This window comes from Clostridium sp. TJA085 (genome assembly GCF_058310235.1).
Genome location: NZ_JBZEEZ010000001.1, coordinates 634,387 through 865,072, shown reverse-complemented (window position 1 = coordinate 865,072; position 230,686 = coordinate 634,387). Strand labels below are relative to the sequence as shown.

The 230,686-nt window shown below is 26.1% G+C and carries 224 protein-coding genes, 1 tRNA gene, 1 pseudogene, 3 riboswitches and 1 other annotated feature (2 of these 230 running past the window's edge); of the genes and pseudogenes, 203 read left to right on the top strand and 23 right to left on the bottom strand.

Annotated elements, in window-relative coordinates; genetic code table 11:
- From AC4FQW_RS04530 to AC4FQW_RS04415, 24 genes are all read left to right on the top strand, one after another.
- Positions 1-948, top strand: the 3' portion of a protein-coding gene (locus AC4FQW_RS04530; protein ID WP_303128156.1) for an ABC transporter ATP-binding protein. 162 nt of this gene lie to the left of the window's left edge; the window shows 948 of its 1,110 coding nt (coding positions 163-1,110); its start codon lies beyond the left edge, outside the window; its stop codon occupies positions 946-948.
- 181 nt (positions 949-1,129) lie between these two features.
- On the top strand, positions 1,130-1,516 hold the full coding sequence (locus tag AC4FQW_RS04525; RefSeq protein ID WP_303128154.1) for a hypothetical protein: 387 nt from the start codon (positions 1,130-1,132) through the stop codon (positions 1,514-1,516).
- Positions 1,517-1,637: 121 nt separating this feature from the next.
- On the top strand, positions 1,638-2,246 hold the full coding sequence (locus AC4FQW_RS04520; RefSeq protein WP_491147484.1) for an HAD family hydrolase: 609 nt from the start codon (positions 1,638-1,640) through the stop codon (positions 2,244-2,246).
- Positions 2,247-2,372: 126 nt separating this feature from the next.
- The gene (locus AC4FQW_RS04515; RefSeq protein WP_303128150.1) at positions 2,373-2,519 is read left to right on the top strand and encodes a hypothetical protein; all 147 of its coding nucleotides are present in this window, start codon (positions 2,373-2,375) and stop codon (positions 2,517-2,519) included.
- Between the two features lie 101 nt (positions 2,520-2,620).
- A complete protein-coding gene (locus AC4FQW_RS04510; RefSeq protein ID WP_491147481.1) occupies positions 2,621-3,490 on the top strand; it encodes a methionyl aminopeptidase in 870 nt (289 codons plus the stop codon).
- Between the two features lie 174 nt (positions 3,491-3,664).
- Positions 3,665-5,338 carry a GspE/PulE family protein gene (locus tag AC4FQW_RS04505; protein WP_491147479.1) on the top strand — a complete coding sequence of 558 codons (1,674 nt, stop codon included), beginning with the start codon at positions 3,665-3,667 and terminating at the stop codon, positions 5,336-5,338.
- Between the two features lie 15 nt (positions 5,339-5,353).
- Positions 5,354-6,565, top strand: a complete 1,212-nt coding sequence (locus AC4FQW_RS04500) for a type II secretion system F family protein (RefSeq protein ID WP_491147478.1) — start codon at positions 5,354-5,356, stop codon at positions 6,563-6,565.
- A 62-nt stretch (positions 6,566-6,627) separates the two neighbouring features.
- Positions 6,628-7,098, top strand: coding sequence for a type IV pilin protein (locus AC4FQW_RS04495; RefSeq protein WP_491147476.1), 471 nt, complete (start codon positions 6,628-6,630; stop codon positions 7,096-7,098).
- Between the two features lie 84 nt (positions 7,099-7,182).
- Positions 7,183-7,662 (top strand): type II secretion system protein, encoded by a 480-nt coding sequence (locus AC4FQW_RS04490; protein WP_491147474.1) that lies wholly within the window; start codon positions 7,183-7,185, stop codon positions 7,660-7,662.
- A gap of 136 nt (positions 7,663-7,798) precedes the next feature.
- On the top strand, positions 7,799-8,551 hold the full coding sequence (locus AC4FQW_RS04485; RefSeq protein WP_303128133.1) for a prepilin peptidase: 753 nt from the start codon (positions 7,799-7,801) through the stop codon (positions 8,549-8,551).
- Positions 8,552-8,561: 10 nt separating this feature from the next.
- Positions 8,562-9,611: a pilus assembly protein PilM gene (pilM, locus tag AC4FQW_RS04480; RefSeq protein WP_491147472.1), complete on the top strand. Its 1,050-nt coding sequence runs from the start codon at positions 8,562-8,564 to the stop codon at positions 9,609-9,611.
- A 1-nt stretch (position 9,612) separates the two neighbouring features.
- Complete coding sequence (locus AC4FQW_RS04475) at positions 9,613-10,269, top strand: PilN domain-containing protein (RefSeq protein WP_491147470.1); 657 nt, start codon at positions 9,613-9,615, stop codon at positions 10,267-10,269.
- On the top strand, positions 10,256-11,002 hold the full coding sequence (locus AC4FQW_RS04470; RefSeq protein WP_491147469.1) for a hypothetical protein: 747 nt from the start codon (positions 10,256-10,258) through the stop codon (positions 11,000-11,002). Before AC4FQW_RS04475 ends, AC4FQW_RS04470 begins: the two co-directional genes overlap by 14 nt.
- Complete coding sequence (locus tag AC4FQW_RS04465; RefSeq protein WP_491147467.1) at positions 10,956-11,561, top strand: type IV pilus modification PilV family protein; 606 nt, start codon at positions 10,956-10,958, stop codon at positions 11,559-11,561. Before AC4FQW_RS04470 ends, AC4FQW_RS04465 begins: the two co-directional genes overlap by 47 nt.
- Before the next feature lie 23 nt (positions 11,562-11,584).
- Positions 11,585-12,232 (top strand): type II secretion system protein, encoded by a 648-nt coding sequence (locus AC4FQW_RS04460; protein WP_491147466.1) that lies wholly within the window; start codon positions 11,585-11,587, stop codon positions 12,230-12,232.
- A gap of 47 nt (positions 12,233-12,279) precedes the next feature.
- Positions 12,280-13,461, top strand: coding sequence for a hypothetical protein (locus AC4FQW_RS04455; protein WP_303128118.1), 1,182 nt, complete (start codon positions 12,280-12,282; stop codon positions 13,459-13,461).
- Between the two features lie 124 nt (positions 13,462-13,585).
- A complete protein-coding gene (locus AC4FQW_RS04450; RefSeq protein WP_303128115.1) occupies positions 13,586-14,440 on the top strand; it encodes a DegV family protein in 855 nt (284 codons plus the stop codon).
- A gap of 215 nt (positions 14,441-14,655) precedes the next feature.
- Positions 14,656-15,453, top strand: coding sequence for a putative ABC transporter permease (locus AC4FQW_RS04445; RefSeq protein ID WP_303128110.1), 798 nt, complete (start codon positions 14,656-14,658; stop codon positions 15,451-15,453).
- Positions 15,454-15,523: 70 nt separating this feature from the next.
- Positions 15,524-16,303 (top strand): putative ABC transporter permease, encoded by a 780-nt coding sequence (locus tag AC4FQW_RS04440; RefSeq protein WP_303128104.1) that lies wholly within the window; start codon positions 15,524-15,526, stop codon positions 16,301-16,303.
- Between the two features lie 116 nt (positions 16,304-16,419).
- Complete coding sequence (trmB, locus tag AC4FQW_RS04435; protein ID WP_491147463.1) at positions 16,420-17,076, top strand: tRNA (guanosine(46)-N7)-methyltransferase TrmB; 657 nt, start codon at positions 16,420-16,422, stop codon at positions 17,074-17,076.
- 112 nt (positions 17,077-17,188) lie between these two features.
- A riboswitch (Lysine riboswitch) is annotated at positions 17,189-17,363 on the top strand.
- 109 nt (positions 17,364-17,472) lie between these two features.
- Positions 17,473-18,951, top strand: a complete 1,479-nt coding sequence (locus AC4FQW_RS04430; protein WP_303128098.1) for an amino acid permease — start codon at positions 17,473-17,475, stop codon at positions 18,949-18,951.
- A gap of 114 nt (positions 18,952-19,065) precedes the next feature.
- Positions 19,066-19,782 carry a purine-nucleoside phosphorylase gene (gene deoD / locus AC4FQW_RS04425; protein WP_303128096.1) on the top strand — a complete coding sequence of 239 codons (717 nt, stop codon included), beginning with the start codon at positions 19,066-19,068 and terminating at the stop codon, positions 19,780-19,782.
- A gap of 114 nt (positions 19,783-19,896) precedes the next feature.
- Positions 19,897-20,379 (top strand): RNA-binding protein, encoded by a 483-nt coding sequence (locus tag AC4FQW_RS04420; RefSeq protein WP_303128094.1) that lies wholly within the window; start codon positions 19,897-19,899, stop codon positions 20,377-20,379.
- A gap of 297 nt (positions 20,380-20,676) precedes the next feature.
- Positions 20,677-21,120, top strand: coding sequence for a hypothetical protein (locus AC4FQW_RS04415; protein WP_303128092.1), 444 nt, complete (start codon positions 20,677-20,679; stop codon positions 21,118-21,120).
- Positions 21,121-21,204: 84 nt separating this feature from the next.
- Here AC4FQW_RS04415 and AC4FQW_RS04410 read toward each other — a convergent pair whose 3' ends face one another.
- Complete coding sequence (locus tag AC4FQW_RS04410; RefSeq protein WP_303128090.1) at positions 21,205-22,917, bottom strand: FUSC family protein; 1,713 nt, start codon at positions 22,915-22,917, stop codon at positions 21,205-21,207.
- Between the two features lie 125 nt (positions 22,918-23,042).
- Between AC4FQW_RS04410 and AC4FQW_RS04405 the strand changes: the two genes are divergently transcribed.
- The 10 genes and pseudogenes from AC4FQW_RS04405 (at position 23,043) to AC4FQW_RS04360 (ending at position 35,648) form a co-directional block, all read left to right on the top strand.
- A complete protein-coding gene (locus tag AC4FQW_RS04405) occupies positions 23,043-24,086 on the top strand; it encodes a hypothetical protein (protein WP_491147459.1) in 1,044 nt (347 codons plus the stop codon).
- A 210-nt stretch (positions 24,087-24,296) separates the two neighbouring features.
- Positions 24,297-25,415, top strand: a complete 1,119-nt coding sequence (locus AC4FQW_RS04400; protein ID WP_491147457.1) for a BMP family lipoprotein — start codon at positions 24,297-24,299, stop codon at positions 25,413-25,415.
- A gap of 72 nt (positions 25,416-25,487) precedes the next feature.
- Complete coding sequence (locus AC4FQW_RS04395; RefSeq protein ID WP_303128084.1) at positions 25,488-27,017, top strand: ABC transporter ATP-binding protein; 1,530 nt, start codon at positions 25,488-25,490, stop codon at positions 27,015-27,017.
- Positions 27,007-27,588 carry an ABC transporter permease gene (locus AC4FQW_RS04390; protein WP_491147455.1) on the top strand — a complete coding sequence of 194 codons (582 nt, stop codon included), beginning with the start codon at positions 27,007-27,009 and terminating at the stop codon, positions 27,586-27,588. The genes AC4FQW_RS04395 and AC4FQW_RS04390 overlap by 11 nt, the downstream gene beginning before the upstream one ends.
- A pseudogene (locus AC4FQW_RS04385) lies at positions 27,494-28,276 on the top strand (ABC transporter permease); the annotation flags it as partial. The gene AC4FQW_RS04390 and the pseudogene AC4FQW_RS04385, both read left to right, overlap by 95 nt.
- 1 nt (position 28,277) lies before the next feature.
- Positions 28,278-29,225: an ABC transporter permease gene (locus AC4FQW_RS04380; RefSeq protein WP_303128081.1), complete on the top strand. Its 948-nt coding sequence runs from the start codon at positions 28,278-28,280 to the stop codon at positions 29,223-29,225.
- Positions 29,226-29,345: 120 nt separating this feature from the next.
- Positions 29,346-31,295 carry a GTP-binding protein gene (locus AC4FQW_RS04375; protein WP_491147453.1) on the top strand — a complete coding sequence of 650 codons (1,950 nt, stop codon included), beginning with the start codon at positions 29,346-29,348 and terminating at the stop codon, positions 31,293-31,295.
- A gap of 84 nt (positions 31,296-31,379) precedes the next feature.
- Positions 31,380-32,606, top strand: coding sequence for a peptidase T (pepT, locus tag AC4FQW_RS04370; protein ID WP_491147451.1), 1,227 nt, complete (start codon positions 31,380-31,382; stop codon positions 32,604-32,606).
- Between the two features lie 171 nt (positions 32,607-32,777).
- A complete protein-coding gene (locus tag AC4FQW_RS04365; RefSeq protein ID WP_303128073.1) occupies positions 32,778-33,599 on the top strand; it encodes a RelA/SpoT domain-containing protein in 822 nt (273 codons plus the stop codon).
- A gap of 36 nt (positions 33,600-33,635) precedes the next feature.
- Entirely contained in the window at positions 33,636-35,648 is a 2,013-nt protein-coding gene (locus AC4FQW_RS04360; RefSeq protein WP_491147449.1) for a penicillin-binding transpeptidase domain-containing protein, read from the top strand.
- A 44-nt stretch (positions 35,649-35,692) separates the two neighbouring features.
- On the opposite strand, the gene AC4FQW_RS04355 is transcribed toward AC4FQW_RS04360, so the two are convergent.
- A complete protein-coding gene (locus AC4FQW_RS04355; protein WP_303128069.1) occupies positions 35,693-36,118 on the bottom strand; it encodes an RbsD/FucU family protein in 426 nt (141 codons plus the stop codon).
- Positions 36,119-36,302: 184 nt separating this feature from the next.
- Between AC4FQW_RS04355 and AC4FQW_RS04350 the strand changes: the two genes are divergently transcribed.
- The 3 genes from AC4FQW_RS04350 to AC4FQW_RS04340 all read left to right on the top strand — a co-directional run bounded on the left by AC4FQW_RS04350 (position 36,303) and on the right by AC4FQW_RS04340 (position 39,882).
- Positions 36,303-37,793 (top strand): sugar ABC transporter ATP-binding protein, encoded by a 1,491-nt coding sequence (locus AC4FQW_RS04350; RefSeq protein ID WP_303128066.1) that lies wholly within the window; start codon positions 36,303-36,305, stop codon positions 37,791-37,793.
- Positions 37,794-37,817: 24 nt separating this feature from the next.
- Complete coding sequence (locus AC4FQW_RS04345) at positions 37,818-38,798, top strand: ABC transporter permease (RefSeq protein ID WP_303128064.1); 981 nt, start codon at positions 37,818-37,820, stop codon at positions 38,796-38,798.
- Positions 38,799-38,874: 76 nt separating this feature from the next.
- Entirely contained in the window at positions 38,875-39,882 is a 1,008-nt protein-coding gene (locus tag AC4FQW_RS04340; protein WP_303128062.1) for an ABC transporter substrate-binding protein, read from the top strand.
- A gap of 177 nt (positions 39,883-40,059) precedes the next feature.
- On the opposite strand, the gene AC4FQW_RS04335 is transcribed toward AC4FQW_RS04340, so the two are convergent.
- Entirely contained in the window at positions 40,060-41,841 is a 1,782-nt protein-coding gene (locus AC4FQW_RS04335; protein ID WP_491147446.1) for an L-fucose isomerase, read from the bottom strand.
- 181 nt (positions 41,842-42,022) lie between these two features.
- Here AC4FQW_RS04335 and AC4FQW_RS04330 point away from each other — a divergent pair, with 181 nt between their 5' ends.
- The 16 genes from AC4FQW_RS04330 to AC4FQW_RS04255 all read left to right on the top strand — a co-directional run bounded on the left by AC4FQW_RS04330 (position 42,023) and on the right by AC4FQW_RS04255 (position 53,927).
- Positions 42,023-43,438, top strand: coding sequence for a rhamnulokinase (locus AC4FQW_RS04330; RefSeq protein ID WP_303128058.1), 1,416 nt, complete (start codon positions 42,023-42,025; stop codon positions 43,436-43,438).
- A 24-nt stretch (positions 43,439-43,462) separates the two neighbouring features.
- On the top strand, positions 43,463-44,227 hold the full coding sequence (locus AC4FQW_RS04325) for a DeoR/GlpR family DNA-binding transcription regulator (protein ID WP_491147445.1): 765 nt from the start codon (positions 43,463-43,465) through the stop codon (positions 44,225-44,227).
- Positions 44,228-44,381: 154 nt separating this feature from the next.
- The gene (locus AC4FQW_RS04320) at positions 44,382-45,179 is read left to right on the top strand and encodes a class II aldolase/adducin family protein (protein ID WP_303128054.1); all 798 of its coding nucleotides are present in this window, start codon (positions 44,382-44,384) and stop codon (positions 45,177-45,179) included.
- Positions 45,180-45,420: 241 nt separating this feature from the next.
- Positions 45,421-45,849, top strand: a complete 429-nt coding sequence (locus AC4FQW_RS04315) for a GlcG/HbpS family heme-binding protein (RefSeq protein WP_303128046.1) — start codon at positions 45,421-45,423, stop codon at positions 45,847-45,849.
- An 8-nt stretch (positions 45,850-45,857) separates the two neighbouring features.
- Positions 45,858-47,315: an aldehyde dehydrogenase family protein gene (locus tag AC4FQW_RS04310; RefSeq protein WP_491148155.1), complete on the top strand. Its 1,458-nt coding sequence runs from the start codon at positions 45,858-45,860 to the stop codon at positions 47,313-47,315.
- Between the two features lie 16 nt (positions 47,316-47,331).
- Positions 47,332-48,534 (top strand): zinc-dependent alcohol dehydrogenase, encoded by a 1,203-nt coding sequence (locus AC4FQW_RS04305; protein ID WP_491147442.1) that lies wholly within the window; start codon positions 47,332-47,334, stop codon positions 48,532-48,534.
- A gap of 12 nt (positions 48,535-48,546) precedes the next feature.
- A complete protein-coding gene (locus AC4FQW_RS04300) occupies positions 48,547-48,852 on the top strand; it encodes a BMC domain-containing protein (protein WP_491147440.1) in 306 nt (101 codons plus the stop codon).
- Positions 48,853-48,872: 20 nt separating this feature from the next.
- A complete protein-coding gene (locus AC4FQW_RS04295; RefSeq protein ID WP_303128036.1) occupies positions 48,873-49,151 on the top strand; it encodes a BMC domain-containing protein in 279 nt (92 codons plus the stop codon).
- Positions 49,152-49,164: 13 nt separating this feature from the next.
- The gene (locus tag AC4FQW_RS04290) at positions 49,165-49,458 is read left to right on the top strand and encodes a BMC domain-containing protein (protein WP_303128033.1); all 294 of its coding nucleotides are present in this window, start codon (positions 49,165-49,167) and stop codon (positions 49,456-49,458) included.
- A gap of 141 nt (positions 49,459-49,599) precedes the next feature.
- On the top strand, positions 49,600-49,878 hold the full coding sequence (locus AC4FQW_RS04285) for a BMC domain-containing protein (RefSeq protein ID WP_303128174.1): 279 nt from the start codon (positions 49,600-49,602) through the stop codon (positions 49,876-49,878).
- Positions 49,879-49,895: 17 nt separating this feature from the next.
- Positions 49,896-50,543 carry a phosphate propanoyltransferase gene (pduL, locus tag AC4FQW_RS04280; protein ID WP_303128030.1) on the top strand — a complete coding sequence of 216 codons (648 nt, stop codon included), beginning with the start codon at positions 49,896-49,898 and terminating at the stop codon, positions 50,541-50,543.
- A gap of 72 nt (positions 50,544-50,615) precedes the next feature.
- Positions 50,616-50,864 (top strand): EutN/CcmL family microcompartment protein, encoded by a 249-nt coding sequence (locus AC4FQW_RS04275; RefSeq protein ID WP_491148154.1) that lies wholly within the window; start codon positions 50,616-50,618, stop codon positions 50,862-50,864.
- 20 nt (positions 50,865-50,884) lie between these two features.
- Positions 50,885-52,213 carry a 4Fe-4S dicluster domain-containing protein gene (locus tag AC4FQW_RS04270; protein WP_491147438.1) on the top strand — a complete coding sequence of 443 codons (1,329 nt, stop codon included), beginning with the start codon at positions 50,885-50,887 and terminating at the stop codon, positions 52,211-52,213.
- 5 nt (positions 52,214-52,218) lie between these two features.
- Entirely contained in the window at positions 52,219-52,767 is a 549-nt protein-coding gene (locus AC4FQW_RS04265; protein ID WP_303128024.1) for a BMC domain-containing protein, read from the top strand.
- Between the two features lie 11 nt (positions 52,768-52,778).
- Positions 52,779-53,138, top strand: a complete 360-nt coding sequence (gene eutS, locus AC4FQW_RS04260) for an ethanolamine utilization microcompartment protein EutS (RefSeq protein WP_303128021.1) — start codon at positions 52,779-52,781, stop codon at positions 53,136-53,138.
- A gap of 234 nt (positions 53,139-53,372) precedes the next feature.
- Positions 53,373-53,927, top strand: coding sequence for an ECF transporter S component (locus AC4FQW_RS04255; RefSeq protein WP_491147435.1), 555 nt, complete (start codon positions 53,373-53,375; stop codon positions 53,925-53,927).
- A 48-nt stretch (positions 53,928-53,975) separates the two neighbouring features.
- On the opposite strand, the gene nagZ is transcribed toward AC4FQW_RS04255, so the two are convergent.
- Complete coding sequence (nagZ, locus tag AC4FQW_RS04250) at positions 53,976-55,193, bottom strand: beta-N-acetylhexosaminidase (RefSeq protein ID WP_491147433.1); 1,218 nt, start codon at positions 55,191-55,193, stop codon at positions 53,976-53,978.
- A 503-nt stretch (positions 55,194-55,696) separates the two neighbouring features.
- On the opposite strand from nagZ, the gene AC4FQW_RS04245 reads away from it, so the two are divergent.
- On the top strand, positions 55,697-56,023 hold the full coding sequence (locus AC4FQW_RS04245; RefSeq protein ID WP_491147431.1) for a hypothetical protein: 327 nt from the start codon (positions 55,697-55,699) through the stop codon (positions 56,021-56,023).
- Between the two features lie 33 nt (positions 56,024-56,056).
- Here the strand turns inward: AC4FQW_RS04245 and AC4FQW_RS04240 are convergent, their stop codons facing one another.
- Positions 56,057-56,266, bottom strand: coding sequence for a cold-shock protein (locus tag AC4FQW_RS04240; RefSeq protein ID WP_303128004.1), 210 nt, complete (start codon positions 56,264-56,266; stop codon positions 56,057-56,059).
- Between the two features lie 152 nt (positions 56,267-56,418).
- Between AC4FQW_RS04240 and AC4FQW_RS04235 the strand changes: the two genes are divergently transcribed.
- Positions 56,419-58,290, top strand: a complete 1,872-nt coding sequence (locus tag AC4FQW_RS04235; protein ID WP_491147429.1) for a sensor histidine kinase — start codon at positions 56,419-56,421, stop codon at positions 58,288-58,290.
- 80 nt (positions 58,291-58,370) lie between these two features.
- Positions 58,371-58,823 (top strand): peptide-methionine (R)-S-oxide reductase MsrB, encoded by a 453-nt coding sequence (msrB, locus tag AC4FQW_RS04230; RefSeq protein ID WP_303128171.1) that lies wholly within the window; start codon positions 58,371-58,373, stop codon positions 58,821-58,823.
- 20 nt (positions 58,824-58,843) lie between these two features.
- Here the strand turns inward: msrB and AC4FQW_RS04225 are convergent, their stop codons facing one another.
- A complete protein-coding gene (locus AC4FQW_RS04225) occupies positions 58,844-59,686 on the bottom strand; it encodes a patatin-like phospholipase family protein (protein WP_303127999.1) in 843 nt (280 codons plus the stop codon).
- A gap of 143 nt (positions 59,687-59,829) precedes the next feature.
- Between AC4FQW_RS04225 and AC4FQW_RS04220 the strand changes: the two genes are divergently transcribed.
- A complete protein-coding gene (locus tag AC4FQW_RS04220) occupies positions 59,830-61,407 on the top strand; it encodes an ABC transporter permease/substrate-binding protein (protein ID WP_491147427.1) in 1,578 nt (525 codons plus the stop codon).
- Between the two features lie 9 nt (positions 61,408-61,416).
- Entirely contained in the window at positions 61,417-62,148 is a 732-nt protein-coding gene (locus tag AC4FQW_RS04215; protein WP_303127995.1) for an ATP-binding cassette domain-containing protein, read from the top strand.
- A gap of 76 nt (positions 62,149-62,224) precedes the next feature.
- Here AC4FQW_RS04215 and AC4FQW_RS04210 read toward each other — a convergent pair whose 3' ends face one another.
- Positions 62,225-63,232: a PLP-dependent cysteine synthase family protein gene (locus AC4FQW_RS04210; RefSeq protein ID WP_303127994.1), complete on the bottom strand. Its 1,008-nt coding sequence runs from the start codon at positions 63,230-63,232 to the stop codon at positions 62,225-62,227.
- A 344-nt stretch (positions 63,233-63,576) separates the two neighbouring features.
- On the opposite strand from AC4FQW_RS04210, the gene AC4FQW_RS04205 reads away from it, so the two are divergent.
- From AC4FQW_RS04205 to AC4FQW_RS04180, 6 genes are all read left to right on the top strand, one after another.
- Complete coding sequence (locus tag AC4FQW_RS04205; protein ID WP_491147424.1) at positions 63,577-64,131, top strand: DUF5317 family protein; 555 nt, start codon at positions 63,577-63,579, stop codon at positions 64,129-64,131.
- A 13-nt stretch (positions 64,132-64,144) separates the two neighbouring features.
- Positions 64,145-64,609, top strand: a complete 465-nt coding sequence (locus tag AC4FQW_RS04200; RefSeq protein WP_491147422.1) for a hypothetical protein — start codon at positions 64,145-64,147, stop codon at positions 64,607-64,609.
- The gene (locus AC4FQW_RS04195; protein ID WP_491147420.1) at positions 64,602-65,246 is read left to right on the top strand and encodes an accessory gene regulator ArgB-like protein; all 645 of its coding nucleotides are present in this window, start codon (positions 64,602-64,604) and stop codon (positions 65,244-65,246) included. The genes AC4FQW_RS04200 and AC4FQW_RS04195 overlap by 8 nt, the downstream gene beginning before the upstream one ends.
- A gap of 18 nt (positions 65,247-65,264) precedes the next feature.
- Positions 65,265-65,399, top strand: a complete 135-nt coding sequence (locus AC4FQW_RS04190) for a cyclic lactone autoinducer peptide (protein ID WP_491147418.1) — start codon at positions 65,265-65,267, stop codon at positions 65,397-65,399.
- 52 nt (positions 65,400-65,451) lie between these two features.
- On the top strand, positions 65,452-67,155 hold the full coding sequence (locus AC4FQW_RS04185) for a bifunctional diguanylate cyclase/phosphohydrolase (RefSeq protein ID WP_491147417.1): 1,704 nt from the start codon (positions 65,452-65,454) through the stop codon (positions 67,153-67,155).
- A gap of 109 nt (positions 67,156-67,264) precedes the next feature.
- A complete protein-coding gene (locus AC4FQW_RS04180; RefSeq protein ID WP_491147415.1) occupies positions 67,265-69,049 on the top strand; it encodes an AAA family ATPase in 1,785 nt (594 codons plus the stop codon).
- A gap of 298 nt (positions 69,050-69,347) precedes the next feature.
- On the opposite strand, the gene AC4FQW_RS04175 is transcribed toward AC4FQW_RS04180, so the two are convergent.
- The gene (locus AC4FQW_RS04175) at positions 69,348-70,037 is read right to left on the bottom strand and encodes a YczE/YyaS/YitT family protein (RefSeq protein WP_303130464.1); all 690 of its coding nucleotides are present in this window, start codon (positions 70,035-70,037) and stop codon (positions 69,348-69,350) included.
- 382 nt (positions 70,038-70,419) lie between these two features.
- On the opposite strand from AC4FQW_RS04175, the gene AC4FQW_RS04170 reads away from it, so the two are divergent.
- The 11 genes from AC4FQW_RS04170 to AC4FQW_RS04120 all read left to right on the top strand — a co-directional run bounded on the left by AC4FQW_RS04170 (position 70,420) and on the right by AC4FQW_RS04120 (position 84,115).
- A complete protein-coding gene (locus tag AC4FQW_RS04170) occupies positions 70,420-71,076 on the top strand; it encodes a TIGR01906 family membrane protein (protein ID WP_491147414.1) in 657 nt (218 codons plus the stop codon).
- A 181-nt stretch (positions 71,077-71,257) separates the two neighbouring features.
- Positions 71,258-72,550 carry a 2-hydroxyacyl-CoA dehydratase subunit D gene (locus AC4FQW_RS04165; RefSeq protein ID WP_491147412.1) on the top strand — a complete coding sequence of 431 codons (1,293 nt, stop codon included), beginning with the start codon at positions 71,258-71,260 and terminating at the stop codon, positions 72,548-72,550.
- Entirely contained in the window at positions 72,531-74,195 is a 1,665-nt protein-coding gene (locus AC4FQW_RS04160; protein ID WP_303130456.1) for an acyl-CoA dehydratase activase, read from the top strand. The genes AC4FQW_RS04165 and AC4FQW_RS04160 overlap by 20 nt, the downstream gene beginning before the upstream one ends.
- Positions 74,196-74,273: 78 nt before the next feature.
- Positions 74,274-74,699, top strand: a complete 426-nt coding sequence (locus AC4FQW_RS04155; RefSeq protein WP_303130453.1) for a MarR family winged helix-turn-helix transcriptional regulator — start codon at positions 74,274-74,276, stop codon at positions 74,697-74,699.
- 105 nt (positions 74,700-74,804) lie between these two features.
- Complete coding sequence (locus AC4FQW_RS04150) at positions 74,805-75,158, top strand: carboxymuconolactone decarboxylase family protein (RefSeq protein WP_303130451.1); 354 nt, start codon at positions 74,805-74,807, stop codon at positions 75,156-75,158.
- A gap of 129 nt (positions 75,159-75,287) precedes the next feature.
- Complete coding sequence (gene lpdA, locus AC4FQW_RS04145) at positions 75,288-76,991, top strand: dihydrolipoyl dehydrogenase (RefSeq protein WP_303130448.1); 1,704 nt, start codon at positions 75,288-75,290, stop codon at positions 76,989-76,991.
- Positions 76,984-77,904, top strand: a complete 921-nt coding sequence (lplA, locus tag AC4FQW_RS04140; protein WP_491147409.1) for a lipoate--protein ligase — start codon at positions 76,984-76,986, stop codon at positions 77,902-77,904. Before lpdA ends, lplA begins: the two co-directional genes overlap by 8 nt.
- A 195-nt stretch (positions 77,905-78,099) precedes the next feature.
- A complete protein-coding gene (locus tag AC4FQW_RS04135) occupies positions 78,100-80,109 on the top strand; it encodes a YgiQ family radical SAM protein (RefSeq protein WP_491147407.1) in 2,010 nt (669 codons plus the stop codon).
- A gap of 206 nt (positions 80,110-80,315) precedes the next feature.
- Positions 80,316-81,467, top strand: coding sequence for a galactokinase (locus tag AC4FQW_RS04130; protein WP_491148152.1), 1,152 nt, complete (start codon positions 80,316-80,318; stop codon positions 81,465-81,467).
- Positions 81,468-81,478: 11 nt separating this feature from the next.
- On the top strand, positions 81,479-82,993 hold the full coding sequence (gene galT / locus AC4FQW_RS04125; protein ID WP_491147405.1) for a UDP-glucose--hexose-1-phosphate uridylyltransferase: 1,515 nt from the start codon (positions 81,479-81,481) through the stop codon (positions 82,991-82,993).
- A gap of 108 nt (positions 82,994-83,101) precedes the next feature.
- The gene (locus AC4FQW_RS04120) at positions 83,102-84,115 is read left to right on the top strand and encodes a LacI family DNA-binding transcriptional regulator (RefSeq protein ID WP_303131061.1); all 1,014 of its coding nucleotides are present in this window, start codon (positions 83,102-83,104) and stop codon (positions 84,113-84,115) included.
- Positions 84,116-84,150: 35 nt separating this feature from the next.
- On the opposite strand, the gene AC4FQW_RS04115 is transcribed toward AC4FQW_RS04120, so the two are convergent.
- Positions 84,151-84,456, bottom strand: coding sequence for a hypothetical protein (locus tag AC4FQW_RS04115; protein WP_303131060.1), 306 nt, complete (start codon positions 84,454-84,456; stop codon positions 84,151-84,153).
- 364 nt (positions 84,457-84,820) lie between these two features.
- Here AC4FQW_RS04115 and AC4FQW_RS04110 point away from each other — a divergent pair, with 364 nt between their 5' ends.
- The 3 genes from AC4FQW_RS04110 (at position 84,821) to AC4FQW_RS04100 (ending at position 87,531) form a co-directional block, all read left to right on the top strand.
- The gene (locus tag AC4FQW_RS04110) at positions 84,821-86,107 is read left to right on the top strand and encodes a L,D-transpeptidase family protein (protein WP_491147403.1); all 1,287 of its coding nucleotides are present in this window, start codon (positions 84,821-84,823) and stop codon (positions 86,105-86,107) included.
- Positions 86,108-86,295: 188 nt separating this feature from the next.
- The gene (locus AC4FQW_RS04105; protein WP_491147401.1) at positions 86,296-86,853 is read left to right on the top strand and encodes a biotin transporter BioY; all 558 of its coding nucleotides are present in this window, start codon (positions 86,296-86,298) and stop codon (positions 86,851-86,853) included.
- A 366-nt stretch (positions 86,854-87,219) separates the two neighbouring features.
- Positions 87,220-87,531 carry a PTS sugar transporter subunit IIA gene (locus tag AC4FQW_RS04100; RefSeq protein ID WP_491147399.1) on the top strand — a complete coding sequence of 104 codons (312 nt, stop codon included), beginning with the start codon at positions 87,220-87,222 and terminating at the stop codon, positions 87,529-87,531.
- Between the two features lie 66 nt (positions 87,532-87,597).
- Here the strand turns inward: AC4FQW_RS04100 and AC4FQW_RS04095 are convergent, their stop codons facing one another.
- From AC4FQW_RS04095 to AC4FQW_RS04085, 3 genes are all read right to left on the bottom strand, one after another.
- Positions 87,598-87,858 carry a hypothetical protein gene (locus AC4FQW_RS04095; RefSeq protein ID WP_491147397.1) on the bottom strand — a complete coding sequence of 87 codons (261 nt, stop codon included), beginning with the start codon at positions 87,856-87,858 and terminating at the stop codon, positions 87,598-87,600.
- 148 nt (positions 87,859-88,006) lie between these two features.
- Entirely contained in the window at positions 88,007-88,177 is a 171-nt protein-coding gene (locus tag AC4FQW_RS04090) for a hypothetical protein (protein WP_491147395.1), read from the bottom strand.
- A gap of 119 nt (positions 88,178-88,296) precedes the next feature.
- On the bottom strand, positions 88,297-89,481 hold the full coding sequence (locus tag AC4FQW_RS04085) for a class I SAM-dependent methyltransferase (protein WP_491147394.1): 1,185 nt from the start codon (positions 89,479-89,481) through the stop codon (positions 88,297-88,299).
- Positions 89,482-89,953: 472 nt separating this feature from the next.
- On the opposite strand from AC4FQW_RS04085, the gene AC4FQW_RS04080 reads away from it, so the two are divergent.
- From AC4FQW_RS04080 to pdxR, 3 genes are all read left to right on the top strand, one after another.
- A complete protein-coding gene (locus tag AC4FQW_RS04080) occupies positions 89,954-90,535 on the top strand; it encodes a DUF4878 domain-containing protein (protein ID WP_491147392.1) in 582 nt (193 codons plus the stop codon).
- A gap of 199 nt (positions 90,536-90,734) precedes the next feature.
- On the top strand, positions 90,735-91,895 hold the full coding sequence (alr, locus tag AC4FQW_RS04075; RefSeq protein WP_303130338.1) for an alanine racemase: 1,161 nt from the start codon (positions 90,735-90,737) through the stop codon (positions 91,893-91,895).
- A gap of 57 nt (positions 91,896-91,952) precedes the next feature.
- Positions 91,953-93,404 (top strand): MocR-like pyridoxine biosynthesis transcription factor PdxR, encoded by a 1,452-nt coding sequence (gene pdxR / locus AC4FQW_RS04070; RefSeq protein WP_491148150.1) that lies wholly within the window; start codon positions 91,953-91,955, stop codon positions 93,402-93,404.
- Between the two features lie 12 nt (positions 93,405-93,416).
- On the opposite strand, the gene AC4FQW_RS04065 is transcribed toward pdxR, so the two are convergent.
- From AC4FQW_RS04065 to AC4FQW_RS04055, 3 genes are all read right to left on the bottom strand, one after another.
- The gene (locus AC4FQW_RS04065; RefSeq protein WP_491147390.1) at positions 93,417-94,448 is read right to left on the bottom strand and encodes a rhodanese-like domain-containing protein; all 1,032 of its coding nucleotides are present in this window, start codon (positions 94,446-94,448) and stop codon (positions 93,417-93,419) included.
- A gap of 105 nt (positions 94,449-94,553) precedes the next feature.
- Positions 94,554-95,201 carry a PspA/IM30 family protein gene (locus AC4FQW_RS04060; protein ID WP_303130333.1) on the bottom strand — a complete coding sequence of 216 codons (648 nt, stop codon included), beginning with the start codon at positions 95,199-95,201 and terminating at the stop codon, positions 94,554-94,556.
- 121 nt (positions 95,202-95,322) lie between these two features.
- Positions 95,323-95,874: a hypothetical protein gene (locus AC4FQW_RS04055; protein ID WP_491147387.1), complete on the bottom strand. Its 552-nt coding sequence runs from the start codon at positions 95,872-95,874 to the stop codon at positions 95,323-95,325.
- Positions 95,875-96,040: 166 nt separating this feature from the next.
- Here AC4FQW_RS04055 and AC4FQW_RS04050 point away from each other — a divergent pair, with 166 nt between their 5' ends.
- The 25 genes from AC4FQW_RS04050 (at position 96,041) to AC4FQW_RS03930 (ending at position 123,865) form a co-directional block, all read left to right on the top strand.
- Positions 96,041-96,730 carry a hypothetical protein gene (locus tag AC4FQW_RS04050; protein ID WP_491147385.1) on the top strand — a complete coding sequence of 230 codons (690 nt, stop codon included), beginning with the start codon at positions 96,041-96,043 and terminating at the stop codon, positions 96,728-96,730.
- A gap of 196 nt (positions 96,731-96,926) precedes the next feature.
- A complete protein-coding gene (locus tag AC4FQW_RS04045; RefSeq protein ID WP_491147383.1) occupies positions 96,927-100,181 on the top strand; it encodes a ligand-binding sensor domain-containing protein in 3,255 nt (1,084 codons plus the stop codon).
- A 175-nt stretch (positions 100,182-100,356) separates the two neighbouring features.
- Positions 100,357-101,724 (top strand): MATE family efflux transporter, encoded by a 1,368-nt coding sequence (locus AC4FQW_RS04040; protein WP_303130323.1) that lies wholly within the window; start codon positions 100,357-100,359, stop codon positions 101,722-101,724.
- Complete coding sequence (gshAB, locus tag AC4FQW_RS04035; RefSeq protein WP_491147380.1) at positions 101,717-104,035, top strand: bifunctional glutamate--cysteine ligase GshA/glutathione synthetase GshB; 2,319 nt, start codon at positions 101,717-101,719, stop codon at positions 104,033-104,035. The genes AC4FQW_RS04040 and gshAB overlap by 8 nt, the downstream gene beginning before the upstream one ends.
- Position 104,036: 1 nt before the next feature.
- On the top strand, positions 104,037-104,315 hold the full coding sequence (locus tag AC4FQW_RS04030; protein ID WP_303130318.1) for an ArsR/SmtB family transcription factor: 279 nt from the start codon (positions 104,037-104,039) through the stop codon (positions 104,313-104,315).
- A gap of 1 nt (position 104,316) precedes the next feature.
- Positions 104,317-105,204 carry a PHP domain-containing protein gene (locus AC4FQW_RS04025; RefSeq protein WP_491147378.1) on the top strand — a complete coding sequence of 296 codons (888 nt, stop codon included), beginning with the start codon at positions 104,317-104,319 and terminating at the stop codon, positions 105,202-105,204.
- 174 nt (positions 105,205-105,378) lie between these two features.
- Entirely contained in the window at positions 105,379-105,534 is a 156-nt protein-coding gene (locus AC4FQW_RS04020) for a zinc-ribbon domain-containing protein (RefSeq protein WP_303130313.1), read from the top strand.
- Positions 105,535-105,633: 99 nt separating this feature from the next.
- Positions 105,634-106,542: a tetratricopeptide repeat protein gene (locus AC4FQW_RS04015; protein WP_303130311.1), complete on the top strand. Its 909-nt coding sequence runs from the start codon at positions 105,634-105,636 to the stop codon at positions 106,540-106,542.
- Positions 106,543-106,710: 168 nt separating this feature from the next.
- Positions 106,711-107,016, top strand: coding sequence for a YbaN family protein (locus AC4FQW_RS04010; RefSeq protein ID WP_303130309.1), 306 nt, complete (start codon positions 106,711-106,713; stop codon positions 107,014-107,016).
- Positions 107,017-107,135: 119 nt separating this feature from the next.
- On the top strand, positions 107,136-108,899 hold the full coding sequence (locus AC4FQW_RS04005; RefSeq protein ID WP_491147375.1) for an ABC transporter ATP-binding protein/permease: 1,764 nt from the start codon (positions 107,136-107,138) through the stop codon (positions 108,897-108,899).
- Positions 108,900-110,567: an ABC transporter ATP-binding protein gene (locus AC4FQW_RS04000; protein ID WP_491147373.1), complete on the top strand. Its 1,668-nt coding sequence runs from the start codon at positions 108,900-108,902 to the stop codon at positions 110,565-110,567.
- Positions 110,568-110,584: 17 nt separating this feature from the next.
- On the top strand, positions 110,585-110,977 hold the full coding sequence (locus AC4FQW_RS03995) for a YbaN family protein (protein WP_491147371.1): 393 nt from the start codon (positions 110,585-110,587) through the stop codon (positions 110,975-110,977).
- Between the two features lie 4 nt (positions 110,978-110,981).
- Positions 110,982-111,287, top strand: a complete 306-nt coding sequence (locus AC4FQW_RS03990) for a nitrous oxide-stimulated promoter family protein (protein WP_491147369.1) — start codon at positions 110,982-110,984, stop codon at positions 111,285-111,287.
- Between the two features lie 16 nt (positions 111,288-111,303).
- Positions 111,304-113,004 carry an NEAT domain-containing protein gene (locus AC4FQW_RS03985; protein ID WP_491147367.1) on the top strand — a complete coding sequence of 567 codons (1,701 nt, stop codon included), beginning with the start codon at positions 111,304-111,306 and terminating at the stop codon, positions 113,002-113,004.
- Positions 113,005-113,423: 419 nt separating this feature from the next.
- Entirely contained in the window at positions 113,424-114,626 is a 1,203-nt protein-coding gene (locus AC4FQW_RS03980) for a YgeY family selenium metabolism-linked hydrolase (protein WP_491147365.1), read from the top strand.
- A 149-nt stretch (positions 114,627-114,775) separates the two neighbouring features.
- Positions 114,776-115,075, top strand: coding sequence for a hypothetical protein (locus AC4FQW_RS03975; protein WP_368410167.1), 300 nt, complete (start codon positions 114,776-114,778; stop codon positions 115,073-115,075).
- A gap of 25 nt (positions 115,076-115,100) precedes the next feature.
- On the top strand, positions 115,101-115,382 hold the full coding sequence (locus AC4FQW_RS03970; protein ID WP_491147363.1) for a PQ-loop domain-containing transporter: 282 nt from the start codon (positions 115,101-115,103) through the stop codon (positions 115,380-115,382).
- Between the two features lie 224 nt (positions 115,383-115,606).
- A complete protein-coding gene (locus AC4FQW_RS03965) occupies positions 115,607-115,852 on the top strand; it encodes a YgjV family protein (protein ID WP_303129554.1) in 246 nt (81 codons plus the stop codon).
- 189 nt (positions 115,853-116,041) lie between these two features.
- Entirely contained in the window at positions 116,042-118,339 is a 2,298-nt protein-coding gene (gene xdhA / locus AC4FQW_RS03960) for a xanthine dehydrogenase molybdenum-binding subunit XdhA (RefSeq protein ID WP_491147361.1), read from the top strand.
- Between the two features lie 13 nt (positions 118,340-118,352).
- Entirely contained in the window at positions 118,353-119,225 is an 873-nt protein-coding gene (gene xdhB / locus AC4FQW_RS03955) for a xanthine dehydrogenase FAD-binding subunit XdhB (protein WP_491147359.1), read from the top strand.
- A 10-nt stretch (positions 119,226-119,235) separates the two neighbouring features.
- On the top strand, positions 119,236-119,721 hold the full coding sequence (xdhC, locus tag AC4FQW_RS03950) for a xanthine dehydrogenase subunit XdhC (RefSeq protein WP_303129557.1): 486 nt from the start codon (positions 119,236-119,238) through the stop codon (positions 119,719-119,721).
- A 30-nt stretch (positions 119,722-119,751) separates the two neighbouring features.
- Entirely contained in the window at positions 119,752-120,552 is an 801-nt protein-coding gene (locus tag AC4FQW_RS03945) for an FAD binding domain-containing protein (RefSeq protein WP_491147356.1), read from the top strand.
- Entirely contained in the window at positions 120,549-121,007 is a 459-nt protein-coding gene (locus tag AC4FQW_RS03940) for a (2Fe-2S)-binding protein (RefSeq protein ID WP_303129559.1), read from the top strand. Before AC4FQW_RS03945 ends, AC4FQW_RS03940 begins: the two co-directional genes overlap by 4 nt.
- Positions 121,008-123,290, top strand: a complete 2,283-nt coding sequence (locus AC4FQW_RS03935; protein ID WP_491147353.1) for a xanthine dehydrogenase family protein molybdopterin-binding subunit — start codon at positions 121,008-121,010, stop codon at positions 123,288-123,290.
- Between the two features lie 101 nt (positions 123,291-123,391).
- On the top strand, positions 123,392-123,865 hold the full coding sequence (locus tag AC4FQW_RS03930) for a nucleoside deaminase (RefSeq protein WP_303129561.1): 474 nt from the start codon (positions 123,392-123,394) through the stop codon (positions 123,863-123,865).
- Positions 123,866-124,066: 201 nt separating this feature from the next.
- On the opposite strand, the gene AC4FQW_RS03925 is transcribed toward AC4FQW_RS03930, so the two are convergent.
- Positions 124,067-124,417, bottom strand: coding sequence for a tRNA-binding protein (locus tag AC4FQW_RS03925; protein WP_491147351.1), 351 nt, complete (start codon positions 124,415-124,417; stop codon positions 124,067-124,069).
- A gap of 349 nt (positions 124,418-124,766) precedes the next feature.
- Between AC4FQW_RS03925 and AC4FQW_RS03920 the strand changes: the two genes are divergently transcribed.
- From AC4FQW_RS03920 to AC4FQW_RS03910, 3 genes are all read left to right on the top strand, one after another.
- Complete coding sequence (locus AC4FQW_RS03920; RefSeq protein WP_491147349.1) at positions 124,767-126,944, top strand: DNA topoisomerase III; 2,178 nt, start codon at positions 124,767-124,769, stop codon at positions 126,942-126,944.
- A gap of 266 nt (positions 126,945-127,210) precedes the next feature.
- Complete coding sequence (locus AC4FQW_RS03915; protein ID WP_491147347.1) at positions 127,211-129,217, top strand: FUSC family protein; 2,007 nt, start codon at positions 127,211-127,213, stop codon at positions 129,215-129,217.
- A 15-nt stretch (positions 129,218-129,232) separates the two neighbouring features.
- The gene (locus AC4FQW_RS03910; protein ID WP_491147345.1) at positions 129,233-131,011 is read left to right on the top strand and encodes an aminopeptidase P family protein; all 1,779 of its coding nucleotides are present in this window, start codon (positions 129,233-129,235) and stop codon (positions 131,009-131,011) included.
- A gap of 132 nt (positions 131,012-131,143) precedes the next feature.
- Here the strand turns inward: AC4FQW_RS03910 and AC4FQW_RS03905 are convergent, their stop codons facing one another.
- Positions 131,144-131,566, bottom strand: a complete 423-nt coding sequence (locus tag AC4FQW_RS03905; protein WP_491147343.1) for a PPC domain-containing DNA-binding protein — start codon at positions 131,564-131,566, stop codon at positions 131,144-131,146.
- A gap of 244 nt (positions 131,567-131,810) precedes the next feature.
- On the opposite strand from AC4FQW_RS03905, the gene AC4FQW_RS03900 reads away from it, so the two are divergent.
- From AC4FQW_RS03900 to hydA, 9 genes are all read left to right on the top strand, one after another.
- The gene (locus AC4FQW_RS03900) at positions 131,811-132,467 is read left to right on the top strand and encodes a pentapeptide repeat-containing protein (RefSeq protein ID WP_491147341.1); all 657 of its coding nucleotides are present in this window, start codon (positions 131,811-131,813) and stop codon (positions 132,465-132,467) included.
- A gap of 12 nt (positions 132,468-132,479) precedes the next feature.
- The gene (locus AC4FQW_RS03895) at positions 132,480-133,634 is read left to right on the top strand and encodes a 3'-5' exonuclease (RefSeq protein WP_491147340.1); all 1,155 of its coding nucleotides are present in this window, start codon (positions 132,480-132,482) and stop codon (positions 133,632-133,634) included.
- A gap of 271 nt (positions 133,635-133,905) precedes the next feature.
- Entirely contained in the window at positions 133,906-134,838 is a 933-nt protein-coding gene (rbsK, locus tag AC4FQW_RS03890) for a ribokinase (RefSeq protein WP_303129569.1), read from the top strand.
- 3 nt (positions 134,839-134,841) lie between these two features.
- Positions 134,842-135,237, top strand: coding sequence for a D-ribose pyranase (gene rbsD / locus AC4FQW_RS03885; RefSeq protein WP_303129570.1), 396 nt, complete (start codon positions 134,842-134,844; stop codon positions 135,235-135,237).
- A 15-nt stretch (positions 135,238-135,252) separates the two neighbouring features.
- Positions 135,253-136,752 carry a sugar ABC transporter ATP-binding protein gene (locus AC4FQW_RS03880; protein WP_303129571.1) on the top strand — a complete coding sequence of 500 codons (1,500 nt, stop codon included), beginning with the start codon at positions 135,253-135,255 and terminating at the stop codon, positions 136,750-136,752.
- 53 nt (positions 136,753-136,805) lie between these two features.
- The gene (locus tag AC4FQW_RS03875) at positions 136,806-137,741 is read left to right on the top strand and encodes an ABC transporter permease subunit (protein ID WP_303129572.1); all 936 of its coding nucleotides are present in this window, start codon (positions 136,806-136,808) and stop codon (positions 137,739-137,741) included.
- 18 nt (positions 137,742-137,759) lie between these two features.
- Entirely contained in the window at positions 137,760-138,677 is a 918-nt protein-coding gene (gene rbsB, locus AC4FQW_RS03870; protein ID WP_303129573.1) for a ribose ABC transporter substrate-binding protein RbsB, read from the top strand.
- 200 nt (positions 138,678-138,877) lie between these two features.
- Positions 138,878-139,879, top strand: a complete 1,002-nt coding sequence (locus tag AC4FQW_RS03865; RefSeq protein ID WP_303129574.1) for a LacI family DNA-binding transcriptional regulator — start codon at positions 138,878-138,880, stop codon at positions 139,877-139,879.
- 297 nt (positions 139,880-140,176) lie between these two features.
- Positions 140,177-141,565, top strand: coding sequence for a dihydropyrimidinase (gene hydA, locus AC4FQW_RS03860; RefSeq protein WP_491147336.1), 1,389 nt, complete (start codon positions 140,177-140,179; stop codon positions 141,563-141,565).
- 49 nt (positions 141,566-141,614) lie between these two features.
- Here hydA and AC4FQW_RS03855 read toward each other — a convergent pair.
- Positions 141,615-141,689, bottom strand: a tRNA-Glu gene (locus AC4FQW_RS03855).
- A gap of 362 nt (positions 141,690-142,051) precedes the next feature.
- On the opposite strand from AC4FQW_RS03855, the gene modA reads away from it, so the two are divergent.
- The 14 genes from modA to rbr all read left to right on the top strand — a co-directional run bounded on the left by modA (position 142,052) and on the right by rbr (position 160,953).
- The gene (gene modA / locus AC4FQW_RS03850) at positions 142,052-142,852 is read left to right on the top strand and encodes a molybdate ABC transporter substrate-binding protein (protein WP_491147334.1); all 801 of its coding nucleotides are present in this window, start codon (positions 142,052-142,054) and stop codon (positions 142,850-142,852) included.
- 82 nt (positions 142,853-142,934) lie between these two features.
- Entirely contained in the window at positions 142,935-143,642 is a 708-nt protein-coding gene (locus tag AC4FQW_RS03845; RefSeq protein WP_303129577.1) for an ABC transporter permease, read from the top strand.
- A complete protein-coding gene (locus AC4FQW_RS03840; protein WP_491147332.1) occupies positions 143,629-144,327 on the top strand; it encodes an ABC transporter ATP-binding protein in 699 nt (232 codons plus the stop codon). Before AC4FQW_RS03845 ends, AC4FQW_RS03840 begins: the two co-directional genes overlap by 14 nt.
- 9 nt (positions 144,328-144,336) lie before the next feature.
- Positions 144,337-145,065 (top strand): Rossmann-like domain-containing protein, encoded by a 729-nt coding sequence (locus tag AC4FQW_RS03835; protein WP_491147331.1) that lies wholly within the window; start codon positions 144,337-144,339, stop codon positions 145,063-145,065.
- 51 nt (positions 145,066-145,116) lie between these two features.
- Positions 145,117-145,785, top strand: coding sequence for a hypothetical protein (locus AC4FQW_RS03830; protein WP_491147329.1), 669 nt, complete (start codon positions 145,117-145,119; stop codon positions 145,783-145,785).
- A gap of 101 nt (positions 145,786-145,886) precedes the next feature.
- Positions 145,887-146,957: a conserved phage C-terminal domain-containing protein gene (locus tag AC4FQW_RS03825; RefSeq protein WP_491147327.1), complete on the top strand. Its 1,071-nt coding sequence runs from the start codon at positions 145,887-145,889 to the stop codon at positions 146,955-146,957.
- Positions 146,958-148,067: 1,110 nt separating this feature from the next.
- On the top strand, positions 148,068-149,510 hold the full coding sequence (locus tag AC4FQW_RS03820; RefSeq protein WP_491147325.1) for a hypothetical protein: 1,443 nt from the start codon (positions 148,068-148,070) through the stop codon (positions 149,508-149,510).
- 818 nt (positions 149,511-150,328) lie between these two features.
- Positions 150,329-151,918 carry an FRG domain-containing protein gene (locus AC4FQW_RS03815; protein ID WP_491147324.1) on the top strand — a complete coding sequence of 530 codons (1,590 nt, stop codon included), beginning with the start codon at positions 150,329-150,331 and terminating at the stop codon, positions 151,916-151,918.
- 294 nt (positions 151,919-152,212) lie between these two features.
- Entirely contained in the window at positions 152,213-154,273 is a 2,061-nt protein-coding gene (locus AC4FQW_RS03810; protein WP_491147322.1) for a DUF262 domain-containing protein, read from the top strand.
- A 166-nt stretch (positions 154,274-154,439) separates the two neighbouring features.
- Positions 154,440-155,051, top strand: coding sequence for a nuclease-related domain-containing protein (locus AC4FQW_RS03805; protein WP_491147321.1), 612 nt, complete (start codon positions 154,440-154,442; stop codon positions 155,049-155,051).
- A 93-nt stretch (positions 155,052-155,144) separates the two neighbouring features.
- Positions 155,145-155,543, top strand: coding sequence for an HIT family protein (locus AC4FQW_RS03800; RefSeq protein ID WP_491148148.1), 399 nt, complete (start codon positions 155,145-155,147; stop codon positions 155,541-155,543).
- 8 nt (positions 155,544-155,551) lie between these two features.
- Positions 155,552-158,047 (top strand): DEAD/DEAH box helicase family protein, encoded by a 2,496-nt coding sequence (locus tag AC4FQW_RS03795; RefSeq protein WP_491147320.1) that lies wholly within the window; start codon positions 155,552-155,554, stop codon positions 158,045-158,047.
- Positions 158,048-158,049: 2 nt separating this feature from the next.
- A complete protein-coding gene (locus AC4FQW_RS03790) occupies positions 158,050-158,358 on the top strand; it encodes a phosphoribosyl-ATP pyrophosphohydrolase (protein WP_491147318.1) in 309 nt (102 codons plus the stop codon).
- A gap of 390 nt (positions 158,359-158,748) precedes the next feature.
- Positions 158,749-160,953, top strand: coding sequence for a rubrerythrin (gene rbr / locus AC4FQW_RS03785; protein ID WP_491147316.1), 2,205 nt, complete (start codon positions 158,749-158,751; stop codon positions 160,951-160,953).
- Positions 160,954-161,066: 113 nt separating this feature from the next.
- Here the strand turns inward: rbr and AC4FQW_RS03780 are convergent, their stop codons facing one another.
- Complete coding sequence (locus AC4FQW_RS03780; RefSeq protein ID WP_491147314.1) at positions 161,067-161,609, bottom strand: hypothetical protein; 543 nt, start codon at positions 161,607-161,609, stop codon at positions 161,067-161,069.
- A gap of 289 nt (positions 161,610-161,898) precedes the next feature.
- On the opposite strand from AC4FQW_RS03780, the gene AC4FQW_RS03775 reads away from it, so the two are divergent.
- The 7 genes from AC4FQW_RS03775 (at position 161,899) to thiE (ending at position 168,039) form a co-directional block, all read left to right on the top strand.
- Positions 161,899-162,234 (top strand): hypothetical protein, encoded by a 336-nt coding sequence (locus AC4FQW_RS03775; RefSeq protein ID WP_491147312.1) that lies wholly within the window; start codon positions 161,899-161,901, stop codon positions 162,232-162,234.
- A gap of 161 nt (positions 162,235-162,395) precedes the next feature.
- The gene (locus AC4FQW_RS03770) at positions 162,396-163,547 is read left to right on the top strand and encodes a double-cubane-cluster-containing anaerobic reductase (RefSeq protein WP_491147310.1); all 1,152 of its coding nucleotides are present in this window, start codon (positions 162,396-162,398) and stop codon (positions 163,545-163,547) included.
- A 7-nt stretch (positions 163,548-163,554) separates the two neighbouring features.
- Positions 163,555-164,313: an acyl-CoA dehydratase activase gene (locus tag AC4FQW_RS03765; RefSeq protein WP_491147309.1), complete on the top strand. Its 759-nt coding sequence runs from the start codon at positions 163,555-163,557 to the stop codon at positions 164,311-164,313.
- A gap of 58 nt (positions 164,314-164,371) precedes the next feature.
- A riboswitch (TPP riboswitch) is annotated at positions 164,372-164,487 on the top strand.
- A 107-nt stretch (positions 164,488-164,594) separates the two neighbouring features.
- Positions 164,595-165,422 (top strand): bifunctional hydroxymethylpyrimidine kinase/phosphomethylpyrimidine kinase, encoded by an 828-nt coding sequence (gene thiD / locus AC4FQW_RS03760; protein ID WP_491147307.1) that lies wholly within the window; start codon positions 164,595-164,597, stop codon positions 165,420-165,422.
- Positions 165,415-166,617, top strand: coding sequence for a putative hydroxymethylpyrimidine transporter CytX (cytX, locus tag AC4FQW_RS03755; protein ID WP_491147305.1), 1,203 nt, complete (start codon positions 165,415-165,417; stop codon positions 166,615-166,617). Before thiD ends, cytX begins: the two co-directional genes overlap by 8 nt.
- Positions 166,596-167,429, top strand: a complete 834-nt coding sequence (gene thiM, locus AC4FQW_RS03750; protein WP_491147304.1) for a hydroxyethylthiazole kinase — start codon at positions 166,596-166,598, stop codon at positions 167,427-167,429. The genes cytX and thiM overlap by 22 nt, the downstream gene beginning before the upstream one ends.
- On the top strand, positions 167,419-168,039 hold the full coding sequence (gene thiE / locus AC4FQW_RS03745; protein ID WP_491147302.1) for a thiamine phosphate synthase: 621 nt from the start codon (positions 167,419-167,421) through the stop codon (positions 168,037-168,039). Before thiM ends, thiE begins: the two co-directional genes overlap by 11 nt.
- Positions 168,040-168,128: 89 nt before the next feature.
- Here thiE and AC4FQW_RS03740 read toward each other — a convergent pair whose 3' ends face one another.
- On the bottom strand, positions 168,129-168,938 hold the full coding sequence (locus tag AC4FQW_RS03740; RefSeq protein WP_491147300.1) for a hypothetical protein: 810 nt from the start codon (positions 168,936-168,938) through the stop codon (positions 168,129-168,131).
- Between the two features lie 287 nt (positions 168,939-169,225).
- Here AC4FQW_RS03740 and AC4FQW_RS03735 point away from each other — a divergent pair, with 287 nt between their 5' ends.
- Genes AC4FQW_RS03735 through AC4FQW_RS03725 form a run of 3 tightly spaced genes read left to right on the top strand, consistent with a single transcriptional unit; the run spans position 169,226 to position 172,408 of the window.
- Complete coding sequence (locus tag AC4FQW_RS03735; RefSeq protein WP_303126864.1) at positions 169,226-170,047, top strand: Cof-type HAD-IIB family hydrolase; 822 nt, start codon at positions 169,226-169,228, stop codon at positions 170,045-170,047.
- A 24-nt stretch (positions 170,048-170,071) separates the two neighbouring features.
- Positions 170,072-171,502 carry an NAD(P)/FAD-dependent oxidoreductase gene (locus AC4FQW_RS03730; protein WP_491147297.1) on the top strand — a complete coding sequence of 477 codons (1,431 nt, stop codon included), beginning with the start codon at positions 170,072-170,074 and terminating at the stop codon, positions 171,500-171,502.
- The gene (locus AC4FQW_RS03725; protein WP_491147295.1) at positions 171,503-172,408 is read left to right on the top strand and encodes an NAD(P)/FAD-dependent oxidoreductase; all 906 of its coding nucleotides are present in this window, start codon (positions 171,503-171,505) and stop codon (positions 172,406-172,408) included.
- 47 nt (positions 172,409-172,455) lie between these two features.
- Here the strand turns inward: AC4FQW_RS03725 and AC4FQW_RS03720 are convergent, their stop codons facing one another.
- A complete protein-coding gene (locus AC4FQW_RS03720; protein WP_491147293.1) occupies positions 172,456-172,887 on the bottom strand; it encodes a hypothetical protein in 432 nt (143 codons plus the stop codon).
- A 243-nt stretch (positions 172,888-173,130) separates the two neighbouring features.
- Between AC4FQW_RS03720 and yaaA the strand changes: the two genes are divergently transcribed.
- Entirely contained in the window at positions 173,131-173,898 is a 768-nt protein-coding gene (yaaA, locus tag AC4FQW_RS03715; RefSeq protein WP_303126872.1) for a peroxide stress protein YaaA, read from the top strand.
- Between the two features lie 76 nt (positions 173,899-173,974).
- The gene (locus AC4FQW_RS03710; RefSeq protein WP_303126874.1) at positions 173,975-174,184 is read left to right on the top strand and encodes a hypothetical protein; all 210 of its coding nucleotides are present in this window, start codon (positions 173,975-173,977) and stop codon (positions 174,182-174,184) included.
- 83 nt (positions 174,185-174,267) lie between these two features.
- On the opposite strand, the gene AC4FQW_RS03705 is transcribed toward AC4FQW_RS03710, so the two are convergent.
- Positions 174,268-174,402 (bottom strand): hypothetical protein, encoded by a 135-nt coding sequence (locus AC4FQW_RS03705; RefSeq protein WP_303126876.1) that lies wholly within the window; start codon positions 174,400-174,402, stop codon positions 174,268-174,270.
- 166 nt (positions 174,403-174,568) lie between these two features.
- Between AC4FQW_RS03705 and AC4FQW_RS03700 the strand changes: the two genes are divergently transcribed.
- From AC4FQW_RS03700 to AC4FQW_RS03605, 20 genes are all read left to right on the top strand, one after another.
- Positions 174,569-174,805 carry a hypothetical protein gene (locus AC4FQW_RS03700; RefSeq protein WP_303126878.1) on the top strand — a complete coding sequence of 79 codons (237 nt, stop codon included), beginning with the start codon at positions 174,569-174,571 and terminating at the stop codon, positions 174,803-174,805.
- A gap of 176 nt (positions 174,806-174,981) precedes the next feature.
- Positions 174,982-175,863 carry an NAD-dependent epimerase/dehydratase family protein gene (locus tag AC4FQW_RS03695; RefSeq protein WP_491147290.1) on the top strand — a complete coding sequence of 294 codons (882 nt, stop codon included), beginning with the start codon at positions 174,982-174,984 and terminating at the stop codon, positions 175,861-175,863.
- Between the two features lie 111 nt (positions 175,864-175,974).
- Complete coding sequence (locus AC4FQW_RS03690) at positions 175,975-176,391, top strand: DUF3592 domain-containing protein (RefSeq protein ID WP_303126882.1); 417 nt, start codon at positions 175,975-175,977, stop codon at positions 176,389-176,391.
- A 41-nt stretch (positions 176,392-176,432) separates the two neighbouring features.
- Positions 176,433-176,534: riboswitch (purine riboswitch) on the top strand.
- Positions 176,535-176,620: 86 nt separating this feature from the next.
- Positions 176,621-178,015 (top strand): NCS2 family permease, encoded by a 1,395-nt coding sequence (locus AC4FQW_RS03685; protein WP_491147287.1) that lies wholly within the window; start codon positions 176,621-176,623, stop codon positions 178,013-178,015.
- 66 nt (positions 178,016-178,081) lie between these two features.
- Complete coding sequence (locus AC4FQW_RS03680) at positions 178,082-178,909, top strand: MBL fold metallo-hydrolase (protein ID WP_491147285.1); 828 nt, start codon at positions 178,082-178,084, stop codon at positions 178,907-178,909.
- Positions 178,910-179,119: 210 nt separating this feature from the next.
- On the top strand, positions 179,120-179,569 hold the full coding sequence (locus AC4FQW_RS03675) for a MarR family winged helix-turn-helix transcriptional regulator (protein ID WP_303126891.1): 450 nt from the start codon (positions 179,120-179,122) through the stop codon (positions 179,567-179,569).
- A gap of 10 nt (positions 179,570-179,579) precedes the next feature.
- Entirely contained in the window at positions 179,580-180,557 is a 978-nt protein-coding gene (locus AC4FQW_RS03670; protein WP_491147283.1) for a beta-ketoacyl-ACP synthase III, read from the top strand.
- A 63-nt stretch (positions 180,558-180,620) separates the two neighbouring features.
- Entirely contained in the window at positions 180,621-180,845 is a 225-nt protein-coding gene (locus AC4FQW_RS03665) for an acyl carrier protein (RefSeq protein WP_024614533.1), read from the top strand.
- Positions 180,846-180,999: 154 nt separating this feature from the next.
- Positions 181,000-181,938 (top strand): enoyl-[acyl-carrier-protein] reductase FabK, encoded by a 939-nt coding sequence (gene fabK, locus AC4FQW_RS03660; RefSeq protein WP_491147280.1) that lies wholly within the window; start codon positions 181,000-181,002, stop codon positions 181,936-181,938.
- On the top strand, positions 181,931-182,872 hold the full coding sequence (fabD, locus tag AC4FQW_RS03655) for an ACP S-malonyltransferase (RefSeq protein ID WP_491147278.1): 942 nt from the start codon (positions 181,931-181,933) through the stop codon (positions 182,870-182,872). Before fabK ends, fabD begins: the two co-directional genes overlap by 8 nt.
- A 9-nt stretch (positions 182,873-182,881) precedes the next feature.
- On the top strand, positions 182,882-183,625 hold the full coding sequence (gene fabG, locus AC4FQW_RS03650) for a 3-oxoacyl-[acyl-carrier-protein] reductase (protein ID WP_491147276.1): 744 nt from the start codon (positions 182,882-182,884) through the stop codon (positions 183,623-183,625).
- A gap of 13 nt (positions 183,626-183,638) precedes the next feature.
- A complete protein-coding gene (fabF, locus tag AC4FQW_RS03645) occupies positions 183,639-184,877 on the top strand; it encodes a beta-ketoacyl-ACP synthase II (RefSeq protein WP_491147274.1) in 1,239 nt (412 codons plus the stop codon).
- Between the two features lie 11 nt (positions 184,878-184,888).
- Entirely contained in the window at positions 184,889-185,398 is a 510-nt protein-coding gene (gene accB, locus AC4FQW_RS03640; RefSeq protein ID WP_491147273.1) for an acetyl-CoA carboxylase biotin carboxyl carrier protein, read from the top strand.
- 1 nt (position 185,399) lies between these two features.
- Complete coding sequence (gene fabZ / locus AC4FQW_RS03635; protein WP_303126906.1) at positions 185,400-185,822, top strand: 3-hydroxyacyl-ACP dehydratase FabZ; 423 nt, start codon at positions 185,400-185,402, stop codon at positions 185,820-185,822.
- Between the two features lie 9 nt (positions 185,823-185,831).
- Positions 185,832-187,184: an acetyl-CoA carboxylase biotin carboxylase subunit gene (locus tag AC4FQW_RS03630; RefSeq protein WP_491147271.1), complete on the top strand. Its 1,353-nt coding sequence runs from the start codon at positions 185,832-185,834 to the stop codon at positions 187,182-187,184.
- Positions 187,177-188,046 (top strand): acetyl-CoA carboxylase, carboxyltransferase subunit beta, encoded by an 870-nt coding sequence (gene accD, locus AC4FQW_RS03625; protein WP_491147269.1) that lies wholly within the window; start codon positions 187,177-187,179, stop codon positions 188,044-188,046. The genes AC4FQW_RS03630 and accD overlap by 8 nt, the downstream gene beginning before the upstream one ends.
- Positions 188,039-188,854, top strand: a complete 816-nt coding sequence (locus AC4FQW_RS03620; protein ID WP_491147267.1) for an acetyl-CoA carboxylase carboxyltransferase subunit alpha — start codon at positions 188,039-188,041, stop codon at positions 188,852-188,854. Before accD ends, AC4FQW_RS03620 begins: the two co-directional genes overlap by 8 nt.
- A gap of 127 nt (positions 188,855-188,981) precedes the next feature.
- Positions 188,982-189,941 carry a DUF4003 family protein gene (locus tag AC4FQW_RS03615; protein ID WP_303126914.1) on the top strand — a complete coding sequence of 320 codons (960 nt, stop codon included), beginning with the start codon at positions 188,982-188,984 and terminating at the stop codon, positions 189,939-189,941.
- Between the two features lie 37 nt (positions 189,942-189,978).
- Positions 189,979-190,392 carry a HutP family protein gene (locus AC4FQW_RS03610; RefSeq protein WP_303126916.1) on the top strand — a complete coding sequence of 138 codons (414 nt, stop codon included), beginning with the start codon at positions 189,979-189,981 and terminating at the stop codon, positions 190,390-190,392.
- A gap of 33 nt (positions 190,393-190,425) precedes the next feature.
- Positions 190,426-190,839, top strand: a complete 414-nt coding sequence (locus AC4FQW_RS03605; RefSeq protein ID WP_303126918.1) for a hypothetical protein — start codon at positions 190,426-190,428, stop codon at positions 190,837-190,839.
- Positions 190,840-190,888: 49 nt separating this feature from the next.
- Here AC4FQW_RS03605 and AC4FQW_RS03600 read toward each other — a convergent pair whose 3' ends face one another.
- Positions 190,889-191,215 carry a thioredoxin family protein gene (locus AC4FQW_RS03600; RefSeq protein WP_491147263.1) on the bottom strand — a complete coding sequence of 109 codons (327 nt, stop codon included), beginning with the start codon at positions 191,213-191,215 and terminating at the stop codon, positions 190,889-190,891.
- Between the two features lie 144 nt (positions 191,216-191,359).
- Between AC4FQW_RS03600 and AC4FQW_RS03595 the strand changes: the two genes are divergently transcribed.
- The 39 genes from AC4FQW_RS03595 to phoU all read left to right on the top strand — a co-directional run.
- Positions 191,360-191,626 (top strand): hypothetical protein, encoded by a 267-nt coding sequence (locus AC4FQW_RS03595; protein ID WP_303126921.1) that lies wholly within the window; start codon positions 191,360-191,362, stop codon positions 191,624-191,626.
- A gap of 100 nt (positions 191,627-191,726) precedes the next feature.
- The gene (locus tag AC4FQW_RS03590; protein WP_491147261.1) at positions 191,727-192,974 is read left to right on the top strand and encodes a replication-associated recombination protein A; all 1,248 of its coding nucleotides are present in this window, start codon (positions 191,727-191,729) and stop codon (positions 192,972-192,974) included.
- Positions 192,975-193,291: 317 nt separating this feature from the next.
- The gene (locus AC4FQW_RS03585) at positions 193,292-193,744 is read left to right on the top strand and encodes an RrF2 family transcriptional regulator (RefSeq protein WP_303126925.1); all 453 of its coding nucleotides are present in this window, start codon (positions 193,292-193,294) and stop codon (positions 193,742-193,744) included.
- A gap of 2 nt (positions 193,745-193,746) precedes the next feature.
- The gene (gene nifS, locus AC4FQW_RS03580) at positions 193,747-194,928 is read left to right on the top strand and encodes a cysteine desulfurase NifS (protein WP_303126927.1); all 1,182 of its coding nucleotides are present in this window, start codon (positions 193,747-193,749) and stop codon (positions 194,926-194,928) included.
- A 2-nt stretch (positions 194,929-194,930) separates the two neighbouring features.
- Positions 194,931-195,365 (top strand): Fe-S cluster assembly scaffold protein NifU, encoded by a 435-nt coding sequence (nifU, locus tag AC4FQW_RS03575; RefSeq protein WP_303126928.1) that lies wholly within the window; start codon positions 194,931-194,933, stop codon positions 195,363-195,365.
- Positions 195,366-195,369: 4 nt separating this feature from the next.
- Positions 195,370-196,449 carry a tRNA 2-thiouridine(34) synthase MnmA gene (gene mnmA / locus AC4FQW_RS03570; RefSeq protein ID WP_491148147.1) on the top strand — a complete coding sequence of 360 codons (1,080 nt, stop codon included), beginning with the start codon at positions 195,370-195,372 and terminating at the stop codon, positions 196,447-196,449.
- 74 nt (positions 196,450-196,523) lie between these two features.
- Positions 196,524-197,186: a hypothetical protein gene (locus tag AC4FQW_RS03565; RefSeq protein WP_303126929.1), complete on the top strand. Its 663-nt coding sequence runs from the start codon at positions 196,524-196,526 to the stop codon at positions 197,184-197,186.
- A gap of 108 nt (positions 197,187-197,294) precedes the next feature.
- Complete coding sequence (locus AC4FQW_RS03560) at positions 197,295-197,789, top strand: PRC-barrel domain-containing protein (protein ID WP_491147257.1); 495 nt, start codon at positions 197,295-197,297, stop codon at positions 197,787-197,789.
- The gene (locus tag AC4FQW_RS03555; protein ID WP_491147255.1) at positions 197,773-198,804 is read left to right on the top strand and encodes an AI-2E family transporter; all 1,032 of its coding nucleotides are present in this window, start codon (positions 197,773-197,775) and stop codon (positions 198,802-198,804) included. Before AC4FQW_RS03560 ends, AC4FQW_RS03555 begins: the two co-directional genes overlap by 17 nt.
- Positions 198,805-198,921: 117 nt before the next feature.
- Positions 198,922-199,104 (top strand) — a binding site (T-box leader).
- Between the two features lie 50 nt (positions 199,105-199,154).
- A complete protein-coding gene (gene alaS / locus AC4FQW_RS03550) occupies positions 199,155-201,803 on the top strand; it encodes an alanine--tRNA ligase (protein WP_303126932.1) in 2,649 nt (882 codons plus the stop codon).
- A gap of 139 nt (positions 201,804-201,942) precedes the next feature.
- The gene (locus AC4FQW_RS03545; protein WP_024614558.1) at positions 201,943-202,200 is read left to right on the top strand and encodes an IreB family regulatory phosphoprotein; all 258 of its coding nucleotides are present in this window, start codon (positions 201,943-201,945) and stop codon (positions 202,198-202,200) included.
- Positions 202,201-202,246: 46 nt separating this feature from the next.
- Positions 202,247-202,663: a Holliday junction resolvase RuvX gene (gene ruvX, locus AC4FQW_RS03540; RefSeq protein WP_303126933.1), complete on the top strand. Its 417-nt coding sequence runs from the start codon at positions 202,247-202,249 to the stop codon at positions 202,661-202,663.
- A 76-nt stretch (positions 202,664-202,739) separates the two neighbouring features.
- Positions 202,740-203,000: a DUF1292 domain-containing protein gene (locus tag AC4FQW_RS03535; protein ID WP_303126934.1), complete on the top strand. Its 261-nt coding sequence runs from the start codon at positions 202,740-202,742 to the stop codon at positions 202,998-203,000.
- Between the two features lie 24 nt (positions 203,001-203,024).
- Positions 203,025-203,486, top strand: coding sequence for a Fur family transcriptional regulator (locus tag AC4FQW_RS03530; protein WP_303126935.1), 462 nt, complete (start codon positions 203,025-203,027; stop codon positions 203,484-203,486).
- A 70-nt stretch (positions 203,487-203,556) separates the two neighbouring features.
- Positions 203,557-205,224, top strand: coding sequence for a ribonuclease J (locus AC4FQW_RS03525; protein WP_303126936.1), 1,668 nt, complete (start codon positions 203,557-203,559; stop codon positions 205,222-205,224).
- A gap of 185 nt (positions 205,225-205,409) precedes the next feature.
- A complete protein-coding gene (typA, locus tag AC4FQW_RS03520; RefSeq protein WP_303126937.1) occupies positions 205,410-207,236 on the top strand; it encodes a translational GTPase TypA in 1,827 nt (608 codons plus the stop codon).
- Positions 207,237-207,334: 98 nt separating this feature from the next.
- Positions 207,335-208,342 (top strand): endolytic transglycosylase MltG, encoded by a 1,008-nt coding sequence (gene mltG, locus AC4FQW_RS03515; protein ID WP_303126938.1) that lies wholly within the window; start codon positions 207,335-207,337, stop codon positions 208,340-208,342.
- 17 nt (positions 208,343-208,359) lie between these two features.
- Entirely contained in the window at positions 208,360-209,004 is a 645-nt protein-coding gene (locus AC4FQW_RS03510) for an O-methyltransferase (RefSeq protein WP_303126939.1), read from the top strand.
- Positions 209,005-209,011: 7 nt separating this feature from the next.
- Positions 209,012-210,256 (top strand): peptidase U32 family protein, encoded by a 1,245-nt coding sequence (locus tag AC4FQW_RS03505; protein ID WP_491147251.1) that lies wholly within the window; start codon positions 209,012-209,014, stop codon positions 210,254-210,256.
- 11 nt (positions 210,257-210,267) lie between these two features.
- Complete coding sequence (gene udk, locus AC4FQW_RS03500; protein ID WP_303126942.1) at positions 210,268-210,885, top strand: uridine kinase; 618 nt, start codon at positions 210,268-210,270, stop codon at positions 210,883-210,885.
- 58 nt (positions 210,886-210,943) lie between these two features.
- A complete protein-coding gene (locus AC4FQW_RS03495) occupies positions 210,944-212,545 on the top strand; it encodes a penicillin-binding transpeptidase domain-containing protein (protein ID WP_303126944.1) in 1,602 nt (533 codons plus the stop codon).
- Between the two features lie 77 nt (positions 212,546-212,622).
- A complete protein-coding gene (sigK, locus tag AC4FQW_RS03490; RefSeq protein WP_303126946.1) occupies positions 212,623-213,324 on the top strand; it encodes an RNA polymerase sporulation sigma factor SigK in 702 nt (233 codons plus the stop codon).
- A 55-nt stretch (positions 213,325-213,379) separates the two neighbouring features.
- Entirely contained in the window at positions 213,380-214,435 is a 1,056-nt protein-coding gene (locus tag AC4FQW_RS03485; protein WP_491147249.1) for a type IV pilus twitching motility protein PilT, read from the top strand.
- 144 nt (positions 214,436-214,579) lie between these two features.
- On the top strand, positions 214,580-215,863 hold the full coding sequence (locus AC4FQW_RS03480) for a cell division FtsA domain-containing protein (protein ID WP_491147247.1): 1,284 nt from the start codon (positions 214,580-214,582) through the stop codon (positions 215,861-215,863).
- A gap of 13 nt (positions 215,864-215,876) precedes the next feature.
- Positions 215,877-217,031: a cell division protein FtsZ gene (ftsZ, locus tag AC4FQW_RS03475; protein WP_303126952.1), complete on the top strand. Its 1,155-nt coding sequence runs from the start codon at positions 215,877-215,879 to the stop codon at positions 217,029-217,031.
- 201 nt (positions 217,032-217,232) lie between these two features.
- Complete coding sequence (locus tag AC4FQW_RS03470) at positions 217,233-219,788, top strand: SH3 domain-containing protein (RefSeq protein WP_491147245.1); 2,556 nt, start codon at positions 217,233-217,235, stop codon at positions 219,786-219,788.
- A 204-nt stretch (positions 219,789-219,992) separates the two neighbouring features.
- Positions 219,993-220,796: a sigma-E processing peptidase SpoIIGA gene (locus AC4FQW_RS03465; protein WP_491147244.1), complete on the top strand. Its 804-nt coding sequence runs from the start codon at positions 219,993-219,995 to the stop codon at positions 220,794-220,796.
- 27 nt (positions 220,797-220,823) lie between these two features.
- Positions 220,824-221,531 (top strand): RNA polymerase sporulation sigma factor SigE, encoded by a 708-nt coding sequence (gene sigE, locus AC4FQW_RS03460; RefSeq protein ID WP_303126958.1) that lies wholly within the window; start codon positions 220,824-220,826, stop codon positions 221,529-221,531.
- Between the two features lie 79 nt (positions 221,532-221,610).
- Positions 221,611-222,384, top strand: a complete 774-nt coding sequence (gene sigG / locus AC4FQW_RS03455; protein WP_303126960.1) for an RNA polymerase sporulation sigma factor SigG — start codon at positions 221,611-221,613, stop codon at positions 222,382-222,384.
- An 89-nt stretch (positions 222,385-222,473) separates the two neighbouring features.
- Positions 222,474-222,752 carry a YlmC/YmxH family sporulation protein gene (locus tag AC4FQW_RS03450; RefSeq protein ID WP_303126962.1) on the top strand — a complete coding sequence of 93 codons (279 nt, stop codon included), beginning with the start codon at positions 222,474-222,476 and terminating at the stop codon, positions 222,750-222,752.
- 81 nt (positions 222,753-222,833) lie between these two features.
- The gene (gene nrdR, locus AC4FQW_RS03445; RefSeq protein WP_303126964.1) at positions 222,834-223,283 is read left to right on the top strand and encodes a transcriptional regulator NrdR; all 450 of its coding nucleotides are present in this window, start codon (positions 222,834-222,836) and stop codon (positions 223,281-223,283) included.
- 132 nt (positions 223,284-223,415) lie between these two features.
- Positions 223,416-224,150 carry a peptidoglycan editing factor PgeF gene (gene pgeF, locus AC4FQW_RS03440; protein ID WP_491147242.1) on the top strand — a complete coding sequence of 245 codons (735 nt, stop codon included), beginning with the start codon at positions 223,416-223,418 and terminating at the stop codon, positions 224,148-224,150.
- 11 nt (positions 224,151-224,161) lie between these two features.
- Positions 224,162-224,860: a response regulator gene (locus tag AC4FQW_RS03435; protein WP_491147240.1), complete on the top strand. Its 699-nt coding sequence runs from the start codon at positions 224,162-224,164 to the stop codon at positions 224,858-224,860.
- Between the two features lie 5 nt (positions 224,861-224,865).
- Positions 224,866-226,539, top strand: a complete 1,674-nt coding sequence (locus tag AC4FQW_RS03430) for a HAMP domain-containing sensor histidine kinase (protein WP_491147239.1) — start codon at positions 224,866-224,868, stop codon at positions 226,537-226,539.
- A 184-nt stretch (positions 226,540-226,723) separates the two neighbouring features.
- The gene (locus AC4FQW_RS03425) at positions 226,724-227,590 is read left to right on the top strand and encodes a phosphate ABC transporter substrate-binding protein (RefSeq protein WP_491147237.1); all 867 of its coding nucleotides are present in this window, start codon (positions 226,724-226,726) and stop codon (positions 227,588-227,590) included.
- A gap of 27 nt (positions 227,591-227,617) precedes the next feature.
- The gene (gene pstC / locus AC4FQW_RS03420; protein ID WP_491147236.1) at positions 227,618-228,508 is read left to right on the top strand and encodes a phosphate ABC transporter permease subunit PstC; all 891 of its coding nucleotides are present in this window, start codon (positions 227,618-227,620) and stop codon (positions 228,506-228,508) included.
- Position 228,509: 1 nt separating this feature from the next.
- Positions 228,510-229,394 (top strand): phosphate ABC transporter permease PstA, encoded by an 885-nt coding sequence (gene pstA, locus AC4FQW_RS03415; RefSeq protein ID WP_491147234.1) that lies wholly within the window; start codon positions 228,510-228,512, stop codon positions 229,392-229,394.
- An 11-nt stretch (positions 229,395-229,405) separates the two neighbouring features.
- Complete coding sequence (gene pstB / locus AC4FQW_RS03410) at positions 229,406-230,155, top strand: phosphate ABC transporter ATP-binding protein PstB (protein ID WP_491147233.1); 750 nt, start codon at positions 229,406-229,408, stop codon at positions 230,153-230,155.
- 21 nt (positions 230,156-230,176) lie between these two features.
- Positions 230,177-230,686: the 5' portion of a phosphate signaling complex protein PhoU gene (phoU, locus tag AC4FQW_RS03405; protein ID WP_491147232.1), read on the top strand. Its footprint extends 147 nt past the window's final position; only the first 510 of its 657 coding nucleotides appear in the window; it begins with the start codon at positions 230,177-230,179; its stop codon lies beyond the right edge, outside the window.

The window sequence follows — 230,686 nt, the reverse complement described above, 5'->3', positions numbered from 1 at the left end:
GAAATAACAAGTGGAGAATTATATATTGATAATAAAGTAGTTAATGATGTTGCTCCAAAGGATAGGGATATTGCAATGGTATTCCAAAATTATGCATTATATCCACACATGACAGTTTATGAAAATATGTCATTTGCATTAAAGCTTAGAAAGACTCCTAAAGCAGAAATTGATAAAAAGGTACGTGATGCAGCAAGAATTTTAGATATAGAACATCTTTTAGATAGAAAACCAAAGGCTTTATCAGGTGGACAAAGACAAAGGGTTGCTATGGGAAGAGCAATAGTTAGACATCCAAAAGTATTCTTAATGGATGAACCTTTATCAAACCTTGATGCTAAGCTTAGAGTTCAAATGAGAACAGAAATAGCTAAGCTTTATAATGAATTAAATACAACATTTATATATGTAACTCATGACCAAACTGAAGCTATGACTCTTGGAACAAGAATAGTAGTTATGAAAGATGGTTTAGTACAACAAATAGCATCACCAAAAGAGATTTATGATAATCCAAGTAATTTATTTGTAGCATGTTTTATTGGTAGTCCTCAAATGAATATATTAAAAGGTAAAACATATGAAAAGAACGGAAAAGTTTATTTAAATATGTTAGGAACTGATGTGGAACTTTCAGAAGAAAAAGCAAAAATAATAAAAGAAACTAATAATTTAAATAAAGATGTTTTAGCTGGAATAAGACCAGAAAATATGAGTTGTAAAAAAGAAGATTTAGAAACTGCAGAATCAATATTTAATGGAGAAATAGAAGTTTCAGAAAATTTAGGGGCAGAAACATTTTTATATTTAAAGGGAGAAGAAGGAAAAGCTATTGTAATAAAAACAGCAACTGCTGATAATATAAATACTAAAGGAAATGTTAAGTTTGTAATAGATTTAGATAAGCTTCATATTTTTGATAAAGAAAGTGAAAAAACTATATTTTAATAAAAAAGGTGATAACTAAATGTTCTAGTTATCACCTTTTTATAAGTTTTAATTAGTTAGAGAAATAAATTTAAGGTGAACCTTTTAAAATAAAATGAATACAATAATATAAAGGGATACAAAAAAGAAGAAATGTCTTTTAAAGTATCCCTTTTATGCTATAAGAGAGTAGGTGTTTATTATGGAAAGATTAGAAAGAATCTTTAAGGAAGCATCTCTTAGAGCCGTAATTTTCTCAAAAAATAAACTAGGCATAAGACTAGATTTTTCAGAAGATAGTTTAAGTTTATTAGATGATATATTAGAAGCCTTTCATAAAGCAAATGAAAATAATGATTTTGATAATGATAAACTTATAGATTTATCAATGGTATTTGGTGGATATCTTGGAGAAGTTATAAGTAAAAATATTGGAGGTATATGGGAAGAAAATGATAATAAGACAATATTTTTAGAAGTTAATAATCAAAAGGTACTTCCATTAAATATAATATATAAAAGAATAAATATTGGGGAACGAGCATCGGTAAAGAGATGGTATTATAAATTTAAGGAGAAAATATGTTAAAAGGGATAATATGTTTAATCTAGCTAGTGTAAATATTTATACTAGCTAGATTAATTTTTGTTGAATATATAATAACATTATTTTACACTTAACTTAAGTATAATTTTTAAGGGGGATATTTATGATAAAGAATGTTATTTTTGATATAGGAAATGTTATATTGGAATATAATCCTAAAAGGTATTTGAGAGAAAAAATAATGGATTTAGATTTAGAAAAAATCTTGTTTAATGAAATCTTTCAAAGCAAAGAATGGGAAAGGTTAGATAGAGGAACTATAACTGAGGAAGAAGCTATTAATGAAATAATAAAGAGAAATCCTACTATTGAACAGGACATAAGAAAAGCATTTGAAAATTGGTATGAGCTTTTATTACCAATAAAAGAAACTATGGAGGTTATAAAAATATTAAAGAGAGAAGGTTATAACATATATTATTTATCTAATTTTCATAAAAATTCTTTTGAGGTAATTAAACAAAAATACAATTTTTTAGAAGAATTTAATGGAGGTATAGTTTCTTTTAATGAAAATTTACTTAAACCCGAATTTGAAATTTATAAAAAACTGCTAGAAAAATATAATTTAAAAGGAGAAGAGTGCGTATTTATTGATGATATGGAAATAAACATAAATGCAGCAAAGAAAATTAATATTAATACTATATTATATAAAGACTATGATAATTTAATTAAAGGATTTAAAAATTATGGGATAAAAATTAATTAAAAATAAAATACATAAATGGATGATTTTTACAAAAGAATATTGTATAATGTAATAAAAAGTTTATATTAGAATATAATTATTTTGTGGGGGAAAAATACTTTAAGGTATTAAAAGGAGGGAATATTCATGGATGTAAATTTAATTCCGAATGTTGATAATTATGTGGCAAAGTATATGGATGAAAGAGGTTGTAGCTTTGAACAGGCTTGTGAGGAACTAGAGCTAGATAAAGAAGCAATTTTTACTCAAAATTATAATAGAGAATTTGAATAGAAAAAGGATGCAATTTAGCATCCTTTTTAGTTTTTGAAAAAAAATATACTAAAGGATATAATATAATAATAAAGACTTAAATTTAGAAAAGAGGTAAAAGAATGAAAATAAATAGAAATGATAATTGCTGGTGTGGTAGTGGTAAGAAATATAAAAAATGTCATGCTGAATTTGATGAAAAATATGAAGCATTAAAAAGACAAGGTTTTTTAATGCCACCTAGAGATATTATAAAAAATAAAGAACAAATAGAGGGAATAAAAAAGAGTGCTAAAATAAACAATGAAATACTTGATTTAGTTGGAGAAAAAATAAAAGAAGGAATGAGCACAGTTGATATTGATAAAATAGTTTATGATTATACAATAAGCCAAGGAGCTATTCCAGCTCCACTTAATTACGGAGGTTTCCCAAAGAGTGTCTGTACATCAATTAATGAAGAAGTATGCCACGGAATTCCAGATGAAAATATAATATTAAAATCAGGAGATATAATAAATGTAGATGTTTCAACTATAAAGGATGGATATTTTTCAGATGCATCAAGAATGTATATGATAGGTGAAGTATCTGATGAAGCAAAAAGATTAGTTGAAGTTTCAAAAGAGTGTTTACAAAAAGGAATAGAAGCAGTTAAACCATGGGGATTTTTAGGGGATATTGGTGCTGCTGTACAAGAGCATGCTGAAAAAAATGGATATTCAGTAGTTAGAGAATTTGGTGGCCATGGAGTAGGATTACAGTTCCATGAAGATCCTTTTGTAGCTCATGTAGGTAGAAAAGGAGAAGGAATGGTATTGGTTCCAGGGATGACTTTCACAATAGAACCAATGATAAATGAAGGTAGATATGAAGTTTTTGTTGATGCTGATAATGATTGGACTGCAATAACAGAAGATGGTTCTTTATCAGCTCAATGGGAACACATGATTTTAGTAACAGAAGATGGTATAGAAATATTAGCTCACTAAAAATAAATATATTAAATAAAGGTGGAAAACTTAAGTTTTTCACCTTATTTTTTTGAATGTTAATAAAGTGTAAATATATAAAAAAGAAATAATAAATTTCTAAATTTAAACAGTGGATATATATATTGAATGTTGTATAATAGTCAAGTAATATAGAGAATTTAAGGTGATTGAATGAATAAGAAAAAGAGATTAGGAGACCTTTTGGTAGAACTTGGATATATAACAGAAAATCAAGTTCAAGAAGCTATAAAAATTCAAAAGACAACTAATAAAAGATTAGGACGTATATTTGTAGAACTTGGATATATAACAGAAGAAAGTTTATTAAACATATTAGAATTACAACTTGGAATACCTAGAATAAATTTAGAACTTATAGATATTGATATGAATGCTGTATCAACTATATCAGAAGGTTTAGCTAAAAAGTATAATCTTATACCAGTAAGATTTAGAGATAATCATCTTGTTGTTGCAATGTCTGATCCACTTAATATATTTGCTGAAGAAGATGTAGAATTATCATCTGGATATAAGATTGAAATTGGAATAGCTATGGAAGAAGAAATATCAGAAGCTATTGCAAAATATTATTCAAAAGATTACATGTCAAAAGCCGAAGCAAAATTAAACGAAAAAGAAGCTGAAGAAATAAAGGAAAGTGTTTCAATTGATGAGGATAATAAATCTCCTTCTGTTAGACTTATAGATAGAATAATAGAAAATGCAATTAGAAATGATGTAAGTGATATACATATAGAACCACAAAAAAATAAAATAATCATAAGATATAGAATAGATGGAAAACTTAGAAAACAATTTGAAGCTCCAAAAGAACCATTAAATTCAATGGTTACTAGAATAAAATTGCTAAGTGGAATGGATATTGCTGAAAGAAGAATTCCTCAAGATGGAAAAATAGTTATAAATATTGATAAAAGAGATATAGATTTAAGAGTATCTATTTTGCCATCAGTAAATGGAGAAAATCTAGTAATTAGAATATTAGATAAAAGATCTTTTGAATTTACTAAAGAAAATTTGGGATTAACTGGAGATGACATAAATTTAGTTAATAAAATTACTTCAAATCCATATGGAATGTTTTTAGTTACTGGGCCTACCGGATGTGGAAAAACATCAACATTATATTCAATATTAAAGGATTTAAAAACAGAAGAAAATAATGTTATAACTTTAGAAGATCCTGTTGAATATACAATGGACGGGATAGTTCAGGTTAATGTTAATAATAAAGCTGGACTTACATTTAATTCAGGATTAAGGTCAATTCTTAGACAAGACCCTGATGTTATAATGGTTGGAGAAATAAGAGATGAAGAAACAGCTACTATGGCTATAAGAGCTGCAATAACTGGTCATAGTGTTTTAAGCACTTTACACACTAATGATGCGCCAGCAGCTATTGTAAGGCTTATGGATATGAATGTTCCACCTTATTTAATTGCTGCATCTTTAACTGGAGTAATAGCACAAAGGTTAATGAGAAGATTATGTAATAATTGCAAAAAAGAATATATAGCAAATAATTATGAAAAAGAACTTTTAGGTGTAAGTAAGGATGAGAATTTAAAACTTTATAAACCAGTTGGATGTGTAAAATGTTCTGGGACAGGTTATAAAGGGCGAATTGGAATATTTGAAATAATGGAAATAAATCAAAATATAAGAGAACTTATAGCTAATAAGGGAAATTTTTATGAAATTAGAGACGAAGCTAAAAAAAGTGGAATGAAAACTTTATTTGAAAGTGGAGTAGATATTGTAAAAAATGGTACAAGTAGCATGAATGAATTAATGAGAATAACTTTAATAAAAGAATAAAGGAGTAAAATAATTATGCCTTTATACAAATATGAAGCAAAAGACCTTAATGGTAAGCTATTAAAAGGGAAAATAGAATTAAATAATGTTGATGAGTTAAGAAAAATTTTAAAGCAAAAAGGATTTTATTTAACTAAATATGATACAGGAAGACAGTCTTTAAACATAGATTTTGATATGTTAAAAAAAATACCTAAGAAAGATATTTCTATATTTTGTAGAGAAGTGTATTTTGCATTATCATCAGGAATAACAATAATTCAGAGTCTAGAAATAGTGAAAGATCAAATTGAAAATAAGAAGCTAAAAAGTATACTTAGAAATGTTTATGATGAAGTGGGCAAGGGTAAGCTGTTATCTGAAGCTTTTAAAAAGCATAAAGATTTACCAAACTTATTTGTATATATGATAGAAGTTGGTGAAGAAACAGGGAAGATAGATGAAATAATGAGAAGTCTTGCGGATTACTATGATAATCAATATAAACAAGAAAAGAAAATAAAAAATGCACTTATATATCCTAAATTTTTATTTACATTTTCAATACTTATAGTTTTAGTACTTGTTACTTTTGTAGTTCCTATATTTGTGAAAAACTTGTTGTCAGCAAATATAAGCTTACCAATACCAACACAAATAGTTGTATGTATTAGTAATTTTATGAAAAGAAATTGGATTTACATAATTTTGGTAGTGTTGTTATTTTTAATAATTAAAAATAATATTTTAAATAAGAATAAAGCGTATAAAATGTTTAGAGATAGATTTATAGTAAAATTTAAATTTATAAAAAATATGACTATGCAAATTTATACAGCAAGATTTGCGAGAACTTTTTCTATATTATTTGGTGGTGGAATAAGTGTAGTTAGATGTATAGAAGTATGTTCAGATGTTATAGGAAATGAGTATTTAAAGAAAAAATTAATCGATAGTAAAGATTTAATAAATGATGGATCTAGTATTGCAGAAAGTCTAGAAATTAGTAATACATTTCCTAAGATGCTTATTCAATCTATAAAGGTTGGTGAAGAATCAGGAAATGTTGAAGAAATATTGGAGAAAGCTTCTCAATTTTATGATTCTGAATCAAATTTTGCATTAGAAAAATTAACAAATTTAGTTGAGCCAGTAATGATTGTAGTATTAGCAATATTAGTTGGATTTATTGTTATATCATTATTATTACCTATGTTCTCAATGTATGACACAGTACAAATAAGTTAGTATTAAGAGATATTAAGCTTTAGTAGCTTTAAATAAAACAATATTTTAAGGAGGAATAAGTTATGAATAAACTTATGAAGAAAAAGAAAAAAGGATTTACACTTATTGAGCTTATAGCAGTAATTGCTATACTTGCAGTACTTGCAGTAATAGCGGTTCCAAGAGTAATATCATATGTAGATAAGTCAAAGCAAGTTGCAATACAAACAGAAGCATCAACTATATATAATGCTGCAGAAGCTGCATATAATGATGGAAGATTAAAAAATAAAGATGGTAATCAATTAGTTGGAGGAACAGGTGCTAAGTCTTTTGATGAAGTTACTGTAAGCCAAGCGGTTACTGCACTTAAATCACAAGATTTATTAAGTAATGGAGATGCTAGTAAATTAACAAAGAACATAGGTACTATTAATTTAAAAGATTTAAAAGGTTTAATGAATACAGATGTAAAGAATATAACTTATGATGAAAGTGGAAGTTTAACAGGTAAATTTGATCAAAGTACAGGAATGTATACATCTGGTAAATAATATATTAAAGATTAATTATAAAAAAATTAAAAGGCTGCCTTACTGACAGCCTTTTAATGAATTATGTTTAAAGTGAGTGATTTTATGAGGAAAAAAGGATTTACACTTATTGAGGTTATTGCAGTAATTCCTATACTTGCAGTAATTTCGATAATAGCAGTTCCAAGGGTAATACAATATGTAGATAAATCAAAAAAAGTTGCAATACAAACAGAAGCAAAAAATTTATATGATGCAGCAGAAAGAGCATATAATGAAGGAATCATCATTCCTGAAGATGGAAGTGTTGAAGGAAATCAGGGAGAGAAAAATGTAATTTTTGATAATATGAATTTATTTCAAAGTAATTGCAATAATAGGGCTAAATCAGTTGTAACAATACTTGAAGAAAAAAATTATATAAGCAAAGAAGAAGGAGAAAAAGCAGAAATAAAACTTAGTGATGTAGCTTACAATATAGAGCATTTAAAGGAAGTAATTAATGCTGATATTAATAAAATTATATTGGATGAAAAGGGAAGATTAAATAATTGTGATGGAATACCTATAGAAGAAAACAATTAACATAAAATTTTATTATGAAAAATATTTTTAGGATTATTGGAATTATTTAATAAGATGATTATTTAAGATTAATGTTTTAAAATTTAAAAAAGTGGACAATTATTAAAATATAAAAAATTTATATAAAGGAGTTTAAATGATAGGTTTAATATTTTTTATATTTGGATTAGTATTTGGTAGTTTCTTTAATGTTTGTATTTATAGAATACCAAGAGAAGAAAATATTGCATATCCACCATCACATTGTGCAAAGTGTGGCAGAGAACTTAAGGCATATGAGCTTATACCAGTTCTAAGTTGGGTTATTTTAAGGGGAAGGTGTAAAGGCTGTAATGAAAAAATAAGTATTATATATCCTTTAATTGAATTAATTACAGCATTTATGTTTTTAATAATGTATTTAAATTTTGGATTAACTATAAATACATTTAAATACATAGTTTTATTTTCAATACTTATAATAGCTTCAACTATTGATATAAAAACAAAAGAAGTTTATTTTAGTGTATCTTTAGTTGGATTTTTATTTGGTATATCATTTTCAATAATAGAAATAATAAATGGAAAACCTTTAAAGGAAGGAATAATTAGTATACTTATACCTCTTATTATAGTAGGAATAATATATTTAATTTCAAAAAGATTTGATGGCTTTGGTGCAGGGGATTTAGAAGTATATCTTTTTGTTGCTCTATATTTAAGTCCTATATTAATGGGAGTAACATTGATAGTTTCTATAATTTTAGGTGGAATATTAGCCATATTTTTATTAATAATAGGTAAAAGAAAAATGGAGATGCCATTTGTACCTTTTATTGCATTAGGTACTTTTATTTCGGTATTATGGGGGATTGATATATTAAATGTATATTTAAATACATTTATATAGGAGGATAAGAATGTTTAGACTAGGAAGCAAAGATAGTATTGTTTTAACCATTAAAGATGAGTTTATAGATATTTTGATTGGAAATAAAAAGAAAATAAAATTATATGATTCTATACCAATAGAAGAAGGAATGTGTATAGAAGGAACAATAAAAGATGTAGTTGGGTTATCAGAAATATTATTAAAATATTTTTTAGAAAATGACATAAATGAAGATAAAGTATCTTTTGTTATATTTGGAAGTGATGTTGTAACTAGACATATTCAATTACCAAAGATGAATAGTGAGAATTTAAGGGAAGCAGTTGAATACGAAGTTAAGGAATTAGTTCAAAATGACGAAAATTATTATATAGATTATGAAGTAATAAGAAAAGAAAAAGGAATAAATAATCCTAAAGTAGATATATTAGTTGCTGCATGTATAAAAGATAAAATTAATAGTTATGTAGAATTAAGCAAAGTTTTAAATAAAAAGTTAGAAATAATAGATGTATTAACAAATTCAATAAATAAGGTTTTATTAAACAGTACATTAGAATATAGAGGAAAAACTGTAGCATTATTTTATTTAGGGTATAGTTTTAGTATTGTTTCTATAGCAAATGATGGAGTTATGAATTTAGAGAGAAATATACCATTTGGATTCCAAAATATTATAAGAGAATATAGAAGAAATAATGATTTAGAAAATATAGTTACATATAAGAGTTATTCAAATAGAAATAAATCAAAAAAAATAGACATAAAATCATTTGAATTAATAGATACATTTAATAAATATCCCAAAATAAAGGATTCAGTAGATAATTTATTATCTATAGTAGATAAAACAATTAAATTTTATAATTCAGGTAAGGGATATAATAAGGTTAATGAGATAGTTATATTATCTAGTTTGGAATTAAATAATACAGCTATAAAATATATAGAAGATTACTTTTTAATAAAAAGTAAATTAATAAGAAGTACAGAAGACCTAGGTCTTGAAGTTAAAAATACAGATAAAGAGTTTGGAAGATACTTACCTCTTTATGGATTATTTTTAAGGAGAAATTAAAATGAGAAAACAATTAAATCTTAATCCAAAAAGTATAGAAAAACATAAGAAAAAATGTATAGGAAAAGTACTAATAGCTGTTTATTTAATAATTATAATTTTATTATTTATAAATGCAGGAGTTATATATTATAATAATAAATCTTTAGAAAGAAATAGTGAACTTTTAAAGTCAGAAATTAAAAATTATAAAGAACAAGGTAGTAATTATAACAATATATCCAATGATATAAAAAATAAAGAAGCATTTATAAACAAAGTAAAAAACATAGATAGAAATGTTTCAGCATGGGAATATTTAAATAATCTAAAAAAATACTTTCCTCAAAATGTATCTTTAGAAAGTATAACTTTTAAAGAAGATGGAATAAATATGGTAGGAATTGCAAATAGTGATGAAGATATAACTATATTTTTAGCAAATCTTCAAATGAGCAAATTATATAAGGATTCAAGACTTATATCAACTGAAGATATAGAAATTAATGATTATAACGATAAAGATAAAGTTGAAAATATTAATAATGATAAAAATAATAATAAAAATAATGATAAAGATAAGAAGGTAGAAAAGAAAGAAGATAAGAAACCAAAGGTAATAAAAAAGGTTAGATTTACTATTTCAACAGAAGGAGTAAAAACATATGAAGAAAAGTAAAGGGGAATATAAGTTTATAAAACATTTAAAAGAATTAAGTAGAAAAGAAAAGTTACTTTTATTTATAAGCATATTAATATTTAGTTTTTTAATAATTGAAGAATTAGTAATAAAACCTTTAGATAACAAAAATAAAAATTTAGAAGCTGAAATATTAAATCTTAATAATCAAAAATCAGATGCTCTTTATGGAATAACTAAACAAGATAAACTTAGAATTAAGTTAAATGATGTTACATATAATTACAATAAAATTTTAAAAAAACTTCCTAAAACAGAGAAACAAGCAGATATTCTTAAAGATTTAACAATTATAGCTGGAGTAACAGATATAAAGATTATTAATATAAATTTTGAAAAAAAGTATACAGTATTAAATGATAAAGAGAATTCAAATGATAAATCAAATAGTGAAAAGGAATTTAATTTAATAAATGATGATAATTCAAACAATGAAATAAAATTAAATAAAGATGATGTAATAGTACATAGTGCAACATTAACTGTAAATGGAAGTTTTGAAAATATAATAAGTTTTATTAATAAGATTGAAACAAATAAAAGAAAAATAAATATAGATAGCTTACAAATTAACAAGTTAGATTCAAATAAAAAAGAAAATAACATACTTCAAGGGACTATTCAAATAGAATATTATAATTTAAATTATAAGGAGAATGAGAAGTATGATTTTAATAAAGGAACATACGGTAAAAAAAATTATTTCAATTAAAAAAAGAGGAATAAGCCTTGTTGAAGTTGTAGCAGCACTTTCAATATTCATAATTCTTTTTATTGCAGTGAGTGGACTTATAATGAGTGCAATTAAAAGTGAAAATTCAACTAATAATTCAATAAAAGCAACAACTGTAATACAAGGTGTAAGAGATGTTTTATATAATGAAAATAACAATTTTTTTAAAGATTATTTATTAAATAAAGAGGTCAAATTTGAAATAAATGATATTTACTCTATTCAATGTATGTTAACAGGTGATATTCAGGATGGAATTATAAAGCCAGTTAATAATACGTATACTTCTATAAATAGTGAAGATGATCCTATTAAATATATAGTTTATATTGATACAACTTCATCAGAAGAAAATAAAGGGTTATACTTTATAACAATATCAGTAATTGTACTTAATAAGTATCAATATTATTATTACGATAGTGGTGAAAAGAAGCCAAATGCTGAAGTAATAAATTTAAAAACAAAAGGGGTACAATCTTTAAGTGAACAACTAATAGTAAGACCTATAAATGAAGGAGTAGTTATTAAAAAATAAACTTTAGAAAAGAGGTTCTCTATATGAAGAAAAAAGGATTTACTTTAGTTGAATTAATAGCAGTCATGTCTATAATGTGTGTGATTTTAATTGCTATTTTTGGAATTTATATAACTGGAATAAAGAGAGCTGAAACTACAAAAATAAATGCTGATATTGAAAATGAATATAGAAACTTTTATCAGGTTATAAAGAATTCTATAAAAGAAGATAGAGATTATATAAAATTATTTTATGATGATAATACATCAAGAGGATGGACTTTATCAGATTTAGATAAACAAAATAATAAGTTCAATAATGAATTTAAAAATAGTAGATATGAGTTAAAAGAGGTATATTTAGTTATTAAGAATAAAAAGAGTAATATTGATAATATATTAATTTCTTTTGAAAAAGAAGGAGTAAGGACTTTTTATATGATACAAGTAAATTCAAAAGATGTAGAATATAAATTAGATCCTGATAATATTTTAAATGGGTCAGTTAATATTATTGGAAACATAGTATCTTATAGAAAAATATGTGATAATGTAACTAAATTTAATGTAAATGAGAATAAAGGAACGTATTATTTTTATTTGCAATATACAAAAAAAGGTATATCAAGAGAGTATAATTTTTCAGTAAATAAATCAAATGAAAGAATAATTGAGGTTAATATTAATTAATATAATAAAACTATTAAATAAGTTATTAATAGGGATGTGTGAATTAAATGAAAAAACGAGGTTCAGCATTGGTAGTTGTTTTGCTTACCTTAACAGCATTAGTTATAATAGGTTTGGCTACTTATTCTTATATAGTTAATACGAGCAAATTAAATAATGATGAAAATAATAATGAAGCATTAAAAGGTGCTACAATGTCTGCACTTAGTATAGGTGAATATTATTTAATAAATAAACAAAAATATAAAAATATAAAGGTAGGACAAGGTGCTTATTTTACTGGTAATGATATTAAAGATATATTAAGTGATGATAATTTTAAAAATATATCATATGTAAATAAAAATGTTAGATTAAGTAATGATAATTATAAATATTATGTGAAAGTATATAATGAGGGAAATAATGAGTTTAACATTAATGCAACAGTAACTTTAGGTAATTTAAAGAGCAGCAAAAATAGTATTGTAAAAATAGAAGATGAGGAATTAAAAGGAAAAGATTTCTTTAATGTTTTAGATAATAAAAAAATAGGTATGTTTAATATTTTAGGTGGACATAAATTTTCAGTAGAAGATTTAAGTGGTTCTATTGAAAATGTATCATATAATTTCTATGGACTTGACAATAATGTTAAATTACCAAGTTTATTAAAAAACGGAATTAACCTAAATAAGAAAAATGAAAAAACAAAGAGTTTAAATTTAATTCTTAAAAAAGGAGATATAAGTGTAAGTAATTTAAATGAATTAATAAACAAATTAGAAAATCATAATATATTCGGAAGAAAAATGAAGGTTGTATTAATAAATGAAGGTTATGAAAAGGATGAGAAATATAAAATAAAATATTTCAAATCTATAGAAGAAGCAAAGAGTGAATTTAAAGATTATTCTGCTATTTTAATAAAATTAAATAGAGATTTTTTAAATGCAGATTGGCATGATTCATATTTGTTAGTTTGTAACGGTAATTTAGATATAGAAAATATAGGTGAGAGTAATTATGGTTTAGAAGGTGATGAATTATTTATTTACTCAAGTGGAAAAGTAGAGTTTAATGAAGTTAAAATTGGAACGCACAATCATTTATTTATGAATGATGATGTATATATGAGCATTGTATCTAAAAATGGAATAAACATAGAAGATTCTGATATATATTTAAAAGGAAGTTTTAAAGATATAAGTAATAATCTTAAAAATGTTTTAAAAAAATTAATAAAATAGGCTGAATTTATTTAATCAGCCTATTTTTTTATATAAAAATAAGACAAAAAATAACAAAAACCTATTTAAAATGTTGCTAAAGTGTTAATAATATGATAAAATTTTAAATAACAAAAGAGGAGGAATGGGATTGAGAAAGATTGCTTTATTAACAGATAGTAGTTCAGATTTAAGTTTAAGGACTTTAGAAGAAAATAATATAAAAATGGTACCATTAAGAATAATATATAAAGAAAAAGAATACTTAGATAAAATTACATTAACTTCAAAAGAACTTTATAAAAGGTTAAAAGAAAATGATGAAATACCAACAACATCTCTTCCTGATTTAAAGAATATAGAAGAAGTTATAGATGAGTTAAAAGGATCAGGTGTTACAGATATAATTGTGGTAACTGTTTCTAGTAAATTATCAGGAACATACAACGGTATAAGATTAGTTACTGAAGAATATGATGATATAAACTTTCACTTTTTTGATACAAGAACTTTAGGATATCCTCAAGGTGTTATAGCTTTAGAAATTTCTAAAATGATAAAAGAAGACAAGCCTCTTGAAGAAATATTAAATTCACTTGAAGATATAAGAAAAAGAACACATGGTTTCATAACATTTCAAACATTAGAGTTTTTAACTAAAGGTGGAAGAATTGGAAAAGTTGCAGGAACTATAGGTGAAATGCTTCATTTAAAACCTATTGTATCATCAAATGATGAAGGCGAATTATATAATTACGCAAAAGCAAGAGGTAGAAAAAAAGCTTTATCAAAAATGAAAGATATTGTAAATAGCTATTTAGATAAAGGAAAATGCAAAATATGGGTACTATCAGCTGATGCTGATGAAGATGCAAAAAAATTTTTTGATGATATAAAAGGACACAAAAACATAACAAATATATCACTAGAAGAAATAGGTGCTGCTATGGGAATACATACAGGACCAGGAGCTTTAGGAGTAGCTATATTAGAAGAATAATTTAAGGGGGAATATTTCCCCCTTTTTTTTATGTATTTAATTATACAAAATAAAAATTTATTTATATTTATTATGATATTTTTAATAATTAATTTAAATAGAATTAATTAGTTTGAATTATAATAATAAAAAGTGTATATTTATAATAGATTATTTATACAAATTTAACACAATTATTTGAAATATATAATATAGGAGGAGATTGACTAAAGGTTATGGTACATTTAATTTTATATTTTACTGTTTATAGTATACTAGGTTGGATATGTGAATGTGTATATTGTGCAGCTATAGACAGGGTTTGGGTAAATAGGGGCTTTCTAAATGGACCTGTCTGTCCTGTATATGGTTTTGGATCATTATTAGTTATTGGATTATTAGATAGATTTAGTTACAATATATTATTGTTATTTATAATGGCAGTTATAATAACTACAGCGATAGAATATATAACAGCTGTTATTTTAGAAAATGCATTTGATTTAAAATGGTGGGATTACTCAAATTATAAATTTAATTATAAAGGACGTATATGCGTCTTGAATTCACTTTTATTTGGTGTATTATCAGTATTTTTAGTAAAGGTATTACATCCTTTTATAATATCAAAAATAAGTTTAATTCCTACAAAATATGCATTAATTTCAGCAATCGTAATTATTATAATATTTATAATTGATATAATAGCAACAGTAACGTCATTAGTTGATATGAATGAAATGCTTAAAAAAATAACTCAAATTAATATTGAGCTTAAGGGACTTGGAATTTCAATGGATAAGTTAAATGATTTAGAATTTGATAAAATTGTAAATTTACTTAAAAAGACTAGTGATATAAAGGGAATTAAAAGTAAATTTGAAGATACATATAATTATTTTAAAAAGATGCAATTAAGGTCAAGTACTCAAAATAGATTAATAAAAGCTTTTCCTAATATGAAATCAAAACGTTATGGAGAGCAATTTAAAAAGTTAAAAGATAGTATTATAGATTATTGGAATAAAGATTAAATTTAACAATTTATTAAATCAAAGTCATCTCTAAAGGTATATAATAATATATAATTGGAGGTGGCTTTTTTTGAGAGAATTAATTCTTTATTTTACAATATATAGTTTTTTAGGGTGGCTAAGTGAGACTATATACTGTTTTATAATTGATAAAAAATTTACTTATAGAGGATTTCTTTATGGACCAGTATGTCCTATATATGGATTTGGAGCAATTATAGTTTTATCAGTACTTGATGGATTAAAGGATAATGTTTTATTTGTATTTTTTGGTGGTATGATATTAGCATCTATATTAGAATATATAACTTCATATATATTAGAAAAATTATTTAATATGAAATGGTGGGATTATTCAAAACACAAGTTTAATATAAATGGAAGAGTATGTCTTTTAAATTCCACGTTCTTTGGACTTCTTTCAGTATTTATTATAGAAGTATTACAGCCATCTATAAAAGATATTCTTACATCACTTTCTTCAAGTATTGTTTATTCGTTATCAGGTATTATATCTATAATATTTATTATTGATTTAATTTTTACAGTTACACACTTATTACACTTAAAGGAACATTTAGTAAAGGTTAAAGATATTAAAGTTGAATTAAATAAATTAGGTATTCAATTTGAAAAGTTTAGTGAGAGTGAAATAAATAAATTAAAAATTGAAATTCAAAATAGAAGAACTAATAAGGAATATGATAAATTATTAGATTTAAGTAATAGAATAAAAGAACTTAAAAGAGAAGCTAAAATTAATAGAAGATTATTAAATGCATTCCCAAACAGTAAGCATTTATATGATTATAAGGCATTAAATAATATTAAAAATCTTATTAAAAAATAAATTTTGTGAAATTTAATTAGGATGGAACAAAAAGTTCTATCCTAATTTTTGTTGTTAATAGTATTTAAACTATGTATAATAGGAATGAAACTTTATAAAGATGGAGTGAACATATAATGAGAATGAGAAGAAAACCTTGGGCTAGACCTGAGCTTGAAGCATGTGACTTTTTTATAGTAGATACAAAAGAACTTAAAGGAAAATGGAATAAATCATTTAAAGAAGAACAACCTTTATATTTAGAATTAGGATGTGGAAAAGGAACATTTATGGCTGTTCATGCATCAGAAAATCCTAATATAAATTATTTAGCTATAGATATAAAAGACGAAGTTTTAGTGCTTGCAAAAAGAAATATAGAAGAAGCGTTTAAAGAAAAAGGTATGCAAATAAATAATGTTAAGCTTATGGCACAAGAAATAGCATTAATAAATGATATGCTTGGAGAAGATGATGAAATTAATAGAATATACATTAATTTTTGCAACCCTTGGCCTAAAGAAAGACATAAGAAAAGAAGACTTACTCACACTAGACAATTAGAGAGTTACAAAAAATTTCTTTCAAGAGATGGAGAAATTTGGTTTAAGACAGATGATGATGAATTATTTGAAGAATCTTTAGAATACTTTAAAGAAAGTGGATTTGATATAAAATATATAACTTATGATTTACATAATAGTGGTTTCGAAGGAAACGTAGTAACAGAACATGAAGAAATGTTTACAAAAGAAGGAATAAAAACAAAATTTTTAATAGCTGTAAGAAATTAAAAATATTAATAAATAATAATAATTGTAAATAAAGTAATAATAAGTAATGTGCTTTGTTGAAATTATAAAAAATAAGGTGCATAATAACTAATGAAAGATGTATAAATTTAAATTTTGAGGTAGAGGCGCAAATTTTAATAGTAATATTAATGAGGTAAGCACTATGATTTAATATGAAAGGAAAATTTGCCGAAGTGTATAATTGATGCTTTAAGATTATATGCTGGTTTTGTGCAGAATATGTATAAGACTGTCACAAATTTATTTTGTGGAGGGCTATCATTCAAAGGCATAATTAGTTTAGTATATTATATTATATTGAAATGAACTTATTTACCCTGAGTGAAGTTTTTCCTCAGGGTTTTACTTTTATACTAAGCTAAGGAGGAAATAGACATGAATGAGACAGAAAGTAATGAGCTAAAGAGAGGGTTAAAGGCAAGGCATTTAAACATGATTGCATTAGGTGGTTCTATAGGAACTGGAATATTTCTTGCAATGGGAGATAGTATACATGTTGCAGGAATTGGAGGTTCTATAGTAGCTTATGGTCTAATAGGGATAATGGTATATTTTTTAATAACAAGTTTAGGGGAAATGGCTACTTATATGCCTGTTTCAGGATCTTTTGGAGTGTATGCTACAAAATTTATAGATCCTGCATTAGGCTTTGCATTAGGATGGAATTATTGGTACAATTGGGCTATAACTATAGCGACAGAAATGGTTGCAGGTTCACTTGTAATGAAATATTGGTTTCCAAATGTTCCAGCAATAGTTTGGAGTATTATTTTTTTAGTTTTAATAGTAGGATTAAATTTATTATCATCTAAAGCTTATGGTGAATCAGAGTTTTGGTTTGCAAGTATAAAGGTTATTACAGTAATTGTATTTATAGTAATTGGTACACTTATGATATTTGGAATAATGAAGGGTGATAGTTTAGGTTTTAAAAATATATTTTCAAATGGAGGACCTTTTGTTGGAGGATTTAAATCAATATTTTCAATATTTTTAATAGCTGGATTTTCATTTCAAGGAACTGAACTTATAGGTATTGCTGCGGGAGAATCAGAAAATCCTGAAAAAACAATACCGAAAGCAGTACATACAATATTTTGGAGAATTTTAATATTTTATATAGGAACTATAATTGTTATAGGGTTAATAATTCCATCAGTACAAGCTGGAGTAAATACAAGTCCTTTTACTATGGTTTTTGAAAAGGTTGGAATAGCAGGTGCGGCATCTTTAATGAATGCAGTAATATTAACTTCTGTTTTGTCAGCTGGTAATTCAGGAATGTATGCATCAAGTAGAATGCTTTATTCAATGGCTAAAGAAAATATGGCACCAAAGGTTTTTTCAAAAGTTAATAAAAAAGGGGTTCCTGTTAACTCTGTTATTTTAACTACAATAATAGCATCAGCATGTTTTTTAACAGGATTTTATGCAGAAAGTACAGTTTATGTTTGGCTTGTTGCTGCATCAGGACTTGCAGGCTTTATAGCTTGGCTTGGTATAGCATTATGTCATTATAGATTTAGAAAAGCATATGTAAAACAAGGAAAAAATATAAATAAGTTACCTTATAAAGCAAGTATATTTCCAATTGGACCGATAATAGCATTAGTACTTTGTGCAGTAGTTGTTATTGGACAAGGTTTTGTATACATTAAACCAGAAGGAATAGAATGGATGGGGTTAATATCATCTTATATAGGAATACCATTATTTTTAATTTTATGGATTTCATATAAAATTAAATATAAAACAAAATTAGTTAAATTAGAAGATGTGGATTTAGAAAGAAATATTATAAATAATAAAGAAGTAACTGAAAATAGCATTGATTTAGTTCTTGAAGAAAGTTAAAATTTATAGAAATATTTTATATTAAATAAAATTTTAAGAAAAAAATAAGGAAAAGGTTTTCAAAAATGCTATTATATGATATAATATTTTTAAAAGCAAAAGGAGGAATGGTTTATGACACAAAATGTACCAACACCACATAATGGAGCAAAATTAGGAGATATAGCAGAAACAGTGCTTTTACCAGGGGATCCACTAAGAGCTAAATATATAGCAGAAACTTTCTTAGAAAACCCTGTTCAATATAATACAGTAAGAGGAATGCTTGGATATACTGGAACATATAAAGGAAAAAGAATTTCAGTTCAAGGAACTGGAATGGGAATTCCTTCAATAGGAATTTATAGTTATGAATTAATACATTTCTATGGAGTTAAAAATCTTATAAGAATAGGTTCAGCAGGAGCTATAAATGAAGATTTAAAAACTCGTGATATAGTAGTTGGAATAGGATCATGTACTGATTCAAATTATGCAAGTCAATACAACTTACCAGGAACATTTGCACCAACTGCAAGTTATGAATTAGTTGAAAAAGCAGTTAATACTGCAAGAAATTTAAATATTGATGTTAAAGTAGGAAATATATTATCAAGTGATGTTTTCTATGGTGATGAAGGATTAGAAGGATTAAGAAAGTGGCAAAAGATGGGCGTTCTAGCAGTAGAGATGGAATCAGCTGGTCTTTATATGAATGCAGCAAGAGCTGGAGTTAATGCTTTATGTATATTAACTATTTCAGATTGTCCTTTCACTGGTGAAGTAACAACAGCAGAAGAAAGACAAACTTCATTTACAGAAATGATGAAAATAGCATTAGAATTAGCATAATTATAATTTGTTTATTAAAAAGCTTATACCAATATGGTATAAGCTTTTTTGTGTCACTTTTATATATATAAAATATAATGTAATGAGAAGTAATATTAGAAAGGTGAATTTTATATGAATCCATTGTTAAATATGTTATTTGGAATGGGTAATCAGATGGGAGGCTTTGGAGGAAATCCATTATTAAATATGTTATTTGGAGGAATGGGTGGAAATCCAATGGGTAGACAAATGGGTGGACCTATGGGAATGAATCCTATGATGAATCAATTAATTAATGGAATGCAACAAATGGGAAATGGAATGAATATGCAAGGTCAAAATCCATTAATGAGTATGTTAATGAATGGAATGGGAAATATGAATGGTATGCCTAATATGAACAATATGGGTAATATGAGAAATCAAAATAACAGAAATAATAGAGGAAATTTAGGTAGAAATAACATGCCTAATATGAATGGTATGGGAAATTTTAATAATATAAATGAAGAACAAATTAGAAATATGATGGAAATGTTTATGAATAACATGAATAATTCTTCAAATAATTATAATATGAATAATAAAAATTCTAATAGAAGAAATAGAAGATAGTTCATATAAAATTAGCTCTTTTATCTTTAAAAGTAATGAGGGCTAATTTTAATATTTATAGATATTTATTTTAAAAATACATAGAGATTTAAAGAAGTAGATATTTGTTTAAAAATTTAATATTTAATGTTACATAATTTAATTAACATTAAAGAAAAATGTGATTCAAATCACATTTATATATTTTAATAAGAGTAAAATATATAGTAAATTGAGATAATTACTAAGTATTTAAAAGGATATTTTGTTAATTAAATCTTTAGTATTTATCTTAGTATAGATAAGGGAGGCTATATCATGATAGAAATTACAGATATAGAAATTGAAGAAATATTATCAGGAGAAGATAATTTAAAAGATTTTGAAAAGTTCTTAAAAGAATTTGGTATAGAAGATACATTTGAAGATGTAACTATTAAGCATACTAAGGAAAAGTTAGAAATGTTATTAGCTATTGCAGAAGAAGGGAAAAATTTAGAATTATCAAGTAAAAAGAAAGAGTTAAAGAAACTTTTAGATAATTTAAAGGGAGAAAAAGATAAAAAAGCTGCAATGAAAGCTTTAAGGGAGATTTATTCAGCTTACAGAGATTATGATTTAAACGAAAAAGAATTAGATAAAAAATTAAAACATGCATTAAAAGAAGTTAAAAAATATGAGCATTTTAAAAAACATGAAGAAAAAATTGCTGAAAAGTGGATTAGAAATTTAAATAAAAAAGGTAATAAAATAGAAGAGTAAGTTTTAACGGAGCGTTTTATGCTCCGTTTTTTATATTAAAAGTATTTATTTAATTAAGGCAAAAGTTTTAATAATATATATAAGTTATTTTAAAAACAAAAAGTCATAACCATTTAAAATTATGCTTTTATTTGTATATTCTATTAATCTAGTTATTTCTTCATTTTTAAACTCAATATTTCTAATAAATAACTTGTTTAATGTTAATGAAGAAAGTAATATTATATCAACAGTTATATTTAAATTTTTATCCATATAAGATTTTGATAATATATAGTGATAATTTAGTAGTTTAGTTAATAATTGTTTTATTCCATCTTCAAGCTTGTAAGGAAATAAAAATTTATTAGCAATAAGAACTATTAATATTCCAAACAATATAAATATAATTCTGTTTATTGTTATAACATTAAGATTTGTATTTAATGATGAAACACATATTGAACAAATAGCAGTAAATGTTGATAATTTATAATATTCTTTAAATCCGTATGTTAAGTATAGACATACGATTAAAGTTATTATTGTAATAATATTGTTATTAAAAATAGTTAAAAGTATTATTATAATTGATATTCCAAAAAAGTTTCCTATAAGCCTTTCTTTACCTTTTGATATTGTTTCTTCATAATATGGTTGCATAACTGACATTATAGTAATTGATACCCAAATAAATTTATAAATTGAATACATATTGCCTATATATAAAGTAAGAGTTAAACAAATTGATATTCTAAGGGCAAAATTAAATCTTATTGAGCCAAATTTAAAATTAGATTTAAGATATGTTTTAAATTTATCTAAATCAGATCTTTCCCATTCTTTATATATATTATTTCTTTCTTTAAAGTTTACGTTAAAGAGTTTAATTAAAGTTAAATTTAATGTTTTTAGTGTAGATAGTATGTTATTATAAATGTTTTTGTATTCATATTTTACTATAAACTTATTTAATGTTTGTATGCACAAATAAAATGAATCTTTATTGTCTATAGATTTTAAAAAAGAATCTAATAAGACTTTTAATTCTTTAAAAAATAATCTATCTTCTAAAGTAACATTATTAGAATTTTTATAATAATCTTTCAAAAGTATATTAAGTTTTCCAAGTATTAAATACATATCAAAATAAAGTTTTCCAATATTAGTAGTTAAAAATTTTTTGTATCTTGTTTTATAAATAGTATAACTTAAACTTCTCATTTCTTTAGAAAAGTTTAAATAAATAGTATTATCAAATTTATTTTTACTTAAATTATTTAATTGTTCACTTAAAAGCATAAAAGGATGATAAATAATATCCTTTAAAATATTTTTCTTAAATAATAAAGAAGTAATTAGTGAGAAAGAAATTGCTATAAAAACTCCTAAAAATATAGTTAATATTTTTATAAAATACTCATTAAATGAGTGAATTGATGATGCTTGAGCAAAAATATATATCATCATAAAAGGTTTATATATTTTGGGGTTATATCGCACTGTTAAAAAATATGCAATAGAAAATATTGCAATGAAATTTATTATAATTCCAATGTGAGAAAAAATAGAAGCTATAGTTGATATAGTTACTATTATTGTAATAGAAAACAATAATCTAATAATTTTAGTTAAAGGTTTTACAGTTAAGTTTTCAAAAGATAAGGCTATTGATATTAATGTTATTGGGAATATTAACATAATATTTTCTACACCAAAAAGAATTGCAATAGAAAATAATGTTAAATTAGCAATAGACCCATATTTAATCATTGATTTTGTATTTAAATTTAATTTTGCAAATAATGACTTAAACATAAACAAAACCTCCAGTTTAATATAAAAATAGTATATACAAGAGAAAAATTTATATTATAAAAGTTTATCAACATAAGTTAAATGAAACTCATATAATAATATAAATTTAATGGGGGAAGGTTAATATGATTAATAAAAAAAGAAAATTAGTAGTAATTATAACAGTTATCCTAGTTCTAATATTTAATAGTTTAATTTACTTTTTTTATGATTCCTTAAATAATAAAATAAATGAAAATAATGAAATGAAAAATGACATAAAAATATTAAATGATTTAAAAGATGAAGTTATTAAAATGGCGCATTCAGAAAAACTTTGGATTGCTACTGGTAAAGATGAATATAAATATAAATTTGAGGATGAAATAATAACAGTTAATACAAAGCTAGATAATTTATATAACAATGGTAAGATAGATATTAATTCAAAGATTGAGTTAAAGAAATCTGTTGAAAAATATAAAAATTTATCTTATGAATTAAGTCTTAAGGAAAGTAATGGAGTTATAACGAAAGAGCAAGAAAAAGCTATTTTAGAACTTAATGATCTTCAAATTAATATATTAAAAAATTTAACTGTTGCAATTTCAGGAGTAGATAAAGCTTTAAATGAAAGTAATAATTTAATATTAAATAGTAGTGAAAATCAAAAAAACTTTTTACAAATAGTTAGTTGTTTTATAGGAGTTATAGTATCTGCAATATCTTATATTTTTAATAAGAAAACCCCAAAAGAACAAATTGATAGTACAGTAAAAGTTTTAGATTGTATCTTTGATGAAGAAAATAACAAAGATAAAAATAAAGAGCCTACTAATAATGAAAGTAATAAGGAGATTACATTAGTAAATAATAATAATAATAATAATAATAAAGTGATACCAGGAAATAAATATAAAGAAATTATTTATAAATTAGAGGAGATATACAAAGTTATAATTAAATATGAAAATGATTTAGAAGAAGCTAAAGTTAATTTAGGTAAAATTGAAATAATAATAAAATATTTAAAAGAAAAAATAGAAAATCAAGACTGTAAAAAAGAAGATGAAAAATATTATATTAAAGATTTAGAATATGAATTTGATAGATTAAATAAATTAATTTCTTCATTAGAAGCTTATTATACTTTAATAAGAGAAGAAGTTAATGGAATAAAAAGGGACTAAATAAATAGTCTCTTTTATTTTTATTATATAATTAATTAAATTTTAAAGAAGAAATTAATGAATCGACATTAAAATACAAATTTGAACAAAATATAAAATTTTTTTAAACAAATATTCATAAAAATATTGAGATTATCATACAAACTATTATATAATTGGGGTGTAAAATTTATTTCAAAAAAAATTTACGTATTTTTAGGAGGGGAATTAATGAAAAGAAAATTTTTAGCACTTGCACTTTCATTAGTTATGGCGACGGGATTAGTAGCATGTGGAAACAGTGGGGATTCAGAAAAATCAGGTGGAGCATCTGATAAAAAAGCAAATTTAAAAGTAGGTATGGTTACAGATTCAGGTACAATTGATGACAAATCATTTAACCAAGGAACTTGGGAAGGAATAGTACAAGCTGAAGAAGAGCTTGGAGTTTCAAAAAAATATTTACAACCAGGTGGTGAAAAGCCAGCTGATTATTTAAAGGAAATAAGTAATCATTATGAAGCAGGAAATAAATTTATAGTTACACCAGGATTTAAGTTTGAAACTGCTATTTTTGAGGCACAAGATAAATATGAAGATGCTAAGTTTGTAATTTTAGATGGTAATCCACATAGTGGTGAAAAGGATGCTAAACCAGTAGTTAAACCAAATACAGTATCAATCTTTTTTGCTGAACATGAGTCAGGTTTCTTAGCAGGAGTTGCATCAGCAGTTCAAATGAAAGAAGCAAATTTTGGATTCATTGGTGGAATGAAAATACCAGCAGTTCAAAAATTTAATTGGGGATTCCAACAAGGTGTTAAATACGCTAATGAAAATTTAGGAACAAAAATAAAAATTGATAAGAGTAATGTAGTATATGAAGGAACATTCAATACTTCATCAGCAGGACAACAAATTGCAGCAAAAATGTATGATAACGGTGTTGATGTAATATTTACAGCAGCAGGAGGTACTGGTGTTGGTGCTATAACAGAAGCTAAAGCTAGAGCTCAAAAGGGAGAAAAAGCTTGGGTTATAGGTGTTGATGTTGACCAATATTCAGAAGGTTTATATAAAGATAAAGATGGAAATGAAAAATCAGTTATTTTAACTTCAGCTACAAAAAATATTAAAAAATCAACTTTTGATATGATTAAAGCTGAATTAGATGAAAAATTCCCAGGTGGACAAACTTTAATCTATGATGCTAAAAATGATGGTGTTGGATTACCAGAAAAAAATCCAAATTTAAGTGAAGAATCTATTAAAGCATATAAAGAAGCTTATGACAAAATAAAATCTGGTGAAATAAAAGTTTCAGCAGAACAAGGTAGTTTAATAGAATAATTATTTATAGTTAAGGAATGGGGCGGAAAACTGCCCCTTTTAAACTATATAGATTTTGTGGGGAGGATATAAATGGAATATGCAGTAGAAATGCTTAATATTCGAAAAGAATTTCCAGGTATTGTTGCAAATGATAACGTAACATTAAAGTTAAAAAAAGGGGAAGTTCATGCTCTATTAGGGGAAAATGGAGCTGGTAAATCAACACTTATGGGAATGCTTTTTGGAATGTACCAGCCAGATAGAGGAACTATTAAGATAAATGGAAAAGAAGAAAAAATAACAAATCCAAATAAAGCAAATGATTTGGGAATAGGAATGGTTCATCAACACTTTAAATTAGTGGAAAATTTTACGGTAACAGAAAATATAATACTAGGATGTGAGCCTAAAAAAGGATTAGTAGTAGATATAAAGAAAGCAGCAAAAAAAATAGAAGAACTTTCAAAAAGCTATGGATTAAATGTGGACCCATATGCAAAAATTGAGGATATTTCTGTTGGTATGCAACAAAGAGTTGAAATATTAAAGATGCTTTATAAGAATGCAGATATATTAATATTTGATGAGCCAACAGCTGTATTAACACCACAAGAAATAGAAGATTTAATGAAAATAATTAAGAATCTTATAAAAGAAGGAAAATCTATAATATTAATAACGCATAAATTAAAAGAAATAAAAGCTGTATCAGATAAATGTACAGTAATAAGAAGGGGTAAATATATAGGAACAGTTGATACTAAAAAAACATCTGAGGCAGAAATGGCTAAAATGATGGTTGGTAGAGAGGTTTCTTTTAAAGTTGATAAGAAAAAAAGTGAGCCTAAAGAAGAGGTATTAAAAATAGATGATATATCAGTAAAAAATAATAAAAAAGTTCTTGGACTTAAAAACTTTTCGTTATCAATTAGAAGTGGAGAAATAGTTGGCATTGCTGGTGTTGAAGGAAATGGTCAAAATGAGCTAGTTGAAGCTATAACAGGTCTTAGAAAAGTAGAGAGTGGAAAAGTTATATACAAGAATGAAGATATAACGAATGAGAAAACAAAAAAGAGAATAGATAAAGGAATAGCACATATACCAGAAGATAGACATAAAAGAGGTTTAATACTTGATTATACGCTAGAAGAAAATATGATTATTGAAGTATATAATAAAGAACCATTTTCAAAGAGAGGAATACTTAATAAGTCTGCAATTAGAAAATATGCAGAAAAAATACTTAATGAATTTGATGTAAGATCAGGTGAAGGTCCTATATCAAAGGCTAGAACATTATCAGGTGGTAATCAGCAAAAAGCTATTATAGGACGTGAGGTTGAACTGAACCCAGATCTTTTAATAGCAGTGCAACCAACTAGAGGACTTGATGTTGGTTCAATTGAATATATTCATAAAAGATTAGTTGAACAGAGAGATAAAGGAAAAGCAGTACTTCTTATATCATTAGAACTTGATGAAGTACTAAATGTTTCTGATAGAATTGCAGTAATAAATGGTGGAGAGCTTATAGGAATTGTAAATTCAGATGAAACTAATGAAAATGAAATTGGATTAATGATGGCTGGAATTAAAGGAGGGTCACAAGATGAAAACTAATAAAGGTATAGTATCCATATTAGCTATAATATTAGGACTTATAACAGGTTCACTTTTAATGCTAGCTCTTAATCATAATCCAATAGAAGGATTTTCATATCTTTTTCAAGGCGGACTTAAGAGTGTAGAAAGAATTGGTAATACTATAGCAACAGCTACACCATTAATACTTACAGGACTATCTGTTGCTTTTGCTTTTAGAACAGGTCTTTTTAATATAGGTGCGGCTGGACAAATGCTATTTGGAGGATTTTGTGCTACTTTTATTGGACTTACAGTAGATGCTCCAAGAATTGTACTTTTACCTTTAATGATATTAGTAGGTATATTAGGAGGAATGGCAGCTGCTATAATTCCTGGTATATTAAAATCAAAGTTTAATGTTCATGAAGTTGTTTCAACTATAATGATGAACTGGACTATATACTGGTTTGTTTATTACATGGTACCAAATATGATGAAGGNCAGTAGATGCTCCAAGAATTGTACTTTTACCTTTAATGATATTAGTAGGTATATTAGGAGGAATGGCAGCTGCTATAATTCCTGGTATATTAAAATCAAAGTTTAATGTTCATGAAGTTGTTTCAACTATAATGATGAACTGGACTATATACTGGTTTGTTTATTACATGGTACCAAATATGATGAAGGGACAATATGAAACAGAATCAAGACCACTTTCAGAAGGAGCAACTCTTAAATTAAAATGGCTTTCAGATATATTTGATGGGTCATATATAAATTTAGGAATAATTTTAGCTCTTTTTGCTATAGTAATTATTTGGTTTATATTAAATAAAACAACATTAGGTTATGAACTTAAAGCTGTTGGATTTAATAGATTTGGTGCAGAATATGCAGGTATACCAGTAAATAAAAATATTATACTTTCAATGATGATAGCAGGAGGACTTTCAGGACTTGCTGGAGTTATTGAATATGCAGGAAATTCAAATATTATTCAAGTAGGTGTTCTTCCAACACAAGGCTTTGATGGCATTGCTGTATCACTTCTTGGAGCAAATACACCAATAGGAGTACTTTTTGCTGCATTATTCTTTGGTATTTTATATACAGGTAGTGGATTTATGAGTGCTATGACAGAAATTCCACCAGAAATTGCTGATACTATAATGGCTACAATAATATATTTTGCTGCAACTAGTATAGTAATAGAAAGATTTATAAATAAATTGAAGATAAAAAGAAGAGACAAAGAATTAGAGAATAATGCAAAAGAAGGGAAGGTGAAATAATATGTTAGAAATGTTTGGACAAGTATTTCCTTATGCAATTGCATTTACAATACCGCTTTTAATAACAGCACTTGGAGCTCTTTATAGTGAAAGAAGTGGAGTTACTAACATAGGGCTTGATGGACTTATGATAATGGGTGCATTTGTTAGTGCATTTACTATAGTTACTCTTCAAGATAAGTTAGATGGTAATTTACCGCTTTGGTTAGGTATTTTAGCTGCTGTTATAGCTGGAATTTTATTTTCACTTCTACATGCATTTGCAAGTATTCATTTAAATGCAGAGCAAATAATAAGTGGTACAGCTATAAATATGATTGCAGGAGCACTTACAATATTTTTAGCTAGAAATATAACAGGTAGTGGAAATATAAGAATAAGACAAGGATTTATACCAAATGATATACCTGTTTTAAGTGATATACCAGTTATAGGAATGTTTTTTACAAAAACTTATGCATCAACATGGCTTGTATTAATTATTTTATTAGTAGCAACTTTCATATTATACAAAACACCATTTGGAATGAGGCTTAGAGCATGTGGAGAACACCCACAAGCTGCAGATGCTGCAGGAATAAATGTTTATAAAATGAGATATATTGGAGTTATGATATCAGGAGCATTTTCAGCATTAGGAGGAGCTATAATAATAGTTACTTATGCTGGAGAATTTACAGGAAACGTTGGAGGTCTTGGATTCTTAGCTCTTGCGGCTTTAATATTTGGACAATGGAAGCCTCTTGGAATTTTAGGAGCAACACTTTTCTTTGGTTTTGCAAGTACAGTTGCTAATGTATCACAAGTTATACCAGAGCTTGCTTCAATACCACCTGTTTTATTAAAAACTTTCCCTTATATAATGACATTAATTGCATTAGTTATTTTCTCAAAAAGCTCAAGGGCACCGAAGGCTGTTGGAGAACCTTTTGATAAAGGAAAAAGATAAAATTTTTAAAGGTTTATAAGAACTTTAATGTTCTTATAAACCTTTTATTATTAATATGAATGATTTATATTATTTTGATATAATTTAACTTAAAGAAATTTTTAAGAGGAGATAATAAAAATGAGAAAGACAATAGGAATATTTGCTCATGTTGATGGTGGTAAAACAACATTTTCAGAACAAATTTTATACCATACAAATAGTATTAGAAATAGAGGAAGAGTAGATCATAAAAATTCTTATTTAGATAGTCATGAAATTGAAAAGAGTAGAGGAATAACAGTATTTTCAGATGTAGGAACTTTTAATTATAAAGATTCAGAATATTATTTAATAGATACACCAGGTCATATTGATTTTTCTCAAGAGATGGAAAGAACTATATGTATATTAGACTATGCAATTTTAATAATAAGTGCAGTTGAGGGAATACAAGGCCATACGGATACAATATGGAATTTATTAAAACATAATAATATTCCAACCTTTATATTTATAAATAAAGTTGATCGAGTTGGTGCTAATGTAAATAAAATAATAGATGAAATAAAATTAAAGTTTGATGAAAATGTTATTTATATAGAAAATTCTTTATCTAAAGAATTAAATTTAGATTTTATAGAAAAGATAGCTGAAAGTGATGAAAGGCTTTTAGAAATGTATTTAGAAGAAAATTTAAATAAAGAATTATGTATAGATAAGGGAAAAGAGCTTATAAAAAGTAGAAAGTTATTTTTATGTTATAGTGGTTCTGCACTTTTAGATAAAGGGATAGTAGAGTTTTTAGACGATTTTAATAATTTAACATATACTTCTTATAATGAATTTGGAGAGTTTAAAGGTAGAGTTTTTAAAATAAAACATGATGAAAAAGGCAATAAATTATCATTTATAAAGTGTCTAAATGGTACATTAAAAGCAAAAGATGAGATAAATTTTAAAATTATTTTAGATAATTTTAAAGAAAAAATAAATGAAATAAGACTTTATAATGGAAATAAGTTTAAAGTAATAAATGAAGTAAAAGCAGGAGAGGTAGCTTGTATTTTAGGAGCAAATAATTTACAAAGTGGAATGTCTTTAGGATTTAATGATGATATAAATTATGAAATGATTCCTACTTTAAAAGTTAAAGTTATATATGATGAAAAAATTAATAGTAATGAGGTTTTAAAGATATTTAAAACATTAGAAAGTGAAGATAATAGTTTAAATGTTAACTTTGATGAACGTCTTAAAGAGTTACATTTGGATATAATGGGAACAGTTCAACTTGAAGTTTTAAAAGATATTTTAAAAAATAGGTTTAATCTTAATGTAGATTTTGATAAACCAGAAATACTTTATAAAGAAACAATAATTGGAGAAACGTTAGGGTATGGTCATTTTGAACCACTAGGACATTATAGTGAAGTTAATTTAAAAATAGAAGAAGGTGAAAGAGGTAGTGGTATAACATTTATAAATAAATGTCATACTGATGATTTAACTATTGGAAATCAAAATTTAATAAAAACACATATATTTGAAAAAGAACATAAAGGAATATTAACAGGAAGTCCAATTACTGATTTGAAAATAACTTTATTAACTGGTAGGGCGCATAATAAGCATACTACTGGAGGAGATTTTAGAGAAGCTACAAAAAGAGCTTTAAGGCAAGGGCTTGATGAAGCAAATAATAAACTTTTAGAACCATATTATAAGTTCAAGATTGATGTGAATATAGAGTTAATAGGAAGAGTATTATCAGATATTCAAAAGAGAAAAGGTGAATTTGATGAGCCTATAAATAGTGGGGATAGAGTAATAATAACTGGTAGAGGACCAGTAAAAACTTTTATTGATTATAGTTTGGAGTTTATAAGTTTTACAAAAGGAAATGGATTTTTAAGTTTAGTTTTTGATGGGTATGATTATTGTCATAATGAAGATGAGGTAATAAAAAGTAAAGGGTATGATAAAAATAGTGATATAGAATATACTAGTTCATCAATATTCTGTTCAAAGGGTCAAGCTTATGTAGTTGATGGAAAAGATGTAACAAAATATATGCATTGTTTAAAATAATATTAAAAATAAAGCAAAAACAAAAACTTAAACTATTTTTAATGTATAATTATATTAAAGTATTATATGAGGGGAGATTATAATATGAAAAAAGTTCAAGAAAGATTTTTAGAATATGTAAAAATAAACACTAAGTCAGATGAAGAATCTGAGTCAATTCCAAGTACAAAATGTCAATTAGATTTAGCTAAAGTTTTGGAAAAGGAGTTAAAAGAGATAGGATTATCTGATGTTAAACTTGATGAGTTTGGATATGTTTATGCAACACTTAAGGCTAACACTGATAAAAAAATTCCTACTATAGGTTTTATATCACATATGGATACAGCTCCTGATATGAGTGGAGAAAATGTAAAACCTCAATTTGTTAAAGATTATAATGGAGATGTTATAGTTTTAAATGAAAAGTTAAATATAAATCTAGATCCGAAAGAATTTCCAGAGCTTAAAAATTATGTTGGAAAAACTTTAATAACAACAGATGGTACAACTCTTTTAGGAGCAGATGATAAGGCTGGAATATCAGAAATAATAACAGCTGTAGAGTATTTAATAAATCATCCAGAAATTAAGCATGGAGATATTAAGATTGGATTTACTCCAGATGAAGAAGTTGGTAGAGGTGCTGATAAATTTGATGTAGAAGGCTTTGGAGCAGATTTTGCATATACTGTAGATGGAGGAGCGCTTGGAGAATTAGAATATGAAAACTTCAATGCAGCAGGTGCAAAGGTTGTTATTAAGGGGAAAAATGTACATCCAGGAAGTGCTAAAAATAAAATGATTAATTCATCACTAGTGGCATATGAATTTTTAAGCATGTTACCTCTTTATGAAGTTCCAGAAAAAACAGAAGGATATGAAGGATTTTCATTCCTTATAAGTATAAATGGAACAGTAGAAAATACTGAAATGTCATTTATAATAAGAGATTTCTTTGAAGATACTTTTAATAGAAGAATAGAGGAATTTAAAAATGCTGAAAAGAAATTAAATGAAGTTTATGGTGAAGGAACAGTTAAAGTTGAAATAAAAGAGCAATATAGAAATATGAAAGAAAAAATAGAACCTGTAATGCATATAGTTGAAACTGCTAAAAAGGCAATGGAAATGGCAAATATAACTCCAGATGTTGTACCAATAAGAGGAGGTACAGATGGAGCTAGATTATCATTTATGGGACTTCCAACTCCAAATATGTTTACTGGTGGAGAAAATTTCCATGGAAGATATGAATATATAGCAGTAGAATCTATGGAAAAAGCAGTAGAAACTATTGTAAACATAATTAAACTTTATGGTGAAAAATAAAATGAGTTTAAAAGGTTAGGATTAATTCCTAACCTTTTTTATTTTTTTAGTAATTTATAAATATGAAATTTTAATTTTTAAAAAGTTACTTAGTATAAGTTATGTTATAAGTTATTAATAAAATTTAGTGATATAATATAAATGTAATGTTTAAATTTAGGAGAAATATTTATGAAAAATAAATTTGAAATACAAGAATTTTTAAAAAAATACAGTCATTGTGAAACAATTATAGAAGAAAACAATATAAATATTAAAAACTTAGAAGAAATATATAAAGACTACATAGAATATTTAGAGTCTTATGAAAATCAAGCTAATTTTATAGCAAACATATTAAGGGCAAACGAATGTATTCATTCTGTAAAGTCTAGAATAAAAGCAAGTGATAGGCTTATAGAAAAGATTGTAAGAAAAACAAAAGATAGGAAAGAAAAATATGGGGGTGATTTTGAATTTACAGTAAATAACTATAAAGATGAAATAAATGATTTAATTGGAATTAGGGTAATACATATTTTTAAAGAACAGTGGAAAGAAATACATGATTTTATAATAAATACATGGAAGGTTATAGAAATAACAGCTAATGTTAGAGAAGGAGATAATACTGAGATATTTAATAAACTTGGGATAGAAGTTAGATCAAGACAATCAGGATATAGGTCAGTACATTACTTAGTTGAGTTTTATCCAACTAATAAAAAAGTTATAGCAGAAATACAGGTTAGAACTATATTTGAAGAAGGATATGGTGAAATTGATCATAGACTTAGATATTCCCATAATGAAATTCCAGAAATATTAAAATCTAATCTTTTATTATTTAATAGAATAGTAGGAAGTGCTGATGAAATGGCATCTCTTATAAATACTCTTAGTAAAGAGTGGAATAAAAATGAATGGAATATAAAAGAAAATATGTATAAGAATTTAATTAAGGAAAAGGATTATGAGATTCAAAGGTTAAAAGAGAAGAATAATATTATCTAATTATTATAAAATAATTAGATTGGATGGAGGGGTATTATGAAATTTAACAAAAAAATTTATTTTATAGCTTTTATAACATTTTTACTAACGGTATCCTTTATGGGATGTTCTAGTAAAAGTAAAGCTATTGATGCTTTTAATCAGTATAAAGACAAGTGGCAAAGTTTGGATTATAAGGGTATGTATGATATGCTTAGCAAAGATTCAAAAGGTACTATTGATGAAACAACATTTGTTCAAAGGCTTGGAAATATATATGGAGCTATGAATGCTAGTAATATTAATATTAAACTAGGTGAGGCTACAAAAGAAAATAATGATGTAATTATTCCATTTTCTTTAACTATGGATACAGTAGCTGGAAATCTAAAATTAGATGATTTTAAAGTTACTTTAGTAAAAGAAGATAAAGATTATAAAATAAAGTGGAATGATAATTTGATTTTTCCTAACATGCAAGAGGGAGATAAAATAAAAGTTAATACCGTAAATGCAGTAAGAGGTAAAATATTAGATAAAGACGGGAAAGCTTTAGCAGAGGATGGAAAAATTAATATTGTTGGTATACATCCAGCTATATTTAATAGAAAAAATAAAGATGAAAAAATAAAAGAAATAGCAAGAGCTTTAGACATAAGTGAGGACACAATAATTAAAAAATTAGATTCAAATAGCAATCCAAGTCATTTTGTAGAAATAGTTAAAATATTACCTAATGATTCAAAACTTAATAGTTTAAAAAATCGTGATGAGGATGGAATATTAATTCAAAATTCTATATCAAGAGTTTATAGTGGTGGAGAAGCGTTTGGTAGATTAGTAGGATATGTAGGACCTATTACAAAAGAGGAATTAGAAAAAAATAAAGACAAAGGGTATAATACACATAGTTTAATTGGTAAAAGTGGATTAGAACAAGTTTATGAAGATAAGTTAAGATGTGAAAATGGAGGGAAAATATATATTGAAAGAGGAGAAGAAAAAATAGAAGTTGCTAATAAAGATCCTAAGAATGGAAGTGATATAACAATTTCTATAGATTCAAATCTTCAAAAGAAAATATATAGAGAAATAAATGGAGAAAAGGGAGCATCTACTGCATTAAATCCTAAAACAGGCGAAGTATTAGCTATGGTAAGTTCACCTTCTTATGATTCAAATATGTTTACAACTTATATGACAAAAACTCAAAAGAAAGAATTAGAGGATACAAAAAATGCGGCTTATGAAAATAGATTTACAAAACTTTATTCACCAGGCTCTACATTTAAGCTTATAACTGCAACTACAGGAATCCAAGATGGAGTTATAAAAGCAAATGATAAAAAAGATATAAAGGGATTAAGTTGGCAAAAAGATAGTTCATGGGGTGATTATAAGGTTACAAGAGTTGAAGATCCAGGTAAATCAGTAAATTTAAATGATGCTGTTAAGTATTCTGATAATATATATTTTGCTCAAGTTGCAGTAGACCTTGGAAGTGATAAGTTTATTGAAGGAGCTAAAAAATTTGGAATAGGAGAAAAAATAGATTTTGGATATCTAATGGAAACTTCACAAATTTCAAATAACGGGAAAATAGAGAGTGAAATAGCATTAGCAGATAGTGGATATGGTCAAGGTCAAGTTTTGGTTACCCCTTTAAATATGACACTTGCTTATAGTGCTTTATCAAATGAAGGGAATATAATGAAACCAAGATTGGTTACAAGTATAAATAATAAAGAAGAAATATTTAAAAAACAAACAATAGAGAAAAAATATTTAAATGATTTAATAAATGCATTTAAAGAACCTATAAATAGTGAAGGTGGTACTGCCACAGATGCTAAAATACCAGGTCAAGAATTAGCAGGAAAAACAGGAACAGCAGAAATTAAAAAGAGTCAAAATGATAAAAAGGGAACAGAAAATGGATGGTTTATAGCAACAGATGTTAAAGGATCAAAAATTACAATTTCTATGATTCTTGAAGATGTTAAAGAAAAAGGTGGTTCTCATGCTGTTGTTCCTAAAGTAAGAAATGTATTAGAATATTATTTAAAATAACATATTAAAAATTGGCACTTTAATTAAAGTGCCAATTTTTTTATCTAAATTACACCCTTAGTTAAAATTATATTAGCATAAAGAGCTTTTTCTGATGTTGCTATAACAGCGTATGCTTTCTTTGCTTCTTCATAAAAATCAAATCTTTCTATAAATCCAAAAGAATCAAAAGGTGAAAATTCTTTTTTTATAATAGTTTTATAAGTATCCCAAATATTAGGAACGAAATTATCACCTGGAAGTACATTCATTAGTTTTACTGGTTTTTCTGAATAAGTATCTAATGGAAATAAAGTTAATATGGCTTCTAAAATTTCAGGAACATTATGTCCATCTAATCTAACTAACCTTTTTGCGCAAGAAGATGAAGGAAAATTGCCATCTGCAATAACTATTGTATCTCCATGTCCCATTTCCATAAGTATTTTTATAAGTTCAGGTGAAATAATTGAAGGAATTTTTTTTAACATAAAAACACTCTCCTTTGAATATAAAATAAAAGAATACAAAAACATTATAAACAAAATATGGTAAAAATTCAAATAAATTAAAATTTATGTTGTGATAATTGGAAAAAAAAGGTATAATTATATAAAGTAAATTGAATAAAAATAAAACAACATAAACAAAAAAAGGGGTGCGGGGAGTGATTAAATGTCAAAGCAAGTATTGCTAAAGATGGAAGGAATAGATAAAGCCTTTCCAGGGGTACAAGCTTTAAAAAATGCAAAGCTTGAAGTCTTAAAAGGAGAAGTACATGTTCTTATTGGAGAAAATGGTGCTGGAAAATCAACACTTATGAAAGTACTAACAGGAGTCTATAAAAAGGATTCGGGAAATATACTATTTAAAGGAAAAGAATTTAATGTAAAAAATCCTAAAGAAGCAGCAGAGCGTGGTGTATCTATAATACATCAAGAATTTAATTTATTACCTCATCTTACAGTAGCTCAAAATATATATATAGGTAGAGAGCCAAAGAAAAATAAATTTATTATTGATGAAAAAAAAATGATTAAAGATACAGAAAATGTATTAAAATCATTGAATTTAAGCATTGACCCTAATGAGAGAGTTGATAATTTAAGTGTAGCAGAACAACAAATGGTTGAAATTGCGAAAGCATTAGCATTTAAATCAGAAGTTTTATTATTAGATGAACCAACATCAGCACTTACAGAGTCAGAAATTGAAGATTTATTTAAAATAATAAAAAAATTAAAAAAAGAAGGGGTTGGAATAGTTTATATTTCTCATAGAATGGAGGAGTTTAAGCATATTGCAGATAGAATAACTGTACTTAGAGATGGAAGTTATATAGGAACTAGAATATGGAAAGATGTAGATATAAATGAAATTATTAAAATGATGGTTGGAAGAGATATAAAAGATCAATATCCAAAAAGAGAGCCCAATATAGGAGAAGTAGTATTTGAAGCCAAAAATATAAATAGAAAAGGTAAGTTACATGATGTAAGCTTTAGCGTTAAAAAAGGAGAAATATTAGGATTTGCAGGGCTTATGGGAGCTGGAAGAACTGAAGTTGCAAGAGCAATCTTTGGAGCTGATCCTATTGATTCAGGAGAATTCTATTTAGAAGGAAATAAAATAAAAATAAAATCACCAGTAGATGCAATAAAAAATCAAATAGCATATTTATCAGAAGATAGAAAGAGAGATGGACTTTTATTAGATTTAGATGTAGAGTTTAATACTGTTATTGCAAATATAAAAGAATACAGTAAATTATCTGTTGTAAACGATAAACTGTGCAAAAAGATATCAAATGAAAAAATTAATGATTTAAAAACTAAAACACCATCTTTAAGTCAAAAAACTAAGTTTTTAAGTGGTGGAAATCAGCAGAAAGTATTAATAGGAAGATGGCTTTGCAGAGATACTAAAGTTCTTATATTCGATGAGCCAACAAGAGGAATAGATGTTGGTGCTAAATATGAAGTATATACTTTAATGAAAGAATTAGCTGAAAAAGGGGTTGCTATTATTATGATTTCTTCTGAATTACCTGAAATTTTAGGGATGAGTGATAGAATTATTGTAATGCATGAAGGTAAGAAAACAGGAGAACTTGATATAAAAGATGCTACACAAGAAAAAATAATGAGCTTAGCATCTAATAGTTAATAATTTTAGGGGGAGATTTTTGGTATGGAAGCTATTAAAAATAAGAAAGTATTAAATAGTGATAAAAAAGATAATAAAGCACTATTACAGAAAATGGCAGCAGGTATAAGTTTGCTTTTAATGTGTTTATTTTTCTCAGTTGCAACACCGCATTTTTTAAATGTAGATAATATAATAACAATAGCATTACAAACTGCTGTAATAGGAATAATGGCTATAGGGGTTACTTTTGTTATTATAACTTCAGGTATAGATTTATCATTAGGTGCAATAATTGCATTAAGTGGTGTTTCCGCAGGACTTTTTATAAGTAAAGGAATGAGCATTACAGTTGCTGTAATACTTGCTATATTAGTTGGTATGCTATTTGGTACTGTAAACGGTTTGCTTATTGGGAAGTTTAATTTACCACCTTTTATAGCAACTCTTGGTTCAATGATGATGGCTAGAGGACTAACTTTAGTACTTACTAATGCAAAACCAGTATATTTTGATTCAGCGCCAACTTTTTCAACTATATCTCAAGGAAAGTTATTTGGAATTATTCCTTATCCTGTAATATATTTAATTGTATTAGCTATTATATCAGGATTTATATTAAAGAAAACTTTAATTGGAAGATATACTTATGCAATAGGAAGTAATGAGGAAGCAGCAAGATTATCTGGTATAAATGTATTAAAAACTAAATTATTTGTATATATGTATTGTGGACTTATGTGTGCTATTGCGGGTATTGTAATGGCTGCAAGAATAAATTCAGGTCAGCCAACTGCTGGAGAAGGATATGAATTAGATGCAATAGCAGCTGTTGTTATTGGAGGAACATCTTTAAGTGGAGGAGAAGGTTCAATAACAGGAACTATTCTTGGTGCTTTTATAATGGGTGTATTAAAAAATGGTCTTAATCTAATGAATGTATCACAAAACTGGCAAATGCTTGCTATGGGAGCAGTTGTTATAGGTGCTGTATATGTAGATATGCTTAGAAAGAAAAAGAGATAGTTATTAATTGTTAGTTAGTTATTAAAATAAATAATTAATTAAATTAAAACATAAAGTTTGTGGGAGGGTATGATTTATGAAATTAAAAAAACTTGTGGCTATGGTTGCTACAGCAGCAGTGCTTGCAGTTGGAGTTGTTGGATGTAGTTCAGGAGGTCAAGGAACAGGAGATTCATCAGGTGGAACAGAAGGAAAAAAGGATGACACTTATATTGCAGTTATATCAAAAGGATATCAACATGAATTTTGGAAGACTGTAGAACAGGGAACACAAAAAGCAGCTGAAGAACTTGGGATAAAAGTAACTTTTGAAGGTCCAGATAGTGAAACAGAAGTTGACAGACAAATAGAGATGGTTGAAAATGCAATAACAAAACAAGCTAAAGCTATAATGCTTGCTCCTCTTGATAATAAGGCTTTATTACCAGTAGTTCAAAAGGCAGAAGAAAAAGGTATTCCAGTAATAACTTTTGACTCAGATTTAGATTCAGATATTCAAAAGAGTTTTGTTGCTACTGATAACAAAGCAGCAGGAGCAATTGCAGCAAAAGAAATGTCTAAACGAATCGGTGGCAAAGGAAAGGTTGCAATAGTTGCTCATAATGAAGGAACATCAACTGCTCAAGAAAGAAGAGATGGATTTAAAGAAGAGATAGAAAAAAATCATAAAGATATAGAAATAGTTTCAATACAATATTCAGATGGAGACCATGCATTAGCACTTGCTAAAGCTACAGATATAATGACAGCTAATCCAGACTTAAAAGGATTATATGCAACAAATGAAGGGGCTGTTGTAGGTGTTGCTACAGCTGTTAAGGAAAAAGGAAAATTAGACGATATAACATTAATAGGATTTGATTCATCAGATCAAGAAATTGCTTTCTTAAAAGAAAAAGTAATTGATGGTTTCGTTGTTCAAAATCCATATAATATGGGATATTTAGGAGTTAAAGCTGCTAATGATGTATTAGAAGGTAAAAATGTTGAAAAAAGAATAGATACTGGAGCTACTTATGTAAGTCTAGATAATTTTGAAAATGATGATATTCAAAAATTATTATATCCATTAGGTAAAAAATAATAAGTAATTATATTTTAATAATATTTTAAGAGAGAGATTTAATCTCTCTCTTTTTTCTATAAATAGTTTATTCTATATAATAAGTTAAAGAAAAATTTTTATACTAAAAGTTTTGTAAAAAATAATAAAAAGCATTGATACAATCTGTATCTATGCTTTTTATCAATTTATTTATAACTATTTATATAGAGGGCCAAAGTTTTTACATGCTCTAAAATCAGCACCTTCAAGATCTTTTAATCCATGTAATCCCCAAGCGCTTGGTCTAAATATTTTATCTTCTGAAACATTATGCATAGAAACTGGAATTCTAAGAATTGAAGCTAATGTTATTAAATCAGCTCCTATATGTCCATAAGAAATAGCTCCATGATTTGCTCCCCAATTATTCATTACTGAATATACATCTTTGAATGCACCTTCACCAGTAAGATTTGGAACAAACCAAGTTGTAGGCCAAGTGTTATCAGTTCTATTATCAATAGTTTTAGTTATTTCTTCATCTAAATCAACAGAGTATCCTTCAGCTATTTGAAGAACAGGACCTAATCCATCAACCAGACAAACTCTTGACATTGTTAGTGGCATTTTTCCTTTTGATAAGAATTTAGAGGAATATCCACCACCTCTAAAATATTCATTTACTGCAGGATGCCAAGTTGTTGCAGCTAGGCAATCATTAATTTCATTTTCTGTAATTTCCCAAAATGGCTTCATTGTAGGATTTCCATTTTTATCAGTTTGTCTACCTGATGCATCTAACGTAGCAGAACCTGAATTAATTAAATGAATAAATCCATTCTTAGCTTCTTCAGGTAAATCTTTTCCTGTAACTCTTTTAACTGCTTCTGGTGACCAATATGTTCTAACATCAGCAAATATTTGAGCTGTATTAGTAAGAAGGTGTCCAAATAGCATAGGAACAGCATTTAATGAGTCATTTTCTGTTGCGAATACAAAAGCCTCTCTTAATCCATTCCAATCAAATGAAGAATTTAATATAGCTTCCATAAAGTCACCATTTGGTGAATGATCTGTCCAGTGACGTTGTCCTTGGAATCCTCCAGCAATTGCATTATGACCTTCTGATTCTTCTTTAAATCCAAGTGATTCTAATTTAGGATTACCAATCATTAAATCCTTTACTATTAAAGTCATTTTAACAACAGTTTCCCATATATTATCTTTTTCTTCTCGAGTTTTTTGATTAGCTTCTGAATTTTTATCAAATCCTTCTTTACAATTTTCTTTAACCCAATGTAAAGCCTTATTAAATTCATCTTTATCGTAAATTTCTCTATCTATCCTTCTAGTGATTTCACTCATATCTACATATTCATTTCTCATTCCAAGATACTTTTGGAAAAACTTTTGATCAACCATAGAACCAGCAATTCCCATTGACACAGAACCTACTGAAAGATAAGATTTTCCTCTCATCATAGCAACAGATAAACCTGCTTTTGCAAATCTTAAAAGTTTTTCTTTTACATCGCTTGGTATATCAGTACAATCTGCATCTTGAACGTCCTTTCCGTATATACCAAATGCAGGTAGACCAACTTGATTATGTCCAGCAAGAGCAGCAGCTAAATAAACAGCGCCTGGTCTTTCAGTTCCGTTAAATCCCCAAATTGCTTTTGGCATATGTGGATCCATATCAATTGTTTCTGTACCATAGCACCAACATGGAGTTACTGTTATAGTTAAACCAACACCTTCTCTTTTAAATTTTTCATAGCATTTACTTGCCTCATTAACGCCACCAATAGTAGTATCTGCTATTACACATTCAACTTGTTCACCATTAGGATAACGTAAATTTTCTTTTAAAAGTGAAGCTACGGAATTAGCCATATTCATAGTTTGGTCTTCTAAAGATTCTCTAACACCGTTTCTTCTACCATCAATTGTTGGTCTTATACCTATCTTTGGATATTGATTATTTGATTTATACATAAAGCACCCCCAATATTATATTACCAATATTTTACAATATAATTTTATAATGAAAAAATATACAAGTCAATAAGTGTGTGTAAAAGTTTTCCAAAAATATTTTAAAGATGTTGTTTGTATTTGATTTATGTTGTATTATATAATTACCAAATAATGTAAAATAACTTAAGGGGGAATTATTTTGAGTAATTATTTAGCTTTTGATTTTGGGGCATCATCAGGAAGAGCTATAATTTGTGAATATAAAAATGGAACATTAAATTTAGAAGAAATATATAGATTTCCTAACGATCCAGTTTTTTTAGGTGATAAATATGTTTGGGATTTTCCAAGACTTTTTAATGAATTAAAAAATGCTTTGAAAAAAGTAGCTACAATGAATAAAAAAATAGATGGAATAGGAATAGATACTTGGGGAGTAGACTTTGGACTTATAGATAAAAATGGAAACTTAATTGGAATGCCTATGCATTACAGAGATAAAAGAAATTATTATGGAATAAAGGAAACGGAAAAATATATAAGTTTAAGTGAACTTTATTTAAGAAATGGTATATCAAATAATGTATTTAATACTTGTTTTCAACTTGTTGCTGATAAGAAATATAGAAAAGAAATACTAGAAAATAGTGATTCATTATTATTTATGCCTGATTTATTTGCATATTATTTAACTGGAGAAAAGAAAAATGAATTTACAATTGCATCTACATCAGCATTGCTAGATATTAATAATAAAGAATGGGATTATGAGCTTATAGATAAGGTTAAAATTCCAAAGAATATATTTAATGAAATAATAAATCCAGGAGAGATATATGGATATTTAAAAGAAGAAGTATTAGATGAGACAGGGCTTTCTTACAATATACCTGTTATAGCTGTTGGTGGACATGATACAGCATCTGCAGTAATGGGAGCTCCTTTAAAAGATGAAAAAGATGCATATTTAAGTTCAGGAACGTGGTCACTTTTAGGGGTTGAAAGCAATGTTCAATTTAAAACAAAAGAAGCTTTAAAATGGAATTTTACTAATGAAGGAGGAGCACTCGGTAATGTTAGAGTTTTGAAAAATATTAATGGATTATGGCTACTTCAGCAACTTAAGAAAAATTGGTGTGAGTTTTATAATGATATAGATTTTCCAGATATAATAAGGGAAGCTAGAAAGTATGAAAATAAAAAGTTTATAGTAAATACTAATGATACTGAATTTATGAATACTAAAAATATGATTAAATCAATACAAAAATATTGTGAGGAAAATGGTCAAGGAACTCCTAAAGAACTAGGAGAATTAGCTATTGCTGTTTATAATGGCTTAACTAAAGAATACAAAGACACAATATGTGATTTAGAGAATTTATTAGGATATAAGATAGAAAGGATTAATATTGTGGGTGGAGGAATTAAGGATAAGTATTTAAGTGAGCTTACAGCTAAAAAAACTGGAAAAAAAGTTATAGCTGGACCTATTGAAGCAGCTGTAATTGGTAATATTATAATGCAATGTATAGCTTGTGGAGAAATTTCATCTGTACAAGAGGGAAGAAAGATTATAGAAAAATCATTTAATGAAGAAATGTATTCTGTTTAAAAAGAATATATGGAGGTGTAAAGTTTGTTGGCAGTTGAAAGAAGGCATAAAATTGTAATACAGATTCAGGAAGAAAAAAAAGTTTTAGTTCAGGAATTAGCTGTTAAATTTTCTGTAACAGAAGAAACTATAAGAAGGGATCTTGAAAAATTAGAAGACCAAGGAATATTAAAAAGAACTTATGGTGGAGCTATAGTTAATGAGGGAACAAATGTTGATATGCCTTTAGATATGAGAGAAGTTATAAATAAAGAGGGGAAAGTTAATATAGCCGAAAGAGTTGAAGAAGAAATAAAAGATGGGGATACAATAATGCTTGATTCATCATCTACAGCTTATTATGTTGCTAAGTGTTTAAGAAAAAGCAATAAAAGAGTTACATTAATAACTAATTCACTAAAGGTTATAACGGATCTTCAAGATTATAAAAATATAAATCTTATATTAGCTGGGGGAGTATTTAGAGAATCTTCTAAATCATTTACTGGAAAATGGGCACAATCTATAATAAAAAATTATTATGTGAATAAAGCTATTATATGTTGTAAAGGGATAGATATTGAAAGAGGGGTTATGGATTCTAATGAAGAAGAAGCTGAAGTTAAAAAGGTAATGGTTAATTCAGCTAGTAAGGTAATATTAGTAGTTGATTCTATAAAATTTGATAAAAGTTCATTTGTTAATATAGTTCAGTTTAAAGATATAGATTATATATATACTGATAAAAATGTTAATGATAAGTGGAAGAAAGTACTGAAAAATAACAAAATAGAATTAATAGTATGTTAGAATTAAGAGTTTGTTTTATAGCAAACTCTTTTTAATTAAAAGAAAAATCAATAAATAATATTTACCATATATTGACATTAAAGAGAATTAATGGTAAAATTAGGAAAGAAAAAAGAAAAATAAAGATAAGTAAAAATAAATAGGGGGATTGTTTATGGTATCAGAATATGAAATAAAAAAACAAATTTGTGAAATAGGAAAAAGAATTTATAATAATGGTTTTGTTGCAGCAAATGATGGTAATGTATCAGTTAGAATAAATGAAAAAGAAGTTCTTTGCACACCAACTGGAGTTTCAAAAGGTTATATGACTACAGATATGATATGTAAAGTTGATATGGATGGAAATATCATTAGTGCAAATGGCAATTTTAAGCCTTCATCAGAAGTTAAAATGCATTTAAGAGTATATAAAGAAAGACCAGATGTTAAATCAGTAGTTCATGCTCATCCTCCATATGGTACAAGCTATGCTATTGCAGGAATTCCTTTAGATAAAGCTATAATGCCAGAAGCTGTAATTGCTCTTGGTAATGTTCCAATAGCTGAATATGGAACTCCATCTACTGAAGAAATTCCAGATGCAGTAGCAAAATATCTTCAATGTTATGATGCGGTTTTATTAGAAAACCATGGGGCTTTAACATATGGACCAGATCTTATGTCAGCTTATTTTAAGATGGAATCATTAGAATTTTATGCAAAGCTTATGTTTATATCAAGTCAAATAGGTGAGCCACAAGTTTTAAATAATAACCAAATTGACAAATTATTAGATATAAGAAGAGGTATGAATTTAATTGGAAAACATCCAGGCTTATGTTGTAATGAAGATGGAAGTTGTATATATAATTCAAATAATTTAGCTCAAAAAGAATCTAATTTAAATGATGAGCTTGTAGAAAAAATAGTAAAAGAAGTTACAAGTAAAGTATTAGGGGCAATTAAATAATAATTAAGTGAGATAGTTTTGAAATACTAAAATAAATTTATTAATAAGAATGTTTTATTAAAGAAGATTCTAAAAAAGGGCTTTTATTTCTAAGCCCTTTTCTATAAAAATTAAATTTAATAAAATTATAAGTTTTTAAATAGAGATAATATCATATTACAAATAAAAAAAGAATAGACTAAATTTATTCCAACTTTATACAGGAAAATAGATATATATTTTTCTATCAAATGGTGATTTTATGAATAAAATAAATTTTTTAAGTTTAGAAGTTTCAAAAAAGGTTATCGAGCAAGTTGAAAAGTTAGCTAATAAAGAAGGCATTCCAGTAGTTATAGCTATGTGTAATGAGTGGGGAATTATCATAGCAGTACATTTTATGGATGGAGCGCTTCCAGCAAGTTTTGATATTGCTGTAAATAAGGCTTTTACTTCAGCAAGCCTTAGAATAGCAACTAAAGATTTAAAAGCTTTATCAGTAGATGAAGGGGAGCTTTTTGGTATAAATAATACTAATAATAATAAAATAATAGCATTTCCAGGTGGATTTCCTATAAGAAAAAATGGCAATGTAATTGGAGCGATAGGGGTAAGTGGAGGTAGTTGTGAGTATGATAATAAACTAGCTCTATTTGGTAAGAACGTTTGTGAGGGGGTAATTGAGTGGTAGATAGTCAAATGAACCTAGAAGAAATTATAAAGAGAGTAATAAAAGAAATAACTGCCAAAGATGTTATAGAAAATAAAGAAAATCATAATTGTAAAGGAAAATGCAAAATTTCTGGTGGTTGTAAATGTAATAAAAAAGAATTAAATGAAAAATATTTGTTTGATAATGCCGATGAGGCTGTAAATGCAGCTAAGGAAGCGTATGAGAAATTAAAGAAGTTATCAGTTAGAGATAGAGAAAAAATAATAGAAGGTATTAGAAAGAAATGTTTAGATTATTCAGAAAAAATAGCTAAAATGGCAGTTGAAGAAACTGGTATGGGAAAATATGACCATAAAGTTTTAAAACATGTATTAGTAGCAGAAAAAACTCCAGGAACAGAAGATATAGTTACTACAGCTTGGACTGGAGATGAGGGACTTACATTAGTAGAAAAAGGTGCTTTTGGAGTTATAGCGGCAATTACTCCATCAACTAATCCTACAGTAACAGTATTTTGTAATTCAATTGGTATGATTGCAGGTGGAAACACTGTAGTATTTGCACCACATCCAGGAGCAAAAAATTGTTCAAATTATGCAGTTAAGCTTATTAATGAAGCTTCAATTGAAGCTGGTGGTCCTGAAAATATAGTTGTATCTTTTAAAGAACCAAGTATAGAAAATACAAATAATTTAATGAAACATAAAGATATTACGTTAATATCAGCAACAGGTGGACCAGGAGTTGTTTTACAAGCACTATCAAGTGGAAAGAGAGCTATAGGAGCTGGCGCTGGAAATCCACCGGTTTTAGTTGATGAAACAGCAGATATTAAAAAGGCTGCAAAAGATATATTAGATGGTGCAACGTTTGATAATAATTTGCCATGTATAGCTGAAAAAGAGGTAGTTGCTGTTAATGAAATATGTGATGAATTAATAGAAAATATGACTTTATTTGGTGCTTATTTAATAAAGGATAAGAACATTATAAAAAGATTAGAAGATTTAGTTCTTATAAATAAAAATGGAAAAAGAATATTAAATAGAGAGTTCGTTGGAAAAGATGCAAAAGTAATTTTAGATAAATTATCAATAGATGTTGATGATTCAATAAGATGCATTATATTTGAAGGCGATTATGAAGATGCACTTATACAAGAAGAACTTATGATGCCAATACTTGGTGTTGTAAGAGTTAAAGATTTAGATGAAGGAATAGATATAGCAGTTAAGCTTGAACATGGAAATAGACATTCAGCTCATATGCATTCAAAAAATGTAAACAATTTAACTAGATTCGCAAAAGCTGTTGATACTGCTATTTTTGTAAAAAATGCACCTTCATATTCAGCAATAGGATTTGGAGCAGAAGGTTTTGCTACATTTACTATAGCTAGTAAAACTGGAGAAGGACTAAGTTCTGCGAGTACATTTACTAAAAATAGAAGGTGTGTTTTAAAAGATGGGTTATGTATAAGATAGTGAATGGGGGTAAGTTATGGAAGTGAATAATTTAAATATAGAAGAAATAATAAAAAGTGTTGTTAAGGAAATGATGAAAGACGATGTTAAGGATATTGTAACTTCTAAAGAAATAAAAGATACTGGAAAAGTTGGAATGCTTGTAGGAAAAGAAAAAATTGAAATTAAAGAATTTAAAATACCAGAAATAAATGATGATGAAATGCTTATCAAGGTAGAAGGTTGCGGAATATGTGGAACAGACGCTCATGAATTCAAAAATGACCCATTTGGATTAATACCATTAGTACTTGGACACGAAGGTACAGGTGAAATAGTTAAAATAGGAAAAAATATAAAGAAAGATTCAAGAGGAAAAGATCTTAAAATTGGAGATAAGATTGTTACTTGTATAATTCCTTGTGGGGAATGTGATATTTGTCTAAATCATCCAGAAAGAACAAATTTATGTGAGAATCAAGGAATATATGGACTTATAAGTGATGATGAAATCCATCATAATGGATGGTTTTCTGAATATTTAGTTATAAGAAAAGGATCTACAGTGTTCAATGTTTCAGATATGGATTTACATTCAAGAATATTAATAGAACCAGCAGCTGTTGTTGTACATGCTGTTGAAAGAGCAAAAAGTACTGGTTTATTAAAATTTAATTCTAAAGTTTTAGTTCAAGGTTGTGGTCCTATAGGATTATTACTACTTTCAGTGTTAAGAACTATGGGAATAGAGAATATTATTGCAGTAGATGGTAACTCAGATAGATTGGAAATTGCAAAAAGTCTTGGGGCAAATAGCATTATAAATATTACAGAGAGTAAAGACTTTAATGAAACTGTTAAAAAGGTTTATAGCTTAACTGATGAATTAGGTGTTGATTTTGCATTTCAATGTACTGGAGTACCAAAGGCAGCAGCTGGTATATGGAAATTTATAAAAAGAGGTGGAGGTCTTTGTGAAGTTGGATTTTTTGTAGATAATGGAGATGCAACTATAAATCCACATTATGATATATGTAAAAAAGAAGTTACAGTAGTTGGTTCATGGGTTTATACACCACAGGATTATTTAACTACATTTGATTTCTTAAAGAGAGCAAATGGAATCGGACTTCCAATTAAAAAATTAATAACACATGAATTTGATTTAGAGAATTTACAAGAAGCAATGTTAACTAATATAAGACAGGATGGAATTAAAATAGCTATAGTTAATAAATAATGAGGTAATAGTATGAGAGCCGTTGGATTAGTTGAAGTGTTTGGTCTTACAGCTGCACTTGTAGCAGCAGATGCAGCTTGTAAAGCTGCAAATGTAAAGATTGAAGCATTAGATAATAATAAACCTAAAAATGCAGATGAACTTGAAGTTCCAGTACTTATAGTTGTTAAATTTAGTGGAACAGTAAGTGATGTAAATATGGCTATGGAAGCAGCTATAAATGCTTCAAATAAAATATCTGGAGTTCATTCAAAGTATATAATGGCTCATCCAGATGAAGGAATTAAAAAGTTTATAAAGATAAGTTGTATAAAGTAAATTTAAGGAGGATTTTTATTATGAAACAAGAAGCATTAGGAATGATAGAAACAAGAGGATTAGTTGCTGCTATAGAAGCAGCAGATGCAATGGTAAAGGCAGCAGATGTAACTTTAATTGGTACAGAAAAGATAGGATCAGGACTTGTAACAGTAATGGTAAGGGGAGATGTTGGAGCTGTAAAAGCAGCAACAGAAGCAGCTTCAGATGTTGCAGGAAGACTTGGAGAAGTTGTAGCAGTACATGTAATACCAAGACCTAATGGAGATGTGGAAAATATACTACCAAAACTTGATTAAATAAAGGTTTATTATGGGATCACTAGGAATAGTGGAAGTAGTTGGAGTGGTATCTGCAATGCTTGCTGTGGATGCCATGACAAAAGCTTCTAATGTAAATTTAGAAACTTTAGAAAAAAAACTCGGTGGAAGGCTTGTTACTATAATAGTTTCAGGAAATGTATCTGATGTAAAAAATGCAGTTGAAGTTGGAAAAGAAACTGCTAATAAAATAACTAAATGCGTAGCACATGCTGTTATTAGTAGACCTCATGAAGAGGTAATAGGGATTGTTAAAAAAAGTAAACAAAAATACAAGGGGCTATAATTTATGAAAAATAGTAATGATATAAATATAACAGATAATATATCTAATGAAGAGAAGCCTAAGAAAAAGAGAGGAAGAAAAAAGAAAGAGATAATAAATAATTTTGAAAATAGTAAAAAAGAAATTATGGAGGGGTTAAGAATGGGACAACAAGCATTAGGTATGTTAGAAACAAGAGGATTAGTTGCTGCTATAGAAGGAGCAGATGCAATGGTAAAAGCAGCAAATGTTGAAATGATAGGAACAGAAAAGATAGGATCAGGACTTGTAACAGTAATGGTAAGAGGAGATGTTGGTGCTGTAAAAGCTGCGACAGAAGCAGGTGCAGAAGTTGCAGGAAGACTTGGAGAAGTTGTAGCAGTACATGTAATACCAAGACCACACTCTTCAGTTGAGTTAATATTACCAAAAAATATTTAACATAGAGGCTTTTTATTATGTATGAAAAATTAGTTGACCAAATTACTAAAGAAGTAATAAATGTAATTGGAAAAAGTGATGTTAAGGTTAAATCTATAGAGAATAAAAATGTTAAGATTGGCATATCAGCAAGGCATGTTCATTTATCTAAAAAGCATTTAGAAATTCTTTTTGGAGCAGGATATGAATTAACTAAAAGAAAAATGCTTATGGGAAATCAATTTGCAGCAAATGAAACAGTAACTTTAGTAGGAAAAAAGTTACGATCTATAGAAAACGTTAGAATACTTGGACCTACAAGAGGTGAAACGCAAGTAGAATTATCAAAAACAGATGCTATATTTCTTGGATCAGATGCTCCAGTTAGATTATCAGGGGATATAAAAGGCTCTGGAGAAATAGTTATAGTTGGACCTAAAGGAACTATAAAGATTAATGAAGGATGTATAATTTCTAAAAGACATATTCATATGAATAAAAATGATGCTAAAAAGTTTAATATGACAGAAGGTACAGTATCAGTAAAAGTTAAAGGAGAAAGAGCAGGAATTTTAGAAAATGTTGACGTAAGAATTAGAGAAGATTTTCATTTAGAAATGCATATAGATACTGATGAAGGAAATGCACTTGGAATTAAAAATGGAGATTATGTTGAAATAATATAATTGTTTTATTCCAAATTTAGACTTGAGTAGGTCTTGTTTGGAATAAAACTTATAAATAAGGATGTGAATAATATGATACTTGGAAAGGTTATAGATAATGTTGTAAGTACTAGAAAAGAAGACGGTTTAATGGGATATAAACTTTTAGTAGTTGAACCTTTAGAAGGATATAATAATGGAAAAAATATAGTTGCAATAGATAGAGTAGGGGCTGGAAGACAAAGTATAGTATTAGTGACTTTTGGAGAAAATGCCAATCTAGGACTTTATAAGGATAATGTTCCTATAGATGCTGCTATAGTTGGAATAGTTGATGAATAAAATGAAGGGAGGGAAGCTTTATGGTATTAGATGAACTTAAGTCTTTATTAAAAGAAAATGGAATTGTTGGAGCTGGTGGAGCAGGTTTTCCTACATATGCAAAATTATCATATGATGTAAATACAGTTATATTAAATGGGGCTGAGTGTGAGCCTTTATTTAGAGTTGATAGAAATCTTTTGAAAGAAGAAGCTTATAAAATATTAAAAGGATTAGACATAATAGTAGAAATTTTAGGAGCTAAGGAAGGAATAGTTGCATTTAAAGAACATTATAAAGGTGCAAATGTTGCAGTTGATAAAGAAATATATAAATTTAATAAGCTTAGAAAGTTTTTACTAAAGGATGGTTATCCAGCTGGAGACGAAGTGGTTTTAGTTTATGAAGCTATTAAGAAAATAGTACCACAAGGTGGAATCCCTTTAAATGTTGGTGTAATGGTTGTAAATGTTGAAACTGTGCTTAATGTATATAAAGCTGTAATTGAAAATACTCCTGTAACACATAAATATTTAACTGTAGGAGGTGCAGTTAATGAACCAAAAACAATATGTGCACCTATAGGAATTAAATTTAAAGAATTATTAAAAGAAGTTTCGGGAACAACAATTGAAGATTTTAAAGTTTTAATTGGTGGTCCAATGACAGGAAGATTCGGGAATTTAAATGATACTGTAACTAAAACTACAAAAGGAATATTTATAATTCCTAAGGATAATCCAATAGTAGCAAACAGGGAAATTAAATTATCTGTAGAGTTAAAAAGGGCAATGGGAGTTTGTTCGCAATGCAGAATGTGTACTGATTTATGTCCAAGATATAATTTAGGACATAAAATAGAGCCACATAAAATAATGAATTCTTTAGCTTTTGGGTTAAATTATAATACTGATGTATTTATTAATGCATTTGGATGCTCAGGATGTAATCTTTGTTCTTCATATTCTTGTCATCAAGGTTTAAATCCTAAAGCTATAATTGATGAATTAAAAGTTAGATTTAAAAAAAATGGAATAAAGCCAATTAAAATAAATGATGTAAAAGTAAAAAGAGATAGAGAATATAGAAGAGTTCCAGTAAAAAGGGTATTATCTAGATTAAGTTTATCAAAGTTTGATAAAGAAGCAGAAATTTTTGAATTTTCAGGAGAAATAAAAAATTTAAAAATAAATTTACTACAATCAATTGGAAAAGCTCCTTATCCTGTTGTTAAAGTAAATGAAACAGTTAAAAAGAATCAAGTTATAGCAAAAATAGATGATTCTTTAGGTGTGTATTTACATTCACCTATTAATGGAAGGGTAAAAAGTATTTCAAATGAATTTATTGAAATAAATATGGAGGTGTAGTTGTTTTGAATAATGCATTAGGGTTAGTTGAGTTTTTAAAGGTTCCAACTGGTATGCTAATTTCAGATAAGATGGCAAAGTCTGCAAATATAGAAATAATTCATGCAGCAACAGTTTGTCCAGGAAAGTATATAGTATTATTTAAAGGAACTATATCTGAAGTTAATACAGCATTAGATGTTGCTAAATTCGAAAGTGAAGAAAATATTATAGATAGTTTTCTTTTAGGAAATCCTGTGGAAGATATATATAAGGCTATTACTGGCTGTAATGAAATAATTGAAAATTCTTCTATTGGAATAGTTGAGAGTTATTCTGTTGCATCTATAATAGAAGCTGCTGATATAGCTGCAAAAAGTGCTAAATTAAATTTAGTAGAAGTTAGACTTGCAAGGGGTATGTGTGGGAAAAGTTTTTTTATTGTAAGTGGAGATATTTCAGCTGTTGAAATGGGAGTAAAGACAAGCAAGAGAATTTTAAAAGAAAAAGGAATGTTATTAGATGATGCAATTATAAATAGCCCTGATAAAGGGTTTATAGAAAATTTATATTAGAGGTAGTTACAATGAATATATTTAACAAAGAAGATGAATATAGAGTAGTTCAAGAATATGTACCAGGTAAACAAGTTACACTTGCACATTTAATAGCAAATCCTGTAAATGAATTATATAAAAAGTTAGATATACTAATTGATAATAAAGGAGCACTTGGTATAATGACTATAACTCCAGGTGAAGCAGCAATAATAGCAGCTGATGTAGCTACAAAATCATCAGATGTTTCAATTGGATTTATAGATAGATTTAATGGATCTTTAGTTATAGTTGGAAGTGTATCATCAGTTGAGGAATCACTTAAAGAGGTTATTAAAGTATTAGGAGAAAATTTAAAGTTTACAAGCACTAAAATAACTAAGTCATAAAATATATAGTTATAATTTAAATTTATATAAATAATCCAGTAGATTTAATTTCTACTGGATTATTCTTTGTAAAATATTAATTTTAAAATAGAAGGGGTAACTCGTATCTAATAATAAATATTTATTGAATATTGTAACGATACATTTGACTGAAGAGTTATACAAGAATAGTATTAGATTTATAAGGATAATATATTAATAGGGTAAATTAAAAGAAAATATGGGGGAATAAAATTGAAGAATTTAAAAGTTAAAGAAGATGAAAAAATAAAAATTCTTATAATGACAAGTTTAATGATAGCAGTTGTATTTATTTCTGGAAGCATAATAAAGATACCTACACTTAATGGTTTTATGCAACCTGGTGATTGTATGGTTTTATTATCTGGAGTTTTGCTTGGTAAAAAATATGGTACAGTATCTGCTTCTATTGGCATGGCTTTAGTTGATATATTTGCAGGATACTTAATATGGGCCCCTTTTACTTTTGTAATAAAAGGATTAATGGCATTTTTTGTTGCAGTTATTATTGAGAGATTTAAAGATAAAACTATAAAAGTTTATATTTTAGCATTTATTATTGGAGGAATTATTGATTTATTTGGATATTTTATTGCTAATGCTATAATGGGAGGTTTAATTTTAGGTGCATCAAATGGCTTTATAGGTAGTATAATATATGCAGCTATGCATTTACCAGGAGATACTGTTCAAGTTATATTAGGAATCATAATAGCTATTCCATTAGCTAAATTTATATATGCTATGAGGAAAAAAATATTTAAATAAAAAGACATAATTTAAATTATATAAAAATAAAAGAGTTTAAAAACTCTTTTATTTTTTGTACTTTTGCAAAACTTTATTAATTTTATAGTTAATAGAGTTTATATCTACAAAATCTATTTTATTATTATTTAATTTGAATTTCTCTTTAACATATAATATTCTATAAACACTTTCATTAATTCTATTTTCAGTTATTATATTTTTAGAAACAGCAAATTTTATTGAATTTATTACTGTGTTTATATTATTTGTTTCATGACAAACTAGGATTATATCACTACCAGCATTAATTGATTTTATAGCTGCATCACCTATATTATAATTTTCGGTTATTGCACCCATAGTCATATCATCAGTTAATATTAAGCCATTAAAATTCAATTTATTTCTTAATATGTCTGTTATTATAGTTTTTGAAAGCGTAGCAGGATTATTTTTATCTAATTTTGGAATTAATATATGTGCAACCATTATAGCATCAACACCATTTTTTATAGCTTCTTTGAATGGAATTAATTCAAAATTATTAAGCCTATTAAAATCATGGTTTATGATTGGAAGATTTAAGTGGGAATCTACTGATGTATCTCCATGACCTGGAAAATGCTTAGCAACTGGAATAATATTTTCTTCTTTCATACCTTCTATAACTTTAACTCCTAATTTAGAAACTAAATTTTTATCATTTCCAAAAGATCTTATACCTATAACTGGATTATTAGGATTGCTATTTATATCTAGTACAGGAGCAAAGTTTAAATTAAAGCCAAAGGCAGATAGTTGCTTTCCTAGAAGTTTTCCTATTTCGTAACTAAAATTTTCATTATTTACTTGACCTATATATTTATTAGATGGAAGGTTATAAATTTCATTAGGCATTCTAGAAACAGTTCCCCCTTCTTCATCTACTGATATAAAAAGTGGAATTTTATTAGAACTATTAGTTTCTTTTAAACTGTTTATAAGATTAAGAAGTCCATCTGAAATTTTTATATTTTTACTAAATAAAATTACACCACCTAAATGGTTTTCTTTAATTAATTTTTTAAAATTATTATCTAGAGTGTATCCATCAAAGCCACAAATTATAAGTTGTCCAATTTTTTCATCTAATGTCATATTGCTTATTTTATTTTTTATTGGTTCATTATTATCTATATTATTTGAAACATTAATAGAATTAAATTTGGATGGATAAGTATTTATATATAGTGAGAAAATTAATATTACAAATAAAGAGTTTAAAATAAAAAATAATTTTTTCATAAATCTCCTATAATCAAAAATAATTGTTAATATTATAGTTTACTATGATAATATAATAATATGTTAGTAAACATAAAACTTTTAGGGAGAATAATTTATGGAAAAAATAGTGATTAAATCTAAATATAATATTGATAAATTTTTATCTCAATATGAGAATGATTTAAAATACATTTATAAATCTTTAACGAATGAAAGATTAATAGATTTAATAGATATAGTTAATATTAAAGATTTAAAAATAATAAATAACAAAAAGGAAAAAAATAATATTAAAGAATATATTAATTCTAAAGATTTTGGAATAGCTTTAATGATTGGTGGAATATGTGATGATAATGTTACCTTTTTTAGGGCAATAGATGGAGTTCAGTATAGGATAGCAAAAGGGGAATGTTATGAAGAAACTTCTGAAAATTTTCATGATTATAAAACAGTAGAAAGTTTAATAGAAACAGGAGATATGAANATATATTAATTCTAAAGATTTTGGAATAGCTTTAATGATTGGTGGAATATGTGATGATAATGTTACCTTTTTTAGGGCAATAGATGGAGTTCAGTATAGGATAGCAAAAGGGGAATGTTATGAAGAAACTTCTGAAAATTTTCATGATTATAAAACAGTAGAAAGTTTAATAGAAACAGGAGATATGAACTTTACTATAGAATCTTCATATTGTATGTTATTATATTTAGAAAATGAAAGTTTAAATATTGAACTTGTAGAAGTTGACTTATATGATAATATATATAAATGTAACATCATAAAAGAGAGTAAGGAACTTGGAAAAATTATAAATAAATATATAATTAAAAATATATATTAAAAGAGGTACTACAAGAATTGTAGTACCTTTTTGTTAAAGTTTTTGTACATTTATAGCCATTGGTCCTTTTTGTCCATCAGTTATATCGAATGAAACACTTTCACCTTCATGAAGTTCTTTATTTTTTTCACTATTTTTAATTTGTGAAAAATGAACGAAAACATCATTTCCATTATCGCAAGATATAAATCCATATCCTTTTTCTTGATTAAACCATTTAACAACTCCAGTTGTACTTGACATAAAAATCTCTCCTTAAATTTAATTTCATATATATTATTAGCTAAAAATAAAAAAATATTTAAAAAATATATTATTTAAGTGTATAATATGTTATATAATATACAAAAATTGAATAAAATGGAGAAATAAAAAGGGGAAAAGGTTATATATATATGGGGAGTGTATGGAAGAAAATATTAAATAGCGTTTCGGATAATTATTTTTATTGCAAAATACTGAGGGATAAGGATGGAATAGAGAAAGATCTATTAATTGAAGAAACTAACTTTAGTGATATAAGTATAATAAATAAAAAGTTTAGTGAGACTATACTATATGAAAAAATATCTGAACAGATGGGGATTAATAATTTTTATGAGAGTATAATGTATCAAAATAATAAATATTTTGAAGTTAATACTGATAATATTTCTTTAAAAAGAATTGATGATAATTATGTTGTTTTATGGTTAAAGAATAAAATTGAAGATTATATAAATGAAAAAAATTTTTTAGAATTATTTATAGATGCTATGCCTGATTATATATTCCATAAGAATGTAAATGGAGTATATTTAAATTGTAATAAAAAATTTGCAGATCATTTAGGCTTAAGTAAAAGCGAAATAATAGGAAAAACAGATTTGGATTTATTCGGATATAATATTGCAAATCAATTTAAAAAACGTGATAAAGAAGTTATAAAAAATAAAAATGAGAAAATATATATAGAAGAAAAAATTTTAAATAATGGACGAAAATTTATAGAGGAAACTATGAAAGTTCCTTATTTTGATAACAAAAATAATGTTTTAGGTATTATTGGTATAGCTAAAGATGTATCATACAGAATTGCTGTTGAAGAAAGCTTACTAAATAATGAACTTATTTTATTTAATATGTTAAATAATTTAGAGGATTCAGTAATAATAAAAGATAATGAAAAAATTGTATTTGTAAATCAAGCATTTGAAAAAATATTTGGTATAAGTAGAGGAGAGTTATATAAAAAGGATAGTATAGAAATAATTAGAGAAATGCTCCATGAAGAGGATAAAGAAATATTTAATAAAATTGATTTTAATAGACCTATAGATTTAATGGTAAGAATTATAAGAAAAGATAATGAAATGAGATGGATTTGGATAAAAAGCAATCCTTTTAAAGATGAAAATAAAAATATAGTAAGAAGAATAATAGTTATGAATGATATAACAAATAAAATGCAAGAAGAAAAAGGACTGGAGAAAATAAAAAGAGAATTTTTTGCAAATATATCTCATGAATTTAAAACACCTATAAATTTAATATATACATCTATACAGTTACTTGATTGTAAAATTAAAAAATTATCTTTAGAAGATAGTCAAAAATATGATATGTATATAAAGACATGTAATAAAAATATATTTAGAATGATTAAACTTATAAATAACATGATAGATAGTGTAAAAATATCAGAGGGTTTCTTTAGTTATAATCCTAGAAAAATAGAAATAGTAAGATTAGTTGAAAATATAATAGATAGGGCAAATAATTATTTAAATAATAGTTCTATAAATATAGTATTTGACACTGAATTTGAAGAAAAATTAGCTTTATTTGATAAAGACCATATGGAAAGAATAATACTTAATGTATTATCAAATGCTATAAAGTTTAATGATAAAAATCAACCTATAAATGTTAATCTACTTTTAAATGATGGAATGATTGAAATAAGAATAAGAGATAGAGGCATAGGTATTCCTATGGATAAATTAAATAGTTTATTTGATAGATTGGAAAATGTAAATAATAGAATGACTAAATTAAATGAAGGTTGTGGAATCGGATTATATATAGTAAATGAATTAGTTAAGCTTCATGGAGGAGAAATAAAAATAAAGAGTGTTTTAGGTGTTGGTACTGAATTTTTAATAAGAATACCTGATGTTTTAAGTGATGAAGAAGAAATAAAATCTTACATTGAAGAACTTAATTATGTTGATCAGGTACAACTTAATAAAATAGAAATAGAATTTTCAGATATATATCTAAATTAATAATAAATTATTTAATAACACTTTAGTTATAGGTTAAAATATTGTTATAATACTATAAAAAGAGGTTGAAATAGATGAAGATGAAAAAGTATAAAAAATTAGACGAAAGAGAACTTAAAAAAAGACTTTCTGATTTACAATATAAAATAACGCAAGAGGATGTCACAGAGCCACCCTTTGCAAATGAATATTGGGATAATTTTGAAGAAGGTATATATGTTGATATAACAAGTGGTGAACCTTTATTTGTGTCAACTGATAAATTTGATTCAGGGTGTGGATGGCCAGCATTTAGTAAACCAATAGATAGAAGTTTAATAAGAGAAAAGAGAGACAGTAGCTTTAATATGGAAAGAATAGAAGTAAGAGCAAAAAATTCAGACTCTCATTTAGGACACGTTTTTTGTGATGGACCAAAGGAATTAGGCGGACTTAGATATTGTATAAATTCAGGTGCTTTGAGATTTATTAGAAAAGAAGATATGGAAAGTGAAGGATATGATGAATATCTAGAATTACTAAACAAAAAATAGGCTACTTTGGTAGCCTATTTTTATTTTAAAAGTTCTTTTATATCCTCTATACGTTCAATTGCCATATTATAACCATCTTGATAACCTTTTTTTAATTTTTCTACATCTTTTTCAAAACTTTCAATAGCTTGGTCTTCCCTAGGTCTTAAAATTATTGCTTTTCCTTGTTTTTCTAGTTCTTCACAGAACCTAACAGTTTCATTATATAACTTATGACGAGTTAAAAATGAATCTTTTAATTTAGGATATTTTCTAGAAACTATTTTAGCTGCAATTATATTACCTTTACTTAGTTTTTTTCTATAACTTTTTGGTCTTGTAAGTATTATTAGATGCTTTTCATTTCCATCTTTTATAGCTTTTTTTATTGGAATAGGATCTAATAATCCGCCATCGTAATAATAACTTTCATTAATTTTTATTGCAGGAAAAAATAAAGGAATTGCACATGTTGCTCTAAGCATAGTATTTTTAGCGTCAATTTTTTTACCATCTAAATATTCGGTTTTTCCTGTAATAGCATTAGTAACCCCAACTAATACTCTTCCCTTATAATTTGTAAGAGCTTCAATATTATAAGGGGAAAGTTTATTTGGAATTTCATCAAAAACAAAATCTAGTCCAAAAATACTTTTACATTTAAAAAAGTTTTTAATACCTAAATATCTTTTGTCATTTCTGTATTTTTCAAGGATTTCTAAATTTCTACCTTTTTGAGCAGAAAAATAGGAAAATCCATTGGTAATTCCAGCTGAAACTCCTATGCAATATGGAAAAGAAATATTATGTTCTAAAAGAGCATCCATTACACCAGCACTAAAAATAGGTCTAAAAGTACCTCCTTCTAATATTAAACTAGTCATAAAACCTCCTGAAAATAAAATATTATAATAATAAAGTATATAACTAACATTGAAAATTAGCAAATACAAATAAATATATTAAGTAATAAATTAAAATTAATATAAATATATTTTAGTAATACTAATATATAATTAGGAGAATTATGGAATTTGTAAAAAGTGTTTTAGATTTGTATTTAGAAAGAAAAGATTTTTTCTTAAAATTAATAGGAGAGCATTTATTTTTATCTTTAATTGCTATAGTAATATCAACAATAATTGGTATAAGTTTAGGTATATTAATATCTGAAAAGAAAAAATTAGCAATGCCAGTTAAAGGGATAACAAGTTTTTTGTATACAATACCATCAATAGCAATATTAGGATTTTTAGTTTCTATATCAGGTGTTGGAAATATTACGGCTATAATCACATTATCAATATATGGTTTACTGCCTATGATAACAAATACTTATACAGGTATTTTAAATATTGATAAAGATATAATTGAAGCAGGGAAAGGTATGGGTGCAACCAATATTCAACTTTTATATAAAATAAAAATACCACTTGCAGCACCAGTTATATTTGCAGGATTTAGAAATATGGTAGTTATGACTATAGCACTTTGTGGAATAGCATCTTTTATCGGAGCAGGAGGCCTTGGAGTTGCTATATGGAGAGGTATAACAACAAATAGTAAAGAAATGACTTTAGCAGGAAGCTTACTTATAGCTATTATAGCTCTTTTAATAGATTTAATATTATCTCGTTTAGAGAAAAAGATAAATAATATGGCTAAAGGATATAAAAAATCAGTAAATGAAAAAGAAAATAAAGAGTTTAATTTTAAAACAAAGGTAGTAATATCAACAACTATTATAGTTGTTATATTTAGCATATTATTTGGATATTTTAGTGAAAATAAAAAGATTATAGTTGCATCTAAACCTATGACAGAACAATATATACTTACAGAAATTATAGCTCAATTAATAGAGAATAAAACGGATATAGAAGTTGATATAAAAAAGGGGATAGGTGGTGGAACTGCTAATATACATCCAGCATTAGTTTCAGGTGAAATTGATTTATATCCAGAGTATACGGGAACATCTTGGGAATATGTATTAAAAAAAGATAGTATAAAGGAAAAAAATGAATTAATAAAAGAACTAAAAGAAGAATATAAAAATAGATTTAAATTAAATTGGCTAAATCTTTATGGATATAATAGTACATATGCTATTGTAATGAATAAAGATATAGCAGAAAAGTATGAAATAGAAACTTATTCAGATCTGGCAAAGGTATCTGAAAATTTAATTTTTGGAGCTGAATATGATTTTTATGAAAGAGATGATGGATATGACGCTATTTCACAACTTTATGGGTTTAAATTTAAAAATTCGCTTGATTTAGATATGGGGTTAAAATATAAAGCCATAGAGGATGGAAAAGTTGACGTAATAACAGCATCAACAACAGATGGAAGATTGGTAGATGAAAGATTTAAAGTTTTAAAAGATGATAAAAAGTTTTTTCCGGATTATTTTGCAGGAACTATTATTAGACAAGAAACTTTAGATGAATATCCTGAGTTAGAAGATGTACTTAATTTATTAGAAAAAAATATAAGTGAAAAAGAAATTATTAGTATGAATTGCGATGTTGAAATAAATAAAAAGGATGATTTTCAGGTAGCCAAGGAATTTTTATTAAAGAAAGGATTAATTAAATAGGAGTTTTTTATGAAGGATAGTAAAACTATAATTAGTTTTAAAGAAGTAAGTAAAAGTTATGGAGATAAAAAGGTATTAAAAAATTTTAATTTAAATCTATCAAAAGGTGAATTTGTTACAGTAATAGGAAGTTCAGGCAGTGGAAAAACTACTACATTAAAGCTTATAAATGGATTATTAAAACCAGACTCAGGAAATGTTATAATAAATGGGGAAGATATAAAAAATAAAAACATTACAGAAATTCGAAAAAATATAGGATATGTAATACAAGGTATAGGATTATTTCCACATATGACAGTTGAAAAAAATATATCTTTTGTATTAGATTTAGATAAAAATGATAAAGATGCAACAAAAAGAAAAGTTAAAGAATTAATGAAAGTTGTTCATTTAGAAGAAGAATTAATAAATAGATATCCAAGAGAATTAAGTGGTGGGCAAAAGCAAAGAGTTGGAATAGCAAGAGCTTTAGCTAAAGAACCAGATATATTGCTTATGGATGAGCCTTTTGGAGCAGTAGATGAAATAACTAGAAAATCATTACAAGATGAAATAATAAAGATTCAAAAAAAACTTAATATGACTATATTTTTTATTACTCATGATATAGATGAAGCATTAAAACTTGGAAGTATAGTTATAGTTATGAATAAAGGAAAAATAGAGCAGATGGGTACACCTAAGGAATTAAAGGAAAGTCCTAAAACTGATTATGTAAAAGAACTTATAGGAGATTAATTAAAAATCTTTATAAATAATATAAATTTAAGTTTTAGAGATAAATACTAAATATTTAGTATTTATCTCGTTTGTTTTATAATACATTAAAAGATAATAGTTCTATATCTTTAGATAAAAATGTTTCTTTAATAGGTTCATTTTTCATAAGATCTGTGCTTAAATATTTTTTATTATCATCTGGAAAAACAGTTACAATAGTATTATTTAAACCTTCCTTTAAAAGAACTTTAACAGCTCCTAAAAAATTAGCACCTGATGAAATACCAACCCCAAGCCCTAAGGAATTAGAAAGTTTTTGCGCCATAATTATAGAATCTCCATCGTCTACATCAATAATTCTGTTAAGTTCATAAAGTTTTAAAATTGGGGGAACAAAGTCATCAGATATACCTTCTATTCTGTGAGAAGAGTTACTAAATTTACATGATAATATTTTAGAATTTGAAGGTTCAATTGGATAAGATTTTAACTTAGGATTAATAGTTTTTAAATATCTAGATATACCCATAATAGTTCCACCAGTTCCAACTCCAGCAACAAAACAATTAGGAATTAAATTTTTTTTATATAATGCATTTAAAATTTCAGGACCAGTAGTTAAATAATGAGCCATTATATTATTTGAGTTTTCAAATTGACTTGGAAGAAAAATATTTTTATTAAGCTTTGCTTCTTCTTTAGCAAGTCTTATACATTCTAAAAATCCTCCAGAGGATTTAGAAATTAACTGTATTTCTGCTCCAAAACTAATTAATAATTTTTTTCTTTCCTCACTCATCCATTCAGGTAAATAAATTTTAACCTTATTATTTAAGAAACTTCCTATTGAAGCTAATGAAATTCCCATATTACCACTTGTACATTCTACTATTGTAGTATCAGGATTTATTTTGTTTTCAGAGTAAGCTTTTTTTAATATATAAAGAGCGACTCTGTCTTTTATACTTCCGGTATAATTATAATACTCAAGTTTAGTATATATTTTCATTTCTTTACCCTTATAAGAAAATAAAATTTCAATAAGAGGGGTATTTCCTATTAAATTTTCAAGTGAATTAAATTTATTATTTAAACTATCCATAAAAAATCTCCTAAAAAATACTTTTATATTAGTATATTTAATTTTTTTATTAGATGATTTAAAATTTAAAATAAATTAATTAAAATTTTAAAAATTAAATATTTGAAAAAATTACTATTTATGTTATTACTTAATGATAATTTAAGTTTTAATATTATAATATATTACTAATTTTAGGATAGAAAAATTAATTTAATTTAAATTTTATTAATTTTTAAATAGAAATAAGATTGTAATTTAGTTAAAAAATATAGAAAGTAAATTTGAAATATAGTATAATTTACAAAGAAGAATAATTTGGAATAAAAATAGGAATTTTATCGAAAAATAGGAGATAGACTTAAATGTTGGAAACTATTATAATTGCTTTGATTTTTTGCAAAATTAAAGGATATAAAATAAAACCTTTGTTTAATAATTATTTTATATATCTTATTATATTTATAGAATTTATAAATTTAATTATACAATTTAACATATTTAATGGTAATTATAGTTTTATAAAGTATGCTGGAATACTTAAAATAATTTACTTATGTTCATATTTACCTTTAATTTTTAAATACAAACAATATGTTAGTGCAATAATTGGATCAGCTTTTGTAATAGTTGGTGGAGTGTTAAATGATATGGCTATAAAATTTAATGGTGGTTTTATGCCTGTATTTCCTAAATTATCCTATTTAACAGGTTATGCAAAGGTAGATTCTTTTAGTAAAGTAAACGATATACATATTTTAGGTAGTTCAAATACTAAAGTGAAATTTTTAACTGATATATTTGATTTAGGGTATAGTGTATTAAGTATAGGAGATATTTTCATAAGAGCTTTTGTATTTATAATAATATTTAGTTCTGTGAGAGAGATAAATAAATCTTTAACCAATAATTGCGTATAAGGAGAGACATAATATGTTGCATATATCATTTTTTGAATTAATAGTAAGGGCTATACCAGAAAGTTTTTTATTTGTATTTGCAATTTATGTATTTGCAAATAAAAAAGTAGATTTAAATAAATATATTATATCAAGTATAGGATTAGCTATTAGTATGTTTGTAGTAAGAAGTTTTCCTATAGGATATGGAACACATACTATATTAAATATAATTTTATTAGTTTGTATTACTAATTTTTTTAATAAAATAAACACTTTAGAATGCATAAAAGGTGGGATATTTACAGCTATAATTTTATTTTTTTCAGAAGCTATAAATTTGTTTTTAATACAGCTTAAAGTTGGAGAAAATGTTACATCAATATTTAGTGATCCAATTTTAAAAACTATTTATGGAATACCATCGTTAGTTATATTTTTAGCAATTATAATATTAATAAATTTTTTGAAGAATAGGAAAAAATTTAAAGATGTTTAATTATATATCAAAAAATATTGCAAGAAAAATAGCTTGTGAAAATAGTAGTATAGACAAGGGTAAAGAAGAAGTAATAGCATATGGTATATATGGTATATTACAAATTGGGGTATCAATATTACTTGTAATTATATTTGGAGTTATATTTAATGTATTTATTGAAGCATTAATAATGTCATTTGGAATTAGTATACTTAGAAAATATTCAGGTGGTGTTCATTCAAATAGTTCATCAGGTTGTTTAATTATTGGAACTTTAATATGTGTTTTAATACCATTACTAATTAATAAAATAAATATTAATATTAATTTCACTATAGCAATATCACTTATTATTTTCATATTTTCTTATATTATTATTTATAGATTAGCTCCTGTAGATAGTGTAAATAAACCTATAAGAAAAACAGAAAGAAGAAAAAAGCTAAAAAAAAGATCTATGCAAGTATTAACAATTTATTTGCTAATATTAATAGCATTTATAATATTTTATTATTTAGAAGATAACTATAAATTATTATTATATGCTAATGTTTTAGGATGTGCTATTTTATGGCAAGTTTTTTCTCTTACTAAGTTAGGACATAAATTGTTAGGTGCTTTAGATACTTTTTTTATAAAACAATTTCATTTATAAATTAAGGGGGAATAAATTATGAAAAAACTAAACAACAAAGTATTAATGGCTATTGCAACAGTAGCAACAGTTGTTGCAGGAACAGTTGCTACATCAGCTTGTCTTTGGTGCTTTCATCAACCAGAAGAACCAAAATATTTAAGAGAAGAGTAGAAATGTAAGGGGCCAGATAAGTTCTGGTCCTTTGTAGTATGAGGAATAAGTTATGAATGAAATAGATAAATATAAATATAAACAGTTAAATGATATAGTTGCTGTAGTAAAAATATCTACTCTTTTATTTACTGGAATGATAATAATACAGTATTTTCTTGATGGGAATATTTTGAAAAATGATAGCTTGTATGCTAGATATGGATTTTTTTTGGTGGGTTTAATTACCTTTTTAATGATTTTAATATATTTTATTTGGAAATTTTATTCACATAACGAAAAAAAGAGTAAGAATCCGTTATTATTTCAAATAATAGAAAATATAACATTTGTTATAATATTTTCAGTAGTTATAGTAATTTCAGGAGCAAATACTAGTGGATATAAAATATTATTTTTATTTATAATAATAACAACAACTATACAATCCGGATTAAAGCAAGGAATGATATTTGCTTTGATTTCATCTATTATAATTTTAGGTGTAGATATTTTATATATGCCTAATGTTGAAATAAATAGATATTTTGAAAATGATTTAATATTAGTAGGAGTATTTTTCTTAACAGCATGGCCTTTAGGGTTTTATGTAAAGATAGAAGGAGAACATATAGAAAGATTAAAAGATTTGGCTAATGAAGATGGTCTTACAGGTGTTTATAACCATAGATATTTTTTTGATGCGTTAGAAAAGGAATTAGAAAATTCAAAAGAAAACAAACAAAAATTATCTGTTATATTTATAGATATAGATTATTTTAAAAATTATAATGATTTGTATGGGCATCAAGAGGGGGATAAAGTTCTAAAAAAGGTAGGCTCTATTCTTAAAGATAGTATAAGGATTGGAGATACTGTTGCAAGATATGGTGGAGAAGAATTTGCAGTAATTTTACCAAATACTGATGAAGTTATCGCAAGTGATGTTGCAGAGAACATAAGACAGTGCATTGAGAAGGAATATTTTTATGGCCAACAAAATCAACCTAATGGGAATTTAACAGTATCAATTGGAATATCAATTTATCCAGATAAGGCAAAAGATGAATTTGAACTTATAAAAAGTGCTGATGATGCACTTTATAAAGCTAAGTTTTTTAATAAAAATAGAGTAGAAACTTATGTTTCAATATTAGAAGAAATAAAAAGAGATATTAGTGAAGATGAAGTTAAGCTAGTTACTTCTATAAAAACATTAATAAGTGTTATAAACGCAAAAGATAGATATACATATGGACATTGTGAGAGAGTAGTTCTTTACAGTAGATTACTTGCAAATAAATTAAATCTTAGTGAAGAAGATAAAAATAGTTTAATATACGGGGCTTATATGCATGATGTTGGTAAAATTAATATTGCAAAAGAAATATTAATAAAAAAAATGCCACTTAATGATGAAGAATGGAATTTGTTGAAGGAGCATCCTCAAAATGGAGTAGATATTATAAAACCTGTAACTTCATTAAAAAGAATAGAATCAATAATACTTCATCATCATGAAAAATATGATGGTAGTGGATATCCTAAGGGATTAAAAGGAGAAGAAATACCATATTTAGCGAGAGTTTTAACAGTTGTAGATAGCTTTGATGCTATGACATCAAATAGACCTTACAATAAAAGAAAAACTTATGAAGAAGGTATGGAAGAATTAAAAAAATGGAGTGGAAGGCAGTTTGACCCTGAAATTGCTAATAAATTTATTGAAGTAATAAAAGAAAATAAAGATAAATTAGGAGAAATACCAGATCATTAAGATGATTGTAAATGTACAATCATCTTATTTTTTTATATCTTAGAAGGAAATGGAATAAATAGGTAGAAATATTTAATATATTATATTTAAAAATTTTGGGGGACTGGTTATGGCTATATTTCATGGTAATCTAAAGAAGACATTACCAGAGTTAACTGTTGGAGAGTTAAATTTAATAAAAAAATTTAAAGAGGAGCTAGATAATAGTTTTAATATATTTATAAAACCAAATATAAATGGAGATAATTTAAATATTTTAATAATTAAAGAGAATTCTGGAATATTAATTTTAGATATATTAGATTGGAATTTAGAAAATTATATATATGTAACTGGTGGAAATGCTGGAGATTATGGAATTATAATAGATAAAAGTAATAGAAATAATAAAGTACCATTTATAACTCCTTTTGAAAAATTAATTACATATAAAGAAAATATTTATAAATATCATATAGAAGAAATTATAAAAAGAACAATATTAAATTCAAATTATAATAATTTAATTCATACTGCTATATATTTTGCAGGGAGTAAAAGTTATGATGTAATAAATAAATTTAGTAATAATACAAAAGAGATGAAAAGTATAAAATTTTGGGGAGATAATTCAAAAATAATAAATGATATAAAAAATATATTAAAGCCAAATGAGTTATTTGATAAAGAAATTTATAATATTGCCATAAAAGTTATTAAAGGGGAAAAATATAATAGTGGCAATGTAAAATATATAAATTTAGATAAAAAAAAGATAGAACTTATGAAAAGTAAAGCTGGGGCAAAAGTAAAGATAAAAGGAATTGCTGGAAGTGGTAAGACAACTTTATTATGTAATAGAGCTATATCCGCTTATAAAAGAATAAATGGACATGGAAAAATTTTAATATTAACATATAATAATACTTTAAAAAATTATATAAAGGATAAAATGAATAATTCAAAAATTAAGTTTGATTGGAGTATATTTTATATAAATAATTATTATATGTTTATAAATCAAAGGGCTTTGGATTTAGGAATAGATATAAAAGGTTTAAGTAGTGAAGATATATATAAGTTATTTAGTATTTTAGTAAAAAAAGAAAATAAATACGATGCAATATTTATAGATGAAGTTCAAGATTTTAAAAGAGAGTGGCTAGACTTAATTAAGGATATATTTTTAAAGGAAAATGGAGAATATGTACTATTTGGTGATGAAAAACAAAATATTTATAATAGAGCATTAGATACTAAAAAGATGGTTAAAACTAATATTAGAGGAAGATGGAATGAACTTACAAAATCTTATAGAATTTCAACTAATATAGCAATATTACTTAAAGAATTTCAAAAAAAATTTTTTATAAAGAAATATGAATTAGATAATATATTTATTGAAGAACAAATTGGATTAGCAATAAATGATGATGAAATAATTTATGTATATTTTAATGATTTATCATATATAGATGTATTTGAAAAAAGTAAATTTTATTTGGATAATAAAAATTTAGAATATAAAAATACATGTATTATATGCGGGAATTTAGATGAATTAAGAGATATGGAATATTATGCTCGAAAAAAGTATGGAATAAATATTGAAAGAATGTTTGAGACAAAAGAAGAATTTTTATTAATAAATAAAAGAGAAAATAATATGGGAATATTAGAAAATTTACGTGAGGCAAGACAATATAATTTTTCAGCAACATCAGAAGGATTAAAAATGTGTACTATAGAAAAGTTCACTGGATGGGAAATTGAAAATTTAATCTTCATAATAGATAAAAGTGATAAAAATATGGAACTTATATATACTGCTATAAGTAGATGTAGAAAAAATTTATTTATAATAAACAGAGGAAATAATGTGTTTAATAATTTTATAAATTCTTTAAATATGTAATTAAGAAGGAGGATATAAGTATTATTTTTAGAAGGTTTATCTATAAGGTTTTGTTAATGTTTTAAGTTATATTCTTATAACAAAATATTTAAAAGGAGATTAAAATATATGTTAAAGTATATCCTCCATTTCTTAGCTATGTATTTGAAGTATTGACAGAATTTATAATAATATACAAAAGTATTATAAAAATATATTTATTAAAGTTATTTATATAGTTAGAAAAAGTATAAATAATATTACATTTTAATAAAAACAAAAAAAGAAGTACTATATAGTACTTCTTTTAATATATAAATTAATTTGTTTCAATTACTTCTTCAACAACTTGATTTCTTCTAGCTTCTAATTCATCATTAGTATATATGAATTTGTGAACAACTTTTTCTAATTTTGGCATAAAGAATTGAATTGATGGACCTGTAAGTAAAGCTGCTATTATAGTTCCAACTCCAACAACTCCCCCAAGTAAGAAACCAATTATTAAGAAAGCTGCATCTAAACACATACGAACAACACGATATTCTTTTTTGCTTTTATCTGATAATATAAAAGGAATAACATCATTTGGAGAAACTCCAAGTTCTGTAGCCTTAAGTAATGAGAAACCGATAGCGATTATTATACAACTAACTGCTAATAAGATCATTTTTACTATAAGGTTGTATTGTGAAAAATTAAATGGTTCAAAAAATCTTATCATTAAATCGATAAATGGACCAGCTGCAAACATAGCAAGAACAGTACCGATATTTATGTAATGTCTTTCAACAATTAATATAATAACTAAAAATGTGAATGTAATTATCATATTACCAATACCAGGAGTTATTCCTATAACATTAGCTAAACCTTGAGTAAATACAGTAAAAGGGTCAGAACCTATATTAGTTCCTATAAATATTGCAACACCAGTTTGAATTATCCATAAACCAAGAAAGAAAAATATTAGTTTCTTAGTTAATTGTTTACAGTTAAGTTTCTTCATCACTAGACCTCCGTAATTTCAAAAATATAAAGTGCTAAAACTTGTCCCAGCAGCACCGTGAATACAGAATATCATAAATGTAATTCTAAATAAAATAATAAAAATTTAAAATGTTCATGTTTACATAAATGTTTACATAAAAAATAGTTATAAAATAGCGAAAATAGTTGATAAATTATTAAAAAAATGATGATTTAATTAAAAAAACTAAAAAAATATTACTAATAAAAAGTGTCAAAATAAAAAATAATTAACCAAAAAGTGTAATTGTAAACGTGACAATTTAGGTATCTGTCATATTAATATTGCAATATATGTATTTATATGGAAATTTATATGTTTATGTGGTATATTTTATATATTATGTATAAAGAGGTGTTAAATGAAAAATTTCATTAAAGAATTACTTATAGCTATATATTTTTTTATAATTTCAATATTAAGTTCTGTACTAATAATTTTTAATTCTACATTTATATATAAAATGTGTATAAATTTTTTTAATATAGAAATTATTAGTGGAATACAAAAAGATTTATTGATAGAAGATTATAAAAAAATAATTTCATATGTTACTAATCCTTTTGTAAAAGAACTTAAATTTGATAATTTTGTTATGAGTTCCACAGGAAAATTTCATTTTTGGGAAGTTAAGAATATAGTTTTTATAATAGAAGTTATATTTTTAATTTTATTAATAGTAGGAATTATATTATTTTTATTAAATAGGAATAATAAATTTAAATTACCAATTAATAGTTTGAATTATTTATTTTTCTTTACTGTTATTGTTGTATTTTTTATATTAATTTTTATTTACTTTGATTTTACATTTGTATTTGATAAATTTCATAAAATACTTTTTAATAATGATTATTGGATATTTAATCCTATTACAGATCCTATAATAAAGGCATTACCAGAAGAATTTTTTATGTTATGTGGGGTTATATGTTTATTTATTACATTATTAGTAGGTATAATTTCAAAATTTATTTATATAAACTTAAAGAAAAAGTATTATAAAAATGTTAGTTAAAGATAAAAATATGCCCTATTAAATTTAAAATAAGGCATATTTTTTATTTTAAATATATAATTTAAAAAATAATATAAAGTATTGTTAATTTTTTGTACACAGAATAGTAAAAGTAAATAAAAAAAAGTAAGTTATAATAAATATTTGATTAATAAAAAATAATTAAACCTAAGGAGAAAATATGGACTTTATAAAAATTTATAGCAATATTTTAAAAAATAATATTGAAAATCCAGATAAGGTAAGAAAATTACTTAAAGCAGGATATGATTTAGAGTATTTAAATTTAAATTTATTAGGAGATAGGAATTTACCTAAATCTCTTAGATATTTATCTAAGCTTTGTATGAAGTTTACATTAGAGCCATTAAAAGATCCAGAAAATACAGCCTTTGTAAATGTATTTACACCTACTGAATTTTTACATGCTTTTGATATGCATCCACAGCTTATAGAAGCTTTTTCATCTTACATATCAGGAACAAAATTTGAAGATGTTTTAATTGATAAAGCAGAAAGCTTTGGTATATCAGATAGTCTTTGTTCATATCATAAAACTTTTTTAGGAGCAGCTATGACTAAAATTTTACCTAAACCAAAGTTTGCTATTACAACATCTACTGCATGTGATGGGAATATTAATACATTTAGACATATTTCGAATATTTATAATATAGAAAAGTTTGTTATAGATGTTCCTTATGAATATAATATTGAAGCAGAAGAGTATGTTAAAGATCAATTAAAAGAAATGGTGGTTTTCATTGAAGATAATACACATAAGAAATTAAATGAAGAGAAGTTAAAGGAAGTTATTTTAAATGAAAATCAATCAATAGAATATTATAATACATATTTAGAAAATTTAAAGCATAAATACTTTCCAAATACAATAACTTCAGAAATGTTTAAAGTATTTGTAACACATCCTGGAATGGGAAGAAAAGATACTTTAAAGTTTTATAAGCTACTAGCAGAAGATATAGAAAAATATCCTGATGTAAAAGCTGAAAAAAGATTATTATGGGTTCATCTATTGCCATTTTATAGTGACGCCATAAAAGATTTATTAGATTTAAATAAAGAGCATCAATTATTAATTTCAGATATGAATGTTGATTATATGAAAAAATTAGATATAAATGATCCATATTCATCTATTGCAAAGAAAATAATTTTAAATTCATATAACGGACCTTATGAAAGAAGAGCAAATAATATATTAAAATATGCAAAAGATTTAAATGCAGATGGTGTTATTAACTTTTGTCATTTTGGATGCAAACAATCAAGTGGTGGTTCATTAATACTTAAGGATACTTTAGAAAAAAATAATATTCCTGTATTAAGTATTGATGGTGATGCAGTAGATAGAAGAAATAGTCAAGAAGGACAAAATAAAACAAGACTTGAAGCCTTCTTTGAAATGTTAAATAGTAAGGAGGAAAATATAGATGATAGCTTGCATGTGTAAATATAGTCCTTTTGCTGTATTTGATGCTTTTGATGAAAAGGGAATTGTTATAGATGGTGAGGTTTCTCAATTTAATGAGTCAGATAAATTTTTACATCCTAACATGTGTTCATATAGTAAAGCTCTTTTAGATACAATAATCGAAAAGAAAATAGATAAAGTATTTTTGGTAAACTGTTGTGATTCAATAAGAAGACTTAAAGATACTTTAGAGAATATTCCTTCAATTAAATTTGTATATATGATGGATTTGCCAAGAAAGAATAATTGTTGTGCAAAAAATATGTTAAAAAGAGAAATATTAAAGTTTATTGATGAGTATGAAAAGTTTAGTGGAAAAAAGTTTAATATAGAAAAATTCAATAAAGGACTTTATAAATATTTAGATAATAATAAGGCTCCAAATACTCCATATATAGCTGTAATGGGAGCAAAAATATCAAAAGAATTTATAAATAATGTAGAGGATTTGCTAGATTACCCTTTAATAAATCATACTTGTTCTAGAGAACATTATTTAACTGAAATTAAAAATTTTAATGATAAAGATGAAGCTATTACATGGTATTCAGATGAAATATTAGGTTATACACCTTGTATGAGAATGGAGGATACTACAAATAGAAGAGCATTGACAGAAGATCCAAATTTAAAAGGAATAATCTATCATACAGTTAAGTTTTGTGATCATTATTCTTTTGAATATGTAAATTTACAAAGGGGAAAAACTCCTATACTTAAAATAGAAACAGACCTTACAAGTCAAAGTGCAGGACAAATAAAAACACGTATTGAAGCATTTAATGAACAGTTAAGTGGAGGAAAAGTAAAAATGAAAGAAATTAAAAATAAAGATAAAATTTATGTTATGGGAATAGATAGTGGATCAACTTCTACAAATGCAGTTATTATGGATAAAGATAAAAATATGTTAAGCAGTATAATAGTTAAAACAGGTGCTAAAAGTATGGATTCAGCAAACGCTGCTTATGAATTAGCAATTAAGGAAGCTGGAATTTCAAAAGAAGATATTACACTTATAGTAGGAACTGGATATGGAAGATATAATATTCCTTTTGTGGATGAAAATATAACAGAAATAACATGTCATGGTATGGGAGCACACTTTTTTAATCCAGAAGTAAGAACTATTATAGATATAGGAGGTCAAGATAGCAAGGCTATAGGGTTAGATGAAAATGGAAATGTAAAAAGTTTTGTAATGAATGATAAATGTGCAGCTGGAACTGGAAGATTTTTAGAGATGATAGCTAAAACTTTAGAAATTGATTTAGAAACTATGTCACAAGAAGGATTATCATATAATGAAGATCTTACAATAACAAGTGTTTGTTCTGTATTTGCAGAATCAGAAGTTATAACTTTAATAGCTGAAAATAAAGAGAGAAGAGATATAATACACGGTGTAAATAAATCTATTGCAACAAAAACTGTAGGTCTTGTAGAAAGAGTTGGTAGATGTGAAAAATATATGATGACAGGTGGGGTAGCTAAAAATAAAGGGGTAATAAAAGCTATAGAAGAGAAGCTAAATAGTAAATTAGTTATAGCTGATGAACCACAAATATGTGGAGCTGTTGGAGCAGCTATACTAGGATTAAATAAGATTTTAGAAAATATATAGGTATATTGTTCATTTACTTTTTTTATTAAATATAATATCATACTAATGTATTAAGGATTATATTATGGAGATGAAATTATGTTTAATATAGATGATTGTATTGGATTTATTACTAATAAATGTTCTAAAAAGATATCAGATGAATTTAATAGAAGATTACAGGAGTATGGAGTAACTAGAGTTCAATGGATAGCTATTTTTTATATAGGAAAATATGATAATGGAATATTTCAAAGAGAACTTTCAGATCTTATGAATGTAAAAGAGTCATCAATGGTGAGATTAATTGATAGAATGGAAAAAGAAGAATTAGTTATAAGAAAAAAGAATGATAATGATAGAAGAATAACTAGTATATTTTTAACTGATAAAGGTATAACTCTTAGAAATAAATTATTACCTTTAGGTGAACAATTTCAAAAAGATGCTACAATAGGTATTAGTAGTGAAGAATTAGATATATTTAAAAAAGTATTAGAAAAAATGGTAAATAATATAAGTTAAGATTGACAATACCACCTTTAGGTGGTATTTTTATATTATAATACTTAGCATGGCAAGTATTTGTGTAATTAATATATTGAGAGTTTATATTGTAGGAGGATTAGTATGAAAAAAGATGTAAGACAAATGTTAAATGATTTTATGAATGGATTAAGTAGTTTAGGAGAAACAAATGGTGAAAATGTTAATGCATTTATGAACCTATTAGGTACAAACTATGCAGAAGGAGCTATAAGCACAAAAACAAAAGAATTAATAAGTATTGGTATAGCAACTTATAACAGATGTGAATATTGCATAGTGTTCCATTCATACAAAGCATTAGAAGCTGGTGCTACTAGAGAAGAAATATTAGAAGCTGCTATGGTTTCAGTTGCATTTGGTGGAGGCCCAACTATGGCATATACAGTAACTTTATTAAAAGATTGTATTGATGAATTTGAAAATGATTTCAAATAAAATTTCATTAAAAATTTAGAGATTATATTTTAAAAGATTGCTGTAAGAGCTATAGTAAAGTATAGTTTTTAAAGCAATCTTTTTAATTGAAGAAGTTATTCTAAAATTTTTGAAGGTGGTTAGATTTATATGGAAATAACTATAAAAAATATAAATGGAAATTCTGCTAAAGTAGGTAAAATAAATGTATCTATAGGAGATATAGTGAAGAAAAATCAAATATTATTGCAAATAGAAACTAACAAAGGAAATACCCCTTTTAAATCTACTAGTAGCTTTAAAATAAAAGAAATAAAAGTATCAGAAGGACAAGAAGTAAAAAAAGGAGATATTTTATTTATAGTAGATGAATTAGAAGAGGTTAAAGAGAATAAAAAGGATAATAGTGTTAAAGTAGATTATTTTGCAAATTTAATTAAAGGAAAGAAAGAAAATATAAATACAGATGTTTTAATAATAGGTGGAGGCCCTGGTGGATACGTTTCTGCAATATATGCTGCTAAAAATGGGATGAATGTTATATTAGTAGAAAAAGATAATCTTGGCGGAACTTGTTTAAATGTAGGATGTATACCAACAAAAGCATTTGTTAAATCTTCGGAAATATATAATGAAGCTATTTTAGGTGAGGAATTTGGTTTTGAAATTAAAGAAATTAAACTACAAATGGAAAAGGTTGTTGAAAGAAAGAATAATATAAAAAATAATTTAAAATCAGGTATTGAATATTTATTAAATAAAAACAATGTAAAAGTAATTAAAGGAAATGCAGAATTCATAAATAATAAAACTGTATTAGTTAAAAAAGGAAAAGATGAGTATAAAATAAATGCAGAAAATATTATAATTGCTACAGGTTCTAATATTTCAAAAATAAATATAAAAGGAATAGAATTACCATTTGTATTAAATAGTACATCTGCATTAGATAATAAAAAATTACCTAAATCAATTACTATAATTGGTGGTGGAGTTATAGGAATGGAGTTTGCTTTTATATATTCAAATTTTGGTGTTAAAGTAAATGTTGTTGAATATATGGACAGACTTTTAACTATGGTTGATGATGATGTATCATGTGAAATTAAAGAAATAGCAAAAGAAAATGGAATTAATATATACACAAGTTCAAAGGTTAATAAAATTGAAAAATCAGAAAATGGAGAAGCAATAGTATTTTTTGAAAATGAAGGAAAGGATAAGTATTTAGTATCAGAAAACGTTTTAGTTGCAATAGGAAGAGAACCTAATATTAAAAATTTAGGCATAGAAAATACTGATATAAAATTAAATGAAAATGGAAAAGGAATAAGTGTAGATAATAAATTAAAAACTAATGTAGATAATATATATGCTATAGGAGATGTTACCAATAAAATTCAACTTGCACATGTTGCATCTCATCAAGGTATAGTTGCTATAGATAATATACTCGGTAAAAATAAAGAAATAAGCTATGATTATGTTCCAAATGTAATTTTTACTTCTCCAGAAATTGCGAATGTTGGATTAACAGAAAGACAATGTAATGAGAAGAATATAAATATAAAGATAAGTAAATTTCCATTCTCAGCAAATGGAAAAGCATTGACTATGGGAGAAACAAGAGGATTTATAAAATTAATTAAAGATATAGATGAAAATAAAATAGTTGGGGCATCAGTAATAGGAGTAGATGCATCTACTTTAATAAGTTCATTAACATTAATTATTAAAAATAATATTAGTGAAGATGAAATAATTGAAACAATATTTGCTCATCCAACAACCTCTGAAGTGATTCATGAAGCGGCACTTGGTCTTAGTATAGGAGCTATACATTACCATGAATAGAATAGTTATATCTGAGGAGTTAAATCCATATTATAATTTAGCGTTGGAAGAAGAACTTTTAAATAATGTTTTAGAAAATGAAAATATATTATATCTTTGGCAAAATGAAAATACTGTTGTTATTGGTAGAAATCAAAATCCTTATTTAGAGTGTGATATAGATTATATTAATAAAAATAATATAAATTTAGTTAGACGCATATCAGGAGGAGGTACAGTATTTCATGATATAAACAATTTAAATTTTACTTTCATAACAAAAAGTTGTAATGCGAATTTAGAAAAACAATTAAGTGTTATAAAGTTAGCAGTAGAAAAGTTTGGATTAAATGTAGAATTTTCAGGAAGAAATGATTTGTTAATACAAGGTAAAAAATTTTCAGGAAATGCATTTTATGATGATGGAGAAAATTATTTTCATCATGGAACTATTATGATTAATGTAAATACAGATATTTTACAAAAAGCTCTAAAGCCTTCAAAGTTAAAATTGCAATCTAAAGGAATAACATCTGTAAAAAGTAGAATAATTAATCTTAGTAGTTTAAGTAATGAAATAAATGTTAGTATTTTAAAGAGTTCTTTAGAAAATGCTTTTAAAAAAGTATATGGGAATATAGTTAAAAAAGATATATATAATGAAAGTTATAAGAAATGTTCTTTACATGAAAAGTATAAAAGTAGAGAGTGGAATTTTGGAGAAAGCCCAAATTATAACGTTATGCTAGAGGAAAAGTTTGATTTTGGTAATATTCAAATTTTGTTAAGTATAAAAAATAATAAGATATACAATGCAGAAATATATTCAGATACATTAGAAAATATAGATTTTAACCAAATTAAAAATGTACTGTTAGGTAAAGATTTTTCGGAAAAATATATACTAGAGTATATTAAACAAAATATAAATTAAATCATTATATAAGAGAGAAGAGTATGTTAATAATCTTCTCTTTTTACTTTTTTATACATCATAACTAAAAATAATTTTTAAAATTTACTTTTTTTATTGAATAAAAGTATTATAATAAGAGAATATGCTTTATAATAGTAATCTAGATTAGAAAATAATATAATAGGTTAATAATTATAGATAGAAGGTGATAATATGACAGAAAATAGATTTTTACCGATAAGTAAAAAGGATATGGAAGAAAGAGGATGGAATCAGTGTGATTTTATTATAGTTACAGGAGATGCTTATGTAGACCATCATAGTTTTGGAACTGCTATAATTTCAAGAGTTTTAGAAAATGCAGGGTATAAAGTTGGTATAATTGCACAGCCAGATTGGCATAGTATAGATGACTTTAAAAAACTTGGTAGACCAAGACTTGGTTTTTTAGTTAATGGTGGTAATATGGATTCCATGGTTAATCATTATACTGTAAGTAAAAGAAGAAGAGATAAGGATATGTATACTCCAGGCGGAAGAATGGGGGCAAGACCAGATAGAGCAACAATAGTTTATTGTAATAAAATTAGAGAGGCCTACAAGCATGTTAATGTTATAATAGGTGGAATAGAAGCTAGTCTTAGAAGATTTGCTCATTATGATTATTGGGGAGATAATGTAAGAAATTCAATACTTATAGATAGTGGTGCAGATTTATTAGTATATGGTATGAGTGAAAAACAAATAGTTGAAGTAGCAAATGCGTTAAATGATGGATTTGAAGCCAAGTACATAAGACATGTAAATGGAACATGTTATACTATAGAATCATTAGATGAAGTATACGGAGATTATAAAATATTGCCTTCTTTAGAAGAAGTTGCAAATGATAAGGTGAAATATGCAAAAGCATTTAAAATTCAATATGAAGAGCAAGATCCAATTAGAGGAAAGCAACTTATACAGAAGCATGGAAATAGATATGTTGTTATAAATAAACCAGAAATGCCATTAACAAGAGAAGAGCTTGATGAAGTTTATGCTCTTCCATATACTAAAAACTATCATCCTATATATGAAAAGGATGGTGGTATACCAGCAATAGAAGAAGTTAAGTTTTCTATAGTAAGTTCAAGAGGTTGTTTTGGTAACTGTAACTTCTGTGCCATAACATTCCATCAAGGAAGAGCTGTTCAAAGCAGAAGTGAAGAATCAATACTTGAAGAAGCAAGAGAGATTACAACATTTAAAGATTTTAAAGGGTATATACATGATGTTGGTGGACCTACAGCAAACTTTAGAAAACCTGCTTGTAAACATCAACTTACAATAGGAGCATGTAAAAATAAACAATGTTTAACTCCTGGTGTTTGCAAAAATATGGATGTTGATCATAGTGAGTACCTACATCTCTTACGAGAAATAAGGAAAATTCCAAAAGTTAAAAAAGCTTTTGTAAGATCAGGATTAAGATATGATTATATAATGGCTGACAAAGATGATACTTTCTTCAGAGAACTTGTAGAGCATCATGTAAGTGGTCAACTTAAAGTCGCTCCAGAGCATGTAGCTCCACAAACTTTAAAGTATATGAACAAGCCATCAGGAAAAACATATGATAAATTTAGAGAAAAATTCTTTAAAATAAATAGACAACTGAAAAAAGAACAATATATAATTCCGTATTTAATGTCAAGTCATCCAGGAAGTGGATTAAAAGAAGCAATTCAACTTGCTGAATATTTAAGAGATATAAAGTATCAACCAGAGCAAGTTCAAGATTTTTATCCTACTCCTGGAACAATGTCAACAACAATGTTTTATACAGGACTTGATCCTTTAACTATGGAAGAAGTATATATTCCTAAAACTAAAGAAGAAAAGGCTATGCAAAGAGCACTTCTTCAATTTAAAAATCCTAAAAACTATAATCTTGTTTATGATGCTTTAATTAAAGCTGGAAGGGAAGATTTAATAGGTAATGGTCCTAAATGTTTAATTCAATCAAAAGAAACAAGATACATAGCAAGTCAACATGGAAAGTCTAAAACTAAAGGAAAAGTACATCAAAGGGATAATAAAGGCTCAAAAAGTAATAGGAATTTAAGAGATAATAGAAAAGGTAGAAATTCTAATAACCAATCAAGAAATGAAGAAACTAAAATGTATAAAGGGAAAAAAAGTAGAGGTCCTGCAAAGCTAAGACTTAAAAAGAAAAGATAAATAAAATGAAGTAGAGCTATTTAAATAGCTCTCTTTTTTATTTAATTAAAAATATATAGTAAAAATAAATGAAATAATCTTAGTAAAAATGAGTAAAAATATAAGGAAAATTTAAGTAAAAATATTGAAAATGTTTTCTAAAGGTGTTAATATTATATTAACAAATAAAATTATATAGAAGGGGTGTAAATATTTTGAAGCAAAAAATGTTAAATATTTTTAATGAGGTTTATGGATATAAAGAGGGAGCTAGAGTATTTTTTTCACCTGGAAGAGTTAATTTAATTGGAGAACATACTGATTATAATGGTGGAAATGTATTTCCTTGTGCAATAAGTTTTGGTACTTTTGGAGTAATAAAATTAAGAGATGATAATAAAGTAAGAATGTATTCAAAAAACTTTGAAAACTTAGGTGTTATAGAGTTTAGCTTAGATGGGTTAAAATATGAAAAAGAGCATGATTGGGCAAATTATTGTAAAGGAGTTATAGATGTATTACAAAAAGAAGGTTATGTTATAGATAAAGGATTTGATGTTGTAATATATGGAAATATACCAAACGGAGCAGGACTTTCATCATCAGCTTCACTTGAGCTATTAATTGGAGTTATGATGGACAAGTTATTTAACTTAAATATTGATAGAATAGATTTAGTTAAATATTCACAAAGGGCAGAAAATAAATTTATAGGCGTAAATTGCGGTATTATGGATCAATTTGCTATAGGAATGGGAAAAGAAAATAAGGCTATATTGTTAGATTGTAACACTTTAAAATATAGTTACTCAGATATAAATTTAAAAAATGAAGTTATAATTATATCAAATACGAATAAAAGAAGAGGACTTGCAGATTCAAAATATAATGAGAGAAGAAGCGAATGTGAAGAATCCTTATCTGAATTAAAAGAAAAATTAAATATTAATTCATTAGGAGAACTTACAATTGAAGAGTTTGAAAATAATAAAAATTTAATAAAAGATGAAATTAGAATAAAGAGAGCTAAGCATGCTGTATATGAAAATGTTAGAACTCTTAAAGCAAAGGAAGCTTTAGAAAATAATGATTTAAAAACATTTGGTGAGCTTATGAACCAATCACATATTTCATTAAGAGATGATTATGAAGTAACTGGAAAAGAATTAGATACATTAGTTAATCTTGCATGGGAATGTGAAGGGACTATAGGTTCTAGAATGACCGGAGCTGGTTTTGGAGGTTGTACGGTATCTATAGTTAAAAAGGATTTTGTAGAAAGTTTTATAAAGTATGTAGGAGAAAAGTATAAAGAAATTATAGGATATGATGCAGATTTTTATATAGCAAATATAGGTGATTCAACTAGAGAAATATAGGGTGTGATATTATGGAAATTTATAGAGAGATTGATAGGTTAATAAAATATTCTTTGAAAAAGAGTTTAATAGAAACTGAAGATGAAGTATATATAAGAAATAGTTTACTTGATCTCTTTAAATTAGATGATTATAAACAACAGAATATAGATGATGAAGATTTAAATACTCCAACACCTATTTTAGAGAATCTTTTAGATTATGCATATGAGAAAGGTTTAATTGAATATAATACTCCAATATATAGAGATCTTTTTGATACTAAAATAATGGGGATTTTAATTAAAAGGCCATCTGAAGTAATTAAAGATTTTAATTATAAATATAAAAATAGTCCTAAAGATGCAACAACATACTTTCATAATATAAGTAGAGCTTGTGATTATATAAGAACAGATAGAATAGCTAAAAATGTTGTATGGAAAACAAGTTCAGAATATGGAAATATTGATATAACTATAAATTTATCAAAGCCTGAAAAGGATCCAAAGGCAATAGAAGCTGCTAAAAATCTTCCACAGTCAGGATATCCAAAATGTTTACTTTGTAAAGAAAATGAAGGATATTCAGGAAGGGTAAATCATCCTGCTAGGCAGAATTTAAGAGTTATTCCTATAAATCTTTTGAATAAAGAGTGGTTTTTACAGTATTCTCCATATGCATATTATAATGAGCATTGCATAGTGTTTTCAGGAGAGCATATCCCTATGAAAATAACAAAGGAAAGCTTCGATAGAATATTGGAGTTTGTAGAAAAATTTCCACATTATTTTGTAGGATCAAATGCAGATTTACCAATAGTTGGAGGATCAATACTTACTCATGATCATTATCAAGGTGGAAATTATAAATTTGCAATGAATTATGCAGAAGATGTATTTAAGTTTAATATAAAAAATTATAATGATATAGAGTTATCTATAATTAAATGGCCATTAACAGTAGTAAGATTAAAAGGTAAAAATAGAGAAGAATTAAGTGAACTTGCTGGTAAAATATTAAGTCATTGGAGAGAATACTCTGATGAAGATGAAGGTATATTTGCTTATTCAGAAAATGTTCCTCATAATACAATAACTCCAATTGGAAGATTTTCTGATGAAAAGTATGAATTAGACCTTGTACTAAGAAATAATAGAAGAAATAATGAACATCCATATGGAATATTTCATCCACATGCACAATTACATCATATAAAGAAGGAAAATATAGGTCTTATTGAAGTTTTAGGACTTGCAGTTTTACCATCTAGGTTGAAAGAAGAACTTAAATTAATAGAAAAAAATTTGCTTTTAGGTAATGAAGATCTTATAGATAAAGATGAAATAGGAATACACTTAGATTGGTTTTATGAAATATTAAAAAATAATAAAAATATAAACGAAAATAATGTGGAATCAATTGTAAGAAATGAAGTAGGAAAAGTATTTATAAAAGTTCTTGAAGATTGTGGTGTATTTAAATGGAATGAATCAGGAATAAAATCTATGAAAAAATATATAGATTCATTAAAAAACAATATTTAAATAAAAATAAATATGGATTTGAATTTAATATTCAAATCCATATTTTTATTATTTTGATATTTAAAATACCTTAATATATAATATGTTATGAGAAAGAGGTGAAAGATATTGGCGACTATAAAAGATATAGCAAATATTGCAGGTGTATCAATATCAACTGTATCTAGGGTTTTGAATTTGGATAAAAGTTTAAATGTTTCAGAGGAAACAAGAGAAAAGGTTTTAGAAATTGCTGATAAAATGAATTATATGACTGCAAAGCAAAAAAAACTTAGGGATAAGGTGTATAATATAGGTATTGTAAGTAGCTTTATAGATGGAGAATCAAATGATCCATATTTTTTATATATTAGAATGGCAATTGAAAAAATGTGTAATGAAAAAAATATAGAGTTTAAATCAGTATATATAGATAAATTAATTAGTGAGCCTACATCAAAATATAAAGGAATAAATGGAATAATAGCTATAGGTATATTTACTAATGAGGAAATAAAAAAATTAGAATGTATAACTAAAGAAATTATATTTGTAGATTCATCTCCTGATGAATGGAAATATGACTCTATTGTTGTAAATTTTAAACAAGGAGTTTTAAGTGCTTTAAGTTATCTTGAAAGTTTAGGTCATAAAAATATAGCATATATAGGTGGTAGAGTAATAGCTCATAATGATAAAGAAAAAAAAGAATTATTTAATGATAGAGAAAAGATATATACAGAATATATGAAAGAGAAAGGTAATTATAAAAAAGAGTGGGTATATAAAGGAGATTTTACATTAGAAGATGGTTATGAACTTATGAAAAAAATGCTTGAGAATAAAAACTTACCTACGGCTATATTTATATCTAGTGATCCTATGGCTATAGGTGCTTATAAAGCAATTAATGAAAAGGGATATTCTATTCCAGAAGATATAAGCATAATAGGATTTGATGATATTGCAACAGCAAAGTTTTTAACACCATCTCTTACAACTGTAAAAGTATTTGTAGAGCTTATGGGAGAAACTGCATTAAACACTATTTTAGAAAGATTAGAAAATAGCAGAGAAATAAGCAAAAAAATAGTTTTGCCAGTTAAACTTATAAAAAGAGAAAGTTGCAAATCAATTAAATAAAAAAACGTGTCATAAATTAGACACGTTTTTTTTATTTAAAAATTAGAAAATGCATTGGATGGTATTCCTTTGTAAGGACAAATTTTCATCACTTTTCTTATTAAATGTTGCTTTTCTAAATAAGAACAAATTGAATCTATATGTTTTGAAGGATCTATTTCTTTTTCAGCATTTGCAAAAGATAAAGCTGATTTTAAATTGCTATAAGGTATTGAATTTATATTTTCACTAATTTCTGCTGGAGTAAAAAACTTATTAGGATTAGATATTAAAAATTGCCTAATATCATCTGCTAATGAATGAAATTCTAATTTATTTTCATCGCTAGTATAAATTTTCATTTAAATCACTCCTTAAACTTTAATTAATAAATAATAATATTTACATAATTTAAACCTTATGTAAATGTTTACTTTAATAACATTATAACAAAAAAGTTATTTAATATAAATGTATATTTAATGTACTTATAAAACAAAAAGTGTATTAAGTAAATTTATTAAATACAATTATATTAAAAAGTTTAATATTATTAAAAAGAATGCTATAATACATAAAAAGAAAAAAATAGAAAAAATAAACAAAAATTATAAATTTAAAAATAGTAAGAGTTATTGAGTTTTTATGTAAATTTAAGTTTATATTAATCTGTTTACTAAATTTTAAAATATATATCAAATTTATGTTTTTAATAAGGAGAAGTTTATGAGAGGAAAAAATTTTTTGAAATTAATTTGTATCATTATTGTTATTTTTTTTATAGTTCCTAATTTAAAAGTCAATGCAGACATTATAAATAAAAATCAAAGTAAATCATATGGATGGATTAAAGATAATAATAATTGGTACTACTTAAGTGGAAATGGAAAAATGAAGACCGGTTGGCTAAAAGACGGAAGTTCATGGTATTACTTAAGTGGAAATGGAAAAATGAAGACCGGTTGGCTAAAAGACGGAAGTTCATGGTATTACTTAAATGGAAATGGAAAAATGAAGACAGGCTGGTTAAAAGAAGGAAGTTCGTGGTATTACTTAAGTGGAAATGGAAAAATGAAGACAGGCTGGTTAAAAGAAGGAAGTTCGTGGTATTACTTAAGTGGAAATGGAAAAATGAATACAGGCTGGTTAAAAGAAGGAAGTTCATGGTACTACTTAAGTGGAAATGGAAAAATGAAGACCGGTTGGCTAAAAGACGGAAGTTCGTGGTATTACTTAAGTGGAAATGGAAAAATGAAGACAGGCTGGTTAAAAGAAGGAAGTTCATGGTACTACTTAAGTGGAAATGGAAAAATGAAGACAGGCTGGTTAAAAGAAGGAAGTTCATGGTATTACTTAAATGGAAATGGAAAAATGAAGACCGGCTGGCTGAAAGACGGTAGTTCATGGTACTACTTAAATAGTAGTGGTAGATGGGAAGAAAGTGGGTTAGCTAAAGATATATCGAAAACTAAAATTTCTAAAAAAACAAAACAAATAATATTAGTATCTGGAGATAGACTATATTTTTTTGAGAAAAATAATGGTATATGGGAACAAATTTTAAATGAAAAGGCAAGACATGGATATGCAGGATTTAAAAAAAATAAACATGAAGGAGATGGAGCTACACCAATTGGAGTATATTCTATATTATATGGATTTGGATTTAGTAGCAATCCAGGAACTAAGTTAAATTATAAAAAAATAACTAATAACTCATATTTTGTAGATAATAGTAATTCTAAGTACTATAACAAGTGGTATGAAGGAAAAGGTGAAAGGGGAGAACATATGATAGACCATTATCAATATAAATATGGCATGGTAATTGATTATAATAGAAATCAAAGGAAAGGAAAAGGTTCTGCTATATTTATTCATTGTAATGGAAGAGGAAATACTGCAGGTTGTATAAGCATACCAGAAAATAGTATGCTTAGATTATTAAAAAAAGTTAATAATGGAGCTTATATAATAATAACTACAAATAATAAAAATTTAAAATATTATTAAATGATGAATTAATTATATAGATTTGTTTGAATATAGATAGGGTTTTATAATTAGAATTAAAACATAGATAAAAATATCTATGTTTTTTATTTGTCACCCAAAATTATTTAAAATGGGTTGACAATAATTTTGAAAAAATATATTATATTAAATAATTAGTTTGATTGTCAAAATAATGGAGGGTTATTATGAATTTAAAAGCTAGGGATTTAATATTAATTTCAATGTTTGCAGCACTTACAGCAATAGGTGCATTTATAAAAATACCATTACCTATAGTTCCGTTTACATTACAATATTTCTTTTGTGCAATAGGTGCAATTTTACTTGGAAGTAAACTTGGAGCATTATCACAAATTTTATACGTATTTGTAGGTCTTATAGGAATACCTATATTTACACAAGGTGGAGGTCCACAGTATATATTGCAACCTACATTTGGATATTTACTAGGATTTATATTAGCTTCATTTATTATAGGAAAAATAACAGAAAATATTAAAAAACTAACTTTATTAAAAATATTTTTTTCATGTTTATGTGGATTAGCTATTATATATATATTTGGAGTTTCGTATATGTATATTATTTATAATTTTTATTTAGGTAATACAATGAGTGTTTTTTTAGCAATTAAGATAGGAGTTATAGCATTTTTACCAAGTGATATATTATTAAGTTTTATAATATCAATAGTTGGAATTAATGTTGTAGCAAAACTGAGAAAAGCAGGGTATGAAATTTAGGCTTAAAATAATTAAAATTAGTTCTGTTAAACATAAGTATTTTATTAAAATTAACTTTTAAAATCATATGTGATACATTAAAATTAAATATAATTAACAATTCAATATTATTAAAGTATAATAAGTTTAAAAGTATTTTTAAGTTTCTGTGTCAATATTTGAAAGATAATGTATGAAATTTAAAAAATATATTCTAAAGTGTGTATTTGTATTAATAAATTTGTACTTAATAAGTAGTATTTTTGCACACATATGAAATTTTATTAGAAAAATATATTTAAACATATGATAAATAGGAATATTTTATATTTGGCATAATATTTGCTATAAATAATAGTGTAAATTTTATAGTAAAGGGGTATGGTTATGGATAATTTAGAATTAGTATCATTTCAAATAATAAGCAGTGTTGGAGAGGCAAAATCAGCTTTATTTGAAGTTTTAGAATTATCAAGAGAAGAAAAATTTGAAGAAGCAGAAAAGAAAATACAAGAAGCTGAAGAAGCAATATTAAAAGCTCATCAATCACATTTTTCATTAATACAAGAAGAGGCGAGTGGAAATAAAGTTGAACCATCTTTATTATTAATACATGCAGAAGATCAATTAATGAATGTTGAAACATTAAAATCTTTTGCAAAAGAAATGATTTTATTACATAAAAAGTATAGCAAATAAATTAAAATTAAATATATGAGCCAAAAGTTAGTGCAATAAAAAAGAGAGTTTGTTTTAAACTCTCTTTTAGCTATTTAAAATAGTATTTAAATCATCAATTAAAACTTTTAAATCATAAGCATCTTTAGGAATTAGTACTCTATATTTTCCAGAGCTTTCATCTTCAAATTTAGTTTTTAAAGTTTTAAAATAATTTTTTATTTCACTAAATTTATGTTCTCCTAAATCTTGTCTATTCTTTGAATCAATAGTGATTTTATGGCAATTAATAGAACATTTTTTATCATCATTTTGTTCTACATGTATATAATCATTTATATTTTTCATATTTATCACCTCAATTATATTTTAACATTAAATAATATTAAATATTGAAAAATACATATTATTTTACCATAATTTAATAATTAAAAAGATAGATGAAAATATATATTTTCATCTATCTTTTTATGAAGGTACAAACTAATTAATGAGCTTATTTATTATGAGATAATTTTGAGCGTTTAGTATATTTTTTACCATTTGAATGGCTACCAAGTTTTTTACCATTTTCTATACCTATTTCGGCTCCTTGTTCAGAATACATTTTTCTAAGTTCTGCATTAGATTTTGGTCTATCTTTTAATCTATTCTTGTTATTATCCATAAAAGAAAACCTCCTAAATAAAAATTTGTACAAAAATAGTTTGTGTAAATGAACTAATATTATTTACACAAACTATTATTAATTAAATGTAAAACTATTTTAAAATAGGAGTAATTGTATTAATCTTCATATAAATATTTTCTAGTTAAAGGTAACTCATTATTTATACCTTTTGAATATAAAGTTTGATGAATATCTATAGTCCAATAATGGAAAGCAGCAGCACATGATGCAAGGTAAATATGCCACATTCTTAAAAATCTTTCATCAAACATTTCTCTTTCTTCTTCTAAATGTTCTTCAAAATTCTTAAGCCATTCTTGTAAAGTTTTCATATAATGAAGTCTTAAGCTTTCAACATCAAGAACATGGAAGTTTAATTCACTTGCAACTGAAATTTCTTCTCTTAATGTTGGTAAATATCCACCAGGGAATATGTAAGTTGTTACCCACTTATTACCTTCTGTTTCAACAAGATTAGTTATGTTATGAAGTAAGAATAATCCACCTTCTTTTAGTACAGAATCTATATTCTTAAAGAAAAGAGGTATATTAGCATGACCTACGTGTTCTGCCATACCAACACTTACAATTCTATCAAACATAAGACCAGATTTTTCTAAGTTTCTATAATCCATAAGTTTTACAGTTACTAAATCTTCTAGTCCTTCTTCTTTTATTCTTTCAGTAGCTTTAGCAAATTGTTCTTCACTTAAAGTTATACCAGTAGCTTTAACTTTATAAAGTTTAGCTGCTTCAATTATTAAAAAGCCCCAACCACATCCTATATCAAGAAGAGTTTGACCTTCTTTTAAATTAAGCTTTTTTAATATATGTTTAATTTTATTCATCTGAGCATCATAAAGTGTGTCATTTTCACTTTCAAAATATCCACATGAATAACTCATTGTTTTATCTAACCATAAGCTATAGAAATCATTTCCTATATCATAATGATGGGCTATATCTTTTTTTGATTTTAAAAGTGAAGGAGCTTTAACTTTTCCAGCAAGTTTTAAAAGTGTAGAATGATTTAAGAAACTATCTTTATTTCTCATCATACTTTCAAATATTTCTTGTGGATCTCCTTCAAAATCTATATCTCCATCCATGTAAGCTTCACCTAAAGCTAAACTTGCATCACATAATAAATCTTTTTTGCTTGGGAATTTATTTATTATTATTGTAAATTTAGGTTCACCTTCACCGACTTTAACTATTTCACCATCCCAAAGTTTTAAGTTAAATGTTTCATCAGATAAATGTTTAGTAAATGATTTTACTATAGTTTTGTTCATTTCCATAATTAACACCTCATTTATTTAAGTCTTATTCATTATAGTATTTATAAAAAATAAAATTAACATGCATAATTATTGTAATATTAGCATTTTTAAACATTGATTAGTAAAGTTTTTTAAAATACTCTAGTATTCTTTTAAATACTTTCACTTTCTTTAGATTTTAAAATGTTTGAATAATATTTGAATAAGCTAACATAAGTATTTAAGTGTATTTTATATAATATTATTTAAATATGTTAAAAAACTTTATATATTGTAATTTTTTTAAGTAAAATATAAAATGTATTAATTTAATTAGAATTACATAGCATAATACTGAAATATGTAATTAATTATTTAAAATAAATAGGAAATAAAGAATAAAATATTAATTATTATAGATAAAATGTAAATAATATTATCTAAATGTATATAATTGAAAAGCTATATATTAATATATTAATTGAATAAATTATTTTTTATAGGGGGAAATATGAAAAAGTTAGTAAGTTTATTATTAGTATCCATATTATCATGCACTTTAATTGCTTGTGGTGGAGATAGTCCAAGTTCAGTTGTAGAAAAATTTTATTCTACTTTAAAGAATGGAAATATAAGTGAAATAAGTAATTTGATTAATAAGGATACTATTTCTAAAGACAAAACTGATAAAAAATTAACTTCTGAAGAAGAAGAGGCTTTAAAGAAAGTTTTATCAAAGACGGAAATAAAAATTAATAATACGGAAGAAAAAAATGATGAGGCTACTGTAAGTGCTACAGTAACAGCAATAGATGCAGGAGATATAATGGGAAATTATATGGTTACTGCTATACAAAAATCATTAGCAGCATCAATGAGTGGAAAAAGTGATAAGGAATTACAGAAAGATTTACAAAAAGATTTAATTAATATAGTAAATAAAGATGATTTAAAGAAAATAACTCAAGATATAAATATTCAATTAATAAAACAAGATAATAAATGGGTGATTAAGGACCCAGAAATAGTTTTATTAAAAACTTTTAACTTAGAAAAGTTCTCAAAATTTATAAAAGAATTTTCAAATAAATAAAAAAGTAGCTAATTTTAGCTACTTTTTTATTTATAATATTAAATATATAAAATTTTTTTAATATTATATTTTAAATTTAATTATAAGAAATAAAAAGTAACCACTCTATATAAAAAATATAAATTTAGTGGTTCTTCCTATATTATAAAAAATATTTATAATATTAGTGTAGAAGGAATATTAATTTAGAGGTGAACTTATGGAAAAATTATTAAGACCTGTGTGGGCTGAAATAGATTTAGATAAAATAGCATTAAATATGAAAAATATAAAAAAATTAGTTAATAATAAAGACGTAATCGCAGTTATAAAAGCTGATGCGTATGGGCATGGAGCATTAGATATTGCACCGGTTTTAATAGAAAATGGTGCTTCAAGATTTGCAGTAGCAGTTATAACAGAAGCATTAGAACTAATTAATGGTGGTATAAAGTGTCCTATAATGATATTAGGATATACTCCATTAGAATTTGGTGAAGATCTAATAAATAATAATATAGAACAAACAGTGTATGATTTAAATTATGCAAAAAAACTATCTGAAATTGCAATTAAGCTTGGAAAAACTGCAAAAATTCATATAGCTTTAGATACTGGAATGGGTAGAATTGGATTTATACCAAATGAAGAAAGTTTAAAAGATGTTTTAGAAATATCAAAATTAAAAGGAATAGAAATTGTTGGTATATTTACACATTTTTCAACATCTGATGAAAAGGATAAAGAATATACAAATATGCAATTTAAAAAAATAAAAGATTTTAATGAAGAACTTATAAAAAATGGATTAAATATAAAAATAAAACATGTATCAAATAGCGGTGCTATAATAGACCTTCCAGAAACATATCTTGATGCAGTAAGAGCAGGAATAATATTATATGGATATTATCCATCAAATGAAGTAAAAAAAGAACAACTTAAAATAGAGCCTGCATTAACATTAAAAACTAAAGTTGCTCATATTAAAACTTTAGATAAAGATATGTACGTAAGTTATGGAAGAAAATTCAAAACAAATAGAGAAAGTATAATTGCAACAATTCCAATTGGTTATGCAGATGGTTATTCTAGATCTTTAAGTGGAAAAGCTAAAGTTATAATAAATGGAAAATTTGCAAATGTAGTAGGTAGAATATGCATGGATCAATGTATGGTAGATGTTACTGATATTGGAGAAGTAAAAGTTGGTGATGAAGTTATTTTACTTGGTGAAGATAATGGATTAAAATTTAATGCTGATGATATGGCAGAAATAATGGAAACAATAAACTATGAAGTTTTATGTATGCTTAAACATAGAGTTCCTAGGGTATATAAGAGTAATGGAGAAATTGTGCATATAAGAAATTATATTTAATTAATTTTCTGATATAATAAAGGAAGATTAAATTAGAATAGAAGGTGAGAATATTTGATTTTTTCGTCCTTTAAAATAAATGAAGAAGAAAAGATACACACTCAAATAGAAAAACATATAAAAGAAAATATAGAAAGTGGAATGTTACAAAAGGGAAGTAAGTTACCATCTACAAGAGAAGTTAGCAAAATAATTTCTGTAAGTAGAAATTCTGTCATATTAGCTTATGAGACTTTAGAAGAAGAAGGAATTATAGAAAGTATAAAAGGTAAAGGAACTTTCGTAAAAATAGAGAAAAAATTAAATGGTGGAGATTTAAATATAGATTGGAACAATATGATGAGTTGTTATTGTAATTGTTGCGAGGAGCTTGATATAGTAAAAAATGAGTTGCCTTGGAAAAAAGGAATGATTTCTTTTAAAAGTATTGCACCAGACGAAAGTCTTTTTGATTTAGAAGAATTTAAAAGAGCATTTTTAACTACATTTTCTATTGAAGGAGATAAACTTTTAAATTATGGATATGCTAAGGGTTATAAGCCTTTAATAGAGTATTTAATGAGATATATGAAGCAAAAGGGTGTAAATATAGAAAATAAAGATATATTAATAACTAATGGATTTACTGAAGGATTTGATATAGTATTAAGCGGAATTATGAATGAAGGTGAGACTATAGCATGTGAAGAGCCAACTCATAATACTGCTATAAAAATTATGAAAAGTCATAATCTTAATATTAAATCAATAGATATGGACAAGGATGGTTTAAATTTAGATAAATTAGAAGAAACATTAATAAAGCATAATCCTAAGTTATTATATTTAATACCTTCTTATCATAATCCCACTGGTATTGTTATGAAAGGAGAGAAGAGAAAATCTGTATATAATATATGTGAAAAGTATAAAGTTCCTATAATAGAAGATGGATTTAATGAGGAACTTTTATATACAAGCTCTCATGTAGCACCAATTGCATCATTATGTGATAAAGGAAATGGAATAGTTTATATAGGAAGTTTTTCTAAAATACTGTTTCCTGGAATTAGAATTGGATGGGTCTTTGGAGATAAAAATTTAATATCAAAATTAGAAAGTATAAAAAGAACTAGAAATATACATTCTTCATTTTTAGATCAAGCCATATTCCATAAATATATGGAAAGTGGTTCATTTCATAAGTACATGAAAAAAATAAGAAAGCATTATAAGGATAAATATAATTTTACATTGAAACAAGTTAAAAAATATATTCCACATGATTATATTTTAGGGGAAGGTGGACTTCATATATTTATCAAGTTAAAAAATGTAAATGGAAGAGATGTTTTAAGGGAATGTTATAAAAGAGGTGTAGTTTTTATGCCGGGTGATATATTTTATAATAATAAAGATGGTTCGGAAAAAATAAGACTAGGTTTTTCAAGAGTAAGTGAAAATGATATAGAAAAAGGTATAAAAATAATTGGAGATGTTGTTAAAAGTTTAATAAACAAAAAGGGCTAATATTAGCCCTCTTTATATTGGTTCAGATAAAACATATACATTTCTAAATCCGTTATCAATTAAAATTCTTGAAGCTACTATAGCTCTGTTTCCACTAGAGCAAACACATATTATAATGTTATTTCTGTATTTTTCCAATTCATTTATTTTTTTAGGAAGTTCTTTTAGTGGAATGTTTATAGATTCTTCTAATTTATTTCCATATATAATTTCTTCAGGTTCTCTTACATCTAATATAAAAATATTATCTTTGTTAGATTCTATAAATTTAGTAAATTCTTCTTTATTTAAGTATATAGGCATAGAACGTGGTGATTTAATATAACTACTTTGACAAATACCTTCCTCAAAAGGAATTTTAATTGAATTTATATTCATATTGCACAAAGTATTTAAAGAAATAACTTTAAGCATCCAATCAGGTGGGGGATAACATTGCTCTGTAATGCTTAAAAACTCTTTTTTGTTTTTTATTTTTAAATATTTATTTATTTTTTTTAGATGGTGTAATGTATATGGTGGAGAGTCAGTATAATTATGTGCTGGATAAACTATTAGATGGGATGGTAACTTAGAAAGTTTAATTAAACTATGATAGTGATCTAAAGGGTTTCCAGTTGGAAGATCATCTCTTCCAGCACCATCAGATAAAAATAGAGTGTCTCCAGTTAGAAGTTTATCTTCAAATATAATACACATACTATCTATTGAATGACCAGGAGTGTGTATGCATTTTAGTATTATACCATCTATATTAATAATTTCATGATTCTTTATTTTTTTAGTAATAGAGTTACAACTTGTATTTTCATTCATAAAAAAATTACAGTTAGTTTTTTCTTTTAAACTATAACAGCAACTTAAGTGTTCTGAATGGGTATGAGTATCTATAACTGCTTTAAGAATCCCATTTTTATTTTTTATAAAATTTAAATAAAAATCTTCATAATCAAGCTTTGGATCAATTAGTACACAAGAATTATTTTTAGTGTTTAATATTAAATAAGTGCAACAGTGATCTTTGTTTAATTTATAAAACTTCATAAAATACTCCTAAAAATCAATATATTTTATTATATGTCTTTAGTAAGAATGGTGTTTTATAATGCATAAATAAAAAAGGAATTACCTTTTGGCAATTCCTTTAAATTATTTATTTCTATATTTTTCAAGTTCAGCATCTAAATTGTCATTTTCAAGTGCTGCAAATTCATCATCTAAAGAAGGAGTTCTAAGATCTTTCAATCCTTCAGCATAACTTTCTTCTTTAGCTATTTTTCTTTCAATGTCATCTAAGTTTATAGAGTTTTTCTTAGTTTGTACATTGGCCATAATCTCATTGACTTGTTTAGTAGCATTTGCAGTATTAAGTCTTGCTGAGGCTTCATCTCTATAGCTTCTAGTTTTTTCAATTTCTTCTTGAAGTTTGACTAGATTTTCTTTAAGACTTTTTGCTTTAGCTTCTAATTCTGTATGAGAAGTAGTTAGTGTCTGAAGCTTTTTATCAGCATCAAGCTTTAATTTAAGAGCTTTTTTAGCAAGTTCTTCATTATTTTTACTCATAGCAAGTTTTACTTTTTCATCATATTCAACAGCAATTGCTTTAGTCTTGTCCATTTCTTTTTCAATTTCTTTTAAATTACCAAATATTTGAGCTGAAGAAAGTTTTGCTTTATTTAGACTTTCTTCCATATCTCTTATTTTTTGATCTAATAATTCGATTGGATTTTCCATATTATCTAATGCTGAATTAGTTTTTGCTTTTAACATGTTTGATATTCTATTAAATATACCCATAATTATGAGCCTCCTTTAAGTTCATACAATTAATATTGCTTAACTTTTCTTATAATTATATAATTTTTCAAAAAATTATCAATATTGAATTTTAATATTAATAAAATTTTAATTAAGAATATTATTTCTTAAATTTAAAGAAAATAAAATAAATAATAAATAGTATAATAGTAATTACGCAAAGAATAACAATTGCCTTAAAAATAAATGACATTCCAAAAAAAGAATGACCATATGATGAAAAGAAGGGGAATACACTAAAATTTCTATTGTATCTTTTAGTTCCTTCGGATGTATCATATGAATTTTTTTCTTTTTTAGATTTATCAGTAGTATCATTATTAGATTTATCAGAGTTTTCTTTATTTTTATTACTATTATTGTATTTATCTGATGTATTAAATTTAGAGTTAAATTTATCACTTGTAGAATTTTTATTTGAATCCTTTGGTTTACTATATTTATTTGATGTATTAAATCTAGTATTCCAATTAGAACTCTTTGAAGTTGATGTATTACTTTTAAATGATGATGAAGAAGATGATGGCTTACTATAACTAGATGAACTTTTAAAGCTAGCAGCATAAGTTGGAACTATAAATGATAAAAGGTTAGATAAAAATATAGTTAATATAACTATAAATTTAACTATTGATTTATTCCGAAGCTTCATTAAAATTAATCCCTCCTAAAGGCATATTTTTATTAATATGCTATTTAATTTATATTATAATTTAAAGTGAAAAAATTAACAAATTGTATTATTTTAATAAATTAATATTTAAATTATTTAAAAAATATTTTTGTCATTTATAATAAATATTAAAGAGGTGATAAAGGTGAATATTAACAAGGCAAAAGAGATTATAAAAAGTGAAAAAGATAATATAACAGAGTATTATACTAATATAACTTTTTCTATTAATGATATTATTCAATTTTCAGAAGGAACTGATATTAAATCAAGATATTTTGTGAAAAATATAAAGGTTTTAGATAAATACTCAGAGCTTTTAGAAAGTTCTGAAAGTAAATTAAATAAAAAGAAAAAAGTTTTATTTTTTGAGGTAGATGCTTCTTCAGCAAGTGAAATTAATGATTCAGTAAATAGTATATTAGATTATAAAAATAAATATAATAATGTATTTTTAAAGTTAAAGTGTTGTTCTAAATGTCAGTGTTTAACTTGTATGAGAGATTGTAAGTTTAAAGGATGTCTTTCATGTGGAAAAAGTGGACGAGTTACTGAATGTGATAAGGAAAAATATAATATAACAATGTTTAATGGGGAATATTCAAAATTGTATAATGGTGAAACAAATCAATATGATAGTGTAGAAATATTAGCTCAAATTGATATATTAACAGAAAAAACTTCCTTTAGAGTAATTAAGTCAAATGGTGAATTTTTAATACTTACATATGAACATAACCCTAAAGATGGAGATAGCTATGGTAGTGTAAGTGATAAAGATACATTTAATTTTATAGCAGATTTATATGAAAGAAATGTTGAAAATATTATATAGAATGCAAACCTCTTATTTTTAATAAGAGGTTTTTAATTTTATTTAAAATTAAATTTATAGTTTTATATAAAATAATGCTTTTTTTTAGTACAAATTTTCTGTTAATAGTTAGTTAATAAAGTTTACTAATTGACAATAAAAGTTTACTATGTAAAAATAGTTTTATAATTGGATAAATTTTGTCGAATGATAGGGGATGAATGAAATAAAAAGGGGTAAATTTATAATAAATATATTATGTATACTTATAATAATAAATAATTTTTTTTGTATTAAAGCAAATGCTGTTGAAGAAAATAAATATTTAAAATTTACTAACATAACAGTAAAGGACGGATTATCTCAAGGTTCTGTTTTCTCTATTTTAAGAGATAGTGATGGTTATATGTGGTTTGGAACAAATGATGGACTAAATCGATTTAATGGATATGAATATGAAGTTATAAAGTCAGAAGATAAGGATAAAGATACTATTTTTCCAGGAATAATAGGATCAATAGTAGAAGATAAAGATGGATATTTGTGGATTGGAACAAGTTCTGGTTTAAGTAAATTAGATAGACAGACATTAAAAGCTGAAAGAATTGAAGCCGATGAAAATGATCCACATAAAATTTTAGGAAGTCATATTTGGGATATTTATATTGATAGTAGTAATCATATGTGGGTTGCAACAGAAGATGGTTTAAATGAATATGATCCTAAAACAAAAATATTTAAAAAATATTTTAGTGAAGAAAATAAAGAAGATACATTATATGATGGATTCATCACTTCTATTATGGAAGGGTTAAATGGAGAAATATGGATATCTACAGAAAAAGGATTAAATATAATAAATAAAGCTACTGGTAAAATTACTAAAGTACTAGAAGATAAATTACCTAGTAAAAATATTTTGAAGCTTTATAAAGATATGAATAATAACATGTGGATTGCAACTCAAGATAAGGGAGTATATAAATTTAATCTTAAAACTAAAGAATTTGATAATTTAGAAAATATAAATAGAAAGTACGCTTTTGAAAAATATGCTATAAATAGTATGTATGAAGACTTTAATAATAATATGTGGCTTGGAAGTAAAGGTGGTTTAATTAAATATAATAATAAAACCAAAAATGTTGATTTCTATATAAATAAACCATATGATCAAGAAAGTTTAATTAATAATAGTATACAAAGTGTTTATAGAGATAGTGATGGATTAATGTGGATTGGAACATACAATGGTATTAGTATGTTAAATCCTAATCCTGAGTTTACTCATTATAAGAGCCAGCCCGGTGAAACGAATACTTTGAGTGGAAATAGTATAGGTGGAATTTATGAAGATGAAGATGGAATTCTTTGGGTTGGAACTAATAATGATGGATTAAATAAGTTTGATAGAGAAAATGATAAAATAACTCATTATAAATTTGATAAAAATAATCCAAATAGTATACCAAGTAATACATTATTTCAAGTTACAGGTGATGGTTATGGAAATATATGGATGGCAACAAAGGAAGGATTATGTAAACTTAATAAAAAAACAGGTGATATAAAAACATACAGACATGAATCAAATAAGAATTCTTTAGTGCATAATGATGTAAAGGAAGTTTATTTTGATAAAAATGGATTACTTTGGGTTGGAACACGTCAAGGTTTAGATGTTTTTAATCCTAAAACAGAAAAGTTTACTAATTTAAATTATCTATTTGATAAAGCTGGAGTATGCGAAAATTATATTAGAAGGGTATTTCAAGATTCTAAAGGAAATTATTGGATAGCAACTGGTTGGAATGGTGGAATATTAAAGTTAGATGTAGAGAAAAAGAAAGCAATAAATTACACATCCATAGAAAATAATCCTAATTCCTTAAGTAATAATGCAATAAAAGGTATAAATGAAGATAAAGAAGGAAACATGTGGTTCTCCACATCTGTTGGATTAAATAAATTTGACCCTAGGACAGAAAAGTTTATAATATTTACAGAAAAAGACGGACTTGCAAATAATTATGTATATGGTGTTTTATTGGATGATGAAGACAATGTATGGGTAAGCACTAATGGTGGAATTTCAAAATACGATAAGCATAAAAAAAAGTTTGAAAATTATAATTTACTTGATGGACTTCAGGGAAATGAATTTAATGGAACAGCCGAATTTAAAGCTAAAGATGGCGAGATGTTTTTTGGAGGAGTAAATGGTGTAACAGCATTTTATCCTAAAGATATATATACAAAGCCACTTTCAAATCCAAATATAAAGATAAGTAAGTTTAAAGTATATAATAATAAGAACATACAGATAAAAAATGATTCTATAGAGTTAAAGCATAATGAAAATACATTTTCATTTGAATTTTTTCTACCAGATTATAAAAGTATGGGGACAGAAAATTTTGAGTATCAGCTTGAGGGATTTGATAAAGATTGGATATACCTAGGAAAAAGAAATTATGTAAGTTATACTAATATTCCACCGGGAAAATATATTTTTAAAGTAAGAGCCAGAGATAAAAATGGTGAAGTAACAGATGTTAAAGAAGTTAAAATACAAATAAATAAGCCTTGGTATAATTCAAATTTAGCTTATTTAATTTATTTGTTTTTAATATTACTTATAATATATTTTATCGTTAACTATGTAAAAATATTAAATAGATTAGTTAAACAAAGAACGGAACAATTAAATAAAGAACTTTTAGAAAATGAAAAAATGTACAATAAACTTTTAAAGTATGAAAAGTTTAGAAATACTTATTTAGTTAATCTTTCTCATGAACTTAGAACACCACTTAATGTAATACTATCAAGTGAGCAACTTATTAGCTCATTAAATGATAGTAAAAATGGAATAGGAAGAAAAGATTTATCTAAATATATGAAAATAATAAAGAAAAATTCTACTACTCTTTTAAAAGTTATAAATGACTTAATTGATAGTTCAAAAATAAGTTCAGGAGCATATAAACTTAATATATCAGAAGAAGATATTGTTTATTTAGTAGAAGAAGTTGCATTATCTATGAAAAGTTATATTGAGAGCAATAATCTAGAGCTTATAATAGATCCAGAAATAGAAGAAAAAATTATAGAGTGTGATAAAACTAATATAGAAAGATGTGTTATAAATTTAATATCAAATGCTGTTAAATTTACTAAGTCAGGTGGAACTATATTTGTTGAAATAAAAGATAATCATGATAGTGTAGATATAATTGTTAGAGATACTGGAATTGGAATACCAAAAGATTATCAAAATATTATATTTGATAGATTCGCACAAGTTGAAACACAAGTTTCAAGTAAACATTGTAGTAGTGGAATAGGTCTTACTTTAGTTAAAAATCTTGTTGAACTTCATAAAGGAAAAATTACATTAAAAAGTGAAGTAGGTAAAGGAAGTGAATTCATAATAACGCTTCCAGTAAAACAAGAAAAAAGTGAAGAATAAGTTTAATAAATAAGGAATCTATTTTTTATTAGGTTCCTTATTTTGTTATAGAACAATAAAATTTAAAATAAATTTAATGTGAAATTAAATTATAGGTGATAAAATTAAATAAATTGAAATTACTATTTACTATATAACTATATTCCTATATAGTTATATAGTGAGGTGATATTACATGAAAAAAGTAGATTTAACTAAAGATGATATTACTAAATCTCTTATAAAATTATCACTGCCAATTATAGCAACTAATTTTATACAAACAGCTTATGGAATGATAGATATGCTTTGGATTGGACGGTTAGGAAGTGATGCTGTTGCGGCTATAGGAACAGCTAGTTTTTTTATAAATCTTGCTATGGCAATTTTTACAATTGTATCTATAGGGACTGGGGTTAAAATATCTCATTCTATAGGGAGGGGGAGAGAAAAAGAGAGTAAAACATACATACAAAATGGTATAATACTTACAAGTTTTATAGGATTAATATATACAATATTTCTTTTTATATTTAATAAACAACTAATAAGTTTTTATAAATTAGGAAATTATGTAGATTTTATGGCACAAAAATATCTTTTAATATCTGCAATAGGTATTATATTTATGTTTTTTAATACACTATTAACATCTATTCTTAATAGTTATGGGGATAGTAAGTTACCATTTAAAGCAAATGTTATAGGGTTTATTTTTAATATTATATTAGATCCTATATTAATATTTGGTATTGGAATAATTAAGCCATTAGGAGTAGTTGGAGCAGCTCTTGCAACACTTATTGCAAGAATAATTGTATTTTTAATGTTTATAAAGATGTCAAAAGGGAAATTAAAAGTTTTTGAAGATAAGTTTAATTTTGATAAAGATAAATGTTTGTCAGTAATTAAGCTTGGATTACCAATAACTATGCAAAGAGTTATATTTACTTTAATATCTATGTCTATTGCAAAATTAGTTTCTGACTATGGTGCAATAGCTATAGCGGTGCAGAGGGTTGGAATTCAAATTGAATCTATATCTTATGTTACAATTGGAGGGCTTCAAGGTGCTATTGCTGCTTTTGTTGGTCAAAATTATGGAGCAATGAAAAAAGATAGGATAAAGGAAGGGTATTATAAAGCTTTAAAACTTACTATAGTGTTTGGAATCAGTGTAACTTTACTATTTATAGTATTTTCAAAACAAATATTTGGTATATTTTTATCAGATAATGAAAGTTTAATTATGGGTAGCACTTATATGAAAATATTAGGTTTATCTCAAGTATTCATGTGTATAGAATTATTAACTGTTGGAGCATTTAATGGAATAGGAAAAACCTATGCTCCACCAATAATTAGCGTTACTTTTACAGCACTTAGAATACCTATAGCAATATTTTTATCAAATATAAGCTTTTTAAAACTTAATGGAATATGGATTAGCATAAGTATTAGTAGCTTTTTTAAGGGTGTACTTTTACTTAGTTGGTTTTTAATTGATATGAATAAATTAACTTTTAATTATAATATAAAAAAGGAGATAGAGAGAAATGTATGATAACTTATTACAATTAATAAAAAGTAATAATTTAAATAAAAAATTACTACAAAGTGGATTTGGTCTTGAAAAAGAAAATTTAAGGGTTGATAAAGAAGGAAAGCTTGCTTTAACTAAACATACTAATATATTTAATGAAGAAAATCCGTATATAAAAAGGGATTTTTCAGAAAGTCAAGTTGAAATGATAACCCCTATATGTAAATCAATAAATGAAGTTTATGATTTTATGGAAAATCTTCATAATATAGTTTCTACTAGTTTGAAAGAAGAGTATTTATGGCCACAAAGTAATCCGCCTATAATACCAAAGGATAATGAAATACCAGTTGCAGAACTTAAAAATCAAGATGAAGTAAAATATAGAGAAGGTCTTCTAAAAAAATATGGTGCAAAGAGACAATTAGTAAGCGGAGTGCATTTTAATTTTTCATTTAATGAAGAGCTTTTAAAAGAACTTTATAAGCTTTCAAATACTAAAGAAAATTATAAGGATTTTAAAAATAATATATATTTTAAAATAGGTAGAAACTTAATAAAATATAAATGGTTTTTAATATATTTAACAGGAGCTAGTCCTGTTTTTCATAAAAGTTATAAGGGAACTTGTAAAAGAATAAGTCAAACATTAGGAAAAGATGAGCATTATTTTAAGGGGGTAAATTCTCTTAGAAATAGTGAGTGTGGATATAAAAATGTAGAAGATTATTATGTATCTTACAACAATGTTTATGAATATGTTGAAGATATAAAAAGACTTATAGAAGATAAGTGTATACAAGGTGCAAGAGAATATTATAGCCCTATTAGATTTAAAACAAAAGAAACTGGAGATATGTTAGAAAATTTATTAAATCACGGTGTTAAATATATAGAAATAAGACTTCTTGACTTAGATCCATTAAGTCCAATTGGAGTAAGTAAAGATACATTAAATATGATTTTCTTATTTATACTATTTACATTATTTACAGAAGATGAAAAGTACACTGTTAGACTTCATGATGAATATGTAAAAAATGATAATAGGGGTATAGAAACAAAAGAATTTAATATGATAAATATGAATGGTAAAGAAGTTTCTTTAAGACAAGAAGGACTTAAGGTTTTAGATGAAATAGAAAAAATTTGTGATATTTTATTTAGTGATAATGATGAATTAAAAGAAGTAATTAAAATTTCAAGAAGTAGATTTATAAATTATAAAGAAACTATATCAGCAAAACTTATAAAAGATATAAAGAAATATGGATATATAAATTATTTTATGAATTTAAGTAAAGAATATTTAAAATATAGTGAAAAAAATGTATTTAAATTAAAAGGCTATGAGGAATTAGAACTTTCAACTCAAATATTAATTATTGATGCAATAAAAAGTGGAATAGAATTTGAAGTTTTAGATAAGTTAGATAATTTTATATCACTTAAAAAAGGTAATCATATAGAATATGTAAAACAAGCAACAAAAACATCAAAAGATAGTTATATAACTGCTTTAATTATGGAGAATAAATTAGTTACAAAGAAAGTATTAGAAGAACATAATATAAAAGTTCCAAAGGGTGGATATTACGATAATATAGAAAGTGCTATAGATGACTTTTATAAATATAAAAATAAACAAATAGTTATAAAGCCAAAATCAACAAATTTTGGAATAGGAATAACTATTTTTAAGACTGATTTTACAGAAAAGGAATATAAAAGAGCTTGTGAAATTGGATTTGAAAATGATAATGAAATATTAATAGAAGAATTTATAAATGGAAAAGAGTATAGATTTTTAGTAATTGATGATGAAGTTGTAGGAATACTTCACAGAGTACCTGCAAATGTAATAGGTAATGGAGTAAACACAATTAAAGAGCTTGTAATAGAAAAAAATAAAAATCCACTTAGAGGAAAAGGATATAAAACTCCACTTGAAAAGATATCTTTAGGTGAGGCAGAAGAAATGTTTTTGAAAGATCAAAATAAAGATTTTAACTATATACCTAAAAAAGATGAAATTATATATTTAAGAGAAAATTCTAATATAAGTACTGGTGGAGATAGTATAGATTTTACAGATGATATAGATAATAGTTACAAAGAAATAGCAATTAAAGCTGCTAAAAGTGTAAATGCTAAAATAACTGGTGTAGATATGATGATAAGTAATATAAAAGAAAGAGCAAAGGAAAATAATTATGGAATTATAGAAATAAACTTTAATCCAGCAATACATATTCATAGCTATCCTTATAAGGGAACAAATAGAAATGTAGCTAGAAAGGTATTAAATTTACTTTTTAAGGAGAGTAATTAGCATGGAAGAAAAGACGAGTGAAGTTTTAAAAGCACTTGCTCATCCAGTTAGATTAAAGATAGTAAAGCAGCTATATGATGGACCTATTTGTGTCTGTCATATAAATAGTAATATAGAATATTCGCAAGCAAATGTATCAAAACATTTAAAAATACTTAAGTCAGCTAAAATAGTTGAGGGAACAAAAGAGGGAATGTTTAGATATTATAAGCTTAAAAATGAAAAAATAAAAGATTTAATAAAATTAGCAGAGGATATAGTACTAGAAGGAGAAACTTAAGATGAAAATAATAAATCCTTATGGATATAAAGGTGAGTATTTAAAGGGAAATTTACATACTCATACTAAAAATAGCCCTTGTGGACACTATGATATTAAAAAAGTAATTGAGCTTTATAAGTCATATAAAATGGAGTATGATTTTTTAGCTATTACAGATCATTATTTTTTAACAGATTTAAAAGAATTTAGTGATGAAGATATAGTTATGATACAGGGTGTTGAGTATAAACGAAAAGAACATCAAACACTAGGTATAAATATTAAAGAGTATGATGATGATTTAGATGATGACAATAATCATCAAGAATTATTTGATAAAGTAAATAATCAAGGTGGAATAAATATTATTTGTCATCCACATGGAGTATCAGAAGATTATTGGACTTTAGATAGATTATTAAATTTAGATAATTATTTAGGTATAGAAGTTTTTAATAATAATGTTAGGATGGATTGCAAGGGTAGGGCTATTGCATCGGATTTATGGGATGAGTTATTAAGTAGAGGTAAGGTTGTTTATGGATTTGCAAATGATGATATGCACATATTTTCAAGAATTGGAGGAGCTTATAATATGGTTCTTTCAGAAAAAAAGGATATTGATAGCATAATAAATGCATTGAAAAGAGGTAGTTTTTACGCTAGTTTTGGAATGAAGTTAAAAGATATAAAGTTAGAAAATAATAAAATATCATTAAAAAATGGGGATAGTAGAGTTCCATATATATATTTTAGGTTTATAGGGAAATATGGAAAAATATTAAAAGAAACCAAAGGAAATGAAGCTTTTTATAATATTAAAGGGAATGAAGGTTATGTAAGAGTTGAAACTTATAGAGAAGATGGTGCAAAAGCTTGGCTTCAGCCGTTTATAATAAATGATTAAATTTTAGAATATTTTGAAAATTCCCTTGAAATAATTAATAAGCAGTGATATACTAATTTTGTAAATTAAATCAAATAAAGATCAAAGTAGTTAAGTATTTTCTGGTTTCATTGGTGTCTCCAAAATTCAGAAAGTTTAATTATTTAGATGCTTTATATATTTGGAGGAATGAAAATGGAAGATAAGACTATCGTATGTAAAGATTGTGGAAAAGAATTCGTTTTTACAGTTGGAGAACAAGAATTCTACAAAGAAAAAGGATTTGACAATGAACCAGTTAGATGTCCTGAATGTAGAAAAGCTAGAAAGCAAAGATTTAATAAGAAATAATATTGAACATTTATAGCCATAGAACTTTTTGTTCTATGGCTTTTTAAAATTCTTTTGCTATAATTATTTTAGACAATTCTTGAAGAAAGGACAAAAAATATGAATTATTTATTTGATAATCATATAAATGTAGCTAGAAATTTTAAAGAAGAAGGAAATAAATTAAAAGCTCTTCAGTTTTATAAAAAGGCATATAATTTACAAGAAGGGAAAAAAGATATTGAACTTCTTTTAGATATGGCACTTTTATATCATGAATTAGAACAATTAGATTTAGCAGAAGAAAAGTATAGAGAAGTAATAGATATAGATAATGAGGAAGCACGTGCGTATTACGGCCTTGGAACATTATATGATGAAGATGGCTTTTTTGATGAGGCAAAAGAGTATTATTCTAAAGCTATAATGTTAAACAATTCATATGATAAAGCCTATTTTTTTCTAGCTAATATATATGATGAAGAAGAAAATAAAGATGAAGCAATAAAACTTTATAAGAAAGTTTTAGAAATAAATAAAAATGATTTATGGGCAAATGCAAATTTAGCTTGTATTATGGAAGAATTAAATAGATTAGAAGAAAGTGAAATCTATAATAAAAAAGCATTATCAATAAATCCTAATCATTATAGGATATTATTTAATATGGGAGTAGTACAAAAAAGATTAGGAAATATTGAAAGAGCAGAACAGTATTATAGAAAATCTATAGAAAATAATAAAAATTATCCTTATAGTTATTTGAATTTAGGAGTAATATATAGAGAAAAAGGCAACTATAAAAAAGCAATACAAATAATAACTGAAGGAATAATTAATAATGAAAATGAAGGATTTCTTTATTACAATAGAGCTTGTTTTTATGCATTAATTGGAGAAAAAGAGAAGGCTCTAGAAGGTGTTATTAAATCTATCGAATTAAATGATTTCTTTATTTCTTATATGAAAAAAGATAAAGAATTAGACTGCATAAGAGATTTAGAAAAATATAAACAAATATTTAAATAATAGTCATCAAAACATGTAAAAATTTATAAATTTACATGTTTTAATTTTTAGTAAAATGTAGTATATTATAGAAAATAAAAACAATAAATAAAATCTAATAGATTTATTGGAAAAAATAAATTTAATTAGATTAATAAATTTTAATATTTTAAGGTAAGGTGACTTAAAGTGGGAGAAGCAAAGAGAGCTTTGTATATTTTTTTAGGAATCGTATGTATGATTCTAGCTTTAATTGGTGGTATATTACCTATAATGCCTGGAACTATATTTTTAGTTATGGCTGGCATATGTTTTGCAAAAGGTTCAGAAAGATTTAATAAATGGCTTATAAGCAGAAAATTTTATAAGAAGTATTTAAAAAAATATATGGGAAAATATATAGAAAAAGATTTGAAGAAACATATAAAAAAGTATAACAATTGTTTGAAAAATAAAAAAATAATAAGTTGTAAAAAGGTTGCATTTAAAAATTAAATAAAGTAAGTATTAAGAAGAAACTTTTTAAAGTTTCTTTTTTTTATATAATAAATATTGATAATCAATATCAATTATGATAGAATGTTGTGGGAATAACTAGAAAGGGGAAATTGGTTATGATGATTAATAAAAGATTAATTAATCTTTGTAATGAATCTAAAAAGTACATAGCACTTACGGTATTTTCAAGCTTAATGACTACTGTGTGTAATTTAGGTATGGTACTTTTAATAGGTAAAATAATAAATAAAGTATTTTATATGGAAAATTCATTACATAATTTTAAGGATTTTATAAAAGGGGATATATTAAACTATTTAATAATTTTCTTATTTTTATTATGTATAAGATTTTTTGCAAATATTATGTATGGATATTTTTCAAATAAATCTTCAGAAGTTGTAAAAATAAAGCTTAGAGATGAAATATATAGTAAGCTTTTAAAATTAGGATTAAATTATAATAAAAAATTATCTACATCCTCAATAGTTCAAAGTGCAATAGAAGGTGTTGAAGCATTAGAGATATATTTTGGCAAATATCTTCCACAATTATTTTATTCACTTTTAGCTCCTATAACATTATTTTTTGTAATTTCATTTATTTCATTTAAATCTGCAATAATATTTATATTATGTGTTCCATTAATTCCAATGTCTATTATTGCAATAATGAAATTTGCAAAAAAACTTCTTAAAAACTATTGGAATAATTATTCTAATCTTGGTGAAACATTCTTAGAAAATCTTCAAGGGTTAACAACATTAAAAGTATTTAATATTGATGAAAAAAGACATAAAAAAATGAATGAAGAAGCAGAAAAATTTAGAAAGATAACAATGAAAGTATTAAGCATGCAGCTTAATTCAATAACTGTTATGGATCTTATAGCTTTTGGTGGAGCAGCGCTTGGTTCAATTGTAGCACTTTATTCATTTAAAAATGGAAATATAAATTTAGGAGATACATTAGTAATAATTTTACTTTCATCAGAATTTTTTATTCCATTAAGGCTTTTAGGTTCATTTTTCCATGTAGCTATGAATGGTGTAGCTGCATCAGATAAAATATTTGAATTACTAGATAGTGAAGAAATAGATAGAGATGTAATTTGCAAGTTAGATAATGCAGAAAAAGTAGATATTAATATTAATGATATAACATTTTCTTATGATGGAAAGAGAGATGTTATTAAAAATGTATCAATGAAAATAAAAAATAATAGTTTTACAGCTATAGTTGGAAAAAGTGGTAGTGGGAAGAGTACAATTGCTAATCTTCTAATGAATACTTATTCTATAAACGAGGGAGAAATACTTTTTAATAATAAGAATATAAATAATTTATCTTTAAATGATTTATACAGTAAGTTAATGTTAGTAAGCACTAACAGTTATATATTTAATGGAACTATTTTAGATAATTTAAAGATTGGAAAAGAAAAAATAACTGATAATGATATTCAATATGCTTTAGAAATATCTAATCTTAAATCATTTGTAGATTCGTTAAAAGAAGGATTGAATACAAAGGTTGGAGAAGGAGGAGCTCTTTTATCAGGTGGTCAAAAACAAAGATTAGCATTAGCAAGAGCAGTAATTGCAAATAGAGATATTTATATATTTGATGAAGCTACATCAAATGTAGACGTAGAATCAGAGGAAATAATATGGGAAGCTATAAATAAATTAGCTAAAGAAAAAACTGTAATAGTAATTTCTCATAGGTTAGCTAATGTTAAAAATGCTGATAATATATATCTTTTAGAAAATGGTGAATTATTAGAAATGGGAGTTCACGATGAGTTAATAAATAATAATGGTAAATATTATGAAATGATAAAGGAACAAGAGATATTAGAAAGGAAAGTGGTGGTTTAAATGGAGAGAAAATCAGGATTTTTAATTATGAAAAGATTAATTTTAGAACTTAAGCCATTAATTCCTTATATGTGTATAACAATAACTATGGGAGTGCTAGGGTTTTTAGCTGCTATATCAATTACTTCTTTTAGTGCTGTAGCTATTTTATCAGTAATTGATAATGGATTTAAAATATCATTTATTTCAGCAATTATAGTTGTAGTCATTTGTGCTATTTTAAGGGGACCTTTAAGATATATAGAACAACTTTCAGGACATTATATTGCATTTAAGATATTAGTTATATTGAGAGATAAAGTATTTACTGCACTTAGAAAACTTGCGCCAGCTAAATTAGAAGGCAAAGAAAAAGGAAATTTAATATCATTAATTACATCAGATATTGAACTTTTAGAAGTATTTTATGCACATACAATAGCTCCAATTTCTATTGCTGTAATTACTAATTTAATAATATCAATAGTTCTTTATAGTATTAATCCATATTATGGATTAACAGGTTTGTTGCTTTATATTATAATAGGCTTTTGTATTCCTTATTTTACATCAAAAATAGGAAAAAAAGCAGGTATGGAATATAGAAATAAATTTGGAGAAACAAACTCTTATCTTTTAGATTCTTTAAGAGGTTTAAAAGAAGTATTAATATTTAAAAATGGTGAAAAAAGAAAAGAAAATATCCATAAACTTTCAGAAGAATTAAATAGCAAACAGAAGAAAATAAAACTTCATGAAGGGGTTATAAGAGCAACAACTGATTTTACAATAATGGTTGGTATGATAGGTTTTACAATTTTAGGATTATATCTTTATATAGAAGGAAAAATTAATTTTGGACAAGGTATTTTAGCAATAGTAATATTATCATCTTCCTTTGGACCTGTAGTTGCATTAAGTAATTTATCAAACAATTTACTTCAAACATTTGCATCAGCAGAAAGATTATTTAATCTTTTAGATGAAAATCCAGAAGTTATAGAAAATCCAGGTGAGAGAACTTTAACTAATATGGATATAGAATATAAAGATGTTACTTTTTCTTATAAGGGAAGAGAAGATATACTAAAAAATATAAATATAGATATAAAAAGGGGAGATAGTATAGCCATTGTTGGAGAAAGTGGTAGTGGTAAGAGTACATTTGTAAAATTACTTATGAGATTTTTTGATACAAATTCTGGTGATATAATATTTGGAAATGAAAATTTAAAAACTTTAGAGACAAAAACTCTTAGAGATAATCAAGTTTTAATGAGTCAAGAAACATATCTTTTCAATGAAACTATTGAAGATAATATAAAAATAGGTGATCAAAATGCAACTAAAAATGAAGTAGAAGAAGCTGCAAATAAGGCATCTATACATGAATTTATAGTTACTCTTCCTAAAGGATATAAAACAAAGGTTGGGGAGCTTGGAGGATATCTTTCTTCTGGAGAAAAGCAAAGAATTGGACTTGCTAGAGCCTTTTTAAGCAAAGGAAATACATTAATATTAGATGAGCCTACAAGCAATTTAGATACATTAAATGAAGGAGAAATATTAAAATCAATTAAGGAAAATAAAAAAGATAAAACTATAATACTTATAACTCATAGAAAATCAACTGCATCTATATGTGATAAAACATTTAGATTAAAAAATAAGAAGTTAGTAAGAGAGTAGAGTGGGAGGCGTTTGTAATGAATAAATTTAAAAAAGGATTTTATATAACTGTTGGATTAATATCTTTTGCATTAGGAGCAATTGGTGTAATTTTACCGATATTACCTACAACGCCTTTTTTATTACTTTCATCCTTTTGTTTTGTTAGAGGATCTGAAAAATTTGATAGATGGTTTAAAGAAACTAAAGTCTATAAAAAACATTTAGAAAGTTTTGCAAATGAAAGAGCTATGACATTGAAACAAAAAATAACTATATTATTATTTGCTGATACAATGATGATGTTTCCATTAATAATATTAGACTCAATTATAGCAAAAATTTTTATAATATTAATTATTTTAGTGAAATTTTGGTACTTTATATTTAAAATTAAAACTATAAAGGAAAAAGATTTACAAAGGAGCTAAAATAATGACAAAACAAGGGAGAGTTTTAAAGGAAAAGAAAATAGTACAATTTATGATTGAAATTTATTGTTATAAAAAACATGGGCAAAGGAAAAATGAGTTATGTGATGATTGTAAAGAATTATTAAATTATGCACATAAAAGACTTACTTACTGCAAATTTGGAGATGAAAAAACATCTTGCAGTAAGTGTCCTATTCATTGTTATAAAAAGGACATGAAAGAAAAAATAAAAGAGGTAATGAGATTTTCAGGACCAAGACTTATTATTTATAAGCCATATGAATTTATAAGACATATATTTAAATAGGTGGGGAGATTTAAAAATGAACAACAAAATTATAGCATTACTAATTGCAGGTTCTTTAAGTTTTTCTATATGTGTACCTGCAAGTGCAAATAATTTAAATGAAATAATAAATGATAGTGAGATTAATAAAGAAGATAAATTAGAAGATGGAGTTTATAAAATAGAAAATGATGTCTTTCATATAAATGAAGACAAAGATTCTATGGCTAGAAAGTTTTTAGAAAAACAATCTTCTTTAAGAGTTTTAAATGGAGAGATATTTGTATCAGTAACATTTACAAATAAATCTATGATGAAAAATGTTAATATAAATGTAAATGACAAAGATATAGAATTTAAAATATTAGATGAAACTAAAGAAAAAATTGCATATGAGTTTAAAATTAATTCTATAAAAGATAAAATTATTATAAGTTCTACTCCTTTTACTGGAATGAATGTTAGCTTTAGATTTTTATTAAAAGAGGATACTTTAAATTTAGAAGAACAGAATGAAAATAATCCTAATGAAGAAAAACCAAGTGATGCTGAAAAGCCAGGTGAAAGTGAAAAACCAGATAATAATGAACAAGAAATCAATAAACCTAATACAGAAAACAATAAGACAGAAAGTGAAGAAAATAATGTAAGTAAACCTAATAATGAAAGTAATTTATCAACTAATAAAGATGAAATTTTAAATAAAGAACTTTATAAAATGCAAAATGAAATAATTACAGATAGTGAAATAGGATATGCAGCAGCAAGAGGGGTTATATCAAAAACAAACTATATGGAAATAAGAAATGGAAAAAAATATATAACTATTAGCATATCAGGAACTAATTTAATGTCTAATATAAGAATTTTAATAAATGGGAAAAATATTAATTATAATATTTTAAAAAACGATACTTCTAATAATTTAATGGATATAGAATTTAAAATTGGAAGTTTGAATGATAACGTAAAATTTAAAATGCATATAGATGCTTTAGGAGAAGATATAGAATTTGGTGTTAAATTTTTGCAAAATACAGTGACACAAATTGGATTTTTACCAGAGTCAAAACCAAATACAAACTTAAATATTCCAAGTATAGATAGTGTTTTAGATGATTCTAAAGATGAAAAAAATAGTGAAAATAATCAGTCTTCTGAAACTGAAAAGTCTAAAAGCAATAAAGAAAAAATGAAAACTTTAGCTAAAGAAAGTTATAAAGAATATACAATAAAAAATGAAATTATAAGTGATAGTTCGGTTGGTAAAAAGATGGCTAGAAAGTATTTAAACGAAACTGCTCTAATGGAAGAAGTAGATGGAGTAAAATATATAACTTTAAGATTTTCAGGAATGGATCTTATGAGTAATATAAAAATAAAAATTAACGGAGAAGATGTTAAACTTGAACTTGTAGATGAAGATACAGAGAAAAATATAAAAGCTTATAGATTTAAAATAAATAGTATTAAAGATGAAATAAAAGTTTATGCTTACATAATACCTATGAATATGAATATTGATTTTGGTGTAAAACTTTTAGAAGATACTATGACCCTAGTAAATGAATATAAGCCAGAAGATGTTGTTATTAATGGAGAAAAGCTAAAGAAGACATTGGCTACAACTTTTGGTGGTGGAATGTTTTTACTTGGAGCGGCAACAAGTACATTAGGTGGAAAGTTAATAAAAATTAGAAGAAGAAAGTTTAATATAAAAGAAAATCTGAAAAAATAATATTATATATAAATAAAAAAAGAAACTATTTATTATAGTTTCTTTTTGTTTTGTGAATATTTTAATTAAACTAAGAATAAACAATGAATATTATTTTAAGATTAGAGTAAATAAAAAATAATTAAAATTTAAAGGTAATTTCTATTATCAAAATAATAAATTTATAATATAATTTATAAATTTGTTATAAATATATGATAAATAGTAGCTTTAATAAGGTTATCAATATGATAAGTTTATTATCATATTGATAACCTTATATTTATTTATTGAATAAATATACAGTATTTATAGTAACAAATTCATATTTATGTATAAATATACTGTTATAAATGAAGTTTTTTAGAAAAAAATGGCATATTTATTGCTAGAATATTAAGTGAAAAAATATTTTTCGTATAAATTAAGGGGGAGAAATTATGGATTTTGAAAAAATTAAAAAATTATCGAAGGAATACGAACCTCAAATGACAAAGTTTTTGAGAGATTTAATAGCTATTCCAGGAGAAAGTGCAGGAGAAGAAGGTGTTATTAGAAGAATAGCAAAGGAAATGGAATCATTAGGATTTGATAAAGTAGAAATAGATGGAATGGGTAATGTTTTAGGTTATATGGGAACTGGAAAAAAACTAATTGCTTATGATGCTCATATAGATACAGTAGGTCTTGGAGAATTAAGCAACTGGGAATTCGATCCATATAAAGGATATGAAAATGATGAAGAAATTGGTGGAAGAGGTGCTTCTGACCAATTAGGTGGTATAGTATCAGCAACATATGGTGCAAAAATAATGAAAGATATGGGTCTTTTATCAGATAAATATACAGTTTTAGTAACTGGAACAGTTCAAGAAGAAGATTGTGATGGATTATGTTGGCAATATATCTATAACGAAGATAAAGTAAAACCAGAATTTGTAGTAATAACAGAACCTACAAATGGAAACATATACAGAGGTCAACGTGGACGTATGGAAATTAGAGTTGAAGTTAAAGGGGTTTCTTGCCACGGATCAGCTCCAGAAAGAGGAGATAATGCAATTTATAAAATGGCAGACATTCTTCAAGAAATTAGAGTATTAAATGATAATTTACATTATGATCCATTCTTAGGAAAAGGAACAGTTACAGTATCACAAATATTTTATAACTCACCATCACGTTGTGCAGTAGCAGATATGTGTGCAATTTCATTAGACCGTCGTTTAACAGATGGAGAAACATACGAAAGTGCATTAGAAGAAGTTAGAAGCTTACCATTCGTTAAAAAATATGGAGCAGAAGTAACAATGTACAAATATGAAAGACCAAGTTGGACAAACTTAGTTTACCCAACAGATTGTTATTTCCCAACATGGGTAATTCCAGAAGATGCACCAGCAACAAAAGCTATGGTTGAAGCATATGAAGGAATGTATGGAACACCAAAAGTTGATAAATGGACATTCTCAACAAATGGAGTTTCAATAATGGGAAGATACGGAATACCATGTATAGGATTTGGACCAGGAAAAGAAGAAGAAGCACATGCTCCAAATGAAAAAACATGGAAAGCTGATTTAGTTAGATGTGCAGCAGTTTATGCAGCAGTACCAACAATTTACTGTAGAGATAATAAATAATTTTTATAAAATAATTCATAGATTAAATTTTAAAATAGCTAAATTAAAAATTTAAAATAATTATTATAATAAAAATTTACTTTTGAAGGGAGGGACTTATTTCTAAAAAGGGTCACCTTTAAAATAAAGGTTTTAGAAATAAGGGAGCTATGAGCGGTTTAATAAGATTTGGAACAATTATGAATATAATAGGGGGTATACTTATTATATATTCATTCCTACCACAAATTTATACTCTTTTTAAAACTAAAAGCCCAGGTAATAACAGTATACAATATTGGGTAATTATGACTTTTGGAATAACATGTATATGTTTAAATCAATTTATATGTAATGTTCCAAAAGTACAATTAATAACTCAAAGTGTAAACGTTATATTTGCTGTTTTTAGCACTGTATTGATTGTTCATTTTAGTATAAAAGAAAAAAGAGAAAAAAATAAAAAGTAGATTATGTGGATAGGAGATGTTAAATATGCTTGATTTACAATTAGTAGGAAATATTGCTCAATTATTAGGAAGTATAACTTTAATATATTCATTTTTACCACAAATATATAAATTAATAAAATTAAAAAATGCTGATGGTATAAGTATTCAATATTGGACAATACTTACTATTGCAGTAGCTTGTATAGCTATAAATTTGACAATAAGCAAAGTAAATATATTTATTCAACTTACTCAATGGCTGAATGTTGTATTAGCTTGTATAGTATTATTTCTAGCAAGTAAGTATAAAAAACAAGTCGAATAAATTTAAAAATTAATAAAGCTTTGTATTTATAAATTAATTAAAGCATATAAGCACATATAAAAAATAAATTAATTTATTTTAAACTTAGATACACATTTAATTAACATATTGCTCGCAAAGTGTAGACATAATAAAAAATTAGAACCACATCTATTTATATATCTTAAAGAAATAAAATTTTAAGAAACATAATAAAAATATTATGAGGTGGAGGAATTTAAAATATGAATAGTACACTTGTTGAATGGATTGGTTATATAGCATCAGCTATGATAGTTGTATCATTAATTATGACATCTATAGTGAAACTTAGAATAATCAATACTATTGGATGCGTTTTATTTGTAATATATGGGATTATAGTAGGAGCTTATCCTATATCAGTATCAAATGGGCTTATAGCATTAATTAATTTATACAATTTATATAAATTGAAACATAAACCATTAGATGAGGGGAAATTAGCTTAAATTAAAAGTTAAATTAAAATATCTAATGTTTAAAAGGTAAATACAAAGATGAATCATTAGCCCCTTAATTAAATATTAAGGGGAATGATGATTTGTATAATACAAGGAATTTAAAGCAATTAATTAAATATAATGAGTATTATGAATAAATAAACTAATTATTTTAGTTACAGAAGGGATTGTAGAAAAATGGGTAAAGCTTATGATTTAATAGGTAAAAGTATAAATAGAGTTGATGCAGTAGCTAAAGTTACAGGAAAAGCTAAGTATTGTTCAGATTATTTTGAGAGGGATGCACTTGTTGGAATGGTGTTAAGAAGTCCTTATGCACATGCAAAGGTAAAAGATATTGATACTACTGAAGCTGAAAACTTAGAAGGCGTTGAAGCAGTATTAACATATAAAAATGTACCAAATACTAAATTTCCAACAGCAGGACATCCATATTCATTAGATCCAAGTCATAGAGATATAGAAGATTATCAATTACTTACAGATAAAGCACGTTTTGTTGGAGATTCTATTGCAGCTGTAATAGCTGTAGATGAACTTACAGCAAAGAAAGCTTTGAAATTAATAAAAGTAGATTACGAAGTATTACCTTTTGTAGTAGATCAAGAGGAAGCTATAAAACCTGGAGCTCCAGTTATTCATGATGAAAGACCTAATAATATAGTTAGTGATTTTGGTATAACAGTAGGAGATCCAGATGAAGTTTTTAAAAATGCTGATAAAGTATATGGTGGACAATATGAAACTCAAATAGTTCAACATTGTCAAATGGAAATTCATAATGCAATGGCAAAGATTGATGAAAAAGGAAGAATGTTAGTTATTTCTTCAACACAGATACCACATATTGCAAGAAGAATAGTTGCAAAAGCTTGTAATTTACCTATTGGTAGAGTAAGAGTAATAAAGCCATATGTAGGTGGTGGCTTTGGTGGAAAGCAAGATGTTATAATTGAACCTTTAACAGCAGCAATGTCATTAGCTGTAGGAGGAAGACCAGTTAGATTTCAACTAGGTAGAGAAGAAGCAATTGTTGCAACTAGAACAAGACATTCAATGAGAGTTAATATAAAAGCAGCTATATCAAAAGATAATAAAATTGAAGGTTATGATATAGAGAATTTCGTAAATAATGGGGCTTATGCATCACATGGACATTCAATTGCAATGAGTGCAGGAAGTAAAATAAGACCTCTTTATAATATAAAAGCTGAAAAATATCGTCCAAAAACAATATATACAAATTTACCAGTAGCTGGTGCAATGAGAGCATATGGTATACCACAAATGTGTTTTGTTATTGAATCACTTGTAGATGATATATGTAAGGATTTAAATTTAGATCCTGTTGAATTTAGATTAAACAACTTTATAAAAGAAGGACATGTAGATCCAGATAATGGACTTGTTGTTCGTACATTTGGTTTACCTGAATGTGTAAAAAGAGGTAGAGAATTAATTGATTGGGATAGAAAGAGAGAGTTATATAAAAATCAAGATGGTCCTATAAGAAGAGGAGTTGGAATGGCAGTATTTAGTTATTTCTCAGGTACATGGCCAGTATCTCTTGAGGCTGCAGGAACAAGAATAGTAATGAATCAAGATGGTTCAGTTCAAGTTCAAGTTGGAGCTACAGAAATAGGACAAGGTAGTGATACAGTATTTAGTCAAATGGTTGCTGAAACAATAGGAATACCATTTGAAATGGTAACTTTAGTTTCAGAACAAGATACAGATGTTACTCCTTTTGATACAGGATCATATGCATCAAGACAGTCATTTATAGCAGGTCAAGCTGTTAAAAAAGCTGCATTAGAAGTTAAGAAAAAAGTTTTAGAAATTGCAAGCGATAAATGTGGTTTAGATGCAAGTCTTTTAGATATAGCTGATGCAAGAGTAATAGAAAAAGGAACAAAAAGAGAACTATATCCATTAGAAGAAATTGCACTTGAAGCATATTATAACAAAGTTAAATATGCACCTATAACAAGTGATTTAACTGTTAAGGTTCAAAATAATGCAATAGCTTATGGTGCAACTTTTGTTGAAGTTGAAGTTGATATAAGAACTGGAAAAATAAAAGTTTTAGATTTATATAATTTACATGATTCAGGAAAAATTTTAAATAAAAAGTTAGCAGAAGGACAAGTTCATGGTGGAGTAAGTATGGCTTTAGGATTTGCTTTATCTGAAAAATTCATAATAGATAAAGAAACTGGAGCAGTAATAAATAATAACTTGTTACATTATAAATTACCAACAATAATGGATACTCCAGAAATAAAATGTGAATTTGTAGATACTTATGATCCAACATCAAGTTTTGGTCAAAAATCACTAGGAGAAAATACAACAATTTCTCCAGCACCTGCAATTCGTAATGCAGTATTAAATGCAACTGGTGTAGCATTTAATAAATTACCAATGGATTCACAATCAGTATTTGAAAAATTTAAAGAAGTTGGACTTATATAGGAGGCGAAATAGTATGTATGATATAAATGAAATATTAGAACCTAAAACATTAGAAGAGGCATTAAATTTATTAGATGAAAAAGATAATTTAACAATAATAGCAGGAGGAACTGATGTACTTGTAAAGCTTCATGAAGAAAGATTCAAATCTTTAAATTTAATAAGTATAAGAGATATTGAAGGATTAAATGAAATAAAAATACTTGAAGATGAATCAATTGAAGTTGGAGCTATGGCAACTTTCTCAGACATATTTAGAAGTGAGATAATAAATAAACACATTCCAATTTTAGCAGAGGCTGCTGTATCAATGGGAGGTCCACAAATTAGAAATATGGCTACAATTGGTGGAAATATATGTAATGGAGCGGTATCAGGAGATAGTGCACCAACTGTTTTTGCTTTAAATAGCAAAGTTAAACTTAAATCAAAATCAGGTGAGAGAATACTGAGTATAAAGGATTTCTATAAAGGACCTGGAATGACTAATATAAGAAAAGATGAAATATTAGTTAGTATAATTATAGAGAAGAAAGATTATGAAAATAAATATGGTAATTATATTAAATTTGCTAGTAGAAACGCTATGGATATAGCTCTTATGGGTGTTGCAGCACTTGTAGAAGTTAAAGATGGTAAGTTTGTTGATGTTAGAGTAGCATTAGGAGTGTCAGGGCCTGTTCCAATAAGATGTGAAATAGCTGAATGTGAAGCAAAAGGAATGGAAGTTAATGACGAAAACATGAAGTTGCTTGGAAAGTTAGCTTTAAAATCATCAAGAGCTATAGATTTCTGGAATGCATCTAAAGAATATAAAGAGCATTTAATAGATGAATTAACATATAGAGCAATAAAAGAATCAGTAGAAAGAGCAGCGAGAGGATAGGTGAATAATCATGGGTTTAAAAAGAAAAATATCATTTACAGTAAATGAAAGAAAATATGAATTAGAAATAGATGTTAGGGAATCTTTATCAGAAGTATTGAGAAGTAGATTACATTTAACAGGAGTAAAACAAGGATGTCTTGTTGGTGAATGTGGAGCATGTACTGTTTTAGTAAATGGTGTTCCAACAGATTCATGTATTTATTTAGCTGCTTGGGCAGACGGAAAAACAATAAAAACAGTTGAGGGACTTGAGAAAAATGGTAAGCTTTCAGATGTGCAAGAAGCATTCATTGAAGAAGGGGCTGTTCAATGTGGTTTCTGTACACCAGGTTTAGTTCTAACAACAACTGCTTTAGTTGATAGTGGAAAAGATTATACAGATGAAGAAATAAGAAGAGAAATATCAGGACATTTATGTAGATGTACAGGATATAATAAAATATTTAATGCAACTAAAAAAGCCATTTTAAGAAGAAAAAGACTAGAAAAATAAAATATAAGTTTATGTGATGGAGGGATTTGTTTGTTTACTATAAAAGAGTATGTAAGACCAAGCTCATTAGAAGAGGCTTATGAAATATTAAGCAAAAACAAGACAAACACTATTCTAGGAGGCCTTTTATGGCTTAAAATGGGAAAAAAGAATATAAATACAGCTATAGATTTATCAAGCTTAAATTTAAATAAAATAGAAGAAAAAGATGATGGATTTCATATTGGGTCTATGGTTACACTTAGAGATTTAGAATTAAACAAGGCTTTAAACGATGAATTTCAAGATATTTTTAAAGAATCTATTAAACATATTGTTGGAGTTCAATTTAGAAATTTAGCAACAGTTGGAGGAAGTATATATTCAAGATTTGGTTTTTCAGATGTTTTAGCTGCATTTTTAACATTAGATAGTTATGTAGTTTCACATAAAAGAGGAATTATATCTTTAGAAGAATTTTCAAAGTTACCTTATGAAAAAGATATAATAGAAAAAATAATAGTTAAAAAGAATAAAAGTAAAAATATATATTTTACTCATAGGCTTTCAGAAACTGATTTACCAGTTTTAATAGTTTCATTAAGTAAAATAGGTGATAATTGGAAAATTGTAGTTGGTGGAAGACCTAATAGAGCTGAAATAGCTAAAGAAGCATCAAAAGTCTTATCAAATAATCCAACAGAAGAAGAAATAGAAATTGCTTGCGATAAAGTAGTTTCAGAGCTAGTATTTGGAAGTAATATGAGAGGATCTAAAGATTATAGAGAAATTCTAGCTAAAGTATTCGTAAAAAGAGGTATAAAAGAATTAATTGGAGGTAATTATGTATGATTACTAAAATTTGGATTAATAATAAACTTTATACTGATGACATAGAAGCCGATAAATTACTTATAGATTTTATTAGAGAAAAAGGATATTTAAGTGTAAAAAGAGGTTGCAATACATCAAATTGTGGATTATGTACTGTTTGGGCTGATGAAAAACCAATTTTATCATGTTCAACATTAGCTGTTAAAATGAATGGAAAACATATTTTTACATTAGAAGGCTTAAATGATCAAGTAAGTGAGTTTGCAAAATTCATGGCAGCTGAAGGTGCAGAACAGTGTGGATATTGTAGTCCAGGATTTATTATGAATGTATTAGCCATGAAAAAAGAATTAGTAAACCCTACAGAAGAAGAAATAAAAGAATATTTATCTGGAAATCTTTGTAGGTGTACAGGATACATGGGACAACTTAGAGCTATTAAGAAGTATTTAAATAGCAAGGAGGTTAAGTAAATGAAAATAGTAAATAAGAGCTATGCAAAAGTAGATTCTATGTCATTACTTACTGGAAAACCTGTTTATACTGAGGATATAGCACCAAGTAATCCTTTAATAGTTAAAGTTTTAAGGAGCCCACATGCACATGCTGAAATATTAGAAATAAAAAAAGATATTGCAATGAAGGTTCCAGGTATAGAGTGTATACTAACTTATGAAGATGTACCAAATAAAAGGTTTCAAATTGCAGGGCAGTCATATCCAGAGCCAGCTCCATATGATAGATTAATTTTGGAAAATAGAGTTAGGCATGTTGGAGATGCTGTTGCTATAGTAGCTGGAATTGATGAAAAATCAGTTGATAAAGCAATGAAATTAATTAAAGTAAAATATAAAAAGTTGAAAGCTATATTTGACCCAATAGAAGCTATAGATAATGATATAGTAATACATGATGAGGATGACTATTTTGTCCATTTTGATTTTGGAACAGACCAAAAGAGAAATATATGTGCATCAGGTAATATGAAAAAAGGTAACGTTGATGAGGTACTAAAAGAATGTGATATAGTTTTAGAGGAAACTTATAATACAAAAGCTAATGCACAAGCTATGATGGAAACAATGAGAGCTTTTACTCATTATGATTGTTACGGAAGATTAGTAGTTGTTAGTTCAACACAAATCCCTTTTCACTTAAGAAGAATTTTAGGAAGAGCATTAGATATACCAAAATCACAAATAAGAGTAATTAAACCACGTATTGGTGGAGGTTTTGGAGCTAAGCAAACATTATGTTGCGAAATATATCCTGCCATAGTTACATTAAAAACAGGGAAACCTGCAATGATAATTTATGATAGACAAGAAACATTTACTGCGTCATCTAGTAGACATGCTATGCAATTAAAAGTTAAGTTAGGAGCAAATAAAGATGGGGTAATAAAAGCACTTGATATTTCAGTTATTTCAAATACAGGTGCTTACGGAGAACAAGGACCTACAGTTGTAGAGTTAGTTGGAGTTAAGCCTTTAACAGTATACAATAGAGTAGAGGCATATAATTTTGATTATAAAGTTGTATATACTAATACAATGGCAGCTGGTGCATTTAGAGGTTATGGTGCAACTCAAGGATTCTTTGCTGTTGAATCTATAATAAATGAATTAGCAGCAAAGCTTAATATGGATCCTACTATAATAAGAGAAATAAATATGGTTAAAGAAGGAGAATATCTTACTGCATATCATGGTGAAACTCTTAATAGTTGTGCTCTTGATAGGTGTTTAAAGAGGGCTAAAGAAATATTTAAGTGGGATGAAAAATATCCATATAAAGATATTGGAAATAATAAAGTAAGATCTGTAGGTGTAGCAATAACTATGCAAGGTTCAGGTATAGAAAATATAGATAAAGCTTCTGTTGAAATAAAATTGGGTGATGGAGGTTTTTATCAATTAATGCTCGCATCATCTGATATGGGTACAGGTTCTGATACTATATTTACTCAAATGGCAGCAGAATGTCTTGATTGCCCTATAGAAAATGTTACAGTAAGTGGTGTTGATACTGATATGTCACCATATGATGTTGGTTCTTACGCATCAAGTACAACTTATGTAACAGGAATGGCTGTAGTAAAAACTTGTGAGGAAATGAGAAAAAGAATTTGCATTGAGGGAGCTAAAGAATTAAATTTAACTCCAGAAGAAGTTGAGTTTGATGGAAAAACAATAAAAGCTTTAGATGGAAGCAAAGAAATTTCTTTAGAAGAACTTTCTGAAAGATTAATTGTAGGGGATAGACAATTTATTGTTGTTTCTGTATCACATTCAAGTCCAGTTTCACCACCACCATTTATGGTTGGATTGGTTGAAGTTGAAATTGATAAAGAAACAGGAAAAACATCAGTAGTTGATTATGTTTCTGTTGTTGATTGTGGAACAGTAATAAATCCAGCACTTGCAAGAATACAAGCAGAAGGTGGAATAGTGCAAGGTATTGGTATGGCATTACTTGAAGATATAAATTATGATAAGAATGGTAGAATGATTAATGATACTTTTATGCAATATAAGTTACCAACTAGATTAGATGTTGGTAATGTAAGAGTAGAATTTGAAAGTAGTTATGAACCAACGGGTCCATTTGGAGCTAAATCAATAGGTGAAATTGTTATTAATACACCAGCTCCAGCAATAGCAAATGCTATATATAATGGAATGGGAGTTAATATTAGAGACTTACCTATGACAGCTGAGAAAATATTAATGGCTAGCTTAAAGAAAGATGCATAAAATTATTAGCCATATTTTAAAAATAAATTATTATAAGTATAATATTAATATGTAAATAATTTAATAATTAATATAATAATTAAGATAAAGAGGGTATGAATATGGAAAAAGATAAGATAATGAATTTATGTGTTGAAAGTTGCATGGATGGAATGAAGCATCACGAAGGAGGTCCATTTGGTGCAGCAATAGTTAAGGATGGAAAAATTATAGCTGTGGCTCATAATACTGTAATTAAAGATAATGATCCTACTGCTCATGGTGAAGTAAACGTTATAAGAAAAGCTTGTAAAGAACTTAATACTTTTGACTTAAGTGGATGTGAATTATATACAACATCAGAACCTTGTCCTATGTGTATGTCAGCTATTATTTGGGCTAATATATCAAAAGTGTATTATGGATGCACAGTTCAAGATGCTAGAGATATTGGCTTTAGAGATGAGCATATATTAAAGTTTTTAAAAGAAGATTGTAATGATAAAAAAATAATAGATTTGGAAGCTTTAGATAAAAGTGAATGTTTAAAAGCTTTTGAATATTGGACAAAGGATAATTTAAGAACAGATTATTAGTAAAAGTTTTAATTAAATACCTAATAAGTAATTTTTAAAAATTACTTATTAGGTTATTTTTTATTGATATTATATTAAAATGTGTATCATGGAAAACTAAAAAGGTTTTAGTTAATTGTTATTTTTATTAATACTATATAATATTATTTTAAAATATTTTTATATAACATTAAATAATATTTTTTAATGTTATGTTAAGTTCTAACCAACTTTTGTTCCATTAGGAACTGTTTTTTCAGGTTGTGCTAAAACAGGGGTAATTCCATCAGCATATCCAATATCAAAAAGCATACCTTCTGAAATTTCACCTGCCATTTTCTTTGGAGGTAAATTAACTATAAATAGTGCTTGTTGACCTTCGATTTCCTTAGGATTTTCTCTTTCTCCTTTCATTCCTACTAATATAGTTCTTTCAAATTCACCAAAATTAACAGTTAGTTTAACTAATTTTTTTGATTTTTCAATATCCTCAACTAATTTTATTGTTCCAACTCTAATATCAATTTTATCAATTATGTCCATACTAATATTTTCTTTAACAGAAGCTGTCATAATATTTCCTCCTTTTTAAATAATTAATAATTATAAAATAATAAAAAATTATGCTACAAGTTTATATTAAATTATTCCTTGTTTTAGGATTATTATACCATTGATTACAAATAATTCAAATAATTAAAAGAATTTATATTTAAAAAGTGTAATAAATAATTGGGGTGTAGAATTTTAAAAATATATGTATTTAGTAATATTTTTTGTTATTAAGAAAAGTATAATGATAATTAAAAATTTTGTATTAATTGTTATTTAGTTTATAATGAAATAATAAGAATTAAATATTAAGTTATCATGTTAAATAGTGTAGAAAATAACTTTTTAATATAGATTGAAAGGAATTTATATGAGTAAAATATTAGTTTTAGCAGAAAAACCTTCAGTAGGAAGAGAACTTGGAAGAGTTTTAAAATGTAATAAAAAAGGAAATGGATATTTAGAAGGAGAAAAGTATATAGTAACATGGGCATTAGGACATCTAGTAACCTTAGATGCACCAGAAGGATATAATCCATCATGGAAAGCATGGAATATGGAAACATTGCCAATGCTTCCAAAGCATATGAAGCTTACGGTTATAAAAGGTAGTGGAAAGCAATTTAAAATTGTTAAAGAGCAGATGTATAGAAAAGATGTAGGAGAAATTGTAATAGCGACAGATGCAGGACGTGAAGGAGAGCTTGTTGCAAGATGGATAATTGAAAAAGCTCATGTTAAAAAGCCTCTTAAGAGACTTTGGATATCATCTCAGACAGATAAGGCTATAAAAGATGGATTTAAAAATTTAAAAGATGGAAAAGAATATGATAATCTTTTTCATGCTGCAGAATGTAGGGCAGAAGCTGATTGGCTTGTTGGACTTAATGTAACAAGAGCTTTAACTTGCAAGCATAATGCTCAGCTTTCAGCAGGTAGAGTACAATCACCAACTTTAGCTATGATAGTACAAAGAGAAGAGGAAATTAAAAATTTTAAACCAAAGGAATATTACACAATAGATATAAAAACAAATAAATGTAATTTTACTTGGGTAAATAAAGATAATAATTCAAGAATATTTAATGCTGATTTTAAAGATAAAGTATCATTAAAAATAAAAAATGGTGAAATAAAAATAGTTGATATTAAAGAAGCCAATAAAAAGACTTATTCACCAAAGCTTTATGATTTAACAGAGCTTCAAAGAGATTGTAATAAAATTTATGGATATTCTGCAAAGCAAACATTAAATATAATGCAAAGACTTTATGAAAATCATAAACTTTTAACTTATCCACGAACAGATTCAAGATATATATCAGGAGATATAGTATCTACTATTCCAGATAGACTTAAAGGAATAGCATTTGGAGAACATAGAGCTATAGCAACAGAGCTTTTAAAGAGTAAAATAAAAGCAAATAAAAGCTTTGTTGATGATAGTAAGGTGTCAGACCACCATGCTATAATTCCAACAGAGGAAAAGAGTAATTTAGCAAATTTAAGTTCAGATGAAAGACATGTATATGATTTAGTTGTTAAAAGATTTTTATCAGTATTATTACCTCCATTTGAATATATTCAAACAACTCTTGAAGGAGAGATAAATGGAGAAAAAGTTATAGCAAAAGGAAAAGTAATTAAATCAAAAGGGTGGAAAAAGGTATTTGATAGAGAAGATGAGGATGATAAAGAGGATATAAAAGAACAAGAACTTCCAAAAATAAATAAAGGTGATAGCTTAAAAATTTTAGATGTTAAAGTTAAAGTTTCTGAGACTAAGGCACCAGCAAGATTTAATGAGGGAACTCTTTTATCAGCAATGGAAAATCCACAAAAATATATACAAGTTGATAAAGCTTCTTCTAAAACTTTAGGAGAAACAGGTGGACTTGGTACTGTTGCAACAAGAGCAGATATAATTGAAAAATTATTTAATTCATTTGTTATAGAGAAGAAGGGAAAAGAAATTTACCCAACATCAAAAGGAAAACAGCTTATAGAACTTGTACCAAGTGAACTTAAGTCACCACTTCTTACAGCAAAGTGGGAGGCTGCTTTAGATAGAATTTCAAAAGGAAAAGAAGATCCAAAGAAGTTTACAAAGGAAATGAGAAATTATTCAATAGCTCTTGTGGAAGCAGTAAAACAAGAAAATTCAAAATTTCATCATGATAATTTAACTGGTAAAAAGTGTCCAGAATGCGGTAAGTATATGCTTGAAGTTAAAGGAAAGCAAGGAAAGATGTACGTATGTCAAGATAGAGAATGTGGGCATAGAGAAAATATAGCAAGACTTACAAATGCAAGATGTCCTGAGTGTAAAAAGAGATTAGAACTTAGAGGGTCTGGTGAAGGAAAAATATATGTTTGCCCAGGAGAAAATTGTAATTTTAGAGAAAAAGAATCAGTATTTAAGAAAAGATTTAATAAAAATGATAAAGTGAATAAAAGAGAAGTAAATAAAATAATGAAGAAGATGCAAAAGGAAGCAGAAGAGGATATAAACAATCCATTTGCAGCACTTTTAAAAGACTTTAAATAAAATAAAGCCTACTATTTTTATAGATAGTGGGCTTTTTTATTTTATAAATATATTTTTGTTTTTATATTATATTTTATTATTTAAATATATAAAGAAAATAACTATTTATATATATGATAAATGTTAGAAAATCTTTTTATACAATATATAAATTTAATAATTAACTTAATATATATAATGTTACATTTTATTAAATGAATGGTTGAATTATAAAAAAATATATTTATAATTTCTAAATAATAAATATATTTTTGGAGTGATAAAGTATGCAAAAAGTTTTGAAGAATGAATACTTTTTAAAAACTATAATATTTATTCTTGGAGTTATAGTTTTTCTTTCTTACTGGTTCTTTCTTGGAAATATAAATGCATTTGTAGGTGTTGCAGTAGTTAAAGGAGCATTAACTTTATTGAATAAAGATTTAACGGCTAATCCAATAAAAAATTCATTAATATTTTTAGTGGCTTTTTTATATATAGGTATATTTTCTTATATTGCTACTTTTAATATATTTTTAGGGTTATTTATAAACTTTTTTGCATTATTTTTTATTACATATAATTTTGTTTCAGACTTAACAATATCTATTTGGATTCCTTTTGTTCTTGGATATTTATATCTTTTAGTTAAACCAGTTAATTACTTTTATGAATTTAAAGAAAGATTAATTGCATTAGCTGTTGGTTCATTATTTATAATAATTAGCCAATTAATTTTAAATAAAGATAAGTCAAAAGACAAAATAAAGTCTAATTTTATATTGCTATTAGATAGTATTTTAAATCAAATAAGCACTTTAAAAAATGAAGATATTTTAGAAACTAAAAGATTAAAAGGAAGTAAGGAATATAGATTAGAAAATAAAAATTTAAAGGTAACTACATATTTAGATAGTATAGTAGCTACTATTTATAATAGAAGAACTTCCTTTTTTTATATTGATGATAATGACAGTATTCTTTTGAATTTATCAGTTTGCTTAGAACGATTAAGTAATTCTATAAATAAAATTAAATTAACTAATTGTAGTAAAGAAGAAGAATTTTTAAGTGATTTAGTAAATCTAATAAATGAAATGAAAATTTATATAAAAAAAGATAATTATTATTCAAAATTTACTATTGATATAGAAAGTTTTTCAAATAAGTATTCTAAATATTTTAAAGATAATTATTCGTTTTATGATATATTACAAAATATTGAAATGCTTAAATTTTCCCTAACAAATTTAATTGATTTAAAGAAAAAAAAGAGGGTTAAAATAAAAAATGTATTTTCATCATTTAATAAATTTAAAATAAAAAATATTTTTAAATATAATTTTAGAAAATCAATTAAATTTACATATGCTTTTAGATTATCTTTCCTTTTATCTGTATCGTATTTTATTGTAGAATTATTTAAAATTCCAGAAGGTAAATGGATTACTTTTACTATATTTACAGTAGTACAACCTTATATAGAAGATAGTCAAAAGAGATTCACTAAAAGATTTAAAGGAACTATTGTTGGTATAATAATATTTAGCTTAATAGATATATTTGTAGGAAGTTTTTATTTAGAAGTATTTATATTTGCTATATTTTATTATATTTATTCTATACAATCAGATTTTACTATAAAAACTATATGTACAACTACAGTTAGTTTAGGAGTATTTTCTATTATAACTAATGCACCAGCAAGCGGGGATTTTTATAGATTTATTTTTATGGTTATTGGTATACTTGTAGGGTATATTGGAAGCAAATATATATTTCCTTACAGCTTAAAAGATTCTATAGATATGTTAAGTAAGCAATACTATAAAATTAGTTTAAATATGGTATATAAAGGTTGTAAAGAGAAAATAAATGCTAAATTGACAACTTATATAGATGAACAGGTTTTGCTTTCTAAACTATTTGAAAGTAAAATAATAATTAATAATAGTACATATAAATTAAAATGTGTTAATGAATTTGTATATAATCAAAGATTTTTAAATAATGATATGTACTATCTTTATTTTTATATTTTTAAAAATAAAATAAAAAGTAATATTATTGAAGACTTTAAGTTTAATTTAAGTAAGGCTTATAGCTTTAATAATAATGAGTTAATTTTAGATTTAGATGAAGTTATGAATTTAGAAACGTATATAAAAGGTAAATTTAGCTCTGTTGTAGATGAAAAAGATAAGTTAGTATTTATTACTATATATAGAATATTATCTAGGTTAGAAAAATCTAAAAAGTTAATTGATGAAATAGATAATACAATAATTATATAAAATGGGGGCGATTTTATGAATAATCTTATAAAAAATAGATTAGAAAAATTTAGAGGAATAATGAAGGAAAAGGGGATAGATTATTATATTATTCCAAGTTCAGATTCACATGGTAGTGAATATGTAAGTGATTATTTTAAAGGAAGACAGTTTATGTCAGGATTTACAGGGTCAGCAGGAACTTTACTTATTGGATTAAAGGAATCTATACTTTGGACTGATGGCAGATATTTTATTCAAGCAGAAAAAGAACTAAAGGATTCTAATATAAAATTATTCAAAATGAGAATAGAAGGATATCCAACTTTAAATGAATGGATTAAAGAAAATATTAAAAAGGGTGAGGTTTTAGCTTTTGATGGAAAAGTATTTTCAGTAAAGGACTACAAGTCCTTTAAAGAAATTGAAAAAAGTAATTTATTTAAAATAAAAATAGATGAAGATTTACTTCAATATGTTTGGGAAGATAGACCAAGCCTTCCGAATGAAAATATATTTATTCATGATGTAAAATATGCAGGAAAAAGTAGAGAAGAAAAGTTACAAGAAGTAAGAGAAAAGATGACTTCTTTAAATGTTGATTATTATATAATATCATCATTAGATGATATTGCTTGGCTTTATAACCTTAGAGGAAATGATATTTTATATAATCCTGTATTTTTAAGTTATTCAATTATTGAAAAGAATAAAGCTTATATTTATATAGATGAAGAGAAGGTTTCAGAGAAAATTAAATATGAATTAGAAAAGGATAATATATATATTAAAAATTACAATAAAATAATTGAAGATACTAAATTATTAGAAGGAAATATACTTATTGATCCTAAAAAAATTAATTCACTTATATATGAAAACATAAATTCTAATTGTAAGGTTATAGAAAGTTTAAATATAATAACAAAATTAAAGGCTATAAAAAATAAAATAGAATTAGAAAATCTAAACAGATGCCAAATAAGAGATGGAGTAGCTATGGTTAAGTTTAGAATGTGGTTAGAAAATAATGTTGGAAAAGAAAAGATTACAGAAATATCAGCTTCAGAAAAGCTAAAGGAATTTAGAAGTTTTGGTGAATTTTTTAAAGGGGAAAGTTTCAATACAATTGCAGGTTATAAAGAACACGCTGCTATGATGCATTATAGTGCGACAAAATTAAGTAATTATGAGCTTAAAAAAGAAGGCTTTTTTTTAGTTGATTCAGGTGGACAATATTTAGATGGAACCACTGATATTACAAGAACATTTGTACTTGGAAAGCTTACACAAGAGGAAAAAAATGATTTTACATTAGTTTTAAAGGGGCATATAAATTTACTAACTACAAAGTTTTTAGATGGAACAACAGGTTCAAATATTGATATAAAGGCTAGAGAACCTTTATGGAATAAAGGAATAGATTATAAATGTGGCACAGGTCATGGTGTTGGATTTTTCTTAAATGTTCATGAAGGGCCTCAGAGTATAAGCCAAGTTCCAAATAATGTAGTATTAAAACCAGGAATGATTATAACAAATGAGCCTGGAATATATAAAGAAGGTAAGCATGGAATAAGAACAGAAAATACTATGCTTGTTGTAGAAGATAAAGAATCAGAATTTGGAAAGTTTTATAAGTTTGATGTTATATCATATTGTCCAATAGATACAAATGGTATAAATAAAGAGCTTTTAAGTGAAGAAGAAATAAATTGGATAAATAATTATCATGAAATAGTGAGAGAAAAGTTATCAAAATATTTAAACAGTGACGAAGTTAAGTTTTTAAATAAAATAACAGAAAAAATATAAAAATATATGATTAAATAATTATAGTAATAGAAATTTTAATAATTTATTTATAAGATAAATAAAATTTATTGTATAAAATAATTTAAAGATATAGAATTAGAAAGAATGACTAATTCTATATCTTTTTTTGCTTTATTTTAAATTCATTACGTTTAATCCAGATACTTTATCTAAATATCTAGGGATTTGTCCATCTAATTCAGTTAAAATAATTTCACAAACAGCAGTAACGGTTCCTTCAACAAAATGGCCACCATAAGTTACACAGTCTTCACCACTAAAATTTATATGTAGATGAAGATAAGGTTCATTATCTTTAGTTGTTAAATTTCCAAGTAAACTTGTTATTTCATATTTTCCATCAAATACAGTCTCATTATATACTTTTGTATTTAAATCAAAGTATCCTATTTTTATATTTGTTGCTGCACCTATAGCAGAAATTGAACCAAGTTTTATATTATTATCCTTACAAAAGTTTTTAATAGAACTTACTATGTTTTCACCTTTATCTATTCTTAAAATCCAAGTATTATTTATTTTTTTAAAATCCATCTTCAATACCTCCAATAAAATATAGTTTAATTTAATTATAACCTTAAAATTAATGTAAAGGTAAATATAAATTATATATATTAAAAATTTTTTGAAGATATATAACGTATATAAAATACTCTTAAATGAAAATAAATAAAACATATAAATAAATTGTATTGTATGATAATATAGAGTGAGATAAAAGTAAAATTTAATAGGAATTTATTAATAAATTTATAAATAAATTAGCTTGGAGGATTATATGGCTATAAATAAAAAAACAAATGAAAGATTCCATTACAATAATGGGAAAAAAACAAATAAAAACTTTATGTATAATGATTTTAGAAGAGCTAACTGTTATAACAGTGAATTTTCAGGGTCAAATTTTAATTTTGCAAGCTTTAGAGGGGCACATTTTAAATCATGTGATTTCTTTGGTTGTACATTTAAATGGACTGAATTTATAGGTAGTAATTTAAAGAAAAGTAAATTTAAAAAAGCTGAGTTTAAAAATGCAATATTTGAAGGTGTTAATTTAGAAGGTGTAGATTTTGATGGTGCTAAATTTAAAAATGTTATATTTTTAAATACTGATATAAGTAAGGCAGTAAATTTAAAATTTAAAGATGAAGAAGTTAAAATATTAGATGATTTTCCAAAGCTAGACCTTAGCTTAGAATTAATGACTTCATTAAATAAAGTAATGGACAATGAGTATATTAAGAAATCAAGAGTTCTAGATACAAAAGAAGGTAAAATAAATACTGTAAGTATAATGAGATTAATGGAAAACTTTAATGAAAAATCATTAATTCAAGGACTTAAAATTGCATCAGAAAGAATAGATAGAGATTTTTCTACATTAAGTTATTTAATTAAAGCTATGGAAAGATATAGAGAAGAGGGGCTTCTATAAGGGGGTAAGTAAATGATAAATCCAAAGAGAGAATGGATAGAATTTAAATCAGAAGAAGAAAAAGTTGAAAAATTAAAAGAATTAAAAATAATATCATCAAAAGCAAAAGAAGTTAAGGAATTATATTATAAAGGTGCATATAGTGATGGATCCATACTTTGTGATGTAGTAGGATATGTAGATGAAAATGAAATAATTTTAAAAATAAATGAAAAATTACATAGTGTACATCCAGAATATTTTTTGGATATGCAAAAAAAAGAAAGATTTATAATAGTTGATATAGAAACACCTATGAGCTTTAAAAAAGAAGATGGAATAAGAGAAATAGCTGCTGTTGTAGTTGAAGATTATAGAGTTATAGATACTCTTCATTTAAAGAAAGTTATAGATGAACAAGAGTATAAAAAAGGTTATGGAAATGGATTAGAAGCAATAGAAGAAGATGAAGAAATTAAAGAAAAATTTAAAGCTTTAGTTAAAAAGTATAAATGCCCATTATTAGCTCACAATGCAAGTTTTGATAGGAAATTTTTAAAGCATTGGGGATTTGTTGATGATAAGCAAAAGTTCTATTGTAGCTTAAATACAATTAGAGCAATGGTTAAGCTTGATAGTTATAAACTTGTTGACTTATTAAAGTATTATGGAATTAAAGATGGACAAGAACATAATGCTATTCAAGATGTTCTTGATTTATTAGAACTTTTAAAAAAATTAAATCCAGAAAAATGGCAAACTATAGATAGTCGTGTTAAGTATAGTTTAGATAAAAAGAGTGAAAAAAAGTTAGAAGATAAACTTGATAAGTCAAGGGATAAAAAAGCTTCACCTAAGTTTGTAAGAAAGAGCAAAGAGGAAAAAGAAGCAGAAAAATTAAGACTTGAAAAGGCTAAAGAAAATATTATAGAAAATTTATTTGATGGAAAGAAAATAGTTTTTACAGGAGATACTAAGAAGGATAGAATTGAGCTTCAAGAACTTGCAATCATGTATGGCGGAGCTGTTACACAAAGTATAAGTGGTAAAACATATATGGTAGTTGTTGGAGAAAATCCTGGAGTTAGCAAAATATCAAAAGCTAAAGAACTTGGAATAAAAATTATAAGTGAAGATGAATTTTTAAATACTGTAAATTTAGAATCAGTTCAAATGAAGCTTTTTTAAAAAATAATTTTTATCAAGAATTTAATTATAAAAATAGATGCTATGAATTAGTACATCAATATATGAGATAAATTTATATTTATACAAAACAGGTAGTTAAGTAAAAAACTACCTGTTTTGTAATTTAATATAGAAAAAATCACTCATTATAATTAAATTTAAATAAAAAATTCAGAAAATTTTCAAAAAAGACTTGTAAACGATTTTAAAATGTATTATGATTTACTTAACCGATTTAGTTTAACGGTTAAGTAAAGAAAGGATGGGGAAGATGAATAAAGTTTGTGTAATTGGAAGCATAAATATGGACTTAGTTATAAAGGTTAAGAACATGCCAAAGGAAGGAGAAACCATACTTTCAAAATCCTTTGAAAAAATAGCTGGAGGAAAAGGAGCTAATCAAGGGGTTGCTGCAAAAAGATGTGGCAATAAAGTTACAATGATAAGTAAAATTGGACAAGATGATAATGGAAAAATATTAAAAGGTCTTTTAGATAAAGAAGGAATAAATACAGAATATATATTTGTTGATGAAAAAGAACCAACAGGAATGGCTATGATAACAGTAAATGATAATGGTAATAATTCAATTGTTGTTATATCAGGTTCAAACATGACATTAAATAACGATGAAATAAAAAAATGTGAGAATGTTATAAAGGAAAGTGATATTGTAATATCTCAATTTGAAACACCAGAAGATATTACAATTGAAGGATTTAAAATGGCTAAGGAAAATAATAAATTAACTATTTTAAATCCAGCACCAGCAAAAAAAATAAAAGATGAATTATTAAAATATACAGATATAATAATTCCAAATGAAACAGAAGCAGAACTTTTAACAGGAATAGAAGTTAACGATTTAGAAACAGCAAAAATTGCAGCTTCAGAATTTTTCAAAAAAGGAGTTAAGTTTGTAATTATAACTTTAGGTTCAAAAGGAGCAGCTGTTATAAGCAAAGAAAAGGCTGAAATAGTTAAAGCATTTAAAGTAAATGCAATAGATACAACAGCAGCAGGTGATAGCTTTATTGGAGGATTAAGTACGAAGTTAAATATAAATGAAATGACTTTTGAAAATCTTTTAAAGGCAGTAAGGTTTGGAAATAAAGTTTCATCTATAACAGTACAAAGAAGAGGAGCACAACCTTCAATAGCAAGTATAGAGGAAGTAGTTGAAGTTTATGGAGAGGAAGATTAATATATGAGAAAAACAAAGTTATTAAATAGCCAAATAAGTTCAGTAATATCAGAAATGGGACATACAGATTCTTTGGCAATAGGAGATTGTGGATTACCTATACCAAAGGATGTAAAAAGAATAGACCTTGCAATAATTAAGAATTTACCTACATTTATAGATACATTAAAAGCAGTTTTATTAGAATTAGAAATTGAAGAAGTAGTACTTGCAACAGAAACAGAAAAAATAAGCAATGATCTTTATAAGGAAATAAAGAAAGAAATTGGTGATGTAAAAGTAACATTCGTAAGTCATGAAAAGTTAAAAGAAAACTTAAAGGAATGCAAGGCTGTAATAAGAACAGGTGAGCAAACTCCTTATGCAAATATTATTTTAAAGTCAGGAGTTGTATTTTAAGAGGAGGCGTTTAGAATGAATGCAAAAAAACCAATGCTTAAAATGGAGGGAGTGAGTAAGTCATTCCCTGGTGTTAAAGCACTAGACAATGTAAATATTACTGCTTATGGAGGTGAGGTTACTGCTTTAATGGGTGAAAATGGAGCAGGAAAATCAACTCTTATGAAAATATTAAGTGGAGTTTATACAAAGGATGAAGGTAAAATATATCTTCAAGGTGAAGAAGCTAATATTCAAGGTATAAAATCAGCAGAGGAACTTGGAGTTACAATAATTCACCAAGAACTTAGTATAATAAATAACTTAACAGTTGCTGAAAATATATTTTTAGGTAATGAAAAAACAAATAATTTTGGAAAAATAAATAAAAAACTTATGGTTGAAAGAAGTAAAATGTTTTTAGAGCAAATTGGATGTACAGTTGATCCAAATGAGCTTGCTGGCAATTTGAATGTTGGTGAAAAACAAATGGTTGAAATAGCAAAAGCATTAACAAAAAATGCAGCAATAATAATAATGGATGAACCAACAACAGCACTTACTGAAGTTGAAACAAAAAATCTTTTTAAAGTAATAGAAAATTTAAAAAGCAAGGGTCTTGCTATAATTTACATATCACACAGAATGGAAGAAATATTTGCAATATGCGATAGAGTTGAAGTTTTAAGAGACGGTAAATATGCAGGAAATGCATTAATTAAAGATATAGATAATGATGACCTTATAACAATGATGGTTGGAAGAAAAATTGAAGATCAGTTTCCATATAGAGAAGTTAAAAAAGGAAATGTTATATTAGATGTTAAAAATTTAAGTTCAAATGCTGGAGTAGAAAATGCAAGCTTTGAAGTTAGAGAAGGAGAAATACTTGGAATTGCAGGACTTATGGGTTCAGGAAGAACAGAACTTGCAAAAACAATATTTGGTGCATATAAAAAGACAAATGGAACAGTAAAAATAAATGGACAAGAACTTCATGGAAATAGTATAACAGAAGCTATAAAAAATGGTATATGTTATCTTTCAGAAGATAGAAAGAAAGAAGGGTGTGTCCTTGGACTATCTGTTTCAGATAATATGACTATATCAAATCTTGATAGTTATGAAAATAAATTATTTGTATTAGATAAGAAAAAAGAGGCATCTGATGTAATCGATTATATAAAGAAAATTAGAATAAAAACACCAAATCCAGAACAACTTATTAAAAATTTAAGTGGTGGTAATCAGCAAAAAGTTATTTTAGCTAAATGGCTTTTAACAAAACCAGAAGTTTTAATTATTGATGAACCAACAAGAGGAATAGATGTTGGAGCTAAGAAAGAAATTTATGAATTATTAAATGAGCTTAAAGAAAGTGGAAAAGCTATTATAATGATTTCTTCTGATATGCCAGAAGTACTTGGTATAAGTGATAGAATTCTTGTTATGAGTGAAGGAAAAATAACAGGAGAAGTAAGTAGAGAAGAAGCAACACAAGAAAAAATAATGAAATTAGCCGTTGGGATAAAGTAAAAATAAAAGTATAAAAGGAAATATAAATTTTTATTTTGAGAGGAGTTTTTAAAATGAAAGAAAACTACAAAGTATACTTAGATAAATATAAATCTTTAATAGGATTAGTATTATTATGTGTAATTATATCATGTGTAACACCAAAGTTTTTAAGTATAGCAAATATAACAAACGTGTTTACACAAGTTTCAGTTAATGCAATTATAGCTGTTGGTATGACTTTTGTTATATTAACAGGAGGAATAGATTTATCAGTTGGTTCAACACTTGCAATTAGTGGAGCTCTTTCAGCATCAATAGTAAAATCAACTGGAAGTATTACTTTAGCAATTTTAGGTGCAGCAGTATGCGGTATTATCATTGGATTTATAAACGGTATTTTAATAGCAAAAGGAAAATTACAAGCATTTATAGCAACACTTGCAACTATGACAATATTTAGAGGGGTTACATTAGTATATACAGATGGAACACCAATATCAAAATTATCAGAAAGTTTTGCAAAAATAGGTAATGCAAAGCTTGGTTTTATACCAGTACCAGTTATTATTACAATTATTATAGCAATTATAGCAATATTTATATTATCACAAACTAAATTTGGTAGATATCTTTACGCTTTAGGTGGAAATGAAGAGTCAGCAAAACTTTCAGGAATAAATACTGATAGAATTAAGATGATGACTTATGTTGTTTCAGGATTTGTTTCAGCAATAGCTGGGGTAATTATTACAAGTAGAATAGGATCTGCTTCACCAAATGCAGGAACAGGATTTGAACTTGATGCAATCGCAGCAGTTGTTATTGGAGGAACTTCACTTGCAGGTGGAGAAGGTAAAATTTCAGGAACAATAATTGGTGCATTAATAATTGGAGTATTAAATAATGGATTAAACTTAATGAATGTATCACCATTTTATCAATCAATTGTAAAAGGATTAGTTATATTAATAGCAGTATTATTAGATAAAAAAAGCAGAAAAAAATAATTTAAGGAGGGTAATATAATGAAAAGAAAAAAAAGATTAATCGCATTTATGCTAATTAGTATTTTCTTTGTAGGCTCCTTAACAGGCTGTATGAGAAAGAATAATGAGAAAAAAATAGGAATGGTAATATCAACACTTAATAACCCATTTTTTATTTCTATGAAAGAGGGTGCTGAAAAAGAAGCTAAAAAATTAGGGTTTGATCTTATTGTTCTTGATTCAACAAATGATCCTGCAAAAGAAAGATCAAATGTAGAGGATTTAATACAACTTGGTGTAGTTGCTCTTTTAATTAACCCAACAGATAGTGATGCAGTAATTAAAACAGTTGAAGTTGCAAATAAAGCTAATGTTCCTGTAATAACATTGGATAGACAAGCAAATGGTGGAGTTGTTACAAGTCATATTGCATCAGATAACGTAGTTGGTGGAGAAATGGCTGGAAAATATGTTCTTGATAAGTTTAAAGATAAAGACAAAATAAATATAGTTGAACTTCAAGGTATTCCAGGAGCTTCAGCTACAAGAGATAGAGGAAAAGGATTCCATAATGTATTAGATAAAGATAAGAAAGCTAATTTTATATCAATACAAGCAGCTGATTTTGATAGACAAAAAGGACTTCAAGTAATGGAAAATATTATACAAAGAAATTCTGATATTCAAGTAGTATTTGCACATAATGATGAAATGGCACTTGGTGCTTCAAAGGCAATACAAGCAGCTGGACTTAACACTATTGTAATTGGATTTGATGGAAACGATGATGCAAAAAATGCAATAGAAGCTGGAACAATGGATGCAACTATAGCTCAACAACCAGATGAAATCGGAGCACTTGGTGTTGAACTTGCAGCAAAAATATACAATGGAGAAAAAGTTGATAAAAATATAGCAGCTGATCTTAAAATTTATACAAATGAAAATAAAAATTAGTTTTTTAAAAATTAAATATTTATTTTTAATATGATATTAAATTGATACATTAAAGATAAAAATTAGTTAAAATATAAGAAAGATTTTAAGCACCAAGCCTTATAAATAATAAATAGATTTTAAGGCGGTGCTTTTTATTTATAATTAAAATAACTTTTTATGGTATAATTTTAATATATATGCATATTACGAGGTGGAAAATGAGGAAGACAACTTTAGCAGACATAGCAAAAGCAGTTGAAGTTTCAAAAACAACAGTATCTATGGTGCTTAATAATAAAGATGGAAATATATCTAAAGAAACAAGAGAAAAAATATTAAATAAAGCAAAAGAACTTAATTATGTTCCAAATTTTTTGGCAAAAAGTTTAACTACTAATAAATCTTATAGTATAGGAGTTATAGTACCTGATATACAAAATCCTTTTTTTAGTGAAATTGCAAAGGCAATAGAAAATATTGCTGAAAAGAGTGGGTATAGTATGGTTCTTTGTAATACTTTTAATAGCAAAGAAAAAGAAGAAAAATACATAAATCTTTTAATGAGTAAATCAATAGATGGAATAATAATAGCTCCTGTTTCAGAAAAAATTGATGGACTTAAAAAGCTTGAAGCAAATGGGATTCCTTTTGTATTAGTAGATAGATTAATAAAGAATTATGAAAATGTAAATGGAGTATTTTGTAATAATAAAGAAGGTATAAAACTTGGTGTTCATTTTCTTTATAAAAATAATAAAAGAAATATAGCATTTATAATTGGAAATAGTAATCTTGAAACATCAAAAGAGAGACTTATAGGTTTTAATGAAAAAATGGAAGAACTTAATATATTAAATAAAGAACTTATAATACATGAAGAATATTCTATGGAAGGTGGTTTTTCTGCAACAGAAAAATTAATGAGTAAAGAAAAAAACATAGATGCTATATTTTATAGTAGTGATGTTATGGCAATTGGAGGAATGAAATATTTACTTAGAAATGGATATAAAATTCCTGAGGATATAAGTATATTAGGTTTTGATAATATAAATATATCATCATTTATAGAACCTGAACTTACAACAGTTGCACAACCTATATGGGAAATGGGAGAAGAGTCTATAAAGCTTTTATTTAAACTTATAAATAAAGAAGAAGTTTTAAATAAAACAGTTGAATTAGAAGCATATTTAATAGAAAGAGGAACTATTAAGTAAGTATTATATAAAGTATTAAATTAATATTTTATAATAATTACTTAAAGGGATAACTGTTAATGAAATTTTAATTTAATTTGTTAAGGCTATACAATTAACATTAAGGCTTGTATTATTATAATTAGGGTATTTAGAATTGCAAGATATAATATATTTAATTGAAAAATTGATTTAATATGAATTTATTATATTAAAGATTTTTTATGATAATTTTTATGTATTAGGATTAATTATTTCAATGTTAATTTATATTCTTGTACTTAAGATAAGTATTAAAAAGATGGAGAGGTGTTTAATATGAGTTTGCTAGTTAAAAATGGGACTATAGCAACAGCTAGTGATTTATATAAGGGAGATATATATATTGAGAATGGAATCATAAAAGAAATTGGATTAAATCTCAATAAAAATGCAGATGAAATTATAGATGCAAATGGTAAATATGTAATTCCAGGTGGTGTAGATGTTCATACACATTTTAATTTAGATGTTGGTATTGCAGTTTCAAATGATGATTTTTATACAGGAACTGTTGCAGCAGCTTGTGGTGGGACAACTACTATAGTAGACCACATGGGATTTGGACCAAAGGGATGTAATTTAAAACATCAAGTTGATGTTTATCATGGATATGCTGATGGTAAAGCTGTAATCGACTACAGTTTTCATGGAGTAATTCAAAGTATAGATGAAAATATATTAGAAGAAATGGAAAGTATTGTTAAGGATGAAGGGATTTCAAGTTTTAAAATTTATTTAACTTATGATTATATGATTGATGATGAAGGAGCATTAAAGGTTCTTAAAAGATTAAAAGAATTAAATGGAATGATGACAGTTCATTGTGAAAATCATGGAAGTATAAAATATTTAAGAGAAAAATTCGTAAAAGAAGGATTAAAAACTCCTAAGTATCATCCATTAAGCAGACCATCTGAATGTGAAGGAGAAGCTGTTAATAGAATGATAAACATTGCAGAAATTGCAGGAGAAGGGCCACTTTATGTAGTTCATTTATCATCAGAATTAGGACTTAGCTATATAAAACTTACAAGAGAAAGAGGTCAAAAGGTTTATGCTGAGACATGCCCTCAGTATTTAGTATTAGATGATAGTCTTTATGATTTACCAAATAATGAAGGATTAAAATATATAATGAGCCCTCCACTTAGAAAAAAAGAAGATAATAATGCTTTATGGAAGGGTATTAAAGATGGATATATTCAAACAATAGCAACTGATCATTGTCCTTTTGCATTTAATAAAGACAAGCAAATGGGTAAAGATGATTTTACAAAGTGTCCAAATGGAGCACCAGGTGTTGAAGAAAGAATACCTTTAATATTCTCAGAAGGCGTTATGAAAAAGAGAATAAGTATAAATAAATTTGTTGATGTTTGTTCAACAAAACCTGCAAAAATATTTGGACTTTATCCTAAAAAAGGAACAATTGAAGTTGGATCAGATGGAGATTTAGTAATAATTGATCCAGATAAAGAAGTTACATTAAGTAGTAAAAATCTTCATTCAAATGTAGATTATTCAGCATATGAAGGAATAAAAGTTAAAGGATATCCTATATATACAATATCAAGAGGAAAGATAATAGTTAAAGATAATAAGTTTATTGGAAATATGGGAGATGGAAAGTTTTTAAAACGTGGAAAGTCAGATTGGAATGATTAATAAAAAAAGTGCTATATACATTTTGTATATAGCACTTTTTTGAATTTAATGGTAGTCCTTAGGGGAATTGAACCCCTGATTCCACCGTGAGAGGGTGGCGTCTTAACCTCTTGACCAAAGGACCAAAGAATAATTAAATTATATCACTTTGAAAATGAATAGTTAAATTTAATATAATTTCAAATTTCAGTAAATTGTAAGGTTTAAGTTTATTTTTAATAAGTATTTAAATATAGATATAAAAATACTTTTAAATAATCTTTAATACTAAATAATTTTAAACGAATTTTAATTTAATAATATAAATACTTTAATGAGGTTTAATTTATTATAATTTATTAAATGGAAAACTTATTAATGAATTATTAAATATGTAATCATTTTACATTATATTTATATAAAGTTTTATTTTTATTAAAAAAATTGAAACAATATTAATGGTATAATTTAATAGTAAAAACAAATATTTCTAGGGGGAGAAGTTTTATGAAAATCAAAAAGATGTTATCAGTAATGATAGCTATTTGTTTAGTTGCTTTTGGTATTGTAGGATGCTCAAATAAACAAGATGCATCAACTGATAGTAAGCAAACAAATACAAAAAGCGAAAAGACACTATTAGTTTATAGTGGAGCAGGACTTAAAAAGCCTATGGGACAAATTGCAAAGGATTTCGAAAAAGAAAAAGGAGTAAAAGTAGAGTACATATTTGCAGGTTCAATGCAATTACTTAGTCAATTAGAAACATCAGGAAAAGGTGATGTGTTTATTGTAGGATCTCAAAAAGCTTATGATGCAGCTAAAAAGAAAGGTCTTGTTGGAGATAGTAAAAAAGTTGCTTATCATACACCAGTTATTGTAACTAAAAAAGGAAATCCTAAACATATAAAAACATTAAAGGATCTTGAAAAGTCTGGTGTAAAGGTTATATTAGGGGATGAAAAATCTAATGCAATTGGACAAACAACTCAAAAGATTATAGAAAAAAATAAATTACAAGGAATAAATAAAAATGTTGTAGCTAAAGTTGCAACTGTAAATGAAATCGTAACACAAATTGTTGATGGTAAGGCAGATGCTGCAATAGCAACAAGAGATAGTGTATATAATAATGATAAAGTTTCTATTGTGGAAATACCAAAAGATCAAAATGTTGATCAAATATTACCTATAGGTGTAGTTGAAGCATCTAAAGAAAAGAATTTAGCTACTGAATTTGTAAATTATGTTTCTTCAGATAAAGGTAAAAGTGTATTTGAAAAATACGGATTTAAACCAGTAAAATAAAATGATAAATAAGATATTTAAATTAGGGTTAATAACTTTATTAGTTTTAACCCTAATCTTTACATTAACCCCTATATTATTTTTGATAATAAGGGGAGCTTATACTATAAAGGAATGTATTTTATCAGAAGAAATAAGATTTGCATTTAAGCTTAGTTTTCAAACATCAATAATATCAACATTAATATGTATGGTTGTTTCACTTCCAGTAGCTTATACTCTTTCTAGATTAGAATTTAAATTCAAAAAATTTTTATGTACAGTTTTATATATTCCTATGTCTCTTCCACATTTAATACTTGGAATTGCATTGCTTTTAGTTTGTGGTAATTCTTTTATAGGAAGGTTTTTAGAAAGTATTGGTTTAGACTTTGTTTTTACTGTTAGAGGTATAATACTTGCTCAAGTTTTTGTTAATATATCTTTTTCTATAAAAATGCTAAAGACTGCAATAGAAGGTTTAGATTTTAAATTAGAATTTGTTGCAAGAACACTTGGATGTACAAAGGTTAAGTGTTTTTATAAGATAATATTACCTTCAATAAAAAGGGATATACTTTCAACTCTTATGATAACATTTTCAAGAGCTATTGGTGAATTTGGAGCTGTAATGCTTTTAGTTGGAACTACAAGAATGAAAACAGAACTTCTTCCAACATCTATATATTTAAATGTTGCAACAGGAGATATGGATATAGCAATTGGTGTTGCAACAATACTTATAATAGTATCAATTTTAACTATACTACCTTTTGAAATTTTAGAGGGGAAAAGTAATGCTAGAGATTAAAAACATAAATTTAAAATTAAATAAGTTTTCCTTAAAAAATATAAATTTAAATATAAATGAAGGAGAATACTTTGTTATATTAGGTCAAAGTGGAAATGGAAAAACAGTTTTTTTAGAAACTTTAGCAGGTTTATATGAAAATTTTTCAGGTGAAATTATTTATAAAGGAAAGGTTATTTCAAATATAGATATAGAAAAAAGAAAAATTGGATTTGTATATCAAAAACATGAACTTTTTCCATTTTTGAGTGTAGAAGATAACATAGCATTCGGACTAAGAGTAAATAGATATAAAAATAAATTAATAAAAGAAAAGGTAAATGAGTATTTAAAGATATTTAAAATAGAACACTTAAAGAAAAGATATCCTAAAAATTTAAGTGGTGGAGAAAGTCAAAGGGTAGCTTTAGCTAGAGCTTTAATAATAGAGCCAGATATTTTGCTTTTAGATGAACCTTTAAGTGCTTTAGATAAAGTTACTAAAGATATTTTAATAGAAGAAATAAAGGAGATAAAAAAATCTTTTAAAACAACAATTATTCATGTTACTCATGATATTAATGAAGCTTTGGTTTTAGCTGATAATATAGGAATTATGAAAAATGGAGAGTTAAAGCATATTATGAGTATAGAAAGTTTTAAAGAAAAATATGAAGAAGGATTTTATGAAAATCTCTTAAAGTAAGGTGATAATATGAAGTTTTATGATGAAATAAAAGAAAAATTTATTAATATAATAAAAGAGAATAATTTGGATATAAATGAAGAAGTTATTTTAACAAAAAAGCTTACTCCAAAAGAAGCTATAGGTAATCCAGATAGAGATGATTATCCAATACTTAAAGGAAAAGAAGTTTTGTTAAATTCTAATTATAAAGGATTTATAGGACAAGCATATACTGATAATCCAAAGGATTTTAAGGGAACTCTTAAAGATATTTTGGATTTGGATTTATCTTTAGAGGATAACTTACCAGTATTTATTGCTACATTAAATGCAGTGCTTAGAAGTTTAAATCTTATTAATGGAACTATTCATTGTAAAGATGATGAACCAAAGGAATGTGCAAAAAAGATTTTTAATGAAATGAAAAAAAGTTATAAGGGTAAAAATATTGCACTTATTGGTCTTCAACCAGGAATATTAAATGCATTAAGTAAAGAATTTAATGTTAGAGTTCTTGATTTAAATGATAAAAATATAGGTGAAAAGAAGTGTAATGTTGTTGTAGAGCATGGAATTTATGACTTTGATGATGTTGTAAATTGGGCTGATGTTTTATTAGCTACAGGAAGTACTAGCTGTAATGGTACTATAACTAATATTTTAAAGGTTAATAAGCCTATTTATTTTTATGGTACATCAATATCTGGTATAGCATATATTATGGGATTAAAAAGATTGTGTTTTTGTTCTAAATAATTAGGGAAATTGGTATAATTTATATAAAATATATAAGAAGGGATGTTTAATTTGAAAAAAATATTTATAACAATGTTAATTATTTTAATTCCTTTTACAATTATATCATGTAATAAAACAGATAATAATTCTGAACAAACTAAAAGTGAAGTAACAGAAAACAAAGAAGAAGTAAATTTAGATAAATTAAAAGAAGAAATCAAAGAAGAAGTTAGAAAAGAAATTGAAGAGGAAAATAAAAATAAAGACACTTCTAATAAATCTAATAATGCAGATAAAACTAACAATAAAGATGAAAAAGAAAACTCTAATAAAGTTAATAATAATCAAAATGAAAAAGAACATAATAATGAGCAAAAGTTAAATGAAGCTTTTAAGAAACAACATTTTTTAGAGAATGATAATGAGGGAAGAAGAAATTTTCAAAAGGATCAAAATCTTGATAATCTTTTAGCTCTTAATTTAAATATGGATTATAATTATCAACCATACTTAGATGAAAAAGGTAATAAGGGCATATCTGTTAAAATATGTTTTAAAGACTTAGGAGGTTCTAAGGAATATTATAGAGAGGCTAAACGTTTTGTTGCTTTAATGAATGAATTTAGAATAAAGAGTAGTGCAGATATACAAAATTTATATATTTATAATTTAGATAATTCAGCAAATATGACTTATAAATGGAATGAAAATACTGAAGTATTTGAAAAGGTTAAATAAAATATAAAAAAAGTAGGTAATTTAATTATCTACTTTTTTGTTTTTTTAAGTAAGTGCATATTTATTAAGTAGAATAAATTTTTTAAAGGTGGGGTTTATATATGAAAAAAATAATTTGTGGATATTCACAACAGGCTGCAATAGACTTTGGATTAGATCTTAAGGATTTACAAATTTTAAGACAAATTCATGATTTTATAAAATTAGGATATATTTATAGCAAAGAAATTGATGGAGAAAGATTTTATTGGATTAAATCATCATTTTTACTTAGTGAAATTCCTCTTCTTGAAATAAAAAGTTCAGATGTATTAAGAAGAAGACTTAAAAGATTAACTGAACTTAAAATATTAGATTATAGATTAGTTAAAGATAAAGGTTTATTTACATTTTATAGATTTGGAGAAAACTATAAGTTATTATTTATTCATGAAAATAAGGATACAAAAAGAGAAAAAGAAAATAAGGAACTTAAAAAAATAGTAGATATAATATCAAAATCAAAAAAATCAGAAGAAAAAAGAGAAGAGGAAATATTAAATAATATTGAAAAGGAGAAAGAAACTAAAGAAGTATTAGAAGAAAAAATTATAGAAGATGAAAGAATAGAAAATAGATCTTTAAAAGGAAATTTTGAAGCTAATGTAGAAAGTATTGATAACTTTTATGAAAAAGATTCTAGTAATAATTATATTTTTGGAAAGAAGAATAAAAAATTTTACCCAAAAACAACATACTTAAATACTAATGGGGATATTGATTTTGGAACGGTTAATGGCATCTCAAAAGACGGAACAAATAATAAACAGTCTAATATAAACAAAGAAAAAGATAATAAAAAAATATATATAAAAAAGATTTGTGAAGAAGTTATTGAATTTTTAAATAGTGAACTTGATACAAGTTATAAAGCAAATAGTAAACAAATTTTAAAGCTTATAAAAAAACTTGTTGAAAATGGATATACTGTTTCAGATTTTAAGAAAGTTATATTGAATAAGAAGAATAGATGGAAGGGGACAGAGTATGAAATTTATTTAAGACCATCAACTCTTTTTAGGGAAAGTAGGTTTGAAGAGTATTTAAACGAAAAGCCTATAAATAAGCAAAAAAGTGAAGTGAAAAAGCTTCGTGATGTTTATAAGCCTTTTTTTGAGGAGGATTATAATTAGCGATTTTATAAAACTAGTTGCACGTACAAATTAGGAGATAGGAGAGTAAAAGATATTTTTGCATTATTTAAAGGATTAATTATTTTAAAGCTACTAGTGTCTTTTTACAATTCTTTTATTACTAATTATAGTAAATAGATGAATAACAGGAATTGAAGTTGAAAATTATAAAACAGTATTAGTAAGTGGTTCAAGAAGAATAAATCAAAGCTGAGTTCTTTATAAGTTTTACTTAGTGGTATGAAAATATAAAATAGGGAAAGTATTTTAAATGAAAATAGGAATTATTGGAGTAGGAGCTATTGGCTCACGTTTTAGATATATTTTACAAAAAGCATGAAACGATTTATTTTTAGTTGATGGTTGGAAAGATCACGTTGATGCTATAAATAAAGAAGGAATTTTAATTGAAGAAAATTGGGAAATAAAAAAGGTGAAAATACCAGAAATTCTGAAGGAAAATTATTTCATATATTCTTAATGGAAATGGGAGAAGAAATACAAGAGGATATATAAAAATATAGATTGAAATTACAATTGTTAGGTGAAGAAAATTATAAATTTTTAACTGAGTTTATAAATTATTCTTCAAGAATATTAGAAGAAAATTAAAATATTTCAAATTTTTAATATTTTGATTTTAATAAAAGTAAATTTAAGAATTGGCTTAAATTTATTTAACTTCTACTTTATAATATATTTTTAGTTAAATTTATTAAAAGAAATTATGGTGATAATAATGATAAAAATATATATTTTAATAATGGTGAATTTTTAAAAAATTATTGATTTTAGAGAATCTAATGTTTATATAAATATATATTTTTATATAATGTGAGCTTGGTATAAAGATATTAAAAATAATATTTAAGAGCACTAATTTTAAAAAAAGTTAGTGCTTTTGCTTATATAGGAAATTAAGGTTAGGCAATTGGAATTTTATTGATAAAATTGTATAATTATTTTGTATAAAATTCCAAAGAGAAAGTGTGGTTTAAGTGAGTAAATATGATAATGACAGTATATATCAAGTTTGTGGATCTAATAAAGGAATAAGAGAAAAAATTAAGCTAATAAGTAAAATATGGTTAAGAGGAGAGTGAAAAATAAATGAAGCGAACATTTGATTTAAATATAGAAACTGTTCTAGAAAATTGGACAGTTGCAGATGCAATAAGAGAGATAATAGCAAATGCTGAAGATGAAACAATAATAACAGGTGTAAAGCCTGTAGAAATATTTAAAGATAACGAGGGTAAATGGCATATAAAAGACTATGGAAGAGGTCTTAAGTATTTACACTTTACTCAAAATGAGAGTGAAGAGAAAATATCCAGAAAAGACCTGATAGGTAAATTTGGGGTAGGGCTTAAAGATGCTTTGGCTACATTCCATAGACATAATGTAGTTGTAAAAATAAATACTAAAGAGTCTATTATAAAAACAATAATGACATCTAAATATGGGTTTAACGATGTGGAAACTTTGCATGCAGAAATAACGGAAATAGAGAATTTAGATATAGTAGGTACTGATTTTATATTAGAAAATTGTTCAGATGAAGATATGAGAATTGCTCAATTAAATTTTATAAAATATACTAACTCTGAATTATTACAGATTACAAAATATGGGGAAATTTATAAAAAGTCAAAACATAATGAAAAATCTAATATATATGTAAATGGAATGAAAATAGCTCAAGAAGATAATTTTGTATTTCACTATAATATAACAAATATTAATGCTTCAATTAAGAAAGCTTTAAATAGAGAAAGAACGAATGTGGGTAGAAGTGCCTACACAGATAGAGTAAAACAAATTTTATTAAATTCATCAAATAAAGAAGTTTTAAATGTTATGATGGAGCAGTTAGAAAAAGTTTCTTATGGAAATAGTTGTGATGAAATATCTTGGTTAGATGTTGCTACTCATATGGCAAAACAAGTAAATAAACAAGGTAATGTTGTATTTCTTCCTCAAGGAAACTTTGTTAGTGAAGATATAAGAAATACAATAGAGTCAGAAGGTAAGAAAATAATATATATTCCTGAAAATGTAGCTTCAAAGTTTGAAGGGATGAAAGATTATTATGGAAATGAAATGGGTACACTATCATCTTTTATGAAATCATATGAAGAAAACTTTAAGTTTGACTTTGTTAATTATAAAGATTTAACTAAGGTAGAACAAAAAATATATGATTTATGTAAAAATCTAGCTAAAGAATTAGGATATAATAGCTTATTAAATAAAGTAAAAATATCTAATACGATGCATAAAAGTATGGAGGAAGAAATACTAGGGGTATGTGATTATCAAGCAGATATTATAGTAATTAAAAGGTCACAGCTTAAGATGCCAGAGCTATTTTTAGGAACATTAGTGCATGAAATAATACATTATGAAACACATGCATCAGATTGTACTAGAGAGTTTGAGAACGAGCTTACAAAAATAATAGGAATATTAGCTTATAAGTTAATTAACTCTAATGAACAGTCAAATAATACCAGAACATTTTTCTCTAAATTTATAAATAAAAAAATATAAACTATATTTTAAGGTTACTGCTATTTAAGCTATTTTTAAAATATATGGGGAAAGTTATATTATTTATTAATAATAATGGTCTATAAATTCTAAGTATGATTATAATAATAAAACAGACATATTGATGGATATATCTATTTTCCTCAAATTTAAGTTGTGTTTATAATTAATGGTTGTATAGTCTAGGAAATATGATTGTACTAGGAAATAAATTAATGTTTTTTAGAAAATTTATATGCAGGTTCGCGGCAAATTAAGTCACTAAAGTTATACATATATTAGCTATACCAGCTAAAGTAACTAATAATATAATGAATTTAGGTTATGAGATTAAAAGTTAAATGTTGATGGATTTTAAGTAAATGATAGAACGGTGTATTAATCATAATTAATTATAAATATTCTATATGAATATGTAATTACTTGTTATAGATTTGTGTAGGCTTCTATATATTAAGACACTAAAAAAGTAAATTATATGGAGTAACAATCTGGATAGAAATTTTTAAAAAGAGAATTATAAGAATATGGAGAAAATTAATTGCGAAATTAGGAAAGTAAATCAAATAAATACCTATAAACTTGAGTTAGAAATAAATTAAGAGAGCAAACGGATTTTGGGGATTCGTCTGAAGAAATTTAAAATAAGCTAAATGAATTACAAAAATTATTGAATACGTATTAATAATTATCTTATTATATAAACTAAATTTAATTGTAACTTATGTATATTTATGATGAGTTTCTGTAAATTTTTGTGATTATATAAAAGTAGAGATATAAATAGATTATAAAGTGAGAGAAATAAGAAAAATATATTGAAAATAGAAAATAAGAACAATAAAGAGCTTTACAGGGGGAATTACTATGGTAAAAATATTTCTGACAACGTAGTAGAGATAATAAGTTTATATGAATTTATATCTATAGTTTCAAAATATGAAGGTAAAGGGAATGTATTTTTTAGAGGTCAAAAAGATAAAGAATATAATATATCGTGTAGTTTATCTAGAGATGAGGGGTATGTAAAAAATGAAAATAACATGATATTAGATACTTTAGAGAATAAGCCAAGAGAATTTGAAGTTTATAAAACTCCAATAGAGATATTGTCTAAAATGCAACATTACGAAATACCAACAAGATTAGTAGATATAACAATAAATCCATATATAGCGCTTTATTTTGCAATAGAAGAAGCAGAGCATGTTGCGGATGCTGAAATTTTTATATTTGAGAAAAAGCCATATGCTATAAATAGTAAAGATATAAATTTAGTGTCATTGCTAGCTGTAGCAGAAGATTATTCTTTTCAAGCATTGATTGAATTATATAAAGAAACATACAGTGAAGAAATCACAGAAGATGAAATTATTGAAATAATAGAAGAAAATAAATTGGTAGAATTTAATGAATTTTTAAGTCATACTAATGAAAGATTATATAATCAAAAAGGTACATTTATATTATGTACTAATGTAGTAGAAAATAATATTATAATGAATCAAGTAAAAGAAATAAGTAGGAATGATGTGAGCTTTACAATAAGAGTTCCTGTTGAGTATAAAAATAGAATAAAAGACGAACTAAATATAAAGTATAATATTAATCGATATATTATATATCCAGAGATCTCTATTTTCGCCAAGCATATAAAAGAAAAATATAAAGTTAAAAATACTAAATCTATAAACAATTATAAATTTAAAATTATAGAAAAAGATGATATATCTCATAATCTTGCTAAAAGATTAAGTATAAAAATAGAGTTAGAGTATAGAATGTCTATAGACACTATAAAAGAAATAGTTCATAGTATAGTAAATGAGCATAAACATCAGTATGATGTGCTATGGCTATATGTATCTTCAAGTAAAGAAGATACTATAATATGTAATTGGACAGTACAAGCTTTGTGGATTAACAGTAATCTTAGTAACCAAGCCAGACCATCAGCTTCTGGTAAATTAGAAGATGATGAAATCTACTGGACATATGGCAGAGGCCTAACATTTACTAGAGAATACTATGAGCAAAATATATTCAAAGAAGATGTTAAACTTTTAAAATTAAATTATAATGAATTACAAAATGTCAAGCGAGTTTATTATAAATTAAAAAAAGGATTCAATGAGAAGACTATTGATGAGTTTTTAAATATAGTAAGTAAATATAAGAATGAAATTAATGAAATCTATTTTAGATTCCAAAATTTTGGAATTTCAAGAAATCCAGAAGTGAGTAAATATTTACATATATACCAGGAAATAGCTTGTGATTTTGATAATATAACTTTAGTATCAGATAGCTATTTACTAGGAAGATATTTTATCAGTTTAGATGAAAATATAGCTGAAGCTGAATCTAAATATAAAGAAATTCTATTTATGTATAGCATAAAGAAGTGAAGGTAAATTTAAATATAGTATTTATAAAAAATGTGCGATAGTAATTATTGTTAGAGTGTAACTACTGTTGCACATTTTTTATAGCATGAATTTTATTTATCTAAAATAATGATGTTAATATGAGTTGAAAAAGGCGTATCAATTGAGCATTACTAAATATAAGTAGTTGATTAAATAGTAGTAAAAATAAGTTAATATACTTTAAATAATTATGGAAAACTATGGTACAATAACAGTATATGATTAAAAAATATAGTAACAATTCAAATATATAATAAAAAATGAGGGATAAAAATGAAGGCTAATGAAAAATGGTTATTGAGATTTTTAGATAGTTCAGATACAAACTTTGTAATACCAGTATATCAAAGAAATTATGACTGGAAAAAAGAACAATGTAAACAATTATATGATGATTTAGTAAATGTAGTTAAATATGATTACAAATCACACTTTTTTGGTACTATTGTTTCTATTTATAACGATTCATCAAGAGATAGAGAATATTTAATAATAGATGGACAACAAAGAATAACAACAGTATCTTTAATGCTTTTAGCTATTTATAACATATTAGATAAAGGAAGACTTGAAAGCAATAAAATAAGAAAAGAGAAGATATATAATCAATATTTAGTTAATCCTTATATGGATGATGATAGTAAATTAAAATTAAAGCCTATTAAAGATGATAGAAAAGCTTTTGAAAATATATTTAATGATGAAGAGCTAAGTGAGGAATCAAACATATCAGCAAATTATAAATATTTTTATGAGAGAATTATTGATGGAGAAATATCATTAGATGATTTATATTCAGCTATAGAAAAATTAATGATTGTTGAAATTGAACTTAAAAATGGAGAAGACGATCCACAATTAATATTTGAGAGTTTAAATTCAACGGGGCTTGATTTAACAGATGCAGATAAAGTTAGAAATTTTATACTTATGGATAAAACATCAAAAGAGCAAGAAGATCTTTATAATAATTATTGGAATAAGGTTGAAAAAAATACACTTTATAATGTTACAAGTTTTTTAAGAGATTACATGACTGTTAAAGAGAGAAGAATTTCTAATATAAATAAAGTATATATAAACTTTAAATCATATATAAAAGATAATGATATAGATATAAAAGATTGCCTAAAAGATATTCTTAATTATTCAGAGTCTTATAATAAAATATTGACAAGCAATACGGGAATAAAGGAAGCAGATGACCATTTACAGAAAATAAATAAACTTGAAGTAAGGGTTTCATATCCTTTTTTACTTGAAGTACTTGATGATTATAATAATGAAATCATAACATCTAAAGATTTAACTGAAATATTTAAAATAATAGAAAGTTATATTTTTAGAAGAATAATGTGTGGGGTTGCAACTAATGCTTTAAACAAAGTATTTATGAATTTATGTAAAGAAATAAAATCTCATAAAAATTATGAAGATAATTATGTTGAAGTATTAAAATATGTATTAACAAATAAAAATTTATCTCAACGTATTCCAGATGATATTGAGTTTAAAAGAAATTTCTTTGAAAACAACATTTATAATTGGAAAAGTAAAAATAAGCTTTATTTATTAGAAAGGTTAGAAAATTATAATAATACAGAAAAAGTTGCTATAGAAAAATTAGTTGAGCAAAATGAATTAAGTATAGAACATATTATGCCACAAAATCTAACTCCAAGTTGGATAGAAATGCTTGGCGAAAATTATGAAGAGGTTAAAGAAAAGTATCTTCATACAATAGGAAATTTAACTCTTACAGGATATAATTCTCAAATGAGCAATAGACCATTTCACGAAAAGAAAACTATAGAGGCTGGTTTTAACAATAGTAGATTAAAACTTAATAAATATATAGCTTCAGTAGATAAGTGGGATGAGGAAGAAATAAAGAAAAGAAGTGAAATTTTATTTAATTTGGCTAAAGAAATATGGCAATACCCATATACTGATTATAAGATAGAAAAGGAGAAAGAAAATTTATTTTATCTTTCAGAAGAAGAAGACTTAACAAATTCAAAAGTTAAAGGATTTTCATTTATGGGAATAGAAAGAACTTGCAAAACATGGACTGAATTATTTGAAGAAGTATGTAAAATGCTATATGATTTAGATCCTTTTATATTTAGAAAAATAACTAAGAAAGATTTTGGGGATGAGTATTTAAATAAAAGATTTAGTTCAACTAATAAAGATTTAAGAATAGAAGTAAAACTTGCAGAAGATGTTTATGTAGAGAAAAATTTAAATACTAATGCAAAAATATATACTTTAAGAATTATATTTGATGAATACGGAATTGATTATAATGAATTAAGCTATTATATAGAATAAAAGTTAAATTAAAGAGTACCATTAAAGGTGCTCTTTTTTAAATTTATAATGTAATTCAGTGAAATAACAATAATTATATTAAACTTTAGTAAACTATAAACTTAATATGAAAATTATAACATTAATTTATATATAATGGAAATGGATAGAGTAAGGGGGAATAATAATGACATATCTAATTATTTTATTTATTGTACTACTGATAGTGTTTAAAATATTAAATACAAAAAAAGTTTCAACAAAAATAAAAGGAGATTTAGGAGAAAAAAGAACGAGAAAAGTTTTACTTTCATTAAAAGAATATAAGGTATTAGATGATGTTCTTTTAGAATCAAAAAATGGAACAACTCAAATAGATCACATTTGTATTGGACCTAAAGGAGTATTTGTAATTGAAGATAAAAACTATAGTGGATGGATATTTGGAGATGAAAATTCAAAGTATTGGACACAAACTATTTACAAAGAAAAAAATAGATTTTTTAATCCAATTAGACAAAATTATGGACATATAAAAGCTACAGAAGATGTAATAAAATCTATATCAGATATAAAAGCACAATCTATAATTGTTTTTTCAGATAGATGCGTAAATACAATTACACCAGTTTTACATAGACAAGATTTGAAAAGATTTTTAAATACATATAATTCAGAATATAACTTTGATGAAGAAATGATAAAAAGAATTTATTACAAGCTACTTAAAGCTAATATCTTAGATAAAGAAAAAAGAAGAGATCATTTAGATAGAGTAAAGAGTATTAAAGCTTCATAGAATAAATTATAAAAAGTGCTAATTAACAAAAGTTATTAGCACTTTTTTGTATATCTAAATTTATACTTTATTATAATATATGCTAAAATATGTATATATAAAAAAGAGGAGAAAAGTATGGATTGTTTATTTTGTAATTACAAAAAAGAAGACTACATAGCAGAAAATAGTTTATGTTTTGCTATATATGATAAATTTCCAGTAAATGAAGGTCATGTTCTTATAATACCAAAAAGACATTTTAATAATTACTTTGATGCAACAGAAGAAGAAATAAAGTCAATGTACAAGCTATCTCATAAAGTAAAAAACATATTAGATAAAAAATACAAGTCAGATGGATACAATATTGGTGTAAATGTTGGATATTATGGAGGTCAAACAATAATGCATCTTCATATGCACATAATACCAAGATACAAAGGTGATATAGAAGATCCAAGAGGTGGAGTAAGAAGAATAAAAAAGCAATTAGTTTTTTATAATGGTTAGGAGTATTTATGGTAAAGGTAATAGCTGAAAAAGAAATTAGTATAACGAGTATAAAAGAAAAAGAGATAAAAGAAAATGGCAACTGTATAACTGGGGGAAACTCTAACTTTTTAATACATAAGCTAAAAGATGCATTTAAGAAGGCAAAGAAAGTTGATATAATAGTTGCATTTTTAAGAGAAACGGGAGTTAAAATTTTAAAAGAAGATTTAAGCCTTGCGGTAGAAAATGGATGCAAAATAAGAATACTTACAGGTAACTATTTAGGAATAACAGAACCATCAGCTTTATATTTAATGAAAAATATATTGGGTGATAAGACGGATATGAGATTTTATAAAGATTCAAAAAGGTCTTTTCATCCTAAAGCATATATTTTTCACTACGAAGATGGAGATGGAGATATATTTATAGGTTCTTCAAATATTTCAAAATCAGCTTTAACATCAGGATTAGAGTGGAATTATAGACTTAAAAAAGAGCAAAATGAAGAAGATTTTAATTATTTTTGCAGGGAATTTGAAAATTTATTTTTAAATGAATCAATAATATTAAATGATCAAGAACTTAAAAGGTATTCTAAATCATGGAGAAACCCTAAAATATATAAAATGAGTAACTTAGATGATGAAAACAAAGAAGAAAAAAATAATGTAATTCAAATATTTTCACCAAGGGGAGCGCAAATAGAAGCATTAAGTGAACTTAAAAAACTTAGAGAAGATGGAATGGATAAGGGGATAGTAGTTGCTTCTACTGGTATAGGTAAAACTTATCTTGCAGCTTTTGATTCATTAGATTTTAATAAGGTATTATTTATAGCACATAGAGAAGAAATATTAAAGCAAGCTGAGGAAAGTTTTAAAAATGTAAGGAAAAATTTAAAGACAGGCTTTTTTAAAGGTGAAAATAAAGACAGAGATGTAGAAGCTCTTTTTGCATCTGTACAAAGTTTAGGTAAAGAGGAATATTTAAATGAAAATTGGTTCAAGAAAGATTATTTTGATTATATTGTAATTGATGAATTTCACCATTCAGTTACTAAAAATTATCAAAACATAATAAATTATTTTAATCCAAAGTTTTTGCTTGGTATAACAGCAACTCCTGAAAGAATGGATAATAGAGATGTATTTTCTATATGTGATTATAATATTGCATATGAAATAAGGCTTCCAGAAGCAATAAATAAAGGGTATTTATGTCCATTTAGATATTATGGAATTTATGATGAAACAGTAAAATATGAAGATATACAATTTAAAAATGGAAAGTATAATACACTAGAACTTGAAAAAGCATTAATGATTGATAAGAGAGCAAATTTAATATTTAAGCATTACAAAAAGTTCAATTCAAAGCAAGCTTTAGGTTTTTGTTCATCAAAAGCTCATGCAGATTATATGGCAAGATATTTTGTAGAAAATGGAGTTAAAGCATGTGCTGTATATAGTGATGCAAAAGGAAAATATTCATTAAGTAGAGAAGATGCTCTTAAAAAGCTTAAAAATGGAAAAATTAATATAATATTTTCAGTTGATATGTTTAATGAGGGTGTTGATATAAAATCATTAGATATGGTTATGTTTTTAAGACCAACAGAATCACAAACTATATTTATGCAGCAACTTGGAAGAGGTTTAAGATTAGATAAAAATAAAGAGTATGTAAATGTACTTGATTTTATAGGCAATTATAAAAAGGCTGATATGATTCCAAAGCTTATTGGAGGAATTAAGCCAAAAGATAAAAGTGTATCAAATAATCCAAATTATTTTATTTATCCAGAAGATTGTTATATAGATTTTGATTTTGAACTTGTTGATTTATACAAAAAACTTTTAAGTAAAGAAAAAAAGTTTGAAGAAAAATTAAAAGAAGAATTTTATAGAGTAAAAGAAGAAATTAATAAAATTCCAAATAGAGAAGAATTTATAAGTTTAATAGATGGTGAAGTTTACGGAGAAGCTAGAAAAAAGGGTAAGAAGAATCCTTTTAGAAATTATTTAGAATTCTTAAATAGTTTAGGTGAAATAAGAAAGGAAGAATTAAGTTTAAGAGGAACTTTAGCAGAAGAATTTATTAACTATATAGAATCAACTAATATGAGTAAAACATATAAGATGCCAATACTTTTAGCTTTTTATAATAATGGAAATATGAAGCTTTCAATTGATGAAGATGATATATATAATTTTATGAAAGAATTTTACAGTAAGCCATCTAATAAGAAAGATATTATAGGTAAAAATAATAAAGATAGTATAGAAAATTGGGGAAAGAAAGAATATATAAAAAAGGCTAAAGAAATGCCACTTAAATTTTTAGTTAAATCTGGTGGAAAATTTTTCTCTTTTAAAGATGATAAATTTATGTTAACAGAAGAACTTAAAGATTTCTTAGATAATGATACTTTTAAAGAAAATGTAATTGATGCAATTAATATGAGAGTAATTGAGTATTACAAAAATAGAGGAATAGAAAATGTGGGAGCTGATGATTAAGTATGAAAAAGTATAATAAATTAGTTAGAGATGATATACCAAAGATAATAGAAGATGCAGGTAAAATGTGCAATATAGAAATAGTAACAGGAAAAGAAAAAACAGAGTATTTAGAAAAAAAGTTAAATGAAGAAGTAAATGAATATTTAGAAGATAAAAATTTAGAAGAACTTGCAGATGTTATGGAAGTATTATTTGCTCTTGCAGACAATTTAGGATACAAAGAAGAAGATCTTTTAAATAAAAGAGAAGAAAAAAGATTAAAAAGAGGAGGCTTTAAAAAAGGTATAATTCTTAAAGAAGTTAAATAGAAACATAATATAAATTATAAAAGTATTATATATGATTTTAATTTATATTTTATTTAAATAATATACAATCATTAAAAGGTATCTACATATAAAGTAGATACTTTTTTTATTAAATTTAGTTTTTTAAGATAAATTAATCTAAAAAAACATTAATAACATAAAACACACATATTAAATAATTAATTAAAAGATTTATATAAAACCATTAATTATACAAAATAAAAATTAAATATTTTATCTCTACAAAATTCATATTATATTTTCTAAAGTTTCATATTATTCTTGAAAACTTTTACAAAAATTATATTATTTTATATTATAATTTATTAAGGTAGTAGATTTAAATTGTTATTTGTTAGAAACATTATAGTATAAGAAAGGAGTAAATAAATGAGCAAACATTTATCTACAAATATCCGTGTAGCTATTGAACCAGATAATCCTTCAATTTGTAGACATGAAGAAAAATGTATAAAGTGTGGTATGTGCAAAAATGTTTGTACTGATTATATAGGTGTAAATGGACATTATGATTTAAAAAATACTAATGATATTGCTGTATGTATTAATTGTGGTCAATGTGCTAATGTATGTCCAACTTGTAGTATTACTGAAGTATATGATTATAAAAAGGTTGAATCAATAATAAAAAGCAATGAAAAAATAGTTATATTTTCTACATCACCAGGAGTTAGAGTATCATTAGGTGAAGAGTTTAATATGCCAGATGGGAGTTTTGTAGAAGGGAAAATGATAGCTTTACTTAGAGAGTTAGGTGCTAATTATGTTCTTGATACAAATTTTGGGGCAGATTTAACAATAGTTGAGGAAGCAAGTGAATTGATAGAACGTATAAAAACTAATAATAAGCCACTTCCACAATTTACAAGCTGTTGTCCTGCATGGGTAAAATATGCAGAAACATTTCATCCAGATATATTAGAGCATATTTCAACTTCTAAAAGTCCAATTGGAATGCAAGGACCTACAATAAAAACATATTTTGCAAAGAAAATGGGAATTGATCCATCTAAAATTGTAAATGTAGCTTTAACACCTTGTACTGCAAAAAAGTTTGAAATTAAAAGAGATGAAATGAACGCATCAGGAAAATATTATAATATAGATAATATGCGTGATATGGATTATGTTATTACAACAAGAGAATTAGCTATTTGGGCAAGGGAGAGAAATATTGAATTTAATAATTTAAAAGATAGTAGTTATGATAAGTTAATGGGTGAAGCTTCAGGAGCAGGAGTTATATTTGCAAATACAGGAGGAGTTATGGAAGCTGCTCTTAGAACTGCTTATTCATATATTACTAATAAAAAACCACCAAAGCAGTTTTATGATTTAGAGCCAGTAAGAGGATTAGAAGGAATTCGTGAGGCAACAGTAAAAATTGATAATATGAATATAAATGTGGCTGTTATTTATGGTACTAAAAATGCATCTGAATTTATTAATAGAATGAAAACTGGAGACAAGCAGTATCATTTTATTGAAGTTATGACTTGTCCAGGAGGTTGTATTGGTGGTGGTGGTCAACCAAAAGATATTAATTTTAAAGGAGATTATATTAGAGAAAAACGTATTGAAAGTCTTTATAAAAGAGATTCTAATATGAAAATTCGATTAAGTTATGAAAATGAAGAAATAAAAGCACTTTATAAAGAGTTTTATGGAAAACCTTTAAGTAAACTTGCAGAAAAAATGTTACATACAATATATTTTGATAGAAGCAAAGATTTGGGAGGTAAAAAAATGAGTGAATCAGTAAAGTATCGTTGTTCAGTATGTGGGTATATACATGAAGGAGAATTACCAGAAGGCTTTACATGTCCAATTTGTAAAAATCCTGCTTCAGTATTTGTAAAGGTAGAAGATAATAAATCTTCAAATAGTAATGAAGAAAAATCAGAAAATGAATCAGTAAAGTATCGTTGTTCAGTATGTGGATATGTACATGAAGGAGAATTACCAGAAGGCTTTATATGTCCAGTTTGCAAAAGCCCTGCTTCAGTATTTGTTAAAGTAGAGACACAAAGTGAGTTAACTAATAAATATAAAGGAACTAAGACAGAAAAAAATTTAATGGAAGCATTATCAGGTGAATCAATAGCTAGAAATAAATATACTTTTTTTGCTGATGTTGCAAAAAGTGAAGGCTATGAACAAATTTATGAATTATTTTTAAAAACAGCTGGCAATGAAAGAGAACATGCTAAATTATGGTTTAAAGAACTTGGAAATCTAGGAGATACAATGAAAAATCTTCTTCACGCTGCTGAAGGTGAACATTACGAATGGTCAGATATGTATGCTAGATTTGCAAAGGATGCAAGTGAAGAAGGCTTCTTTGATTTGGCAGAAAAGTTTATAGAAGTATCAAAAATAGAAAAATCACATGAAGATAGATATCGTAAACTTTTAAATAATATAGAAAATAAAAATGTATTTAAAAAAGATGAAAAAACAATATGGGAATGTTTAAATTGTGGATTCCTTATAGAAAGTATAGAAGCTCCAGAAGTTTGTCCAGTATGTAATTATTCACAAGGTTTCTTTGAAGTTAGAGCAGAAAATTATTAGTATAAATTTAATTATATATAAATCAAATTTAAATAGTCATTAAATTCAAAGAGAAATTAAATTAGTATTATCGTTTAAAAATATAGAAAATACTAATTTAATTCCTTTTTGTTTTAAAGAAATATATAAATAACAATTAAAGCTATTATTAGTATAATGAAAATAAAGTAAAGTAAATAATTCGATATAGTATTTTTATTAGAAACATTATTCATTTCTTTATTATTTAAAATTTTAAGTTTATGAATTTTTTTAAGTAAACTTAAGTAATTACCCGAACGCGGTTCATATTGAATTTTAGGATGTCCATAAATTTTAAGTTCTAGTAATGGTTCATTATAATCTTTTAAATATAAATTTAAATACTCAATCTCATCAAAAGATATTTCATTAAGAGAAATTTTATCATAATTTTCTTTTGTATTTATTAGATATAATTTTTTATTACTTAAAACAAATATAGTATTCCATATAGATTTGTCATTAAGTAAAGATTTGGAAGAATTTTTTTCTTCACTTTTAGCGCTATAATTTAGTGTTTCAAAATAGCCCTCAAATTTTTCTTCATTTCTCAAAATATTTTTTACTTCCAATAAATTTTTTTGAAGATTATACTCCTTTAATTCTAATAAGGTACCTTCTTTTAAACTAGTCATAAAAATATATCCCCTCTATTTGTGTAAAGTTAGTTATTGAGTTAAAAAATAAACAATATTAAGTAACATATTAATTATACGAAAATAAAAGGAAAAATGAAACAAATTTTACCATTAATAAAGAGGGAAATATTTAAATAAAAATTTAATTGAATTAAATAAAAAGTTACAAAAGTTGAATTTTTTTAAAATTATAATTGATAATTATTTACAACTATATACAAAATATATAAAATTTATATATAAAATAATATAATTTATATAAATTTTATATAAGGGGGAAGGGAGTATGTTTAGAAGAACTGTTGGAAATGTTATTACATTAGAAGTTAGAGAAGATTATAAAAGAGAAACTTTAATAAATAATATTAAGATGAATAATAATGATGATTATTTTGAAGAAATAGATTTTGAACAAGATTTACCTAAAGAAAAGGTTAGAGATAGTTTTATAGTAATAGGAAACGAGGAAAATGAAGAGTATGAAGCTATAGTTGCATATGAATCTGAATTAGAGGCTTATAGAGCTTATAAAAATATTTCTTGCAAAAATAAAAAGATAATAAAAGGAACAGCTATTTACGGGGACCTTTTTGGAATGAGAGTATTATTAGGATATGAATAAATATAAAAAAGAAAGACTTTAGTTTAAACTAAAGTCTTTTTTCGTTTACATAAAATTAACATAGAAAAAATTTATAGTTTAAAAAGTTATGATATCATTTAAATGTATACGTTAACAAATAAAGCGTTATAAATTGGCATAATAAGGGGAGTTTAGAATTTATGGATTTACAAAAAGAATTACCAGAAGTATTTAATGAATTTGGAGAAGTAAGAAGAAATGGCTTTATTAAAGCAAAAGAGTTAAAGGATAAGGATATACCTTTAATAGGAGTATTTTGTACTTATTTTCCACAAGAACTTGCTTTAGCTATGGGAGCAGCAACAGTTTCACTTTGTGCAAGCTCTGATGAAACAATACCAGATGCTGAAAAAGATTTACCACGTAATCTTTGTCCTTTAATTAAATCAAGTTATGGTTTTGGAAAAACTGATAAGTGTCCTTATTTTTATTTTTCAGATTTAGTAGTTGGAGAAACAACATGTGATGGAAAGAAAAAAATGTATGAATATTTAAGTGAATTTAAACCTGTACATGTTATGCAACTGCCAAATTCACAAACAGAAGATGGATTAAGCTTATGGAAAAATGAAATAATAAAACTTAAAGAAAAACTTGAAGAAATGTTTGATGTTAAAATTACAGAAGAAGATATTAAGAGAGCTATAAAAATAAAAAATGAAGAAAGAAAAGCTTTAAAGAGATTTTATGAATTAGGTAAAAAAGACCCAGTTCCATTACTTGGACAAGATATATTTAAAGTATTAAATGGAACTACTTTTAGTTTTGAAAGAGAAAAAATACCAGCACAAATGGATGAATTAATAGAAAAAATTAATTCTGAATATGAAAAAGAGAAGAAGTATGATAAAAAGCCACGTATTTTAATTACAGGATGTCCAATTGGAGGAGCTACTGAAAAAGTAATTAAAGCTATTGAAGATAATGGAGGATATGTTGTTGCACTTGAAAATTGTAGTGGAGCAAAAGCAGTTGAAGATTTAGTAGATGAAGAAAATCCAGATGTTTATGATGCATTAGCTCGTAAATATTTATCTATTGGATGTTCATGTATGACTCCTAATCCAAATAGAATTAAGCTTTTAGATAAAATGATAGATGAATATAAAGTTGATGCTGTTGTTGATGTAATATTAACAGCTTGTCATACATACAATGTTGAAACTTTATCAATTAAGAGATTTGTAAATGATGAAAAGAAAAAGCCTTATATGAGTGTGGAAACTGATTTCTCATCATCAGATATTGGACAATTAAATACTAGAATGGCTGCATTTATTGAAATGCTTTAGGAGTTTTATGGAAATATATACTTTAGGAATAGATTCAGGCTCCACAACAACAAAGGGAGTTTTATTTGATGGAAATAAAATAGTTGAAACTTTAATAATAAAAACTGCAGCTAAGCCAAAGGAAAGTATTTATAAAGTATTTAATAAGCTTTATAGTGACAAAGTTAAATATGTAGTTACAACTGGATATGGAAGAAAGCTTTTAAAAGAGGCAAACAAGCAGGTTACTGAAATAACTTGTCATGCAAGGGGAGCTGCTTTTTTAAATCCTAACATAAGAGCTGTAATAGATATTGGTGGACAAGATTCAAAGGCTATTTTACTTGATAAGTCATTAAATGTTGTAGATTTTTTAATGAATGATAAATGTGCAGCTGGAACAGGAAGATTTATAGATGTTATGATGAGAATACTAGAAGAAGATATTAATAATATTGATGAATTTATAACGAATAAGACACCTGTAAATATATCAAGTATGTGCACTGTATTTGCAGAAAGTGAAATAATAAGTCTTCTAGCAAATGATGTTGATAGAGGAGATATTGCCCTTGGAGTTGTTCATTCAATTAGTAAAAGAACAGCTAATTTTGCAAATAGATTAAATTTAGAAGGTGATATATTTTTTAGCGGTGGACTTGCTAACTCAAAAATATTTAAAGATACAATAGAAAGTTACTTAAATAAAAATGTATACACTCATAAATTAAGTCAATTTGTAGGTGCAATTGGAGCTGCTGTAATTGGATGGCAAAAAATAAACTAATAAAAATGTTGAATAAAATTTTATATAGTGCTAAAATTAACCTGTAAAAATTAAATAATTTAAGACACAGGGGGGCTGGGATTTGGCCAGCTGAGATTGAAAACCTTAAAATTTTCTGACCCTATGAACCTGAGATGGATAATACCAGCGTAGGAAGATGTTTGAATATATTTTAAGTATTTTTGTATATTGAGGTACAAGCGTTTTCTGCTTGTACCTTTTTTATTTTAAATATATTTAAAAAATCTTCTATAAAATTAGTAGAAGGATAGGTGTTAAATGTGAAAAATGTTTTAACTATTGCAGGATCAGATAGCTGTGGAGGAGCAGGAATACAAGCTGATTTAAAAACCTTTAGTGCAAATGGAGTTTATGGAATGAGCGTAATAACTGCTATAACTGCTCAAAATACTATGGGAGTATTTAAAGTACAAGATATTGATGAAGAAATTATTGGAGCTCAAATTGATGCAATTTTTGAGGATATTAATGTTGATGCGGTAAAAATTGGTATGGTATCAAAAATTTCTACAATTAACATAATAAGTGAGAAATTAAAAAAATATAAACCTAAAAATTTAGTTTTAGACCCAGTAATGATATCAAAGAGTGGTTATTCTTTATTAAAGCCAGAATCAAAAAGTGCATTAATTAAAGAGCTTATTCCTTTAGCTTATGTAATTACTCCAAATTTACCAGAAGCTTTAGAAATAATAAGTGAAGTAAATTCAGAAAAGGTAGAAATAAAAACAGTTGAAGATATGGAGCTTGCTGCTAAAGAAATTTATAAACTTGGTTGTAAAAATGTATTTTTAAAGGGTGGACATATGGAAGGAGATAAAGCTGTTGATATTTTATATGATGGAGAAAACATATATAAGTTTTATGCAGAAAAAATAAATACAAAAAACACTCATGGAACAGGCTGTACTATATCATCTGCAATAGCCTCAAATTTAGCTTTAGGCTTTAGTATTGAAGAAGCTATTAAAAGGTCAAAGGATTATATAACAATAGCTATTATTCATTCCCTAGATATAGGACATGGTGTTGGACCAACAAACCATTTTTATGAATTATATAAAAAGGCAGGGTTAATAAATGAATAACAAGAAATTTGGATTTTTTACATTATCTTTTTTATGGTTTGGAGCAGCTATTTCAATAGCTGAAATATTAACAGGAGGTTTACTTGCCCCTCTTGGGTTTACAAAAGGATTAGAAGTGATAATTGTTGGACATTTAATTGGAACTATAATATTAGTTCTTGGTGGGTTTATAGGATTTAAAGAAGGTGTACCTGCTATAACATCAACAAGAATATCCTTTGGAAAATATGGAACTTATTTATTTTCTATATTAAATGTACTTCAGCTTATTGGATGGACAGCCGTTATGATAAGAGCCGCTGCTACATCAGTTCAATTAATAACAAAAAGTATTTGGGGATTTGATAATTTATTTATTTGTATTATTTTAATTTCTATTTTAACTGGTATATGGATATGGTTTGGTAGAGATGGTATGAAAAATTTAAATGTTATAGCTGTAAGTTTATTATTTATTTTAACTTTAGTACTTGGTTTTATAATATTTAAAGATGGAGCGGTATTTTCAAAAACTTTTGATGGTGAAATATCTATAGGACAAGCTTTGGAATTAAATATAGTTATGCCTCTTTCATGGCTTCCTCTTATTGCAGATTATACAAGATTTGCAAAGAACGGAAAAAGTGCTGTATTTGGAAGTTTTATAGGTTATTTTTTAGGCAGTTCATGGATGTTTATAATAGGTCTTGGAGCTTCAATAGTTTCAAATAGCTCAGACCCATCTTACATAATGCTTGCTTCTAATTTAGAAATTATAGCACTTGGCATTATAGTGTTATCAACGGTAACAACTACATTTCTAGATATATATTCAGCAGGTATATCATTTTTAAATATAATGCCAAAACTAAATGAAAGAAAAATTGGACTTATTATGACTATTATAGGAACTATAGTAGCACTATTAGTTCAAATGGAAAACTATGAAGGTTTCTTGTATGCAATAGGTTCAGTTTTTGCACCTTTATTTGCAATTTTAATTTCTGATTATTTTTTACTTAAGAGGAGACTTGAAAAAAATGTTCTTATAAATATTAAATCAATTATTGTATGGATAATTGGAATAATTATTTATTACATATTTATAAAATTAGATTTTATTATTGGATCAACTTTACCAGCTATGATTATAACAGCATTTATAAATATTATATTTTCAGGGAGGGTATTTAAATGGAGAATTTTAGAGAAATAAATGGAGTATTAAAAAATTTAAGAGAGGGTAGTCCTCTTGTTCATCATATAACAAATTATGTTACAGTAAATGATTGTGCAAATGTAACTTTAGCAATAGGTGCATCTCCTGTTATGGCTGATGATATTAATGAAGTATATGATATGGTATCAATAGCATCTTCATTAGTAATTAATATAGGAACATTAAATAGCAGAACTATAGAATCTATGTTAACTGCTTGTAAGAGAGCAAATGAATTAAATATTCCTATAGTATTAGACCCAGTTGGAGCTGGAGCTACACCTTATAGAACAGAGTTTGCAAAGAAATTATTAAAAGAAGTTAAGTTTTCCGTTATAAGAGGGAATTTATCAGAAATAAAAACTTTATATGGAATTAATTCAAAAACTAAAGGAGTTGATTCTGTAGAAGAAATTTCAGATAAAACAAGTGATTTTAAAATAACAAAAGATATAGTTAAAAGTTTTTCAAAAGAAATAGGTTCTGTTGTTGCAGTAACTGGAGCTATTGATGTTATTTCTGATGGAAATAAAGTATATACAATAAAAAATGGAAATAAAGCTATGTCAAAAATTACAGGAACAGGTTGTATGTGTACATCATTAATTGGTTCATATTTAGGAGCTACAAAAAATAATTTAATTGGAACAATACTTGGAATTTTAACTATGGGAATTGCAGGAGATATAGCATTTAAAAACCTTAAAGATTTAGAAGGTTCAGGTAGCCTTAAAGTTAAAATAATTGATGCAATATATAATATGAATGAAGAAATGATAAAGGAAATGGGGATTTTAAATGAAGAGTAATATAGATTATAAGCTTTATCTTGTAACAGATAGAAATATACTTAAAAACACAAATATATGTAAAGCTGTTGAAGAAGCAATAAAAGGTGGAGTTACAGTTGTACAAATTAGAGAAAAAAATATAAAAACATTAGAATTTTATGATATAGCAAAAAAGATTAAAAAAGTTACAGATAAATATAATATACCATTAATAATAAATGATAGAATTGATATAGCATTAGCTATAAATAGTCATGGAGTTCATCTAGGGCAAGATGATATGCCATGTAGTGTTGCAAGAAAAACTTTAGGCAGTGATAAAATAATTGGTATTTCAGCAAGTACATTAGAAGAAGCTTTAAAGGCAGAAAAAGATGGAGCAGACTATATTGGAGTTGGAGCTATATTTAAAACAAATACGAAAAAAGATGCAGATGATGTTTCAATAGAACAATTAAAAGAAATAAAAAATAAAGTTTCTATACCAGTAGTTGCAATTGGAGGAATAAAAAGTAATAATTTAACTTTATTAAGAGGAACTAATATTGATGGAGTTGCTGTTATTTCAGATATATTAGGAAAGGATGACATTTATAATTCAGCAAAAAATTTATTTAATAAATTATAATATAAAATAAGGAAAGGTTTAAGTCTTTCCTTCTTTTTATAAAAATATATTTTAAAATGATTATTTCTAATTATAATTTAAAAATTATTTTAAAAAAGTGATATGATTTTTGAAATTATAAGTGTTATAAGAGAAAAGAAAATTCCTATTGATAAAAAACTTATTAAAAATACATTAAATACTATTAATCTATTTAATATAATAGTTTCAGGAATTTTAAATACTACTAAAACTATACTAACAACAACACTTATTATAAAAATAAATATTATACCATCAAGTGAGTTTTTAAGGTCAGCTTTACTAAGAGACATATGAGTACTAATTGATATAGCAATAAATAAAAAAATCCAAAAACTAATTGATGATAAGTTATTAATAGTAAAAGTTGATTTTAAAAATAATATAAATTGATTAAGTAAAAGAGTAAAAAAATCAATTAAATTAAAGTTGTTACCTAAATATAAGTAATTATTAACATTTATATTTTCTAAAATTGTATTAAAGCTATTGTCTAGAAATATTTTATAAAATAAGGTTAGTAATATAGAGCCAACTAATATTGGAGCTACTCCAATAAAAAAATTACCTACTCTTTGATAAATACTATTTTTATTAAAGGTATGATTTACATGTCCAAGTTCCCTATCTTCAATATTTAAGGAAAACCATTTAATATCAGTAATTTTATGTAAAAATATTTTGCATAAAAGAGCATGACTAAATTCATGTATTGTAGTTCCTATAATTCCAGTTCCTATAATCCCGTATTTCCCAAGTTTACTATAAATAAGTTCATTACTTTTACTTTCTATTTTACCTATTAAAAATCCAAATATTATTAAAGCTCCGATTATAGATAATGATAATAGGAGACTAAGTTTAAATATTTCAATCATTTTAAAACCCCCTAAATATATCTTTTGTTTTAAATTATTATATTAAATTTAAAAATTTTAGTCTAATAAAAATCTATATAAAAAAGTTAATTTTTTATAATTTTTTTAATTATTCTATTTAATATAAAAAGTAATAATTATAAATATTTAGTTTCTTTAATATTGTTTTTAAATTTATATATAATTATTTACCTATTAAATATATTAAATAATAATATTTAACTTATTCAGAAAAAAGGTGTATTATAAAGGTAAAGAAAGGTAAGTGGAGAAAGAAGGATTTTGACATGACAATTAAATTAATTTGTATAGATATGGATGGAACACTTTTAAAGGATCAACAAGTTGTTTCAGAGGAAAATAAAAAAGCTATAAAAGAAGCCATAAAAAAAGGTGTAAAGGTAGCTATAACAACAGGTAGGATGTATGATTGTGCTAAGCTTTACTCAAAAGAAATTGGATTAGATACTCCAATAATAGCATCAAATGGAGCATTTATAGGATATAAAGATAAAGTTATATATAATAATCCTCTTAGTATTTCAAATATAAAGGCATTTTTAAATGTAACAAAAAAATATAATTTAAAAGCTTATGTTACAACAAACTTTGGAATAATTTCAAATTATGAGCTTCCAGAAAATCATGTTTATAAGGTTTTAAATAAAACTTTAAATGAGAATGAAAAAATCAAATTATTAGTAGTTAGTGATATGAATAAGGCAATAGAAGAATATAATGGACAAATTCTTAAAGGAGTTTGTGTAGATGCAAATCATATTGAAGAATTAATAAAGGCAAGAAAAGAATTAGAAAATTTAAATATGGATATTGAAATTGTATCATCTTGGTCTGATAATTTTGAAATTATGAAAAAAGGAAGCAGTAAAGGAGAAGCTGTAGAAGCACTTACAAAATATTTAGGGTTAAAAGAAGATGAAGTTATGTGTATTGGAGATAGTGAAAATGATTTATCTATGATTAAATATGCAGGTGTTGGTGTTGCTATGGGAAATGCAATAGAAAAAATTAAAGAATCAGCAGATTATATTACAGATACAAATGTAAATGATGGTGTAGCTAAAGCTATTAAAAAATTTGTGTTATAACATATAGGATAAGGAGTTGTTAAAATGAAGGATGTAGTTATTATAGGTGGAGGAGTTGTAGGCTCAGCAATAGCAAGAGAACTTTCAAAATATGAATTAGATATAACATTAGTTGAAAAAAATAGTGATGTAGCAGAAGGTGTATCAAAAGCAAATAGTGGTATTATTCATGCTGGCTTTAATGAAACTATAGACACATTAAAGGGAAAATTAAATGTTTTAGGAAATGAAATGTTTGATAAATTATCATTAGATTTAGATTTTCCTTTTAAGAGAAATGGAGCATTCGTTTTAGCATTTAGTGAAAATGATATAGATAAATTAAAAGAACTTAAAAATAAAGGGGAGGCTTTAGGGGTTAAAGGACTTGAAATACTTAATAAAGAACAAGTATTAGAAATGGAAAAAAATATATCAGATAAAGTATTTGGTGCTTTATATGCTAAAACTTCAGGAATAGTAAGTCCTTATGAAATGGTAATTGCATTAGCTGAAAATGCAAATGTTAATGGAGTTGAATTTAAGTTAAATTCAAAGGTTATTGATATTAAAAAAATAGATGATATTTTTGAAGTTTTACTTGAAGGCGGAGAAAAAATTAAAAGTAAAATCATTATAAATGCAGCTGGACTTTATGGAGATGTAATAAATAATATGATAAGCTCTAAAAAATATAAAATAAATGGAGCTAAGGGTGAATATGGATTATTTGATAAAGGTATAGGCAATATGATTAATATGACTTTATTTAGGCTGCCTAATCATTTTACTAAAGGAGTTTTAGTTACAAAAACTGTTGATGGAAATATTTTAGTTGGACCAAATTCAGAAAAAGTTAGTGATAAAGAAGCATTAGATACTTCAATAAGAGGATTAGATGAAATTTTAAATAAAGGAAAAGAAGTAATTAAAGAATTACCTCTTAAAAAAGTTATAAAAACATTTGCTGGAATAAGACCACATATAGAAGATGATTTTATAATAGGTGAAGCAAAGGATGTTAAAAATTTTATAAATGTTATAGGAATTGATTCACCAGGACTTACTGCAGCACCAGCTATAGGTGTTTTTGTAAAAGATATAGTTAAAAAATTAATTACTTTAAAAGAAAAAGAAAATTTTATTAGTAAGAGAAAAGGAATAATAAAGTTTAATGAACTTTCATTAGAAGAAAAAAATAAATTAATAAAGGAAAATCCAAGTTACGGAAAGATAATTTGTAAATGTGAGCTTATTACAGAAGGTGAAGTTAGGGATGCAATAAATAGACCTCTTGGAGCTACTACAGTTGATGGAGTTAAAAGAAGGACAAGAGTAACTATGGGAGGATGTCAAGGCACTGGTTGTTTAATACCAATAGTGAAATTAATAAAAGAAGAACTTGATTTAAATATTGATAAAGTTTTTAAAGATAAAGAAGGATCAGTAGTTCTAGGATATAAGGAGGTACAATAGATGAAGCATTATGATTTAGTAATTATAGGTGGCGGAGCTAGTGGACTTAACTCAGCAATATTTGCAAAAGAGATGGGAATAGAAAATATATTATTAATAGAAAAAGATGATATTTTAGGTGGAGCATTAACTTTTGGTGATTATAATTTAAGTGAAAGAAGTTATTTTACAGGAGAAGAATATAGGCAAAAATTAATTCAAGAATTTGATTCTTTAAATATAAATACTTACTTAGGAACTATGGTTTTGAAAATTGAAGATAATAAAATTATAGTTTGTACAAGTAAAGAAAGAGGAATTGAAAAAATAAAAGCTAATTCTATAGTAATAGCAACTGGTGGAAAAGAAACATCTTTAAACAATTTACAAGTAACAGGAGATAGAGTAGCTGGTATTTTAACTGTTGGAATGACAGAAAAAATATTAAATATGGGATTAATTCCAGGTAAAGAAGTTGTTATATATGGAAATAACAATTTATATAAAATATACAATAAGCTAAAGAAGAGTAATGTTAATATTAAGGCTGTTATATGTGATAAAGTAAGTGATGAAAGTTTATCTTTAAGTAAAAATTTATATTTAGGATATGATTTAAAAGAAGTTAAAGGTAATGGAAGATTACAAAAAATAAAAGTAAGTAATGGAAGAGGAGATAAGTATATAAATTGTGACACATTAATAGTTGCAAATCCTATGATATGTGACCCTGTTTTATGTATGAGAAGTGGAATAAAATTAAATTTAGAAACAATGGGTGCAGAAGTTTCTTCAACAAATATGACATCAAGTGATGGAATATTTGCATTAGGTTACTCAGTTAAAATTTATAATTCAATTGAAGAGATTTTAGAAGATGTAACAAAAACTATTAATTCAGTTTTAAAGTATTTAAAAAATAAATAAAAGTTATAATATAAATTAAGGTATGCAGATTAATTTGCATACCTTTTTTAGAACATTGATGTTATAAATTTTGCAAGTTCATTATTTGGATTTTCAGAAAGTATTTCTTCAGAATAAGTTAATGCATAATAAGGTTTTAAAAGATTTTTTTCGTTAGTTGCAAATAGAAGAATCCATTCTTTATATTTTAAACATGGATTAAGTTTAATAGCCTTTACTCCATGCTTAAATGAGATTTCTTCAAAAAATAAAGGATTAAAAATTATATAAACATAATAAGAAATTAAAAAGTTTACATGAGCTAAAGAAATAAGGTCATCTGTTTCTTCAAGTTCATTAAGTTTATTTATAAGATAAAAGTAAAAGTTACTTTGTGTGTAATAATCATGATTTTTAAGTTTTATAAGAATTTCTTCATCTATATCTAATATAGAAATTGTATTTAAATCTATTCCTAAAATATCTTTTAAATTATTCATTTTATAGTTCCTTTCAATATTTTATTTTTAGTATATAACATTTTAAGTTAAACAGCAAAAGAAGAGAAAATTTATTAGTTATATTTTTATAAAATAATAAATTTTAAAATTAGCCTTTCATTAATTTCTTCTATAATAATATATGAATTATTGTTTGAACTTTCATTTTATTTTATAATGAATTTAATAATAAAGAAATCTACTAAGAATGCAGATAAAGAAGTGCAATAAAGAGGAGGTAATATGTTAGTAATTTTATCACCAGCTAAAAAGATAGAAAGTAAAAAATTAGATTATAATATAAATTTAACAGATATTCGTTTTAAAAATGAATCAATAGAATTAAATAATAGACTTAAAGAATTTAATCCTGATGAGCTTTCATCACTTATGAAAATATCAGAGAAGCTTACAGATGATACATTTTTAAAAATACATAAATTTGATATAAACAATGAAGAAGAATTATTTCCATGTATTTTAGGATTTGATGGAGAAGCATTTAGAGGGCTTAACATTGAGAGTTATTCAAAAGAAGATTTAGAATATGCAAATAATCATTTAAGAGTTTTATCAGGACTTTATGGAGTTTTAAGACCTTTAGATAAAATATATACTTACAGATTAGAAATGGGAACTAAGCTTAATATTTGTAAGCATAAGTCTTTATATTCCTATTGGGGAGATAAAATAAAGGACATGCTAATAAATGATATAAAAAATACAGAAAGTGATATATTAGTTAATTTAGCATCAAATGAATATTCAAAATCAGCTAAAATTAATAAAATGGACAAAATAAAAATTATAACTCCTATATTTAAAGAATTTAAAAATGGTAAATATAAAGTTGTAACTGTACATGCTAAAAGAGCAAGGGGGTTAATGACAACTTATATAATGAAAAACAAAATAGAAGATATAGAAGGTTTAAAAAAGTTTAATGAAGAAGGTTATATTTACAGAGAAGATTTAAGTAATGACTCAGAATTAGTTTTTACTATTGGATAAAATAAAAAGGACTTTAAATGATTAATAAATGTGTTAAAATAGAAATATCTTTTTAAAAACAAAGGAGGATTTTTTTGTGCAGTATTTAATTGTAGTTAACATAATTACTATAATAGTAATGTTATTATTGTTTTTTAAAGCTTCAAGTATATTTAAAAAAGCAGTTGAAAATGATGGTGATTTAGAAACTGAAGGAAAAAAAGCAAAGAAATATATGATGATATCAATAGCATTAGTTCCAGTAAGTTTAATTTTAACTGGAATAATGATATTTAGAGCCTTTTAAATTAATATATTAAAAATAAGAGCTAAATAATAAACTGTAAATTAGAGTCTATTATTTAGCTTTTATAATATACTTGTGTAAATTTATTTATTAAAATTATTTTTTTTGTTATTTAATGCTTCATCTCTAGATTTTTTTATTCTTTTTATATTATATACTAATAATATAATTACAAATATTAGTGGAATTGCAATTATAAAATAAAATACTGGATTCATATTAAACCTCCTAAAAATTTAAAAAGATATTTTCATAGTATATATTTTACAACAACAAAAAACAATTAACTATATATTTAAGAAATTATATATAAAATAAGGATTAAAAATATGATACTATTTATATAGTAGCACTTTATATATAGTAAAAAGGAAGTGATATAAAATGTTAATTTCAATGTTAGGATTTGGAGTGTTAGATGCAATTTTAATTATTGCAATGATAATATTTTTTATTAAAGCTATTAAAACCTTTAGTATTTCAAAGAAAGAAACTAATGATGAAAAGATTAGAGAAATTAATAAAAAGGGAAGTAGGTACATGCTTATATCTGTAATTTTAGTCCCTTTTGTAATATTTATAAGTTTTATAATATCAATAAGATTTATAATTGGAATATAACATAATTTTAAAAAGGTAGCACTATTTTATTTATTAATAATATTTCTTCTAAATATAATTAATTGAATAATAGTGCTATTTGTATATATTTCAAAATTTGATAATATATACAAATGTGTTATCATATAATTATATAAGATAATTATTGTTATATTAAGTATGAAAGGATAATTTTTATGGGGAGAATATTAGTTTTTGGTGGGACAAAATTTTTAGGCAAGGAACTTGTAAAAGAACTTATAATTAATGGACACGATATAACAATAGCAACTAGGGGAAAAAATAGTGACGACTTCGGTGATAAAGTTAAAAGATTAATTGTTGATAAGGAAAATGTAAAGGATTTAAATAAAGCTTTGGAAGGAAAGTTTTATGATGTTGTATATGATACTATATCATATAGCTCAAATGATGCTTCAAGAATTTGTAATGCTTTAGATGGAAAAACTAATAAATATATAGTTATATCTTCAGTAGCAGTTTATGGAAAAGGTTATATGCTAAAAGAAAGAGATTTTAATCCTAAAAGTTATAAGGTAATAATGGGAGAAAAAGATGATTTTTCATATGCTGAAGGAAAAAGACAAATGGAAGCTTATATGTATCAAAATGCAAACTTTCCAGTAATATCAGTTAGATTTCCTGTAGTTATAGGTAAAGACGATTACACAAAAAGACTACTTAAATATTTTTTAGAAGTAAAAAATAAAGAAAAAATATATTCAACAAAAATAAATAAAAAAATGAACTTAATAACTCAAAGTGAAGCAGGAATATTTTTAGCATGGCTTTATGATAAAGATATACATGGATCAATAAATGCGGCATGCAGTGGAGAGGTAAATTTAAGAGAAATTATTGAATGTATTGAAGAGGAAGTTGAAACTAAAGCTTTAATAAACAGTAAAGAAGATGTTTTAGATACATCACCTTATAATAAATATTTAGGACTTACAGTTAATATTAAAAATATTATGGAACTTGGTGGATACAGATTTAAAAATATTCATTCTGAAATAAAAGATATTATAAAAGAATATAATCATTTATATAATTAAAGGGCTAATAAAATATTAGCTCTTTTAATTTTAATATATTTTTCACCAAAAATAATAGTAATCATATATTATATTAAGCCGTATTATATATTTGCTTAAGGGGGGAACTTAATGGAAGTATATGTACTATTGTTTATTGGTATTTTATTAGCGATTATAGCTATTATTATTTTTATGTTTAAGTATAACGTTTACAAAAATGGAGACAGGATTGTAGGAAAAATAATAGATATAAAAAAAATAGATGAGGCAATTATAGATGAATTTAATCAAGTAAATTTTATAACTTTATATAAACCTATTATAAGATTTACAGCAAAAGATGGGGAAGAAATAGTATTTGTTCATAATAATCCAGGAAGTACAAGAGATTATATTTTAGGAGAAGATATTATTATAGTTTGTAATAAAAAAAATAAAAATGATTTTTATGTTGATGAAAAAATGGAGTTTTTTAAAATACCATTAATAGTTGCTATTTTATCTATACTATTTCTTTCATTTGCTTTTACATTATATATTGTTTAGAAAATATTAACATTGATTAGTAGATAAAATTTATGTATAATTAGAAAAAAAATATGAAAACTCATATAAATCTGATAATAGGGTTCAGAAGTTTCTACGAAAAGACCAGTAATCTTTTCACTATGAGTAAATCTTAATGAAGTTTATCTTAACTAGCATTGGTTTATCTCTTTAAGCCTAGCTAGTTTTTTTATTGTCAAAAAAAGATAAACTAAAAGGAGGAACCTAAATGAAGAAATTTTTAGAAAATGTCTTTAAGCTGAAAGAAAACAAGACAAATGTAAAGAGGGAAGTTATTGGTGGTTTAACTACTTTTGTAACTTTTGCTTATGCATTACTTGTAATTCCAAACATACTAAAGGTTGGAGGAATGAATTCTTTAGGGCTTAAAGGAGACGCAGCAATGAATCTTACTATGGCTCAAGATCCAATTATTTCATCAGCGTTTGCATCTGTTTGTATAGCAGCAGCTGTTGGAACATTAATTATGGCATTTCATGCAAATTTACCTTTCGTACTGGCGCCAGGTCTAGGATTGGTATCATTTTTTGCATATAATATTTGTTTAAAGCTAGGTTTTACTTGGCAACAAGGATTAGCAGCAGTATTTATTTCAGGAATTTTATTTATAATTATTACGTTAACTTCAATAAGAGAGAAGATTGTGCAGGCTATTCCTAAAAATTTAAAATTTGCTATTACAGCAGGTATAGGACTTTTTATATCTTTAATAGGATTAAAAAGTGGTGGAATTATAGTTGCAAATCCAGGAACTTTAGTAGCCTTTGGTGATTTTACTAATAAAGCTGTTATTTTAACAATAATAGGATTAGTTATAAGCGTTATATTAATGGCAAGAAAAGTTACAGGAGCACTTTTAATATCAATAATAATAACAACTTTAATAGGAATACCTATGGGAGTTACTAATCTTACAGGAATTCACATATTCTCAATGCCTGTAATTGGAGATACATTTTTTGCAATGGATTTAAAAGGTTTATTAACAAGTAACGGTGGTGGTGTACTTGGAGCATTACTTACAGTTTTTATGGTTGTAATAACTTTAAGTTTAGTAGATCTTTTTGATACAATAGGAACTTTACTTGGAACTGCTCAAAGTTCTGGTATGGTTGAAGCTGATGGGGAAGTTAAAAATTTAAGAAAAGCATTAGCTTCAGATGCTATTGGAACAACTTGTGGAGCAGTGCTTGGAACAACAACTCTTGCAACAGTTGTTGAATCAGCATCAGGAATTGCAGCAGGAGCTAGAACAGGTTTATCAAATGTAATTGTAAGTATTATGCTTATATTATCATTATTCTTTAGTGGATTTGTTGGAATAGTTCCACAAAGTGCTACAGCACCAGCTTTAGTTATAGTTGGTATATTAATGATGAGTGCAGTTAAAGAAATAGATTTTTCAGATTTTACAGAAGCAGTACCATCTTTCTTTACAATAGCTATGATGCCTTTTACATATTCAATAGCTAACGGTATTGCAATTGGAATGATTTTCTATCCAATAGTTAAAATTGCAACAGGAAAAGGAAAAGAAGTTCATAAAATTTTGTACATATTTGCTATATTATTTATATTAAGATTTATCTTAATGCCAGATTAGCTTAATAAAAAGTGTTCGTGTATAATTTATACATGGACACTTTTTTTTATTTAGGGGTGATTAAAAATGAAGATAACTACAATAATAGAAAATAATTTAGGGGAAAATAAAGAATTAGAAAGTGAACATGGCTTATGTTATTTTGTAGAAGTTGATAATTTAAAAATATTATTTGATACAGGACAATCATCTAAGGCTTTATATAATTTCAAAAAGCTAGGCTTTAACATAAAAGAATTAGATTATATAATTTTAAGTCATGGACATTATGACCATGCTGGTGGATTAAGTTATTTTTTAAATGATGGATTTAATGGCAAAATAATAGTTGGAAATAATTTTTTTGAAAGAAGTAATAAGTGGCATACTATAAAAAATAAAAGTAAATATATAGGTATTGATTTTTGTTATGAAGATATAATAAATAAAGGAATAGAGGTTATAGAAGTTAAAGATAGCCTTAAAATAGGGGAAAAGTTATATTTATTATCAAATCTTTCAGAGGAGAAGGAAAAGAACAATTACAATGAAAAAAATTCTTTAGTTAGAGTGTTTAATAATAAATATGTTTTAGATAATTTTGCTGAGGAGTTAGTTTTAATTGTAAATGAAGAAAAAGTAAGTTTAATAACAGGTTGTTCTCATACAGGAATATTAAACATAGTAAATAAGTCAGAAAAGTTTTTAAACAAAAATATTGATAATTTAATGGGTGGAATCCATCTTTCAAATAAATCTTATGATGAAAGTCTAAAAGTAGCTGAAAGTTTAAAAAAGTTTAATATAAGAAATTTTTCTTTTTGTCATTGTAGTGGGAAAGAGATAAGTTTAGCTTTAAATTCTTTAGGATACAAGGTGATAGAAGGAGTTACAGGAACAGTATATTTTTATTAATATACTGTTTTTTATTTTTTAAAGATAAATTTTATATAATAAAATATGGATTTTTTATACAAAAAGAAAAAATTTTATTGACAAATTAATTTGATTATATTATATTTTGATTATCAAAACATTTGATATAAAAAATATTTGACTCCATTGAAATAATAAAAGAAAATAATTATAGTATTATTTATATGATACATAAATGGAGGGTTAAAAATGGATAAAAGAAAAAAAATATTAAATGAATTATTAGTACAAATTTTTAATGACATACTTCAAATTGAAGAACAATCTTTAAAGCAAGGAGTAATTAATGATTTGTCAGTTACAGAAATACATACTATAGATGCTATAGGAATGTACACTGAAAGAACAATGTCAGAAGTTGCTCAAGACTTAAAAATAACAGTTGGCACATTAACAACAGCCATAAATAAATTAATCAAAAAAGGTTATGTTGAAAGAAAAAGAATAGAAGAAGATAGAAGAGTAGTTTTAATAAAGCTTACTAAAAAAGGAAAGTTAGCTTTTAGATTACATGAAAAGTTTCATAACGATATGATTAATAAAACAATAGAAGGTTTATCTGATTCAGAAGAAGAAGTTTTGATTTCTTCATTAGAAAGATTAAATGAGTTCTTTAAGAGGGAGTATAACTGTAATTAAGGAGACTATAATGAATAAAGTAAAAATTAAAGGAGTAGGTTCATATGTTCCATCTAGAGTAGTTACTAATGATGATTTAAGTAATTTAGTTGATACTAGTAATGAATGGATAGTTGAGAGAACAGGAATATATGAAAGAAGAATTTCTGAAGGGGAAGAGACTACAGATATTGCATATAAGGCAGCAAAAATTGCACTTGAAGATTCAGGTATTAAAGGAGAAGAATTAGATTTAATAATAGTTGCAACTATAACACCTGATTATTTTACTCCATCAGTAGCTTGTATGATACAAAAAAAACTTAACGCAAGAAATGCAACAGCTTTTGATATAAATGCAGCATGTACAGGTTTTATATATGCATTAGAAGTTGGAGAAAGTTTATTAAAAACAGGAAGGTATAAAAAGGCTCTTATAATAGGGGCAGAAACTCTTTCAAAAATAGTGGACTGGAATGATAGAAGCACATGTGTATTATTTGGAGATGGTGCTGGTTGTTGCATTATAGAAAATTTAAATGATTCAAAAAGTGGAATTATAAATACTTATTCAATATCAGAAGGAGAAAATGGTGATTCATTAATTTGTGGAGCAAATGATCTTATAAACCCTTTTGTATTAGAAAAAAAGGTAAAGAGTAAATATGTTTCTATGAATGGAAGAGAAGTATTTAAATTTGCAACAAGAGCTATGGTTGAAGCTGTAAAAAATGTGCTTGAAGGAACAGATTATACTTTAGAGGATATTGATTATGTAATTCCTCATCAAGCTAATTTAAGAATAATAGATTATGCAGCTAAAAAGCTCCAATTACCACTTGAAAAATTTTATACTAATCTTTCAAGTGTAGGAAATACATCATCAGCATCTGTGCCTATAGCTTTAGCACAGTTAAATAGTGAAAATAAAATAAATACTGGTGATTTAATAGTATTAGTAGGCTTTGGTGGTGGCTTAACTTGTGGAGCTACATTAATAAAGTGGTAGAAGAAAAGTTATAATAACAAAATTTTAGATAAATAAATTCGTAAATTATGGAGGTATTATATTATGATATTTGAAGAAATTAGAGAAGTAGTTTGTGATCAATTAGGAGTAGATGAAAGTGAAGTAACAATGGAAACAACTTTTGAGGATTTAGGAGCTGATTCATTAGATTTATTCCAAGTTGTTATAGAAATAGAAGAAAAGTTTGGAATTCAATTAGAAGATGCTGAAAGTATTAAGAGCATAAAAGATGCAGTAGAATATGTGGAAAAAATGAAAAATAATTAATTTTTAGTCATCTTAATCTGTTGCTCAATATAGTTTGAATTAGAGTTAACAGAATAGCTATAATAACCAAAAATCGGGATCTTTAATATAGAACCCGATTTTACTTATATAGAAGAGAAGTTAAATTATATAAGTAAATTTAGGAGGAAACTTAATGAGTAATAGAGTTTGTAAAATTTTAAATATAAAATATCCAGTATTACAAGGGGGAATGGCTTGGATAGCTGATGCATCCTTAGCAACAGCTGTTAGTGAAGCTGGAGGACTTGGAATTATAACAGGTACGGCACCAGTTGAATGGATAAGAGAAGAAATAAGAAAAGTTAAGAAAGCAACTAATAAACCATTCGGTGTAAATATAATGCTTATGTCTCCTCATGCTGAAGAAGTAGCAAAACTTGTATGTGAAGAAAAAGTTCCTGTTGTAACAACAGGTGCTGGTAGCCCAGGAAAGTATATGGAAATGTGGAAGGAAAATGGAATAAAAGTTATTCCAGTAGTTGCATCAGTTGCTCTTGCAAAGAGAATGGAAAAAATGGGTGCAGATATGATTGTTGCTGAAGGAACTGAATCAGGTGGTCATGTTGGTCAATTAACAACAATGACTTTAATACCACAAATTGTTGATGCAGTAAAAATACCTGTAATAGCAGCTGGAGGAATTGGTGATGGAAGAGGTGTTGCAGCATCCTTTATGCTTGGAGCTTCTGGAGTTCAAGTAGGAACTAGATTTTTAGTAGCTAAAGAGTGTACTGTCCATAAAAATTATAAGGAAAAAGTATTAAAAGCAAAAGATATTGATACAGAAGTAACTGGAAGACCAACTGGGCATCCAGTTAGAGTAATAAAAAATAAATTATCAAGAGAATTTCAAAAGCTTGAAAAAAGTGGTGCTCCTATTGAAGCTTTAGAAGAACTTGGTAGAGGATCTCTTCCAAAAGCCGCAAAGGATGGGGATGTTGTTAATGGTTCAGTAATGGCAGGACAAATTTCTGGATTAGTAAATAAGGAAGAAACTTGTAAAGAGATAATAGAAGATTTAATAAATGGAGCAAGTTTTACAATAAATAATTTTGGAGGCTTATATGAGTAGTAAAAATATTGCTATATTATTTGCTGGGCAAGGTTCTCAGTATATAGGAATGGGAAAAGATTTATACGAAAATATTGAAGAATGTAGAGAAATTTTTGAAAATGGCGAAAAAATTTTAAATATTAACATTAAACAATTAATATTTAATGGTTCAGAAGAAGAATTAAAATTAACAGAAAATGCTCAACCTGCAATACTTTTAACATGTTTAGCAACTGTTAAGGCTTTAGATATTAATGGAATTTACGGAGATTACACAACAGGCCTTTCTCTTGGTGAATATGGAGCTTTAATATATGGAGGAGCTTTAGAATTTGAAGATGGTTTAAGGCTTGTTCGCGAAAGAGGAAAAATAATGGGTAGTTCACTTCCAAAAGGTCTAGGAAGTATGGCTGCAATACTTAAATTAAATTCAGAAAAAGTAAATGAATTGTTAGATAGAGCCTCAAAATTTGGAATAATTGAAGGAGCTAATTATAATTGTCCAGGTCAGGTTGTTGTATCTGGAGAAGATAAAGCGATAGATGAATCTTTAAAAATAGCAAAAGAACTTGGTGGTATGGGAGTTAAATTAAATGTAAGTGGACCATTTCATAGTTCATTACTTGAAGATGCAAGTAAAAGATTTTTAGAAGAATTAAATAAAGTTAAATTTAAAAAATTTAATAAAGTAATTTATTCAAATACATTAGGAGTTCCTTTTAAAGAAGGAGATAATTTAAAAGAAATATTAAGTACACATATAAAAAGTGCAGTATTATTTGAAAATACAATTAGACATATGTTAGACAGTGGAGTTAATACTTTTATAGAAGTTGGACCTGGGAAAACTTTAAGTGGATTTGTAAAAAAAATAAATAGAAAAGTTAATATATATAACGTTTGTGATATGAAATCACTAAATGAAACAATAAATAAGATAAAGGGAATGTAGGAGGTTTTTATGTTATTAAAAGATAAATGTGCCGTAGTTACAGGTGCTTCAAGAGGAATAGGAAAGGCAATAGCTAAAAAGCTTGCATCACTTGGAGCTAATATAGTTTTAAATTATAGAAGTAATGATGAAGAGGCGTTAAAGGTACAAAAAGAAATATTAAATATGGGAGTTAATGCGATTTTATATAAATGCGATATAAGTGATAGTGAATCAGTTTTAGAGATGGTTAAAGAAGCTAAAGAAAAATTTGGGAAAATAGATATTATGATAAATAATGCAGGAATAACTAGGGATACTCTTATTCTTAGAATGAAAGAAGAAGATTTTGATAAAGTTATTGATGTTAATTTAAAGGGTGTATTTAATTGTTTAAAAGCTATAACACCAATAATGGTAAAACAAAAAGAAGGAAAAATAATTAATCTTTCTTCTGTTGTTGGATTAGTTGGAAATGTAGGTCAAGTAAACTATGCAGCATCAAAAGCTGGAGTTATAGGAATGACTAAATCATTAGCTAAAGAGGTTGGAAGTCGTGGTATAACAGTAAATGCTGTTGCACCTGGATTTATAGATACTGATATGACAGATGTTTTAGGTGAAAAATTTAAAGAGGAAACTAAGAAAAATATACCACTTAAAAGATTAGGAAAACCTGAGGATGTTGCAAATGTTGTTGCTTTCTTAGCATCAGATGAAGCCTCATATGTAACTGGTCAAGTTATGAATGTTGATGGCGGAATGGTAATGTAAAGGAGAAATACTTATGGAAAGAAGAGTTGTAGTTACAGGAATGGGAGCAATCACTCCTATTGGAAATAATGTAAATGATTTTTGGAGTAATGCAAAGATAGGTAAACTAGGAATAGATTTTGTAACTTTAGTAGATAAAGGTGAAGTAAGTGTAAAAGTTGCAGGAGAAGTTAAAAATTTTAACGCAGAAGAATTAATTGGTAAAAAAGAAAGTAAGAGATTAGACAGATTTTCACAATTTGCATTAGTTGCTGCTGATGAAGCAATAAAATCTGCTGGATTAGATTTAGATAACATGGATAGAAATAGAATAGGAGTAATTGTTGGTTCTGGTATTGGAGGATTCCAAACTATAGAAAGTGAAATAACTAAAATGGCAAGAGATTCAAAAAGAGTTTCACCATTTTTTATACCAATGGCAATTATAAATATGGCATCTGGAAATATATCTATAAAATATGGATTAAAGGGACCTTCAACATCAGTTGTAACAGCTTGTGCTACAGGAACAAATAGTATTGGAGAAGCTTTTAGACAAATAAAACATGGATATGCTGATTGTATGTTAGCAGGTGGAGTTGAAGCACCTATAACTAAAATAGGAATAGAAGGATTTGCAAGTCTTAAAGCTCTTAATTCTTCAAATAATCCAAGTAAATCATCAATACCATTTGATAAAAATAGAAGTGGATTTGTAATGGGAGAAGGAGCTGGAATATTAGTTTTAGAAAGCTTAGAATCAGCTAAAAAAAGAGGAGCTAAAATATTAGCAGAAGTTGTAGGTTATGGTAGTACATGTGATGCTTATCATATAACATCACCAGATCCAGAGGGAGAAGGGGCTTCACGTGCAATGCTTCAAGCTATAAATGAAGCTAATATAGATCCAAGTGAAGTATCCTATATAAATGCTCATGGTACATCAACACCTTTTAATGATAAGTTTGAAACAATTGCAATAAAAAGAACATTTAAAGATAATGCATACAAAATTCCAGTATCATCAACTAAGTCAATGACAGGTCATCTTTTAGGTGCTGCTGGAGGTATTGAAGCTATAATTTGTATAGAAGCAATAATTGATAATTTTGTGCCACCAACAATAGGATATGAAAATAAAGATGAAGAATGTGATTTAGATTATGTTCCAAATGAAGGAAGAAGCCATGAAGTTAATTATGCCTTAACAAACTCATTAGGTTTTGGCGGTCATAATGCAACATTATTATTTAAGAAATGGCAAGAAAAATAGGAGGATTTTTTATGAATATTAATGAGGTAAAGGAACTCATAGAACTTATAAATAATTCTGAACTTTCTTATTTTGAATTTAAAACAGAAGATTGTTTGTTAAAAATGGATAAATCCTTAACAAGAAACGTTGTAGAAGAAGTAAGAGAAGAAATAAAACATAATATAAAAGGCAAAGATTTAAATAAAGCTAACGAGATAAAAGATGATATAAAAACTGAAGAAAATAAAATAAAAAGCGAAGAAAAAATAGATATTATAGAAAAAGAAGATGTAGAAGGAATTATAGTAAAAGCTCCTATGGTTGGGACTTTTTATTCAGCTCCATCACCTGATAGCAATAATTTTGTAAGCTTAGGGGATAAGGTAAATAAAGGTGATACTTTATGTATAATAGAAGCTATGAAGCTTATGAATGAAATAGAAAGTGATTTTAATGGTAAAGTAGTTGAAATTTTAGCTGAAGATGGAGATATGGTTGAATATGGCACACCTTTATTTAAAATAAAGGAGGAATTATAAAATGTTAGGAATAAAAGAGATAAAGGAAATATTACCTCACAGATATCCTTTTCTATTAGTAGATAGAATAACTGAATTAGAAGAAGGTTTAAGGGTAAGTGGTTATAAAAATGTAACAGCTAATGAGCAATTTTTTCAAGGACATTTTCCAGAAGAACCTGTAATGCCTGGAGTTTTAATACTTGAAGCTATAGCTCAAGTTGGAGCAGTTGCTATTTTAAAAAAGGAAGAATTTAAAGGGAAAATTCCACTATTTGCTGGTGCAGATAAAGTTAGGTTTAGACAAAAGGTAGTTCCTGGAGATAAGTTAGAATTAACTTGTGAAATAATAAAACTTAGAGGTCCAGTGGGAATTGGAAAAGGAATTGCTACTGTAGATGGAAAGAAAGTATGTGAAGCAGAAATAATGTTTGCTATAGGATAGGTGAAATTTATGTTTAAGAAAGTATTAATTGCAAATAGAGGCGAAATAGCAGTTAGAATAATAAGAGCTTGTAAAGAGCTTGGAATTTCAACTGTAGCTGTATATTCAGAAGTTGATAAAGAGGCACTTCACACACAACTTGCAGATGAAGCTATATGTATTGGACCATATGCTGCAAAAGACAGTTATTTAAATATAAAAAATATACTAAGTGCATGTGTGCTTACAGAAGCAGATGCTATTCATCCTGGATTTGGATTTCTTTCTGAAAACTCAAAGTTTGCAAAGATGTGCAAAGAATGTAATATAAAATTTATTGGACCAGATTATACATCTATTGAGCTTATGGGTAACAAAGCTAAAGCAAGAGAAATTATGAAGTCAGCTAATGTACCTGTAGTACCAGGTTTTGAAGGTATTATAAAAGATGAAAAACATGCATTAAATATTGCAAAAAATATAGGATATCCAGTTATGATAAAAGCAGCAGCTGGTGGTGGAGGAAAAGGTATAAGAATAGCCTTTAATGATGAAGAATTTAAAAAAGGATATAATACTGCAAAATCAGAAGCATTAGCCTGTTTTGGTGATGATACATTATATATTGAAAAATTTATTGAAAAGCCAAGGCATATAGAATTTCAAATATTAGCCGATGAATATGGAAATATAGTTCATTTAGGAGAGAGAGAATGTTCTCTACAAAGAAAAAATCAAAAAGTTTTAGAAGAGGCACCATCATCAGTTTTAACAGATAAACTTAGAAGTGAAATGGGTGAAGTTGCTAAAAGGGCAGCAAAGGCTTGTAATTATAAAAATGCTGGAACTATTGAATTTTTAGTTGATAAAAATAATAATTATTATTTCATGGAAATGAATACAAGAATACAAGTTGAACATCCAGTAACGGAAATGGTTACAGGAATAGATATTTTGAAAGAACAAATAAAAATAGCTAGTGGTGAAAAATTACCATTTAATCAAGATGATATAAAAATAAAAGGCCATGCTATTGAATGTAGAATAAATGCTGAGGATCCTGAAAATGATTTTAGACCTTGCCCAGGATTTATAGATGAACTTTATATACCTGGAGGTATTGGAATAAGACTTGATTCAGCAATATATTGTGGATACAAAATACCACACTGTTATGACTCAATGCTTGCAAAACTTATTGCTTATGGAAAAACAAGAGAAGAGGCAATAATTAGAATGAAAAGAGCTTTAAGTGAATTTGGAATTGGAGGAGTTAAAACTAATATTGAATTTCAATATTCGCTTTTAGAAATGGAAGAAGTAATAAAAGGTGAATATGATACTGGATTTTTAGGAAATAAGATGGTGAAGAAAGATGCTTAAGGATTTATTTAGCAAGAAAAAAAATTATGGAACTATAAAAAAAGCAAATGTTGAAGAAAGTTTAAAGCCTAATATTCCTTCAGGAATGTGGACTAAGTGTGAAGCTTGTCATTCAATAATATATTATGAAGACCTTGTAAGTAATAAACATATTTGTCCAAAGTGTAATTATCATTTTAGACTTAAAGCTAATGAAAGAATAAAAATGTTTTTTGATAAAGATTCTTTTAAAGAATTTGACAAAGATTTAAAAACAAAAAATCCGTTAGAATTTGAAGGATATTACAAAAAGTTAGCTAGTGCTAAAGTAAAAACAGATAGTACAGAAGCTGTAGTTACAGGTGTTGGACTTGTAAATGGAATAAAAATTTGTGCTGGTATTATGGACAGTTTCTTTATGATGGGTAGTATGGGAACTGTTGTTGGAGAAAAGTTAACAAGAATGATTGAATATGCAATAAATAATAGTTTACCAGTTATAATTTTTACAGCATCAGGTGGGGCAAGAATGCAAGAAGGTATTTTTTCTCTTATGCAAATGGCTAAAGTAAGTGCAGCTTTAGCAAAATTAAGTGATGCAGGACTTTTATATATAACAGTAATTACAGATCCAACAACAGGAGGCGTTACTGCAAGTTTTGCTATGGAAGGCGATATAATATTAAGTGAGCCTAATGCATTAATTGGCTTTGCAGGGAGAAGAGTTATAGAAAATACTATAAAAGAAACTTTGCCTGATAATTTTCAAAAATCAGAGTTTTTATTAGAAAAAGGATTTATAGATAAAATAATAGATAGAACAGAGTTAAGAACATATGTATATAAAATATTAAAGTTACATGGGGTGGAAGGCTATGAATAGAAGAATGGCAAAAAATATGAAAGCATGGAGCAAAGTTTCTATTGCAAGACATAAAGATAGACCTACAGGTAAGTTTTATATAGATAACATATTTAATGATTTTATAGAGTTTCATGGAGATAGAAATTTTGGTGATGATAAAGCTATAATAGGAGGAATTGCAGAAATTGAAGGAATTCCAGTTACTGTTATAGCTATAACTAAAGGTGAAAATACAAAAGAGAATATAGAAAGAAATTTTGGAATGCCAAAACCTGAAGGTTATAGAAAAGCACTTAGACTTATGAAACAAGCAGAAAAATTTAACAGACCTATAATATGTTTTATTGATACCCCAGGAGCATTTTGTGGAGTTGATGCTGAGGAGAGAGGTCAAGGTTCTGCTATTGCTATAAATCTTTTTGAAATGAGTAAGCTAAAAACTCCTATAATTTCTATAATTACAGGAGAAGGTGGAAGTGGAGGTGCTATAGCACTTGCAGTTTCAGATTCAGTTGGAATGCTTGAACATTCAATTTATTCTATTTTATCACCAGAAGGATTTGCATCAATATTATGGAAAGATTCAAATAGAGCAGAAGAAGCTGCAGAAGTTATGAAAATAACTGCTCAAGATTTAAAAGATTTTAAAATTATAGATTTTATAATAAAAGAACCAAATGGGGGAGCTCATAAAAACCCACAAAGAATTTTAAAAAGTTTTAAAAAAGCTATAATTTTAGAACTTGAAAAATTCAAAGATTTTGATAAGGAAGAACTTATAAAAAAAAGATATTCTAAATTTAGATCGTATGGTGCTAATTTATAAAAATAATAAAAAGAATTAGAATAAGCATTTTATTCTAATTCTTTTTAAATTTTAATCATATTATTGACATTGAGATTATATTAGAAATAATATATAATTATATAAATAATTTTATGAGGATGATGAAATGGATATTGAGCTGAAAGAGAAAGTAAGAATTTTTATTGACCTTACTAATGAATTAAAGAAAAATTTTAAGTGGGATAAGAAAGAAATAAATTTCTTAGGAGCTTTGATAGGAAATGAAGCAGGTTTCGAACTAAATGAACAAAATATTAGAACTATAAGAAAACATATCAGGAAAAATACTAAGTTTAATTCTAAATTCAGAGGTGAGTTTAAGAATGTTTTCTCTATTCTTATGAGCAATAGAAAAGACTATGATAAAGTTTTTAAAAATGTAAAATATATAAATGAGTTATTAGTAGACAGAGGATTTTTAGATAATAAAAATACTTTATATACGTCTCTTTTATTAGCAAAGAAATTTGATGAAGAAGAACTTGAAGAAGTCTTAAATAAATTGCTTACAGTAAAAGAAAGATTAAGTGAGACAAATTATAAATTTTTTGAAAAAGATAATTATTTGTCCTATGCTTATTTAAGTATTGAATATGATAATTTTGATAAATTAATAAAAGGAATTGAATATATAGATTCAAAGCTAAAAAATATAACTTTAAAAGAAGTTAAAAGTTTAAATTTATTTTATTTAGCATTGCTTGCAACAAATACAGAACTTGAAAACAAAATAGAAAAAGCTTTGAAAATAAGATGTAATTTAATAGATAATTACAATTGTGTAGATGATAACATATACCCGTTTTTAGGACTAGCATCAAGTTTTGTAAAAAATGATGATGTGTTTTCACAAGGTGTATGTGATATATATAATATGTTGCTTGAAGAAGAAAATTTTAAAAGTACTGGATTATCTGATAATACTATCTTAACAATTTCATTAAGCATTACACTTATGAGATACTTAGAATACATTAAAGGTGATATAATAGATGTAGATACTATGGAAGAAGATGATCTTATATATTTAATTGAAGAATATATAGTTTTTTCTATAATTTTATAGATTAATTCCTTTAGAGGACGGAGATGAGATGGTAATTATGAAAAATACTAGTACTGATGTTGCTAGAATTGCTACTAGAATGGCAATTTCAAGTAGAGAAGAAGAGGACGAATTAAAATTAAAATATCAAGATGATGGATTCTTGGTTACTGCTGTAAATGTTGGTGGAAATATAAATGATTCTATTCATAAAATATTAGAAAGGGCTCTTGTAGCATCTAAAAGAAATGGACTTATAAGAGATGAGCATCTTCATGAAGGTGCAATAATTGGAGCTGCTAGAGATGCTTTGATGCAAGTTCAAATGAGAGCAAGTGGTCAAAATGTTGGAGGTAAAATTGGTATAGCAAGAAAAGGAGAGCATATATCAATTTGTATATTTTTAAGCATTGGACTATTGCATTTAGATGAAGTTGTAATTGGTATTGGTCATAGAGCTATCTCAAAATAGTTTATATATAACTACAAGAAAAGAGGGAAATTTATGTATATTGTTTTTGGAACTAAAATATTAGACACTAAAGATATAGCTAAAAATATAGAAGATAATACGGAATTTAAAGTTCTTAAGGATATGAGCAAAGGAACAAAAAGAGAAGATGTTGCTGCTTATAATTTAAGTATCCCTGTGGAAGTATTAAATGAAGAAATAGAAAATGATTATAACATAGAAGAACTTGATGAAGATACTCTTTTTGAAGAGTATGTTGCAATAGCAGAAGAAATTGCTATGGAAGTTGAAGAATATCTTCCAGATGAAAGTCAAGTTAGATTTGTTACTTATAAATGGGATTTATCAGACAATGACATTAGAGGAATATTAGTTGTTGGAAATGATGAAATAAAAGAAAATAAATTATTTGATGTATTAAAAAGATTATTAACACAAGTAGAATAGTTTAATAAAAAATCGGGGTAAAAGCCTCGATTTTTTGTTTTTAATTATATTATTGTGAAGAAAGAGTATAGTATCTATCTATATCTTTTAATAATTTTTCAACACTAAAATATTTAGCTTCTCTTATATACTCTTTTCCATCTATATATAAAAGAACAGCTGGAAATGTAAAAATACTAAAGTTTGCTAATATTTCTTCTGTGTTAAATGGTGGGATTTCATAAGTTTTTAAATTAGGAAACTTTTTAAGGGCGATTTCTAATTTTGATTTTATTGCAGTACAAGCACTACAAGTATTTGATGAAAAATATAAAAGAGTCATACCCTTTTCTTTTAAAATACTTTCTATTTGTAATTTATTATTTAATATAACCATAAGACCATCTCCTTTAATTTAATTTTAGCATTATTGTCAAATATATTTCCTGGAAAATAATTGAATAAAATAGGTTGATTATATAAATATATTTCAATAAAAAGAATATAAATTAAAAGAGTAGTAATGTTTTGGATAAAATATATGATAATAAAAGCTATAACAGTACCAACACCTAGAAGAATAAAAAATAAATTAAAAAGATATTGTACAAAAGAAAGGATAGCTATATATTCATTAATTAGTGGTGGAATAGTTATTGTTTCTCTTACTGACACAAATTTTAAATATATTCCAACAGCAGGACTTTTATACTGTGGATTTGTATATGAAATTATAGAAAGAACAGATAAAGAAATATTAAATCTTATATGCAAAAATGAAACATTTCTTAGAGATATACATTTTTAAATAATAAATTTATTTTAAAGTTCTAAATAAAAGACTTATTTAGGGCTTTATTTTTATATGATATAATCTATATATTAAAATATGAAAGAGTGGTGGAAGTATGAAACCATTAGCTGAGGTTATGAGACCAAGCACTTTAGAAGACTTTGTTGGGCAAAAGCAAATACTAGGAAAGGGAAAGCCTTTATATAATTTAATAAACAAAAAGGTTATTCCAAATTGCATATTGTATGGTCCACCAGGAACTGGGAAAACTACATTAGCTAACATAATGGCAAACTATGTAGATAAAAAGTTTTATAAATTAAATGCTACAACAGCATCAGTTAAAGATATACAAGAAATAACTTCTAATTTAGATAATCTTCTTAATTATAATGGAATTGTTCTTTATATAGATGAGCTTCAACATTTTAGTAAGAAGCAACAACAAGCATTACTTGAATTTATTGAAAATGGAAAGGTAACATTAATAGCTAGCACTACTGAAAATCCATATTTTGCAATACATAAGGCTATTATAAGTAGATGTAACATATTTAAATTTGAACCTTTAAATTCTGAAGATATAGTTATAGGACTTGAAAAGGCTTTAAATAAATTAGTAAAAGAAGGAGTAGAAATAGAATATTCAGTAGATGCATTAAATTATATATCAGAAATTTCTCAAGGTGATTATAGAAAGGCATATAATATATTAGAACTTGCTATTAATTCTCAACTAAAAATAAAAAAAGATATTTCAATAGAATATATAGAAAATTTAGGTCAATCACATATGAGAGCTGACTCAAGTGGAGATGAATTTTATAATCTTTTAAGTGCTTTACAAAAGAGCATAAGAGGAAGTGATGCAGATGCAGCTGTTCATTATTTAGCTAGACTTATAGAAAGTGGTAATATTATAGCTATAACTAGAAGAATTTCTGTAATAGTAGCAGAAGATATAGGCCTTGCACACCCAAATGCTCTTACTGTAGTTAATTCAGGTCTTGAATTAGCACTTAAAGTAGGTTTTCCTGAAGCAAGAATAATTTTATCAGAGCTTGTAATATATTTAGCTACTCTTCCAAAATCTAATAGCGCATATTTAGCTATAAATAAAGCTATGGAAGATTTAAAGAAAAATAATATTGGAGATATACCAAACCATTTAAAAGATTCTCATTATAGTGGTTCTTGTAAATTAGGGGTTAATGGATATAAATACCCTCATGATTATGATAATAATTATGTTAATCAAGAATATTTACCTAGTGAATTAAAAGATAGGGAGTATTATTTGCCACAAAAAAATAAGTATGAGGAAAATATAAAAAAATATTGGAGTTTAATAAAAAAGAAATAACAAAGAGTTAGTACTTAATACTAGCTCATTTTTTTATAAGTAGTTTTTAGTTAAAATTAATTTATATATAAAGGTATAATTATTTATGTAATTAGTTTAAATAAAATAAATTTAAATAGTAAAATATAAACATAGAATTTACATTTAATGAAGCTAAAATTTAATATTAAATTTTATTATTTTTAAAATAAGCATTTTTAAAGTTATAATTATAATCTTCATAATTAATTTACATAAGATTATTGACAATAGCCGAGTAGTTTGGTATGATATATTCATAAATCGTAGTAAGTTACTCTACTTTAAGGGGGGAGAAAATGAAACTTTCAACAAAAGGAAGATATGGTGTTAAAGCTATGGTTGATTTAGCTGTCAATTATGGAGGTTCACCTGTGTCCATTAAAACAATATCAAAGAGACAAAATATATCAGAATATTACTTAGAGCAATTATTTAGTCCCCTTAGAAAGGCAAAGCTTATTAAAAGTATAAGAGGAGCCCAAGGTGGATACATACTTAATAAAGAACCTAAAGATATTAAAGTTTCAGATATTATGTATGTATTAGAAGGACCTATAGAGATAGCTGATTGTATAGAAGGCGCTGTATGTAACAATATAGATTGCTGTGCAACTAGAATTCTTTGGAAAAAAATAAAAGATAGTATAGATAGTGTTATGGAATCTATAACACTTCAAGATATAGTTAATGATTATGAAGAAATAAAACAAAACAACGAAAAGTTAAATCTTTTAGATAGAGGTGAATAGAAATGAAACCAGTATATATGGATTATGCTGCAACAACATATGTTAAACCAGAAGTATTAGAAGAAATGCTTCCTTACTTTACTAATAAATTCGGAAACCCATCATCATTTTATGCAATATCAAGAGAAACTAAAATGGCTGTAGATAAGGCAAGAGGTCAAGTGGCTGATGCTTTAAATGCAGATCTTAATGAGATATATTTTACAGGTGGTGGATCAGAAGCTGATAACTGGGCAATTAAAGGTATTGCATCAGCTTACAAGAATAAAGGAAATCATATAATTACAACAAAAATAGAACACCATGCGGTATTACATACATGCGAATATTTAGAAAAACAAGGATTTGAAGTTACTTATCTAGATGTTGACGAAGAAGGATTCATTGATTTAGAAGAACTTAAAAATGCAATTACTGATAAAACTATATTAGTTTCAATAATGTTCGCAAATAATGAAATTGGAACAATAGAACCAATAAAAGAAATAGGTAAAATATGTAGAGAAAGAAAAGTTTTATTCCATACAGATGCTGTTCAAGCTATTGGTAATGTTGCAATTGATGTAAAAGATATGAATATTGATTTATTATCTATTGCTGGACATAAAATTTATGGACCAAAAGGAATTGGAGTTCTTTATATAAGAAAAGGTGTTAGAATACACAACCTAATTCATGGTGGTGGTCAAGAAAGAAATAGAAGAGCAGGAACAGAAAATATTGCTGCAATAGTTGGTCTTGGAAAAGCTATTGAAATGGCTACTCAAAATTTAGAAGAACATTCTAAAAATTTAACTGTATTAAGAGATAAATTAATAGATGGATTATTAAAAATTCCTTATACTAGATTAAATGGACCAAGAGGTGATAAGAGATTACCAGGAAATGTTAATGTATCATTTGAATTTATAGAAGGAGAATCAATACTTCTTTCATTAGATTTTGAAGGAGTATGTGCATCAAGTGGTAGTGCTTGTACATCAGGATCATTAGATCCATCACATGTTTTACTTGCAATTGGTTTACCACATGAAAAAGCACATGGATCATTAAGATTAACTTTAGGAGATGGTTCAACAGAAGAAGATGTTGATTATGTTTTAGAAGTTGTACCACCAATAATTGAAAGATTAAGAAAAATGTCACCATTATGGACTGACTTTATTAAGAGAGGAGAAAGATAGTTATGATATATAGTGAAAAAGTTATGGATCATTTTAGAAATCCAAGAAATGTAGGAGTTATAGAAGATGCAAATGGTATAGGAGAAGTTGGAAACGCTAAATGCGGAGACATCATGAGAGTATACCTAAAAATAGAAGACAATATAATAAAAGATGCTAAATTTGAAACATTCGGATGTGGATCAGCAATAGCATCATCATCAATGGCAACAGACCTAATAAAAGGAAAAACTGTTGAAGAAGCTTGGGAACTTACAAATAAAGCTGTTGCAGAAGCTTTAGATGGACTTCCACCAGTTAAAATGCATTGCTCAGTATTAGCAGAAGAAGCAATCCACAAAGCTATAAATGATTATAGAAAAAAAGAAGGTTTAGAAGCTTGGGATTTTGAAGAGCATGGAGATGACTTACACGACCACGTTCACGGAGATGAATAGTAATATGGAAAAGAAAAAGGTTGTAGTAGGTATGAGCGGCGGAGTTGATAGCTCCGTCGCTGCTTACCTTTTAAAGAAACAAGGATATGATGTTATAGGTATAACTATGCAAATTTGGCAAGAAGATAAAGAATATGAAGAAAAAGAAGGTGGATGTTGTTCTTTATCAGCTGTTGATGATGCAAGAAGAGTTTGTGAAAAATTAGATATACCTTTTTATGTTTTAAACTTTAGAGATTCTTTCAAAGAAAAAGTAATCAAATATTTTGTTCAAGAATATATAGATGGTAAAACTCCAAATCCATGTATAGCTTGTAATAAACATTTAAAGTTTGATGAACTTTTAAGAAAAGCTAGAGGAATAGGTGCTGATTATGTAGCTACTGGACATTATGCAAAAATAGAAGAAAGAGATGGAAGATATCTTTTAATAAGATCAGATGATGATAGAAAAGATCAAACATATGCTCTTTATAATTTTACACAAGATCAATTAGCTCATACATTAATGCCATGTGGAGAATATACTAAAGATAAAATAAGAGAAATAGCAAAGGAAATAGGTCTTGCTGTTCATAATAAAAAAGATAGTGAAGAAATATGTTTTATACCAGATGATGATCATGGTAGATTTATAAAAGAAGCTCGTCCAGGTGAAGTTAAACCAGGTAATTTTGTAGATGTTAAGGGTAATATACTAGGAAGACATAAAGGTATAGTATACTATACTATAGGTCAAAGAAAAGGGCTTGGACTTGCACTTGGAAAACCTGTTTTTGTAATTGATATAAAGCCAAAAACAAATGAAATTGTTGTAGGTTCAGAAGAAAATATATTTAAAACTGACTTAATTGCAAAAGATGTTAATTTTATTCCTTTTGATGAATTAAAGGGTGAAATGAAAGTTGAAGCAAAAGTTAGATATGCTGCAAAACCAGCAGAAGCAATAATATCACCTTTATCTGATGGAAGAGTTAAAGTTTCATTTGCTGAAAAGCAAAGAGCAATAACTAAAGGTCAATCAGTTGTGTTTTATGATGGAGAAATCGTTGTTGGTGGCGGTATAATTGAAGGATTAGTATAAGATTAAAGGCTACGGCATTAAATTTGTCGTAGTCTTTTTGAATTAATAAAATATTATTTGAGAGGAGATTATATATGTCAATAATTTCAACTGTATATGTACCAGAGGGTATAGCTATGGCTGCAGATAGTAGAATGAGTGGAACTACTACATTAAATGATGGAACAAAATATAAACATACTTTAAGTGATAATTCTCAGAAATTATTTTTAATTAAAAATAATACTATAGGAATAGCTTGTTGTGGTGATGCAATAATTGGTGGAAAGTTTGTTGGGGACTTTATTAGAGAATTTGAAATAAAAGAAATAAAAGAAGATAATACTGTAGAGGATATAGCTTATGAATTAAATGAATACACTAAAAAGCTTCATGGTAACGGGGTAATATATCATGTATCTGGATATATTGATGATGTTCCTTATGTATATAAAATAGTAAATGGAGAAGTTATTAGAAATAACATTGATGCTAATGGAAATGTAAGGAATGGGTTTACATGGAATGGTGATCCAGAAGCTCTACGAAAACTTGTTTTAGGAGATCCACCAATGCAATTTAATTTTAATTTTATGCAATTAAAAGACGGAATAGATTTAGCAGAATTTTTAATAGATTTAACTATAAAATATCAAAGATTTGATATGAGACTTGCAACATGTGGTGGACCTATTGATATACTTGTAATAACAAAAGATTATGCTAAATTTATAAAACATAAAATATTAAATCCTTAAGGCCTTATTAACAGGCTTTTTTTTATCCTATTATTTATCCTTATATTAGTTTAAAAAGCAATTTTTTTGGGAAAGCTATTTTATAAGTGAGTATATAGGAGGTGCAGCATGATTAGAAGCAAGGAGTTTTTACTTAAAAATGTTTATGATATTAGAGGGAAAAAATTAGGAGTAGTAGAGGATTTATATATAGATTTTTTTAAAGGCATTATAATAGGGCTTAAAATATCAACTCATGCTTTTTTTTCTAAGAAAAATTGCGTGTTTATTGATGATATAATATCAATTGATAAAGAGATATTAGTTAAAGAATTAAAAGAAGGAACTGGCCTTAGATTACAAGAAGTTAAGGGAATGGATATAATAGATTTAAATGGTAACCTTAAAGGTGTAGTAGAAGACTGTATAATAGATGAAGTAGGTTTAACTATAAAGGGATTAGTTGTTAGTACAGGGCTTATAGAAAGATTGTTAAAAGGTAAAGAAGTTATATTAATAAACGAATGTATCCTTGGTGAAGATTATGTTTTGTATGTTGGTAATAAAAATGTTACTTTAAAATCAATGCCAAGAAAAGAAGAGAAAAATGAAGTTTCAAATTAAAAATAGATTACTTTTAATAAAGATATTAATATCTATAATTGTAGTTGCATTTATAATATTATATTTTAAGTGGGGAATTTTTAGAGAAGTTATAAATATTATAATTATAGCTTCTATATTAGCATATGTACTAAGGCCTTTACGAAATTTACTTATGAGTAAATGGATGCTTTCAAAAAACAAATCAACATTAATAGTAATGCTTGGTATAATACTTTTAATTTCTTTATTGATGGCTATATTACTTCCAAACATAATAAATGAATTTTCTAATTCTTCTTATATGATAGATGAATTTTCTAGATATATAAAAAATTTTGGAGATAAAATGAAAATAGGAAATTCTTCTTTGTCTGGAGTTATATACAGTGAATTAGAAACTAAAGTATGGGGATATATTATGGAACTATCTCGTTCTATAATAAATTGGATTATTGAATTTACTAGTGATATATTTTCTATTGCTCTTATACCTATAGTTTCATATTATTTTTTAGCAGATGGGGAAAGTATAGCTAATAAATGTTATTTATTAGTACCATTAGAAAAAAGACGTATTACTAAAAATATTATAAATGATGTAAATATGTTATTGGAAAGATACATAATAAGTCAAGTTATTTTATCATTAGGAATTGGACTAATGTGTTTAATATTATTTATATTAGTAGATATAAAGTTTGCATTTTTATTAGCTATAATAAATGCAGTTTTTAATATAGTTCCTTATTTTGGGGCAGTTTTTGGTGGAATACCAGCTGTGATTGTAGCTTTAATAGATTCACCAGCAAAAGGTCTTTGGATTGGTTTGGGTATACTTTTAATACAACAAATAGAAGGTAATATATTAGCACCTAAAATTACTGCTGATAGTACAAACATACATCCAATTGTAATAATAATAATACTTCTAATAGGAGAAAAAATTGGCGGAGTTTGTGGAATGATACTTGCAGTTCCTATAGGAGTTATATTAAAGGTTATATATGATGACTTAAATTATTATTTATTTTAGTACAAATTAAATAATAGTTTTTATAAGAATATAAAAATGTTATAAAGTTTAATAAATAATCTAAAAATATTGACATATTTAAGCATATAAAATATAATTTCATTAGTTATAATTTAATATTTAGCATTGATTAGGATGAGTAAATTTGAATTTTATTTTTCAGAGAGGAAGTGGTTGGTGTAAACTTCTAAATAAATCATTTTGAAGCTACCTATGAGCTATAGCCATTAAAAGAGATGTAAATTTATTTTACATAATTAGGGTGGTACCGCGGAAGAATTTGTAGCTTTCGTCCCTTACTATTTTATAGGGATGAGAGCTTTTTTATATTGAATTGGAGGGAATAATATATGAAGTATATGGGAACTAATGACTTAAGAGAAGCTTATTTAAAATTTTTCGAAAGCAAAGATCATTTAAGATTAAAAAGTTTTTCTTTAGTTCCAAAAAATGATAAAAGTTTATTATTAATTAATGCTGGAATGGCTCCACTTAAGCCTTATTTTACAGGAATGCAAGAGCCACCAAGAAAAAGAATAACAACATGTCAAAAGTGTATAAGAACAGGTGACATAGAAAATGTTGGTAAAACATCAAGACATGGTACTTTCTTTGAAATGCTTGGAAACTTTTCATTTGGAGATTATTTTAAAGAAGAAGTAATTCCATGGGCTTGGGAGTTTATAACAGAAGTTTTAAAAATGCCAAAGGACAAATTATATGTAACTATATATTTAGACGATGATGAAGCATTTAATATTTGGACTACAAAAACAGATATAGACCCTAATAGAATATTCAGACTTGGAAAAGAAGATAACTTCTGGGAACATGGAGCAGGTCCATGTGGTCCATGTACAGAAATTCATTTTGATAGAGCAGAAGAAGGGGTAGAACCTGTAAAAACTGCAGAAGAATTTGTAAAAGCTAGTGATGAAGATAGAGTAATAGAGTTTTGGAACTTAGTATTTACTCAATTTGATGGAGATGGAAAAGGAAATTATGAAAGACTTCAAAATCCTAACATAGATACAGGTATGGGACTTGAAAGACTTGCAACTTTAATGCAAGGTGTAGATAATATATTTGAAATTGATACAGTTAAAAATATATTAGGTAAAGTTTCAGAGCTTTCAGGAGTAAAATATGGTGAAGACAAGGTTAAAGATGTTTCACTTAGAATAATTACAGACCATATTAAATCAGTTACTATGATGATTTCAGATGGAGTTCAACCAAGTAACGAAGGAAGAGGATATGTTTTAAGAAGACTTTTAAGAAGAGCTGCAAGACATGGTAGAGTTTTAGGTATTAAAGGATTATTCTTAAAAGATGTTGTAGAATCAGTAGTTGAAAATTATGCTTCAGAATATGATGAACTTTTAACTAAAAAAGACTATATTGAAAAAATTGTTACATTAGAAGAAGAAAGATTTAATGAAACAATAGATTCAGGAATGGGAATACTTTTAGGATATATTGAAGAATTAGAAAATAAAAATGAAACTGTATTAAGTGGAGAAAAGGCATTTAAGCTTTATGACACTTATGGATTCCCATATGAGTTAACAGAAGAAATATTAGAAGAAAAAAATATGACAATAGATAGAGAAGCATTTGATAAAGAAATGCAAGATCAAAGACAAAGAGCAAGAAGTGCAAGAGGGGAATTCACTTACATGGGTAGTGAAGAATCACCAATCAATTCAATTGATAACAATATAGAATGTGAATTTGTTGGATATGATAATGATGAAGCTATTGGTAAAATTCTTTTCTTAGCAAATGATGAAGAAGTTTTAGAAGAGTTAAAAGAGGGTCAAAAAGGATATATTGTAACTGATAAAACTCCATTCTATTCAGAAATGGGAGGTCAAGTTGGTGACAAAGGTATAATAAAAGGACATAGCTTTGAAGCTTATGTTTATGATACAAAAAATAATGTTGCTGGAAAAACTATTCATTATGTAAAAGTTAATACTGGTATAGTAAAATTAAATGATGAAGTTGAATTAAAAATAGATGTTAATAGAAGAAATAATATACGTAAAAATCATACAGCAACTCATATGCTACATTCAGCTTTAAAAATAGTTGTTGGAGAACATGTAAATCAAGCAGGTTCTTATGTTGATGATGAAAGATTAAGATTTGACTTTACTCATTTCCAAGGATTAACTTCAGAAGAACTTCAAAAGGTTGAAGATTTAGTAAATGCTAAAATAATGGATGTATTTACTGTAGAAACTAATCTTATGTCATTAGATGAAGCAAAAGAAAGAGGAGTTACAGCCTTATTTGATGATAAATATGGTTCAGAAGTTAGAGTTGTAGAAGTATCAGATTATTCAAAAGAATTATGTGGTGGAACACATGTTAAAAATTCAGGACAAATTGGGTTATTTAAAATAGTTAATGAATCAGGAGTAGCAGCTGGAATAAGAAGAATAGAAGCAGTAACTGGATTTAGTGCTATTAAATACATGGAAGAAAAGCAAAGTGTACTTAAAGATGCTTGTGCAGCATTAAAGTGTAATGAAAAAGATATAATAAATAAAATATCAGCACAAGCTTTAGATATTAAAGAAAAAGAAAAAGAAATATTAGAACTAAAATCAAAACTTACAAGTGGAGCAGAAGATGATATATTAAAAGCAGCTAAAGACATAAAAGGTATTACTGTTATATCATACGCCTTAGAAGATGTAGATGGAAATGCTTTAAGAGACTTAGGTGATAAGATAAGAAATAAAGCACAAAAATCAGTAGTAGTTTTAGTTAGCAATGTAAATGGAAAAGTAAATTTAGTAGCTATGGCAACTAAAGATGCTGTATCAGAAGGAGTACATTGTGGAAAAATAATAAAAGAAGTAGCTTCAGTAGTTGGAGGCGGCGGTGGTGGAAGACCGGACATGGCTCAAGCTGGAGGAAAAAGCCCTGAAAAGATAAATGAGGCTGTACAAAAAACATATTCTGTAGTGGAAAGTTTATTAAAATAGTGTACTTTTAAATTTAGATAGGTTATAATTAACTTATAGAAGTTGAATATAAAATGAAATGCATGGATAATACTATTGAATATATAGATTTCCTTTAACAATTAGGTAAGGGGGTGAGCTGCTAAAAGCAGCGAGGAGTATGAGCAATAATTTAGAACATACAATGCAATTTGATGTATCAAAGAATAAAGAAGTGCTAACAAAGGCCATTTTAACAGAGGTTTATAATTCACTTCAAGAAAAAGGGTATAATCCAATTAATCAACTTGTGGGTTATTTAATATCAGGAGACCCTACTTACATTACAAATTACAACGGAGCAAGAGCTTTAGTAAGAAAACTTGAAAGAGATGAAATTCTTGAAGAAGTTATAAAATCTTATTTAGAGATAAAATAAACAAGGTGCCCTGTTGAAGGGCATCTTTTGTTTTAGAGGAGATAATATGAGAATATTAGGATTAGATGTTGGACAGAAAACTATAGGAGTTGCAATTTCAGATCCACTTGGTTTTACAGCCCAAGGTATAACAACTATAAGAAGAACAAAAAAAACTGATGATGTAAAAGAAGTTGTGAGAATATGTAATGAGTATTCTGTAGAAACTATAGTTGTAGGACTTCCAAAAAACATGGATGGTTCCATTGGCTTTGCAGGAGAAAAAATACAAGAGTTTAGTAATTTACTTAAAGAAGCAATTGATTTAGAAATAGTATTTTGGGATGAAAGACTTACAACAGTAGCTGCTCATAGAGCTATGCTTGAGGCAGATTTATCAAGGGGAAAAAGAAAGAAAATAGTTGATAAAGTTGCTGCAACGTATATATTACAAGGATATTTAGATAGAATATCAAGAAAATAAATGATTATTAAATGAAAATAATTATTGACAAAATAAAACAAATATAATTAAAATATAAAAAAAGGAGATGCGGAAAATGGAAAAAGATATAGAATACATTGATTTATTAGATGAAGAAGGAAATGAATTAAAATTTAAAGTAGTTAGCTTTTTTAAGATAGATGATTTAAATAGCGAATATGTTGTTTTAACTCCAGCTGATGAAGAGGGAGAAGAAGCAGTAGTACTTAAAGTTGTTTCTGACGAAGAAGGAGAAGATACTCTTATAAATATAGAGGATGAAGCAGAATTTGCAATGGTGGAAGAAGCTTATAACTTATTAATGCAAGAAGAATAATAGACATGAAAAGAGGTGTTGTAAATGGGAAGCACAGTTTCCGTGGATATGCAAGAACTTAAGGAAAACTTAAAAGAAAAAGGATATAAATTAACTCCTCAAAGAAGAGCAATAGTAGATACTATTATAAAAAACGAAGGAAGACATCTTACTGCTGAAGAAATATATGATGAAGTAAAAAAAGATTGTCCGGAAATAGGCTTAGCAACTGTATATAGAACTGTTGCGTTACTTGAGGAAGTTAAATTGTTATCAAGGTTAGATTTAAGCGACGGATGTAGTAGATATGAAATTATTCACCAAGATGAAGAACATAGACATCACCATTTAATTTGCAACCAATGTAACAAAGTTTTTGAAGTTGAAGAAGATTTATTAGAAGAATTAGAACATAGAATAGAAACAAAATATAAATTTAAAATACAAGATCACAGCGTAAAATTTTATGGTATATGTGATGAGTGTAATAAGGGAGAGAAAAATTAAAGGATGTCTCTTTAAATATTAAGAGAAGAATTCTTTTGTTTATATATATTCTTAAATAAGGAGGGGAAATATGAAGAATGAAAAAGCTAAGGTTAAAATAATTCCTCTTGGCGGAATAGATGAAATTGGAAAAAATCTTACAGTCATTGAATACAAAGATGATATAGTAGTAATAGATTGTGGATTAAAATTTCCAGAAGCTGATATGTACGGAATAGATATCGTAATACCAGATATATCTTATTTATTAAAAAATAAGGAAAAAGTTAGAGGAATATTTTTAACTCACGGACATGAAGACCATATAGGTGCACTGCCATATGTATTAAAGCAATTAGATGTACCTGTATATGGAACTAAGCTTACTTTAGGTATTGTAGAAACTAAATTAAGAGAACACGGAATTTTAGATACTACACAACTTGTTAGAGTAAAGCCAAAAGATAAAATAAAGTTACAAAATGTAACTGTTGAATTCATCAAAACAAACCACTCAATAGCAGATTCAGTAGCTATTGCTATTCACACGCCACTTGGTGTTGTTTTACACACAGGAGATTTTAAAATAGATCATACTCCTATAGATGGTGGAAGAACAGATTTTGCAAGACTTGCTGAATTAGGAAGAAAAGGAGTACTTGTAATGATGGCTGATTCTACAAATGTAGAACGTCCAGGATATACTAAGTCTGAAAGTGTTGTTGGTGAAAATTTAAAAAGGTTATTTGGAAAAGCAAAAGGTAGAATTATAGTTGCTACATTTGCTTCAAATGTTCATAGAATTCAACAAATAATAACTGCTGCGGAAATGTATGGAAAGAAAGTTGCTGTATCAGGAAGAAGTATGGAAAATATAGTACAAGTGGCAATTGAACTTGGATACTTAAAAATACAAAAAGATACTTTAGTAACTATTGATGGTAGTGCAAAATACAAAAACGAAGAAATGGTTATTATAACAACAGGAAGTCAAGGAGAACCAATGTCAGCTCTTGCTAGAATGGCTGCTGCTGAACATAGAAAGATAACTATAGTTGAAGGGGATACTGTAATAATATCAGCAACTCCTATTCCAGGTAATGAAAAGTTAGTATCAAAGGTAATAAATAGATTATTCAAAAAAGGTGCAGAAGTTATATATGGTTCAGATGAGAATGTCCATGTTTCAGGTCATGCTTGTCAAGAAGAATTAAAACTTATGCAAACTATAGTAAGACCGAGATTTTTTGTTCCAGTTCATGGAGAATTTAGACACTTAAAACAACATGCTGAACTTGCTGTAAGTGTTGGATTAAATCATAGAAATTATGTTTTACCTGAAACAGGAGATTTAATTGAAATCACTCGTAATTCAATTAAGAAAAATGGTACTGTATCATCAGGGCAAATCCTTGTAGATGGATTAGGTGTTGGAGATGTAGGTCACATAGTTTTAAGGGATAGAAAGCATTTATCACAAGATGGTATATTAACTGTTGTTGTTACTTTAGATAGGGAGAGTGCATCAGTTATTGCAGGACCAGACATAATTTCTAGAGGATTCGTATATGTTAGAGAATCTGAAGGCCTTATGGATGATGCTAGAGAAATTGTAAAAGAAGTATTAAATGAATGTGAAAAATCAAAAATTACTGATTGGGCTACTATAAAGAGCAGAATCAGAGATGAACTTAGAAATTTCTTATATGAAAAAACTAAGAGAAAGCCTATGATACTTCCAATAATAATGGAAATATAGAAAGCTAATACCTTAATTAACAATCATTTATGTTGACTTTTTAAAAAGTAAATATTAGAATATAAAATAGTGCGAGAATTGGGTACACGAGTATCCAATTTTCTTTTTGAAAAAAAATATTATAGGTTTACATAGAAAAATATATAGAAAAAATATATAAGTAAAGCTAATTTTGGAGGAAGAGAATGGAATTAATTAAAAGAGAAGATATTAGAAATATTGCTATTATAGCCCACGTTGACCATGGTAAGACTACATTAGTTGACGCATTATTAAAAGATAGCCATACTTTTAGAGAAAATGAAAAAGTAGAAGAAAGAGCTATGGATTCAAATGATTTAGAAAAGGAAAGAGGAATTACAATTCTTTCAAAAAATACAGCTGTAAGATACAATGGTGTAAAAATAAACATAGTTGATACTCCAGGACACGCAGATTTTGGTGGAGAAGTTGAACGTGTACTTAAAATGGTTGATTCAGTTTTATTAGTTGTTGATTCATATGAAGGTCCAATGCCACAAACTAAGTTCGTTCTTAAAAAAGCATTAGAGTTAGGATTAAAACCAGCAGTAGTTATAAATAAGATTGATAAACCAGATGCTAGACCAGAAGAAGTTATTGATGAAGTTTTCGAATTATTCTTAGAGCTAGGAGCAGATGATGAGCAATTAGATTTCCCAATAGTGTATGCTTCAGCAAGAAATGGTTTTGCAAGATATAATGTTGAAGATACAAATGAAAACATGACTCCTTTATTTGAAACAATATTAAAGCATGTTCCATGTCCAGAAGGATATGTAGATGGACCATTACAAATGCTTGTTACTACATTAGATTCAAATGCATTTGTTGGAAGAATTGCAATCGGTAAAATACATAGAGGAACTGTTAAGAAAAATCAACAAGTTGCATTAGTTAGAAAAGATGGAAGTACTTCAAATTATAAAGTTACTTCATTATTTGGATATAATGGATTAAAGAGAGAAGAAGTTAACGAAGCTTCAATGGGAGATATTATAGCTTTAAGTGGTGTTTCAGATGCAAATATAGGTGAAACAATAGCTGATGCTCAAAACCCAGAAGCATTACCATTTGTTGAAATTGATGAACCAACACTTAGCATGAACTTTATGGTAAATGACTCACCATTTGCAGGTCAAGAAGGAGATTTTATAACTTCAAGACATTTAAGAGATAGATTAATGAAAGAACTTGAAACAAATGTAAGTTTAAGAGTTAGAGAAATAACTCCAGATTGTTACGAAGTATCAGGAAGAGGAGAACTTCATTTATCAGTTCTTATAGAAACTATGAGAAGAGAAGGATACGAATTACAAGTATCAAAAGCAAATGTTATATTCAAAGAAGAAGACGGCAAAAAATTAGAGCCAATGGAATATTTAACTATAGATGTACCTGAAGAATTCATGGGACCTGTAATGGAAAAACTTGGACCAAGAAAAGGTGAAATGGTTAATATGACTTCTGCTGTAAATGGATATACAAGATTAGAATTTGTAATTCCAGCAAGAGGACTTATTGGATTTAGAAATGAATTCATGACTGATACAAAAGGTAACGGTATAATGAACCATGTATTCCATGGATATGAGCCATATAAAGGAGAAATTCCAGGAAGAAGCAGAGGATCAATTGTATCATTCGAACAAGGAGATGCTATTGCATATGGATTATTCAATGCTCAAGAAAGAGGATCATTATTTATAGAACCAGGAACACCAGTATATCAAGGTATGATAGTTGGAGTTTGTGGTAGAGCAGATGATATTGATATAAATGTATGTAAGGGTAAAAAACTTACAAATACAAGATCATCAGGAGCTGACGAAGCAATTAAATTAGTTCCACCAATTCAAATGAGCTTAGAAAAAGCTTTAGAATTCATAAATAGTGATGAATTAGTAGAAGTAACTCCAGAAAACGTAAGAATGAGAAAAACTGTTTTAGATAGTGCTGAAAGAAGAAGAAGATTATCAAGAAGCAAAAAGTAATAGTCTAAAATTGTATCTTTATAAAATGAAAAAAAAGTATTATAATAAAGTGAATAGCCGAAATACTGGCTATTTACTTTTATATATAGGGGGATTTTATGAAGAAATCTAAGGGTAAATTAATAATTATTTGCGTGTTAATTGCAATAATTTTAGGTTCTATAGTTTTTATGTACGCTAATACTGTAAACAATCCCTTAAAATCTAGCAATGATAAAATAGTTATTAAAATAGATAAAGGGGAAGGATTTTATACTTTATTAAATGATTTAAAAGAAAAAGGATTAATAAAAAATGAGGCTTTTATTAAACTTTACTTAAAAATTAATAAGGTTAATCCTAAGTTAGTTGAAGGCACATATACAATAAATAGTGATATATCTTTAAAAGATTTTATAAAAGAACTAGAAACTGAAAAAGTTGTAAATGTTGTTATACCAGAAGGTTATACAATTGACCAAATGGGAGATCTATTTGAGGAAAAAGGATTATTTACTAAAAAAGCATTTTTAGAAGCTGTTAAGAATTATAAACTTCCAAGTTACATAAAAAATAATAAGGATGTTAGATATCCATTAGAAGGTTTTTTATATCCAGATACATATTCGTTTAAAATAGGAGTTACTCCAAATGAAGTTATAAAAACTATGAATGATGAATTTTTAAAAGTTTTTAAGGAAGTTGAAAAAGAAACAGGAGTAACTGTACCAGATGATAAGATATATTCAATTGTTACAAAGGCATCTTTAATTGAGAAAGAAGCTAGAACAGAAAAGGATAGACCTTTAATTTCATCAGTAATTGATAATAGATTACAAAAAGGTATGCCATTACAAATAGATGCAACAGTTATATATGCTTTAGGTAAGCATGTTGATAAGGTTCTTTATAAACATTTAGAGATAAATTCACCATACAATACTTATAAGGTTAAAAGCTTGCCAGTTGGACCAATTGCAAGTCCAGGAAAAGCATCTTTAATTGCGGCTCTAAAACCAGCTAAAACTGAGTATTTATATTATTTGTTGGATCCTAAAAAAGGAGAACATTATTTTACAAATAGCTATTTAGATTTTGAAAAAAAGAAATCTGAATTTGGATATTAATTTTATTGGAGGCAATTATGAGCGGAATTACTTATGATTATATGGAGGATTATTTAAGGGGATTAATTGGTGAAAGCACTGGTAAATTTAAAGAACTTGAACAATTCGCAAAAGAAAATGGAGTTCCTATAGTACAAAAAGAAGCAGGTAAATTTTTAGAGTTTATGGTTAGTATGAAAAAACCTCTAAAGATACTAGAGCTTGGAACAGCCATAGGGTATTCAGCTATACTTATGTATGAAGCTGCAAAAACAAATCCTGATATTATTACTATAGAGAGAAGTAAAGAAATGATTGATCTTGCAAAGCAAAATATAAAAAAATATAATTTGGAAGATAAAATCACTATAAAAGAAGGGGATTGTCTTCAAATATTAGAAGAATTAGATGAAGAATTTGATTTAATATTTATGGATGCAGGAAAAGGCCATTACAATCATTTCTTACCTCATTGCTTAAGACTTTTAAAAAAAGATGGTATAATTATAGCCGATAATGTTTTATTTAGAGGAATGGTTGCATCTCAAGACTTAGTTAAAAGAAGAAAAATAACTATAGTTAAAAGAATGAGAACATATTTAGAGATGGTTTCTGAAGATGAAAATTTAATTACATCTGTAATTCCAATGAGCGATGGAATTGCTATAACAAAGAGGAGGTAATTTTTAAATGAGAAAGCCAGAAATTTTAGCACCAGCTGGAAATCTTGAAAAATTAAAAATCGCAGTAGATTTTGGAGCTGATGCTGTTTATATAGGTGGAAATAGATTGAATTTAAGAGCTTTTGCAGGTAACTTCACAAATGAAGAAATTGCAGAAGGTGTTAAATACTGTCATGATAGAGGAAGAAAACTTTATGTAACTATGAATGTTTTCCCTCGTAACTTTGATTTAACAGGTGTTGAAGATTACATAAAAGGACTTGAAAGCTTAGGTGTAGATGCTATTATAGTTTCAGATCCTGGAATAATTGCAATTGCTAGAGAAGTAGCTCCTGATTTTGAAATACATTTAAGTACACAAGCTAATACAGTTAACTGGAGAGCAGCTAAATTTTGGTATGACTTAGGAGTTAAAAGAATAGTTCTTGCTAGAGAAATGTCTTTCAATGAAATATACGGATTTAGAGATAACTTACCAGAAGGTTGTGATTTAGAAGCTTTTGTACATGGTTCAATGTGTATAGCATATTCAGGAAGATGTTTAATATCAAATTATTTATTAGGAAGAGATTCTAATAAAGGAACATGCGCTAATGTTTGTAGATATAAATATCATCTTGTAGAAGAAACAAGACCAGGTGTTTATTTCCCAGTTGTAGAAGATGATAAAGGAACTTACATAATGAATTCAAAAGATTTATGTATGATAAAACATATACCTGAATTAGCTCAAAGTGGAATATATTCATTTAAGATTGAAGGTAGAATGAAGAGTGAATTCTATGTAGCATCAGTTGTTAAAGCTTATAGAGAAGCTGTAGATAGCTACTTTGAAGATCCAGAAAACTATGAATTTAAGCAAGAATGGATGGATATATTATTAAAGGTTAGTCATAGACCTTATCATACAGGATTCTACTTTGGAAAAACTGGAGAACAAAATTATGATGATTCATCATATATAAGAGATTATGATATAGTTGGAATGGTAAAAGAATATGATGAAGAAACTAAAATTGCTACAATAATACAAAAAAATAGAGTGTTTAAGGGAGATAAAGTTGATATTTTAAGACCTTATACATCTAATTTTTCAATAGAAATGGGATCAATGTATGATGTTGAAAAAAATACTGAAACAGATGTTGCAAATAGAGCACATATGATTTTTAAAATGAAAGTTGATACTCCATTAAAAGTAAATGATATGCTAATTAAACAAAAAGAATCTTTAGAGATTGTTAACAACTAGGAGGTAATTTAATGAAAAAACCTATACTTATTGGAATTACTGGTGGAACAGGATCAGGAAAAAGTACAATAGCTGATGAAATATTTAATAGCTTTAATGAAGAATGTATCGCAATGATACAACAAGATGCTTATTATAAAGATCAAAGTCATTTAAGCATGGAAGAAAGAACAAAGACTAATTATGATCATCCAAGAGCTTTTGATAATGACTTATTAGTAGAACATTTAAAGGATTTAATAGCAGGTAAAGAAATTGAAAAGCCAATCTATGATTTTACATTACATAATAGAGCAAAAGACACTAATTTAGTAAAACCAAGAGACATAATAATAGTTGAAGGTATATTAGTACTTGAAGATGAAAGAATTAGAGATTTATTAGATATTAAAGTTTATGTTGATACAGATGCTGATATAAGAATTTTAAGAAGACTTGTAAGAGATATAAATGAAAGAGGAAGAACTGTAGATTCAGTTGTTGAACAATATCTTTCAGTAGTTAGACCAATGCATATGCAATTTACTGAACCAACTAAGAGATATGCTGATATAATTGTTCCAGAAGGTGGACACAATAAGGTAGCAATAGATATCTTAGTTTCAAAAATTAAAGATATATTAAACTAGGTTGAATAAAACACCTTTTCTTAGTCAAGAATTAGCTAGGAGGAGGTGTTTCCTTTTTATGAAAAAAAAGAATACAAGAAGATATAATTGGATATTAGGTTTTATTATATGTGTATTTACTATTCTTTCAGTTAGATTATATTTTTTAACTATTCATCCCACAGAAAGAGTTGAATCAAATTATAAAAATCATCAAACAGAAAATATAAGTAATAGTAAATATATGCTTTTAGATACAAATGGAAAAGATTTAATGAGCTATAAGAAGAAATATGTTTTAGTTATTGATTCAAGACCATTTAGTTTGAATAATTATGGAGAAACTTTAGAAGATTTAATGGCTCTTAACTTTATAATGAAAGCAGAAAATGAAGAATTTAATTATACAGATGTTATGAGAAGTCAGGGAAAGTTATATTATGAAATATCGGAAGAAACATATAATAAAATAAATAAGTTAAATAATTTAAAAGGTGTATATACATTTGTAAGTGATGAAATAGATATGAAAGAAGCTTGGTCTGTAAGTTCCATGTTTTCAAATATATATGAAGATAATTTTGTAAAGGGATCTTTAAATGAAGAAATTTTTAATAATATAAAAAATAATGTTGTTCCTAAAAAGAACTTTTATTTAGATGAAAAAAATACTTACTCAATAAATGAACTGAATTTAAATAAGGAAAATAGAAATGTGAAATTAACTGTAGATAAAGAAATAGAAGAAGATATAAGAAAAGTTCTATTAAAAGAAGAATATTTAGATTATAAAAATGTTGGTGTTACATTAATTGAAAGCAATACAGGAAAAATAAAAGCTATGGTTCAAAAAGATGAGAGTCAAGCAAATATAAATTTAGGAATTGAAGGTGCTGGATATGAACCAGGTTCCATATATAAAGTAATAACTTATGCATCTGCATTAGAAGAGGGGTTTATAACTCCATATAATACTGTTTCATGTAATGGTAAGATGTGTAATGGAAAGGTTCATGGAACATTAACTATAAAAGAAGGCTTAGTAAAATCATGTAATGACGTATTTGGGGCAATAGGAAGAAAAGTTGGTTATGATAAGTTAATGCAATATAGTGAAAGAGTTGGATTGTTTGAAAAAGTTTTGAATTTTCAAGGTGAAAATAAAAATGAAACTTCAGGAATAAAACCATTAAATGATGATCCTAAAAATAATAATAAAATAGCTCTTATATCAATAGGTCAAGCAATGAATGTATCTCCTATTCAAATGCTTGGAGCTATAAACACTATAGTAAATGACGGCGTTTATATAAAACCTTATATAGTTGATAGTATATTAGATAATGATGATAAAAATATAAAGAAATACAATACAACTAAAGAAAGAATATTTACTGAAACAACAAGTAAATTAGTGAAAAATGATATGAAGGAAGTTGTATTAAATGGAACAGGAAAGAATGCTTATATTGAAGGATTTGATATTGGAGGAAAAACAGGATCATCATCAAGTGGTAGAGGAACAACACATGGATGGTTTGCAGGATATTTTACAATAAATAATGTGGAGTATACTATGATAGTATTTTTACCTGATTTAATTGAAGAAGAAAGTGTAGGAGGAGGAAACACTGCTGCACCTATATTTAAAGATATTGTTTTAGAACTTGGTAAAAAATAAAAAATATATTTTTTATAATAGCAAGTTTTAAGAAGAAAAGTCATATGATATTAGTAAGCACTATAAGGAGGAAGAAAGTGTTAGTAATATCAAATTTTATCGAGCTTTTATGCAATACAATATTTTTAAGTGGTTATGTATCTAATAATAACACTTTCCCAACACCTCTTAATGAAAAAGAAGAGGAAAAATATTTAAGAAGATTAAAAGAGGGGGATAAAGGGGCGAAAAGTGTTTTAATTGAAAGAAACTTAAGATTAGTAGCTCATATAGTAAAAAAATATTCATTTCCAAATAAAGATGTAGATGAACTTATATCAATAGGAACTGTAGGACTAATAAAAGCGATTGACTCATTTGACGTAGATAAAGGAACAAGACTTGCAACTTATGCATCAAGATGTATTGAAAATGAGATACTTATGCTTTTTAGAAATAATAAAAAGCAAAAAGGAGAAGTTTATTTACAAGACCCTATAGGAATAGATAAAGAGGGAAATGAAATATGTTTGATTGATGTATTAAGTAGCGATAAAGATTCTGTAATAGAAAAAGTTGAGAGTAATCTTCAAGTTACAGCATTATATAAAAAAATGGAGGAAATACTTACAGAAAGAGAACATGATATAATAGTTATGAGGTATGGACTTAAAGATGGAAAAAGTAAAACTCAAAGAGAAATAGCGGCAAAGCTTAATATATCTAGGTCCTATGTTTCAAGAATAGAAAAAAAAGCCTTAAAAAAATTACAAAAAGTTTTATATGGGAAAATAACATAAGTCTATAAATATTTTATATATTATAAAAAACAAATTAAAAATTCGGAGGACAAAAATGTATACTTTAAAAGAACTTTTAGAAAAAACTATTGGATGTAAAGCTTCAGATTTACATTTAACAGCTGATTTAGCACCTATGCTTAGAATAAACGGAAAATTAAAATCTGTTAGTGAAGAAAAACTAAGCAAAGATGATTTGAGAAGTTTCTCAAAAGAATTATTAGGAAATAAATTTGAAAAATATATTGAAAATGGAGAAATAGATAGTTCTTATTCCCTAGAAGGAGTAGGACGTTTTAGAGTTAATGTATTTAGACAATTAGAAAGTGATGCTATAGCTATAAGAAGTATAACTTTAGATGTTCCTACACTAGAAGAGTTAAATCATCCTAATATAATTAAAGAATTAGTAGCTAAAAGAAGAGGACTTATTTTAGTAACTGGACCAACTGGTAGTGGAAAAAGTACAACTTTAGCTGCAATGATAAATGAAATAAATTCAACTAGAAGTGAAAATATAATAACATTAGAGGATCCCATAGAATATATTCACAAGCATAAAAAGAGTATAATAAATCAAAGAGAAATAGGAAGAGATAGTAAGAGTTATAAAAATGCACTTAGAGCAGCATTAAGAGAAGATCCAGATGTTATACTTATTGGTGAAATGAGAGATTTAGAAACTATTTCTATTGCAATTACAGCTGCAGAAACAGGTCATTTGGTTCTTTCTACATTGCACACTATTGGAGCTACTCAAACAATAGATAGAATTATAGATGTTTTTCCTCCATATCAACAGCAACAAATTAGAGTTCAGTTAGCTTCGGTTTTACAAGGAGTAATATCACAACAATTAATTGAAACTATAGATAATAACAATAGAGTGGCTGCATTTGAAACTATGATAATAAATCCTGCAATTCAAAATCAAATAAGAGAAGGTAAAACACATCAAATACAATCTGTCATACAAACAGGTAGTAAATTCGGTATGAAAACAATGGATATGTATTTAGTAGATCTTATTAATTTAGGAATTATAGATAAAGAAGTTGCGATTACATATGCTTTAGATAAAGAGATGATTAATAGAATGATGAAATTTTAAATATGACCATTTACAATGGTCATATTTTTATTTTATTATTTTTAAATATTAATAATTTAATTAAGTAAATAAAATAAAGAGGAATTTAAAAATATATGTTGAATATATAAATGTAAGATATAATGAGGAGGTAATGTAAGAAAAATGCAAGAATTTTTAGTGACAGCGGTAGATATAGGAACACAAAAAATTTCTGCATCAAGTGGTATATCAAGACTAGGTGAAGAAGTTGAAATATTAGGAAGTTCTTGTGTTTACTCTAAGGGGATTGATAGAGGAAAGATAGTTGATAGTAAAGCATGTAAAGAAAGTTTTCTTGAAGTTTTATATAAATTAGAGGAAGAAATTAATGAAAAGATTTATGATATTTACATAGGGTTACCATCTTCAGATTTAAAGTTAAAAGAATATGAAATAAAAGTAACAAATACTCATAATAATTTTTTGAAAAATTTAAAAGAATCAATATTAAACTTACAAGAAAGCATAGAGTTAAGTGAAGATGAGAGAATATGTGATGTATCAATAAATTATTATAAAATAGGTGATGATGTAAAATTAGAAATTCCTAAAGATGTATTAGGAGATATATATGTTAACGTTACTGTTTTTTTATGTAATAGAGATACATTAAATAAATATAAAACTTTATGCATAGATACAAGGTATAATATTAAGGGATTTATTTCTAATATAAATTCATTAAGAAATATATTTTTATTTAAGGAAGAATTAGGCGAAAAGGCCATAGTAGATAGTGGAGCTGGATTAACTGAAATTGGTATATTTAAAGACGGAGTTATAAAGGAACTTATTTCTATTCCATTAGGTGGAAATAATATTACAAGTGATCTTTCAATATGTGCAGGTTTAACAAATAAAGAGGCTGAATTAGTTAAGTGTGAATATAGCAATAATTATGTAAGTATTTTAAATGATGATTTACAAAAAGAAATACTTATAGATGGTAAAAGTATTCATAAGGAATTATATTTTAAAGTGTGTGAGGCAAGAATTGAAGAAATTCTTAATTATGTAAATAATGAATTAAAAAATACTAGTCATTATAACGATTTATGTAGTATAATTTTATGTAGTGATTCTTTAACCAATTTTGAAAATATAAAAGCGTTAGTAAGTGAAATGATAGATTACAAAGTTAATATAATTACAAAAAGTGATTTTAATATGCAAAATCTTTCAAATATTACTTCTTTAGCTATTGTTAAAGAGGTGCATGATAGGGTAGAATTAATATGTGAAGATTTTACAAAAGATGTTAAAGGTAATACTTTAAAATTTGAGGAAATAAGTGATATTGATGTTAACGCTAATTATGAAATAGAAGATTTAGGTCACGACGATAAGAAAAAAAAGAATACTGGCATTATAGGAAAAATAAGAAGTTTACTAGAGGATATTTTCTAAAGGAGGAATTGTTTTGTTAGATTTTGAAGTTGATATGCAAGAATTAACTAATATAAAAGTCATAGGCTGTGGAGGCGGAGGAAGTAACGCTGTTAATAGAATGATAGTTGAAGGATTAAAGAATGTAGAATTTATAGCTATCAATACAGATAAACAAGCCCTTATGCTATCACATGCAAATCAAAAAATACAAATAGGTGAAAAGCTTACTAAGGGATTAGGAGCAGGAGCTAACCCTGAAATTGGACAAAAAGCAGCAGAAGAAAGTAGAGAAGAAATTACAGCAGCTATTAAAGGTGCTAATATGGTATTTATTACTGCTGGAATGGGCGGTGGAACAGGAACAGGTGCTGCACCAGTTGTTGCTGAAATTGCTAAATCATTAGAAATTCTTACAGTAGGTGTTGTAACTAAACCTTTCCCATTTGAAGGAAAGAGAAGAATGAGACATGCTGAAATGGGTATTGCAAAGTTAAAAGAAAAAGTTGATACATTAGTAATAATCCCTAATGAAAGATTATTATTTATGGCAGATAAAAAGACAACACTTTTAGATTCATTTAGATTAGCTGATGATGTTTTAAGACAAGGTGTGCAAGCGATATCAGACCTTATAACTATTCCTGGAGTAGTTAATGCAGACTTTGCTGATATAAAAGCTGTTATGTTAGATAAAGGATTAGCACATATGGGTGTTGGTCATGGAAAAGGCGATAATAGAGCATCTGATGCTGTTAAAGAGGCTATTGCTTCACCACTACTTGAAACTTCAATAGAAGGTGCAACTGGAGTTATACTTAACTTTACAGGTGGAGCAGATCTTGGAGCATTAGAAGTTTATGAAGCTGCAGATGTAGTAAGAGAAGCTGCTGATGCTGATGCAAACATAATATTTGGTGCTGTTATTGATGAAACTCTTCAAGATGAAATAAGAATTACTGTTATAGCAACAGGGTTTGAAGAAGATGGAATAGGTGCACTTCCAAAAGAAACACCTAAAGTTGAAGTGAAAAAACAAATAAGCAAACAAGTTGAAGAAACTGTTGTAGAACCAAAAGAAGAAGTTGCAGCAACTTCTTCAGAGGAAACAGTAAGCTCAACTATAACTTATACTGAAGAAGATTTATCAATACCAACATTTTTAAGAAGACCAAGAAGATCAAATTAAAATTTAAAAATATTATTAAATTGGTTTTAAAAGCTTTAGATATTTATATCTAAAGCTTTATTTTTTTAGAAAAGGTTACAAAAAGGTAAAAAAAGTGAGTGATTTAAAAGTCAAAAATGTTTTATGTATAAGAAAATTATGTTAAAATTAAAAATAATGAGATAAAAAATGTAAAAAAATATTTTATATGGAGAGATTGTTATGAATAAAAAAAAGATATCAACTATGTTGTTTTTATTAGCGGCAACAACGACAACTTCATTGGCGTTAAACAATGAGAAGACTTTTGCAACTGTAAATAAATCTTCTATTGTTTCAGAACATATAATAGGAAAGGGTAAAGTTATAAATGTAGAAACTAATCTTAGAATAAGAAAAAAAGCTAGTATAAATAGTGAGATAATAGGATATCTTAAAGAAGGACAAGCTTTTGATGTTTTAGCTAAGGATGGATTATGGTATAAAATTAAAGCTGGAAAAAATGAAGGATATATTCACAAGGATTATGCCAAAGTAACTTTAAATGATGATAATAAAAGTAATAAGGTAGATAAAGTAACTAAGCAAGGGGTAGTAGTAAATATTACAAGTGAATTAAGGGTAAGAAAAGGTGCATCAACAAGTTCAGAAACAATAGGTTACTTAAAAAATGGAAGCAAACTTGACATAATAGAAAAGTCAGGGAAATGGTATAAAATAAAATATAAAAATGGATATGGATATGTCCATGAAGATTATGTAAAAGTAACAAGTAATAATAGTAGTAGTAACAGCAATAGTAGTAATAGCAATCAGAATAATAAACCAACAGAAAGCGTTACAAAGCAAGGGGTAGTAGTAAATATTACAAGTGAATTAAGGGTAAGAAAAAGTGCATCAACAAGTTCAGAAACAATAGGTTACTTAAAAAATGGAAGTAAACTTGACATAATAGAAAAGTCAGGAAAATGGTACAAAATAAAATATAAAAATGGACATGGATATGTTCATGAAGATTATGTAAAAGTAACAAGTAATAATAGTAGTAACAGCAATAGTAGTAATAGTAATCAGAATAATAAACCAACAGAAAGCGTTACAAAGCAAGGGGTAGTAGTAAATATTACAAGTGAATTAAGAGTAAGAAAAGGTGCATCAACAAGTTCAGAAACAATAGGTTACTTAAAAAATGGAAGTAAACTTGACATAATAGAAAAGTCAGGAAAATGGTACAAAATAAAATATAAAAATGGACATGGATATGTTCATGAAGATTATGTAAAAGTAACAAGTAATAATAGTAGTAATAGCAATAATAGTAATAGTAGCAATCATAATAGTAACAACAATAATAGTAGTAATAATTCTAGTGTTAATAAATATGAAGGAACAGGAAAAGTTATAAATGTTACAAGTAATTTAAGAGTAAGAAAAGGACCAGGAACACAATATGGTGTTGTAGGATATTTACTACCTGGAGAAAACTTTGATGTTAATGGAAAAGATGGAAAGTGGTATAAAATAAAAAAAGGTAGTATAAGTGGATATATTCATGAAGATTATGTTAAATTTTATCCAAAAAATAATTCTAATAGTAAACCAGAAATTAAACCGGATAATAAACCTGAAGCAAAACCTGAAGTTAAGCCTGAAAGTAAACCAGAATTAAAAGAGAGATATGGGAAAGTTAAGGTAAATAGTGAATTAAGGATTAGAGAAAAACCTAGTACTTCATCAAAAATAATAGGAAACTTAAGAAACGGAGAAATAGTTGAAATACTAGGAGAAGAAAATGGATTTTATAAAATCAAAGATTCAAGCGTAACTGGATACTCTTCAAAAGAATATATAAAAGAAGTTTCAAAAGATGATATACAAAATGAAAAGCCAAATGAAAAAAATGTTATATATACTAATTATAATATGTCAATGGATTCATATATAAAATTACAAAAATCAAGAAACTCATCATATGATTATAATTTTTATGAAAAGTATATAAATCCAGCAAAAGCTACTAATCAATTACAATATTTAAGATTAGATGAATATAGAAATATTAGCGTTAATGGTTTAAATGATTATTTTAAAGCACATAATGCGGGAGTTTTAATTGGTCATGCTAGTGCATTTGTAAATTCAGCAAAAAAATTTAATATAGATCCATTATATTTTGCAGCCCAATCAATACATGAAACAGGGTATGGAAAGAGCACTTTAGCAAAAGGAGTTAAGATAACAGAGATAGCAAATACTAATCATGAAATAAAAAATAGTAAAGGTGAATTAATTGGTTATAAAATGATAAAGTTGCAAAAACCTGTAACTGTATATAATTTATTTGGAATAGGTGCATATGATAATTCTAAAGCATTTCCAAATAGAGCTTTAATACTTGGAACAACATATGCTTATAATCATGGATGGACAAGTGTTGATAAAGCAATAGAAGGTGCTGCTAATTTTGTATCAAGTAATTATGTTAATAGTTCAAAATATAAACAAAATACTTTATATAAAATGAGATATTCACCTAATGAATCATTAATGTGGCATCAATATGCAACTACACCATGGTATGCACAAGAAATAGGGCAACAAATGGAAGAAATGAAATATTTATATACAGGTAACAATGACTTTATTTATGATAAACCAAAGTTTACAGAAACAAAAATGTCTTTTAAAACAAATTTATCTATAGTGCAAAAAAAGAAAGAAAGTTTACCAGAGAGTCAAGCACATGTTTCTATAGATGATAACAAAATAAATAAATAATAATAAGGAGAGATTTTTTTAAAATCTCTCTTTTTTTATTTTAAATTTGTGATTTATGAAAAATAAAAAGTTAAAAATTATTTTAATATAATATTTTATGTAATCAAATGTAAAAAAAATGATTTAAAAAGTTATGTTTATATCAATTAAATTGACAAAATTTTGAAATATATAGTTATATAATTTTATTAAGGGGGAATGTAAGTGAATATATATATAGATATACTACTTATTGAAAATTTTTTGGTAAATTTATTTTTGTTATTAACTACTTATAAAATTATTAGGGAAAAATATTCTTTTAAAATGTGTTTACTATCAGCTATTTTAGGTTCTTTATATACATTAACAATGGTTATAGAAGAAATAAGTTTTTTATCAAATAATATAATTCAAATTATTGTAGCAATAGCTATAGCTTACATACCTCTTAATAATAAGAGGTTTATAAAGTCTTTAAAAAGTGGGATTGTATTTATAGTATCATCCTGTGTGTTAAGTGGAATTTGTTTTAAAATTGCAATTATGACTAATGAGTATTCTATAAAAAATGGTATTATGATAAATAATTTTAAAATAAAATATTTGATTTTAAGTTTATCTATATTATGTATAACATTAGAGAGAATAACAACATATATAAGAGAAAAAAATATTATTAATAATTTTTATTATGATGTTGAATTTTCTGTTGAAAATAAAATTTTAAAAATAAAAGGTTTTTTAGATTCTGGAAATGAACTTAGAGAGCCTATAACAAATTTACCATGTATATTGGTAGAAGAAGTTTATTTAAATGAAATAAATTTAGAAAATTATGGTTTATATCATATTCCTTATAGTGCTATAGGATATGATGGAGTTTTAAAAGGGTTTAGAGTAGACAATATGAAACTTAAAAAAAGTGGACAAACATTTAAGGTTGTAGATGCTATATTATGTCCATGCAAAGATAATTTAAGTAGAGAAAATGATTTTAATGCATTGATACCAAGGGGAGTAATATAAATTATTATTAATATCAAGGAGGAGAATATGGTTAATATAAAACTTTTATTAAATAGGATATTTGAGAAATTAGGTTTGTGTAGAAAAAAACTTCATTATGTTGGAGGAAATGATGCATTACCACCACCTCTTAGCAAAGAAGAAGAAGAAGATTTAGTTAATAAATTAAGTGATGGAGATGAAGGAATAAGAAGTATATTAATAGAAAGAAATTTAAGATTAGTTGTATATATAGCAAGAAAGTTCGAAAATACAGGAGTATATGTAGAAGATTTAATTTCAGTTGGAACTATAGGATTAATAAAAGCAGTAAATACATTTAAACCAGATAAAAAAATAAAGCTTGCAACTTATGCATCAAGATGTATTGAAAATGAAATACTTATGTATTTAAGAAGAAATAATAAAATAAAAGCTGAAATTTCATTTTATGAACCTCTTAATATAGATTGGGATGGAAATGAATTATTATTATCTGATATATTAGGAACTGATAATGATATTGTATATAATTTAATAGAAGATGAAGTAGATAAGCAGTTATTGTTTATTGCTCTTAAAAATTTAAATGAGAGAGAAAAAGAAATTGTTAGATTAAGATTTGGTTTAAATGGTAATAACGAAAAAACACAAAAAGAGGTAGCTGATATACTTGGAATATCACAATCATATATATCAAGATTAGAAAAAAAGATAATAAGTAGATTAAAAAAAGAAATAAGTAAAATGGTTTAGGTTGTCTTTAGTATAAAAGTTACTCCTTACGGAAATACTTTCTACTGTGATGAAATTACTTCCAAAGGAGTTGATGACTTTGATCATTAATAAAGTAGAGATATGTGGAGTAAACACTGCAAAACTTCCTATACTTAAAGAAAAGGAAAAAAGAGAACTTTTATTAAAAATGCAGTCTGGTGATAATAGTGCTAGAGAAACTTTTATAAAAGGTAATTTAAGACTTGTATTAAGTGTTATTCAAAGGTTTAATAATAGAGGCGAAAATGTTGATGATTTATTTCAAGTTGGATGTATAGGGCTTATGAAAGCTATAGATAATTTTGATTTATCTCAAAATGTTAAGTTTTCAACTTATGCTGTACCTATGATAATTGGTGAAATAAGAAGATATCTAAGAGATAACAATTCAATAAGAGTTAGCAGGTCATTAAGAGATATAGCATATAAGGCACTATTAGTTAGAGATAAACTTGTAAAAGATAACAATAGAGAGCCAAATGTTTCTCAAATTGCTAAAGAACTTGAAATTCCAAGAGAAGAAGTTGTTTTTGCATTAGATGCAATACAAGATCCAGTTTCTTTATTTGAACCTATTTATCATGATGGTGGAGATGCTATATATGTTATGGATCAAATTAGCGACTCTAAAAATACTGATGATAGTTGGCTTGAAAATATATCCATAAATGAGGCAATGAAAAAGTTAACTGATAGAGAGAAATTAATATTAAATCTTAGATTTTTTAAAGGTAGAACACAAATGGAGGTTGCAGATGAGATAGGAATATCTCAAGCTCAAGTATCTAGACTAGAAAAGACAGCACTTAAACACATGAGGAAGTATGTTTAAAAAAGAACTCTTATGAGAGTTCTTTTTTCATGTAAATATAATAATTTATAAAATAATGAATATAAATTTAACATATGGGGGTGTTATATATGGAGGAAAATTTACATTCAATAAATTCTATGAAAAGTATGGAGGTTATAGATATAAATTCTGGAACAAAATTAGGATTTATTGTAGATATAAAATTAGATTGTGAGAATGATAAAGTTGAGTCATTAATTATTCCAGGAGAAAACAAAGGGTGGTTTTCGAAAGGAGAGGAAATAGAAATACCATGGGAAAATATAGAGAAGATTGGGTTAGATGTGATATTAGTTTCTATGGATAATTCAAATATTTTAGGGCGAGATGATAATATTTACAGATAGTATCTAGCCATAAAAGAGAAAAATATGTATAATAACGATATAGAATAAGTCAATTACTGTACAGAAAGGTGGGAATTATCTATGAAATGCCCTTTTTGTTCTTTTCAAGAAAGTAAAGTAGTCGATTCAAGATCAACAGATGATAATACTACAATTAGAAGAAGAAGAGAATGTTTAAATTGCAATAAAAGATATACAACTTATGAAAAAGTAGAGGATATTCCAATTTTAGTTATAAAAAAAGATTTAACTAGAGAAAACTTTAATAAGGAAAAAATAGTAAACGGATTGATAATAGCCTGTCAAAAAAGACCTATTTCACGCAAGCAAATAGAAGATATTGCAGAAGATATTGAAAAGACTATATCAAATAAAATGATGACAGAAGTTCAATCAAATTACATAGGAGAAATGGTTATGGAAAGGCTAAAAAAGATAGATGAAGTGTCTTATGTTAGATTTGCTTCTGTTTATAGGCAGTTTAAAGATATTAATACCTTTATGGAAGAAATAAATAGATTAATGAGATAAGGAATTGGCATATTAGTTCTAAAATAGAATTAGTATGCTTTTTTACGTTAAAGATAGGTAAAAAATATATTATTAAATAGATAATAAATTTAGTAAATGTTAAAATAATATTAAAAGAGTTGGAGGGGAAAAATGAAAAATTTAAATTTAGATAATATTTGTAAAAAAGATGATTTTTTAGTTATTGATAATGAAAAAAGTTCAGTTGTATTTTCAACTGCTGAAAAAAATAAAAGTTTTAATAGAAATACTTTAGAAGGAATAGATACATTAAATAATTTAAAGAAAGATTTCAATGTAGATAAAATAGTATATTTAAATCAAATTCATTCAGATGAAGTTTTAATTTATAATGGTGAAGAAAATTTTAATGAAAATAGCGGTGATGGTATAATTACAAATTTAAAAAATGTTTTAATTGGAGTATTTACTGCTGATTGTGTACCTGTAATTATTGTAAATGAGGAGTACGGAGTTATAGGTGCAGTCCACAGTGGATGGAAAGGAACTATTAAGTCTATAACAAAAGTTTGTTTAGATAAAATGACTGAAGTTTATGGCGTTAACCATAAAAATACTAAAGTTTATATAGGCCCTCATATAAGAAAATGCTGTTATGAAATATCAGAAGATTTAAAAGAAAGATTTATAGAAGAGAAAGATATAGATAAAGATATATTATTTGATGGAAGAAATTTAAACTTAGAAGCTTGTATAGAAAAAGATGCAAAAGATTGTGGGGTTAATGATGAAAATATAAAAAGTATACCTCTTTGTACTTATTGTGAAAAAGATATAAAATTACATTCATATAGGAAATCTGATGGATCTTACGGAAGACTATTTACATTTGCAATATTAAAATAGAGGTGATTAAGTTGTCAAAAGAAAAAATATTAATTGTAGATGATGAAGAACATATATTAGAACTTTTAAAATTCAATATAGAAAATGCGGGATATCAAGTTATTTGGGCAAATAATGGAGTAGATGCACTTAATATCGCTAAAAATGAAAAGCCTCATTTAATATTATTAGATTTAATGTTACCTGGAATGGATGGATTTGATGTATGTAAAGAAATAAAAAGAAATAATGATACATGTAATATTTCTATAATAATGCTTACTGCAAAAGGAGAAGAACTAGATAAAATATTAGGCTTAGAACTTGGAGCTGATGATTATATAACAAAACCATTTTCTATAAGGGAACTTTTGGCAAGAGTTAAGGCTGTTTTAAGAAGAAGTGCTCCTTTAGAATCAAATAAAAAAGAAGATATTTATGATAATGGAAGATTAAAAATAGATTTTGAAAGACATGAAGTAACTATAAATAATAAAAAGATAGATATGACATTAAAAGAATTTGAATTATTAGAAATATTAATAAGAAATAAAGGCAAAATTTTAAAGAGAGAAATTTTATTAGATAAAATATGGGGATATGAATATATTGGAGAGACAAGAACAGTAGATGTGCATATTAGATATTTAAGAAAAAAAATAGAAGAAGATGATAAAAACCCTAAGCTTATAGAAACTATAAGAGGGGTTGGATATAGATTTAACGGGTAATATTTATGAAGAAAAAAATAATAACTTCTGTAATAATAACAGTAGTTTTTGCCTTAGTTATAATAACATCTTCATTTATGGCTCTTTACAGTATACAGGAAATAGAAAATTCTAAAAGCATGTTAAAAGAATATAACTCTATAATTTCTGAATTAGATATAGAAAATGCTAGTAAATTAGGTTTATTTAAAATAAATGGGAAAACAATAGAATTAACTATAATTGATAAAGATGGGAATATAAAATTTAATTCATCAGGAAATGAAGCAAATATAAGTTATGCTTCAATAATAAAAGAAGCTGAAAATAAAGGTGTAGGTTATTTAGATAAATATAATGAAAATAAAAAAATAAATATGATTTATTGTGGAACTAAGCTTTCTAATGGAGATACAATAATAAGTGGAGTTGAAGAGCCTACAACAAATATATTTCAAGTTAAAAATACTAAATATTATATTATAACTTTAATAATTGTTTTATTATTATCTATAGCTTTAGCTCTTAAGTTAGTTAGAATAATTGTAGATCCAATAAAACATTTAGAAAGTGTTACTTGGAAAATAGCTCATGGAAATTTACAAACAAGGGTAAATGTAGTCTCAAATGATGAATTAGGACAACTAGGTAAAACATTTAATAATATGGCAGATCAGCTTCAAAGTAAAATAAATGAAGTCGTTGATAAACAAAATAGACTTGAGTCAATATTAAAATCTATGCAAAGTGGAGTTATAGCTGTAGACAATGAAGATAGAATAATAACTATAAATCCTTATGCTCAAAAGATATTTGGAATAAATGTAGATGTTACAGGAAAATATTTAAATGATTGTATAGAAGATAAAAGAATAAAAGAAATTTTAAATAATGAAACTGTTGATGAAACACAAGTTAAAATAAAAAAACCATTTAGAAGATTTTTGAAAATAAAGAAAGCTATAGTTATAAATGGATATAAAAAAATTGGTAGAGTTATTGCAATTCAAGATATAACAGAAATGAAAAGACTTGAAAATATAAGAAGTCAGTTTGTAGCTAATGTATCTCATGAATTAAAAACTCCATTAACGTCAATAAAAGGTTTTGCTGAAACATTAAGATATGTTGAAGATGAAGAAACTAAAATTAAATTTTTAGATATAATAGATAAAGAGACAGAAAGGCTTACTAGACTTATTAGTGATATCTTAGTTCTTTCTGATTTAGAAAATAATCCAGTAGAAGAATTAGAAGAAATTTTTCCAGATGGAATAATAACAGATGCAATAAATATATTAAGTGAACATGCAAGAAAAAAGAATATATATATAAATTTTGAATCTGATAATAATGATTTTATTTTAGGACAGAAAGATAAGTTTCTTCAAATAGTTATAAACATAATAGAAAATTCTATAAAATATTCAAATAATAATACTAAAATTAATGTAAAAAGTTTTTCAGATAAAGAATATTATTATTTTAAGGTGAAAGATAATGGTATAGGAATACCAAAAGAAGACCTTCCTAGAATATTTGAACGTTTTTACAGAGTTGATAAAGCAAGAAAAAGTGGGGGTACTGGACTTGGTCTTGCAATAGTTAAACATATTGTAAAAACTTTTGGAGGAGAGATAAGTGTTGATTCTGAAGTTTTAAAGGGAACAGAATTTACATTTAAAATAAAACATATATAAATAAAAGACGAACTTTTAAAAATAAAAGTTCGTCTTTTTTATTTAATTGTTAAACTCATTTAACACTAATATAAAACAACTTAACTTTAGTATAATAATACCTTAACTTTCAAAAGATATTATTAATATATAGTCAAATTATAAAAATAAATGAGTAAAGGGATTTTTAAGGAGGTTATATTTTATGAGAAAGAAAAATTTAAAAATGTTAGTAGCCACATTAGCAGTAGTTATTACAGGAGGATTATTTGTTGGTTGTGGAAGTACAGAAAATGGTAGCTCTATAACAATAAGTGGATCATCAGCACTTTTGCCTCTTATGGAACAATCAATAGAAAAATTTAATGAAATAAAACCTGGAAATACTATAAATGCACAAGCAGGAGGTTCAGGAACCGGACTTACTCAAGTTTTAGAAGGTTCTGTTAATATAGGAAACTCAGATGTTTACGCAGAAGATAAGCTTACAAAGGAACAAGCAAGTCAATTAGTAGATCATAAAGTTGTAGCGCAAGGTTTTGGTGTTGTTGTTAATAAAAATTCTGGAATAGAAAATTTAACAAAGAAACAAATACAAGATATTTTTTCAGGGAAGATTAAGAATTGGAAAGAGGTTGGAGGAAAGGATTTAGAAATATTAGTAGTTCACAGGCCTACATCATCAGGAACAAGAGCAACATTTACAAAGAAGATATTAGATGGAAATAAAAAATTAGAAAATGATTCAATAGGAGCTACACAAGATAGTAATGGTGCTGTATTAAATGCTATGAAACAAAATAATGGAGCAATAAGTTATGTGGCACTATCATATATGAATAATGAAGAAGCAAAAAATACATTAAATTTAATTAAAATAGATGGAAAAGAAGCAACTGCTGAAAATATTAAATCTGGAAATTATGATTTCTGGTCATGGGGGCACATGTATACAAAAGGTGAAGCTAATGGACTTACAAAGGAATTTATAGATTTTGTAGGAAGTAGTGAAAATAGTGAAAGTATAAATAATTTAGGATTAATTCCAGGAAATGAAATAAAGGAAAAATAATAAGCAATAAAGATAGGAATGAGGTATATGAAGACGAGGAGTTTCAAAGAAAGGCTATTAAATGAATATTTAGGGAAAGGATTTTCAAGTTTTTGTGGAATATTAATAATTTTAATAACAGTATCAATAATATTATTTATAGGATTAAAAGGAATAAAGACATTCACTAAAGGTGAGTATAGTTTAATTGAATTTTTATTTACGAATAACTGGAATCCTTCAGGTAGCCCTAAAACTTTTGGAGCTTTTGCATTCATATTAGGATCTACACTAGTATCCTTAGGAGCTGTTATATTAAGTGCTCCAATTGCAGTTGCGTTAGGGATTTTTGTTAATGTAATTTCTAAAGGTTTTGGAGAAAAACTAATAAAGCCAACTTTAGAAATATTAGTAGGAATTCCATCAGTAGTTTATGGTTGGGTAGGAGTTTCGGTTTTAGTTCCATTTATAAAAGATAAGTTTGGAGGGATTGGCTTTTCACTTTTAGCAGGAATAATAGTTTTATCCCTTATGATTTTACCAACTATAGCAACTTTATCTATTGATGCTATAAAAGGAATACCTAAAGAACATATAGAGGCATCTTATGGACTTGGAGCAACGAGATGGCAAACTATAAAAAATGTAATAACTCCAGGAGCAAAATCAGGAATACTTACTGGAGTAGTTCTTGGTATTGCAAGAGCTTTTGGAGAAGCTTTAGCAGTTCAGATGGTAATAGGAAATACAATAAAAATGCCAAATAGTCTAATATCACCATCTTCAACATTAACTAGTATATTAACAATGGATATGTCAAATACTGTATCTGGTTCTGCTTGGAATGATGCTTTATGGACTTTAGCATTAATTCTTTTAGTAATATCATTTATATTTATACTTGTAATTAGGCAAATAGAAAAGAAGGGAGTTAACTAAAGTGGATGCAAAAAAAATAGATAAAGTAGCAACTATAATGTTTTATATAATAGCAATATTTATAGTAACGTTACTTGGAGCTTTTATAGCTTATATCTTTTATAAAGGAATAGGTATGCTTACTCCATCATTTTTATTTGGTAATCCCAAAATGACAAGTGTTGGTGGAGGTATTGGGCCACAAATATTTAATTCATTATATATGTTAGTAATAGCATTGATAATTACAGTACCAATAGGAATTGGTGCAGGTATATACTTAGCAGAATATGCTAAAGAAGGCGTTGTTTTAAAAATAATTAGATTATCTCTTGAAACTATGTCTTCATTACCTTCAATTGTAATAGGTATGTTTGGACTTTTAGTTTTTGTTAATTTATCAGGATTTGGATATTCATTAATAGCTGGAGCTTTATCAGTTAGCATATTAAATATTCCATCTATGACTAGAATATCAGAAAATGCAATAAGACATGCATCAAAAAAAGTAAAAGAAGCATCATTAGGACTTGGTGCAACTAAATGGCAAACTATAATGAGAGTGACTCTTCCAACTGCAATGAGGGATATACTTACTGGAATTATATTATCATCAGGAAGAATTTTTGGAGAGGCAGCAGCATTCTTATATACAGCAGGTTTAAGTTCAGGAACACTTAATTTCAACAATGTAAGTTTACTTGGAAAAACATCAGCATTTTCGCTTTTTAGACCAGCAGAAACTTTAGCAGTTCATATATGGAAATTAAATTCTGAAGGAATTGTTCCAGATGCATCAGCTATAGCAAATGGAACAGCAGCTGTGCTTATAATAATTATATTAATCTTTAACTTATTAGCAAAATTAATTGGAAACAGAATGTTAAAATCATATAGTGGCAAATAGTAGGAGGAAGTATGAGTATAATAGAAACTAAAAATCTAAATCTTTATTATGGAACTAATAAAGCTCTTAAAAATATAAATATGAAATTTAATAAAAATGAAGTTACAGCACTTATAGGTCCATCTGGTTGTGGTAAATCAACGTTTTTAAGAACTATAAATAGAATGAATGATCTTATAGATTCAGTTAAAATAGAAGGTGAAGTTTTATTTGAAGGAGAAAATATTTTTAGTGATTATGATGTAATTGATCTTAGAAAAAGAATTGGTATGGTCTTTCAAAAGCCTAATCCATTTCCTATGTCAATATATGACAATGTTGCCTATGGACAAAGAATACATGGAATAAAAGATAAAAAGAGATTAGATGAAATTGTTGAAAAAAGTCTTAAGGGTGCTGCACTTTGGGATGAAACAAAAGATAGACTTAAAAAGAGTGCAATGGGGTTGTCAGGAGGACAACAACAAAGACTTTGTATAGCAAGAACACTTGCTGTATCACCTGAAGTAATTCTTATGGATGAGCCAACATCAGCATTAGATCCAATTTCAACTAATAAAGTAGAAGATTTAATTGAAGAATTAAAAAAAGAATATACAGTTATAATAGTTACTCATAATATGCAACAAGCTGGAAGAATAGCAGATAAGACAGCTTTCTTTTTAAATGGTGAAGTTATAGAATATGGAAAAACAGAAGATATATTTTATAAGCCAAAAGATAAAAGAACAGAAGATTATATTACAGGTAGATTTGGTTAATAATGTTTAAGGAGTGAGCATATGAGAAGAGAGTCACAAAATCAAAGAATTGATGAAATAAATGAAAAATTGTATATAATGACTAATATAGTAAAAGAACAAATAAAATGTAGTATGCAAGCATTAAAGCTAAAAGATGAAAAATTAGCTGAAAATATAATAAAAAATGATGATAAAGTAGATAATCTTCAAAAAGTAATTGAAGAAGAATGTATAAAATTTATAGCAACAGAACAGCTTGTTGCTAAAGATTTAAGAAGAGTATTTACTGCATCTAAAATAGTAACTGACTTAGAAAGAATGGCGGACCATGCTATTGATATATGCAAAATTGTAAAGTATGTAAAAGGAACATTACATCCAATTGAAATAAAAGATCTTTTAATTATGGAAGAAAAAATTCAAAATATGATAACATTAGCTAGCAAAGCATATAGTGAAAGGGATATAGAATTAGCATATTCAATATGTAAGTTAGATGATGAAATAGATAATTTATATAAACAAACATTTAAATATACACTATTGTGT

What these genes read in the sequence shown, in the direction of transcription:
- AC4FQW_RS04025 (WP_491147378.1), top strand. Translation starts at nt 104,317, where the DNA reads ATGAAAATAATAAATCCTTATGGATATAAAGGTGAGTATTTAAAGGGA.
- AC4FQW_RS03975 (WP_368410167.1), top strand. Translation starts at nt 114,776, where the DNA reads ATGAGCGGTTTAATAAGATTTGGAACAATTATGAATATAATAGGGGGT.
- AC4FQW_RS03740 (WP_491147300.1), bottom strand. Translation starts at nt 168,938, where the DNA reads ATGATTGAAATATTTAAACTTAGTCTCCTATTATCATTATCTATAATC.
- AC4FQW_RS04085 (WP_491147394.1), bottom strand. Translation starts at nt 89,481, where the DNA reads ATGGAAATGAACAAAACTATAGTAAAATCATTTACTAAACATTTATCT.
- modA (WP_491147334.1), top strand. Translation starts at nt 142,052, where the DNA reads ATGAAAATCAAAAAGATGTTATCAGTAATGATAGCTATTTGTTTAGTT.
- AC4FQW_RS03840 (WP_491147332.1), top strand. Translation starts at nt 143,629, where the DNA reads ATGCTAGAGATTAAAAACATAAATTTAAAATTAAATAAGTTTTCCTTA.
- AC4FQW_RS04315 (WP_303128046.1), top strand. Translation starts at nt 45,421, where the DNA reads ATGAATAAAATAAATTTTTTAAGTTTAGAAGTTTCAAAAAAGGTTATC.
- AC4FQW_RS04345 (WP_303128064.1), top strand. Translation starts at nt 37,818, where the DNA reads ATGGAAGCTATTAAAAATAAGAAAGTATTAAATAGTGATAAAAAAGAT.
- AC4FQW_RS04475 (WP_491147470.1), top strand. Translation starts at nt 9,613, where the DNA reads ATGAGAAAACAATTAAATCTTAATCCAAAAAGTATAGAAAAACATAAG.
- nifU (WP_303126928.1), top strand. Translation starts at nt 194,931, where the DNA reads ATGATATATAGTGAAAAAGTTATGGATCATTTTAGAAATCCAAGAAAT.
- AC4FQW_RS04100 (WP_491147399.1), top strand. Translation starts at nt 87,220, where the DNA reads ATGGATAATTTAGAATTAGTATCATTTCAAATAATAAGCAGTGTTGGA.
- AC4FQW_RS03920 (WP_491147349.1), top strand. Translation starts at nt 124,767, where the DNA reads ATGAGTAAAATATTAGTTTTAGCAGAAAAACCTTCAGTAGGAAGAGAA.
- alr (WP_303130338.1), top strand. Translation starts at nt 90,735, where the DNA reads ATGGAAAAATTATTAAGACCTGTGTGGGCTGAAATAGATTTAGATAAA.
- AC4FQW_RS04515 (WP_303128150.1), top strand. Translation starts at nt 2,373, where the DNA reads ATGGATGTAAATTTAATTCCGAATGTTGATAATTATGTGGCAAAGTAT.
- msrB (WP_303128171.1), top strand. Translation starts at nt 58,371, where the DNA reads ATGAAAAAGTATAAAAAATTAGACGAAAGAGAACTTAAAAAAAGACTT.
- AC4FQW_RS03905 (WP_491147343.1), bottom strand. Translation starts at nt 131,566, where the DNA reads ATGGATTTTAAAAAAATAAATAATACTTGGATTTTAAGAATAGATAAA.
- AC4FQW_RS04320 (WP_303128054.1), top strand. Translation starts at nt 44,382, where the DNA reads ATGGTATCAGAATATGAAATAAAAAAACAAATTTGTGAAATAGGAAAA.
- AC4FQW_RS03875 (WP_303129572.1), top strand. Translation starts at nt 136,806, where the DNA reads ATGAAAGAAAACTACAAAGTATACTTAGATAAATATAAATCTTTAATA.
- AC4FQW_RS04500 (WP_491147478.1), top strand. Translation starts at nt 5,354, where the DNA reads ATGCCTTTATACAAATATGAAGCAAAAGACCTTAATGGTAAGCTATTA.
- AC4FQW_RS03665 (WP_024614533.1), top strand. Translation starts at nt 180,621, where the DNA reads ATGATATTTGAAGAAATTAGAGAAGTAGTTTGTGATCAATTAGGAGTA.
- mltG (WP_303126938.1), top strand. Translation starts at nt 207,335, where the DNA reads ATGAAGAAATCTAAGGGTAAATTAATAATTATTTGCGTGTTAATTGCA.
- AC4FQW_RS04360 (WP_491147449.1), top strand. Translation starts at nt 33,636, where the DNA reads ATGAAATTTAACAAAAAAATTTATTTTATAGCTTTTATAACATTTTTA.
- AC4FQW_RS03820 (WP_491147325.1), top strand. Translation starts at nt 148,068, where the DNA reads ATGAAGCGAACATTTGATTTAAATATAGAAACTGTTCTAGAAAATTGG.
- AC4FQW_RS03535 (WP_303126934.1), top strand. Translation starts at nt 202,740, where the DNA reads ATGGAAAAAGATATAGAATACATTGATTTATTAGATGAAGAAGGAAAT.
- AC4FQW_RS04090 (WP_491147395.1), bottom strand. Translation starts at nt 88,177, where the DNA reads ATGGATAATAACAAGAATAGATTAAAAGATAGACCAAAATCTAATGCA.
- AC4FQW_RS04490 (WP_491147474.1), top strand. Translation starts at nt 7,183, where the DNA reads ATGAGGAAAAAAGGATTTACACTTATTGAGGTTATTGCAGTAATTCCT.
- AC4FQW_RS03775 (WP_491147312.1), top strand. Translation starts at nt 161,899, where the DNA reads ATGTTTAGAAGAACTGTTGGAAATGTTATTACATTAGAAGTTAGAGAA.
- AC4FQW_RS03510 (WP_303126939.1), top strand. Translation starts at nt 208,360, where the DNA reads ATGAGCGGAATTACTTATGATTATATGGAGGATTATTTAAGGGGATTA.
- AC4FQW_RS03810 (WP_491147322.1), top strand. Translation starts at nt 152,213, where the DNA reads ATGAAGGCTAATGAAAAATGGTTATTGAGATTTTTAGATAGTTCAGAT.
- AC4FQW_RS03480 (WP_491147247.1), top strand. Translation starts at nt 214,580, where the DNA reads ATGCAAGAATTTTTAGTGACAGCGGTAGATATAGGAACACAAAAAATT.
- AC4FQW_RS04290 (WP_303128033.1), top strand. Translation starts at nt 49,165, where the DNA reads ATGGGATCACTAGGAATAGTGGAAGTAGTTGGAGTGGTATCTGCAATG.
- AC4FQW_RS03690 (WP_303126882.1), top strand. Translation starts at nt 175,975, where the DNA reads ATGGAAGTATATGTACTATTGTTTATTGGTATTTTATTAGCGATTATA.
- pgeF (WP_491147242.1), top strand. Translation starts at nt 223,416, where the DNA reads ATGAAAAATTTAAATTTAGATAATATTTGTAAAAAAGATGATTTTTTA.
- AC4FQW_RS03670 (WP_491147283.1), top strand. Translation starts at nt 179,580, where the DNA reads ATGAATAAAGTAAAAATTAAAGGAGTAGGTTCATATGTTCCATCTAGA.
- AC4FQW_RS04520 (WP_491147484.1), top strand. Translation starts at nt 1,638, where the DNA reads ATGATAAAGAATGTTATTTTTGATATAGGAAATGTTATATTGGAATAT.
- AC4FQW_RS03705 (WP_303126876.1), bottom strand. Translation starts at nt 174,402, where the DNA reads ATGAATCCAGTATTTTATTTTATAATTGCAATTCCACTAATATTTGTA.
- AC4FQW_RS04110 (WP_491147403.1), top strand. Translation starts at nt 84,821, where the DNA reads ATGAGAGGAAAAAATTTTTTGAAATTAATTTGTATCATTATTGTTATT.
- AC4FQW_RS03825 (WP_491147327.1), top strand. Translation starts at nt 145,887, where the DNA reads ATGAAAAAAATAATTTGTGGATATTCACAACAGGCTGCAATAGACTTT.
- AC4FQW_RS03795 (WP_491147320.1), top strand. Translation starts at nt 155,552, where the DNA reads ATGGTAAAGGTAATAGCTGAAAAAGAAATTAGTATAACGAGTATAAAA.
- AC4FQW_RS03790 (WP_491147318.1), top strand. Translation starts at nt 158,050, where the DNA reads ATGAAAAAGTATAATAAATTAGTTAGAGATGATATACCAAAGATAATA.
- AC4FQW_RS04355 (WP_303128069.1), bottom strand. Translation starts at nt 36,118, where the DNA reads ATGTTAAAAAAAATTCCTTCAATTATTTCACCTGAACTTATAAAAATA.
- AC4FQW_RS04285 (WP_303128174.1), top strand. Translation starts at nt 49,600, where the DNA reads ATGGGACAACAAGCATTAGGTATGTTAGAAACAAGAGGATTAGTTGCT.
- AC4FQW_RS04115 (WP_303131060.1), bottom strand. Translation starts at nt 84,456, where the DNA reads ATGAAAATTTATACTAGCGATGAAAATAAATTAGAATTTCATTCATTA.
- AC4FQW_RS03430 (WP_491147239.1), top strand. Translation starts at nt 224,866, where the DNA reads ATGAAGAAAAAAATAATAACTTCTGTAATAATAACAGTAGTTTTTGCC.
- AC4FQW_RS04130 (WP_491148152.1), top strand. Translation starts at nt 80,316, where the DNA reads ATGTTAAATATTTTTAATGAGGTTTATGGATATAAAGAGGGAGCTAGA.
- xdhA (WP_491147361.1), top strand. Translation starts at nt 116,042, where the DNA reads ATGGGTAAAGCTTATGATTTAATAGGTAAAAGTATAAATAGAGTTGAT.
- accB (WP_491147273.1), top strand. Translation starts at nt 184,889, where the DNA reads ATGAATATTAATGAGGTAAAGGAACTCATAGAACTTATAAATAATTCT.
- AC4FQW_RS04455 (WP_303128118.1), top strand. Translation starts at nt 12,280, where the DNA reads ATGAAAAAACGAGGTTCAGCATTGGTAGTTGTTTTGCTTACCTTAACA.
- thiE (WP_491147302.1), top strand. Translation starts at nt 167,419, where the DNA reads ATGAAGAGTAATATAGATTATAAGCTTTATCTTGTAACAGATAGAAAT.
- AC4FQW_RS04485 (WP_303128133.1), top strand. Translation starts at nt 7,799, where the DNA reads ATGATAGGTTTAATATTTTTTATATTTGGATTAGTATTTGGTAGTTTC.
- AC4FQW_RS04220 (WP_491147427.1), top strand. Translation starts at nt 59,830, where the DNA reads ATGGAATTTGTAAAAAGTGTTTTAGATTTGTATTTAGAAAGAAAAGAT.
- AC4FQW_RS04445 (WP_303128110.1), top strand. Translation starts at nt 14,656, where the DNA reads ATGGTACATTTAATTTTATATTTTACTGTTTATAGTATACTAGGTTGG.
- AC4FQW_RS03900 (WP_491147341.1), top strand. Translation starts at nt 131,811, where the DNA reads ATGGCTATAAATAAAAAAACAAATGAAAGATTCCATTACAATAATGGG.
- AC4FQW_RS03675 (WP_303126891.1), top strand. Translation starts at nt 179,120, where the DNA reads ATGGATAAAAGAAAAAAAATATTAAATGAATTATTAGTACAAATTTTT.
- alaS (WP_303126932.1), top strand. Translation starts at nt 199,155, where the DNA reads ATGAAGTATATGGGAACTAATGACTTAAGAGAAGCTTATTTAAAATTT.
- AC4FQW_RS03730 (WP_491147297.1), top strand. Translation starts at nt 170,072, where the DNA reads ATGAAGGATGTAGTTATTATAGGTGGAGGAGTTGTAGGCTCAGCAATA.
- AC4FQW_RS03970 (WP_491147363.1), top strand. Translation starts at nt 115,101, where the DNA reads ATGCTTGATTTACAATTAGTAGGAAATATTGCTCAATTATTAGGAAGT.
- AC4FQW_RS04185 (WP_491147417.1), top strand. Translation starts at nt 65,452, where the DNA reads ATGAATGAAATAGATAAATATAAATATAAACAGTTAAATGATATAGTT.
- AC4FQW_RS04300 (WP_491147440.1), top strand. Translation starts at nt 48,547, where the DNA reads ATGAGAGCCGTTGGATTAGTTGAAGTGTTTGGTCTTACAGCTGCACTT.
- AC4FQW_RS04105 (WP_491147401.1), top strand. Translation starts at nt 86,296, where the DNA reads ATGAATTTAAAAGCTAGGGATTTAATATTAATTTCAATGTTTGCAGCA.
- AC4FQW_RS04310 (WP_491148155.1), top strand. Translation starts at nt 45,858, where the DNA reads ATGAACCTAGAAGAAATTATAAAGAGAGTAATAAAAGAAATAACTGCC.
- AC4FQW_RS03940 (WP_303129559.1), top strand. Translation starts at nt 120,549, where the DNA reads ATGATTACTAAAATTTGGATTAATAATAAACTTTATACTGATGACATA.
- AC4FQW_RS04235 (WP_491147429.1), top strand. Translation starts at nt 56,419, where the DNA reads ATGGGGAGTGTATGGAAGAAAATATTAAATAGCGTTTCGGATAATTAT.
- AC4FQW_RS04045 (WP_491147383.1), top strand. Translation starts at nt 96,927, where the DNA reads ATGAATGAAATAAAAAGGGGTAAATTTATAATAAATATATTATGTATA.
- mnmA (WP_491148147.1), top strand. Translation starts at nt 195,370, where the DNA reads ATGGAAAAGAAAAAGGTTGTAGTAGGTATGAGCGGCGGAGTTGATAGC.
- AC4FQW_RS03910 (WP_491147345.1), top strand. Translation starts at nt 129,233, where the DNA reads ATGAATAATCTTATAAAAAATAGATTAGAAAAATTTAGAGGAATAATG.
- AC4FQW_RS04450 (WP_303128115.1), top strand. Translation starts at nt 13,586, where the DNA reads ATGGGATTGAGAAAGATTGCTTTATTAACAGATAGTAGTTCAGATTTA.
- AC4FQW_RS04350 (WP_303128066.1), top strand. Translation starts at nt 36,303, where the DNA reads ATGTCAAAGCAAGTATTGCTAAAGATGGAAGGAATAGATAAAGCCTTT.
- lplA (WP_491147409.1), top strand. Translation starts at nt 76,984, where the DNA reads ATGAATAGAATAGTTATATCTGAGGAGTTAAATCCATATTATAATTTA.
- hydA (WP_491147336.1), top strand. Translation starts at nt 140,177, where the DNA reads ATGAGTTTGCTAGTTAAAAATGGGACTATAGCAACAGCTAGTGATTTA.
- typA (WP_303126937.1), top strand. Translation starts at nt 205,410, where the DNA reads ATGGAATTAATTAAAAGAGAAGATATTAGAAATATTGCTATTATAGCC.
- AC4FQW_RS03770 (WP_491147310.1), top strand. Translation starts at nt 162,396, where the DNA reads ATGGATTTACAAAAAGAATTACCAGAAGTATTTAATGAATTTGGAGAA.
- AC4FQW_RS03700 (WP_303126878.1), top strand. Translation starts at nt 174,569, where the DNA reads ATGTTAATTTCAATGTTAGGATTTGGAGTGTTAGATGCAATTTTAATT.
- AC4FQW_RS03895 (WP_491147340.1), top strand. Translation starts at nt 132,480, where the DNA reads ATGATAAATCCAAAGAGAGAATGGATAGAATTTAAATCAGAAGAAGAA.
- AC4FQW_RS04505 (WP_491147479.1), top strand. Translation starts at nt 3,665, where the DNA reads ATGAATAAGAAAAAGAGATTAGGAGACCTTTTGGTAGAACTTGGATAT.
- AC4FQW_RS03560 (WP_491147257.1), top strand. Translation starts at nt 197,295, where the DNA reads ATGATTAGAAGCAAGGAGTTTTTACTTAAAAATGTTTATGATATTAGA.
- AC4FQW_RS04195 (WP_491147420.1), top strand. Translation starts at nt 64,602, where the DNA reads ATGTTTAATTATATATCAAAAAATATTGCAAGAAAAATAGCTTGTGAA.
- AC4FQW_RS04410 (WP_303128090.1), bottom strand. Translation starts at nt 22,917, where the DNA reads ATGTTTAAGTCATTATTTGCAAAATTAAATTTAAATACAAAATCAATG.
- AC4FQW_RS04400 (WP_491147457.1), top strand. Translation starts at nt 24,297, where the DNA reads ATGAAAAGAAAATTTTTAGCACTTGCACTTTCATTAGTTATGGCGACG.
- ruvX (WP_303126933.1), top strand. Translation starts at nt 202,247, where the DNA reads ATGAGAATATTAGGATTAGATGTTGGACAGAAAACTATAGGAGTTGCA.
- AC4FQW_RS04420 (WP_303128094.1), top strand. Translation starts at nt 19,897, where the DNA reads ATGAATCCATTGTTAAATATGTTATTTGGAATGGGTAATCAGATGGGA.
- AC4FQW_RS03600 (WP_491147263.1), bottom strand. Translation starts at nt 191,215, where the DNA reads ATGGTTATATTAAATAATAAATTACAAATAGAAAGTATTTTAAAAGAA.
- pstB (WP_491147233.1), top strand. Translation starts at nt 229,406, where the DNA reads ATGAGTATAATAGAAACTAAAAATCTAAATCTTTATTATGGAACTAAT.
- AC4FQW_RS03765 (WP_491147309.1), top strand. Translation starts at nt 163,555, where the DNA reads ATGGAAATATATACTTTAGGAATAGATTCAGGCTCCACAACAACAAAG.
- gshAB (WP_491147380.1), top strand. Translation starts at nt 101,717, where the DNA reads ATGTATGATAACTTATTACAATTAATAAAAAGTAATAATTTAAATAAA.
- AC4FQW_RS03485 (WP_491147249.1), top strand. Translation starts at nt 213,380, where the DNA reads ATGTATACTTTAAAAGAACTTTTAGAAAAAACTATTGGATGTAAAGCT.
- pduL (WP_303128030.1), top strand. Translation starts at nt 49,896, where the DNA reads ATGTATGAAAAATTAGTTGACCAAATTACTAAAGAAGTAATAAATGTA.
- AC4FQW_RS04365 (WP_303128073.1), top strand. Translation starts at nt 32,778, where the DNA reads ATGAAAAATAAATTTGAAATACAAGAATTTTTAAAAAAATACAGTCAT.
- AC4FQW_RS04170 (WP_491147414.1), top strand. Translation starts at nt 70,420, where the DNA reads ATGAAAAATTTCATTAAAGAATTACTTATAGCTATATATTTTTTTATA.
- fabD (WP_491147278.1), top strand. Translation starts at nt 181,931, where the DNA reads ATGAGTAGTAAAAATATTGCTATATTATTTGCTGGGCAAGGTTCTCAG.
- AC4FQW_RS04275 (WP_491148154.1), top strand. Translation starts at nt 50,616, where the DNA reads ATGATACTTGGAAAGGTTATAGATAATGTTGTAAGTACTAGAAAAGAA.
- AC4FQW_RS03630 (WP_491147271.1), top strand. Translation starts at nt 185,832, where the DNA reads ATGTTTAAGAAAGTATTAATTGCAAATAGAGGCGAAATAGCAGTTAGA.
- AC4FQW_RS04000 (WP_491147373.1), top strand. Translation starts at nt 108,900, where the DNA reads ATGGAGAGAAAATCAGGATTTTTAATTATGAAAAGATTAATTTTAGAA.
- AC4FQW_RS04200 (WP_491147422.1), top strand. Translation starts at nt 64,145, where the DNA reads ATGTTGCATATATCATTTTTTGAATTAATAGTAAGGGCTATACCAGAA.
- AC4FQW_RS04270 (WP_491147438.1), top strand. Translation starts at nt 50,885, where the DNA reads ATGGTATTAGATGAACTTAAGTCTTTATTAAAAGAAAATGGAATTGTT.
- trmB (WP_491147463.1), top strand. Translation starts at nt 16,420, where the DNA reads ATGAGAATGAGAAGAAAACCTTGGGCTAGACCTGAGCTTGAAGCATGT.
- eutS (WP_303128021.1), top strand. Translation starts at nt 52,779, where the DNA reads ATGAATATATTTAACAAAGAAGATGAATATAGAGTAGTTCAAGAATAT.
- AC4FQW_RS04380 (WP_303128081.1), top strand. Translation starts at nt 28,278, where the DNA reads ATGTTAGAAATGTTTGGACAAGTATTTCCTTATGCAATTGCATTTACA.
- rbr (WP_491147316.1), top strand. Translation starts at nt 158,749, where the DNA reads ATGAGCAAACATTTATCTACAAATATCCGTGTAGCTATTGAACCAGAT.
- AC4FQW_RS04030 (WP_303130318.1), top strand. Translation starts at nt 104,037, where the DNA reads ATGGAAGAAAAGACGAGTGAAGTTTTAAAAGCACTTGCTCATCCAGTT.
- AC4FQW_RS04040 (WP_303130323.1), top strand. Translation starts at nt 100,357, where the DNA reads ATGAAAAAAGTAGATTTAACTAAAGATGATATTACTAAATCTCTTATA.
- pepT (WP_491147451.1), top strand. Translation starts at nt 31,380, where the DNA reads ATGAAAAAAGTTCAAGAAAGATTTTTAGAATATGTAAAAATAAACACT.
- nrdR (WP_303126964.1), top strand. Translation starts at nt 222,834, where the DNA reads ATGAAATGCCCTTTTTGTTCTTTTCAAGAAAGTAAAGTAGTCGATTCA.
- deoD (WP_303128096.1), top strand. Translation starts at nt 19,066, where the DNA reads ATGACACAAAATGTACCAACACCACATAATGGAGCAAAATTAGGAGAT.
- AC4FQW_RS04510 (WP_491147481.1), top strand. Translation starts at nt 2,621, where the DNA reads ATGAAAATAAATAGAAATGATAATTGCTGGTGTGGTAGTGGTAAGAAA.
- AC4FQW_RS03615 (WP_303126914.1), top strand. Translation starts at nt 188,982, where the DNA reads ATGGATATTGAGCTGAAAGAGAAAGTAAGAATTTTTATTGACCTTACT.
- AC4FQW_RS03805 (WP_491147321.1), top strand. Translation starts at nt 154,440, where the DNA reads ATGACATATCTAATTATTTTATTTATTGTACTACTGATAGTGTTTAAA.
- AC4FQW_RS03610 (WP_303126916.1), top strand. Translation starts at nt 189,979, where the DNA reads ATGAAAAATACTAGTACTGATGTTGCTAGAATTGCTACTAGAATGGCA.
- galT (WP_491147405.1), top strand. Translation starts at nt 81,479, where the DNA reads ATGGAAATTTATAGAGAGATTGATAGGTTAATAAAATATTCTTTGAAA.
- AC4FQW_RS03505 (WP_491147251.1), top strand. Translation starts at nt 209,012, where the DNA reads ATGAGAAAGCCAGAAATTTTAGCACCAGCTGGAAATCTTGAAAAATTA.
- AC4FQW_RS03590 (WP_491147261.1), top strand. Translation starts at nt 191,727, where the DNA reads ATGAAACCATTAGCTGAGGTTATGAGACCAAGCACTTTAGAAGACTTT.
- thiM (WP_491147304.1), top strand. Translation starts at nt 166,596, where the DNA reads ATGGAGAATTTTAGAGAAATAAATGGAGTATTAAAAAATTTAAGAGAG.
- AC4FQW_RS04210 (WP_303127994.1), bottom strand. Translation starts at nt 63,232, where the DNA reads ATGGATAGTTTAAATAATAAATTTAATTCACTTGAAAATTTAATAGGA.
- AC4FQW_RS03585 (WP_303126925.1), top strand. Translation starts at nt 193,292, where the DNA reads ATGAAACTTTCAACAAAAGGAAGATATGGTGTTAAAGCTATGGTTGAT.
- AC4FQW_RS03735 (WP_303126864.1), top strand. Translation starts at nt 169,226, where the DNA reads ATGACAATTAAATTAATTTGTATAGATATGGATGGAACACTTTTAAAG.
- AC4FQW_RS04245 (WP_491147431.1), top strand. Translation starts at nt 55,697, where the DNA reads ATGATTGGTGGAATATGTGATGATAATGTTACCTTTTTTAGGGCAATA.
- fabG (WP_491147276.1), top strand. Translation starts at nt 182,882, where the DNA reads ATGTTATTAAAAGATAAATGTGCCGTAGTTACAGGTGCTTCAAGAGGA.
- AC4FQW_RS03565 (WP_303126929.1), top strand. Translation starts at nt 196,524, where the DNA reads ATGTCAATAATTTCAACTGTATATGTACCAGAGGGTATAGCTATGGCT.
- AC4FQW_RS03530 (WP_303126935.1), top strand. Translation starts at nt 203,025, where the DNA reads ATGGGAAGCACAGTTTCCGTGGATATGCAAGAACTTAAGGAAAACTTA.
- rbsD (WP_303129570.1), top strand. Translation starts at nt 134,842, where the DNA reads ATGAGAAAAACAAAGTTATTAAATAGCCAAATAAGTTCAGTAATATCA.
- AC4FQW_RS04205 (WP_491147424.1), top strand. Translation starts at nt 63,577, where the DNA reads ATGTTGGAAACTATTATAATTGCTTTGATTTTTTGCAAAATTAAAGGA.
- AC4FQW_RS04525 (WP_303128154.1), top strand. Translation starts at nt 1,130, where the DNA reads ATGGAAAGATTAGAAAGAATCTTTAAGGAAGCATCTCTTAGAGCCGTA.
- AC4FQW_RS04225 (WP_303127999.1), bottom strand. Translation starts at nt 59,686, where the DNA reads ATGACTAGTTTAATATTAGAAGGAGGTACTTTTAGACCTATTTTTAGT.
- AC4FQW_RS03725 (WP_491147295.1), top strand. Translation starts at nt 171,503, where the DNA reads ATGAAGCATTATGATTTAGTAATTATAGGTGGCGGAGCTAGTGGACTT.
- AC4FQW_RS03620 (WP_491147267.1), top strand. Translation starts at nt 188,039, where the DNA reads ATGAATAGAAGAATGGCAAAAAATATGAAAGCATGGAGCAAAGTTTCT.
- AC4FQW_RS03985 (WP_491147367.1), top strand. Translation starts at nt 111,304, where the DNA reads ATGAACAACAAAATTATAGCATTACTAATTGCAGGTTCTTTAAGTTTT.
- AC4FQW_RS03605 (WP_303126918.1), top strand. Translation starts at nt 190,426, where the DNA reads ATGTATATTGTTTTTGGAACTAAAATATTAGACACTAAAGATATAGCT.
- AC4FQW_RS04305 (WP_491147442.1), top strand. Translation starts at nt 47,332, where the DNA reads ATGGAAGTGAATAATTTAAATATAGAAGAAATAATAAAAAGTGTTGTT.
- xdhB (WP_491147359.1), top strand. Translation starts at nt 118,353, where the DNA reads ATGTATGATATAAATGAAATATTAGAACCTAAAACATTAGAAGAGGCA.
- AC4FQW_RS03980 (WP_491147365.1), top strand. Translation starts at nt 113,424, where the DNA reads ATGGATTTTGAAAAAATTAAAAAATTATCGAAGGAATACGAACCTCAA.
- AC4FQW_RS04060 (WP_303130333.1), bottom strand. Translation starts at nt 95,201, where the DNA reads ATGGGTATATTTAATAGAATATCAAACATGTTAAAAGCAAAAACTAAT.
- nagZ (WP_491147433.1), bottom strand. Translation starts at nt 55,193, where the DNA reads ATGAAAAAATTATTTTTTATTTTAAACTCTTTATTTGTAATATTAATT.
- AC4FQW_RS04240 (WP_303128004.1), bottom strand. Translation starts at nt 56,266, where the DNA reads ATGTCAAGTACAACTGGAGTTGTTAAATGGTTTAATCAAGAAAAAGGA.
- accD (WP_491147269.1), top strand. Translation starts at nt 187,177, where the DNA reads ATGCTTAAGGATTTATTTAGCAAGAAAAAAAATTATGGAACTATAAAA.
- yaaA (WP_303126872.1), top strand. Translation starts at nt 173,131, where the DNA reads ATGTTAGTAATTTTATCACCAGCTAAAAAGATAGAAAGTAAAAAATTA.
- sigE (WP_303126958.1), top strand. Translation starts at nt 220,824, where the DNA reads ATGGTTAATATAAAACTTTTATTAAATAGGATATTTGAGAAATTAGGT.
- AC4FQW_RS04295 (WP_303128036.1), top strand. Translation starts at nt 48,873, where the DNA reads ATGAAACAAGAAGCATTAGGAATGATAGAAACAAGAGGATTAGTTGCT.
- udk (WP_303126942.1), top strand. Translation starts at nt 210,268, where the DNA reads ATGAAAAAACCTATACTTATTGGAATTACTGGTGGAACAGGATCAGGA.
- AC4FQW_RS04215 (WP_303127995.1), top strand. Translation starts at nt 61,417, where the DNA reads ATGAAGGATAGTAAAACTATAATTAGTTTTAAAGAAGTAAGTAAAAGT.
- AC4FQW_RS04340 (WP_303128062.1), top strand. Translation starts at nt 38,875, where the DNA reads ATGAAATTAAAAAAACTTGTGGCTATGGTTGCTACAGCAGCAGTGCTT.
- AC4FQW_RS03555 (WP_491147255.1), top strand. Translation starts at nt 197,773, where the DNA reads ATGAAGTTTCAAATTAAAAATAGATTACTTTTAATAAAGATATTAATA.
- AC4FQW_RS04465 (WP_491147467.1), top strand. Translation starts at nt 10,956, where the DNA reads ATGATTTTAATAAAGGAACATACGGTAAAAAAAATTATTTCAATTAAA.
- fabK (WP_491147280.1), top strand. Translation starts at nt 181,000, where the DNA reads ATGAGTAATAGAGTTTGTAAAATTTTAAATATAAAATATCCAGTATTA.
- AC4FQW_RS04180 (WP_491147415.1), top strand. Translation starts at nt 67,265, where the DNA reads ATGGCTATATTTCATGGTAATCTAAAGAAGACATTACCAGAGTTAACT.
- AC4FQW_RS03865 (WP_303129574.1), top strand. Translation starts at nt 138,878, where the DNA reads ATGAGGAAGACAACTTTAGCAGACATAGCAAAAGCAGTTGAAGTTTCA.
- AC4FQW_RS03925 (WP_491147351.1), bottom strand. Translation starts at nt 124,417, where the DNA reads ATGACAGCTTCTGTTAAAGAAAATATTAGTATGGACATAATTGATAAA.
- AC4FQW_RS03695 (WP_491147290.1), top strand. Translation starts at nt 174,982, where the DNA reads ATGGGGAGAATATTAGTTTTTGGTGGGACAAAATTTTTAGGCAAGGAA.
- fabF (WP_491147274.1), top strand. Translation starts at nt 183,639, where the DNA reads ATGGAAAGAAGAGTTGTAGTTACAGGAATGGGAGCAATCACTCCTATT.
- AC4FQW_RS04095 (WP_491147397.1), bottom strand. Translation starts at nt 87,858, where the DNA reads ATGAAAAATATAAATGATTATATACATGTAGAACAAAATGATGATAAA.
- AC4FQW_RS03470 (WP_491147245.1), top strand. Translation starts at nt 217,233, where the DNA reads ATGAATAAAAAAAAGATATCAACTATGTTGTTTTTATTAGCGGCAACA.
- AC4FQW_RS04430 (WP_303128098.1), top strand. Translation starts at nt 17,473, where the DNA reads ATGAATGAGACAGAAAGTAATGAGCTAAAGAGAGGGTTAAAGGCAAGG.
- AC4FQW_RS04190 (WP_491147418.1), top strand. Translation starts at nt 65,265, where the DNA reads ATGAAAAAACTAAACAACAAAGTATTAATGGCTATTGCAACAGTAGCA.
- cytX (WP_491147305.1), top strand. Translation starts at nt 165,415, where the DNA reads ATGAATAACAAGAAATTTGGATTTTTTACATTATCTTTTTTATGGTTT.
- AC4FQW_RS04020 (WP_303130313.1), top strand. Translation starts at nt 105,379, where the DNA reads ATGGAAGATAAGACTATCGTATGTAAAGATTGTGGAAAAGAATTCGTT.
- AC4FQW_RS03915 (WP_491147347.1), top strand. Translation starts at nt 127,211, where the DNA reads ATGCAAAAAGTTTTGAAGAATGAATACTTTTTAAAAACTATAATATTT.
- AC4FQW_RS03595 (WP_303126921.1), top strand. Translation starts at nt 191,360, where the DNA reads ATGATAATAAAAGCTATAACAGTACCAACACCTAGAAGAATAAAAAAT.
- AC4FQW_RS03425 (WP_491147237.1), top strand. Translation starts at nt 226,724, where the DNA reads ATGAGAAAGAAAAATTTAAAAATGTTAGTAGCCACATTAGCAGTAGTT.
- rbsB (WP_303129573.1), top strand. Translation starts at nt 137,760, where the DNA reads ATGAAAAGAAAAAAAAGATTAATCGCATTTATGCTAATTAGTATTTTC.
- AC4FQW_RS04065 (WP_491147390.1), bottom strand. Translation starts at nt 94,448, where the DNA reads ATGAAGTTTTATAAATTAAACAAAGATCACTGTTGCACTTATTTAATA.
- AC4FQW_RS03965 (WP_303129554.1), top strand. Translation starts at nt 115,607, where the DNA reads ATGAATAGTACACTTGTTGAATGGATTGGTTATATAGCATCAGCTATG.
- AC4FQW_RS04460 (WP_491147466.1), top strand. Translation starts at nt 11,585, where the DNA reads ATGAAGAAAAAAGGATTTACTTTAGTTGAATTAATAGCAGTCATGTCT.
- AC4FQW_RS03780 (WP_491147314.1), bottom strand. Translation starts at nt 161,609, where the DNA reads ATGACTAGTTTAAAAGAAGGTACCTTATTAGAATTAAAGGAGTATAAT.
- AC4FQW_RS04150 (WP_303130451.1), top strand. Translation starts at nt 74,805, where the DNA reads ATGAAAAAAGATGTAAGACAAATGTTAAATGATTTTATGAATGGATTA.
- AC4FQW_RS03525 (WP_303126936.1), top strand. Translation starts at nt 203,557, where the DNA reads ATGAAGAATGAAAAAGCTAAGGTTAAAATAATTCCTCTTGGCGGAATA.
- AC4FQW_RS03545 (WP_024614558.1), top strand. Translation starts at nt 201,943, where the DNA reads ATGAGCAATAATTTAGAACATACAATGCAATTTGATGTATCAAAGAAT.
- AC4FQW_RS03930 (WP_303129561.1), top strand. Translation starts at nt 123,392, where the DNA reads ATGGAAAAAGATAAGATAATGAATTTATGTGTTGAAAGTTGCATGGAT.
- AC4FQW_RS03935 (WP_491147353.1), top strand. Translation starts at nt 121,008, where the DNA reads ATGAAAATAGTAAATAAGAGCTATGCAAAAGTAGATTCTATGTCATTA.
- AC4FQW_RS04015 (WP_303130311.1), top strand. Translation starts at nt 105,634, where the DNA reads ATGAATTATTTATTTGATAATCATATAAATGTAGCTAGAAATTTTAAA.
- fabZ (WP_303126906.1), top strand. Translation starts at nt 185,400, where the DNA reads ATGTTAGGAATAAAAGAGATAAAGGAAATATTACCTCACAGATATCCT.
- xdhC (WP_303129557.1), top strand. Translation starts at nt 119,236, where the DNA reads ATGGGTTTAAAAAGAAAAATATCATTTACAGTAAATGAAAGAAAATAT.
- lpdA (WP_303130448.1), top strand. Translation starts at nt 75,288, where the DNA reads ATGGAAATAACTATAAAAAATATAAATGGAAATTCTGCTAAAGTAGGT.
- AC4FQW_RS04375 (WP_491147453.1), top strand. Translation starts at nt 29,346, where the DNA reads ATGAGAAAGACAATAGGAATATTTGCTCATGTTGATGGTGGTAAAACA.
- AC4FQW_RS04415 (WP_303128092.1), top strand. Translation starts at nt 20,677, where the DNA reads ATGATAGAAATTACAGATATAGAAATTGAAGAAATATTATCAGGAGAA.
- AC4FQW_RS03995 (WP_491147371.1), top strand. Translation starts at nt 110,585, where the DNA reads ATGAATAAATTTAAAAAAGGATTTTATATAACTGTTGGATTAATATCT.
- rbsK (WP_303129569.1), top strand. Translation starts at nt 133,906, where the DNA reads ATGAATAAAGTTTGTGTAATTGGAAGCATAAATATGGACTTAGTTATA.
- AC4FQW_RS04395 (WP_303128084.1), top strand. Translation starts at nt 25,488, where the DNA reads ATGGAATATGCAGTAGAAATGCTTAATATTCGAAAAGAATTTCCAGGT.
- nifS (WP_303126927.1), top strand. Translation starts at nt 193,747, where the DNA reads ATGAAACCAGTATATATGGATTATGCTGCAACAACATATGTTAAACCA.
- AC4FQW_RS04155 (WP_303130453.1), top strand. Translation starts at nt 74,274, where the DNA reads ATGTTTAATATAGATGATTGTATTGGATTTATTACTAATAAATGTTCT.
- AC4FQW_RS04080 (WP_491147392.1), top strand. Translation starts at nt 89,954, where the DNA reads ATGAAAAAGTTAGTAAGTTTATTATTAGTATCCATATTATCATGCACT.
- pstC (WP_491147236.1), top strand. Translation starts at nt 227,618, where the DNA reads ATGAAGACGAGGAGTTTCAAAGAAAGGCTATTAAATGAATATTTAGGG.
- pilM (WP_491147472.1), top strand. Translation starts at nt 8,562, where the DNA reads ATGTTTAGACTAGGAAGCAAAGATAGTATTGTTTTAACCATTAAAGAT.
- AC4FQW_RS04405 (WP_491147459.1), top strand. Translation starts at nt 23,043, where the DNA reads ATGATTAATAAAAAAAGAAAATTAGTAGTAATTATAACAGTTATCCTA.
- AC4FQW_RS03450 (WP_303126962.1), top strand. Translation starts at nt 222,474, where the DNA reads ATGGAGGAAAATTTACATTCAATAAATTCTATGAAAAGTATGGAGGTT.
- AC4FQW_RS04160 (WP_303130456.1), top strand. Translation starts at nt 72,531, where the DNA reads ATGATAGCTTGCATGTGTAAATATAGTCCTTTTGCTGTATTTGATGCT.
- AC4FQW_RS04495 (WP_491147476.1), top strand. Translation starts at nt 6,628, where the DNA reads ATGAATAAACTTATGAAGAAAAAGAAAAAAGGATTTACACTTATTGAG.
- AC4FQW_RS03680 (WP_491147285.1), top strand. Translation starts at nt 178,082, where the DNA reads ATGAAGATAACTACAATAATAGAAAATAATTTAGGGGAAAATAAAGAA.
- AC4FQW_RS03990 (WP_491147369.1), top strand. Translation starts at nt 110,982, where the DNA reads ATGACAAAACAAGGGAGAGTTTTAAAGGAAAAGAAAATAGTACAATTT.
- AC4FQW_RS03720 (WP_491147293.1), bottom strand. Translation starts at nt 172,887, where the DNA reads ATGAATAATTTAAAAGATATTTTAGGAATAGATTTAAATACAATTTCT.
- AC4FQW_RS03880 (WP_303129571.1), top strand. Translation starts at nt 135,253, where the DNA reads ATGAATGCAAAAAAACCAATGCTTAAAATGGAGGGAGTGAGTAAGTCA.
- AC4FQW_RS04055 (WP_491147387.1), bottom strand. Translation starts at nt 95,874, where the DNA reads ATGAAGCTTCGGAATAAATCAATAGTTAAATTTATAGTTATATTAACT.
- AC4FQW_RS04135 (WP_491147407.1), top strand. Translation starts at nt 78,100, where the DNA reads ATGACAGAAAATAGATTTTTACCGATAAGTAAAAAGGATATGGAAGAA.
- AC4FQW_RS03495 (WP_303126944.1), top strand. Translation starts at nt 210,944, where the DNA reads ATGAAAAAAAAGAATACAAGAAGATATAATTGGATATTAGGTTTTATT.
- AC4FQW_RS03685 (WP_491147287.1), top strand. Translation starts at nt 176,621, where the DNA reads ATGAAGAAATTTTTAGAAAATGTCTTTAAGCTGAAAGAAAACAAGACA.
- AC4FQW_RS04005 (WP_491147375.1), top strand. Translation starts at nt 107,136, where the DNA reads ATGATGATTAATAAAAGATTAATTAATCTTTGTAATGAATCTAAAAAG.
- AC4FQW_RS04175 (WP_303130464.1), bottom strand. Translation starts at nt 70,037, where the DNA reads ATGAAGAAACTTAACTGTAAACAATTAACTAAGAAACTAATATTTTTC.
- AC4FQW_RS04470 (WP_491147469.1), top strand. Translation starts at nt 10,256, where the DNA reads ATGAAGAAAAGTAAAGGGGAATATAAGTTTATAAAACATTTAAAAGAA.
- AC4FQW_RS04165 (WP_491147412.1), top strand. Translation starts at nt 71,258, where the DNA reads ATGGACTTTATAAAAATTTATAGCAATATTTTAAAAAATAATATTGAA.
- AC4FQW_RS03835 (WP_491147331.1), top strand. Translation starts at nt 144,337, where the DNA reads ATGAAGTTTTATGATGAAATAAAAGAAAAATTTATTAATATAATAAAA.
- AC4FQW_RS04335 (WP_491147446.1), bottom strand. Translation starts at nt 41,841, where the DNA reads ATGTATAAATCAAATAATCAATATCCAAAGATAGGTATAAGACCAACA.